The organism is Phycisphaeraceae bacterium, from assembly GCA_019636555.1.
Classification (GTDB): Bacteria; Planctomycetota; Phycisphaerae; order Phycisphaerales; family UBA1924; genus JAFEBO01.
This window is the reverse complement of record JAHBXH010000001.1, coordinates 1,325,300-1,555,985: the sequence shown is the minus strand read 5'-3', so window position 1 is coordinate 1,555,985 and position 230,686 is coordinate 1,325,300. Positions and strand designations below refer to the sequence as shown.

The 230,686-nt window shown below is 62.3% G+C and carries 199 protein-coding genes (2 of these 199 cut by a window edge); 99 read left to right on the top strand and 100 right to left on the bottom strand.

Translation table 11 applies throughout. The features are described 5' to 3' along the window. On the top strand, window positions 1–1,172 hold the 3' portion of the coding sequence (locus tag KF691_06465; GenBank protein MBX3389084.1) for a hypothetical protein. It extends 271 nt beyond the left edge of the window; only the last 1,172 of its 1,443 coding nucleotides appear in the window; its start codon lies beyond the left edge, outside the window; it ends in the stop codon at window positions 1,170–1,172. A 117-nt stretch (window positions 1,173–1,289) separates the two neighbouring features. Here KF691_06465 and rny read toward each other — a convergent pair whose 3' ends face one another. Beyond that, window positions 1,290–2,873 (bottom strand): ribonuclease Y, encoded by a 1,584-nt coding sequence (rny, locus tag KF691_06460; GenBank protein MBX3389083.1) that lies wholly within the window; start codon window positions 2,871–2,873, stop codon window positions 1,290–1,292. Between the two features lie 515 nt (window positions 2,874–3,388). Here rny and KF691_06455 point away from each other — a divergent pair. Then, window positions 3,389–4,207, top strand: coding sequence for a hypothetical protein (locus tag KF691_06455; GenBank protein ID MBX3389082.1), 819 nt, complete (start codon window positions 3,389–3,391; stop codon window positions 4,205–4,207). Between the two features lie 126 nt (window positions 4,208–4,333). Here KF691_06455 and KF691_06450 read toward each other — a convergent pair whose 3' ends face one another. From KF691_06450 to KF691_06435, 4 genes are all read right to left on the bottom strand, one after another. Continuing rightward, window positions 4,334–5,170: a hypothetical protein gene (locus KF691_06450; GenBank protein MBX3389081.1), complete on the bottom strand. Its 837-nt coding sequence runs from the start codon at window positions 5,168–5,170 to the stop codon at window positions 4,334–4,336. A gap of 133 nt (window positions 5,171–5,303) precedes the next feature. Further along, on the bottom strand, window positions 5,304–5,711 hold the full coding sequence (locus KF691_06445; protein ID MBX3389080.1) for a hypothetical protein: 408 nt from the start codon (window positions 5,709–5,711) through the stop codon (window positions 5,304–5,306). A gap of 28 nt (window positions 5,712–5,739) precedes the next feature. Then, window positions 5,740–6,423 carry an SMC-Scp complex subunit ScpB gene (gene scpB, locus KF691_06440; GenBank protein ID MBX3389079.1) on the bottom strand — a complete coding sequence of 228 codons (684 nt, stop codon included), beginning with the start codon at window positions 6,421–6,423 and terminating at the stop codon, window positions 5,740–5,742. A 93-nt stretch (window positions 6,424–6,516) separates the two neighbouring features. Then, a complete protein-coding gene (locus KF691_06435; GenBank protein ID MBX3389078.1) occupies window positions 6,517–7,680 on the bottom strand; it encodes a cobalamin-dependent protein in 1,164 nt (387 codons plus the stop codon). Between the two features lie 81 nt (window positions 7,681–7,761). On the opposite strand from KF691_06435, the gene KF691_06430 reads away from it, so the two are divergent. Continuing rightward, on the top strand, window positions 7,762–8,514 hold the full coding sequence (locus KF691_06430; protein MBX3389077.1) for a queuosine precursor transporter: 753 nt from the start codon (window positions 7,762–7,764) through the stop codon (window positions 8,512–8,514). 27 nt (window positions 8,515–8,541) lie between these two features. Here the strand turns inward: KF691_06430 and KF691_06425 are convergent, their stop codons facing one another. Further along, window positions 8,542–9,096: an NUDIX hydrolase gene (locus KF691_06425; protein MBX3389076.1), complete on the bottom strand. Its 555-nt coding sequence runs from the start codon at window positions 9,094–9,096 to the stop codon at window positions 8,542–8,544. 17 nt (window positions 9,097–9,113) lie between these two features. Between KF691_06425 and KF691_06420 the strand changes: the two genes are divergently transcribed. Both KF691_06420 and KF691_06415 read left to right on the top strand, forming a co-directional pair. Further along, complete coding sequence (locus tag KF691_06420; protein MBX3389075.1) at window positions 9,114–9,965, top strand: ABC transporter ATP-binding protein; 852 nt, start codon at window positions 9,114–9,116, stop codon at window positions 9,963–9,965. Between the two features lie 15 nt (window positions 9,966–9,980). Further along, window positions 9,981–11,009: an MCE family protein gene (locus KF691_06415; protein MBX3389074.1), complete on the top strand. Its 1,029-nt coding sequence runs from the start codon at window positions 9,981–9,983 to the stop codon at window positions 11,007–11,009. Between the two features lies 1 nt (window position 11,010). On the opposite strand, the gene KF691_06410 is transcribed toward KF691_06415, so the two are convergent. From KF691_06410 to eno, 3 genes are read right to left on the bottom strand one after another with little or no spacing between them, the layout of a single operon-like run. Next, window positions 11,011–11,376, bottom strand: coding sequence for a DUF5615 family PIN-like protein (locus tag KF691_06410; protein ID MBX3389073.1), 366 nt, complete (start codon window positions 11,374–11,376; stop codon window positions 11,011–11,013). Next, complete coding sequence (locus KF691_06405; GenBank protein ID MBX3389072.1) at window positions 11,373–11,627, bottom strand: DUF433 domain-containing protein; 255 nt, start codon at window positions 11,625–11,627, stop codon at window positions 11,373–11,375. The genes KF691_06410 and KF691_06405 overlap by 4 nt, the downstream gene beginning before the upstream one ends. A gap of 12 nt (window positions 11,628–11,639) precedes the next feature. Further along, a complete protein-coding gene (eno, locus tag KF691_06400) occupies window positions 11,640–12,941 on the bottom strand; it encodes a phosphopyruvate hydratase (GenBank protein MBX3389071.1) in 1,302 nt (433 codons plus the stop codon). 136 nt (window positions 12,942–13,077) lie between these two features. On the opposite strand from eno, the gene KF691_06395 reads away from it, so the two are divergent. Continuing rightward, window positions 13,078–13,788 (top strand): hypothetical protein, encoded by a 711-nt coding sequence (locus tag KF691_06395; protein MBX3389070.1) that lies wholly within the window; start codon window positions 13,078–13,080, stop codon window positions 13,786–13,788. Window positions 13,789–14,128: 340 nt separating this feature from the next. Here the strand turns inward: KF691_06395 and recA are convergent, their stop codons facing one another. Beyond that, entirely contained in the window at window positions 14,129–15,247 is a 1,119-nt protein-coding gene (gene recA, locus KF691_06390; GenBank protein MBX3389069.1) for a recombinase RecA, read from the bottom strand. A gap of 303 nt (window positions 15,248–15,550) precedes the next feature. Beyond that, window positions 15,551–16,498 (bottom strand): cysteine synthase family protein, encoded by a 948-nt coding sequence (locus KF691_06385; GenBank protein MBX3389068.1) that lies wholly within the window; start codon window positions 16,496–16,498, stop codon window positions 15,551–15,553. Window positions 16,499–16,749: 251 nt separating this feature from the next. Here KF691_06385 and KF691_06380 point away from each other — a divergent pair, with 251 nt between their 5' ends. Further along, on the top strand, window positions 16,750–17,808 hold the full coding sequence (locus KF691_06380) for a hypothetical protein (GenBank protein ID MBX3389067.1): 1,059 nt from the start codon (window positions 16,750–16,752) through the stop codon (window positions 17,806–17,808). 5 nt (window positions 17,809–17,813) lie between these two features. On the opposite strand, the gene KF691_06375 is transcribed toward KF691_06380, so the two are convergent. Beyond that, window positions 17,814–18,341: a GNAT family N-acetyltransferase gene (locus KF691_06375; GenBank protein ID MBX3389066.1), complete on the bottom strand. Its 528-nt coding sequence runs from the start codon at window positions 18,339–18,341 to the stop codon at window positions 17,814–17,816. A gap of 158 nt (window positions 18,342–18,499) precedes the next feature. On the opposite strand from KF691_06375, the gene KF691_06370 reads away from it, so the two are divergent. After that, window positions 18,500–19,357 carry a hypothetical protein gene (locus tag KF691_06370; protein ID MBX3389065.1) on the top strand — a complete coding sequence of 286 codons (858 nt, stop codon included), beginning with the start codon at window positions 18,500–18,502 and terminating at the stop codon, window positions 19,355–19,357. A 52-nt stretch (window positions 19,358–19,409) separates the two neighbouring features. On the opposite strand, the gene KF691_06365 is transcribed toward KF691_06370, so the two are convergent. Both KF691_06365 and KF691_06360 read right to left on the bottom strand, forming a co-directional pair. Then, window positions 19,410–20,306 (bottom strand): polysaccharide deacetylase family protein, encoded by an 897-nt coding sequence (locus tag KF691_06365; protein MBX3389064.1) that lies wholly within the window; start codon window positions 20,304–20,306, stop codon window positions 19,410–19,412. A gap of 134 nt (window positions 20,307–20,440) precedes the next feature. Further along, the gene (locus KF691_06360; GenBank protein MBX3389063.1) at window positions 20,441–22,621 is read right to left on the bottom strand and encodes a S9 family peptidase; all 2,181 of its coding nucleotides are present in this window, start codon (window positions 22,619–22,621) and stop codon (window positions 20,441–20,443) included. Between the two features lie 483 nt (window positions 22,622–23,104). Between KF691_06360 and KF691_06355 the strand changes: the two genes are divergently transcribed. Then, complete coding sequence (locus KF691_06355; GenBank protein ID MBX3389062.1) at window positions 23,105–23,710, top strand: hypothetical protein; 606 nt, start codon at window positions 23,105–23,107, stop codon at window positions 23,708–23,710. Continuing rightward, window positions 23,707–23,955, top strand: coding sequence for a hypothetical protein (locus KF691_06350; GenBank protein MBX3389061.1), 249 nt, complete (start codon window positions 23,707–23,709; stop codon window positions 23,953–23,955). Before KF691_06355 ends, KF691_06350 begins: the two co-directional genes overlap by 4 nt. Here the strand turns inward: KF691_06350 and KF691_06345 are convergent, their stop codons facing one another. From KF691_06345 to KF691_06305, 9 genes are all read right to left on the bottom strand, one after another. Then, window positions 23,956–24,471 carry a GNAT family N-acetyltransferase gene (locus KF691_06345; protein ID MBX3389060.1) on the bottom strand — a complete coding sequence of 172 codons (516 nt, stop codon included), beginning with the start codon at window positions 24,469–24,471 and terminating at the stop codon, window positions 23,956–23,958. Window positions 24,472–24,517: 46 nt separating this feature from the next. Next, on the bottom strand, window positions 24,518–25,540 hold the full coding sequence (locus KF691_06340; GenBank protein ID MBX3389059.1) for an ABC transporter ATP-binding protein: 1,023 nt from the start codon (window positions 25,538–25,540) through the stop codon (window positions 24,518–24,520). A gap of 156 nt (window positions 25,541–25,696) precedes the next feature. After that, entirely contained in the window at window positions 25,697–26,362 is a 666-nt protein-coding gene (locus tag KF691_06335) for a PEP-CTERM sorting domain-containing protein (protein MBX3389058.1), read from the bottom strand. 275 nt (window positions 26,363–26,637) lie between these two features. Beyond that, entirely contained in the window at window positions 26,638–28,818 is a 2,181-nt protein-coding gene (locus tag KF691_06330) for a penicillin-binding protein 2 (protein ID MBX3389057.1), read from the bottom strand. Window positions 28,819–28,840: 22 nt separating this feature from the next. Then, a complete protein-coding gene (locus tag KF691_06325; GenBank protein MBX3389056.1) occupies window positions 28,841–29,416 on the bottom strand; it encodes a hypothetical protein in 576 nt (191 codons plus the stop codon). Window positions 29,417–29,437: 21 nt separating this feature from the next. Beyond that, on the bottom strand, window positions 29,438–30,349 hold the full coding sequence (locus tag KF691_06320) for a LysM peptidoglycan-binding domain-containing protein (protein MBX3389055.1): 912 nt from the start codon (window positions 30,347–30,349) through the stop codon (window positions 29,438–29,440). Between the two features lie 172 nt (window positions 30,350–30,521). Further along, entirely contained in the window at window positions 30,522–31,484 is a 963-nt protein-coding gene (gene rsmH, locus KF691_06315) for a 16S rRNA (cytosine(1402)-N(4))-methyltransferase RsmH (GenBank protein ID MBX3389054.1), read from the bottom strand. A 35-nt stretch (window positions 31,485–31,519) separates the two neighbouring features. After that, on the bottom strand, window positions 31,520–32,461 hold the full coding sequence (locus KF691_06310) for a hypothetical protein (protein ID MBX3389053.1): 942 nt from the start codon (window positions 32,459–32,461) through the stop codon (window positions 31,520–31,522). Window positions 32,462–33,125: 664 nt separating this feature from the next. Continuing rightward, a complete protein-coding gene (locus KF691_06305) occupies window positions 33,126–35,960 on the bottom strand; it encodes a hypothetical protein (GenBank protein MBX3389052.1) in 2,835 nt (944 codons plus the stop codon). A 151-nt stretch (window positions 35,961–36,111) separates the two neighbouring features. Between KF691_06305 and sppA the strand changes: the two genes are divergently transcribed. Continuing rightward, a complete protein-coding gene (sppA, locus tag KF691_06300; protein MBX3389051.1) occupies window positions 36,112–37,155 on the top strand; it encodes a signal peptide peptidase SppA in 1,044 nt (347 codons plus the stop codon). A 211-nt stretch (window positions 37,156–37,366) separates the two neighbouring features. Continuing rightward, window positions 37,367–38,065, top strand: coding sequence for an OmpH family outer membrane protein (locus KF691_06295; GenBank protein ID MBX3389050.1), 699 nt, complete (start codon window positions 37,367–37,369; stop codon window positions 38,063–38,065). Window positions 38,066–38,138: 73 nt separating this feature from the next. Here KF691_06295 and lipB read toward each other — a convergent pair whose 3' ends face one another. After that, a complete protein-coding gene (gene lipB / locus KF691_06290; GenBank protein ID MBX3389049.1) occupies window positions 38,139–38,828 on the bottom strand; it encodes a lipoyl(octanoyl) transferase LipB in 690 nt (229 codons plus the stop codon). A 97-nt stretch (window positions 38,829–38,925) separates the two neighbouring features. On the opposite strand from lipB, the gene lpxA reads away from it, so the two are divergent. The 6 genes from lpxA (at window position 38,926) to KF691_06260 (ending at window position 45,997) form a co-directional block, all read left to right on the top strand. Next, complete coding sequence (lpxA, locus tag KF691_06285; protein ID MBX3389048.1) at window positions 38,926–39,798, top strand: acyl-ACP--UDP-N-acetylglucosamine O-acyltransferase; 873 nt, start codon at window positions 38,926–38,928, stop codon at window positions 39,796–39,798. 24 nt (window positions 39,799–39,822) lie between these two features. Continuing rightward, window positions 39,823–40,689 carry an MBL fold metallo-hydrolase gene (locus KF691_06280; GenBank protein ID MBX3389047.1) on the top strand — a complete coding sequence of 289 codons (867 nt, stop codon included), beginning with the start codon at window positions 39,823–39,825 and terminating at the stop codon, window positions 40,687–40,689. A 45-nt stretch (window positions 40,690–40,734) separates the two neighbouring features. Further along, the gene (gene rsfS / locus KF691_06275; protein ID MBX3389046.1) at window positions 40,735–41,280 is read left to right on the top strand and encodes a ribosome silencing factor; all 546 of its coding nucleotides are present in this window, start codon (window positions 40,735–40,737) and stop codon (window positions 41,278–41,280) included. Then, window positions 41,281–42,489, top strand: coding sequence for a 3-dehydroquinate synthase (locus tag KF691_06270; GenBank protein ID MBX3389045.1), 1,209 nt, complete (start codon window positions 41,281–41,283; stop codon window positions 42,487–42,489). Window positions 42,490–42,732: 243 nt separating this feature from the next. Next, window positions 42,733–44,439 carry an AAA family ATPase gene (locus KF691_06265; GenBank protein ID MBX3389044.1) on the top strand — a complete coding sequence of 569 codons (1,707 nt, stop codon included), beginning with the start codon at window positions 42,733–42,735 and terminating at the stop codon, window positions 44,437–44,439. A gap of 13 nt (window positions 44,440–44,452) precedes the next feature. Next, window positions 44,453–45,997, top strand: coding sequence for a hypothetical protein (locus KF691_06260; protein ID MBX3389043.1), 1,545 nt, complete (start codon window positions 44,453–44,455; stop codon window positions 45,995–45,997). An 84-nt stretch (window positions 45,998–46,081) separates the two neighbouring features. On the opposite strand, the gene clpX is transcribed toward KF691_06260, so the two are convergent. The 5 genes from clpX to KF691_06235 all read right to left on the bottom strand — a co-directional run bounded on the left by clpX (window position 46,082) and on the right by KF691_06235 (window position 49,802). After that, entirely contained in the window at window positions 46,082–47,401 is a 1,320-nt protein-coding gene (gene clpX / locus KF691_06255) for an ATP-dependent Clp protease ATP-binding subunit ClpX (protein MBX3389042.1), read from the bottom strand. Between the two features lie 219 nt (window positions 47,402–47,620). Beyond that, window positions 47,621–47,884: a hypothetical protein gene (locus KF691_06250; GenBank protein MBX3389041.1), complete on the bottom strand. Its 264-nt coding sequence runs from the start codon at window positions 47,882–47,884 to the stop codon at window positions 47,621–47,623. Between the two features lie 22 nt (window positions 47,885–47,906). After that, complete coding sequence (locus KF691_06245) at window positions 47,907–48,656, bottom strand: hypothetical protein (GenBank protein ID MBX3389040.1); 750 nt, start codon at window positions 48,654–48,656, stop codon at window positions 47,907–47,909. A 135-nt stretch (window positions 48,657–48,791) separates the two neighbouring features. Further along, window positions 48,792–49,481 (bottom strand): HAD hydrolase-like protein, encoded by a 690-nt coding sequence (locus KF691_06240; GenBank protein ID MBX3389039.1) that lies wholly within the window; start codon window positions 49,479–49,481, stop codon window positions 48,792–48,794. Window positions 49,482–49,517: 36 nt separating this feature from the next. Next, window positions 49,518–49,802, bottom strand: a complete 285-nt coding sequence (locus KF691_06235) for an acylphosphatase (protein MBX3389038.1) — start codon at window positions 49,800–49,802, stop codon at window positions 49,518–49,520. Window positions 49,803–49,886: 84 nt separating this feature from the next. Here KF691_06235 and dnaG point away from each other — a divergent pair, with 84 nt between their 5' ends. From dnaG to KF691_06220, 3 genes are all read left to right on the top strand, one after another. Beyond that, entirely contained in the window at window positions 49,887–51,767 is a 1,881-nt protein-coding gene (gene dnaG / locus KF691_06230) for a DNA primase (protein ID MBX3389037.1), read from the top strand. Between the two features lie 46 nt (window positions 51,768–51,813). Beyond that, entirely contained in the window at window positions 51,814–53,892 is a 2,079-nt protein-coding gene (gene rpoD / locus KF691_06225) for an RNA polymerase sigma factor RpoD (protein ID MBX3389036.1), read from the top strand. Between the two features lie 325 nt (window positions 53,893–54,217). Next, a complete protein-coding gene (locus KF691_06220) occupies window positions 54,218–55,360 on the top strand; it encodes a TerC family protein (protein MBX3389035.1) in 1,143 nt (380 codons plus the stop codon). Here KF691_06220 and KF691_06215 read toward each other — a convergent pair. The 4 genes from KF691_06215 to KF691_06200 all read right to left on the bottom strand — a co-directional run bounded on the left by KF691_06215 (window position 55,330) and on the right by KF691_06200 (window position 60,310). Then, complete coding sequence (locus KF691_06215; protein MBX3389034.1) at window positions 55,330–56,244, bottom strand: alpha/beta hydrolase; 915 nt, start codon at window positions 56,242–56,244, stop codon at window positions 55,330–55,332. The two genes, KF691_06220 and KF691_06215, sit on opposite strands and share 31 nt — an antisense overlap. 2 nt (window positions 56,245–56,246) lie before the next feature. Next, complete coding sequence (locus tag KF691_06210; protein ID MBX3389033.1) at window positions 56,247–58,424, bottom strand: site-2 protease family protein; 2,178 nt, start codon at window positions 58,422–58,424, stop codon at window positions 56,247–56,249. 124 nt (window positions 58,425–58,548) lie between these two features. Beyond that, window positions 58,549–59,241, bottom strand: a complete 693-nt coding sequence (locus KF691_06205) for a thioredoxin family protein (GenBank protein MBX3389032.1) — start codon at window positions 59,239–59,241, stop codon at window positions 58,549–58,551. A gap of 226 nt (window positions 59,242–59,467) precedes the next feature. Further along, window positions 59,468–60,310: a hypothetical protein gene (locus KF691_06200; protein ID MBX3389031.1), complete on the bottom strand. Its 843-nt coding sequence runs from the start codon at window positions 60,308–60,310 to the stop codon at window positions 59,468–59,470. Window positions 60,311–60,341: 31 nt separating this feature from the next. Here KF691_06200 and KF691_06195 point away from each other — a divergent pair, with 31 nt between their 5' ends. Together KF691_06195 and KF691_06190 are read left to right on the top strand one after the other, a co-directional pair. After that, a complete protein-coding gene (locus tag KF691_06195; protein ID MBX3389030.1) occupies window positions 60,342–60,854 on the top strand; it encodes a rhodanese-like domain-containing protein in 513 nt (170 codons plus the stop codon). Then, window positions 60,854–61,321, top strand: a complete 468-nt coding sequence (locus KF691_06190) for a hypothetical protein (GenBank protein MBX3389029.1) — start codon at window positions 60,854–60,856, stop codon at window positions 61,319–61,321. The genes KF691_06195 and KF691_06190 overlap by 1 nt, the downstream gene beginning before the upstream one ends. A 9-nt stretch (window positions 61,322–61,330) precedes the next feature. Here KF691_06190 and KF691_06185 read toward each other — a convergent pair whose 3' ends face one another. Then, entirely contained in the window at window positions 61,331–62,539 is a 1,209-nt protein-coding gene (locus KF691_06185; GenBank protein MBX3389028.1) for an RtcB family protein, read from the bottom strand. A 114-nt stretch (window positions 62,540–62,653) separates the two neighbouring features. On the opposite strand from KF691_06185, the gene KF691_06180 reads away from it, so the two are divergent. The 5 genes from KF691_06180 to KF691_06160 all read left to right on the top strand — a co-directional run bounded on the left by KF691_06180 (window position 62,654) and on the right by KF691_06160 (window position 67,054). Next, the gene (locus KF691_06180; protein ID MBX3389027.1) at window positions 62,654–63,808 is read left to right on the top strand and encodes a 2-deoxyribose-5-phosphate aldolase; all 1,155 of its coding nucleotides are present in this window, start codon (window positions 62,654–62,656) and stop codon (window positions 63,806–63,808) included. Between the two features lie 17 nt (window positions 63,809–63,825). Continuing rightward, window positions 63,826–65,445, top strand: coding sequence for an aldehyde dehydrogenase family protein (locus KF691_06175; protein MBX3389026.1), 1,620 nt, complete (start codon window positions 63,826–63,828; stop codon window positions 65,443–65,445). 73 nt (window positions 65,446–65,518) lie between these two features. After that, entirely contained in the window at window positions 65,519–65,908 is a 390-nt protein-coding gene (locus KF691_06170; GenBank protein MBX3389025.1) for a GxxExxY protein, read from the top strand. Between the two features lie 130 nt (window positions 65,909–66,038). Continuing rightward, the gene (locus tag KF691_06165; protein ID MBX3389024.1) at window positions 66,039–66,551 is read left to right on the top strand and encodes a peroxiredoxin; all 513 of its coding nucleotides are present in this window, start codon (window positions 66,039–66,041) and stop codon (window positions 66,549–66,551) included. Between the two features lie 80 nt (window positions 66,552–66,631). Then, window positions 66,632–67,054 carry a GxxExxY protein gene (locus tag KF691_06160; GenBank protein ID MBX3389023.1) on the top strand — a complete coding sequence of 141 codons (423 nt, stop codon included), beginning with the start codon at window positions 66,632–66,634 and terminating at the stop codon, window positions 67,052–67,054. 85 nt (window positions 67,055–67,139) lie between these two features. Here KF691_06160 and atpH read toward each other — a convergent pair whose 3' ends face one another. From atpH to alaS, 7 genes are all read right to left on the bottom strand, one after another. Beyond that, window positions 67,140–67,748: an ATP synthase F1 subunit delta gene (atpH, locus tag KF691_06155; protein MBX3389022.1), complete on the bottom strand. Its 609-nt coding sequence runs from the start codon at window positions 67,746–67,748 to the stop codon at window positions 67,140–67,142. A gap of 85 nt (window positions 67,749–67,833) precedes the next feature. Further along, entirely contained in the window at window positions 67,834–68,436 is a 603-nt protein-coding gene (gene atpF / locus KF691_06150) for a F0F1 ATP synthase subunit B (GenBank protein MBX3389021.1), read from the bottom strand. An 89-nt stretch (window positions 68,437–68,525) separates the two neighbouring features. Beyond that, window positions 68,526–68,789 carry an ATP synthase F0 subunit C gene (locus KF691_06145; protein MBX3389020.1) on the bottom strand — a complete coding sequence of 88 codons (264 nt, stop codon included), beginning with the start codon at window positions 68,787–68,789 and terminating at the stop codon, window positions 68,526–68,528. A gap of 118 nt (window positions 68,790–68,907) precedes the next feature. Continuing rightward, a complete protein-coding gene (gene atpB, locus KF691_06140; GenBank protein MBX3389019.1) occupies window positions 68,908–69,840 on the bottom strand; it encodes a F0F1 ATP synthase subunit A in 933 nt (310 codons plus the stop codon). Beyond that, on the bottom strand, window positions 69,837–70,295 hold the full coding sequence (locus KF691_06135; protein ID MBX3389018.1) for a hypothetical protein: 459 nt from the start codon (window positions 70,293–70,295) through the stop codon (window positions 69,837–69,839). Before KF691_06135 ends, atpB begins: the two co-directional genes overlap by 4 nt. Window positions 70,296–70,391: 96 nt before the next feature. Beyond that, a complete protein-coding gene (locus tag KF691_06130) occupies window positions 70,392–70,769 on the bottom strand; it encodes an AtpZ/AtpI family protein (protein ID MBX3389017.1) in 378 nt (125 codons plus the stop codon). An 18-nt stretch (window positions 70,770–70,787) separates the two neighbouring features. Then, on the bottom strand, window positions 70,788–73,694 hold the full coding sequence (alaS, locus tag KF691_06125) for an alanine--tRNA ligase (protein ID MBX3389016.1): 2,907 nt from the start codon (window positions 73,692–73,694) through the stop codon (window positions 70,788–70,790). Between the two features lie 210 nt (window positions 73,695–73,904). Between alaS and sthA the strand changes: the two genes are divergently transcribed. After that, window positions 73,905–75,338 (top strand): Si-specific NAD(P)(+) transhydrogenase, encoded by a 1,434-nt coding sequence (gene sthA, locus KF691_06120; protein MBX3389015.1) that lies wholly within the window; start codon window positions 73,905–73,907, stop codon window positions 75,336–75,338. Between the two features lie 60 nt (window positions 75,339–75,398). Here sthA and KF691_06115 read toward each other — a convergent pair whose 3' ends face one another. Continuing rightward, window positions 75,399–76,883 carry a glycosyltransferase family 4 protein gene (locus tag KF691_06115; GenBank protein ID MBX3389014.1) on the bottom strand — a complete coding sequence of 495 codons (1,485 nt, stop codon included), beginning with the start codon at window positions 76,881–76,883 and terminating at the stop codon, window positions 75,399–75,401. Window positions 76,884–76,970: 87 nt separating this feature from the next. Here KF691_06115 and KF691_06110 point away from each other — a divergent pair, with 87 nt between their 5' ends. Beyond that, the gene (locus KF691_06110; GenBank protein MBX3389013.1) at window positions 76,971–78,149 is read left to right on the top strand and encodes a hypothetical protein; all 1,179 of its coding nucleotides are present in this window, start codon (window positions 76,971–76,973) and stop codon (window positions 78,147–78,149) included. A gap of 213 nt (window positions 78,150–78,362) precedes the next feature. Then, a complete protein-coding gene (locus KF691_06105) occupies window positions 78,363–80,576 on the top strand; it encodes a hypothetical protein (protein ID MBX3389012.1) in 2,214 nt (737 codons plus the stop codon). Between the two features lie 50 nt (window positions 80,577–80,626). Here the strand turns inward: KF691_06105 and KF691_06100 are convergent, their stop codons facing one another. Then, a complete protein-coding gene (locus KF691_06100; protein ID MBX3389011.1) occupies window positions 80,627–81,745 on the bottom strand; it encodes a Gfo/Idh/MocA family oxidoreductase in 1,119 nt (372 codons plus the stop codon). A gap of 125 nt (window positions 81,746–81,870) precedes the next feature. On the opposite strand from KF691_06100, the gene KF691_06095 reads away from it, so the two are divergent. Beyond that, a complete protein-coding gene (locus KF691_06095; protein MBX3389010.1) occupies window positions 81,871–82,233 on the top strand; it encodes an STAS/SEC14 domain-containing protein in 363 nt (120 codons plus the stop codon). Between the two features lie 54 nt (window positions 82,234–82,287). Here the strand turns inward: KF691_06095 and KF691_06090 are convergent, their stop codons facing one another. Both KF691_06090 and fliD read right to left on the bottom strand, forming a co-directional pair. After that, window positions 82,288–82,752, bottom strand: coding sequence for a flagellar protein FliS (locus tag KF691_06090; protein MBX3389009.1), 465 nt, complete (start codon window positions 82,750–82,752; stop codon window positions 82,288–82,290). A 52-nt stretch (window positions 82,753–82,804) separates the two neighbouring features. Beyond that, window positions 82,805–85,660 (bottom strand): flagellar filament capping protein FliD, encoded by a 2,856-nt coding sequence (gene fliD, locus KF691_06085; protein ID MBX3389008.1) that lies wholly within the window; start codon window positions 85,658–85,660, stop codon window positions 82,805–82,807. A gap of 309 nt (window positions 85,661–85,969) precedes the next feature. On the opposite strand from fliD, the gene KF691_06080 reads away from it, so the two are divergent. After that, window positions 85,970–86,827 (top strand): hypothetical protein, encoded by an 858-nt coding sequence (locus tag KF691_06080; protein ID MBX3389007.1) that lies wholly within the window; start codon window positions 85,970–85,972, stop codon window positions 86,825–86,827. On the opposite strand, the gene KF691_06075 is transcribed toward KF691_06080, so the two are convergent. After that, entirely contained in the window at window positions 86,796–87,692 is an 897-nt protein-coding gene (locus tag KF691_06075) for an aldehyde dehydrogenase family protein (protein ID MBX3389006.1), read from the bottom strand. The two genes, KF691_06080 and KF691_06075, sit on opposite strands and share 32 nt — an antisense overlap. Then, window positions 87,689–88,135 (bottom strand): GNAT family N-acetyltransferase, encoded by a 447-nt coding sequence (locus tag KF691_06070; protein ID MBX3389005.1) that lies wholly within the window; start codon window positions 88,133–88,135, stop codon window positions 87,689–87,691. Before KF691_06070 ends, KF691_06075 begins: the two co-directional genes overlap by 4 nt. On the opposite strand from KF691_06070, the gene KF691_06065 reads away from it, so the two are divergent. Beyond that, entirely contained in the window at window positions 88,124–89,599 is a 1,476-nt protein-coding gene (locus KF691_06065) for a phosphoglycerate kinase (GenBank protein MBX3389004.1), read from the top strand. The two genes, KF691_06070 and KF691_06065, sit on opposite strands and share 12 nt — an antisense overlap. A 148-nt stretch (window positions 89,600–89,747) precedes the next feature. Continuing rightward, window positions 89,748–90,356 (top strand): hypothetical protein, encoded by a 609-nt coding sequence (locus KF691_06060; GenBank protein MBX3389003.1) that lies wholly within the window; start codon window positions 89,748–89,750, stop codon window positions 90,354–90,356. 179 nt (window positions 90,357–90,535) lie between these two features. On the opposite strand, the gene KF691_06055 is transcribed toward KF691_06060, so the two are convergent. Then, on the bottom strand, window positions 90,536–91,144 hold the full coding sequence (locus KF691_06055; protein MBX3389002.1) for a dihydrofolate reductase family protein: 609 nt from the start codon (window positions 91,142–91,144) through the stop codon (window positions 90,536–90,538). Window positions 91,145–91,203: 59 nt separating this feature from the next. Further along, window positions 91,204–91,776 carry a hypothetical protein gene (locus tag KF691_06050; GenBank protein ID MBX3389001.1) on the bottom strand — a complete coding sequence of 191 codons (573 nt, stop codon included), beginning with the start codon at window positions 91,774–91,776 and terminating at the stop codon, window positions 91,204–91,206. Between the two features lie 412 nt (window positions 91,777–92,188). On the opposite strand from KF691_06050, the gene KF691_06045 reads away from it, so the two are divergent. From KF691_06045 to KF691_06035, 3 genes are all read left to right on the top strand, one after another. Continuing rightward, complete coding sequence (locus KF691_06045; protein MBX3389000.1) at window positions 92,189–92,548, top strand: hypothetical protein; 360 nt, start codon at window positions 92,189–92,191, stop codon at window positions 92,546–92,548. A gap of 205 nt (window positions 92,549–92,753) precedes the next feature. After that, window positions 92,754–93,467 carry a DNA alkylation repair protein gene (locus KF691_06040; protein ID MBX3388999.1) on the top strand — a complete coding sequence of 238 codons (714 nt, stop codon included), beginning with the start codon at window positions 92,754–92,756 and terminating at the stop codon, window positions 93,465–93,467. Window positions 93,468–93,637: 170 nt separating this feature from the next. After that, window positions 93,638–94,051, top strand: a complete 414-nt coding sequence (locus KF691_06035; protein MBX3388998.1) for a hypothetical protein — start codon at window positions 93,638–93,640, stop codon at window positions 94,049–94,051. Between the two features lie 34 nt (window positions 94,052–94,085). Here the strand turns inward: KF691_06035 and KF691_06030 are convergent, their stop codons facing one another. Both KF691_06030 and mutL read right to left on the bottom strand, forming a co-directional pair. After that, entirely contained in the window at window positions 94,086–94,679 is a 594-nt protein-coding gene (locus KF691_06030; GenBank protein ID MBX3388997.1) for a nucleotidyltransferase family protein, read from the bottom strand. Between the two features lie 38 nt (window positions 94,680–94,717). After that, window positions 94,718–96,739, bottom strand: a complete 2,022-nt coding sequence (mutL, locus tag KF691_06025) for a DNA mismatch repair endonuclease MutL (GenBank protein MBX3388996.1) — start codon at window positions 96,737–96,739, stop codon at window positions 94,718–94,720. A 245-nt stretch (window positions 96,740–96,984) separates the two neighbouring features. Between mutL and KF691_06020 the strand changes: the two genes are divergently transcribed. Then, a complete protein-coding gene (locus KF691_06020) occupies window positions 96,985–97,395 on the top strand; it encodes an HIT family protein (protein ID MBX3388995.1) in 411 nt (136 codons plus the stop codon). Here KF691_06020 and KF691_06015 read toward each other — a convergent pair. Beyond that, window positions 97,392–98,219, bottom strand: coding sequence for a biotin--[acetyl-CoA-carboxylase] ligase (locus KF691_06015; protein MBX3388994.1), 828 nt, complete (start codon window positions 98,217–98,219; stop codon window positions 97,392–97,394). The genes KF691_06020 and KF691_06015 overlap by 4 nt on opposite strands. Window positions 98,220–98,243: 24 nt before the next feature. Then, entirely contained in the window at window positions 98,244–99,197 is a 954-nt protein-coding gene (nadC, locus tag KF691_06010; GenBank protein ID MBX3388993.1) for a carboxylating nicotinate-nucleotide diphosphorylase, read from the bottom strand. An 83-nt stretch (window positions 99,198–99,280) separates the two neighbouring features. On the opposite strand from nadC, the gene KF691_06005 reads away from it, so the two are divergent. Both KF691_06005 and KF691_06000 read left to right on the top strand, forming a co-directional pair. Continuing rightward, window positions 99,281–100,066 carry an enoyl-ACP reductase gene (locus tag KF691_06005; GenBank protein ID MBX3388992.1) on the top strand — a complete coding sequence of 262 codons (786 nt, stop codon included), beginning with the start codon at window positions 99,281–99,283 and terminating at the stop codon, window positions 100,064–100,066. A 183-nt stretch (window positions 100,067–100,249) separates the two neighbouring features. Further along, entirely contained in the window at window positions 100,250–100,522 is a 273-nt protein-coding gene (locus KF691_06000) for a hypothetical protein (GenBank protein ID MBX3388991.1), read from the top strand. Between the two features lie 28 nt (window positions 100,523–100,550). On the opposite strand, the gene sdhB is transcribed toward KF691_06000, so the two are convergent. The 5 genes from sdhB to KF691_05975 form a co-directional block, all read right to left on the bottom strand. Further along, the gene (gene sdhB / locus KF691_05995; protein ID MBX3388990.1) at window positions 100,551–101,375 is read right to left on the bottom strand and encodes a succinate dehydrogenase iron-sulfur subunit; all 825 of its coding nucleotides are present in this window, start codon (window positions 101,373–101,375) and stop codon (window positions 100,551–100,553) included. Then, window positions 101,372–101,692, bottom strand: coding sequence for a hypothetical protein (locus KF691_05990; protein MBX3388989.1), 321 nt, complete (start codon window positions 101,690–101,692; stop codon window positions 101,372–101,374). The genes sdhB and KF691_05990 overlap by 4 nt, the downstream gene beginning before the upstream one ends. A 272-nt stretch (window positions 101,693–101,964) precedes the next feature. Next, entirely contained in the window at window positions 101,965–103,929 is a 1,965-nt protein-coding gene (gene sdhA, locus KF691_05985; GenBank protein MBX3388988.1) for a succinate dehydrogenase flavoprotein subunit, read from the bottom strand. A 10-nt stretch (window positions 103,930–103,939) separates the two neighbouring features. Then, complete coding sequence (locus KF691_05980; protein ID MBX3388987.1) at window positions 103,940–104,794, bottom strand: hypothetical protein; 855 nt, start codon at window positions 104,792–104,794, stop codon at window positions 103,940–103,942. A gap of 105 nt (window positions 104,795–104,899) precedes the next feature. After that, a complete protein-coding gene (locus KF691_05975; protein ID MBX3388986.1) occupies window positions 104,900–105,454 on the bottom strand; it encodes a DUF1844 domain-containing protein in 555 nt (184 codons plus the stop codon). 67 nt (window positions 105,455–105,521) lie between these two features. On the opposite strand from KF691_05975, the gene KF691_05970 reads away from it, so the two are divergent. The 3 genes from KF691_05970 (at window position 105,522) to KF691_05960 (ending at window position 108,199) form a co-directional block, all read left to right on the top strand. Beyond that, window positions 105,522–106,784, top strand: coding sequence for a peptidyl-prolyl cis-trans isomerase (locus KF691_05970; protein MBX3388985.1), 1,263 nt, complete (start codon window positions 105,522–105,524; stop codon window positions 106,782–106,784). A gap of 17 nt (window positions 106,785–106,801) precedes the next feature. Then, window positions 106,802–107,242, top strand: a complete 441-nt coding sequence (locus KF691_05965; protein ID MBX3388984.1) for a YraN family protein — start codon at window positions 106,802–106,804, stop codon at window positions 107,240–107,242. Between the two features lie 75 nt (window positions 107,243–107,317). Beyond that, entirely contained in the window at window positions 107,318–108,199 is an 882-nt protein-coding gene (locus KF691_05960) for a hypothetical protein (protein MBX3388983.1), read from the top strand. 55 nt (window positions 108,200–108,254) lie between these two features. On the opposite strand, the gene KF691_05955 is transcribed toward KF691_05960, so the two are convergent. Beyond that, window positions 108,255–109,961 carry a HAMP domain-containing histidine kinase gene (locus tag KF691_05955; GenBank protein ID MBX3388982.1) on the bottom strand — a complete coding sequence of 569 codons (1,707 nt, stop codon included), beginning with the start codon at window positions 109,959–109,961 and terminating at the stop codon, window positions 108,255–108,257. 221 nt (window positions 109,962–110,182) lie between these two features. Here KF691_05955 and KF691_05950 point away from each other — a divergent pair, with 221 nt between their 5' ends. Further along, window positions 110,183–111,895 (top strand): MiaB/RimO family radical SAM methylthiotransferase, encoded by a 1,713-nt coding sequence (locus KF691_05950; GenBank protein ID MBX3388981.1) that lies wholly within the window; start codon window positions 110,183–110,185, stop codon window positions 111,893–111,895. Between the two features lie 90 nt (window positions 111,896–111,985). Here the strand turns inward: KF691_05950 and KF691_05945 are convergent, their stop codons facing one another. After that, window positions 111,986–112,507: an SRPBCC domain-containing protein gene (locus KF691_05945; protein MBX3388980.1), complete on the bottom strand. Its 522-nt coding sequence runs from the start codon at window positions 112,505–112,507 to the stop codon at window positions 111,986–111,988. After that, entirely contained in the window at window positions 112,504–112,890 is a 387-nt protein-coding gene (locus KF691_05940; GenBank protein ID MBX3388979.1) for a helix-turn-helix transcriptional regulator, read from the bottom strand. The genes KF691_05945 and KF691_05940 overlap by 4 nt, the downstream gene beginning before the upstream one ends. A gap of 263 nt (window positions 112,891–113,153) precedes the next feature. On the opposite strand from KF691_05940, the gene KF691_05935 reads away from it, so the two are divergent. Further along, window positions 113,154–113,837, top strand: a complete 684-nt coding sequence (locus KF691_05935; protein ID MBX3388978.1) for a hypothetical protein — start codon at window positions 113,154–113,156, stop codon at window positions 113,835–113,837. 151 nt (window positions 113,838–113,988) lie between these two features. Here KF691_05935 and KF691_05930 read toward each other — a convergent pair whose 3' ends face one another. Beyond that, window positions 113,989–116,991: a VWA domain-containing protein gene (locus KF691_05930; protein MBX3388977.1), complete on the bottom strand. Its 3,003-nt coding sequence runs from the start codon at window positions 116,989–116,991 to the stop codon at window positions 113,989–113,991. After that, window positions 116,991–119,294 carry a hypothetical protein gene (locus KF691_05925; GenBank protein MBX3388976.1) on the bottom strand — a complete coding sequence of 768 codons (2,304 nt, stop codon included), beginning with the start codon at window positions 119,292–119,294 and terminating at the stop codon, window positions 116,991–116,993. The genes KF691_05930 and KF691_05925 overlap by 1 nt, the downstream gene beginning before the upstream one ends. 124 nt (window positions 119,295–119,418) lie before the next feature. Here KF691_05925 and trpD point away from each other — a divergent pair, with 124 nt between their 5' ends. Continuing rightward, window positions 119,419–120,465, top strand: coding sequence for an anthranilate phosphoribosyltransferase (trpD, locus tag KF691_05920; protein MBX3388975.1), 1,047 nt, complete (start codon window positions 119,419–119,421; stop codon window positions 120,463–120,465). A gap of 4 nt (window positions 120,466–120,469) precedes the next feature. Here the strand turns inward: trpD and KF691_05915 are convergent, their stop codons facing one another. Further along, complete coding sequence (locus tag KF691_05915; protein MBX3388974.1) at window positions 120,470–122,935, bottom strand: hypothetical protein; 2,466 nt, start codon at window positions 122,933–122,935, stop codon at window positions 120,470–120,472. A gap of 71 nt (window positions 122,936–123,006) precedes the next feature. Further along, a complete protein-coding gene (locus tag KF691_05910; protein ID MBX3388973.1) occupies window positions 123,007–123,768 on the bottom strand; it encodes a sigma-70 family RNA polymerase sigma factor in 762 nt (253 codons plus the stop codon). A 231-nt stretch (window positions 123,769–123,999) separates the two neighbouring features. Between KF691_05910 and KF691_05905 the strand changes: the two genes are divergently transcribed. The 4 genes from KF691_05905 (at window position 124,000) to KF691_05890 (ending at window position 127,860) form a co-directional block, all read left to right on the top strand. Then, on the top strand, window positions 124,000–124,998 hold the full coding sequence (locus KF691_05905) for a hypothetical protein (protein ID MBX3388972.1): 999 nt from the start codon (window positions 124,000–124,002) through the stop codon (window positions 124,996–124,998). 197 nt (window positions 124,999–125,195) lie between these two features. After that, window positions 125,196–126,317 carry a rod shape-determining protein gene (locus KF691_05900; protein MBX3388971.1) on the top strand — a complete coding sequence of 374 codons (1,122 nt, stop codon included), beginning with the start codon at window positions 125,196–125,198 and terminating at the stop codon, window positions 126,315–126,317. A gap of 77 nt (window positions 126,318–126,394) precedes the next feature. After that, window positions 126,395–127,291: a hypothetical protein gene (locus tag KF691_05895; protein MBX3388970.1), complete on the top strand. Its 897-nt coding sequence runs from the start codon at window positions 126,395–126,397 to the stop codon at window positions 127,289–127,291. Next, complete coding sequence (locus KF691_05890; protein ID MBX3388969.1) at window positions 127,288–127,860, top strand: hypothetical protein; 573 nt, start codon at window positions 127,288–127,290, stop codon at window positions 127,858–127,860. Before KF691_05895 ends, KF691_05890 begins: the two co-directional genes overlap by 4 nt. Here the strand turns inward: KF691_05890 and KF691_05885 are convergent. Then, window positions 127,854–128,519 carry an HAD family phosphatase gene (locus tag KF691_05885; GenBank protein ID MBX3388968.1) on the bottom strand — a complete coding sequence of 222 codons (666 nt, stop codon included), beginning with the start codon at window positions 128,517–128,519 and terminating at the stop codon, window positions 127,854–127,856. The two genes, KF691_05890 and KF691_05885, sit on opposite strands and share 7 nt — an antisense overlap. Before the next feature lie 64 nt (window positions 128,520–128,583). Between KF691_05885 and KF691_05880 the strand changes: the two genes are divergently transcribed. The 7 genes from KF691_05880 (at window position 128,584) to KF691_05850 (ending at window position 137,297) form a co-directional block, all read left to right on the top strand. Continuing rightward, a complete protein-coding gene (locus KF691_05880; GenBank protein ID MBX3388967.1) occupies window positions 128,584–129,795 on the top strand; it encodes a hypothetical protein in 1,212 nt (403 codons plus the stop codon). 177 nt (window positions 129,796–129,972) lie between these two features. After that, window positions 129,973–130,401, top strand: coding sequence for a type II toxin-antitoxin system Phd/YefM family antitoxin (locus KF691_05875; GenBank protein ID MBX3388966.1), 429 nt, complete (start codon window positions 129,973–129,975; stop codon window positions 130,399–130,401). Window positions 130,402–130,404: 3 nt separating this feature from the next. After that, the gene (locus KF691_05870) at window positions 130,405–130,713 is read left to right on the top strand and encodes a type II toxin-antitoxin system RelE/ParE family toxin (GenBank protein ID MBX3388965.1); all 309 of its coding nucleotides are present in this window, start codon (window positions 130,405–130,407) and stop codon (window positions 130,711–130,713) included. Window positions 130,714–130,736: 23 nt separating this feature from the next. Next, window positions 130,737–133,700, top strand: coding sequence for a DNA polymerase I (gene polA, locus KF691_05865; GenBank protein ID MBX3388964.1), 2,964 nt, complete (start codon window positions 130,737–130,739; stop codon window positions 133,698–133,700). A 24-nt stretch (window positions 133,701–133,724) separates the two neighbouring features. Then, window positions 133,725–134,642, top strand: coding sequence for a peptide chain release factor N(5)-glutamine methyltransferase (gene prmC / locus KF691_05860; GenBank protein ID MBX3388963.1), 918 nt, complete (start codon window positions 133,725–133,727; stop codon window positions 134,640–134,642). Between the two features lie 19 nt (window positions 134,643–134,661). Further along, window positions 134,662–135,528, top strand: a complete 867-nt coding sequence (locus KF691_05855) for a hypothetical protein (GenBank protein ID MBX3388962.1) — start codon at window positions 134,662–134,664, stop codon at window positions 135,526–135,528. 86 nt (window positions 135,529–135,614) lie between these two features. Further along, the gene (locus KF691_05850; protein ID MBX3388961.1) at window positions 135,615–137,297 is read left to right on the top strand and encodes a VOC family protein; all 1,683 of its coding nucleotides are present in this window, start codon (window positions 135,615–135,617) and stop codon (window positions 137,295–137,297) included. Window positions 137,298–137,349: 52 nt separating this feature from the next. Here the strand turns inward: KF691_05850 and KF691_05845 are convergent, their stop codons facing one another. Continuing rightward, entirely contained in the window at window positions 137,350–139,047 is a 1,698-nt protein-coding gene (locus tag KF691_05845) for a response regulator (protein MBX3388960.1), read from the bottom strand. A 315-nt stretch (window positions 139,048–139,362) separates the two neighbouring features. On the opposite strand from KF691_05845, the gene KF691_05840 reads away from it, so the two are divergent. The 3 genes from KF691_05840 to KF691_05830 are packed head-to-tail and all read left to right on the top strand — an operon-like array spanning window position 139,363 to window position 143,179. After that, complete coding sequence (locus tag KF691_05840) at window positions 139,363–140,337, top strand: ABC transporter ATP-binding protein (protein MBX3388959.1); 975 nt, start codon at window positions 139,363–139,365, stop codon at window positions 140,335–140,337. Then, window positions 140,334–141,056 carry an ABC transporter permease subunit gene (locus tag KF691_05835; GenBank protein MBX3388958.1) on the top strand — a complete coding sequence of 241 codons (723 nt, stop codon included), beginning with the start codon at window positions 140,334–140,336 and terminating at the stop codon, window positions 141,054–141,056. Before KF691_05840 ends, KF691_05835 begins: the two co-directional genes overlap by 4 nt. Then, window positions 141,056–143,179, top strand: a complete 2,124-nt coding sequence (locus KF691_05830) for a hypothetical protein (protein ID MBX3388957.1) — start codon at window positions 141,056–141,058, stop codon at window positions 143,177–143,179. The genes KF691_05835 and KF691_05830 overlap by 1 nt, the downstream gene beginning before the upstream one ends. A gap of 552 nt (window positions 143,180–143,731) precedes the next feature. On the opposite strand, the gene KF691_05825 is transcribed toward KF691_05830, so the two are convergent. The 5 genes from KF691_05825 to rho all read right to left on the bottom strand — a co-directional run bounded on the left by KF691_05825 (window position 143,732) and on the right by rho (window position 150,406). Next, window positions 143,732–144,838 (bottom strand): DUF444 family protein, encoded by a 1,107-nt coding sequence (locus KF691_05825; protein MBX3388956.1) that lies wholly within the window; start codon window positions 144,836–144,838, stop codon window positions 143,732–143,734. 178 nt (window positions 144,839–145,016) lie between these two features. After that, a complete protein-coding gene (locus KF691_05820) occupies window positions 145,017–145,985 on the bottom strand; it encodes a hypothetical protein (protein MBX3388955.1) in 969 nt (322 codons plus the stop codon). Beyond that, a complete protein-coding gene (locus KF691_05815; protein ID MBX3388954.1) occupies window positions 145,982–148,633 on the bottom strand; it encodes a hypothetical protein in 2,652 nt (883 codons plus the stop codon). Before KF691_05815 ends, KF691_05820 begins: the two co-directional genes overlap by 4 nt. A gap of 58 nt (window positions 148,634–148,691) precedes the next feature. Continuing rightward, window positions 148,692–148,988, bottom strand: a complete 297-nt coding sequence (locus KF691_05810) for a hypothetical protein (GenBank protein MBX3388953.1) — start codon at window positions 148,986–148,988, stop codon at window positions 148,692–148,694. 56 nt (window positions 148,989–149,044) lie between these two features. Further along, window positions 149,045–150,406 (bottom strand): transcription termination factor Rho, encoded by a 1,362-nt coding sequence (gene rho, locus KF691_05805; GenBank protein ID MBX3388952.1) that lies wholly within the window; start codon window positions 150,404–150,406, stop codon window positions 149,045–149,047. A gap of 622 nt (window positions 150,407–151,028) precedes the next feature. On the opposite strand from rho, the gene KF691_05800 reads away from it, so the two are divergent. Beyond that, window positions 151,029–151,307 carry a hypothetical protein gene (locus KF691_05800; protein ID MBX3388951.1) on the top strand — a complete coding sequence of 93 codons (279 nt, stop codon included), beginning with the start codon at window positions 151,029–151,031 and terminating at the stop codon, window positions 151,305–151,307. Window positions 151,308–151,339: 32 nt separating this feature from the next. Here KF691_05800 and coaE read toward each other — a convergent pair whose 3' ends face one another. The 3 genes from coaE to KF691_05785 are packed head-to-tail and all read right to left on the bottom strand — an operon-like array spanning window position 151,340 to window position 153,370. Then, window positions 151,340–152,515 (bottom strand): dephospho-CoA kinase, encoded by a 1,176-nt coding sequence (gene coaE / locus KF691_05795; protein MBX3388950.1) that lies wholly within the window; start codon window positions 152,513–152,515, stop codon window positions 151,340–151,342. 13 nt (window positions 152,516–152,528) lie between these two features. After that, complete coding sequence (hpt, locus tag KF691_05790) at window positions 152,529–153,104, bottom strand: hypoxanthine phosphoribosyltransferase (protein ID MBX3388949.1); 576 nt, start codon at window positions 153,102–153,104, stop codon at window positions 152,529–152,531. Between the two features lie 38 nt (window positions 153,105–153,142). Then, complete coding sequence (locus KF691_05785; GenBank protein ID MBX3388948.1) at window positions 153,143–153,370, bottom strand: hypothetical protein; 228 nt, start codon at window positions 153,368–153,370, stop codon at window positions 153,143–153,145. Between the two features lie 78 nt (window positions 153,371–153,448). On the opposite strand from KF691_05785, the gene KF691_05780 reads away from it, so the two are divergent. Further along, window positions 153,449–156,484: a protein kinase gene (locus KF691_05780; GenBank protein ID MBX3388947.1), complete on the top strand. Its 3,036-nt coding sequence runs from the start codon at window positions 153,449–153,451 to the stop codon at window positions 156,482–156,484. A gap of 110 nt (window positions 156,485–156,594) precedes the next feature. On the opposite strand, the gene KF691_05775 is transcribed toward KF691_05780, so the two are convergent. The 4 genes from KF691_05775 to KF691_05760 form a co-directional block, all read right to left on the bottom strand. Beyond that, on the bottom strand, window positions 156,595–157,356 hold the full coding sequence (locus KF691_05775) for a flagellar basal body L-ring protein FlgH (GenBank protein MBX3388946.1): 762 nt from the start codon (window positions 157,354–157,356) through the stop codon (window positions 156,595–156,597). A gap of 21 nt (window positions 157,357–157,377) precedes the next feature. Beyond that, window positions 157,378–158,655 (bottom strand): flagellar basal body P-ring formation protein FlgA, encoded by a 1,278-nt coding sequence (flgA, locus tag KF691_05770; GenBank protein ID MBX3388945.1) that lies wholly within the window; start codon window positions 158,653–158,655, stop codon window positions 157,378–157,380. A 23-nt stretch (window positions 158,656–158,678) separates the two neighbouring features. Further along, the gene (gene flgG, locus KF691_05765) at window positions 158,679–159,482 is read right to left on the bottom strand and encodes a flagellar basal-body rod protein FlgG (GenBank protein ID MBX3388944.1); all 804 of its coding nucleotides are present in this window, start codon (window positions 159,480–159,482) and stop codon (window positions 158,679–158,681) included. Window positions 159,483–159,631: 149 nt separating this feature from the next. Next, on the bottom strand, window positions 159,632–160,408 hold the full coding sequence (locus tag KF691_05760; protein ID MBX3388943.1) for a flagellar hook-basal body complex protein: 777 nt from the start codon (window positions 160,406–160,408) through the stop codon (window positions 159,632–159,634). Window positions 160,409–160,607: 199 nt separating this feature from the next. Between KF691_05760 and KF691_05755 the strand changes: the two genes are divergently transcribed. Beyond that, a complete protein-coding gene (locus KF691_05755) occupies window positions 160,608–161,156 on the top strand; it encodes a hypothetical protein (protein MBX3388942.1) in 549 nt (182 codons plus the stop codon). A 75-nt stretch (window positions 161,157–161,231) separates the two neighbouring features. Here the strand turns inward: KF691_05755 and KF691_05750 are convergent, their stop codons facing one another. Beyond that, window positions 161,232–161,792 carry an inorganic diphosphatase gene (locus KF691_05750; GenBank protein ID MBX3388941.1) on the bottom strand — a complete coding sequence of 187 codons (561 nt, stop codon included), beginning with the start codon at window positions 161,790–161,792 and terminating at the stop codon, window positions 161,232–161,234. A 277-nt stretch (window positions 161,793–162,069) separates the two neighbouring features. Here KF691_05750 and KF691_05745 point away from each other — a divergent pair, with 277 nt between their 5' ends. From KF691_05745 to flgK, 6 genes are all read left to right on the top strand, one after another. Next, window positions 162,070–164,145 (top strand): Zn-dependent oligopeptidase, encoded by a 2,076-nt coding sequence (locus tag KF691_05745; protein MBX3388940.1) that lies wholly within the window; start codon window positions 162,070–162,072, stop codon window positions 164,143–164,145. Window positions 164,146–164,181: 36 nt separating this feature from the next. Next, entirely contained in the window at window positions 164,182–165,627 is a 1,446-nt protein-coding gene (locus tag KF691_05740) for a glucose-6-phosphate isomerase (protein MBX3388939.1), read from the top strand. 55 nt (window positions 165,628–165,682) lie between these two features. Then, entirely contained in the window at window positions 165,683–166,795 is a 1,113-nt protein-coding gene (locus KF691_05735; protein ID MBX3388938.1) for a flagellar basal body P-ring protein FlgI, read from the top strand. Between the two features lie 19 nt (window positions 166,796–166,814). Further along, entirely contained in the window at window positions 166,815–167,198 is a 384-nt protein-coding gene (locus tag KF691_05730) for a hypothetical protein (protein MBX3388937.1), read from the top strand. Between the two features lie 24 nt (window positions 167,199–167,222). After that, window positions 167,223–167,798: a flagellar export chaperone FlgN gene (gene flgN / locus KF691_05725; GenBank protein MBX3388936.1), complete on the top strand. Its 576-nt coding sequence runs from the start codon at window positions 167,223–167,225 to the stop codon at window positions 167,796–167,798. Window positions 167,799–167,939: 141 nt separating this feature from the next. After that, window positions 167,940–169,676, top strand: coding sequence for a flagellar hook-associated protein FlgK (gene flgK, locus KF691_05720; GenBank protein MBX3388935.1), 1,737 nt, complete (start codon window positions 167,940–167,942; stop codon window positions 169,674–169,676). 53 nt (window positions 169,677–169,729) lie between these two features. Here flgK and KF691_05715 read toward each other — a convergent pair whose 3' ends face one another. After that, a complete protein-coding gene (locus KF691_05715; protein ID MBX3388934.1) occupies window positions 169,730–170,134 on the bottom strand; it encodes a four helix bundle protein in 405 nt (134 codons plus the stop codon). Window positions 170,135–170,177: 43 nt separating this feature from the next. Between KF691_05715 and KF691_05710 the strand changes: the two genes are divergently transcribed. The 8 genes from KF691_05710 (at window position 170,178) to KF691_05675 (ending at window position 181,800) form a co-directional block, all read left to right on the top strand. Further along, window positions 170,178–172,229 carry a hypothetical protein gene (locus KF691_05710; protein ID MBX3388933.1) on the top strand — a complete coding sequence of 684 codons (2,052 nt, stop codon included), beginning with the start codon at window positions 170,178–170,180 and terminating at the stop codon, window positions 172,227–172,229. A gap of 155 nt (window positions 172,230–172,384) precedes the next feature. Further along, window positions 172,385–172,840: a flagellar assembly protein FliW gene (locus tag KF691_05705; GenBank protein ID MBX3388932.1), complete on the top strand. Its 456-nt coding sequence runs from the start codon at window positions 172,385–172,387 to the stop codon at window positions 172,838–172,840. A 170-nt stretch (window positions 172,841–173,010) separates the two neighbouring features. Further along, on the top strand, window positions 173,011–173,367 hold the full coding sequence (gene csrA / locus KF691_05700) for a carbon storage regulator CsrA (GenBank protein ID MBX3388931.1): 357 nt from the start codon (window positions 173,011–173,013) through the stop codon (window positions 173,365–173,367). 112 nt (window positions 173,368–173,479) lie between these two features. Beyond that, a complete protein-coding gene (locus tag KF691_05695) occupies window positions 173,480–175,042 on the top strand; it encodes a flagellin (protein ID MBX3388930.1) in 1,563 nt (520 codons plus the stop codon). A gap of 410 nt (window positions 175,043–175,452) precedes the next feature. Continuing rightward, window positions 175,453–176,961: a flagellin gene (locus KF691_05690; GenBank protein ID MBX3388929.1), complete on the top strand. Its 1,509-nt coding sequence runs from the start codon at window positions 175,453–175,455 to the stop codon at window positions 176,959–176,961. Window positions 176,962–177,228: 267 nt separating this feature from the next. After that, the gene (locus KF691_05685) at window positions 177,229–178,743 is read left to right on the top strand and encodes a flagellin (protein MBX3388928.1); all 1,515 of its coding nucleotides are present in this window, start codon (window positions 177,229–177,231) and stop codon (window positions 178,741–178,743) included. A 365-nt stretch (window positions 178,744–179,108) separates the two neighbouring features. Then, window positions 179,109–180,617, top strand: a complete 1,509-nt coding sequence (locus KF691_05680; GenBank protein MBX3388927.1) for a flagellin — start codon at window positions 179,109–179,111, stop codon at window positions 180,615–180,617. Between the two features lie 70 nt (window positions 180,618–180,687). Further along, complete coding sequence (locus KF691_05675; GenBank protein ID MBX3388926.1) at window positions 180,688–181,800, top strand: tyrosine recombinase; 1,113 nt, start codon at window positions 180,688–180,690, stop codon at window positions 181,798–181,800. Window positions 181,801–181,867: 67 nt separating this feature from the next. Here KF691_05675 and KF691_05670 read toward each other — a convergent pair whose 3' ends face one another. Then, a complete protein-coding gene (locus KF691_05670) occupies window positions 181,868–182,797 on the bottom strand; it encodes a hypothetical protein (GenBank protein ID MBX3388925.1) in 930 nt (309 codons plus the stop codon). 170 nt (window positions 182,798–182,967) lie between these two features. Here KF691_05670 and KF691_05665 point away from each other — a divergent pair, with 170 nt between their 5' ends. After that, on the top strand, window positions 182,968–184,515 hold the full coding sequence (locus KF691_05665) for a radical SAM protein (protein MBX3388924.1): 1,548 nt from the start codon (window positions 182,968–182,970) through the stop codon (window positions 184,513–184,515). A gap of 285 nt (window positions 184,516–184,800) precedes the next feature. Here the strand turns inward: KF691_05665 and KF691_05660 are convergent, their stop codons facing one another. The 5 genes from KF691_05660 to KF691_05640 all read right to left on the bottom strand — a co-directional run bounded on the left by KF691_05660 (window position 184,801) and on the right by KF691_05640 (window position 191,304). Beyond that, window positions 184,801–185,439 carry a hypothetical protein gene (locus KF691_05660; GenBank protein ID MBX3388923.1) on the bottom strand — a complete coding sequence of 213 codons (639 nt, stop codon included), beginning with the start codon at window positions 185,437–185,439 and terminating at the stop codon, window positions 184,801–184,803. Window positions 185,440–185,640: 201 nt separating this feature from the next. Beyond that, window positions 185,641–186,681, bottom strand: coding sequence for an aspartate-semialdehyde dehydrogenase (locus KF691_05655; GenBank protein ID MBX3388922.1), 1,041 nt, complete (start codon window positions 186,679–186,681; stop codon window positions 185,641–185,643). Further along, window positions 186,678–187,964, bottom strand: a complete 1,287-nt coding sequence (locus tag KF691_05650) for a PLP-dependent transferase (GenBank protein ID MBX3388921.1) — start codon at window positions 187,962–187,964, stop codon at window positions 186,678–186,680. Before KF691_05650 ends, KF691_05655 begins: the two co-directional genes overlap by 4 nt. Further along, on the bottom strand, window positions 187,961–189,829 hold the full coding sequence (locus KF691_05645; GenBank protein MBX3388920.1) for a homoserine dehydrogenase: 1,869 nt from the start codon (window positions 189,827–189,829) through the stop codon (window positions 187,961–187,963). The genes KF691_05650 and KF691_05645 overlap by 4 nt, the downstream gene beginning before the upstream one ends. Window positions 189,830–189,912: 83 nt before the next feature. Continuing rightward, on the bottom strand, window positions 189,913–191,304 hold the full coding sequence (locus tag KF691_05640; GenBank protein MBX3388919.1) for an aminotransferase class I/II-fold pyridoxal phosphate-dependent enzyme: 1,392 nt from the start codon (window positions 191,302–191,304) through the stop codon (window positions 189,913–189,915). 277 nt (window positions 191,305–191,581) lie between these two features. Here KF691_05640 and pxpB point away from each other — a divergent pair, with 277 nt between their 5' ends. The 14 genes from pxpB to KF691_05570 all read left to right on the top strand — a co-directional run bounded on the left by pxpB (window position 191,582) and on the right by KF691_05570 (window position 210,702). After that, window positions 191,582–192,301, top strand: a complete 720-nt coding sequence (gene pxpB, locus KF691_05635) for a 5-oxoprolinase subunit PxpB (protein ID MBX3388918.1) — start codon at window positions 191,582–191,584, stop codon at window positions 192,299–192,301. Further along, entirely contained in the window at window positions 192,302–193,264 is a 963-nt protein-coding gene (locus tag KF691_05630; protein MBX3388917.1) for a biotin-dependent carboxyltransferase, read from the top strand. A 6-nt stretch (window positions 193,265–193,270) separates the two neighbouring features. Next, window positions 193,271–194,524: an MFS transporter gene (locus KF691_05625; GenBank protein ID MBX3388916.1), complete on the top strand. Its 1,254-nt coding sequence runs from the start codon at window positions 193,271–193,273 to the stop codon at window positions 194,522–194,524. Then, the gene (locus KF691_05620; GenBank protein MBX3388915.1) at window positions 194,521–195,282 is read left to right on the top strand and encodes a LamB/YcsF family protein; all 762 of its coding nucleotides are present in this window, start codon (window positions 194,521–194,523) and stop codon (window positions 195,280–195,282) included. The genes KF691_05625 and KF691_05620 overlap by 4 nt, the downstream gene beginning before the upstream one ends. A gap of 91 nt (window positions 195,283–195,373) precedes the next feature. Next, window positions 195,374–196,537 (top strand): formylglycine-generating enzyme family protein, encoded by a 1,164-nt coding sequence (locus KF691_05615; protein ID MBX3388914.1) that lies wholly within the window; start codon window positions 195,374–195,376, stop codon window positions 196,535–196,537. 26 nt (window positions 196,538–196,563) lie between these two features. Continuing rightward, on the top strand, window positions 196,564–197,937 hold the full coding sequence (locus KF691_05610) for an amidohydrolase family protein (GenBank protein MBX3388913.1): 1,374 nt from the start codon (window positions 196,564–196,566) through the stop codon (window positions 197,935–197,937). Between the two features lie 53 nt (window positions 197,938–197,990). Continuing rightward, window positions 197,991–198,815, top strand: coding sequence for a DUF1559 domain-containing protein (locus KF691_05605; GenBank protein ID MBX3388912.1), 825 nt, complete (start codon window positions 197,991–197,993; stop codon window positions 198,813–198,815). Between the two features lie 169 nt (window positions 198,816–198,984). Next, entirely contained in the window at window positions 198,985–199,668 is a 684-nt protein-coding gene (locus KF691_05600) for an ROK family protein (protein MBX3388911.1), read from the top strand. A 60-nt stretch (window positions 199,669–199,728) separates the two neighbouring features. Further along, window positions 199,729–200,745: a decarboxylating 6-phosphogluconate dehydrogenase gene (gene gnd / locus KF691_05595; GenBank protein ID MBX3388910.1), complete on the top strand. Its 1,017-nt coding sequence runs from the start codon at window positions 199,729–199,731 to the stop codon at window positions 200,743–200,745. Window positions 200,746–200,804: 59 nt separating this feature from the next. Continuing rightward, on the top strand, window positions 200,805–202,181 hold the full coding sequence (zwf, locus tag KF691_05590; GenBank protein MBX3388909.1) for a glucose-6-phosphate dehydrogenase: 1,377 nt from the start codon (window positions 200,805–200,807) through the stop codon (window positions 202,179–202,181). A 17-nt stretch (window positions 202,182–202,198) separates the two neighbouring features. After that, the gene (locus KF691_05585; protein ID MBX3388908.1) at window positions 202,199–204,877 is read left to right on the top strand and encodes a glucosidase; all 2,679 of its coding nucleotides are present in this window, start codon (window positions 202,199–202,201) and stop codon (window positions 204,875–204,877) included. A gap of 177 nt (window positions 204,878–205,054) precedes the next feature. Then, the gene (locus KF691_05580; protein MBX3388907.1) at window positions 205,055–206,863 is read left to right on the top strand and encodes a S8 family serine peptidase; all 1,809 of its coding nucleotides are present in this window, start codon (window positions 205,055–205,057) and stop codon (window positions 206,861–206,863) included. A gap of 270 nt (window positions 206,864–207,133) precedes the next feature. Further along, window positions 207,134–209,239 (top strand): S8 family serine peptidase, encoded by a 2,106-nt coding sequence (locus tag KF691_05575; GenBank protein ID MBX3388906.1) that lies wholly within the window; start codon window positions 207,134–207,136, stop codon window positions 209,237–209,239. Between the two features lie 245 nt (window positions 209,240–209,484). Then, window positions 209,485–210,702 (top strand): hypothetical protein, encoded by a 1,218-nt coding sequence (locus tag KF691_05570; GenBank protein MBX3388905.1) that lies wholly within the window; start codon window positions 209,485–209,487, stop codon window positions 210,700–210,702. A gap of 648 nt (window positions 210,703–211,350) precedes the next feature. Here KF691_05570 and plsY read toward each other — a convergent pair. Beyond that, entirely contained in the window at window positions 211,351–212,058 is a 708-nt protein-coding gene (gene plsY, locus KF691_05565; protein ID MBX3388904.1) for a glycerol-3-phosphate 1-O-acyltransferase PlsY, read from the bottom strand. Between the two features lie 91 nt (window positions 212,059–212,149). Between plsY and KF691_05560 the strand changes: the two genes are divergently transcribed. The 3 genes from KF691_05560 (at window position 212,150) to KF691_05550 (ending at window position 214,304) form a co-directional block, all read left to right on the top strand. Beyond that, window positions 212,150–212,974: a Bax inhibitor-1/YccA family protein gene (locus KF691_05560; GenBank protein MBX3388903.1), complete on the top strand. Its 825-nt coding sequence runs from the start codon at window positions 212,150–212,152 to the stop codon at window positions 212,972–212,974. Window positions 212,975–213,234: 260 nt separating this feature from the next. Beyond that, window positions 213,235–213,786 (top strand): hypothetical protein, encoded by a 552-nt coding sequence (locus KF691_05555; protein ID MBX3388902.1) that lies wholly within the window; start codon window positions 213,235–213,237, stop codon window positions 213,784–213,786. Window positions 213,787–213,905: 119 nt separating this feature from the next. After that, complete coding sequence (locus KF691_05550) at window positions 213,906–214,304, top strand: carboxypeptidase regulatory-like domain-containing protein (protein ID MBX3388901.1); 399 nt, start codon at window positions 213,906–213,908, stop codon at window positions 214,302–214,304. A 103-nt stretch (window positions 214,305–214,407) separates the two neighbouring features. Here KF691_05550 and KF691_05545 read toward each other — a convergent pair whose 3' ends face one another. The 5 genes from KF691_05545 to acpP form a co-directional block, all read right to left on the bottom strand. Continuing rightward, entirely contained in the window at window positions 214,408–216,459 is a 2,052-nt protein-coding gene (locus KF691_05545; GenBank protein MBX3388900.1) for a glycoside hydrolase family 15 protein, read from the bottom strand. 182 nt (window positions 216,460–216,641) lie between these two features. Then, a complete protein-coding gene (locus tag KF691_05540; GenBank protein ID MBX3388899.1) occupies window positions 216,642–216,980 on the bottom strand; it encodes a FliM/FliN family flagellar motor switch protein in 339 nt (112 codons plus the stop codon). A gap of 107 nt (window positions 216,981–217,087) precedes the next feature. Then, a complete protein-coding gene (locus KF691_05535) occupies window positions 217,088–218,746 on the bottom strand; it encodes a tetratricopeptide repeat protein (protein ID MBX3388898.1) in 1,659 nt (552 codons plus the stop codon). Between the two features lie 56 nt (window positions 218,747–218,802). After that, window positions 218,803–220,095 carry a beta-ketoacyl-ACP synthase II gene (fabF, locus tag KF691_05530; protein MBX3388897.1) on the bottom strand — a complete coding sequence of 431 codons (1,293 nt, stop codon included), beginning with the start codon at window positions 220,093–220,095 and terminating at the stop codon, window positions 218,803–218,805. Window positions 220,096–220,158: 63 nt separating this feature from the next. Then, window positions 220,159–220,419: an acyl carrier protein gene (gene acpP, locus KF691_05525; GenBank protein ID MBX3388896.1), complete on the bottom strand. Its 261-nt coding sequence runs from the start codon at window positions 220,417–220,419 to the stop codon at window positions 220,159–220,161. 451 nt (window positions 220,420–220,870) lie between these two features. Here acpP and KF691_05520 point away from each other — a divergent pair, with 451 nt between their 5' ends. The 3 genes from KF691_05520 to KF691_05510 all read left to right on the top strand — a co-directional run bounded on the left by KF691_05520 (window position 220,871) and on the right by KF691_05510 (window position 223,666). Beyond that, window positions 220,871–221,683 (top strand): DUF1444 family protein, encoded by an 813-nt coding sequence (locus KF691_05520; GenBank protein ID MBX3388895.1) that lies wholly within the window; start codon window positions 220,871–220,873, stop codon window positions 221,681–221,683. 282 nt (window positions 221,684–221,965) lie between these two features. Further along, complete coding sequence (locus KF691_05515) at window positions 221,966–223,237, top strand: hypothetical protein (GenBank protein ID MBX3388894.1); 1,272 nt, start codon at window positions 221,966–221,968, stop codon at window positions 223,235–223,237. A gap of 141 nt (window positions 223,238–223,378) precedes the next feature. After that, window positions 223,379–223,666, top strand: a complete 288-nt coding sequence (locus KF691_05510; GenBank protein ID MBX3388893.1) for a hypothetical protein — start codon at window positions 223,379–223,381, stop codon at window positions 223,664–223,666. A gap of 365 nt (window positions 223,667–224,031) precedes the next feature. Here KF691_05510 and KF691_05505 read toward each other — a convergent pair whose 3' ends face one another. From KF691_05505 to glmS, 7 genes are all read right to left on the bottom strand, one after another. Beyond that, window positions 224,032–224,577 (bottom strand): sigma-70 family RNA polymerase sigma factor, encoded by a 546-nt coding sequence (locus tag KF691_05505; protein ID MBX3388892.1) that lies wholly within the window; start codon window positions 224,575–224,577, stop codon window positions 224,032–224,034. After that, window positions 224,577–225,620: a hypothetical protein gene (locus KF691_05500; protein MBX3388891.1), complete on the bottom strand. Its 1,044-nt coding sequence runs from the start codon at window positions 225,618–225,620 to the stop codon at window positions 224,577–224,579. The genes KF691_05505 and KF691_05500 overlap by 1 nt, the downstream gene beginning before the upstream one ends. A gap of 159 nt (window positions 225,621–225,779) precedes the next feature. After that, window positions 225,780–227,810 (bottom strand): ATP-dependent zinc metalloprotease FtsH, encoded by a 2,031-nt coding sequence (gene ftsH / locus KF691_05495; GenBank protein ID MBX3388890.1) that lies wholly within the window; start codon window positions 227,808–227,810, stop codon window positions 225,780–225,782. 369 nt (window positions 227,811–228,179) lie between these two features. Continuing rightward, window positions 228,180–228,674, bottom strand: coding sequence for an LptE family protein (locus KF691_05490; GenBank protein MBX3388889.1), 495 nt, complete (start codon window positions 228,672–228,674; stop codon window positions 228,180–228,182). Between the two features lie 23 nt (window positions 228,675–228,697). Continuing rightward, complete coding sequence (gene bamD / locus KF691_05485) at window positions 228,698–229,879, bottom strand: outer membrane protein assembly factor BamD (GenBank protein ID MBX3388888.1); 1,182 nt, start codon at window positions 229,877–229,879, stop codon at window positions 228,698–228,700. 62 nt (window positions 229,880–229,941) lie between these two features. Further along, entirely contained in the window at window positions 229,942–230,364 is a 423-nt protein-coding gene (locus KF691_05480; GenBank protein ID MBX3388887.1) for a PilZ domain-containing protein, read from the bottom strand. Between the two features lie 134 nt (window positions 230,365–230,498). Further along, on the bottom strand, window positions 230,499–230,686 hold the final stretch of the coding sequence (gene glmS / locus KF691_05475) for a glutamine--fructose-6-phosphate transaminase (isomerizing) (GenBank protein MBX3388886.1). Its footprint extends 1,654 nt past the window's final position; only the last 188 of its 1,842 coding nucleotides appear in the window; its start codon lies off the right edge, out of view; it ends in the stop codon at window positions 230,499–230,501.

Below are 230,686 nucleotides of genomic sequence, written 5' to 3'. Positions count from 1 at the left end.
TCGCCGGCGGCGGTTTCCAAATCGGCGGCGAAGACTATCCGATTAGCGGCCTGGCGGTATGGGATGGAGACGATTGGACAGACGAGCTGGGCCGCATTTCGATCGAATACCCAGCGATACCTCCGAGTTGGCCGTGTCCGTCGTATGGCTGGGCTTGGGAGTCGGGCGGTGCCACGGCTTTGGCGCTCCGCACGATCGACAACGGGGACTCGACGCAGGATCTGCTCGTTTCGGGATACTTCAATCGAATCGGCGGGCACGGAACCGGCTATCCGTACACATACTGCGACTGGGCGATTGTCGGCTCGTCGGCCGCGAATTGCCTGGCCCGGATTCATCGCAACACGATGACGACCAATATCGAATACGTGCCGATGGATCAGGATCAGATCGCGGCGGACATTGATGTTTTTGGTTCGTGGGGAACGGACGTGCTTGCACACGATGGCAAGGTGTATCTCATCGGAGCGTTTGCCTATTCGAATGCCGTGCTCGAATACGACGGGAGCGACTGGACCAACATCGGGACACCCCACACAACCAATTTGTTCAATCCGAACTTCAGATCACTTGGCGTCGCCGATGGCGATCTCGTGGTGGGCGGTCACTTTACTTCGATCGATTCGACGCCCGCACTTGGGGTCGCGCGGTGGGACGGTTCGGACTGGAGTGCCATGGGTGATGGCCTGTTCAACGTCGATTCGCTCGATGTGCTTTCGACGGGAGAGCTGGTCGCGGTAGGAGATTTTTCGACCACCTATTCGGCGGACAGCCCGAACCACATCGCCCGCTGGACCGGAACGGCGTGGGCACCGTTTGGAGACGGCACGAATGGCGGGGCGGGCTCCGATCAATGGAATGCCGTGGCCGGTTCACATTCGGTTGCCCCTCTGGCGAATGGAAAGTTCTACTTCGGAGGGGGCTTCACCACCGCCGGTGGATTGACTGCACGAGGGGTGGCCTTGTGGCGCAACTGCCGCGCAGATCTGAATGACGATGGTGTCGTCGACGAAACGGACTATGTCATGTTTATTTGCGCCTACAACCTCGTCGATTGTGATGAGTCGGACATGCCGGCGCACTGCCCGGCGGATCTCAACGATGACGGGATCGTCGAGGATGCTGACTTCACAATCTTCTCGGCGGCATACAACGCGTACGACTGTCCGTAACGGGACCCCCCACCAGATCGAAACGCCGTCATCCGGGAAAACCGACTGACGGCGATTCCGCGAATGGCGTTTCTCGCCGACATTCCACATCCGTGGATCGATATCCCGCATCGGGCGTCATCGTGCGACTTCGATCGCCCGGGTTTCGCGGAGAACGGTAACTTTGATCTCGCCGGGGAAGGTCATTTCTTCGCTCACGCGCTTGGCAATCTTGTGCGCAATCAGATAGGCCTCGTCGTCGTTCACGCGGTTGGCATCGACCATGACGCGGACTTCGCGCCCGGCCTGGATCGCGTGCGCCTCGTTGACGCCGCGGAAACCCAGCGCGATGTCCTGCAGCTCCGTGAGGCGCTGGACGTACTTCTCCATGCTCTCGCGCCGGGCGCCGGGCCGCGCCGAAGAAACTGCGTCAGCAGCCATGACGATGGGGGTGTAAAAGCTCGTGCTCGGGATGTCGGCGTGGTGGCCACCGATCGCGTTGAGCACCGGCTCCTTCTCACCGAACTGGCGCGCGAAGTCCATGCCGATCTTGGGGTGGCCGCCCTCCATCTCGTGATCCATCGCCTTGCCGATATCGTGCAGGAAGCCGCAGCGCCGCGCGATCGTGCCGTCGAGCCCGAGTTGATCGGCGATGACCTGGCAGAGATAGGCGACCTCGATCGAGTGGCGCAGCACATTCTGGCCGTACGAGGTGCGATAAGCGAGTTTGCCCATCGCCTCGCTCACCTTCGGGTGCAGCCCGCGCAGGTTCACCTCGAGCACGGCGTCGCGCCCGAACTTGAGCACCTTCTCGTTGATCTCGCTCTTGACCTTCTCGACGACTTCCTCGATGCGGGTCGGGTGCATGCGCCCGTCGGCGATGAGCCGTTCGAGCGCTTCCACGGCGACGGCCTGGCGGATCTTGTCGAAGCACGAGACCACGATCACGCCGGGCGTGTCGTCCACGATGATGTCGGCGCCGGTCACCTTCTCGATCGCGCGGATGTTTCGGCCCTCGCGCCCGATGATGCGGCCCTTCATGTCGTCCGACGGGATCGCGACCGTGCGCACCGTTGACTCCGACGTGTGCTCGGTCGCGTAGCGCTGGATCGCCATCAGCGTGATCTCGCGCGACTTCTCCTTGGCCTCGGTTTCCGCGGCCTCGGTGAACTTGCGCACGATCTTGGCGGCGTCGTGGCGCGCGTCTTCTTCGACTTTGACGAGCAATTCGGCCTTGGCCTGTTCCGGCGTGAGCCCGGTCATCTGGAAGAGCTTGTCCTTCTGACCCTGGATGACGCGGTCGAGCTCGGCCTCGCGCGTCTGCATGCCCTGTTCGCGCGATTTGAGTTGATCGGCCTGGCGCGAAAGCGTCTGCTCCTTGAGCGTGAGGGCTTCCTCCTTGCGGTCAAAGAGGTCCTCGCGCTTCTGGAGCCTCCGCTCCGCCTCACGCACCTCGTTCCGGGTGTCCTCGATCTCTTTCTCGATTGTCGCCTTGCGTTCGAGAAGCGACTTGTCCGCTTCCACCCGGACTTTTTCCGCGGCGACGCGGGCGTCGGATTCGGCCCGCGCGATGGTCTCGGCGGCCTTGGCCTTGGCGCTCGCCAATGCCTGGGAAGCGATGAACTTGTCGATGAGGACGCCGACGCCGACGCAAACCAGGGCGACGCCGCCGAGAATGCCGTAGAGCTGCCCACCTTCGAGCGAGAGTGTTTGGATGATCACAGACGATCCTCCTATCGAGGACCGACCGGAATCGCGGAACAGAAAAAGCGATCACCCACCGTGTGCGGCAGCGCGTTCCCGCGCTTGAATCCGGGCAGATTCTGTCATCGTTTCGATTTCGTCGAATGCTCCCTGATGGCCGTGCACGCTTTTCGGGAGGCTTGGTTTCCGCACCGATCGCACGAGTTCCGCCTGTCGCCCGGCTCCCGCACCTGGTCGGCGCACCGGACTCGGCAGAAACACGTTGGATGAGCCGAACCAAGGACTCCCGTCTTCGTCCTATCGCTTCGTCTAGCCCCGAATCGATCCCGAGTCGTTGTTGCAAGTGAAAGTCGGTATTTGTCCGGCCCGCGCCGGAACTCGACTCTATCGTACCGCAAATAGAGCCTCCGTGTTTCGAGTTTGGGGGCTTCTCCCGAGATTGATTCGCTCTCGAGGGTTCACCCTTGAGCGGAAATTGCCGAAGACCCCCATCCCTGACCGATTGCTACCACGACAGTAAGGAGACTCGCCGAATGCGAAGCCTGGCCCGTCCCGCCCTCGATCTCGTCCGGTGTCCGAATTCGGTCGCCGCGATCTGCCTTCTGGCGGCGCTGGCGCTCCAAGTCGGTGGCTGCGCTTCGCAGTCCGCGCCCGTCACAATCAGCGGAAGCGAGTTGCTGGAACGCAGCCCCGTCCTCGCGATCGACGTCGAAAATGAGCGCGGCGCCGTGCTGGTCACCGTGAATCCGAACGTGAAGACGCCCCGCGTAACCGCGAACGCGGGCACGCTCCGAGGCGAGCCGGTCGCGAACTTCCAGGGTGACAAGTGGGCCTCTTCCGACATCCAGGAAATGGACGGCCGCGCCGTGCTGAAGGTCCGGAGCGTACCGGAAGAGGGCGCGCAGCACTGGGTGCAGATCACGATCGATGTGCCTTCGTGCGATGGCCTTCGCATCAAGAATTCAGACGGTGCGATCGAAGTCCGCGGCGCAAACGGCGCGATCTCGATCGAGAACGGCGGCGCCGGAAAGCCCGGCGGACGCGTGTACGTCGACGCCGGGAAACCGAACACCTCCCCGATCTCGATCACGACAGCAACCGGCAATATCGACCTCGAACTACCCACGGATTCGACCGGTGATGTCGAGCTCATTTCGGGAAACCGTGCGCTGGCGGCAATGGTCGCGTGGACGGGGCAGGTGACGAACAGCAGCATCCGTCCCGGGCTGTACACGGGCATTCTGAATTGGGGCACGAATCCGATCCGCCTCAAAGCGACACAGGGAGAGGTCCGCCTGCAAGTCGGACCATTCCGGTTCGGAAACCCGCAGAAACGGTACTACTACCAGTAAGAAGTTCGCGGCACAGCTTTGTGGCGACGGCGTTTGCAATGCACGGCTTCATCGCCGGCCGGTCAACGGCATAGCTTTGACAAGTGCACGCCGCGGTCTGGCGGCGGCGCGCGATTGGCGACAGAATCAGGCGGCCCGGCGGACGGAGCGCTGGCGATCCTGTAGTGCCTGAACGTAATTCACGAGCAGATCGGCAACAAACGGCCGGTACGCGGTGTGGAACGCAAACTCAAACGAAACACCCGCGTACACGTCCTGCTCGTGATTGAGATGCGTGTGCACGATGCGCGCCGTGACGCCGAGCGGAGCCGGCATTTCGGGGCGGAGATCGAAGCGGGCCCAGATCAGCTTGGAACGGTTGGCGCCGCTGGTTTCGGAGCGCGGCACAAGCAGGCCGACTCCGCCGCCGCCGATGTTGAGCAGTTTGGCCTTGAAGACCGGACCGACTTCGGGCAGCAGCGTGGAAACCACGCCGCTCTTCATCGCGTCGCGGCAGGCGACCTCCGCGGGCACAGCCGAGAGCGGATCGAGAAGCGGAAAGCACTCGACCTCCGGGAGGCGGATCTCGGCGGTGGCGACGCGCAGGAACTGGCGGCGCTGACAGCGCTCGACTTCTTCGGGCATGCGCAGTCGGACCGCGGGCATCATGCCTCGGGGGCCGGCGGTTGTGGTCATGCCCAGCGTCTTGGAGCGGAACATCCAGCGATTCTGACCGACGGCGAGGATTCCGACGACTTCGACATCTTCGCCGAGGTGGATCGCATTGCCCATGGCGACGGGAGCTTCGACGACGAGTTCGGAATCATCGAAGCGAATGACGCGGACGCGCCAGACGAGGTCGCCGCTGTTGGCTTCCGGGTCGATGCCGGGACGGGCAACGGTGAACTCGATGCCGCCGCTGCGGTCCTTGATCTGCTGGAGACAATCACGCCAACGTTCGGTTCGGGAGCGGCTTGCTGGCAAGGCGAATCTCCTGTGTCGGAATCGCAGGAGCATCGGCCTCGCGCACGGGCAGGTTTATGGCGAATGGCAATCGTCGGAGTTCTCGGACGGGCGCTGCCCGCACGACCGTGCGCGATCGCCCCATCGCGGCGGGCTATTTCACCTCGCGCACGATCACGAGGACCTGATTGCCCGGAGCGGGGAAGTAGATGCGGCCCCGGCTGATCCTCTTGTCGCTGGTTGTCGCAGTCACGACCATCTCGTAGCGCTCCGCGTCTTTGTTGGTGATCGGGATCAGGAATTCGCCGGTGGGCTCGGAGACGCCGCTCCCGATGATCGCGCCGTTCTGCCCCTCGCCGGCATACCGACGGACGACAATCGAAGCTCCGCCGACGCCGTCCTGCTTGAAGCGCGGGTCGTTCTCGTCAAGAACGGTGACGACGTTTCCGGGACCTTCGATGACGCGGCCGCTCATTTTTCCGGCGCTCTCGCAGCCCCACGCGAGGCACGCGGCGGCAAGAACCATGGGAACGGAAACGCTCGAAATAAGTTTGGACGTCAAGGCGTGATCCTCCGGCGAATGGCGCGCGCTAGAGCGCGGCCTTGAGTTCTTCTGGGCTTGGGAGATCCGCGGTCGATGCGAGACCGAAGTGATCGAGGAATTGGCGCGTTGTGCCGTAAAGGAGCGGGCGGCCGAGCTCTTCGGCGCGGCCGCGGATTCCGATGAGGTGGCGGTCGATGAGGCTCTTCAAGACTTCGCCGCAGGAAACGCCGCGGATGGATTCGAGTTCGGCGCGGGTGATCGGCTGGCGATAGGCGATGATGGCGAGCGTCTCGACGGCCGCCTTGGAGAGGCGGGTCTGCTGGCGATCCTTGTGGAATCGGGCGAGCGTCGGCGCGAAAGCCGGCAGCGTCATAACACGGAGGCCGCCGGCGATGCGCTCGATGCGGAACGAGCGGGAAGTCGATTCGTATTCGCCGTTGAGCGCCGCGACCAGCCGCTCGATGACGCGCTCGGCGGACTCAATAACCGCGGATCGCTTGGCGCTGGCCTTCTTCTGCGGCTCGGTGGGTTCGTCGCCCGCTTTCGCGTCGGCTTTGGATTCGGGCTTTTCTTCCGGAATCAGCCCCAGAGCCCGCGCGGCTTTTTCGGCCGGGATGGGCTTGTCGATGCTCAGGAGCAGCGCCTCGAGGTGACCCTTCAGGGGCGCGACGGCTGCGTCGAGCGGCGGGTTCCCCGCTGATTCGGCCTTCTCAGTGGATTCGACGTCCATGTCTTTCATGCGTGTTGCCTCGTCCTTGCGGCACCCGACAGTATCAGATCGGCGCGAACCCGGCGCGGGCTCCATTCCGGCAATTTCTTCGGGCTATTTCACGAGCGCGTCGAGCAATTCGGGGATGCCCTGGGAGCGGGTGGCGACGGTCTCGACGATCGGCCGCTTGCCCGCAACGTCTTTGAGATCGCGGACAAGTTCGTTCTCGCCGGGGTGATCCGCCTTGTTGCAGACGAAGATGTCGGCAATCTCGAGGATGCCGGCCTTGTCCATCTGCACGGCGTCGCCCATACCCGGAGTGAGAACCACGGCGGTGAAATCGACGTGCTGGCGGATGCGGGTCTCGTTCTGACCGGCGCCAACCGTTTCGACAAAGAGCGTGTCGAAAGTGAGGTCGGGGTCCTCATGCGCGCCGCCGATGAGTTCGATGATTTCGGGAAGGGCGTGGTAGTCCTCCCCGCTGATGGCGAGGCTTCGGTAGTAGACGCTCTCACCGAGATTGTTGAAGTCCACGCGGAGGCGATCGCCCAGCAGCGCGCCGCTGGTGATCGGACTCATCGGGTCGAACGCGATCACGGCGCAGCGGCCGCCACAAGAAGAATCTTTCTCGTCTTTGGCGCGCCGCGTGAATTCACCGACGAGCTGCGCAACCAGCGTCGACTTCCCCGCGCCCGGAGAACCGGTAACCCCGATGACGCGCTTGGGGCGGCGGCGCTTCGCGTCCGAGCGGACTTTCTTGTTGTCGTGAACGAGAGAGATATCGCGGGCGAGCTGAGCGGTGCCGCTGTTGACTTCCTCGGCGCGCGGCTTGGTGGCTTCGCGCACGGCGTTGACGATATCGAGTAGACCGGTTCCGGTGGTGAAGCACTTGGAGATGCCGGCCTTCGCGAGGGCTTCGAGGTCTTCCTGCGGCAGGATGCCGCCCATGTACACGGGAAGGTCGGGGCGACCGACTTCTTTCAGCGCCTTCATCAGATTGGGGCCGAGCACGAGATGAGAGTTGCTCATCATCGAGGCGGCGATGACGTCGCAATCTTCATCTCGCGCGGAGATCGCAAGGCTCTTTGGCGTCTGCCAGAGACCGGAATAGATGACGTGGACGCCGGAATCTCGGAGCGCGCGTGCGATGACCTTGACGCCCCGATCGTGGCCGTCGAGGCCCATTTTGCCGAGCAGCACGCGGGGCCGGTGCGGCAAGTCGGCGCAGCGGTCTTTCTTCTCGAACTCGGTTGTCGGCGTGTTGAGCGCGGTCGTCATGCGTGGCGGATTCTAAGCGGTTTGCGGCGACGGGCCGCAACTCAAATGGTGAAACGAGCATCGCAAATTCCGGTATTCTCCATGACTATTCAGGCGAACGACCCGACCCATCCTCACGCGCTGACTCGGGCGCAAACCCTCTATCTGTGGCTGACGGCGGTCAACGTCACGGCGCTTGTGCTCGCGAACATACTGGGCGTGAAGCTCTTCTCGTTCGAAACGGGCTGGACGGTTCTTGGGTGGCAAGGCAAGATCGAGCACACCGTCGGCATGCTGCCGTTCCCGATCACTTTCCTGATCACGGACCTGCTCACGGAATACTTCGGTCGCAAGGCCGCCCGTCAGACGACCTATGTGGCGTTCGCGATGGCGGTCTTTGCGTTCATCCTGATCAGTGTCGGTCGGAAGATCCCGATTCTTGAAGGCATACCGGGGACCGCAAATCAGCAGGCCTTCGAGAATATTTTCGGGTCGGCAACGTTGATGTATATCGCGTCGCTGATCGCGTTCCTGCTCGGCTCGCTGCTCGACATCTTCGTGTTCACGATCTTCAAGCGCATGACGGGCGGCAAGATGGTCTGGCTGCGCGCCACCGGCAGCACGATCATCAGCCAGATGTTCGATTCGCTGCTCGTGACGTGGCTCTTTTTCTACGGCTTCCCGAAGCTGCTGAACCAGGATTCGGCCACGCTCGACTTTGTGATCCGCACCGCTTTCACGGGGTACATCCTGAAGTTCGTGATCGCGATTCTGCTCACCCCCGCGATTTATTTGGGGCGCTGGGCGATTGCTCGGGCGTTCAATCTGCGACCGGTTCCCGCGAGCGAGGCGTGACGCCTAGCGCAATGCTTTGCGTGACGTCTAGAGCAATCCCTTGCGTGCCGCGAGAAGAATCGCGAGGATGGACTTCCCGTCTTCGAGTCGCCCGTCCGCTGCCATTGCCACCGCTTCGGCGGCCGGAATGATTTCAACCTGGATTGATTCGTCTTCTTCAAGCTGCTGCCCCACTTCCGTCAGGTCGGTCGCGACGAAGGTGTACATCCGCTCGTCGGACATTCCGGGTGAGGGAAGAAACTCCACGAGCGGCTCGATGCGGGCGGCACGAAAGCCGGTTTCTTCGATGAGTTCGCGACCGGCACACGCGATCGGCTCTTCGCCTTTTTCGAGCGTTCCGGCGGGGATTTCAAGGATCGATCGCCTGATCGAAAAGCGGTGATTGCGAACGAACACGACGTGGCGTGCGCCGGCCGTCGAGAGAATCGGGAGAATCACCGCCGCACCTCCATGGCGAACAAGGTCGACTTCGATGGTTCGCCCGTTGGGCATTCCGACTCTCACGAGCTCAAAGTCAAACTTGCGGCCCTTGCGGACGGTCGTTCGGCTGATCTCGCGGATACCCTCGTCCGGTGTGCTCATGATCCGAGCGTATCTCGATGCCGCCAGCCTCACCTCAATTCAACCCGGACTCTTCCTCGGCGGCCGCCGGTTCGGCGCCGGTGATTTCCGCTGAACGACGGAACGGCGAAGCGGCCCGTCCGATTATCCGGCTCCGGAATGTTCACAAAGCGTTCCATCACCTGCAGGTTCTGACCGGGGTGGATCTCGACATCGAAGAGGGGAAGACGACCGTCGTGCTCGGGCCGTCCGGGTCGGGCAAGAGCGTGATGCTCAAGCACATCGTCGGGCTGCTCCGCCCCGACTCGGGCGAAATCTACTTCGATGGGGAACGGGTCGACAACCTGAAGGAACGCGACCTGATCGACGTTCGCCTGCAGATCGGGCTGCTCTTTCAGGGCGGCGCGCTCTTTGATTCGCTCACGGTCGAAGAGAACATCGAGTTTCCGCTGCGCGAGCACACCAAACTCACGCGGGAAGAGCGCCACGACCGAGTCGCGCGTGCGCTCGAGGTCGTGGACCTCAAGGGCATGTTCACAAAGCTGCCGGCGCAGCTTTCGGGCGGGCAGCGCAAACGCGTGGCGCTCGCCCGCGCGATCGTGCTCGAGCCGCGGGTCGTTCTGTACGACGAACCGACCACCGGTCTTGATCCGATCCGCTCCGACGGGATCAACGAATTGATCATCAAGCTCAGCAAGCAGATGGGCGTAACGAGCATCGTGGTGACGCACGACCTTGTTTCGGCGCAGAAAGTGGCGGACCGCTGCGTCTTGCTGCTGCACGGAAAGGTTGCCGCCGACGGGACATACGCAGAATTGGCGCATCACCGCAACGAACACGTCAGTCACTTCTTCATGGGCCAATACGATCGGGAGTATGAGAAGGACTGATTCCGCGAGCACGCCATGAACAAGTCCGTCGTGCGGGATTTTCTGGTCGGCCTGACCGCCATCATCGGCGTCGGTGGCCTGCTGATCATGCTCATGCTCTTCGGCGAGTTCCGCAAGCGCTTCGAGCCGGTTTATGCGATCAAATTGTCGATGCCGTCGGGCGCCGGAGTCGGCAGCGCTTCTCCGGTGCTCTTCAACGGCGTGCGCGTCGGCGCGATCACCAACCTCGCGGTCGCCGATCCGCCGAGCGATGGGATGATCGCGACACTGAAGATCAACAAGGGTGTCCGCATCCCGCGCGATCTTTCTGTTTACATCGAAAAGGGCCTTGTCGGCGAGGCATCGATGGCGCTCTCCTTCGCGCCGGGCGCCGATCTCACCGCCTTCGTTCCTGAAGACGCCTTTGCTCCGGGGAAGAACACCGCGCCGATGCGCGTCGAGCCGCACTCGCTCTTCAGCGATCTGCAGCGTCCGCTCGACCGGCTCTCGCTCACGGCGGAAAAGTTCGAGAAGTTCGCCGACACCTACACGAAAGTCGGCGAGAGCCTGCAGGCGTTGCTCGAACCGCGCAACCCGTCGGATGTTGACAACGGCAAAGCACCGACCGTCGCCTCGATTCTTTCCCGGGTTGATTCGCTGCTCGTCGGCCTCAACAAGTGGGTCGGCGATGATGCGCTCTACAACAGCCTCAAGGACAATTCGCAGAAGATCAACGATCTGATGACCGACGCGCGTGCCGCGGCCAAGAGCATCGACAGCGCCGCCAGGAGCCTCGACGACAAGGGCGAACGCGCGGTCGCGGCCGTCGAAAACCTGGGCCGCGATGCGAAAGCGACGCTCTCGCGCTTGGACGGCGCGCTCACCGACATCGGCGCGATCGCGGGCAAGATCAACCGGGGCGAGGGCACCGCCGGGCAGATCGTGAACAACCCGGATCTGTATCGCTCCCTGAACAGCGCCGCGGATCGTCTGGACAAGGCGCTCACCGAACTGCAACTGCTGCTGCAGAAGTTTAAGGCCGAGGGGATCAAGGTCGGGTTGTGAGTCAGTCCTTGCGGGTTTTGTGAACCCGAACGCGATCATCGAAGAGCACAATCAGCGCCCCGGCAATCAAATCAGCTTCGATGTTCGGCAAGACGTGCTGAATCGCCTCGAACTGAGCACGGGCTCGACCGCTGTTGAGCCGGAGCAGAAGCACCGACGGAGTTGCCCGTCCGCTGCTCAAGAGCAATGTCTGAAAATCTATATCCTGCGTAATGATGTGCCGAGCGTCGCCGATCGCCGAATCAAAGATCGCGCGATCTGACGAACGATCGAGACCACTCTGATCAACATGCACGCAGTCGTGCCCCGCCTCGCGCAAGTCACGAGCGACGCGCCAAGATACCGACTCGTCTACAAGGAACCTCATGAGCCCGTGGGTCGAAGTGTGGTGACACGATCTTCAGCCAAATCCGCGGCATAGTCGAGCGCCGCATCAAGGTCAGCCTCTTCGAGCTTCGGATAGTCCGAGAGAATCTCTTCCCGCGACATCCCCGACGCGAAGCAACGAAGCACCGTTGCCACCGGCAATCGAAGACCGCGAATGCAAGCCTGCCCGCCCATCTTGTCGGGTTCAAAGGTCACGCGGGTGCGCCACGGAACTCTGGAAGGACTCGCCATGGGTCAATCGTATCAGCCTCGCCACCAAGTCGTCTTCCCGTACACCGCGCTCTCGCCCAGCTCTTCCGCGATCCGCAGCAACTGGTTGTACTTCGCGTTGCGGTCGCTGCGGCAGGGCGCGCCCGTCTTGATCTGTCCGCAGTTCGTCGCAACAGCCAGGTCGGCGATCGTTGAATCTTCCGTCTCGCCCGAACGGTGGCTCATCACCGCGGCATACCGGTTCCGCATCGCGAGATTCACGGCGTCCAGCGTTTCGCTCAGGCTCCCGATCTGATTCACCTTCACGAGAATCGCGTTCGCGCACTTCTCGTCCAGCCCGCGCTGCAGGAACTTGCGGTTGGTGACAAACAAGTCGTCGCCGACGAGTTGCACCTTCGCGCCGAGTTTCTCGGTCAGTTTCTTCCAGCCCGACCAGTCGTTCTCCGCGAGCCCGTCCTCGATCGAGCGGATCGGATACTTCGAGCACCAGTCGGACCACATCTGAATCATGTGATCGCTGCTCACGACTTCCTTCGTGCTCTTGAAGAACTTGTAGCCCTGCTTGCCTTCTTCCTTCGCCTCGTTCCAGCACTCGCTCGCCGCCGGATCGAGCGCGACGAAAATCTGCTCACCCCACTTGTAACCGGCCTTGCCGGTCGCTTCCTCGAGCAATTTGAGAGCTTCTTCGTTGTTCTTGAGGTTCGGCGCGAAACCGCCTTCATCGCCGACGGCGGTCGAAAGCCCCTTGGTGTGCAGAACCTTCTTCAGGCTGTGGTAGATCTCGACGCCCGCGCGAAGTCCGTCCTCGAATGAATCGAATCCCCACGGCTGGATCATGAATTCCTGAAAGTCCACCGTGCTGTCGGCGTGCTTGCCGCCGTTGAGCACGTTGAGCATCGGCACGGGCAGCGTGCGCGCGGCGCTGCCGCCGATGTAGCGATAGAGCGGCAGACCTGCCGCGGCCGCCGCGGCCTTGGCGACCGCGAGTGAAACGCCGAGGATCGCGTTCGCGCCGAGACGCCCCTTGTTGGGCGAGCTGTCGATCTGATTCATCAGTTTGTCGATCGATTCCTGGCGCGTCGCATCGAGCCCGAGGAGTTCCGGAGCGAGGAAGCCGTTGACATTGTTCACGGCCTTCAGCACGCCCTTGCCCAGGTAGCGCCCCTTGTCGTCGTCGCGCAGCTCGACCGCTTCGTTCTCGCCGGTCGAGGCGCCCGACGGCACCGCGGCCCGACCGATAAATCCGGAATCGAGCGTGACATCGACTTCAAGAGTCGGGTTGCCGCGGGAATCAAGAATCTGACGGGCCTTCACGGATTGGATTTCAAAGGACATGGGATGCTCCGGATTTCGCGCTTCAGGGACGGGGCTGTGCCCGCCGGCCGCTGGTGCGGTTGAAAACGAGCGTAAGCGAGGCCGGGCGAGGGTTCAATCTGCGTGGTATGGTTGTGGTGGACGATCCGGAACAGCCATGCCCCAGGACTTCCCCAAACGCATCGCGCAGCTCTCGACCGACCTTGAATCTCAGGGGCGCCGTGTCCAGGCACTTCTGGAACTCGCGCTCGATTCGTTTTTCACCCGCGACGAGACCAAGGCGGGAAAAGTCAACAGCGATGACGACGCCATCGACGCGTCCGATGTGGCGATCGAAAAGGCGTGCGTGGCGCTGCTCAACGATGCCACGAACGAGGGCGCCAGCCTTGGCGAGAGCGATCTGCGCCGTGTGCTCACGATCGTCAAGATCAACAACGAACTCGAACGCGTCGCGGATGTCGCGGTCGACCTTTCCGACCTCGTCAAGCCGATGGTTTCGGGCGGCGCGGCACAGTCCCGCGCGTTCCCCGCGACTTTCCGCATGATGGCCAACAGCGTCATCGGGATTCTCCGCGATACAACGACCGCTTTCGCCCGGATGGATGCGCCGCTCGCGAAAGTCGTGCTCCAGAGCCAGCACTGCGTGACCGCGTTCAAGGACGCGATCATCCGCGACGGTGAACAGCAGATCGCCAAAGGGCAGATGACCATCGACTTCGCGTTCCTGCTCCTCGAAGTCGCCAGCCAGTGCGAACTCGTCGCCGATCATTGCACCAACATCGCCGAACAGATCATCTACGCCAGCACCGGCGCGATCGTCCGCCACACGCCCACGCAGTGGATCGAGATTCCGCGGCAGGGCGCGTGACTACCCGCAGCTTTGCATTCGAACATTTGAGGCATTGAAAAAATACAAGTATTCATCCGGGGTCCGCCCACACGAGGCAAGTCAGCGCTCCTTGGCAATCGCGACGACGTTTTTCGCGTTCATCATCACCGCCGTTGTGCTTGCAAACGCAAGATCGTGCGATCCTGAAAAGCGAGCCCGCAGCTCGTCGGCGGGCGCGCCCCGATGGCCCTGGGCTGATCTCGAACATTCGCCTCAACCGATTGGAACGGGCAGCCGCTATCGACGGTAATTCGCAGCAAAAACAAAACACCCGACCGATACGGCCGGGTGTAAGAGTTTTTTTGCGGCAGCGGAGTCTTTACTCTTCGTCTTCACCTTCCGCGTCGGCGTCACCGGCGACGGCGCCGGCCGGGCGACCGCCCACCGGGTGCGTGCCGCGGATGTCGAGCACTTTGCGCCTGATCTCGCGGAACATATCGGGGTTGTCTTTGAGCATGGCGCGCGCCTGCTCGCGTCCCTGGCCCATGCGCACCTCGCCGTAGCTGAACCACGCACCGCTCTTGTTAATCACTTTGCTGTCCACGGCGAGGTCGAGCAGGTCGCCCGCGAGCGAGATGCCCTCGACGTACATGATGTCGAATTCCGCATCACGGAAAGGTGGCGCGACCTTGTTCTTCACCACGCGCGCCCGCGTGCGGCTTCCGACCGTCACTTCGCCTTCCTTGATCGCGCCGGTGCGCCGCACGTCGATGCGCACCGAGGAATAGAACTTGAGCGCGCGTCCGCCGGGCGTCGTTTCGGGGCTGCCGAACATCACGCCGATCTTCTCGCGGATCTGGTTGATGAAGACGACCGTGCAGTTGCTGCGAGCAATCACGCCGGTCAGCTTGCGCATCGCCTGGCTCATGAGCCGCGCCTGGAGCCCGACCACGGCGTCGCCCATTTCGCCTTCGATCTCGGCTTTGGGAATGAGCGCCGCGACCGAGTCGATCACGATCAGATCAACGGCGTTCGAACGCACCAAGAGTTCGCAGATCTCGAGCGCCTGCTCGCCCGAATCGGGCTGGCTGACGAGCAGATCATCGATGTTCACGCCGATTCGCCGCGCCCACGAAGGGTCGAGCGCGTGTTCCGCGTCGATGAATGCGGCAACTCCGCCGTCCTTCTGTGCCTGCGCCGCGATCGTGAGCGCCAGCGTGGTCTTGCCCGACGATTCCGGGCCGAACACCTCGACGATGCGTCCGCGCGGGATGCCCTTGCCGCCGAGCGCGAGATCGAGCGAGATCGAGCCCGTCGAAATTCCCGGGATGTTGAGGTATGCGGATTCGTCCATCCGCATCACGGCGCCCTTGCCGAACGCCTTTTCGATCTGCCCGAGCGCGAGATCCAGCGCTTTTTTCTTCTGGCGATCTTCCGCCTGCGCCTTCACTTCCGCCTTCGAGTCCGCGCGCACTTCCTTCGCTTCTGCAACAGTCATGAACCGATCCGATCTCCCGCCTCTGGCGGGTTGGCCTCCGGGGGGCCGCCCAATCCCAAACACACGGGACGAGCGGGTCCAAAGGTCGGCCCGACGCGGTGCCCGGCTTCGAAACGACCTTGTTTCGCAGCACGGGAGACAGGGGCGGCGTCGGACGCGAGCCTGTCTGCGGACAGCGTACCAATGCCGAACAGCCATGTCAATGTTTGGGATTTGGGCGGAAGACGGTTTTCTGTAAGCCGTTGCGAATAAACGAATTCGGTTGTGGATAACTGAAAAAGCCGAACGAAGGCTGCTCCGTCCTCAATTGCTTCCGTACAAGTCCGTGCTCAGGTACTTCGTGCCTGAATCGCACATGACCGTCACCACCGTCGCGCCGCGCCGGAGTTTCTCCGCGACACGCAGCGCGGCAACCAGATTGCACCCTGTTGAAGTGCCCGCCATGATCGCCTCTTGTTTCGCGAGCGTGCGCGCCATCTGCTTTGCTTCTTCGGTGGAAACAGTTTCGATTTGATCGACGAGCGAGCGATCCCACATCGGCGGCACAAAGCCCGCGCCGATTCCTTCGATTTTGTGCGTTCCGGTCGCGCCACCGGAGAGGACCGGCGATTCGCTCGGCTCCACCGCCACGATGCGAATCCCGGCCTTGCGTTCACGCAGGCGCTGCGAGTTCCCGCGGATCGACCCTGACGTGCCGACGCTCTGCACGAACGCGTCGATCTTGCCGCCGGTCTGATCCAGAATCTCATCGGCCATCGCGAAGTAGCCGCTCGCCTGGTCGCGATTTTTGAACTGATCGGTCCAGAATGCTCCGGTGCGCTCGGCGATCTTTCTGGCTTCTTCGATCATGCCGCGCGTGAGCGTCGCGTCCATGCCGCCGTTTGCGCTCTTGACGATCGTCAATTCCGCGCCGAGCGCCCGCATGTGATCGAGTTTCTGTTTGCTGAACGCGTCGGATGAAACGATGTGGAGCGGGTGTTTCTTCGCGGCACACACGAGCGCCAGCGAAACGCCGGTGCTCCCGCCGGTGTACTCGACGACGGACTGGCCGGGTTTGAGGCGGCCGTCGCGCTCCGCGCCCTCGATCATGGCGAGGGCCATGCGGTCCTTCATGCTCCCGGAGGGGTTCTGACTCTCGATTTTGAGAAGGATGCGAGCCGAGGCCGCCGGAACCATCGAGCGCAGCTCGACCAGGGGCGTCTTTCCGATGCAGTTCAGGACGGCGGCCTCGTTGTCTGGTTCCCGAGTCATTTGCTCCTCCCCGGTCCATATCGCGAGCGGAATCGGCGCGCCCATCGGAAAACTTCGGCGCACGGCGTGATGTCAGCGCCCGGAGGGTATGGCTTTGCAGCGAAACGGCCGAAACTGCCGATTTTCTTCGAGGTGAAACCTCCCGGCACACTCATTGAAAAGGCGGGCGCGTGCGACTGAACAACAAACACGGTGCGGGATTCGGCGCGTCGCGGCATGGCGCGGCTCTGCTTCGCGGAGCGCGTTCGAACGTGGGCGCGGCTCTGCTCGTCGCGAGCGTCGGGCTGCTTGTGGGCTGCGCCGCCGCGGGCCCGGCGTCGATCGCCAACGGTCGCGCGGTCTACAACGAAGTGATCAACAACACCGAAGACGAGCAGATACTGAACGTGATCGTGCGCGAGCGCTACGACCAGACATTCGGGATGCTGACGGTCGCGAGCGTGACGGCGAGCATCCGGGTCAGCGCGAACGTCAACGGGAACATCGGCATCGGCCCCGGCGAGAACTACTCCGGCAACCTGGTGCCTCTCTCGGCCGGCGTCGCGTACGAAGAGAGCCCGACGATTTCGTATATCCCGCTCAGCGGCGAGCTCTTTCTCAGCCGCATGCTCACACCGATTACCCTGACGCAGGCGATGTTGCTGCTCGGCGCGGCACAAGACGATGCGATCTGGATGCGCCAGCTCTATCGACGTATCAACGGACTGGACAATCCGATGGATGCGCCCGTGTCCGACAAGTTGGAGCGCTTCTTCACGCTCCAAGCCAAGCTTCGGAAAGCGGGCGTGGTCACGACCGGCCAGTGCGCGGGATCGACGCCGGCGAATCCGGAATTCTGCGTTCGCATCAGCGGATACGACGCGTACAAAGCCGAAGTCAAAGAAGTTCTCGACATCCTCAGCATCACCGATGTCAATGCAGACGGGCGCGACTTTGTTCTACCGATGAGCGTCAACGAGGGCGCCGGAGGGTCGAGCGTGATCCGCATCCAGTTGCGATCCGCCCTCGACGTGATCCGCATGGCGGGCCGCTCCATCGAGATTCCGGAGGAAGAGCAGCGCGCAGGCGTCGCGGCACCCCTCGATTCCGAAATCGAAGGCGAGGATCGCCTCATGACCATCCGCACATCGAAGTCCTATCCGAAGAACGCCGTCGTGGCGATTCCGTTCCGCGGATGGTGGTACTACGTCGACTCGACCGACACGAAGAGCAAGCGCGCGTTCAAGATCCTGCGCCTGCTCGTCGGTCTTCGGATGCAGGAGAGCGCGACGGATCAACGGGCTCCGGTGCTCACGATTCCGGCGCGGTAGCGCCGCTACGCGAGCGCTCGGTAGTAGTATGTGGTGCCGCATTTCCTGCCGTCGGGGAAGAGCGCGAAGTTGGGGACATCCCCCACTTTCACCCAGCCGAGCCGTTCGTAGAGGCGTGCGGCGTCGCCGCCGGTGACGGCATCGAGTACAAGCAGCGTTTTCCCGCATTCGAGTGCGGCGGCCTCTGCAGCTTTCATGAGCGCGGCGCCGAGACCACAGCGGCGCATTCTTCGGTGCACGAGCATCTTGGCGAGATCGGCGCGATGCGGCTGGTTCTCGGGCAGGTCGAGAATCAATTGGACCGTGCCACAGACTCCGTGCGCGTCCTCCGCAATGAGCAACACGCGTTCGTTCGCCGCGACCCCGATGGCAACTTTCTGCCAGAACGCCCGCGCCTTTTCGCGCGTCATCGGGAGCATGAAACTGACCGAGGCGCCCCCTTCGACACAATCCAGGAGGACATCCGAAAGCTGCTCGATCTGCTGTGCATCGAGCACCAAGAGCCGACGGATTTTCCAACTCTCAACGTGCATCGCCGCGGTTTTCTCCGGACAAGTCACCAACGGTATTTCCTGACCGATCCAACCTTACGAGCGCCGTTTCATTTCGATGAAACATTCAAGAACCCGGCGCAGGGACGTGCCGAGCGGCTATTCTGTTCGCTCACCCCACCCTCTCGACAAGGCACACCATGCGCACTCTCGCACTCGCGTTGCTCGGATTGCTGCTCGCCGCCTGCACACGCAATGCGCCGAGCGACTCGGGTTCGGGTGCGCCGCAAACAAAGACCTTTCCCATGGCGACCGAAGGATTTGTGTTCAAGGAAATCGAGGTGCACGACAGAGGACCCGGGGGAAAGAGCCTCTACGCAGTCTACGTTCCACGCGACTACGACCCTTCTGTTCCGACGCCGACCATTCTCTTTCTCCATGGCAGCGGCGAATCCGGAACCGACGGACAGAAGCAGATCGCCGTCGGCCTCGGGAGCGCCATCCAGCTCAACCGGGACCAGTGGCCTTTCATCGCGATCTTCCCGCAGAAGCCCGATTCACAAAGCCAGTGGGTGGATCACAAGCAACTCGTGCTCGACATCCTTGCGAGGACTCAGTCGGAATACAACGTGGACGCGAACCGGATCTACCTGACGGGGCTCTCGCAGGGCGGCGCCGGGACCTGGGCATTGGGCGCGCTCTATCCGGACAAATGGGCAGCGCTCGTCCCCATCTGCGGCTACTACCGCAAGATGGGAAATGAGTTTCTGCCGCAGTCGATCGCGATCCGCGTCAAGGATCTTCCGATCTGGGCTTTTCACGGTCTGAAAGACGACGTTGTGCCGCCGGAGCAGACGACGGCGATCGTGGATGCGGTGCAGCAGCGCCAGATCGGTCTTGAGAATCTGATTCCGATCAAGGTCACACTGCTTCCCGATGCGAATCACAACTCGTGGGATGCGGCGTATCGCAATTTCAACCTGGGGCAGTGGTTCCTGCAATACACACGCGATTCCCGGGCGACGTCGCCGGGAGCGCCGGCGAACGACGCGCCGTGATTCTGCAAGCCGCATGGTGATCGTCCAAGATTTGGGGTGAGCCTGGTTCCGACTACTGCACGTGCGCGGTCCGTGCCGCGGGTACGGGCGTGATCGACGGTCGATAGTCGAGCAGCGCGCGGCTTCCATCGAGTTCGGTCAATTTGATCGCGAAGTCGTCCGTCGAGTCGCCGAAGGTCACGATCGTGCGGTGAATCTCGAACGGTTCGTCCAACCGCTGAACAAGCCCGACTTCGGTCGAGAAGGCCAGCCGATATCCCGCTCGCTCCGCCGCTTCGATTTCACGCTCGGTGAAATCCCCGTAGGGATAGGCGAGCGCGGTCACGGGCCGGCCGAGCTTTGCCTCCAGAATCGCGCGCGAGTCTGTGAGTTCGCGCTCGAGCGCCGGCGCATCGAGCTGGGGCAGCGATGGGTGCGAGACCGTGTGGCACTCGATGTCCATCCCGTCGTCTTCCATCTGGCAGACATCGTCCCACGACATCGCGGCACCCGGCTGCTCGCCGATCACGCCGGTGTGCACGAAGAAGACTCCGACCATGCCGCGCTCGCGGAGAAGCGGATAGACGGTCGAGAATTGTGTTTCCCATCCGTCGTCGAACGTAAGCATGACCGCACGCGGCGGCAACGCCAAACCCGTTCGCATCGACACCTCCAGCCGTTTGGTATCGATCGTGGTGTAGCCGTTCTGCTGCAAGTAGTCGAGCTGCTTCTCGAACTCGACCGGCGAGACGGCGAACCGCAGCGATGCAGCGTCAGCGAGACCCGGGCCCGGCTCGCGGACGTGGTGGTACATCAGCACAGGAATTGTGAATGTCGGGATCTTTGAAGGGCCGTGCGCCGGAGCCTCGGCGTCGCGCATCGACAGAGCGAATTGCACCGCGGCGAAGATGGCCAGAAAACTCCCGATCACGAGCCATCGACCATAACGGCCGATCCCATCACGGTCCATACCCCGAATCCGGGATTCGCGCAAAAAGAAACAGGGCCGGAGCGTTCCGGCCCTGCGATTCATGCTTTTTGCGAAGCCCGAATTCCGGGAACAAGCCCGGGACGATCCCCCGGATGCCGCGCGAACCCGGGGGCTCAGTTGTCGCCTTCGAGCATGCCGAGTTGCCACATCAGGAACACGCGCTGATCGACGAGATCACGAATCCGCAGATTCAGCGGCTTTCCTTGTCCGTGTCCCGCGTCCTTGTCGCCCCAGTAGAGAATCGGGAGCCCGCTACTCGTGGCTTCGCGCAATGCCGCGACGAACTTGCGTGCGTGCAGCGGGTGCACGCGCGCGTCGTGTTCGCCGGCCGTGACGAGCACCGCCGGATACGCCGTTCCCTTCTTGACATTCTGGTACGGCGAGTACTTGCGGATGAACTCGAACTGTTCCTTGTTCTCGGCGCTGCCGTATTCGGGCACCCAGTAGCGCGCCATCAGGAAGTTCTGATAGCGGAGCATGTCGTTCAGAGGAACGAGGCAGAGCGCCGCTTTGCAGAGATCGGGGCGCTGCGTGACAAATGAACCGACGAGCAGACCGCCCTGCGAGCCTCCCATGACCGCCAGTTTCTTGGGGCTGGTGTATCCGCTGTTGATCAGATGCTCCGCCGCGGCCTGGAAATCGTCCCAGGTGTTCTGCTTCTGGCCGAGCTTGCCCGCCTCGTGCCAGGCGGTTCCGAATTCGCCGCCACCTCGCAGGTTTGCCACGGCCAGCACGCCGCCGGCGTCGTACCACTGGAAATTGGAGGCGTTGAACGACGGCGTTTGGCTGATCATGAATCCGCCGTACCCGTACAGGATGGTCGGGTTGTTGCCGTCGAGCTTGAGGCCCTTTTTGTGGACGATGAACATCGGGATGCGCGCGCCACCCGACGAACTGAACCACTCCTGCTTGACTTCGACGGTGCTCGGATCAACCGGCACCGCCGGGCGCTCCCACAATTCCGGCTGTGCGTCGGGCTTGGTGAGGTCGACGCGGAAGATGCTCGTCGGGTAGTTGTAACTGCTGAAAGAGAGATACGCCTCGTCGCGATCTTCTTCCGTCGAAATTCCCGCGCTGCCGATGCCCGGGAGTTTCAGGCTGCCCGTCGGCTTGCCCGCGTAGTCGAAAGTCTCGATCGAGCTGCTGGCGTTCTTCAGATACGTTGCCGCGATCCGGCTCTTGGACACTCTTACGCCGGTCAGATTCGCATCCTTGCGCTCGGGGATGATTTCCTTCCAGTTCTTGCGATCCGGATTCTTGAGATCGATCGCAAACACGCGTCCGTTCGGCGCATCCAGAGTCGTCTGAAGGAACATAGTGTCGCCGACGATATCGGCGCTTGCCGACGCCTTTTCGCCGACGAGGATGTCCACCTTGTTCACCTTTCCGGTTTTCCGGAATTCCTCGAAATCGGCGACCCACAGGTCGTTGTTCCGCGTGTCGGTCGAGTAGCTCAGTTCGAGCCACTTGCCATCGCGATCGAGCCCGCCGCCCGGGCCGTACGTCGTCGCGAGCTTGGCGTTCTCGTCCTTGGTGAATTGGCGCAGGATGGTTTGAGCCTTGCTCAGATCCTGATCGATGCCGACGAACATCACCTGTCCGCTGTAGGGGTTGTTCGGGTCGGCGAGGTTGCGATAGACGAGCCCCGAGTTGTCGGGAAGCCAGCTCACGCTGCTCACCTTATTCGGGATCGAGAAGTCGCTCTTCTTCCCGCTGTCGACATCGATGATGTGGAGCGTCGCGTTTTCATCGCCCGCGCGATACGTGCCGTACGCCAGCTTCTTGCCGTCGAGGCTCGGCACGTACCAGGTGATCGTGACGAGCCCGCTCGGATCGATCGTCGCCGGATCGAGAATCAGCTTCGTTTCCCCCTTGTATCCGTCGCGGTAGTAGACCAATGGCTGATTCTGACTCGCCTCGCGCTTGCTGAAGAAGTAGCGATTGCCGCGCATCGTCGGCGAAGAAATCGAGCCGACTTCCATCAGCGGACGGATCTTGTCTTCGACCGCCTTGCGGCCGGGCAGATTGTCGAGCACGCTGCGCGTGTACGCGTTCTGCGCGTCGGTCCACGCCGCGACCTCCGGCGTTTCCGTGCCCATGTTCTTTGGATCGCTGTTGTCTCCCTCGAGCCAGCGGTAGTTGTCTACGTACTCGATGCCGAAAATGTCGTCGCGCACCGGCTCCTGCTTGGTCGGAGGGGGCGCCGGAATATCGCCGGCGTTCGCAACCGACACAACCAATCCCGCGGCAAGCACCGCCGCCATTCCGCTCATCATCCAAACCTTCGATTTCATCGAGTTTCTCCCGCCCAATTCCCGGTGGGCGACCGGAAGAAAACAAAGCACTCGTGAGTTCACATTCTACCGAATGGAACCCGCAAAGATGCGGTATCGCGTTCCACGAGGGGGAGCCCCACGGGCGGCCTGCAGGACGAGGAAATCTCAGGCCCGAATCGGGCAAAAAAGCGAGCGGCCCGCGCTGTTTCGAGCACGGGCCGCCTGCGCCTCTTTCCCATCCTCTCCAACACGGGCGGACATCGACTTCGCCACCACCGGCGGGCCCGCGCACAAGCAACAAAAAAACAGCAACGAATCCCCCATCAAATCCGGCCCAGCAACCAAAAGATCAGCAGGAAAATCAGGATGGTGGAAACGATCCCTCCTCCCAGCTTCCATGCCGCCAATCCTGCAAGACCGCCCCGAAGCAACCCACGCATGATTGTTTTCCTCCACGAGAGATGTGAGGAATCATCTCCGGCCGTTGTAAACTTGCCGTGGGTGCTGCGTAAATGCCGCTTCATTTCAGTCAAGTCTCCGCGCGTATTGCTTGTGCTTCTCGCGTGCATGGAATTCGCGGGATGCTCGACATCCAACACGCTCTCAGATCGCGAAAAAGCCGCTGCCGAAATCCCGGTTTGTGTCCGGCAGTTCGGTCCCGCGATCGTCGCATCCGTGACGACTATTCAGCGCGACGTTGATGCTCGCTGCAAACTTACGGGCATGTCCGCCGACAGCGTCGGATCCGCGCAGCTTCTCCCAAATGGGCTCATGCTCACGGCGGCGCACGTGTTCGATGAACGCTGGCGGAGAGGCACCCGACCGCTGATCCTTGTCAATGAGACCGCGGTGAGCGCGGACGTGCTTTACCGCGACGATTCCGCGAATGACACACTCCTCTTTCGTCCGGACATTGCAAATGGTGCTTTCCCTTCCGAAAGCCAGCCTACTTCGCTCGAACTTCAATTGATGAACCCGCTCCGATCGCGAATCCGCTTCGACGGCGTCTTGCCGATCGCCCAGGGCACGACGATCTATGCGTTCGGCTATGTGCACGCTCCGGAACTCGAGGGAAGCGACTCGGTGCCCGTTGCGTTACGATCGTGAAGGGAATCGCCGTTCGTGACTTTGGGCCGCACGAAACGATCATTTTCCGAAGCGAAGCGCCGCTTCGGATCAACGGGATGTCCGGAGGTCCGGTTGCGATCTACGACGAGGCGACGGAAACACTGACGGTGGTCGGCCTCTCGACTCTTTACGGCCGGTGGAAATGGCTACTGCTCCACTACGGCCCAGTCTTCATCCAAGCGTCGCGCCTGCCGCCGGAGGCGACTGGCGGCGCCGCACCCTGACTAGGGCTGTTTGTCAAGCGCCATCGCCATGTGATGCTCGCCGTATGAAACACCGTTGATCCGCACGGCGTCGGGCTCGTAGCCCCATTCCCGAAATCCGAGCGAGTCGTACAACCGGCGCGCCAGCGGTGCGTTCGAGCTGACCGCGAGATGGATCGATCCGACTCCCGGCCATGATCGCGCGGCATCCATCGCGGCACACACGACTGCACGCCCCAGCCCGCGCCCGCGCGCTCCCGGCGCGACATAGACGCCCCAGATCGTCGCGATGTGCCGCTTTTTCAAGGCCTCGTCGCGAACGACACCTGCCGCGGCAACGAGGCGGTCGCCTTCGCGAACCGCGAAGATGGCGGCATCTTCCCGCGCGAGCGACGCACGCACCTTTTCGAGATCGCAGCCGCGATCCTGTTCCGGGCTCGCGAGGAACGACCACGGAGAGTCGGCGAGCATCTCGCGGCGGAGAGTGACGTAGTCAAGAGCGTCTATCGGAGCCAATCGCCTGATCGTGATGCTCATGTGAGCGAAGAATCCTCGGCCGGCCGAACCGCCAGCTTTGATCAACTTACTGCACGAGCCCCTTGGTCAAACGCATGAACGCGGTTTCGAGGTTCACCGGCTCTTCGGTGAACTTCGTGATCCGGAATCCCTGGTTGATCAGCACGTTCGGAATATCCGTGTAGTTCCTGCCCCCGGCGGCATCGAAGTCGGCCACGATCATCTTGGTCGCGTGCCCGTTGCTCTTCGCGCCCCCACCACCCGCAGCCCCCCCCCCACCAACTCCCGCGCCGTTCACCGCGGCGCCCGGAGATTCCGCATCGGTGAGCACCACTTTCTTCACGCCCGGCATGGCCGCGATCACCTTCGCCGCTTCTTCGACGCGGTCGGTGACACCGACGTGCAGAATGTGACCCATCTTCGCGCGGCGCACGATCTCGTCGACCGTGCCGCTGAAGAGCAATTGCCCGCGCTCGATGATGCCGACGACGTTGCAAAGCTCCGCGAGTTCCGGCAGGATGTGGCTGCTGATCAGGATGGTCTTGCCCATCCGGCGGAGCTCTTTGAGTAGTTCACGCATCTCGATGCGGGCGCGCGGATCGAGACCGCTCGCCGGCTCGTCCATCAACAGAACCTTCGGATCGTGAAGAAGCACGCGCGCGACGCTGAGGCGTTGCTGCATGCCGCGCGAAAGGCTGTTGACTTCCGCGTCGGCCTTGTACGTGAGGTCGGTGAGCTCGAGGACATCCTTCACGGTCTTGATGCGCTGCCCGCCGTGGATGCCGTACGACGCGGCGAAGAACTCGAGATACTCGGTGACCACCATGTCTTCGTACGCGCCCATGAAGTCGGGCACGTAGCCGATCAAGGGGCGGATCTGGCGATTCTGGTATCCGATCGTCAGGCCCGCGACGTTGGCCTGTCCGCTGCTTGGCTTGAGAAGCGTCGCGAGGATCTTGATCGTGGTCGTTTTGCCCGCGCCGTTGGGCCCGATGAAACCGAAACAGTCACCCTCGTTGATGATGAGGTTCAGGTTGTTCAGCGCGATCAACTCGCCGTATTTCTTCGTCAAGTTGATCGTTTCGATCATCGGGGGCACGGCAGTTCTCCGCCGGGGCTGCCGGCACGTGGGCCGCAGAATGTAGCGGCTTTGAGCCCGGATTGTTCGCCGATCGATCGGGCAGCAAAAAGACAAGCCCCGGCAGTGTGCCGGGGCCTGCGAAGGTCAAAGTTCAAACTCGAAGGCTCAGCGACGACGACGCGCCGCAACCAGACCGCCGAGGCCGATCAGCGCGAGGCTGCCCGGGGTCGGGACCGTGTAGGCGAGGAACGTGCCGGAGGTCGAGGGCTCGCCCCAGCCGGTCGTCGCCGGCGTGTTGCGGCTCAGGTGATCGACGCCCGGATCGGTGCCGCCGCCGCCCGAAGTGGCGATGTCGAACAGGATCACGCCGTTGCCGAGCAGGCCGAGGAACGAGCGGCTGACCGTGAACTTCACGATGTTCGAGCCGATCTGCGTCTGATCGTTGTCCGTCGTGCCGCCGTCCATGTTCCAGTTGAAGCCGTCCCAAGCCCAGTTCTGCTGGTTGGTGTTCGGCTGATCAACCCACGAACCGACGTAGTGGCTGATGTTCGTCGTGAGATTGACCGGGCGGTTCCAGGCGTTCGTTGGCGTGAAATCGCTACCGGTCGAAACGTTCATGAAGATCATGTACTTCGTCCAGTTGGCGAAGCCACGCGTCTCCACCGAGAAGTAGACGTTGTTCGCGTCATGGCTCACCGTCACCGACTTGATGTCCAAGTTGGCGAACCCGTTGTCAAACAGGTCGTTCTGAGCATCGTTGTACGTGGTCGCCGCTTGAGCAGCGCCTGAGACCGCAGCGATAGCCGCGGCAACAAACAAAACATTCTTCATCTCTTCGAACTCCTCTCGGTGCAAACTTGCCGCCCGTCCAACCCACGTTGACGGGAAAAAACGAGCAATTCTTGCAGATTTCGCGCGTCCCGGAGACGCCCGACTGCAGTCTTAAACGATCGTAACTCTTGTAAGCGCTTTCTGCAACACATCATTGCGCGAAAAAAAACACAAAAACACTTGCACGTCGTTATCGGTTCGATGAACCCGCCGGCAATCGCGATCAGATGCCAAACCATCGGTTCAGCTCGGAGGCGGTCGAGCACTGAAAACGCTTACATTCCCGCTGTGTCGCCCTTCGCGAGCGCGGTCGTCGTCGGTTGGACCCCGAGGTAGTTCAAGGCCCGCTCCATCGTCCGGCGAACCACAGGCCCGGCCACGTATGAGCCGTAATGCTGCCTGATGCGAATCTTCGACGGCCCGGGGTCGTCGATGACGCAGAGCACGATGATCTTGGGCGCTTCTGCCGGTCCGCCCGCGATGAAGCTGCTGTTGTATTGGTTGTCGAAATACCCGCTGGTCCCTTTCGGGCGGCGGAGGTTCTTGCCGACGGGAGGCGTGAGCGGGATTTCTGCGGTGCCCGATTTGCCGAACATCGAATACTTCCAGCCCGCTTCGCTCCCGTGTGAGGAGTTGGCGAGATTCATCTCGACCTTTGCGGCGACCCCCTGCATGACCTCCCGCGTCAGGTTCGCGATGTTCACCGGCAGAACGCGCTCGACCACCGTCCCTCGCACATCGTCGACAGTCTGCGCGGTCAAGCGCACTGCAGGAAGCGTGCCCGCGAGTTCGCCCGGGCGGCAGAACGCGCTGAACGCCCGCACCATCTGCAAGGGCGTCACCGCGACCTCGTGGCCGTACGCCACCGAAGTCTGGCTGAACTTGCTCCAATCTTTGAGCGAGGTGATGATGCCGCTGGCTTCACCCGCGAAACCGATGTTTGTTTTCTTGCCGAAACCGAAGCGCACGACAGCCTGACGCAGCTCCTGATAGGAGAGGCGCTCGGCGCCCTTGATCATGCCGATGTTCGACGAATTGATGAGCACCTCGGCCCACGTCATAGTCGCGCGCTTGGTGACGTCCTCGATGTAGCGCCCGTAGGACGTGTGCCAGCGTCCGCCTTCGGTATCGAACACTTCCTCGACGCGCGCGCGTCCCAGCTCGGTAATCGTGGACCACACAAACGGCTTGAAGGTCGAGCCCGGTTCGTAAATATCTTCGACGCAGCGGTTGCGGTGCATCGCCGGGAGATCGTCGTTTGTCTGTTCGCGCTGGATCGTGATGTATCTCGCCGGCGGCGGCGGGCCGTGATCCTCGATGCGCAGTTTCTTCGGTGCGGGCTTCTTTGCTTTCCCTTTGCCGCTCGATGTCGCCGCCGCGGGATCTTCGGGTAGCGCCGGCAGGACTTTCGCCCACGGATACGGGATCGCATCGGGCACGTGCCGGACGATGTCGACCATCGCCAGCACTTCACCCGTCAGCGGATCGAAGATCATGAGGCGTCCACCCGCCGAGTCGGCGTCGGTGATGCCGCGCTGCAGTTCTTCGACAGCGATGCGCTGCATCTCGGAATCGATCGAGAGCCGAATATCGATTCCAGGTTCGGCGGGCTTGACCTGTCCGGGCTCGATCCACAAGGGCTTTCCCTTGGCATCACGCACGTACGAGATCGTTCCCGGCGAACCCGAGAGACGCTTGTTCAGCATCCTCTCGGCGCCGAGCACGCCGACGTGTCCGAAACCAACGAGCCCGACGATCGAAGCAACTTCGGGCCCGCCCGGGTACTCGCGCACCATGACGCGTTCGAGGATCGCGCCCTTGATCCGCGCGCTGCGCACCGCCGCAACCTGTTCATCCGAGAGCAGCCTCGTCATCGGCAGATAGCGGATGGGTTTGAGCGAGGGCGCCGGCGCGTCCGCATCGATCTCCTGGCTGGCGAGTTGACGGGTTTCGGTTTCCGAAGGCGGAGCCGACTCGGGATTGCCCTTGCCCAGTGCAGAACCGAAGGCGCTCTTGATCGCTGTCAGCAGGGCGGTGTTCGCGCCGGCTTCCGCGAACGGCTCGAGCTTTTTTCGCAGGTCTTCGCGCCGTCTGTTCTCGTTGACGCGAGAGAGAATCCGCTCGCCGACGACATCCTCGCGCTGCCCCGTCGCCCGCGCGAGCTTCACGATCGCTTCATCCAGCGACTTCAACTGGGTCGGATCGACGACGACCCGGTATCCGACACGCGTCGTCGAGAGAATGCGCCCGCGCCGATCGAGAAGATCGCCCCGGATCGGAAGGTCCTTTCGGACGCTCACGCGCGGCTCCATCTCACGACGCAAATCGCCGGGCGGTCGCAATTGAAGCTGCGTCACGCGCGCGAGCAGCAGGCACAGCAGCACTGTCAGGGTTCCGACCGCCAATGTGGCGATCGTGTTGATCCGCCGGTCCGTACTTTTTGATTCTGGAGCCATGTTTTTCCACCGGCCGAGTCTTCTACCGGTCAAGATCCGGATCGCGGGAAACGGGGATCGCGGCAAGCCCGGTGGGAGAAACCCCCGTTGTCCGCGGCGGCGTCTTCGAGTCGGGCTTGGAGCGCGGCTTCGCAGGAGCGCTGTGTCCCGGTTTCTTTTCGCTCTTGTCGCCGGGCTTTTCTGTTGAACCGGTCCCGGACGGCGCCTTGGCTTTTTCTATTCCGGACGGCTTTGAGTTCGCCGGCGCGATCCGCGATGCCCGCGTCACCGGCTGAATCTTTTCAATCATCGGAATGGCGACGTTGAAGCTCGGGTTCAACCTCGTCTCGACCGGATTGATGAGCGCGTGCATCGGACCCATCGTGCCGGCGAGCTCGCGCACGCGAGCCGGATTCGAGAGCGCCGCAATGTCTGCGCGCATCTTCCACAACTGCTCGTCGGCGCGCTGGATCCGCAATTGCGTTTGAGTCACCTCGTGCCCCGCCTGCAATCGAGCCTGACGCATGACCAGCATCGAGAGGGCACACAGCCCGATCGACAGCACCACCAAGCCGAGCTTGAAGAGAAGCCCTCCGCTGCCTGGCTGCTGCTCGCTCACGACGCCGACCTCCGGATTCTCTTAGTGCGATGGGAGTTTGAGAATGGCGCCGGCGAGCAGATCATCATCCGGATCCATCCTGTTCATCGAAGCGATCTCGCCGCTCCGCGAGGCCGAGCCGAGCTGCTGACGCGCGATGTTCATGAGCGTGTCGCCCGGGCGCACCTGATAGGACTTGGTCTTTCCGGCTTCCGGCTTCGAAGCTTTCTGCTCGGGCTTCGCATCGGTCTTCGTTGCGACGCGGCTGTCGGCCTTGCCGGTCAGCGAATCTTTGCTCGGGATCACGATCGTGTTTCCGACGCGAACGCTTCCGTTGTCGCCCACTTTGCCCGCGTTCGCCGCGGCGAGCTTCTTCCACAGCGAAGCATCGCCGTAATACTTCCGGGCGATCGCGTAAAGCGAGTCACCCTCCACAATCTTGTGCGTCTTCTCTGCTGCCAGCGGGGCCGCTTTGCTCGCCTCGACCTTGTTGACCTCTTGCTGCAGAACTTCCTGCGGGGTGACTCCCTGCGGTGCGGCGGCGAGAGTCGGGGTCCCCTTTGTGCTATCCGCGCGCTCGCGAATCGATGCGCTCAGCGAGCCCGTGCCATCCGATCGCCCCAGCCCAAACTTGGTCTCGCGCGCCGGGCCCACCTGCTGCTGCCCGATCACGATCGGAGCGAACACCTCGCCCGAATCGGCGGGAGTCGTGGCAGTGGGTTCGGCTGTCGCCTGCGGCGCCGCAACCTCCACAGCCGGCGGCAACTGCGTGGGAATCAAATCTTCAATGCTGCGGATCGGAGAATCCGGCACCTTCGCGACGACTTTCTGCGTCCCGCCCACGGTGGCAAGGCTTGCCGTCCGCGCCTTCGAAAGGTGATCGCTCACCAGGATGGCGACGGTCAGGACCAGTGCGAAACCGACGATCAGTGCGAGTTTGAGTTCCCGAGTCACGTCTGACGGATCCTTCCGCATGTGCGATCTTGCGATCGCGGCCGCGAACCCTTTCGCGGCTACTCCTCTTCGTGCCTCTCATCGCTTCCTTGCGACGAGACCGGCAAATCCCTCCAACGCGTCATCTCTGCCGCGCGGGGCATGGTAGCGAGCGGCACACCCTCCGGAGCGTTCAAGCGGAAAGCTTGATTGCTCGAAGGCGAGCGGACCGAGCGCGAGGGTTGGCTCTGACTTCCTCGTCCGAAGCGGTGATGCCGCCCCGCGCGAGATCGGTCGCCAACCCCTCCTTGCACATATCGGCAAACATGGTCTTGACGGGTCGATCTTCGAGGCTGTGAAATGTGATCAGGGCGATCCGAGCGCCTTTCTTCAGCCACAGACGGTCTACCCCCCCCGGCCCATCCAGCCCCCCAACACCCTTACCGGACACTGATCTGGCAGCCCTGGCGATCTGGGCGAGCAATGCCTCGATGCTCCCGATCTCGTCGTTCACGGCAATCCGTAACGCCTGAAACGATTTTGTCGCCGGATCCATTCCGCTTCCCGGCCGCTTTCCGGCCACCCCCCGGATGATGTCGGCGAGCGCATCGGTTGTGGCGATCGTCGTCGTTTTCCTCGCATCGACGATCGCGCGTGCGATCCTGGCAAATGCGGGCTCCTCTCCAAAATCTCTCAGAATTCGGGCAAGCTCCCGCTCCGAGGCCGTGTTCACGAGATCCGCAGCGGAAAGGCCGCGCGACACGTCGAAGCGCATGTCGAGCCGGCCCGACCGCATGAACGAAAATCCGCGATCCGCCTCCTCGATCTGCGTACTCGAGAACCCGAAGTCGGCGAGAACGGCGTCGGCCCGGATGCCCTTCGACTCCATTTCCCGAGGCAGGAGCGCGAAGTTGCCCTGGAATCGGCGAATCTCTGCTTCGGGAGTGCGCCGCGACACGATCGACGCGGCAAATTCCAGATTCGACGCGTCTGCGTCGTTCAGCACAACGCGCCCGCCCGGCTGAGTCAGCGGCGCGAGCAGCGCCGCGTGCCCGCCCCGACCGGCCGTGCAATCCGCGTACGTCTCACCGGGTCGCAGCGCGAGCACCTCGGCGACCTCCCGCGACAGGACCGGAATGTGTGAGAGTTCTCCCACGCGGGGAGCGTACAGCGAATTCGGTTCGTGGGACTTCAGTCGTACCAGAAATCGATAATCGAATTGATCTTGCCGGTCGCGGGATCGAAGGTCAGGTTGCTTCCGGACCCATCGCCGCCCCAGCAGCGCAGGTAATTGTTCTTGCGCTTGTCGAAATTCGCGGGGGTGATCCGATCGTCGGCGCGGGAGTACGACTTGCCGTTCCCGCCCTCGTCTTCGTTCGCGAAGATGTTGTCGTATTTCGGAATGCCCGCCTTTGAGAGTGCCGCGCCGTACGTGATCGGGATGTTCTCCGGGTCCGGACGCGTTTCGAACGCGACGGAGTTGTCGTTGCGGGCGACGTTTCCTTCCCAAGCGGTGCGCGACCCGTGGATCAGGAGCGTGTTGGACGCGGTCGCGGGCACGCCGTTCTTGCCGCGGCGATCCGTCGGATCAAGGGACCAAGTGCCATTCGAGTCAAGCTTGTACCACGGCCCTCGATTGCCAATGATCACCTGATCCGCATCAAAGGTGGATTGCCACATGGCGCGCCGAGACCCAACAAACGGGACCAAGGCATACGAGAATCCTCCAAGTCTTGCCACGCCCGAAGCCGAGGAAATGACCGCATCGCCTCCTCCTTCGTCCGGATAGCAAGCGAATGCGGGATCGAGAATCGCCTTGGAACGCTTTTCAGGAGCGACGGCGGTCGGAGCGTTGAACTCATAGAACTGATCGACCTTGATGAGGGGATTTACTTCGCTCGGGCTTACCGCGATCTCGGGGCCGAACGATCCGTAGTACATCAATAACGAAATGACGAATCGCGGAAGATCTTTCCCAGACTTCGTCCCTTCGCGCCCCGGAGAACGTGTGTCCGACCCGGGAATGGTGTCTTCAAGATCCATAGCGCTTGGGATCGGATAGTTGTCCTGGTTTTGACCGGCCCAGGTCACCATGGATTGATGAATGGAGCGCACTTGAGTGCTGTCTTTCATCGTTCGAGAATTAACGCGTGGTCTGCCGGCGGCGGGCAGAAGGATGCCCACTAACACGACTATGACGAGAATTACCACTATCAACTCGATAGTCGTGAAAGCACGTCTGGACATACGCCCACCCTTTCGGGGCAGAGGTACAGCGCCCGCGCCGGAATGACACGGGCGCTGCGCCCTCTGCGAAACCCCCAGCCCCCACCTCACCCCAACCCCCACGAGCCGCCCGCCCCAAAGCCGACGAGCATCCGCGCAGAGGACCGGCCCGCGCCAGGGCCAGCGCACGGAAACACCGAACCGCACATGCGTGCGGGAAAACCGCCGCGGCCGGCGCGGGGAAAACCGTGACGCCGGGCGCGACAGAGAGGAGACCACGGGATGGATGGCAGGGCGCTCGGACTCCGTTCAACGGAGGAGCGAAAAGACCGAGGCAAAATACCTCAATGAGAACGCCGTGACCTGCACGGAAGGAAATATCCCCTTCGCGATCGGACGTACGCGCGTCCTGCCCGAAAACACGAGTTGTCAACGGGCCCCCACCGCCCGGCCCAGCTTGGGCACTCTCAACCTTTCGCTCGCATTTCGATCCGGTTCCGCAAGTTCGCCGAAGTGGGCGATGGTTGTCGATCTCGCACCATGCCGCGGCTATGGAACCTGCGTCGGGCGCTCAGGGACACAGCAATTCGTTGTACGCCCCGGCGAAGATCACGAAATCTGAATCTTCCACGATGCCGTCGTCATTCAAATCGGCCGGGCAGCCGCCGGGCATCGATGGATCGGCACAGTCGAGAATGTTGTACGCCGAAGCGAAGATCACAAAGTCCGAGTCATCCACGAATCCGTCGTTGTTGAGATCGCCGGGACAGGGGAGGTGCGAGCCGAATTCGTACGCGCCGCGATCGAGGATGCCGTTGCGCCGAACATTGCCCGCAAGGTCGAACTGGAACGAACCCGGCAATGCCGCGTCGTTCGCCGAATCAATCGCCGCCGACCCCGCGCCGAGCGAGAAATCGCCGCCCGCGGCATTCACAAACATCGGGTTCGACCCGTTGTTGTTCGAGCCTCCGAACGAACCGGTCCAGCCTTGAACGGATGAGTAGCTCGTCGTGACCGCGGAGCTGTACAAGACCAGATTCTTGTCCTGCGTACCCGGCAGTCCGCCCGTATTTCCCCAGAGGATCGAGTTGGTCACGCTCGCGCTCGCGAAATAGACCGTCGCACCGCCGGTGTAGTTCGTCGCGTTGTTGTTTGCGATCGTTGAGTTCAGTATCGTGGCGTTCGTCGCGTTGGCGATCCAGAGGCCACCGCCGTCTTCGATCGCCGTGTTGTTTGCGACGAGCGAATTCGTGAGATTGAATGTCACGCCGTTCAGATCGAACGCGCCGCCGTTGTACGTCAGCGCATGGTTCGATGTGATCGAGCACGTGCGGATATCGATGTGCGAATTGTTCGATGCGACCGCGCCTCCCCACGCGCCCGCGTTGTTCATAAACGTGCACGTGTCCGCCACCAGCGTCGAAGGATCTTCGACAAAGATCGCTCCGCCGCCCCAAACCGCCGTGTTGCTGTCGAAGCGGCAGTTGGTGAATACGGGCAAACTCGTCTGACTCAGGATCACGGCGCCGCCGTACCCCGCGCGGTTGCTCGAGAATTTGCAGTTGCTCACGCGTGGCGAAGCGTTCTCGATGTAGAGCCCCGCTCCCGACCAGTCGGAATAGCCCTTGGTGATCGTGAACCCGTCGAGCACCGCGTGTGTGTTCGTGTTGATCGCGTTCACGGGTGAATACGAGTTGTCGGTCGGGTCCGCCTGATTCCCGATTTCGCCCGAAATGATGGAGACATTCGCGACCGGATCTCGCTGCGTCAGCATTGTTTCGCCGCCGCCCGCGCGCGATTTGCCTTGGAATCCGCCGTAGAGCGCGAGCCCCGAGCGCAGCGAGAACGCGGCATAACGATCCGTTCCTCCGCTGCCCGGCTTGTACGTTCCGTCCGCGAACCATATCTGCGAAATGTTCGAGCAGTTCAGGTTCGCAATTCCGAGCACTTCGGCCGGATCGCCCGCCGCCGAACTCCACGAGAGATGATCCGCAAATCCCGGCGTCTGCGCATCGACATAGCGGCGCTCTTCGCACTCATCGGGGCGGCAGTCGCCGTTCGCATCCTGGCTCGTGCCGTTCGCGATGTCGATCGCGTCATCAACTCCGTTGCCGTTGCAATCCTTGATGCCCGGCGCATCGCGATAGCTCGCCAGCGTCCAGCGCGTTTGCTTGATCATGAGCGCGTTGAATGCCGCGTTCGGTTGGCCTGCGGGTACGCCGAGGGGCAATCCCGAGAGCGCGTGCGTCTGATACGGGTTTGAAAACTGCTGCAGCCGCACCGTGCCGGGGTACGACATGATCGTCCCGTATGTCTGCCCGTTGTGGCTGAAGTTGTACCCCCACGCGTACGACGTCGGCGCCGATGCATCGTTCGCGTGATCGTGCGCGCAGCCGAAATTGTGCCCGATCTCGTGCGCCAGAAGCAGATCGCCGCCGCCCATCGCGCGCCAGTTGATGCACGAATACGCCTGCCCCTGATCCCAGAGCGCCCACCACGCGGCGCCGCCGGTAAAGCGCGGGTCATCGACCACGAGCGAAACAGTGTCGGCCTTGTACTGATCGCGCAGCCCCTGCACCTCGTCCATGTATCCGTCGCCCGGAGTCGTGATGCGTTGCAGGTGATTGATCCAATCCGGTGCTGTTTCGTCGTAGGTTGTCTCGACATAGCCCACGACGCGGAGCTGGAGCCGATTCACTCCTCCCGAGTTGATTCCCGAGAGCGTGTACGCGCCGTTCGCGGCATCGATCGCGTTCTGAAAGCGCGATTGAATATTCGCAACACCCCCCGCCGCGTTCTTCGCCTTGGTCGTGTAGACGCAGAGAACGTCCACGATCGATTGGTCGTCGGAACAATCGCACGCGCCGACGCTCTGCGTTGCCGCGGCGGCAGAGGCGACCGCCGCGCTCTGAGCGCCGCGCCGGCTCGCGTGCGAACGCGCGCTCATCTCTTCGCGCGAAACTCCCGGTGGCAGCATGTCCTTACCCCCGAAACTCCAGCACTTGCCGGTCTCGCGCGGATCGAGTTGCTCGGCAATCGCCACCGCGATTCCGGTTTGATCGGCGGGTGCCGCAGGCGTCAGGCCAAAGGTGCCACGCTTGCTCCAGATGCCGCCCGAAACGATTCCGTTTTCGACCGTGATGGTGCAGGTGCCGAGCTCCTCGCCCTCAAGTTTTCCCTGCAACGTGAAGCCGGACGGTCGTCGCACCAGGCTGGTGACTCGGATGTCGAATTGGGCGTCCTGAAACAGGGGAAGCCGGATGTGTTCGCCGCGACCCACGTTGAACGCCGGGACGGAGATGCTGACGGCGTCCTCGCGGAGCCGGCCTGACAATCCCGATTGCGCCAAAGCACCACAGGCGCTCGCGCCGAACGCTCCGATCAAAAAATATCGATGGAATCTCATGCTCTACCTCAGGTCCCCGCAAAATCATACGAAAACTCGCTGCGATTTCAATGTGAAACTTGAGTCAGGATTCCGAGGAACTGGAATCCGCATCAGGATGCGGCTGGTGCAGGCCGTCGGGTCCGAATATCTTTCTGCGATGTACAGAAATATGCGTACTGCCACGGGTTTGCTCGGGTTCGCCTCCGTCCTCCTCGTTTCATGCACGCCGGTGACGGTGAGCTTTGAACTCTTCGGACGCGAAAAGAAACTGGCCGAAACCGTCGTCTCCGAAGACGATCGCGCGATGTGGAAGATCGCGGTCATCGACGTGACGGGAACCATCGTCGACGCGAACTTGCCGCCGATCTTCTCACGCGGCGGCAATCCGGTGGACGACATCGTCGCGCGCCTTGAGATGGCGGGCGCCGACAACGGAGTGAAAGCCGTCGTGCTCCGCATCAACTCACCGGGCGGCAGCGTCACGGGCAGCGACGAGGTCTATCGCGAGATCGTTCGGTTCAAAGAAAAGACCGGCAAGCCGGTGGTTGTCTCCATGGCCGAACTTGCCGCCAGCGGCGGTTACTACATCGCGCTCGCTTCTGACAGAATCGTCGCGCACCCCACCACCATCACGGGCTCGATCGGTGTCATCATCCCCACGATCAACTTCAGCGCGGGCCTCGCCAAGATCGGCATCGTCGCACGCTCCGTCAAGAGCGGGCCGAACAAGGATCTCGCGAACCCGCTCGAACCGATGCGGGATTCGCAGTACACCGTGCTGCAGCACCTCGTCGATCAGTTCTACGACGAGTTCAAGACGAGGGTCAAAGAGCGACGGCCGAATCTCGACATGTCCAAATGGACCGAGATCACCGACGGCCGCATCATGAGCGGACAGGATGCGCTTGCGCTTGGACTGATCGATTCGCTCGGGGGCGTGCGTGAAGCCTTCGAAGAGGCCAAATCGCTCGCGAAGATTCCGAGCGCCAAGATGGTGAAGTACCAGCCCGAGGGTTCGATCCGCCCGCGCACGCCGTACGCGAGCGCCGATGAACTGCCGCTCGCCGCGATGGGACAGGGATTTGGGACAAGCCCGCAGGGTGCGGGAACGGAGATTAATCTGTTCCAGATCAACGCGGGGGGCGGCCTGTATCCCGGCGCGGGAGCCAACGCCGGGTGCGCGTATTACTTGTGGATGCTGGATGTTCAGTAGTCCTCGCGGGATAGGCAAAGTTCGGGTCGCACGCGCAGAGGTGAAACCGGTTCGAACGGGATAGGGAAGCGGCCTTGCGACGCGGAAAACCGATGGGGCCTCGCGCGGTCAAATTGCTCGTTCGCGGCACGAGCCGGGTAGCGAAGCTACCCTCCCGGCGTTGCATTTTGATGGCGCCAAGCGCGCCCACACAAACCCTTCGAGAAGAAACATGAAGAAGATCGAGCGGCTGTTCATCTACTCCGGCGTGGGCGTTGCTATCGCCCTTGGACTCGGCTGGCGCGGGCTCGGCACGAATGCCTCGGCCAACGTCTCGGCCACCCAGGCGGACACGGTGCGCATCGCGACCGCCGACATCCTCACTCTGGTCGAGAAACTGGCTTCGAGCGATCGCTATCTGCCGGCGCGCGACGAAAAGGTCAAGTCGCTGCGTGCACCGATCGACCTGCTGCAGAAAGAACTCGATGATCTCCGCGCCAAGATCACGGCGATACCGGATTTCCAGAACAACGCCGAAGCGCAGCCGCTGATTCAGCAGTTCCAGCAGAAGTCTCAGAACATGCAGGCGCTCTCGCAAACGGCGCAGAACGAGGCGGAAAACTTCAACACGACGCAATTGCAGGAGGCGTATCGCATCGTCATCGAGACGACGACGCAGATCGCGAACAGCAAGGGCTACACGCACGTCATCAGCACCAAGCTCCCGGACAACCGTCTCACGAGCAACAACGTGACGGGTCTGCTCCAGGAAATGCTGGCACGCCCGGTCGTCAAGGCTCCGGCTGCCGACGACATCACCGAGGACGTCGTCAAAGAATTGAAACTGGAAGACGTCAAGTCCGGGCCGGCCACCGGCGCGGCCCCTTCTCCGGCGCCCGCGACGACGGGTGGTTCGACAGCGCCAAGGTGAGCCGCTTCGAGTTGCCGTCATGAGCGAAGCCCGCGCGAGCGGGCTTTTTGCTGCGCCTTGCCGACCAGCCCGTTCATTCAGCCGCTGCGGCACGGGCGCTCTCGGCACGATCCCGTTGTCGATCCAAGGCTCCCGCAAGCTCGTCGAGAAGCGCCGCTTTCACCGCCGGCATGGCCGGGCAGCGTGGGCCGAGTTCCCGCGACAGGCTCGTGACTTGCCGACCGACCAGCCCGCACGGGACGATCAGATTGAAGTGATCGAGATCCGTGGTGACGTTGATCGCCAGCCCGTGCATGGAAATCCACTTCCGGACCCGCACCCCCATCGCCGCGATCTTGGCCTGCGGCGAACCCTTTCTCGCGGTCCAGACTCCGGTCGCCCCGGGGTCGCGGATCGTCTCAACCCCAAACTTCGCGCATACCGAAATCACGGTTTCTTCGAGCAACCGCATGTAGTCGTGCAGACCGAGATTCAGAGAGTTCAGATCGAGTATCGGGTACGCGACCAGTTGCCCCGGGCCGTGGTAAGTGATGTCGCCGCCGCGATCGGTGCGCGCGACCGAAACTCCCGACCGGGCGAGCCGTTCCTGAGAAGCGATCAGATTTGCTGCGGCCGATGCGCGATTCGAGATCGTGATAACCGGTTCGTGCTCGACCAGGAGCAACTCACCCACGCCGCTTGACCCGTCCTGCCGACTTGCGAGCACGCGGGCGTGGGCGGCACACTGAAGCTCATACGCCGGTTCGTAGGCGATTCTTCCCAAGTCTGAGATTTGCAGGAGGTTGGACACCGGGACTATTCAAGGCGGGCAACCCGTGAGGCGGTCTTCATCTCAATTGCTCCGAGAGCTAGAATCTTTTATGGCGAAGATCGATCCGACCGCTCGTGTCGGAAAAGATGTCGAGTTGGGCGAGGGTGTCGAGATCGGGCCGTGGTGTGTCCTTGATGGAAGGGTCACACTGGGCGCCAACGCCAAACTGATTTCCGGCGTCACTCTTCGCGGACCGCTCACCGTCGGGGCCAATGTGGTCATGTATCCGGGCGTTTCGCTCGGATTTGCGGCGCAAGATTTCAAGGTCAAGCCGGATTCCCCGACCGCCGGAGTCGTCATCGGAAACGATTGCACGTTTCGCGAGGGGGTCACGATCCACGCCGCCACGAACGAGGTGACGCCGACACGCATCGGCAACAACTGCTACTTCATGGTGCAAAGCCACGCCGGGCACGACTGCAAAATCGGGAACAACGTCACCGTGGTCAACGCGGCAGTCTTGGGCGGGCACTGCGAGGTTTTCGACAACGTGACCATCGGCGGCCTCACGGCCATTCATCAGTTCACGCGCATCGGGCGCTACTCGTTTGTTTCCGGATATTCGGGTTTTACGACGGACATCCCTCCATTCTGCATGGGCTATGGACGCAACCGCTTGCAAGGGATTAACCAGGTCGGGCTGCGACGCGCGAATTTTCCGCGCGAGTACATCCAGAAACTGCGAACCCTGTTCCGGCGCGCGCTTCAGGCTTCGGTTCCTCGCGCCGAGGCTATCGAGATCTGCGAGTCATTCGCCCCCGAGTGCCCGCCCGCACAGGAAATCGCCGACTTCATCCGGACGAGCAAGAGACCCGTCGCGCCCGGAGCGCTCCGCCCGCCCCGCGAGATGACGGCGTTTCTGCAGGCACGCCGGCGCGGCGAAGAAGTCTGGGGCGCGGAATCAGAAGAATCCTCTCTCTAATCGCGAGCGGCACGGAGGCGCGGCTTGGAAGACCAGATCGTTGAATCCAAGCCCGATGCGCGCTTTGCGCTGCGGCTTTGCGTACTGGCGAGCGGCTCGGCCGGCAACTGCAGCGTTCTCGCGCTCGACAGCGACGACGGAACCTTTTTCTGGCTGATCGACGCGGGGCTTTCGATGAAACGAACGCGCCGCGTGCTCGCCGAGGTCGGGCTTGCCGATCGACGCCCCAACGGGATTCTGCTCACCCACCTTGATAACGACCATGCCAACCCGAGCGTGCTCGACGGATTCGGCGATGATGTTCCCGTGTTCATGCACCGGCGGCACCTGCGGCGCGCCGAGCGGGAGGGCCGACTCTTCCGGCGCACCGAAATGCTCGACGACGGCCTGAGGCTCGGACAGGGGTGCACGATCCGCGTGCGGCTGGCGCACCACGATATCGACGGTTCCGCGGCGCTTCGCTTTTGTTTCGAGCGCGAGCGGGGATGCTGCGAACTCGGCTACGCCACCGACGTCGGCCGCCCGACCGCCGAACTGATCGAGCATCTTTCGGGCGTCGATGTTCTGGCGATCGAGAGCAACTACTGCCCCAAGATGCAGGAAGTCGCGGATCGCCCCGCGATCGTCAAGTCACGCGTCATGGGAGGCAGCGGACATCTGTCCAATCAGCAGTGCCGCCGGATGGTTCACGCGATCGCTCCGCAGCATCACGTCGTGCTCCTTCACCTTTCGCGCCAGTGCAATACGCCGGAGCTGGCAGCGCTCGAGCACCTTGGCAGCGGATATCAGCTCAGTATCAGCTCACAGACCGTTCCAACGCCATGGATCCAGGCAGCCCTGCGGGCGCCGGGCCCCGCTCGCGTGCACGCCGAGACGCTTTTCGAGGTCTAAAAGACGAGTAGAATCGTCCTACCTCAAGACACGAAGGGCGGACGCGTGGCGGCAAAGAAAAAAGCGAAGAAGGCGGCAAGCAAGGGCAAGGTCAAGCACAGCGCAAAGAAAAAGTCGGCGGCCCCGAAGAAGCAGGCGGGCAGGGCTCCCGCTCCGAAGTCGGCGCCGCGCGCTGCGCCGGTTCGGGCTGCACCGTCCCCTGCGGAACACTTTGCCGTCGAAGCGGCGCGCTGCATGGGCGACGACAAGTGCACCGACGTGGTCGTGCTCGACGTTCGGGGCAAGAACCCGATGACCGACTACCTCGTCATCGGCTCGGGCACGTCGGACCGCCAGATGCGCGCTGTTCTACACCACATCCAGGAGCTGGGCGACAAGCTGGGCTATCAGGCCGTCCGCTCGACCAGCGACGACCGAGCCACCTGGCTGCTCGTCGATTTCATGAACGTGATCGTGCACCTGTTCGAACCCAACACTCGGGCCCACTACGACCTCGAGATGATGTGGGGCGATACGGCGCACGTCGATTGGGAGCGCCCCGGCGCCGCGAAACGCGACCGCGCCGGGCTTCACGCGAGCGAGCAGAACTGAATGTCGAGCGGACTCCCGAAGCAGGCAGGCGCGCGCGGCTCATCCGATGCCGTCCGCATCGAGCTCGGGCCCCGCTCCTACGACGTTGTCGTCGGTTCCGGCGTGCTCGAGCGCGCCGGAACTTTGGCGCGGACACGCCTCGGTGCTCGGTGCACACGGGCCCTTGTGGTCTTCGATGACGGCGTTCCTTCGGCGCTTCTGGCGACGGTCGAGCGGTCGCTCAGCGCCGCTGCGATCGAAACGTTCTCGTTTCCCGTTCACGCGTCCGAAGAGGGCAAATCACTCGCATCGCTCGACCGGATCGTCGTCGAACTGACTCGCCGCCGCCTCGAGCGAAAAGATGTCGTGATCGCCCTCGGCGGCGGCGTCACGGGCGACCTGGCCGGATTCGCCGCGGCCGTCTACCGGCGCGGCATCGCGCTGGTTCAATGCCCCACCACTCTGCTATCCATGGTGGACGCCTCCGTGGGAGGCAAGACCGGCGTCAACGTCCGGCTCGCACCGGGTGACCTCAAAAAGAACATGATCGGCGCCTTTCATCAGCCGATCGGCGTGCTCGCGGACGTCGATGTTCTGGCCTCGCTCGACGAGCGTCACTTCCGCGCCGGCATGGCCGAGTGCATCAAGCACGGGATGATCGCGGCGGACTTCGAAGATCCTTCGCTCCAGGATTGGATGCGGGCCAACGCGCCCGCGCTTGCGATCCGCGATGAGCGGCTGCTCGCCGAACTCATCACGCGAAACGTCGCGATCAAGGCGAGGGTCGTCGCCGGAGATGAGCGCGAAGAAAGCGAAGGGAACGGCGGGCGGGCGCTGCTGAACATGGGACACACCTTCGGCCACGCGATCGAGGCGCTCCCGGGCGCGCAGGGCGTGCTCGCCGATGGTTCCGCGTTGCCCGGGGAGATTCATCACGGCGAGGCGGTCGCGCTGGGGCTGCGTGCCGCGTGCGAATGCGCCGTTCAGCTCGGGTTTGCTTCTCGCGACTACGGCTCGAAGATCGGCTCGCTCATAGACCGGTTCGGCTTGCCCGGCCGCGTATCGGGACTTCCACCCACCGACGCGATTCTCGAACGAATGAGCCATGACAAGAAGAATATCGGCGGCTCGCTCCGCCTCGTGCTTCCGTGCGGCGAAAGCCGCGGGACGGTCGTCGAGAATCCTCGGATGGATGCGGTTCGGGCCGCGATCGACACCATGCGGACTTGAGACCCAAGCCCGGCGCGAATCGCAAGGCGACGATCGAACGACTGTCCATCGGCACCGTTCGGCGGCACCGTTCGGCGGCACTTTCAAGGCCGGGCAGGAATGCATCCGATACTCCCCGCAACGGAGTGATCCGCGCTCACACGATCGGCGGTGTTGCTGGACGCTGGGGGCGGGATCTTCCGCTCAGAATCCGGGTGCCCTTTCTTTCATGGGGTCCGGTTCGCCGAGGCCAAGGAGTGGCGCGTGCGGATCATCACGGTTATTAATCAAAAGGGTGGATGCGGAAAGACCACGACCGCGATCAACCTCGCCGCGGCGATGGCGCGCGGGGGATTGAGGTCTCTTCTGGTTGACCTGGACCCGCAGTCGCACTGCGCCGTCGGTCTGGGCATTCCCGAAACCCGTATCGATCTTGACATTAGCGATGTTCTGGTCATGCCCAACAACCGGCCCATCGACACCACGCGCCTGCTCTGGCGTGTCGGTAGAAATCTCGACCTTGCGCCCAGCCGCATGAAGCTCGCGGGGCTCGAAGCGGCCCGTGGTGGACTCGCCGACAAGCCGGATAAGGAGAGGCGGCTCGCGCAGGTGCTCGACCGACTCAAGACCGAGTACGACGTCGCCTTGGTCGATTGCTCGCCCGCGATCGGCCTGCTGACGTTTAACGCCATTGCCGCAGCCAACACTGTTCTGATCCCGGTCGAGACCGGGTTCTTTGCGCTCCAGGGTGCAACACGCCAACTCACAACGATCAAGACGCTCGCCAAGCGGCTTGGCGTTGAGATTCCCATCGCATTCGTTCCGACGCTGCACGATGAGAGCAGCACCGTTTCGCACGATCTGCTGGGTGAATTGCAGCGTCGATTCGGACATCAGCTCTCCCCCATCGTCATCCGGCGGGATCCCAAGCTCCGCGAGGCGGCGAGTTTCGGTCAGCCGGCGATCGAGCATGCGCCGGATTCGCCGGGCACGAAAGACTACCTCGATCTGGCTCGCTGGGTGGCCTCTCGGCTCAACCTGAAACTCTCCGGGTTCAACGGCCCCGACCCGGCGTGGTCGAATCGGACGCCGATCGAACTCAAGCCCGAAGTGACCACGCCGATCCCCAGCGAGTTTGTGCCTGGCGAAACGCCGGTCGGAGCGACCAAATCCGCTGCGGAGCAACCGGTTGGTCTTCGCGGGCCGATGGCAACTTCTGGCGGCGCGGCGACCGCGGGTGCGGATCTTCGCGCGGCCCTCTTGCAGCAGGCGACCAGCCCCACACCTCTCGCGCAAGAGCGAGATACTCCGCCGACGGACATCGTTCCGCTCGCGGCGGCATCTCCGACGGTCCACTTCCCGACCGCGGCTCCCCTGCCTCCGCCGCCCGCGGCATCGGCAACCGAAGCCCCGAGCGTCTACACACCATTCGCGACGTCCGCGGCGGGCCAGTTGTCAGGATCGGAAGAACAGCCGAGGCCGACGAGCCGAGCGGCGGAATTGGTGCACCGTGCTCAGCGTCTGCTGCGGCGGGTGACCGGCGAGAAACCAGAAGAGCACATTTCGACAACGCCCTTGCGGTTCGAACCGCCGGTTCCCGAAATCAAGCTACATCGCGCCGCCGATCCCGATCGACGGTTGCTTGGCGTTCGCGTCACGCCGCAGGGAGTGCTGTTCGTCCAGCCGCAAACGCTCGGCCAGCGCGTGGCGATCGCCGGGTCGTTCAACAACTGGTCGGAGAATTCGCACGTCATGCGTCTCAATGAGGATCTCGGCATCTTGGAGCTGTGCGTGCCGATCGAGGCCGGAAGCTATCAATACCGGCTCGTGGTTGACGGAAACTGGACCGCCGATCCGCACAATTCGAACGCGGAACTGAACCCCTTCGGTGAGTTGAACAGCGTCGTCACGGTGCTGAGCAATACGGCTGCGCGCATGGACATGATTCTCGAGCGCCAGGGCGCTGCCTGAGAGAGGAATCCGAGTGGACGGAAAGGACCACGTGAACCCGGGGCCTGATTTGGCGGACGCGATTGCGTTTCGTGCCGCGATGCGCGATGATCCGTCGGCACCCGGAACATCGGACGAGGGCGGGCCTGTCGCGCAGGGAAGAATCGAGCTCGGCTATCCGTTTGAGGATGCGGACGTGCTCGCGGACCTGTTTTTGAACGACGGACCGACGGTCGCAAGGATCGGCCCGGGCGGACTTGTGAAGCCGGCCGCGCCGATCGCCAAGGAGCCGTTTTTTCAGGAAGCAAAGCCGCAAGCGAGCGCCGCTCCGGCCCGCGGCATCTCTTCGAAACAGTCGCCCGAAATCGAACTGCTGCTGGTCGGACACCTGCCCGTCCTGGGTTCGGCTTGGGTGCTCCAATACGCCAAGCACGTCGCGCAGAAAACCGGCTGCCCGGTTGGCCTCGTGCGGATGAGCGGCGGCGAAGCGTCGATCGATCTGACACTGCCGCCGAGCGAAGTGCCCCCCCGCAGCGGGCCGATGCCGAGCATCGCCGACGCGGTGCACTACGTCTCCGAGCGGACGGGGCGCTGGATCGTGCGCCTCGATGAGAGCGCGGATCGGGCGACGCCCGCCGACATCGCTTCGAGCATTCATGCCGTCGATCGCGTGACCGTGCTCACGGGCGCCGACGAGGCGGCGGTCGTCGGCTGTTATCGGGTGATCAAGACCCTCGAACCCGGGGAGGCGACTCCGCACCTGCATGTCGCGGTGATGGGCTCGGTTGCGGAGCGATCGGAAGAAGCCGCGGCGAAGCTTTCCCGCGCGGCTGAGAAGTTCCTGCAATCGCGGGTGACAAGCGAGGCGTGCAGCGCGAAGATCACACCTGGATCTTCGGTGAATGTCTATCGCGGCAGGCCGAATGCCGGGCACGCAGACCTGATCGCGCTGCTCAAAGGCGGGCCGGCGCCAACCGAACAACAACTCGAACGCGAGCCCGCTCTCGACGCTCCCGAGATGTATGACGACGAGGAACTCCTCGTTGAATCCGATCGGTTCGACGAGTCACCGGTATCGAGTCACGCGGAGACGGCGCTGATCGAACCCGCCGTGATTGCCCCACCGGTTTCTCGAGCGCAGCCGACTGCCGCGGCGGTGGAAACAAAGGTCGTTGCCGAGAACAGCGTTCGCCCGCCCGCGGCAAATACGGGCACAACCGGATTGGCTCGCCACCTGACGAATCTCGAATCGATTGCTTCACGCTGCCCGTATGCGCCCGACGTGGAACTTGCGATTGATCCGCAGGGCCGCCTCCATCTGATCGCACGTGCAACCGAAGACCCCGGGTGGGCGCTGGGAGCCCTGACGACCGCGAGCGCGTGGGCCCAGGCCCACTCCACACTCATCGGGCTGGCTCATCCGAAACTGCGTTCCGCTGGTGCGATCTGCCACCTGATGACCGCCGAACCCAAGAGCGTCCGCCGATTGGGAGATGGCGATATCCGCCTGCATCTGCTCACGGCTCCGCCGGGCACGCGCGAACAGGATGTTGGGTGGGTTTGCGTTGAGTTGAATTAGGCTCGCCGGATCGAAGCCGCGTCACACAAAAACCTCCGCGCCCCACGCGCGGAGTTTCGTATGAACTCCCGAAGCCGGGTTCGCTTACGCCGATTCCTTGAGCCGGCGAAGTTCCGAGAGATTGCGCTTGGAGGTCACGGTCTTCTCATCGATGATGTATTCCGCACCGGTGTTGTCCATGTCCGGCAGCTGATACATCAGGTCGATCATCAGTTCTTCCATGACGGCGCGGAGCGCGCGGGCTCCGGTATCGCGCTTCACGGCTTTCTCCGCGAGAGCCCGCAGCGCACCGTCGGTGAACGTGAGCTTGGCGCCCTCGAGCCCGAAGAGGTGCTGATACTGGCGCACGATGGCGTTCTTGGGCTGCGTGAGGATGTTCACGAGCGCATCGACCGAGAGCGGCATCAGCGGCGCGAGCACCGGCAACCGCCCGACGAATTCGGGGATCATGCCGAACTCGATCATGTCGTCGGCGGTCACCTGCGAGAGGACGCGAGCCGCGGACTCTTCGCCCCGGGCGCGATCCTGATCGATGTTGAAACCGATGCGGGTCTTGCCGAGGCGCCGACGGATGATCTCTTCGAGGCCCACGAACGTGCCGCCGCAGATGAAGAGCACGTTGGTCGTGTCCATCTGGATGTACTGCTGCTCGGGGTGCTTGCGTCCACCCTGCGGGGGAACGTTGCTGGTGGTGCCTTCGAGCATCTTGAGCAGGCTCTGCTGCACACCCTCGCCCGAGACGTCGCGCGTGATGCTGACGTTGTTGGACGTCTTGCCGATCTTGTCGATCTCGTCGATGTAAATGATGCCGCGCTGGGCCGCCTCAAGGTCGAAGTCGGCGGCCTGCAGGAGCTTCAGGAGCAGGTTCTCGACATCTTCGCCGACGTAGCCCGCTTCTGTCAGCGTGGTCGCGTCGCCGATCGCGAACGGGACCTTGAGCATGCGCGCGAGCGTCTTGGCGAGCAGCGTCTTGCCCGAGCCAGTCGGCCCGATCATCAGGATGTTGCTCTTGTCGAGTTCGACCGAGCCCGCCTCGGCGCTCTCGATGTGGAGCAGGCGTTTGTAGTGATTGTGCACCGCGACCGAGAGGGCCTTCTTGCCCTGGTCCTGCCCGATCACGTACTGATCGAGATAGTCCTTGATTTCGCGCGGCGCGGGAACTTCACGAAGCGCGGTCGTCACGGTACTGACGCGCCGGCGCTCCTGGCGAAAAATGTTCTGGCAGAGCTCGGTGCAGTGCGAGCAGATGTAGACCTCGCTCGGACCTTCGACCATCGGGCCGACGTCGCGGCTGGTCTTGCCGCAGAACGAGCAGGTCGTCACCTTGCGGCCGCGGAAGTTTGAGTCGTCACGTCCGGGAGCACCCGGCGGCGTGTTGGGATCGTCGTTTTTGCCTTTGGCCATAGAGTCACTCTCGTCCGAACATCAAACCGAGCGCACGCCCGCCTGAATCGGGAGTCTATCGGCCAAGTCGCCTTGGTTCCTGACCAAGTTGGGCCAAGTGCATGAACGAAACGCGTACGCGCCCGAATAACCGGCAAGTTTTTGACAGCGCGACGTGCGGCCGGATCGCCAGCGACAACTTATCCACAATTGCGTTTCCTGAAGTCACGCGTGCGTTGTTTATCGGTCATTCTCGGTTGGCGGGGTGGCAGCCGCTTTCTCGACGAGTTTGCGGCGCACGCGATCGAATTCTTCTTTCGAGAGCTCGCCGCGGCTCTCCATCGCCCGCATCTGCTCCATCAGCGAGCCTTCGTCGGCTTCGGTCTTCGCTTGCGCGAAGACTTTTTTCCGGAGCGAGAGGATCAGAAGTGATCCGCTGAGCACGACACCGAGCAGTATTGCGACCGTGATCAGGACGTCAATATTTGCGGCGGCGAGTACCAAGGCGATACATCCCCCGTCTCGCTTAACTGCCCGATGCGATCGCATCGCGAATCGGCACGAGCAGAGTCGGAACGACGCGTGATTCGACGAGTTCTTCGCCCAGCTGGCTCAAAGAGCCGAGGATCTCGGTGAGTTCCTTGATTTCGGAGATGGATCCGAATCGTCTGAGCGTGAGATAGACACTGATGGGTTCGGGCGGCGCATCGGCATCCCGGAACCCCGTGCTTGTTCCGGCACGGGTCTTCACCTCGAAGTAGATCTCGGTGTCTTCTCTACCCGCGAGACGCAGGCCCAGGAGCGGCTGGCAATCGACGGGCACGGCGCCGGGCAATTCGGCCAGTTGAGCCAGCGGCGAACCGGCGAGCAGAGCTTCGTAGACGATGGCGTCGTGGTTGCCGCCGGCGGCGAGATCGAAGCCGTAGAGCAACTCGACGTAGTCGACGTCGAGCGGGCTGATGTTCAGGAAGAACGGAGCGGCATCGAGGATGTGCTTGTGGAGGCTGTAGCTATCGGCGGATTCGGACGGATTGACAACACCGGAACGAATGTTGTTGGAGCGGACGGCGATCCAGCGGTGCGTGCCTTCGTTCTGAGGAGATTCGAGTGCCAGTTCCTCGCGGTAGCGACGGAACGCCGACATCGTCGGGAATTGTTTGCGGACGCGCTCGAACAGATCGAGAACGGTGTCGCGCCCGCGCGGCAATTCCATCTTCACGGACAGCTTCTGATTGATGTAGTAGTCCGAGCAGAGGGCCCGAAAGCTTTCACTCATCTCGTCACCCGCTCCTTGGGCTGGCCTTTGATGCCCGTTCCGACGAAGACAAACGGATCCGACTCGTCCGAATGCTAGCGGTCGTCCGGAAAAACTCAAAGAGCCCTGTCGTTTCGTCGACCGCCCCGCCCCAAGTCACGCCGACAAGAGGCAATCGGCGACCCGCTCGGTTTCTGAAAGATCGGCGAACGCGAAATCCGCGCCGCAACTCAGGAGTTCCTCGCGGCTGAATTTTCCGGTCGCGACGCCGATCGCCACGTGTCCGTGCGTCTTGGCGCAGGCCACATCGTGCGGGGTATCGCCGATGATGACCACGCGCTTGGGATCCCTCCCGTTTTTGCGGCGGAAGCGATCCAGGGCGACCGGCGGCAGGTGATTCCGCTCGGGAGGATCGTGCGGCGAGTCGTCTCCCCAGGCCGAGACGGTGAAACGCTCGGTCGCGATGCCGCAGGAACGGACTTTGAGCATGCCGGTGGTCTCGAAGTTTCCCGTCAAGAGGCCCATCGTCAGGCCGTCGGCCCAGTCGAGGCGGGTGAGAAGTTCGTTCACGCCTGGCATGGAACGTCCAACCGAGCCGGCGCGAAAGGTTTCATGCATGCGGCGTTCGTATTCCGCCCGGAATGCAATGAGCCGTTCGCCCGTCGGCGCCAGCCCGGCGTTGGCGAGCATGTCGCGCATGATCAATGGATCGAGGCGACCGGCGAACGAGACGCCCCCGGCGTGGCAGCCTTCGCCGAAGAGATGTTTCCCGGCGCTTTCCATGGCGCGCATACCCGCACCGACTGTGCTGAGAAGGGTTCCGTCAATATCGAAGAGAAAAAGCATGCGGGAGATTCGGGAAAGAAGAGCGGAAGCGTACGCCTAGCGAGCAATCACGAAGTCGGTCTCGGCGGGGTCGACCTCGAGGCTCATGCGCGATTGAGAAGCGATGTTGGATTCGAGCCGGCCCGCGATATCTTGAAGGAATGTTTCGACCGCCGCGGGCGATCCCTGCGCTTCGAGCGTCACGTTCCCGTCGTGCTCATTTCGAACCCAACCCGTGACCGGATGGGACGAGGCAATCCAGCGGCAGGTGGCGCGGAACCCCACTCCTTGCACCCTGCCGGAATAGGTCACGCGGAATCGAATGTGCTCTTGCCGGCTCATCGCGGAAAGGATTCTTGCGGCATCCAGAAGGAGTTTCCCGGGCCCGAAGCACCCCGTTCGGAACCGTGCAAGAATCGCACGCCGATGGCGAACACGATCTGGCAGGACGATGGAGACAAGCAGCGCGTCCGCGACGCGAGCGACATCGTTCGGATCATCGGCGAAGTGGTGGCGCTCAAGCCCAAGGGGCGCGAGTACGGCGGGCTCTGCCCGTTTCACGATGACCACAATCCGTCGATGGCCGTGGTGCCCCACAAGCAGATCTTTCACTGCTTTGTCTGCGGCACCGGAGGAGACGTGTTCACCTTCGTGCGCAAGTTCCACAAGATGGAGTTCCGCGAAGCGCTCGAGTATCTCGCGCAGCGCGCGGGAATCGAGCTCAAGCCGCGCCGGCGCGAGACGAATGAGGGCGGCCAGGAGGGCATTTCTCGGCAGCAGATCTTCGAGGCCAACGCGGTCGCGACCGAATTCTTCAAGGCGATCTACAACCACCCCGAGCACGGTCGCGCGGCACGAGCCGTCGTCGAGAAGCGCGGCATCTCGTCGGAAATGGTCGAAAAGTTCGGCATCGGCGCTTCCCCTGATCGGTTCGATGGGTTGTTGCTCACAATCAGGAACAAGCAACTCGATCCGCGCGCCTTCGCGGAGGCGGGGCTGCTGCGCACGAAGATCGAAACCGGGCACATGTACGACACGTTCAGGGATCGCCTGATGTTCCCGATCACGGACGTGATCGGGCGCCCGATCGCGTTCGGCGGCCGCAAAATCAAAGAAGAAGACGAGCCGAAGTATCTCAACAGCCCGGAGAGCCGGGTGTTCAACAAGTCCGCGACGCTCTTCGGACTGGCGCAGGCGTCCCGCGCGATCCAGGTACAGCGAACCGCGGTCATCACCGAGGGATACACCGACACCATCGCGTGTTATCAGGCGGGACTCGAAAACGTGATCGCCACGCTCGGAACGGCGCTGACGCGCGAGCACGCGGTGATCCTGCGCCGTTTGTGCGATCGCGTCGTGCTGCTGTTTGATGGTGATGAGGCGGGGCAGCGTGCCGCGGATCGCGCGGCGGAGATCTTCTTTTCCGAGCCGCTCGATGTCGTGGTCGCGACGCTCGAGAAGGTGACAGACGCGAAAGACCCGGACGAACTTCTGAAGCGCGAGGGCGGGCTCGATCTGCTGCGGCGGGCGATCGGCGCGGGCGTGGATGTGTTGCGTTATCGGTTCGCGCGGGTTGCAAGGACCGTCGCCGGAGGCGGGATCGCAGTCCGCAGCCGCGCGGTCGAAGAAGAAGTCGCGCGGCTTGCCGAACTCGGGCTGAGCGAAGTCGAACCCGTGCGCCGGCGCATGATCATCCGGGAATTGGCGCGGCTCGCTGACATCGGTGAGGAGACGATCGCGCGTGCCATCCCCGTCGCTCGAGGCGCTCGGAAGCGGCCGGAACAAGCGATCCAATCCCCCGCCCCGGCTGCAGAGTCCGCCGGAACGCCTTCGGCGCTTGCGCGTCTGGCGACGGGTTCGCTCCGAACCATCGAAGCGCTCGTTGGGTGTGCGCTCTGCGATCCTTCGTTGCTTGGAACGCTCGATCGCGAATCGGGTGAGTTGCTTTCGCCGGAACGCTTTGAGACCGCGGAGCTGCGGGAACTGGCGGGCGTGCTTTTGTCCATGCCCGAAGGCGGCCCGAGAGACCTGAACACGCTGCTTCCGCTGCTCACCACTACCGACTCGCAGAGTGCCGCGACAATTCTCCAGGCTCGGACTGATCGGGAAACGGGGAGCGACGCCGATCGGCTGAAGCGGCATTGGAGCGAGTGCCTCCGACTAGCGCACATCGAATCGAAGAGGTCCGCTCCGGCAATGCCCACCGGCGATACGGAAACGCTCATCGCCCGGATCGCCCAGGCCGCGGATCGGAGCCAGCGTCATGGCGCCAACTTGAAGATCTATCCCAAAGCCGGGGGACGCTGATACCCTTGCATTGTCCAGAATTCACCACAATTGGAGCGATGGTCGCGTGATCGCTGAACTCAATCCTGCGTTGTCGGAACTTATCGAACTCGGGCGCAAGCGCGGGTGGCTCAGTTACGAAGAGCTGAACAACACACTCCCCGACGAGATGGTCGATCCGGAGCGGCTCGATGAGTTGCTGGTCCTGATCGACCGGCTTGGGATCGAGCTGGTCGATGAACTCGAGTTCAAGGCGCGGCGCTTCCGCGCGCAACGAGCCGAAGAGAAGCCGGGCGTTCTCCCCAAGCTCTTTCGCGCTATGACCGTCGCGGGTGGCGAACGCGAAGCAGAAGCTGCGCAGCTCCGCCAGAGACTTTCGGTCGGCGAAACGCCTCCCGTTCTACACGGCTCGCTCGCGCCGGCGCCGCCCGCTGCCAAGCCCGAAGCCGAGGTTCCGGCCGAAGACGAAGACTCCTCCGAAGACGAGGCACGCGACCTCGACGAGCCGGTGCCCTTCGAACTCGGCGCGAAGCGCATCGACGACCCGGTGCGCATGTATTTGTCGCAGATGGGCACGATTCCGCTGCTCACCCGCGAAGAAGAAATCCGGCTCGCGAAAAAGATCGAAACAACGCGGATGATCTTCCGCCGGCGCTGCCTCGAGAGCGATTATGTGGTTCACCAGGCTGTCGAGACGCTCCGGCTCGTGCACACCGGCGACCTTCCGTTCGATCGGACCATGCGGATCAGCACCGCGGAGACGAACGCCAAGGAAAAAATCGCCAAGCGCATCCCTTTCAACCTGCGCACGATCGAGAAGCTGCTCGAACTGAACCGCGGAGACTGGGAGCTTTTTCATCAGGCGAAGAAGACCGGCGATGCCGAATCGACACTGCAATTGCGCAGCCGCCTGGCGATGCGCCGTCGCCGCATGGCGGCACTGACCGAAGAACTCTGTCTGCGAACCGGGCGCATCATCCCGCTCTCACGCAAACTGCGCTCCATCGCGAACAAGATGCACGAATTGGAGGCCGACCTTCGGCTGGCGGCGAAGCACCCGAAGAAGTTCGAGCCCGACGATGTCGCGGTCATCAAGGAAGAGCTCGAGGGACTGCGCTCCCTGGTCCGGGAAGAGCCGGCCGAATTGACCAAGCGCGTGCGGGCCATCAAGACGGTTTTCTGGGAGTACGAGCAAGCCAAGCGCGACCTCTCCGGCGGCAACCTGCGCCTGGTCGTCTCGATCGCGAAGAAATACCGCAATCGCGGCCTCCCCTTCCTCGACATCATCCAGGAGGGCAACACCGGGCTCATGCGGGCGGTGGACAAGTACGAATACAAACGCGGCTACAAGTTCAGCACCTACGCCACGTGGTGGATCAGGCAGGCGATCACCCGCGCGATCGCCGATCACGCCCGCACGATCCGAATCCCGGTGCACATGATCGAGACGATGACCAAGCTGCGCAACATCCAGAAGATGGCGCTGCAGGAGTCTGGTCGTGAGCCCACGATCGAAGAACTGAGCGACAAGCTGAGCATCAGCGCTTCGGAAGTCCGCCGTGTGATCAAGATCAGCCGTCACCCGGTGAGCCTCGACAAGCCTGTCGGCGAGAGCGACGACAGCTTCTTCGGTGATTTCATCGAGGACGAACGCCAGAGCGCGCCGTCGGATGCCGCGGCGCACGACATGCTCAAGGCACGCATCGAGGTGGTGCTCAAGACTCTCACGTACCGTGAGCGCGAGATTATCAAGCTGCGCTACGGGATCGGCGACGGCTACACGTACACGCTGGAAGAAGTCGGTCGCATTTTCAAGGTGACGCGCGAACGCGTGCGACAGGTCGAGGCGAAAGCGATCCGCAAACTGCAGCACCCCGTACGCGCCCGCAAGCTTCAGGGCTTTGTCGACGGAAGCGTGTACAAGGAAGTTCGCGGGGAGATGGACTCTGCATCTCACCTCATCGAGCGCGAGCAGATGATGACGCGTGTCGAACAGTTCGAAGCCGACGACGGGATGATGCCCGACGACATGAGTGATGAATTGCCGGAAGAGTTGAGCGACGTGGCGCCCGAACGGGCAGACCGATTGGCCGATGGGCACGAGCCCGAATCCTCGGACGACGACTCTTCGACCGAAGTTCCGTGAAGAGCGACCTGCTACGATGGCCCGCAGTTGTTGGGGAGTAGCCATCGGGGAGCAATCCCGATCGGAAGGCCGTCAACACGGCGTGTTCTTCTGAATCCGCCCGGCCCCCGAGCGCGTGTTTCGTCACGCTCCGCGCAAGACCGACACCGGCGTGAGGCAATCCGCCCGCGCGCCGGAAGAGTCTTTGCACGGAGCGACCAATGCCCGATCTACCCCAACGATCATTTCGCGAAGCGAATTCCTTTTCACAGACGCGCGTCCCGGAGTCGAGGCAGGCGGGCTCTTTGGGTTGCAGGCCGGGCCATACCCACGCGGGGACCGCACCATGATCTGGCTCTACACGGGCTTCGTCACATTCGTGCTGATCATGCTGGCGCTCGACCTGTTCGTGGTCAATCGCAAGCCGCACGCGATCAGCGTCAAGGCCGCGGTCTTCTGGACCGGGGTCTGCGTTGTTCTCGCGCTGGCGTTCAGCCTCGTGGTTTTCCAGATGTACGAGCACAATGCGCTCGGAATCGGCGACGCGGCACGCGAGCGCAACGCGTTCCTGATCACGTCGCGCTCCGGTCTGCCGGAACTGAAGATCGGGGCTGCGATCCCGGATTTGCCGACCGACACCGGCCAGTCCGCCGAAGCAATCGAGGCCAACGTAAGAGCGTGGGAGAACGCGCAGGCGGCGCTCGGAGCGAGCGACCGCAAAGTCGCATGGCAGGCGACGCTCGAATTCCTGTCCGGCTGGCTCATCGAATACAGCCTGAGCCTCGACAACATATTTGTCATCGCGATCATCTTCTCCCACTTCGCGATCCCCAAGATGTATCAGCACAGGGTGCTCTTCTGGGGAATTCTCGGCGCACTCATCATGCGCGGCATCATGATCGCGCTCGGCGCCGTCCTCATCATGCAGTTTCAGTGGATCCTGTATGTCTTCGGCGCGTTTCTCATTTTCACCGCGGGCAAGCTCGTGCTCGTCGATGACCACGAAAGCGATCCGGAGAAGGGCCTGATCTACAAGACAGCGCGCCGGATGTTCCCGTTTCATGCTTCGATCGAGGGACAGAAGTTCTTTGTCAGGAAAGACGGCCGGCTTTGGATGACGCCGCTTTTTCTGGTGCTCCTGATTGTCGAGGGAACCGATGTGGTCTTCGCGGTCGATTCGATCCCGGCGATTTTCGCGATCACGCAGGACCCGTTCCTGGTCTTTACTTCGAACGTCTTCGCCATCCTCGGCCTGCGCTCGCTCTACTTTGCCCTGGCCGCGATGATGGACAAGTTCCGATTCATCAAGCACAGCCTGGCGATCGTGCTCGCGTTCATCGGGGTCAAGATGATCCTGCTCTACTGGCACATCCACCTGCCGACGGCCGTTTCGCTCGGGGTCATCATCTCGGTACTCGGAATCGGCGTGCTGGCCTCCATGCTCATTCCGCCAAAGGCTCAAACCGAAACGCCGGACCCGGCGCTCTGAATCACGCGAGAAAGAAAATCACCGGCTGCCGCGGCCGCGATTCCGCGGCATGCAGGATTCGTCCAGAGGTCGTTATGCCGGCCGCCTGCAACTTCGACCAGTTTCGCATCCGGCGCGACCCGCACGATTTCCGAGGCATCTTCGCGCGGACAGATCGCGTCCTCGCTGCCGCGAAGGACGAGCACCGGGCAGGAAACGCCTCTTGCGACCTCGGCGCGGTCAAAGCCTCGCCACGCCGACTTTGGACGGCCTTTCCGCAAACCGATCAGCCAGAGCGCCGACGGAAGATTCACGCGCCACGGGCTGCCGCGGGCGCGCATCACGTGCATGGCTGGAGTCTCCGGCATTCGGTAGGGCGCTTCGGCGATGACGCCCGCAACTCTCATCTTGGCTGCGGCGGCGAGTGAAACACCCGCGCCGAGCGACCAACCCATCAGCACTTTGTCGGACCCGACCTCGAGCGAGTCGACCAGTCGGAGCAGGTCGTCAGCTTCGGAGAGTCCGAGTTCGCACGCCCCGCCTGATTCGCCGTGACCCGGCAAATCCCAGGCGATGAGGCGTGAGCAAAGGGGCGCGAGGGCTGAGACGCGTGAGAGCGCCCCCACTTTCGAATCGGACCACCCGTGTGTGAGAACGACGAGCGGTCCGCCGGAATCCAACCCTTGAATGTCCCAGGCAGCGAGACGTTTGCCCGCCGATGAGAATTCGAATCGTCGGAACTCGAGCGGCGGAGCCAACTCGCCGGGATCACCCGGTAACCGCCTGGCCACCGCCCACGCGTACGTCCGCCGTGGCGGGTATTGCAATATCAACAAAGTGCTCGCAACAAGAAACCCGGCGTAGCACACCAGGCCGAGAGACAGCAGAAGCGCGAGTCCGGTCATGCTCAGAACGACCGGAAGAGGTTGGAGATATCGTTGAAAGTCACAATCAGAAACATCGAACCGATCAGGACGAGCCCGGCGAGCGTCACGGCGTTCTGCACACCCACCGGGACCGGTCGCTTGAATATTTGCTCATAGAGAATGAACAGGAACTGGCCGCCATCCACGATCGGGAGCGGAAGGAAATTCACAACCGCAAGATTCACACTCACGATGGCGAGGAAAAAAAGCAGCCAGATGATGCCGCGGTCGGCGAGAAGTGTTCCGACGTGAGCGATCCCGACCGGACCCTGAAGGTGCGTGACTTTCAGCGTGCCCTCGAACAGCCTGCCGAACGTCAGATAGACCCGGAGCACCATCTGCTTGGTCTCCGAAAGCCCGAGCATGACCGCGTTCAATGGGCCGGAGCTGCGCCGGAGTATCTGCGCCAGCTCGAAAGCAGCGGCAATCGGAGGAGCGTTCCACTTGAGCGCGAGAAGCGCTTCGACATCGGCGGGTGCGAGACGAAGCGTCAGTGACTCGACCGGAGATTTGGCTTCCGGCTCGCCGGCGAGCGACGGCGCACGCACGGTCAACTCGACGTCCGCGCCGTCCGAAGGAGCGCCGGCCACCGCACGCTGAAGTTCAGTGCGAATATCGGCAAAGGTGTGGACCTCGTGCCCGGCGACGCTGAGCACACGGGTTCCCGGGCGGATGTTTGCCCGCGAAGCCGGTGTGGCTCGTGTTTTCGCGAGCGCGCCCGAATCCGGCTTTGCCGGCTCCACGATTTCGCGTGCGACCGGGACCCCAAGCACGGTGGAACCCTCTCGAATCGACGACGCGGTGAATCCGACCGTGCCGTCGCGACCCACCTCGAGCGTGAGGGGTACTTCCTTGGACGATCCGGCCTCTTCGCGCAGGACGGTGGCTTCGATGGTGCGACCGGCGTTGCTACGAATTTCGCGCAACCCCGCTTCGAAACTCGGATACTCAACGGTGCCCAGACGCAAAAAAACGTCGCCGTCACGCAGCCCCTTCTTCGCCGCGGCGTTCGCGCTTTCCACACCGAGCAGCGAGGTCAGCCCCGCGACGTTCGGTTGGACGCTGAGAGCTCCGCCGGGCAATTCGAATTCGGTCAATTCATACTGCGGATCAGGCCTTGTGGAAATCGTGACCCGCTTTCCTTGCTCGCCCACGAAGACAAGCTCCAACGGCTTGCCGCCGGATTCGCGCGCCATCCGCGAAAGATCGAAGGAATACTTGATGTCGGTGTTGCCGTTGATTGAAACCAGGCGCATTCCGGGCTCGACTTCGGCAAATCCGAGCTTGGCGAGTTGCTTCTGAAACTCTTCGCGCTGGCGCGTCGAGCGCGGATTCTCGATCTGTAGCGAACGGGCGGGCTCGATGCCGAGCGCGAGCAGCCTCGATCCCGAGTCCGCCGCGGGCATAATCGAGAAATGAAGAGCTTCGGCAACACCGGGACGGAGAACTTCGATTTCGACCGGCGTTTTGCGTGAAGCCATCGCCGCGGCCATCGTGATATCGGTGAATTGGTCCGCCTTCTTGCCGTCCACGCTCATCACTTCGTCGCCGGGCTTGAGCCCCGGCTGCTCGATGTGCAACGCCTGCGCGTTGGTTGCGACAGCGGTTGCGCCCGGGAGACCCGGCGCGACTCCTCCGATGATCGGCGGCTCGGTCGGCAGCCCGACGCGGAAAACGATGATGAAAAGCAGCACGGCGGTGAGGATGTTGAGCGCCACGCCGGCGCTGATCACGATCATCTTCTTCCAGGGAACGCAGCGCTGGAAGCTGTCCGGCGCTTCACTGACCGCGTCCGGATTCAGGTCTTCCTGTCCGAGCATCTTCACGTAGCCGCCGAACGGCAGCCAGTTGAGGCGATACTCGGTCGGCGAGATTGTGTGGTGCGTTGAGCGGTTTCCTTCCACGGTTGTGGAACCCGCGGCAATAGCTCGCAACCGGTCGGTGTATTCCTGTTCGCTGCTTCCGCGCCGGAACCCGAGGCCTTTGCGGTATGAAACTGCAGCCGGACCGAACCCGAGCGCGAACGCCAGCACGCGAATACCGGCCCAGCGCGCCGCGAGAAAATGGCCGAGTTCGTGGACGAAAATAATCAGGCCGAAGCCGATCACGACAAGGGCGAAATCGATCAGGGTTGCAAACATTCCCGAGATATCGGGCATGGGTTTCTCCGTCTGATCCTATCGACGAGCCGCACCCCCCGTTGTTCGCAAAAAAGAACGCGGGCCCCGGGATTCCGGAGCCCGCGTGACGTTTACAGAGTCGTTTCAGGAGAAAACGACCGGATCACGAGCCGTATTTCACCGTGCAGCCGTAGGGCTTGGTCTCGGTCGTGGTCACCTTGCTCCCGGCGAGGATTTCGTCGAGCGCCTTGGCAACATAGTTCGTCTTGCCGACGCCCTTGCCCGGCTCATCGTCGATGGCGCCGTGATAGGCAAGCGTTCCGTCCTTGTTGATGATGTACATCTCGGGCGTGCGCTTCGCGCCGTACATCTTGCCGACACTGCCGGTTTCGTCGAGCAGAATCGGGTATTCGATCTTCCAGTCTTTCTTGGCCGAGGCGTTCGTGTCCTTGCCCGCGCCTTCCTTGCCCGCCGCGCCGGAGTTGATGGCGAGGAATACCACGCCCTGCTCGCTGTACTTCTTGTTCAGGTCGTTGAAGGTGTTGGCGCCGCTCTCGTAGTGCTTCTTGACGTACGGGCAGCCGGGGTTGAACCACTGCAGAACCACGATTTTCCCGGAGAAATCGGAGAGGTTCACCGTCTTGCCGTCGGTATCGATCAGCGTGAACGCCGGCGCCATGCTTCCCACCTTCGCAACTTCCGCCTTGTTCGAATCCTTCTTGTGATCCTGATGCTTCTCGCTGTGCGAGGTTGCCGGCTTTTGGTCTTGCTGATCCGGGCTGCTCATCGCCACTGCGGGGAGAATGATTCCGGCCGCGGCAATCAAAGCGACAAGCGACAGTTTCGAACTTTTCATCGACTCGTTCTCCTGAGTGGGCCGTCGCGCCGGGGTTTCGCGAGCGACCGGGGTCCGTCCGCGGCAACACGCCGCACCAATCCCCTGATACCGATCGTCTCTTACCGATATCGGGCCGAAACGGTTCGCGAGCGCACGAGCGCGGGCTCCGTCCCGGGCATCGACCGATTGTTCGACGCCTCGAAAGCCGGCGTGGTTCCGACTCACTTCGCCACTTCCGCCCACATCAGGTCGATGAACGCTTCTTCACCGTGTAATACGAGGGCTGGGCCGCGCCCTTCAACCAAACGCCCAAAATGCCGTCCGCCACCATTTGGTCTTTGTTTGCACCTTCGAACTTGAGCGTCATCGTCTCGGACTTCGACAGCGTTGCTTCCCAGACTTCCTTGATGTCGGCGCATTCCGGTCCGGGGTAGAACTCGAGCCTCTCAGCACCCGGCACCTGAATGGCAAGCACTCCGTCGCGAAACTCGAGGCTTGCCGTGTCCGTCGGGAACGGCCGGGGCATAAGTGAGCGTGACTTTTCGATCTTGCCCGCGTCGGCGGAGCGAGCAGGCTTGTCGGCTTCAGCGCCCACTGCGAGTGTCGCCGTGTCTTCACCGGCGCCGAAAACGCACACATCGGAACATTCGAGCCAGCCGAGTTTCAGTCGGATCTTGGCTTTGTCCCCGGGCTTTGCGCTCGCCGGAACCGTCATCGGAAGCAGCAGAGTCACTTCTTCTTCGTAGACGCTGTCGTAAATGCCGCCCGGCGCGACGAATCGCTTCGGAGCGGGCCATTGGATTTCGCCGAGCGAATAACCCTTTGGAAGATCGCTCTTTTCGATCGACGGCGGGTTGCCTCCGCCCGGAGCGCCCTTGTAATACACGTGCCAGTGCGGCTCCATCGTGAATACCAGCCCGAGCGTTTCGGTCGTCCCGGGCGTCAATTCCGCGTGCTCGCTGATAATGCGAAACTTGACGTGCGGCCGATCCTTTGATTCCGGAGCTGCGCTTTGTGATTGGGCGAACGCGCTCAGAAGAGAGAGTGCCGTACCCGCCAGAACCGCCGCGACCAGGGAGTGATTCATGCAGTGTCTCCGTAACGCGTACTGTCGCATCATGCTACGTCCGTACCAGCGCCGTGTTTGCTCATCCCTGCCCGCACCGACGCTGTTTGCCGCGGCAATCGTTTCGCTCTCGCTTGTCGGATGCGACAAGGACACGCGCGATTCGGACATTGTGAATGTCAAAGTCGCGGAAGTCTCCGAACTCGTGAAAAACGCCGAGGGCGAGCCTCTCGCGCTGCTCTTGATTGACCCGCGGCCCCAGACTGAATTCGAAGAGGGTCACATTCCCGGTGCGCGAAATCTTCTCCTCACCCGCTTCGACGGTGAAAAAGGGCGAGATCCGCGGATCGTGCAATTCAGCGAATCGATCGTTTACGGCGAAGACCCCTCCAGCCCGGTCGCCCGCGCGGTCGCCAAGCGCATGCTGGCGATGGACTACAAGGACATCCGCTTTTTCGCCGGCGGCCTCAACGAATGGAAGGCCGCGAACCTCCCGATCGAGACCGGGCCGAGCAAACCGCTTCCGGCGGCAAAGACGGCGACGAGCAGAGGACGGGCACGCTAGTGCGCTTCGCTCTTGCGGGCGTTGCGATATCTTCCGTCATTCTCGCGGGTTGCGAAGTCAGCGACAAAGACGTTGTCTGGATCGATACCGAGCGCGCAGTCGAGTTCCAGAACCGGCGCGAAAGCGATCCGCGTGCCGCCCTTTTCATTGATCCGCGTCCGACAGATTCGTTTGAATCTGCGCACATTCCGGGCGCGATCAACAGCTCGCTTGCGACATTTGACGGCGAAAAGGGAATCGACCCTCGCATCGCACAGTTTGAGAGCATCGTCGTGTACGGTCAGAACGCGGGGGACAAGTCCGTCGCGGCGGTCGCAAAGCGAATGCTCAAGATCGGGTACTCAGATGTCTTTGCGTATTCCGGCGGACTTGACGAATGGAGCCGATCTCGCCTTCCTGTTCAAACCGGTCCGAGCGCCTCGTTGCCGCCAATCGAGAAATCGACGCGGCGCGGAGCGAGCCGCTAGGAACGCGACTCAGTCTTCCGCTTTCTCGCCTTCCGGCGCCATCTTCACCAGTTTCGGGTCGAACTTCCCGACGATTTCGACAAGGTCCGATTGTGCCGCCATCACGGCGTGGATGTCTTTGTAAACGCCCGGGACTTCGTCGAGCCCGGCGCTGATGACTTCAACACCCTTTTCGCGCAACTCTTTTTTGACATTTCCCCACGCGAAAGACTGGCGCGCCTTCGTCCTCGACATCACGCGCCCCGCGCCATGACTCGACGAATCGAGCGACCCCGCGCCGCCCTTGCCCCGCACGAGAAATCCGGGCGCCGCCATCGAACCCGGGATAAATCCGAACACACCCGGTGCCGCGGGCGTTGCGCCCTTGCGATGCACGATCAACTTTTCGGGCCCGCGCCCGACATCGTGCGTTTCTTTCCAGGCGAAATTGTGATGGTTCTCGAAATCCGCAAGCACCTTCGCCCCGAGGTGCTTGGCGACATGCTTGTGGATCAGCGCGTGATTCGCCGACGCGTAGTGACCCATCAAATTCATCGCGTCCCAGTACTCGCGCCCCTCTTGGGAATCGAGATCGAGCCAGGCGAGCCGCGATTGCTCCTTCGGCAGATCGGTGCGTGTTTGCATCGCGAGCCTGGAATAGTGGTCGCACACGCCCGCGCCGGTGCCGCGCGAGCCGGAGTGGCTGAGGAGCGCGAGATACGTGCCTGGCGCGAGGCCGTTTGTCTCGGCGTTGAGTGTGAAGACGCCGAACTCGACAAAGTGATTCCCGCTCCCGCTGGTGCCGAGCTGAGCCGCGGCTTTGTCATTGAGCCGCGTTGTCACCGGTGAAACGGTCCAATCACGATCCATGACGTCGTGATCGCGCCGCTTTTTGAATTCGCCGCCGACCCCGAACTTTGTTTCATCTTCGATCGCCCTGGTCAGCCGCTTGCGCCCGTGCTCGGTTTCGAGTTCTTTCACGGGCAGCTCGACCACGCTCAATTTCACGCGGCACGCGATATCAACGCCAACCGCGTACGGAATCACCGCGCCGCGCGTCGCAAGCACGCCCCCGATGGGCAATCCGTAGCCGACGTGGGCATCGGGCATCAGCGCGGCCGCCGCGGCAACCGGGAGCGCACACGCGTTCTGCATCTGACGGATCGACTCCGATTCGAGGTCGGTGCCCCACTGTTTCCAGGCGATGCGGCCGGATGAGGATGGGTGATCGAGGGGCATGCCGATCTTTGCCTCCCAAGCCGGCTCAAATCGTGCGTCCCTACCTCTTGCTCCGCAAAACTCCGCCGACTCCACACCTCCGCGTTCTCTCCCGCTCCCCGCGTAAACTTCCCCATGCGTAGCGGCACCAAGACCGCAGTTCGAGATTTTGCCCCCAGCCCGCGTGTTGACGCCGTCATGGCCGCCGAACGCGCGGCGAGTTTCACCAAGCGCTCGATCAAGACTAAGAGCAAGATGGCGGGCCTCAAGCTCGCTCTCTCAATGCTCGATCTGACCACGCTCGAGGGCAAGGACTCGCCCGAAAAAGTCCGGGCGCTCTGCGCCAAGGCGGTCAAACCGGGTGCGGGACAGAGCGATCTGCCTGAAGGCTTGCCCAGCGTCGGCGCGGTTTGCGTCTACCCGAACCTCGTGAAGCACTGCCGCGATTCGCTCGAAGCGATGGGCGCGCTCGGACGCGTAAAGATCGCATCGGTCGCCACCGGGTTTCCCAGCGGCCAATATCCGCTCGATGTTCGGCTCGATGACACGCGGCGCGCGATTCACGATGGCGCTGACGAGATCGACATGGTGATCAACCGCGGCGCCTTCCTCGCGGGGCGTTACGACGAAGTCGCCGATGAGATCCGAGCCGTCAAACGCACCTGCCTCGAAGAAGGAGTGAAAGCCGCTCGCCACGACGGTGGAGGCAAGGGTCGACCCATTTCGCTGAAGGTCATCCTCGAAACCGGCGAACTCGAAACACTCGACAACGTGCGTTTCGCCAGCGACATCGCAATCCGAGCGATGGACGAGGCGCTCTCCGAATTCGGCGGGGCTGCGGCGAAGTCCGCACCTGACCAATCCCAAGCGTCGGCCGCGAATGGCACTCTCTCAAATGGGTCTTATGAGTCCCAGAGGACCCTCGCGATCCATCCCGCTTCCTTCGATTTCATCAAGACTTCCACTGGAAAGGTGACTCCTGCCGCGACGATGCCCGTCACGCTGGTGATGCTCGAGGCGGTGCGTGACTGGTACCTCGAAACCGGCAAACTGGTCGGCGTGAAGCCGGCGGGTGGTATCCGCACCGCGAAACAGTCGCTGCATTACCTCGTCATGGTGAAAGAGACGCTTGGCGCATTGCCGGGAGTGAACGAATTGCATCCTGGCGGCTGGCTCACGCCCGAACTCTGGCGGTTCGGAGCTTCCGCGCTCGCGAACGACATCCTGCGCCAGATCTCCTGGCTGCATTCGGGCAAGTATCGAGCGAACTACGACGTCACGGAGGCGTGACCCACGAAAGGGACTTCATGACTACCAACGGCAACGGTGTTGCAACGAAGGAGGCTCCGCAAGCCGCTCCGATGATCGATTCCGCGAAGACTGCCCCCGGCTGGGACTACTCCCCCGCTCCCGAGACCGCAAAGGTCACCATCAAGCCTTCCTACGGCCTCTTCATCGACGGCAAGTTCGCCGAGCCAAAGAGCGCGAAGCGCTTCGCGACCATCAACCCGAGCACCGAAGCCACGCTCAGCGAAGTCGTGCAGGCCTCACCCGCGGATGTCAACCGCGCGGTTGCCGCGGCACGCGCGGCGCTCCCCAAGTGGGCCAGCCTCCCCGCTTCCGAACGCGCCAAGTTCATCTTCCGCATCGCGCGGCGAATCCAGGAACGCGGGCGCGAACTCGCCATTATCGAAACGCTCGACAGCGGCAAGCCGATCAAGGAATCGCGCGATGTCGATATCCCGCTCGTCGCGGCACACTTTTTTTACAACGCGGGCTGGGCCGACAAACTCGGCTTCGTCTTCCAGGGCGCAACCAGCGGCGCGAAGTCGTTGGGCAAGAAGAGCGGGCTTCCCGAAATCGCTCCCGGCGTTCGCCCCGTCGGTGTCTGCGGCCAGGTCATTCCGTGGAACTTCCCGCTGCTGATGGCCGCGTGGAAGATCGCGCCCGCACTCGCCTGCGGCAACACGGTCGTCCTCAAGCCCGCCGAGACCACGCCGCTGACCGCGCTCGTGCTTGCCGAAATCTTCGAAGAGTGCGAACTTCCCCCGGGCGTCGTCAACATTGTCACGGGTGATGGATTGACCGGCCGGTCGATCGTCGAGCACCCGGATGTCGACAAGATCGCGTTCACTGGCAGCACCGAGGTCGGCAAGATCATCGCCAAATCGGTCGCCAATCCGCGTCCCGACGGCAAGTTCAAGCGCCTCACGCTCGAACTCGGCGGCAAGTCGCCCCACATCATCTTCGAGGATGCCGCGATCGATCAGGCGGTCGAAGGCATCATCAGCGGAATCTACTTCAATCAAGGCGAAGTCTGCTGCGCCGGCTCGCGGCTGTTCGTGCAGGAGTCGATCCTCGACACGGTCGTCAAGAAACTCGAGATCCGCCTCGCTTCGCTCCGCACGGGCGACCCGATGGACAAGAACACCGACGTCGGCGCCGTCAACAGCAAGGAACAGCTCTCACGCATCGAGCACTATCTCAAGCTCGGCCAGACCGAAGGGGCGGAACTCCGCGTGCCAAATGGCCAAAGTTCCAAAGGGCCAAAGGGCCAAATTGAAAGCTGGCAGGAAGGGCTGCCTTCCAAGGGCTTCTGGTGCCGCCCGTGTTTCTTCACGGGCGTGCAACCGAGCCACACGATCGCGCGCGAGGAGATTTTCGGCCCGGTGCTGAGCGTGCTTTCGTTCCGCACGCCGGAGGAAGCGGTGAGCCGCGCGAACAACACGCCGTACGGACTTGCGGCAGGAATCTGGACAGAGAAGGGGAGCAAAATGCTCTCGATCGCCAAGCAGATCAAGAGCGGCGTGGTCTGGTGCAACACGTACAACAAGTTCGACCCGGCCAGCCCCTTCGGCGGATTCAAGGAGTCCGGCTTCGGCCGCGAGGGCGGCGTGCAAGGATTGAAGGCGTACGTGGAAGTCTGAAGAGACATTTCACCACAGAGATCACAGAGATCACGGAGAAGAATTGGGGATGGAACGGCCAGATCCGGTTCTGATGTCACGCTGCGACAAGATCACCGACAAAGTCATTGGTGCGGCGATCGAAGTACACCGCACTCTCGGGCCCGGCCTGTTGGAAAGTGCCTACGAGTCTTGCCTCGTGCACGAACTCATGCCTCTCGGAGTTTCCGTCCGACGCCAAGTTGAAATTCCGGTTCGATACAAAGGACATCTCATTGAGTGCGGCTACCGCATCGACTTGATCGTCGAGGAACTTGTCGTAGTCGAGCTCAAATCGGTCGAGAAAAAAATGCCAATTCACGAGGCCCAATTGCTGACCTATCTCCGGCTGGCCAATCTGCCCGTTGGATTGCTGATCAACTTCAACGTCACGCAATTGATCAACGGGCTTAACCGCCGAATCAACAACATTTCCTCTCCGTGATCTCTGTGTTCTCTGTGGTGAAAATGCCTTTCTGCCTTTGCTTCATTTCATGCACGACCCGACGCAACTACCGCGCGACCTTCCCGTTCCGCAAGACGATGGCGCCGCCGCTCACCTGACCGGATTACGCTTGCCACAGATCTCGCTGATCACATCTCGCGGCACATCGCGCAATCTCTCTGAAATCACCGGAAAAATGGTTCTTTTCTTCTATCCACGCTCCGGCGTTCCGGGTCGACCGCCGCCGGATGGCTGGGATCTCGTCCCCGGCGCGCGGGGCTGCACGCCTCACTCCTGCGCCTATCGCGATCTCGCTTCGGAGTTCGCCGCGCTCGGTGTTTCCATCTTCGGCGTCAGCACGCAGACGCCGGAATACCAGCACGAGTTCGCGGAGCGCACGCACCTGGGCTTTGAGCTTCTCAGCGACTCCGACCTCGTGCTCACGCGCGCGATGAATCTGCCCACGATGGAGATGCCCCCGATCGTCGATGGCCTGCCTCCGGGCGGCCCTCGCACACTCATCAAGAGAATGAGTTGGTACTGCGACGGCGGCATCATCCGCAAAGTCTGGTATCCGGTCTTCCCGCCCGATCAGAACGCGGCGGAGGTGCTCGCCTGGCTGCGATCATCCGGTACATTGTGACCATCGGCACCTGGGTCATTCACCACAAAGGACACCGAGGACACAAAGGTCACAGAGAGAGACCAGGAATGAGGATGAGAATGATGGATAGGGAAGCGACCAAGGACAAATCATGGGTTCAGGATCGCTTCGCACACGCTGATCCGCTGACACACTCGATCATCGGCGCCGCCATTGCCGTTCATCGTCAACTCGGTCCGGGTCTGCTCGAGTCCATCTACCAGCAGTGCCTGATGCTCGAGCTTCAGGCCCGCGGCGTCTCGTTTGAATCCGAAGTGCAGGTTCCGATTTCCTACCGCGACACGATTCTCGACACAGGTTTGCGGCTCGATTTGCTCGTGGGAGGCCAAATCGTGGTAGAGCTGAAATCTGTTGAGAAGGTGCTCCCCGTCCACGAATCACAACTGCTCACGTACATGAAGCTGGCCGAGATCCCCATCGGCCTGCTCATCAACTTCAACACCAATCTGCTGAAAGACGGCATTACCCGAAGAGTCCTTTGACTCTTCTTTCAACTCCCGCTTCTCTCTGTGCTCTTTGTGTCCTCAGTGTTCTTTGTGGTGCAACACCGGAAGCCCCGATCCGGCATCACCCCTCGATGATCCGATCGATCTTTCCGCGAACCGCCGCGTCGCCGTGCGTGTTGAGCTGGTCGCGGATCTTCCGCAGGCTCGTCTGCACGCTCGCGTCGATCAACTGATCGCCGATGCGGAACTTCACGCCGCCGATCATCGCCGGCTCGGTGTACGCGTGCACAACGACTTCCTTGCCGAGCGCCGAGCCGAGCCGCGACTTCACGCCCCCGAGCTGCCCCTGATCAATCGGCGTCGCTGTGATCACATCGACCTCGACGCGTCCGAACTGCTGCTGCACGACCTGGTCGTATGCCGCGGCAATCGGAACGATGTGCCCGAGCCGGTCCTTGCGATTCACAACGAGCAGGAAACGCAGAAGCAACTCGTCGATCCGCCCGCCCAGAATCTTCTTCAGCGCCTCTTCGCGTTCGGCCGTCGGGATTACGCGAGACGCGAGAAACTCGTTAAATGTCTTGTCGTTGCGCGTCATCTCGAGCAGGTCTTCGAGCTGACCCTGCAGCGCCTCCACGCGCTCGCGGCCTCCCGCGGCAAACGCCTCGGCATAGAGGCTCTTGGCGTAGGTGTTGGCGAGTGCATCGGGCTTGGCTTGAGAAAGTGGCATGTGTTGATCTTCGCGATTGAGGTGCTTTGTTCTTGCGTGTCGTTCTTCGCCCGATTTCCCCGTTCCCAGTGCACAGTGCCTTCGCTTAGTTCCGCAGTCCCTGCAACTGACCGAGCGACTCTTCCACCAGCCGCTGCTGATCCTGGGTATTGATCTCGCGCTTGAGGATCTTCCCGGCGACCATCGTCGCGAGATTGGTCGCGTCGGTGTACAGCTCGGCAACGGCCGACTGCTTGGCCTGCTGGATTTCCTTGACCGCGCGCTCGCGCATCGCGGAGAGTTCGATCTCGGCCTTTGCCCGGAGTTCCGCCGCGAGTTGGCTCTGCTGCGCCTTGGTCTGCTCGATCATCTTCGCGGCCTCGGCACGCGCTTGCGCCAGGCTCGCCTCGTACTGAGCGAGAGCGTCCTTCGCCTGCTTGCGGGCGTTCTCGGCCGCTTCGATCTCGGCCTTGATCTTGTCGGCACGCTCATCAAGCCCGGCCGTGATCGCCGGCCACACCTTCACACCCAGAATGGCGAAAACCAGCGCGAAGACCACGAGAGCGGTGATCGCCGTCGCGATTCCCTGCTTGGTCGTTGCGATCGGTCCCTGAATGTCGCCGCCGTGTTCGCCCTCCACCGCCATCGCCGCCAGCGGCGCGATCGTCGTGAAGGCCAGGAACATGCCGGTTCGAAGTTTCGTGAGCATCGGAACTCTCCAGTCGAAAAACGCGATTCGAAAAATCATCGGTCGAATGAATCCGCTCGACGCCCGTCAAGGCCCCGAGCGATCGAGTATTACTTGGCCGCGAAGCCCGCGAACACCGCGAACAGCGTCGCACCTTCGATCAGCGCGGCAGCCAGGATCATGTTGATCTGGATCTTGCCGGCCGCTTCGGGCTGACGGGCGATCGCCTCGACGGCGCCCTTGCCCACCAGACCGATGCCGATGCCGCCACCGACCAGAGCCATGCCGCCGCCAAGGACGGCCAGACCCTTGCCGATGCTCGAGCCGCCCGCGACTTCGTCCGCCGCGAGAGCGAGGGTCGGCACAGCCGCCATCGCGCCCATCGCCAGCATCGTCGTCTTCGTCAACAACTTGCTCATCATCTCGAAACCCTTTCCAAAGTGCACAGGTTCCTTCGCCTCACCCGCACGCGGGAGAAGCAGTGGTCCGTCTTCACGCGTGGGCGTGCTCGTGACCGGTGGCATGATCATGCCCGTGCTCATGCTCATGCTCGTCGTGGTGATCCATGATGGAAATGAAGATCGCGGTCAGGAACATGAAAACGAATGCCTGGAGGAACGCAACGAACAACTCCAGGAACATCAGCATCGTCGCGGAGACGACACTCACGACCGTAATCGCGGAATTGGTGCCGTAGCCGCCGCCGCCGAGCGCGCTCGCGATCGCGCCGCCCGCGAACGAGAGCAGCGTCGCGATCAGCACGTGGCCCGCGGTCATGTTGGCGAAAAGACGCAATGCCAGCGCGAACGGCTTGATGATGAACTGGCCGGCGGCCTCGATGACCAGAAGCAGCAGAGCGATCGGGAACATCGTCCAGGGCAAGCCGCCCATCATGTGCTTGACGAACCCGACCGGGCCGAGTCGCATGATCGCCGCGATGTTGAAAACCAAGGCCGCGATGATCGCGAGTGTTCCCGTCACCCAGATGTTCTGTGTCGCGGTGCCGCCGATCCAGACCTTCTCGATGCCGACAATGTGGAGCACATCGCGCACCGGCGTCAAGCCGATCAGATTGTTCACGAGAATGAAGAAGAAAATCGTCCAGAGGAACGGCATCAACTTGTCGGTGCGATCGCCGAGCAGAGGTCGCGCGACTTCCTCCCGCAGGTATTCGCAGATCACTTCAACGAGCTGCGCAAACCGGCTGCGCGTCACATACGCGTCGGCCCCTTGGCTGGACGGGCCCGTCTTGATCTTGCTCGCCGCCCACATGCCGACGAAGACGAGAATCAGCCCCGAAAGCACCAGGGCGCCCTGGTTGCCCGACCAGAGCCAGTAGCCGTCCGCGCTCCGGACTGCTGCGGCATTCACCACGTGCTCGAGCGGATCGGCGGACGCCAAGATGTTCATTGCAAAAGCGGTCATGCGGCCTTCCGTTGCGTGTCATCCGGATGCGACGCGCGCTCGCGCTCCATCGCGGAGAGAATCCTGATCGAAGTCCAAACCTCAACAACCATCAAGACAAGCGCCGCCGACCCCACACCGAGGAACAGCGCCCGAGAGTTCAAGTCCGGCGCCATCTCGCGCGCCGCGTAGCAAACACCAAGGGCGAGGATCATCCGAGCCGCGCCGGCGAACATCACCGCGACGCCGAAACTCTCGCGCCCGAACTTCATGATCACCGGCCCGAGCGTCGCGAGGCTCCCGATCGCGATGGCAAGGAGCGCCACCCCTAGGGTCACCGAATCGGCGCCGAGCAGCGCTGCAACACCCACCGCCACGCCGAACGCCGCGACCGTCGCAAAGAGCATGACAAACCCCAGTTTCCCGCGCGCCGCACGGGTCTGGTCCGGGTTTGTATTGCTGGCGACGCTGTTCAAAAAGTGCTTCCGAAATCGAAGGGAAAATGAGGGGAGGAAGGATAGCCTCGCCGAGCCCAATCGACGAGCCCGAACCCGCTCCAAAATCGCCGAACTTCAGCCCTGTTTCCGCTTGTTTCGCCGCTCTTTCTCGCGTCTCTCTTCCGCCAAGGTGCGTGAGATGATCCGATAGAGCGCGAACGTGAACCCCACCACCATCCCGATCAGCGTGTACCTCGGACTCGTCCCCTGCCAGCGATCCGCGAAATAGCCGAGCAAAAGCGCGCCGATCACCGACCCGACAAAGTCCATCGCCACGCCCCACGCGGTCGAAACATTCGCAAGACCGGATTGGCTCGCGACTTCATTTCGATCCAACACGGGCGGGCGAGCCACCGGCTCGCGCAGCAGTTCAGGAATTTGAGGCGGAGGCGGCGAATCCCGCAGGCCGTCCGCCCGCTCCCGTTCGTGCTCGCTCGTTTCGTGTCGCTTCAATGCAACTCCCGCGCCGGTCTAGTGCACCACTCGGTGTGCCGCGGCACGCGCCGCAAGGATCGCTTCCTTGATCTTGCTCGCGTCGGTCCCGCCGCCCTGCGCGCTATCCGGTTTGCCGCCGCCCTTGCCGCCCACCACCGCCGCCGCCTCGCGCAGCCAGTCGCCCGCCTTCAGCCCTTTTTGAATCAGCGCCTCGGGAACGACCGCGTTGATCGAAACACGAGCCGTCCCGTGATCGATGCTGAAAATCATGATCGCGGCACGGGGGTTGGCCTCCTTGACCACGGCAACCGCCGCGTTCAGTGCGTTGCGGTCGTCTCCCGCCTCGATCGACCCGACGATGATCGCCTGGTTGGCGAGTTGCGCCGACTCAGCCAGCACCTTGGCTTCGCGCACCGCTTCGGCCTGACGCCCCGCGCTCGCTTCCTTTGCCGCGTTCTTGGCGCGCTCCTGAAGGGCAGCAATCGAATTCCTCAGCGCGGTCTTTCGCGCCGTCGGCATGACGCCATCATCCAGACTCTTCAACAGGCCCGGAATCTCCGCCGCGAGCGCGCCGTCGCTCAGCAGCCCGACGCTCCGGATCTTCGATTCCGCACCGTCGGCGGCGTGGATCGCCGATTCCGCCGGCTTGCCCGTGAGCGCGACGATGCGTCGCACGCCCTTGGCGACCGCCTCCTCCGAAATCAGCGCGAACGCGCCGATCTGAGATGTTGTCTGCACGTGCGTGCCGCCGCAGAACTCGATCGAGATTTCCCGCCACGCCGGGTTCTGCGCCGATTCCATCAGGTCCGCGACCGGCTGACCGATCGAAACGACGCGAACCGGATCGGGATACGCCTCGCCGAAAACGGCACGGAGGCCATTGATCGCCCGCGCCGATGCGAGCGGCGCCGCTTGCGCATACACCGTCAGATCGTGCTTGATCTGATCGCGCACGATCGCCTCGACTTTGCCCAGTTCTTCGGGGCTGACCGGCTGGCTGTGGGAAAAATCGAAACGCATGCGATCGGCCGCGACGAGCGAGCCTTTCTGGTCGACTCCGTCGCCGAGCACTTTCCGCAGTGCGAAGTTTGCCAGGTGCGTCGCGGTGTGATTCGAGGCGGTTGCGCTCCGCCGGTGCTTGTCGATGTGCAGCGCGACGGTATCCCCGACGCGGATTTCGCCATGCGTCACAACCCCCACGTGCAGCACGTAGCCACCGAACGCCGCCACTGATTCGACTCTGAATCGCCCGCCTTCATGGTGATCGCGCACGCTGCTGCGGGTCTCGCCGATCACCTCGATCTCGCCCGCGTCGCACTCCTGCCCGCCCATCGCGGCATAAAAGCACGTCTTGTCGAGCACGATGCCGATCCGCGTCTTGTGATTGAAAACCGGCGTCGCGACCTCATCGAGATTGCTGCCGTTCCAGATCGCCTTCACGTGCGCCTTCTGCGCCTTGAGATCAAATTTGCAGTGATCGTCGGTGGTCTCGATTCCCAGCCGCATCAGCCGCGCCACGGCATCGCCGTCGAGCGCGATCGTCTTCTCGGCTTCTTTCTTCTCCGTGGCACGCGAAAGTTCTTCGGCCTTCTTCTTTTCGGCCTCGTACCCCGCCATATCGACTGTGATATCGCGCTCCTGCGCCATCAATTCCGTCAGGTCGATCGGGAAACCGAAGGTGTCATAAAGCCTGAACGCGTCGGCGCCCGCGATCTTCCCGCCCTTGGGAATCGAGGTCGCGAGCGACTCGAACAACTTGATGCCGCGATCGAGCGTCCGACCGAAACTTTCTTCCTCGTCGCGAATGATCGCTTCGACCTTCGCCGGGTCGCGCTTGAGTTCGGGGAACGCCTCGCTCATGTGCTCGACCACGACCGGCACGAGCCCCGCGAAAAAGCCGCCCTTTGCGCCCAGCATCTGCCGCCCGTACCGCACGGCACGCCGCAGAATCCGGCGCAGCACATAGCCACGCCCCACGTTGCTCGGCACCGCACCGTCCGTGATCGCAAACGTCAAACACCGGATGTGATCCGCGATGACCCGGTACGCGGTGTCGATGTTCCCGACATCCTTCGCGCCGAGGGTTCCGCGATACTCGCGCGCGCCCGTCGCACGCTCGATCGCCATGAAAATCGGCGCAAACAAGTCGGTGTCGTAGTTGCTCCGCACGTTCTGAAGTACGCTCACCAGCCGCTCGAGCCCCATGCCCGTGTCCACGTGCTTCGCCGGGAGCGAGCGCAGCCCGCCGCCTTCCAGACGCTCAAACTGAATGAACACGTTGTTCCAGATCTCGAGAACGTCGGGGTCGCCGGTGTTCACCAGTTTCGCCGCGTCGCGCTCACCGATCCGGTCGAAGTGAATCTCGGTACACGGTCCGCACGGACCCGTCTCGCCCATCTCCCAGAAATTGTCCTTGAACACGCCCGGCAACACGCGCTCCGGCGGCAGGTACTGCAACCACAGCGCCTTGGTCTCTTCATCCGGCTCGAGCCCGAGTTTCTTGTCGCCCTCGAAATAGGTGACGTACAGGCGATCTTCCGGAATGTTGTACACCTTGGTGAGCAGTTCCCACGCCCACTCGATCGCTTCCTTCTTGAAGTAGTCCCCGAACGACCAGTTGCCCAGCATCTCGAAAAACGTGTGGTGATACGTGTCCTTCCCGACGTCCTCGAGGTCGTTGTGCTTGCCACCGGCGCGGATGCACTTTTGGCTGTTCACCGCCCGGCGCAGTTTCGCGAGCGGGCTGCTCGGCGGCACCTGCCCGAGAAAAATCGGCTTGAACTGGTTCATCCCCGCGTTGGTGAACAAGAGCGTCGGGTCATCCAGCGGCACAACCGACGAACTGGGCACAAACTCGTGTCCGTCCGGCGCGCCGTTGCCGACACCCTTGGACTTGAAGTAGTCGATGAAGGTCTTGCGGATGGCGCGGCTGGTCAGGCTCAAGCGGTCGTTTCTCCGTGAGAACAAAGCGTAGCCGAATTTGATTTCAAAAACCCTGTCGACGACGGAGAGGTAGGAAGAACGGATCCCGTCGCGGTTTGAGCCAGGCGGCGGGTTTCCTCCGCACCCGCCTCCCAATTCGAACCGATATCGAGGGAGCCGCCGGAGAGCCTCGGGGACACTTGTTACCATCGTTCCGGGAGTCCACTCAGCATGCGCAAGTTTGACCTCTGCGTCATCGGTTCCGGACCGGCCGGTCAAAAGGCCGCGATCCAAGCCGCAAAGCTCGGCCGCTCGGTCGCCGTGATCGAGATGCGCGAAGTCCTCGGGGGCGTCGCGATCAACACGGGGACGATCCCGAGCAAGGCCCTGCGCGAGGCGATCCTTGACTTCGGCGGACGCACCACCGTCGCCCCGTCGCTCGCCGACTTCGCCGCGGCCAAGCCCGCTCTCAATCGCGCCGGCGGCTTCCACGGTCTCATGGAGGCGTGCCATCGGGTCATCAGGAAGGAAATCGACCTCGTTCGCGATCACTTCGCGAGCAACGGCATCACCGTGCTGTCGGGCAAGGGGCAGTTCCGTTCCGATCACCAGGTCGATGTCGTCGGAATCCACTCAACCGAAACCATCGAGGCCGATCACATCCTGATCGGTGTCGGCACCGTCCCCACGACGCCGGACACCATTCCATTCGATGGCAAGCAAGTCTTCTCGTCCGACGACCTGCTCAAACTTGGCTCCATCCCGCGCTCCATCATCGTCGTCGGTGGCGGCGTCATCGGCACCGAATACGCTTCGATGCTCGCCGCGCTCGGTGTCCGCGTCACGCTTATCGAGGGCCGGCCCCGATTGCTCGACTTTGTCGATGCCGAAATCACCGAGGCCCTCCAGTATCACCTGCGCCAGTCGGGCGTCACGCTGCGCCTGGGCGAGAAAGTAGTAAAGATCGAACGCCGCGACGCGCCCGAAGCCGCCAAGCGCGAGGGCATCGAGACGATGATCGAAGTCACGCTCGAGTCGGGCAAGCAACTTTCGGCCGACACGCTTCTCTATGCCGTCGGTCGCCAAGGCAGCACCGATTCGCTCAATCTCGCGGCAGCCGGCCTCACCGCCGACGCCCGCGGGCGCATCACGGTGAACAAGGATTTTCAGACTTCGGTCCCTCACATCTATGCCGCGGGCGACGTCATCGGTTTCCCCGCGCTCGCCAGCACTTCGATGGAGCAGGGCCGCGTTGCTGCCTGCCACATGTTCGGCATCAAATGCGACAACGTTGACACACTGCTTCCCTACGGCATCTACTCCATACCCGAAATCTCCATGGTCGGCTGGACCGAAGAGAAACTCACGGCCGACGCGATTCCGTACGAAGCCGGCATCGCTTCCTACCGCGAGACCGCCCGCGGCCAACTGCTCGGCGACGAGATCGGAACGCTGAAGATTCTCTTCCACCAGGAAACCCGCGCTGTCCTCGGTGTTCACATCATCGGGACCAACGCCACCGAACTCGTCCACATCGGCCAGTGCGCGATCGCGTTCAAGGCAACCGCCGAGTACTTCATCAACACAGTCTTCAACTATCCGACGCTTGCCGAGTGCTACAAGATTGCCGCGCTGAACGGAGTCAACAAGCTCGGCAATGTTTAAGCACACCGACTCCTCGGCGTCGAAGTCAATCTTCGACGCAACACTCACCGCTGCTGCGACTCAGGACGGCCTTTTCCCAAGCCCCGCCATCCGCGCGCACTCATTCAGACACTCGCGCACACCCTCGGGCCAGCCCGGCCAGCGATACCCGCTCACCTCGCGCGCCGTCTCGCCGCGCAGATCTCTCTCCACGGCGTCGACCAGCGCATCCGATCGCCTCGGATCGAAGAACTCGACAAACCCCTCCGCGATTTCGTGATGCGTCGGAATATCGCTCGCGATCACCGGTCGCCCTCGCACCAGAGCCTCCACCACCGGCAAACCGAATCCCTCCGCAAGCGAAGCCATGATCACCGTGTGCGCACGCCGATACCACGATTCCAGGTCCGCGTCCGTCGCCTTCGTGAACCAAAACAGCCGCTTCTCAAATTCGGGGTGCGCCTGAATACGCCTCGCAATCTCCTGCGACTTCCAGCCGTAATTCCCGATGATCACCAGCGCGACATCTCTTCCGCGCTTCCACAATTCATCGAACGCATCCAGCAGCACGCCGTGGTTCTTGCGTACTTCCAGCGTCCCGACCGCGAGATACACCGGGCGCGCGCCAAGTTTCTCCATCACCAGCCGGGCATCGTCCGAAGCTCGTGTCTGACCGCTCGCGGACTCGTCCGCTCCCAATCGAAACCATCCCGCCCGCTCCTCGCTCCAGCCCGGCGCCCCCGACTTCTCCGCAAACGCGCGGAACTCCCGCGCCGAATGCCGCGAGATCGCCACCGCAAAGTCCGTCTCCGCCGCGGCACGCCTCATGTACTTCTCGAACGGGGCCACCAGCAAATTCGCGCTGAACTCCGGTGTCACAATCGGAATCAGGTCGTACACCACCAGCCCAACACGCGCGCCGCGCGCCCGCCACGCGCTGGCGTGCCTCCAGAGCACATCCGCCTTCCAGCTCGCGTCCGCCAGGAGCAGCACGTCACCCTCCCGAGGTGCAACATGCTTTCCGTGTAATGCAACCGCTCGCAGAAAGAGCAATCCTCTCTCATACAAACGCCGCAGCGCGAGCACGCACCACACCACGCTCCGCTTGGCACCCGACAGCACCCGCCAGGCGAGTCCCGCCCTCTCCCCGGCTCCGATTTCGTCGTGCGTCGCCCGCGCGCCCCGAGGCAGCAACCCGATGAGACTCTTACGGACGCGCGCCCACGCACGCACCGCCGCCGAACTTCGATCGCGAGCGAGTTCCTCCGGTGAGACGGTCGCCAGACCGGCGCTCGTGACGACAACCGGCACGACTTCCAGCCCGATCGCCCTGCCTTCTTTGCCTCCGAGGCACGCGAGATTCCGCACGACGCGCTGGATTCCCGTGTTGAAGTTGTGCTGATAGAGGTGCGTGCACTCGATAAACACCCGCCCTGCTTTGTGCGCACCTTCGTTTCGCATCATGCGGGTTCCAAGGCCGCGATCATACCGACACAACGTCAGCCTTCCCGCCAATCCCGATGCCTCGATGCCGCATGCCTTGATGCCTTCCCGGTTGTCGACCATCTTTGGCCATTCTCTATTCCCCCTCCGTGGAACTCGGTGCCGAATCGCCCGGCGCGCCCATCCGACCAAATCCCCTATCCTGATCCTGTGGCCAAGAAACCGTCCAAACCCAAAGCGCAGGCGAACCTGAAGTCGCTCGCCGAGCCGCCCGCCGCGGCACAGCGCCAGCATCCTGTGCCGGTGTCGTTTTCCGAAATTCTCGGTCAGGATCGCGCGCTCAAAGTCCTCACCGACGCCATCCGCTCGGGACGCGTCCACCACGCCTGGATCTTCCATGGACCGTCCGGCATCGGCAAGTTCACCGCCGCGCTCGCGTTCGCGGCACTCATTCTCGACGACACGACCAAGGTCAAGGGCGATCAGGCCGCCGTGGCATCCGATTCGCGCGTCAAACACCTGCTCGCCTCAGGCACGCACCCCGATCTCCACATCATCACAAAGGAACTCGCGCGATTCAGCGATGATGCGCAGGTGCGCGAACGCAAGCTCATCACAATCCCGCGCGATGTCATCGATACGCACCTCATCGCGCCCGCGGCACTTGCCGCGTCGCTCCCCGGTGGTCTCGCGTCAAAAGTCTTCATCATCGACGAGGCCGAACTGCTCGATCGCTCTCCAAACAACGCGCCGACCCAGAACGCGATCCTGAAAACGCTCGAAGAACCTCCGCCCGGCACCGTCATCATCCTCGTCACCACGAGCCCGGATCGCCTGCTCACAACCATCCGCAGTCGCTCGCAGCAGGTCGCCTTCGCGCCGCTGCCCGATGCCGCGATGAAGCAGTGGCTCGACGAACACAAACGCACGCTCGATCCGCCGATCGACGCCGACGATCTCCCCATCCTCCAGTCATTTGCTTCGGGCTCGCCGGGCGAATTGCTCATCGCCCACACCGGCAATCTCGCAAGCTGGTCGCGCGCCCTCGATCCACTGCTCGCCCAATGCGATTCGGGCAAGTACGCACCCGCCCTCGGCCCGACCATGGCCAAGCTCGTCGATGAGTGGGCCGCATCGGTCGTCGAAAAGGACAAGCAGGCCAGCAAGGACGCCGCCAATCGCGCCGGCGCCGAACTCATGTTTCGCCTGCTCTCGCAGCGCGCCCGAGTTCAGCTCCGAAAGAACATCGGCATGCCCGAACGCCACCTCGGCGCGATCAACTCCATCCGCGAAGCCGAGCGCCAGCTCGACGCCGGGGTACAGGCGCAGTTCGTGATGGAGTGGCTCTCGACCCAGCTCTCTTCGAGCTGCGACGCGATGCTGGTGTAGCCCCGCCGCGCCGGACGGGCCGGAAAGAGCTACACCCCCAAGTGGCCTCTCCGGGTTACACGCCGTTGCCGACACGAAACCCCAGCCAGTTGCGGCAATCCCAACGGATGCACGCCCATTCTTCACAAAGCTTCAACAGCTTTGCGCTTGCAAATTCGACCTCGAGCCTGTATTCTGAAGACACTGAAGACGGGACTTTTCGGAGTCTCGTTTATGTCCACTCTATTTCGCAGGGTCGTGATCGCGGCAATCGTGGGTAGTTCGGCGGGCCTAAGCGCCTTTGCCGATGAAGTGTCACGCGCCAGCCTCTCAAACGTCCCGATCAAGTCAATCGGCCAAACGCCTCATGGCGGAAGCGACACGTTTGGCGATCGCGCGTACAGCGTGCTTGTCTACGACAACCTGACGTCTTTGTTTTCCCACAGCTTCTTCAACGCCACACTTTGCTCGCATCTGCTCGAAGATGTCAATTTCACGCCCGGGCCTTACGGCAGCTCGTTCGTCGGCGATCGCGCCCTGACAGCCATGGGTTTCGCATTCAACGTCTCCGGTGCCAGCACAGCGCCGTTCGATTTTCGATTTAGCTTCTACCGACCGAGCCAAGTGACGTTCGCAGGGTTTGGCGGTGCCGGAACAAGCATGATCGACCCGGGCGCCGTGCCGTATCACACGATTACGATCACCGAATTCGAAACCGTCTGCGGGGGCATTACACAGTCAACATGGTTGGTCTTTCCCTCCGCCGTAAGTGTTCCCGCCGGCGATTCGTCTCTCTGGCTTGACGCCGCGATCGTTGAGCCCGGCACACCGGGGTCCTCGCCATTGACGAGCACGAATCTCTTTCAACTGAACAAGACGACCGCGGCCGTTTCTTTCGTGCTCGGCTCGGCTTCGAACGCGATGGGTCCGGCGTTTACCGGTTCTCAAACCGCGGCCGCCCTCTCCGCCGCATCCAATCCCGCCAACATCGGCTACACCAGCGCGATGTACGGTCGCGACGGCAACTTCGATGCGATATTCACCGGATCGCTCACAGTGTCCAACACGGGCTCGAGCGAGCTCCGCTATTCGGTCAGCAACTCGGGCAGCAGCGGTCGTACAAACGCGCTCTCGCTCGCGTTCACGGGCATCGCTTCCCCTCCGCCGGCGGTCCCCGCAACCAGCATCAACGGCCCCAACGGCTTTCTTCCAGACGGAGTTTCGAGCGTCAGTGGCAGCCTGACGTCTTCCGAGAAATACAAGTGGTACAAATTCAACACGAAGAACCAGATCAGCTACGCCGAGGCGACCTTTCTTGATGTGGATACCGAGGGCTCGCAAACTCCCACGGCCTTCGCGCTGTACAGCGCCGATTCCACCTTGTTTGAGCTCTCCATGGGAAGGGGCGACGGACCTGATTCCAATCGACCGTCCGAACTAGACAATCAACAAATGTCGTTCGGCGTTGCCCGGCGCCCCGGCGTGGGCTCGGGAGTCCAATACGCCGGGCAAGAAGGCAACCTCCCCGCCGGCGAATTCTACCTCGCCGTGGCGCTCGGGGGATCGGGATTCGGCGACGGTTGGAACGTGCTACCCGTCGATCCCATCACGCCGAAGTCTTACTCGCTCAATTTCAACAACAACAATCAGAAGACGATCAGCGCGCCTCCCGCGGTTGCGCCGACGATTTCGGATGGCGCCGATCTGGCGATCCTCCGAGGTGAGCCGCAATCAACCACTGAGCTGAGTGTTGGTCCGCGTGAAGTCGAGTTCGTTCGGTTCTCGCTGACGAATCCGCTGCCGTCCACAGGCCAATTCAATCAGAGCGACAACTCGCCTCTCTCGGACGTGACATTCCTCGATGTGACCCAGCCCGGATCTTCTGTTGCGGGCGAATGGAATTTCGCGCTCTACAACAACGGCGGTTCTCTCGCGAACAGCACGAGCATCAGCTACGCGGGAGCGGGCTACAACGGGAACAACGGCGGCGGCGACGGCCCCTCCGGCTGCGGCGGCACGTTCGCTCAGCTTTCCTACGGCATCGCCCCGAGCCGCGGCTATCCGCCCCCCCACTGGTTGCAGAGCACTCTCGGATTGCCCCTCAACAATCAGAACGGGTCTTCGCTTCCGGCCGATCAGTACTATCTCGCTGTCTCGCTGGGAGATGCCCACTTTGCGAATGAACGCTGGGGCGCCCGCAGCTCGCGGACAAGCTCCCTCACCGCGGTGCTGACGATCGGCAGCGACAACCGCGGCCCGTCGATCGCCTGCCCGGCCGACTTCAACGGCGACGGCGGCGTCGACGACACCGACTTCACCTTCTTCGCCAAGTACTACAACGACCTCACGAATCCTGCCGGCGACATCGACGGTTCCAACGACGGCCTGACCGATGACAGCGATTTCGCCGTCTTTGTCGGCGCGTACGACACCCTCGTCTGCTTCTGAACGGTTCACGCTCTTTGGGGTACGGAGCGGGCCCGTGAAAGGGCCCGCTTTCATTTTTGCTTGCCGCACTGACTTCGCGCCGCATCGAGAATCTCAACCGCCGTCACATTCATCTCCAGGCTCGAGAGCGGATCGACAGGGCATTCGCCGCGGACGACCTGCCGCAAATAGACCCACTCGTTCTCGAATCCCGTCGGTGCCGGCTTGATCGGTTTCGGCTCGCCGTTCTCGGTGCGGACCGACAGTTGATCCCATTTCTCCGCGTGCAAACTCCCTTTTTCCGTGTAGAAATCGGCTTCCTTGTTGTCGTGCGTCCACGCCCACGAGGCCTCAATGATCGCCGTCGCGTTGTGAGGCGGACCGTATGTCAGCACGATCGTCGCATCGTCATCGACCCTCGGATAGACATCCGGTTTCAGTGTCGCCGCGCTCGCGACCACGCTTGTCGGTTTCGCCCCGTCCATCAGCCACGTCGAGAGGATCGCGCCGTAGCAGCCGAAGTCGACGATCGCGCCGCCTCCGTTCTGTTCGGGGTTGGCCAACCAAGCGAGAAACTCCGGCGAGCACCCGATCTCCTTCGGCCCTTTGTGCCCGTGCCGGAAAACCATCTTCCGCAGCGGCGACATCTCGCCCGATTCAATCATCTTTTTCGCTTCACGCAGCGAGGCGTACCAGCTCGTCTCGTAATTCGTCAGGACGAGCACGCCGTACTTGTTCGCGAGCTCCGCGATCTGTTTCGCATCCGAGTTCGAGAACGCGAGCGGCTTTTCAACCATCACGTGGATGCCGCGCGGCGCGCACGCCTCGACCGCGGGCAGATGATCCTTGATCGAACTCATCACGCTCACGGCTTCTGGCTTCGTCTCGTCGAGCATCTTCTCGATCGAGTCATACCGCAGCGCCGAGTCGATCTTGTACTTCGCGCTCAACCGATCGAAGAGCGCCGTGTTCGGTTCGTAGATTCCCACAATCTTGATGTCTTGGCGCTGCGAAGCCTGCCACAGCAAACCTTCCACATGCCCGTGAACAAATCCGATGATGCCGATGCGGAGCGGGCCTGTGTTCGTGGAGTACTTCACCGGCCCATTCTCCGGCACCAACTCAGCCATTGGAACTTGCGAGAAAGCAATGAAAGAAACCAGCAGCAGCAGCAGAAATCTGTGGATCATGCGGCAGAAGCGTAACTCCGCAAACCCCTCGTTTCCGACTCCGCTCTTGGAACCGGCCACATAAAATAATCCGCTGCTCCGCCGCGGACGACTCCCGTTTTTCTCGCCAAGCTAAAGGAGCCCGCATGCTCAGCCATTCGCTCGATACGAGTTCGGGAATCCTGTATCTCCGCCCCGGCGCGCCGCTCGAAAAGGAAGACTTCAAAAAGCTCGCTCGGGAGGTCGATCCGCTCATCGAAAAGCGCGGCAGCCTCGCCGGTATCCTGATCGAAGCGCCGGAATTCCCCGGCTGGGAAAGCTTCGGCGCGCTCGCGGCACACCTGCGCTTCGTCCGCGATCACCACGAGCACGTGAAGAAGATCGCCGTGGTGACGGATTCGTCACTGGGCGCGTTCGCCGAGCGAATCGCGTCGCACTTTGTGGCCGCAACGATCCGGCATTTTCCCGCGGGCAGTGCCGCGGAAGCCGAACGCTGGATCACGTCGTGATCGGCCGCGCTCTGGTTTTCGTGGTTGGCTCGAGCGATCAATCGCGTTTCTTCATCAGCCTTCGACGCTGAACGGACCGGAGCCCGGCTCGCCTTCCGGCAGGGAATCAGCAACAGCGCGTTCGACACCGGCTTTCTCTGCCGCCACTTTTTCCATCAACAGCACCCAGGTTTCGCGCTCGTATTCGAGCAGGCCGATGACCTCGTCGAATTTCTCGACGCTCTTCTCAAAGCTCGCCTCGGTCAGCCGGACGTAGAAAAACGTGTAGAGCGATCGAACACGCTCGGCAAGATCGGGGTTCGGCGCGCTCTGCACGCCGGTGATCAACTCGACGATGATGTTGCGGGCGTTGTCGGTGCCGCTGAACACCTGCTCGAAATTACGCGCAAGCAAGCCCTCCCTGGCCTGCATCACGAATTTGATCGCTCCCTCGAGCAGAAGAAGGCGGAGTTCTTCGCGCGAGGCCGTCATGACCCGCGTCCGCAAATACGAATTGGCGCTGTGGGTGGCGACGCTCATTGGTCCGACTTCATCGTCTCCCGACGGATTGGACTTCAATCCGTCCGCATTTCTACTTGTTCAAACCCGAGAGCGCGGTCTGCTGCTGCTGCAACTGGCCGATTGCCTGCTCCATCCGGAGGAACTGGGCCTGGAGAACCGTTCGTTTGGCGGCCAATTGGCGGTCGATCGCCGCGATCCGCGTGTTCTGCGCGGTGACCTGTTCATCCAGTGTCTTTTTCCGCAGCGTGAGCGTGCCGCTGATCGAATCCAGCATGCTCTTCGTGAATTCCTCGAGTTTGCCGGCAAGACCAAGCTGCGTGAACGTGAGTTTGCCGCTGGTGTCCTTCACCGTGATGTTGTCGTTTCCGTTGACCGTGCTCGTCCCCGAGTTCGGGTCGACCACGCGTGCCGACACGAGCGCCTTGACCGACGCGGGGTCTTCCGCCATCGCGGCACGGAACGCGTCTTTGTCAAAGGTCACTGTGCCGCCGGTTCCGATCTTGAATCCGACCTGCGCGAGCGACTGATACTTCCCGCTGACACCCTGGGGTGAACTCTGGATCAGGCTGAATAACTGGCTGCGCACGTTGAGCGCCGTCGCGTCACCGAGCAGCGGTCCTGCCTTTTTCGTGTCGGTGTCGTAGCCGCTCTGCGAGTTGATGCTGGTGACGACGGAATTGAACGCGTCGGCCATGTCGCCGAGCGCCTTCTCGAGTCCGGCGCTGTCGCGCTGCACGCTGACGTTGACAAGGCTGGTGCTGGTGCCCTTGAGATCGATCTTCACGCCGGAGACGACGTTGTCGAGCGTGTTGCTCGAGCTGGTGAGCAGGACCGATTTCGCGAGGTCCGTGCCGCCATAGAACACCCGTGCGTTCTCGCCCGCGTCGAGGGTCTTGAGCCCGAGATCGAGCGCCGACGAATCGACAACGAACCGCCCGTCACGCCCCGAAGTGCTGCTGAACAGGCTCAGCTGGTACGGCGTCGCGCCCGAACCTGTCTGCACGATCGCGGCCTTGACGCTGCCGCCCGAGGCGTTGATCTTGTCCACGAGACTCTGGAGCGTGTCGGTCGCGGTGAGCGTGATCTTCTTGCGACTCGTGCCGTCGATCTTGTTGTCTGCGCCCGTTCCGCTCGCGGTTCCCGCGATCGACAGGTCTTTCGCGAGGGTGCCCTTGGTATCTTCGATCTTGATCTTGGAGAGCCCGGTGCCGGATGCCGCGGTGTCGGTGATCAGGATTCCGTCGCCCGTGGAGTTGATCGAGGCTTTGATCGCAAGATTCGAGCTGTTGATCTGCGCGATGAGATCACCGACGGACTTGTTGATCGTGGGGTCGTACGAGACGGTCGCGACGGCGCCGGTCGCATCGGTGATGCGCATCGTTCCGGCGGAGAGAGTGCCGCCCGGTACCAGCGTCGTCAGCAGGGTTCCCGTGCCGATCACGGCGCGACCAAGATCAGATCCATTGACGATGCCGCTCGCGACGGCGCCCGCCGAGATTCCAAGCGACGCCGCCGTGTCCGCGCCGGGGGTGCCGCCAATGGTCAGCCCGCCGCCGCCCCCGACGAGGTCTTTGACGACGAGGCCGAGCCCGTTTTCGCTTAGTCCGACCGATACGCGCTTCTGACCGCCGGAGATCGACGCCGTTTCGATCTGCGCCGCGATCTCGCTCAGCGTCGCGCCCTTATCGATCGTGACGCTGAAACTCGAGAGGTCGCCGAGAATGAAGTCGATATTGCCGTCGCCCGAGATCCCTGTACCTCCGTTGAGGCTCGAGCCGAGCGCCGAGTTGATGCCGCTGGCGATGCGCGTACCCGTCAGCGTTCCGGTCGCGCTGCCGAGCAAACCGAGATCGCGCGCCGCGGTGCCGCTGGCGACCTCGGAACCGGTGATCGTGCCGCCGAGCGAGTCGACGATCTTCAGCCGCTTTCCATCGGAGTCAATCGACGCGGCGATACCGGTCAGCCCCTTGGCGGCGAACGCGTCGTTGATGCGTTTGAGCGCGCCGCCCAGCGTTGAAACGGGCCCTTCGAGCACGGTATCGGCGGGCTTCACCTCGCCGAGGTTGACGTTCACCAGCGTGACGGATCCGCCGCGATCGACCTTCAGCGTCACATCCGAGCGGCCCGGCCCGGAGGAATTCGAGAGATTGATCCCGCGCCCGTCGTTGAGCGAAGCGAGGAGCGTGTTGCTCGAGATGCTCCGCAGTGAAGAACCGGTGATCGTTCCGGTCCCCTGACCGAGAATGCCCAGGCTCGCGGCGGTCGTGCCGGAGGACTCGGCGACTCTCAACTGGCCCACGCCGGCGGCGCCGTCGGTCAACACGAGCTTGTCATCCACGACCTTTGCCGTCACCTTCGCATTGCCGTTGTTGTTGATCGCGTCGAGCACGTCGCTGACGTAGGCGGCTTTGCTGAGATCGATGGTTGCGCTGGATCCGGCGGAATCGGTCAGAACGATCTTGCCGCGATTGATCCCGGCGCCGTCGTTCAGATCGGCGAGGGCCGTGTCCCCGTCGAGCCTCGACTTCGCAGAAACCAGCGAGATGGTCCCCGCGCCCACGGCCGTCGAAGTCTTGTCGGCAAAGCCGCGGCTGAGCAACTGCTGCGAACTCACCAGCCGATCGACGAGAAACGAATAGGTTCCCGCGGCGGCGGTGACGCTCGCGCTCGCCCCGATCACCTTGTCGTCGCTCGATGTCGCCGCGTTGTTGTCGAATGGGTTGGCGGTCCGGAACTTTTCAACCGCGGTGCGCAGGGCGGAGAGCCTCGAATTGATTCCGAGGATCGCGGCGGTCTGCGACTGGAGCTGCGCAACCCGCTGCTGGATGATGGTCTTGGGCTGCGCATCAATGGCCAGCAACTGGCTGATAATCGAGCCGCTGTCGATTCCGCTGAAAATGCCGACGCCACTGGTGATCGTGCCCATTTCGACTCCCTTCCGCGCGGAGCGCCGCGAGCGCGCTCTTCCTCTGAATATCGACCGATTCCGGACCGATTCCGACCCGAACCGGGCTTTCGAACCCGCGGCGCAATCGCGCAGATGTTGCCGACCGCGGCGCGCGAAAAGGCCCTTCCTCGCGAAAGGTCGCAAACCACGTTCCATGTCGAAGAATCCCGCCCACAAAGACCGAACAAACTTTCGCCGATGTCCGATCCTTACCGGAACTTACGATCCCGAGATTCGGCGTGAGCGATTGGTCACGTGCGCGGATGTACTGTCGCGGTTTGCTTCACTATGACACCTCCCCCAAGCATTCGATTGGCCGTCGCGATCCTGAGCTCTCTTGTTCTCTTGAGCGTGCTCGCCACGGTCGGCGCCGCCATCTTCATGGCTCCCCAGGTTTCGTGGGCGCTCATTGGGTTTGAGTGCTTGACTCTGCTGGCAGCCCTCTTCGGTCTCGCGGCGGCGGCCGGCCGATTCAGCGACGGTCCCGGGCTCGCGCTCGCGTGCGTCGCGGGCACGGTTCTCGCCGGCTCGATGTTCGGCTATCTGGGCACAACCGGCCAGATCGGCGATTGGAAGATGCACTCCTGGCTGATCGGACGTGTGACGGTCGCCGGTCTGCTCGGCGTGCTCGCGGCGTGGGCGGTGCTGCGTCGCACGCGCGGCGCGCTCGCGCTCGCGCTTCGCGGCGCGGTCTACACCGGCGCCGCGATCGGATTCGTCGGCATTCTCTCGCTTTTCGGCGGGGAGATTCGGCCGGCGGGCGGTGGCGGCAAGTTTGTCGGACATGCCGCGTGCGCGATTGCTGTGCTCGGCGCGATCCCGGCCTGCGTGCTTTTCGCCCTGATCACCATGGGCACCAAGAGCAAGCCCGACGACACGATCCCGAAGTGGATGCGTCTGTTCGGCCAGCTCTCTTATCCGATCGTTGCAGGCGCCCTGCTGTTTGTGACCGCGGGTCACATGACGACGACCCTGACCGGCCCGCACGAGGTCGCGCGGCTCTCGCTGCTCACGGCGCTCGCGATGGTGCTCACCGGTCTGCTGTGCGCCGGAATCCACACCATCGTGCAGGCGTTCGCGTCGTGCTCGCTGCCCGACCCCGATGCTCCGGCATTCACGCCGACGCAGGGTGCCACATCGTCTTGAAGTCGATGAGCGGTTCGATCCGCCACGGGCTGTGCGCATCCGATGTATCGAGCCAGTCGGGAACCGTGCGCACGACCACACGCTTGATGTTCTCCGCTGCGCCCATTTTCAGCGTGCTCGTCTCTTCCACGGTCATGTTCGCGGCGTGAATCGCATCGATATCCCGGTGCGCCGCGATGATCGGCAGCAACTCAGAACGCACACCCGTCAGAATGTTGAGTACGCCGCCGGGCACATCGCCGGTCGCACACGCTTCCGCAAAGACCGCGGCAGGAACCGGATTCTTCTCGCTCGCGAGCGCAACCACCGAATTACCCGCGCAAAGCGCTGGCGCAATCAGAGAAACAAAGGCGAGCAAGGGCGCTTCATCGGGCGCGAGCACCGCGACAACGCCGGAAGGCTCGGGCGCCGTGAAGTTGTAATACGGTCCCGCGACCGGGTTGTTGCAGCCGAGCACCTGCGCGTACTTGTCCGCCCAACCGGCGAAACAGATCAGCCGATCGATCGATGCGAGCACTTCTTCTTCTGCGCCGATGCCCTTCGCGCTCTTCTTCTTCGTGCCGACAGCCTCGATCGCCTCGACGAGCTCTCGCTTCTTGCCTTCGAGCATCTCCGCGATGCGGTACAGAATCTGCCCGCGGAGATACGCCGTCGCGCCCGCCCAACCCGGCTGCGCCTTGCGCGCCGCCTCGACCGCCTCGCGCAAATCCTTTCGGCTCGCCTTGCACAGATGCGCGAAGACGCTTCCCTTCCTACCCCCGCCCCCACCCGACTCAACAATCATCGTGCGCCCCGATTCGGTGCGCGGGAATTTGCCGTCGATATAGAGTTTGTACGTCTTGAGGACATCGAGCCGGTTACTCATGGCGTCTGCTCCGTGCCCAGATCGTATTCAAACTCCACATCGTCGCGCATCGGAATCCCGTACGCCCCGATCGCCGGGATTTCGGGCTTCTCGCGACGGGCGTCGTCCATGGCTCCGGGATAGATGCGGACAAATCGCCAGCCCCGGCGCTGATAGAGCCGCATCGCATCCAGATTGTCGTTGCTCGTCGTCAGCACCAGCTTCGAGCACCGAGCCTCGCGCGCGCTTTGCATGAACTCCGCCAGCAACACCGACCCTACACCGCCCCGGGTCGCCTGCGATGCCAGCGCCACAAGTTCGCATTCCGCCCCCGGTCGCATTTCCGTGTGAATCGCGATGCCCACGCGCGCATCACCCCGCCAAGCGACAAGCCCCGGAAGCACCATCGTGTCGATCCACTTCCGCCGCGAACTGACGGTCGGACTCGCAAAATGTTCCGTCAAAAACCCACGCTGCCATGCGCGATCTTCCTCGACGATTCCTCGCACGTTCAACTGCACGCAAGCCTGACTCTCGCCCGATCCGCCGGTCATGCCCAATTGTTGCTGCTCTCTGCATCCGCATTCAGATTTCGGGTTCCCCGCGCATTCACCCGAATCTTCCATCCCTCCGCGAAACTCTGCCAGCTCTGCGCCTCCGCGTTCTCTCTCTTCCGCGCTATCCTCAAACGCCAGCAATTCGGAGTGCTTCCCGTGCCGAAGAAAAACATCGCATCCGTCGACGTCAAAAACAAGAAAGTCCTCGTCCGCGTCGACTTCAACATCCCCATCGAAGACGGACATATCACCGACGATCGGCGCATCCGTGCCGCGCTCCCGACCATCAAGTCGGTTCTCGACCGCGGCGGCAGCACGATCCTCATGTCTCACCTCGGCCGCCCCGAAGGCAAGGGCTTCGAAGCCGAATACTCGCTCGCACCCGTCGCCAAGCGCCTTTCCGAACTCTTGAGCAAGCCCGTCGCGTTCCCATCGAACGACTGCGTCGATGACAAGGCTGCCGCGGCAGTCAAATCGATGAAGCCCGGCGATGTCGTGCTCCTCGACAACCTCCGTTTCCACAAGGCTGAAAAGAAGGGCGACCCGGCGTTCGCCGCCAAACTCGCCGCCTACGCCGACGTCTACGTCAATGATGCTTTCGGCACCTGCCACCGCCCCGAGGCCTCGATGGTCGCCGTGCCGCAGGCCCTGGGCTCAAAGCCCAAGGTCGTCGGCTTCCTCGTCGAGAAAGAGATCAAATACCTCGACGGCGTTCTCGCTTCTCCGGCCAAGCCCTTCGTTGTCGTCTTGGGCGGCGCCAAGGTCAGCGACAAGATGCCCGCAATCGAACGTCTCCTTCCCATGGCGAGCGCCGTCATCGTCGGCGGCGCGATGGCCTACACCTTCCTCAAGGCCAAAGGCGTGAAGGTCGGCAAGAGCCGCGTCGAAGAAGACAAGCTCAGCGAAGCCCAGCGCGCCATTGAGCTCGCGACCAAGACCGGCGCGGCGCTCCACCTCCCCACCGATCACATCTGCGCGACCGAGTTCAACGAGAACGCCTCCGACATCAAGACTTTCACCAACGAAACCGGCATTGGCGAGAACTACATGGGCCTCGACATCGGCCCCAAAACGCAAGCCACGTACGCCGACATCCTCAAGAAGGCCAAGACCGTCGTCTGGAACGGGCCCATGGGCGTCTTCGAATGGCCCAAGTTCGCCGGCGGCACAAAGGCCGTGGCGCTCGCCATCGTCGAAGCCACCGCCAAGAACGGCTGCACCAGCATCGTCGGCGGCGGCGACTCTGCCGCGGCAGTTGAGCAGTTCGATCTCGCGGAAAAGTTCAGCCACGTCTCCACCGGCGGCGGTGCGTCACTCGAAATGCTCGAGGGCAAGAAGTTTGAGAGCGTGGCGGTTTTGGACGAGGCGTGAGGTCCAATCGAACGGGTCGCCGCTATTTCATTAGATCGGATCTCTTCAACAACGGTGATCTAACAGGCTGTTGAAATTCTGATTGTGCCTACTGCGCCGACGCATTGCAGACAACTTTCTGGCCCTCAGACCCGGGTCGCGAGGGTAGATGGCGGTTCGAAATTGCGACTGGTTGGAGTTTTTCAACAGCCTGCTAAGAGTTTCGGCGAGGCCGGAAATGCCCGAAAGTGCGGCAAGTTGCCCTTGGTGCTTCTACGACATCGACGGACTCGCTCCGGACGCGCGTTGTCCCGAGTGCGGTGGAAAGGCCGATGGGGCGGCGCGCGTACGGGCTTCGGCGAGCCGCCGAAAAATGACGACGGCAGGCTATTTCTGGGTTTTCCTAATCGCGGCCGCATCGATCGCGCTGACTTGGCCAGGTGATTCCACACCTTGGGTTCTCGCAGGATTGACAACTTCGGCCCTCGGAGGTCTGCTTGCGATGTTGGCGTTCAAACCTTCGCCGTCCGTCCGCTTCGAAACGCGATCGTTCTGGGCAGGACCGATTTGCGGCATGGCTGCGCATATTTTCCTTTTGTCCGCCATCACTTTGGTGCGCGCAATCGGGCAAGCGATTGCCGAGGTGTTACATCCACACTTAGACCTGCAATGGAAAACAATCGTGATTTTCGGTGGATCGGCGATGACGTCCGTACTCAGTTTGATGAGCATTCTTTGGCTGTGCAAGCCTCGGACGGGAACGATTCCGCCTTCCTGAGTCGGTCTATGCGCGGCAATCTCGTCGATGTGCAGCAGGTTGTCCGCGACCCCTGGCTCCATTCTCGCCATGAGCGCGCCGGTCATCTCTTTACTTTCGAGCGCGAACTGATTCGCGCGAAGGAAATCTGCCCTTGTCAGCACATTGGCCCGACCAGAAAATTGCCCACCGAACCGGATCTATCTGGATTGCTTCCCAACCATCTCTGTTTGCAGCTTCCCGACATATCTGTACGTATTCATGAGGACGCCCGTCGGTGTCGTCTTCGTGCTCACAAGCTCAAGCCCCTGCGGCCCTCCACTCTCTGAAAAACATCGTTTGCCCCCGCCCAACAAGATCGGATAGACGAACAGCACGACCTCTTCGACAAGCCCCGCTTCGAGCAGCACCGAAGTCAGCGTCGAACTCCCCCACACAATCAGATCCGGCCCTTCTTTCGACTTCACACGCCCCGCGCCCGCAACGATGTCCGCGCCGAGTCCCTCGGCCGGACCCCACGCAAGACTCTCCGGCCGGTGCGTCGCGACATATTTCGTCGCGCCGTTGATCCGATCCGCAAACAGGCCTCCCTTGATCTTCGGCCAGTATCCCGCCCACAAGTCGTACGTGCGCCGGCCGAGCAGCAGATCGAATTTCTCTCCCTGTGCCGCGGCAACGGCTTCCGCGCCGCCCGCACTCCGATACGGCGCGGTCCATCCGCCGTGCACGTACTCCTTGTCATCATCCGGTCCGCCCGGCGCGATCACGCCGTCCACCGAAATGTGCTCGAGGATCCTGATCTTCCTCATGCGCCGTTCCCTTCGATGCACCCATCAATCGCTTCGGCGGGACGCTCTCGCCGGCGCACTCACCTCGGCCACATCCACGCGAAGATCGCGCCCGTGATCAGCCCGAAGACGATTCCATCGATCCAGTCCATCGCCATCGCACGCCGCTTTTTTTGAAACCACACATCGTGCGGAAAAGTCGCGAAGCAATACGCCAGGATCCCGGCCGTCCCCGCGATCTGAAAAACCTTTCCAACGCTCGCGCCCCGACCGAGCGACTCCCACGTCAGATACGCAATCGCCGCGCTCGTCACCAGATAAAACAAGAATGTCAGAAGCATGTTCAAGCCCATGTTCGTCGGCGCCCACACACGAAGCAGGCCCTGCGGATGCCTGTCGTAGAGCGCTTTGAGCGCATCCATCCGCTCCTCCCGCGGCAGCGCATCGTGCTGACAAAAATCCGGAAACCCATAATTCCCCGGCCGGATGTTCAGCCGCGTGATCGTGTCCATGAACTCCTGCTCGCGCCCATCCGGAATCGCGTCGCGATCCTTCTTGTGGTGCCCGATCGCCATCCACGCGATGAAGCTGGCGATCCAAACCCCGACGCCCGAAACAAGAATCGGAAGCCACAGGTGCGTGAGAGAATCCATGTGGGTCTCCTCTGAAGACCGGCGGCATCGCAAGCAATGCCGCGTGCACTTTGCGATCACGGTGATCACTCCGATCTCCGCGATGACCGAATCATCGTACAGCATCGCCGGGAAAACTCGCCAGGACAGCAGATTCCCCGACATCAGTCGACCTTCAAACTCAGCCGCGCCCGCGGCGAAGTAGACTTCCGCGGCTTCAATCTTCCGGACAAACCGCATGTCTAGTCCCGTTCCCTCCCCAGATCCGCTCCGCGCGTTCTTACGCAAGCGTCTCTCTCTCGAGCGACTCCAGCGCATTGCAAGCGCCGACTACGGCAGAGATGCCGGCTCGATTGCCGCGGAGTTCAAGCACAACCTCGATACAGGAAAGTACGCCTACGCGGGTGATGGCAATCCGTACGAATGCGCGCTCTTGCAGACTCACGACGAGACTCCAGATCGCCCACTCAACGAACTTTTTGGCGCATGGTGGCTCGGCACATTCTGTTCTGAACCAGAACATTTCGTGCTCATCGACAATCTGGTCCCAAGCGGCGTTGGCTCCCTGCTCTACATGCTCGTTCGAGGCAGCGCCGAGCTCGGACCGGAGTCAGCCCTAGCCGCGCAAGCCGCACTCCCATTTGTAAAGTTCTTGCACGCACGAACCCCATTCGCGGATGAAGCTGCATTTGCCGAAGCAATCGGTGCTCTGGAAACGATCGAACGTTTCGGCTCCGCCGGCTCCGATGCGTGGCAGTTCCAAGTGTTCATGAAGAAATTTGACAAGGAATGAAGAGCAACCGCGTGCTCGCCTGCACCGGACTCTGGCAGCCGGTCCAGCTTGTCCGATGCGCCACGTTCCTCCATTTTCGCCCATGACATGGGCGCCCGGCCTTTGCCAGAGGCGCAGCCTCTGGTCAAGCTCTCTCCATCCCATCTCCGCCCGTGAAACGGGCGCGCGTACCTCCACTCTCGCACCCACGCAATAAACTCCCCTCATGCCCACCACGACCTCTCCCACCTCCCCCACCATCAAACAACTCCTCGCCGAACTCGAATCCAAAGGCGAAGAAGCCCGGCGCAAACACAACGCCAAGAACGGCGCGCCCAAGAACCAGTTCGGCGTGAAGCACGGCGACATCCGCGCCATCGCCAAGAAGATCAAGGCGAAGCCCGACGAGAAGCATGCGCTCGCGCTCGAACTCTGGAAAACCGGCAACGTTGACGCTCAGTTCCTTGCGTGTCTGCTTCTCAATCCCAAGTCGCTCTCCGCTTCGGAAGTGGACACTCTCACCCGGGCCACGACCTTCGCCCACGTCGCCGATTGGTTCAACTCCTACATCGTCGCGCAGCACGCGGACAAGGACGCGCTGCGAAAGAAGTGGATGAAGGACAAAAGCCCGCGCAATCCCTGGGCCGCGCGCGCCGGTTGGCACTTCACCGCCAGCGCCATCAACAAGGGAACGAGCGAAGACGACCCCGAGGCCTTGCTCAAACGCATCGACAAAGAACTCGCCAAGGCCAAGCCCGAAATCCAGTGGACCATGAACAACACGCTCGCCGCCATCGGCATCAAGCACGCCAACCTCCGCAAATGCGCTGTTGCCATCGGCGAAAGAGTCAGTCTCTACAAAGATTGGCCCGTCTCCAAGGGTTGCATCATCCCCTACGTGCCGGTGTGGGTCGATGCGATGGTGAAGCGAAAGAAGTGAGCAGCAATGCCGCACACGATCGCGCGCTTCTGCGCGGGCGGATGTTCCTGGAGTCGAAGAGTTTGCCTTGCACCACGTTTGTGCTTCCCCGCATACTAAACAGGTGATTGCTCGCTCCCCAACTGCCTCGATCACAGACTTACCAACCGGCCGAATGTAACATCCGCGGCGTGAACTGCACCGAGTGCGGCTACAACCTCGACGGAGTCCCGTCAACTCCATATTGCCCCGAGTGCGGCGCCGGACGCAATGCCGCGGCAATTCTCGAGGCCAAACAAAGACGCGACTCTCTCGCCGAACTCGCCCTTTGGGGCAGTGCCGCGCTCGGAATCGTCGCCACATTCTCTGCATTCATTTTGCCGTTCGCGCCGTGGCTCGTCCTCTTCGCGGGTATTCTCGCCAACCTCGTCCTCGCTGTTCTCATCGAGCGCGCCGGAAAGCTCGCACGCGAACACAGCAGCGCCATCTTCCGTTTCGTCCGCTCCGCCGGAGTCTGCGTTTTCCGCATCGCCGCGATGTGGTTTATCTGCGGCATGAGCGGCGCGATCCTCCGAATCGCGTGGGACTTCTTTCATTCGTACTGAGCAACAGATTTCGGGATTCAGCGAACACTCGAACTCATCCGTCCGGCGTGTCCAACAACGACTGCAGCCTCTTGGCCATCTCGCCGGGCAATCTCGAAATCCATGCCGCATCCACCAGCCCGACTCCGATGAGGTCGCGCAGATGAGTTCGATCCTTGTCGCGAAATGCAGTCAGCTTGATGCGCACCAAGGCCTCGAGATTGATCACCCGAAAATCACCAAGATCGGTAGATTCCTCCACGCCCGGATTCGGCGCGGGTTCCCCGGCTCGCACGATTTCGTTCGCAAAAACCAAGTGCACCGCATCGCGTGGACTCGATGCACCCTGATCCAAAAACAGTTCAAGACCCGCTGCCCGCCGATATGTGAAACCCGCGGCTTCAAGACTCGCCTTCACACGATTGAAATCACTGCGCCGAACAAGCAGATCAACATCCTGCGTGTTTCGCACGGCGGCCTGATCCACGGTAGCAACCCAAGTTGCGACCGCATTGCCGCCAACGACCGCGTAATCGATGTTCGCCGCGCGCAGCGTCGCACAAGCTTTGAGAAGTCGATTTCGAACCTGTTCCACCGCGTCCACCATCCGCTGAAGGAGGAAAGAAGAATGAGGAAGCGACGTCGTCACGCTGAATCATATGAAACAATTCCAGCCTGCGGAACAGATCACGCCCTCCCGAACAGCCGCTCCAATTCCCTGATCGTCAGCCGCACCGTCGTCGGCCGTCCGTGCGGGCAGTTGCTCGACCGCTCCACCGCTTCGCGCAGGCGCAGCAATTCATCGAGTTCCAGATCCGAAAGGTGATCCCCCGCCTTGATCGCCGCCTTGCACGCCATCATGTCGAGCACATCGCGGAGCAGACGCTCGTTCGATGTCGGGTTTGGGATGTCGGATGTCGGATGGGAAGGCGCCGCTGCTTTCGCCGACGGGCGCTCGTCACCTTCCTCGTTTTCATCCGTCAGCGAGAACAAATCCGCCATGAACTCGATCGGATCGACATTCCGCGAGAAGAGAAAACTCGGGAACGACCGCACCGCGATCGATCGCGGCCCCGCCGGCTCGGCGTCTACGCCGATGCGCTCGAGCAAGGGCTTCATCTCTTCCAGCCGGCCGAGTTGGTCCGCCGTCGCGTCGATCAGCGCCGGAGTCAGCAGCGTCTGCGATTCCAGGTTTCCCCGTCCCACCCGAGCGAGCAGCGCCTCGAACATCACCCGCTCATGCAGCGCATGCTGATCGACGATCACAACCCCCTGATCGTCCTGCGTCACGACGTACGAGTTGTGCACCTGCAGAATGCGATCCACGCGCTTGGGCGAATAGACCTCACCTTCCGGCGCGGAAGTCGAACTCGCGTGCGCAGCTTGCCCATTTGCCTGCGCATCCAACGGCGCATCGGACTGCGCGCCGTTGCCATCCGCCGCCGCGACAGCGGGGGCGCTCTGCGGAATGGTCCTCAGCGGGAACGTGAGCTGATCGACGCCCGGCGTAAACCGCCGCAGGTATTCGACAAATGCCTCGGTCTGCGCCGGTCCGTTCGTTTGGTTTGTCAGGTGCGCCGGTTGCTGAAACGGCGAGGGCATGATCGCGGTCGGGTGCTTCACCTCGAACGCGGCTGGCGCATTCCCGCCTCCCCCGCTTCCAGCCCCACTTCCACCAAAGAACGTCGGCGTGAGGTCCGCCGCCTTGAGCGCGCGGGAGATCGCGTGGTACACGACCGAGTGCACGAGGCTCGAATCGCGAAAGCGCACCTCGGCCTTGGTCGGGTGCACGTTCACATCGACCGCTTCGGGCGAGAGTTCGAGCATCAGCACGGCGGTCGGAAACCGCGAGGGCTCGATCAATCCGCGATACGCCTGCATGATCGCGTGCTGCACGGTTCGGTCGCGCACCGCGCGGCCGTTCACAAACACATGCTGGCTCTTGTTCGTCGCTCTCGCAATCGACGGAGTTCCAACCAGGCCCCAAAGCGACACCCCGCGCGAATCATGCTGATCCGACTGCACGACCAGCATCTCCGGCTCGAGTTCGCTCCCGAGCAGCGCAAGCGCACGTTCCTGCGGCGACTGATTCGGGGCCAGATCGAACACCATCTTTCCGTCGATACGGAGCACAAACCCGATCAGCGGATGCGCGAGCGCGATCGCCGTGAGCGTGTCGGCGCAGCGTCCCTGTTCGGTGCCGACCGTCTTCAGGAACTTGCGTCGTGCCGGTGTGTTGAAGAACAGATTCCGCACGCTCAGTGTCGTGCCGACCGGCGACGATGCGGGCGCAATCGGCTCGCGCGCTTCGCCCTCGCTCTTCAGTTCAAACGCTTCGTTCGAATCGGGCGTGCGCGAGCGGAGCGTCAGCCGCGAGACCGACGCGATCGATGCGAGGGCTTCGCCCCGAAACCCGAGCGTCGCGATCCGGTCGAGGTCTTCGAGCGTCCCGACTTTGCTCGTTGCATGCGGCGCGAGCGCGAGGGGCAGATCGTCTTTCGCGATGCCGCCGCCGTCGTCCGAAACGCGAACAAGCTCAATACCGCCCTGTTCGAGTTCAACTTCGATGCGCGTCGCGCCGGCGTCAATCGAGTTCTCGACCAGCTCTTTCACGACGCTCGCCGGGCGCTCCACAACCTCGCCCGCGGCAATCTGGCTCGCAACAAGAGGAGAAAGCGTCCGAATTGGGCGGGAAGCAGTCGCGGTCACGTTCCCATCGTAGTGAAAGGACCGGGCGAACGCGGAGAGGCAAAGTTTGGCGGAGTTGCGCGGAGAAAATGCCGCGGAACGGAGCATGGCAGAATTGATGCAACTCCCGATGGGCTCCGTGAGCAATCGCACGTTTCTTTCGCGAACATCCGCTTTCCCTCTACTCCATTCCCCTCCGCGAAACTCCGCTTTCTCCGCTCCTCCGCGTTCTCCCGTCTTTCACCGGCTTCGATTACTCTACTGCCATGACCATCTTCTCCAAAATCATCAAAGGCGAAATTCCCTCGCACAAGGTGTACGAAGACGACAAAGTCTTCGCGTTTCTCGACATCGGCCCGCTCAGCACCGGCCACACGCTCGTGATTCCCAAGGAAGCGGTCCCGACTCTCGATCGCCTGAGCGACGAATCTGCCGCGGCAATCGGTCGCGTGCTGCCACGCCTCTGCCGCGCCGTGATGAAGGCGACGGGCGCGAGCGACTACAACGTGCTGCAGAATAACGGCGCGAGCGCGCACCAGGTGGTGATGCACGTCCACTTCCACATCATCCCGAAGTTCGAGAACGAAGGACTCGGAATCGGCTGGAAGAGCAAATCGTTCGATCACGGCGCCGGCGCGGAACTCGCAAGGAAAATCGCCGGTTCAATCGATCGCTAGGCGTGCTCGTCGTGCACAAGCGCCGTCGTCAGCGACGGCAACTGCACGATTCCCTCCTTGGTTTCGATCTCGATATGGCTCGTCGGCTGGATCGAACGAACAAGCCCTTCGTAGCGCTTGCCCGCCTGGATCATGGTGCGGCGCGAGCCGACGAGAATGTCGAGCGCCGACCACTTCGCGCTGATCAATTCCGCGGACATCCGCAGCGCCTTCTGCATCTCCGCGATGAGCCTGAGCAAAACATCGAGTCGCGAGTCAGCCGAACCGAGTTGCCGAAGCGAAACCGCGCGCCCGGCAAGGGTCGCGGGAAAGTCGTCCGCATCGTGGCGCACATTGATGCCAAAGCCGACAAGCACAACTTTCCCCTGTTTTTCAACCAGGATGCCCGCGACTTTCCGCTGCTCGCCTTCCCGCTCGACCACGTCGTTCGGCCAACGCAGGCCGAGCACGCACGACTCCGCTATCGCCGGCGCACATGCACCGTGCGCCGCGAGCCCCGCGACCATCGAGAGCCTCGGCGGCGACAAGTCCGAACCGACGAGCGCGATGGTGGTCGCAAGACCAAGCCCGCGATCGGGCGCAGAATGCAGCGAGTCGTCGGGTGCGGAACCCTGAATCCAAACACGACCGAGCCGACCGCGCCCCGCGGTCTGGCGATCGGCGATGACGAGCGTGCCCCCGCTGTTGCCGGCGGCGGCACGCGCTGCTTCCTGCGTCGATCCCGTCTCGCGAAGAACGACGACACGCTGAATAAATGAAATCTCACGCGAGCGAATAAAGGATTCGATGGCGTCCTGCCAGGATTCGAGCGGAGGTTCCGTCATGGCGGATGAACAATGCTGAACGAATCAGGAAAAGTCAAGGCCGAGATCGATAATCGGCGCACTGTGCGTCAGGGCGCCGACGCTAATGCGGTCTACGCCTGCGCGGGCAACATCCGCGATCGTGCGAATGCTGATTCCGCCGGAAGCTTCGAGCGCGACTTGCGGTGCGAGTTCATCGCGCCAGCGCACGGCCATTTCGAGTGTCTTCGGCGCCATGTTATCGAGCAGGATGATGTCCGCGGCAGGACGATTGGCGATGCGCGCAAAGAGAACTTGCTCGAGCTGCGCGAGGGAATCGACTTCGATCTCGAAGAATCGCGGCCGGGGCTTGAGCTTGCTCGCTCTGCGTGCGGCGCGTTCCGTCCATTCGGTGAGTTCTTTGAGAGCTACGCCTGTGATGTGATTGTCTTTGATGAGCACGGCGTCGTAGAGACCGATGCGATGGCAATAGCCGCCACCGCAGCGCACCGCGTATTTCTCGAGGACGCGAAGGCCCGGGGTGGTCTTGCGGGTGTCGAGCAGCTTTGCGCGAACCGGCCCTTTGGAGCGCATCGCGCGGTCGTACTCGTGCGTGACGGTCGCGATACCTGCGAGGCGCGAGAGAAGATTGAGGAGCGTGCGCTCGAATGTAAGAATGTCCCGCGCGGGTCCTTCGAGCGTTCCCAGGGTCTGCCCCCGCTTGAACGCGGAGCCGTCGGCGACTCCCTTCGCCGCGCGGAACCGGATGCGCCTCGAAAACGCCTTCGCGAGAAACGGAATGCAGGCCAGACCGGCGATCACTCCCGGCTCGCGGGCACGGATGAACGCGCGCGCCCGTCCGGCGGAATCCGACGCGACGCGGCTCGTCACGTCGCGCGGTTTGCCCCGCTTGCCGAGATCTTCATCGCGCGCGATCGCGGCAAGGCGGCGCGTCGCCTCGGGCGCACCGAGCGCACGGAAAAGCGCCGGAAGAGAGAGCGTGTTGAAATCGCGGCTCACGCCCGAGCGTACGCCAAGTCCCGGCGCGCGACGCCCGGGGACGCGACTAAACTCGCTTGGGAAACTACGAAGGAGTTCTGCGAATGGGTCTTTTGAGCGGAAAAGTCGGGCTGATCATCGGTGTCGCGAACGAGCGTTCCTACGCGTGGCATATCGCCAAGAGCTTGTCCGAGCACGGTGCTACATGCGCTTTCACGCACCTTCCCGGAGAGAAAAACGAACGGCGCACCCGGCGCGCACTCGAGTCGCTCAATTTGCAGGATTCTTGGTGCTTCCCGCTCGAAGCCTCGAGCGACGAACAGATCGACGCGGCGTTCAGCGCCTACAGCGAGAAGTTCGACAAGATGAACTTCCTGATCCACTCGATCGCGTTCGCCGATCGCGAGTATCTCCAGCACGGCAAGTTCATAACGACCCCCCGCGCAGCCTATCTCTCGGCGATCGACATCTCGGCGTACACCCTCCTCGGATTCGCCCGGCGTGCGCACCCCATCATGCAGCGCTCCGGGGGCGGCAGCATCCTGTGTATGAGCTACTACGGCGCGGAAAAGGTGGTTCCGGGGTACAACGTCATGGGGGTCGCGAAATCGGCGCTCGAATCGACCGCACGCTACCTCGCGGCGGAACTCGGCGCGGACAAGATCCGCGTCAACAGCATCTCCGGCGGGTTCCTCCGCACGCTCGCGAGCAGTGCCGTCGCGGGGACCGACTCGATTTCCGAACACAACGCGGAGCGATCTCCCCTCCGGCGCAATGTCGAGGGCGCGGATGTCGGAAATACCGCGACGTTTCTCGTCAGCGATCTCGCGGCGGGGATCACCGGCGAAACTATCTACGTCGATTGCGGTGTGAACACGATCGGGGTATGAAGGGATTCCGGATTTCGGATTTCGGAATTTGCAATTCAACGGTCTTCGCTGGACGTGCCATCAACACACGGCGTCCGAAAAACGGCAGCTTGACGGCGATTGCGGGACGTTTTCATTTGCAATTCGGCCAGTGCGTCGGGGAAATTTCGGGCCGGAAGGTCTGGATTTTCCGATGCTTAGAGCATGAGCGCGGTTCCCTCGGCCATCGCATCCGCGATCGCGAATATCCAGCAAACGGACAAAGTCGCACCGCGCCCGCAACCCGAGCCGCCAAAAAAGGGGCGCGAGATCCGGCGCGAAGCGATCGATCGCGTCGAGATTGTGGATGCCGCGGAAGCGGTCGATGCGGTGAAGGGGCTCGCCCCGAACGATCAGGAAGATGCGCGCGAAGATCACCAGGAACGGACCGAGCCTCAAAGAACACCGGCGAAGCCGCGGCTTGATATTGAGGGCTAGAGGGCGCGATCCAATTTGCGCGTGGCAATCAACCCCGGAAGAACTGAGCGATCGCGTGAAGGGTCGTTTGGCGACCGACGGTCGCAATCGACTCGGTGAGCGGGATGTTCTTGGGGCAGACCTTGACGCAGTTCTGCGCGTTGCCGCAGTCGTTGATGCCGCCTTCGCCCATCAGCGCATCGAGCCGCTCGCCTTTGAGTTCCTTGCCTATGGGGTGCTCATTGAAGAGGCGCGCCTGGCTGATCGCATGCGCGCCGACGAATGAGGTGTCCCACTTCGAGGCATCTTCTTCGAGATTGAACTGGGGGCAGGCTTCGAGGCAACAGCCGCAGGACATGCAGGTTGAGAGCACGTAGTGCGTTGCCTGCGAGGCGGGAGTTTCCTTCGGACCCGAACCGAGGTGGTAAGTCCCATCGATCGGAACCCACGCCTTGACGCGCGCGAGGTTGTGAAAGAGGCGCGAGCGGTCGACCCACAGATCACGCACCACAGGAAACTTCGTCATCGGCTCCAGCGTGATGACGTCGCCGTCGCCCGGCGCGTACTCATCGATCAGGCACGAGCACGATTGGCGCACCTTGCCGTTGATAACCATGGTGCAGGCGCCGCAGACTTCTTCGAGGCAACCGGCATCCCACACGACCGGCGTGACGGACTTGCCGTCGGAGGTAACAGGATTCGCGGCGATCTGTTGCAGGCACGAGATCACGTTCGCGTTCTTGGGAACCTGCACCTTGAAATCTTCCCAGCGGCTGGGCTTGCCGGGCCCGTCGCAGCGCTTGATGCGGAAGATGACCGTGCGATCGGGTGTCGCGGCGCGGCGGAGGGGAGAGTGGGAAGCGACTGAGGTCATGCGTACTTCTTCCAAAACTGAGCGGCGGGAAGATACGTATGACGCTTCCCGTGAACCTGTTCAACGAGTCCTTTGAACGCCGAGCGAAGATGCTTCGGGAGCTTTGCCGCAAAGTCTTTTTTCAGCGGAACAACACGGATCAATTCGACCACATCGGCGATGTCCTTCGCTCGATGAATGGCTTCGAGCCCGACGGTCAATTTACCCCGAACAAGATCGGAAAGGCTGATCACCTTGATTCCCTTGATCGTGCTGATCCTCTTCGGTGGACCGCCCGGAGAGTCGTCGGCAACCATGTGCACCGGTACGCCGTCCACGACGTGTTCGCGGCGTTTGGCGTTCCACTTGAAACCGGCTCCAGCATCGCTTCTTGTGTGGCACGGAAATCGCTTGAGTAGATTTCGATGTCGCGCGTCGTGCGGCCGGTTCCATGCAGGATTGCCGCAATGCCGCCAACAATCGGACAACCGGTTGCGTCGGTCACCTTGCGAGCACGATCGAGCATCTGCTCAAAGCCGGGAACCATGCCGCCCGAGTGCGGGTGCGGATCATCGGGATGTGGAAGTCGAGGAGCCATTGTGAGATTGCGTTATGAAGCAGCGGTCGCGAGCGAGGGCGCGGCCGGCGCCTTGGGTGATGCCTCCTTCTTTCCGTAGGTCCGCGCGGTCGGGAGAATGAGCGACTCATCGATCGGGACGAACTCGACCGTCGTCGTGCCGCCGGCGTGGCGTGCGAGCGTGCTCTTCATGAAGTTTGCATCGTCGCGACTGGTGTAGTCGCTGCGATAGTGGGCGCCGCGGCTCTCCCTGCGTTCGAGCGCGCCGAGCGCGATGGCTTCGGCGAGCACGAGCATGTCGCCGACCGAACGGGTGTACCCGAAAGACTGATTGGTCCAACTCGCACCATCGCCGAGTCGGACCTTGCCGAAGCGATCCTTCAGTTCGGCGAGTTTGGCGAGGCACTGCTTGAGCCGCTGCTCGGTGCGCACGACCGTGCACGCGGCGGTCATCTCGTCTCCGAGTTCCTTGCCGATGTGGTACGGATTCGTCGCGATTTCGGAGTTGCCGGGTTTCGCACCGTCGACGAGGTGCTTCATCTTCGCGGCCTCCTGATTGACAACCGCATCGAAGGAGTCGGCGGGCAGACCCGAAGCCGGGTTCTTGCCGGGAGCTTCGTTCTTGATGAAGTTGAGGACCGAGACGCCGCAGAAGAGACCGTCGAAGATGCACGAGAGCAGCGCGTTGGCGCCGAGACGGTTGGCGCCGTGGTACGCAAAGTTCACTTCGCCGAACGCGTAGAGCCCGGGCACGTTGGTCATCGAGTTGTTGATCGCGCCGGACTGCATGCCCTGCCCGACTTTGGAATCGATCGGAGAAGCAGCACCGCTCTTGTGCTTGGCGAGCGGAGTCTGGGGGTTGTACGAACCCTTGGTGTACGTCGTCCACAAACCGCCCATCGAATAGTGAACCGCGGGAAAGATCTTCATGGGTGTGAAGCGCGGGTCTTCGCCGACGAACTTTTCGTAGATCTCGAGGATGCCGCCGAGCTTGCGGGTGAGATAGTCCGGGTCCTTGTGCGTGAGATCGAGGTAGACCTGGTTCTCTCCGTAGACACCCATGCCGTGGTTGACACAGATGTCGAAGATCTCGCGCGTCGCGATGTCGCGCGGCACGATGTTGCCGTAAGCCGGGTACTTCTCTTCGAGAAAGTAGAAGCGCTCGCTCTCGGGGATGTCCTTCGGCGCACGGGAGTCTTTTGGTTTGCGCGGCACCCAGACTCGGCCTCCCTCGCCTCGCGCGCTCTCGCTCATGAGGCGGAGTTTGTCGGCGCCCGGGATCGCGGTCGGGTGGACCTGGATCATCTCTGGGTTGCCGTACCACACTCCCGCGCGGAAGCAGCGTGCCGCGGCGGCGCCGGTGCAAATGATGCTGTTGGTGCTCTTGCCGAACACAAGCCCGCAGCCGCCGGTCGCCATCACCACGGCGTCGGCGCGGAAGGAGCGGATCTGCATCGTGCGCATGTCCTGAGCGACGATGCCGACGCAGCGCCCTTCGTGCAGCACCGGCCAGAGGAATTCCCAGAATTCGTACTTCGTGACCTTGCCTTCGGACTCGTAGCGGCGCACCTGTTCATCGAGCGCGTAGATGAGCTGCTGGCCGGTTGTCGCGCCCGAAAAGTGCGTGCGCTTGAAGAGCGAGCCGCCGAAGAGGCGAAGATCGCGGTTTCCTTCGCCGGTGCGGTTGAAGGGAACCCCCATGCGATCAAGCAGATCGATGATGCGCGGAGCCGAGTTGGCCATCTCGAGCACCGGGTGCTGATCGGCCAGAAAGTCGCCTCCGTAGATCGTTTCGTCGAAGTGTTCGTATTCGGAGTAACCCTGCTGACGCGCGACCTCGTTGCAGGCGTTGATGCCGCCCTGAGCGCACACAGAGTGAGACCGCTTCACGGGAACAACGGAGAAGAGATCAACCGGCGTGCCCGCTTCGGCAATGCGTGCCGCGGCGGACAACCCCGCCAATCCACCCCCGACGACGATGACGCGATGCTCGGACAATGGAACCTCTCTATTGGGCCGCTGTGCTCGCCGAAGTGACTTCGAGAGAACCGGCGCTTGGATGCACCATTCCCACTCGTTCTTCCATTTGACGCAGCTTCGCGGGATCCGCGGTCGCAAAGGTCAGGATGGAAACCCAACCCATGACCATGAGGACCGCGCCGAGGCCGGCGCAGGCGTAACCCCAGCGACGCTGCGCGGGAACGGAAATCGTGAGACCCCAAGTGATTGCCGCGGTCCACAAGCCGTTTGCGAAGTGGAAGACCAGGAGCGTCACGCCGATGAAGTAACCGAGCGAAACGATAAGACCGGCGAGCGTGATCCCTTCGCTCGCTCCGCGAAGAACCTGGGCGAGCGTGGACGCCGCGAACTCGTGCGACCAGACTGTGCCGCCGGGAACGAGAAACGTCCAACCCCATCGCAGAGTTGCGACGTGATAGAAGATAAAGAGGATTCCGAGGTAGCCGCTGATGCGCTGGAGGCGATAGCGGTAGTTCGCCTGGTATGCGTAACGGTGCGTGTTGGCCGAGCCGGACATCGCGTAGTAGAAGCCGAGCACGGAGTGAAAGATGATCGCGCCCCAGAGTGCGATCTCGATCAGAACAAGATTGGGAACCTGCGTGTTGATCCAGCGGACTTCGCGCCAGAAATACTCGCCGCCCCGGACCCACCATGGTGCGTTTGCCGCGACTTCGCCGCCTTCGCGCAGGACGAGCGCACCCCACGCGGCGGAAGAGTTCGTGAGCAGGTGGTTGATGAGAAAAACGCCGATCGGCACAATGCCGGAGAATGAATGAAGCCGCCGGAGCAGGAAGTAGTGCCGCTCGAAGAAGCCGGTCTTTTGAGAAGGCGGAGGGTTGGTCACGAAGCGCATCCCGGAGACGCCGGAATCCGCGCAAAGTGGCGCGAAATCGCGACGAATCGCATCGTAGCGGCGCGCCGTCGGTCATCCACTTTTTCACGCGACAAATCAGGGCGGGAGCGGCACGCTTCCCGTTGCGCCGATAATCCCCGGTGAGCCGGATCCGACGCCCGCAGCGCCGGGCTTGATCTTGCCCTCGGCAATTGCTTTGTTCACGTAATTGGAAATCTCGACGTACTCCATGCGGAGTTCGTGCAGCGCGCGGCTGAGCAGTTTGGACTCGGTCTCAGAAAGGTTGCCTTTGGTTTTCTCTTCGAGTGCCGCGAGCATGTCGATGTGCAGCTTGGCGTATTCCGGCGCGACGATGGCGCGACCGGACTGCGGATCGGGAACCGCACCGAGGTACATCAGCGTCTGGCTCACGAGGAGCGAGATGAGATCCTGGATGCCGACAGGGCCTTCTTCGCGCGGCGCGCCGGGTCCGCCCACATCGGTCTTCGCCTGCTGCTGAGCCTTTTTGGCGGACTCTGCCGCCGCGAGCTTTTCCTTCTCGGCCTGAGCCTGGCTCTTCCAATCCGTATCGATGATAATCTTGGGAGCCTCGCCTCCGCCCGCCCCACCACTTGATCCCCCACTTGAACCGGAAGGGCCTGCGTTCGACATGAAAACCTCTCGTGATCGCGCAAGGGATTGTGCAACGCCGCAGTTGAATGCTAAGGCGGCGGTCGGCGTGATTCTCGCCTCCGTGAGCCTGTGGGGTTGTTCGTCCGGCAACGTGGCGACAGCGGTCAGGCCCGCGACCAAGTCCATCACGGCGGCGGAGTTTCAGGCTCCCGCGGCGGCGGCCGGGCCCCAACCCGCGAGCGGCAAGGACGAAGCAGTACCGACGGCGGCCCGGCCCCTGCGGACGGGGCCGGTCTCCGCGAGCGAGGGACTTCTCGATGTTTCGGCCGAGCCGGGCGAACCGACGCTCAACGCGCGCATGCCCGAGCCGGTCGGTCGCCCGGTCTTTGTGGACGCGAAGGTCGGCGACGTGAACAACCGCGCGATCTACGCCTCGGCGTTTCTCAACGACATGATCGATCGCCTCAAAGCCAAGTACGAAGAGATGTACAAGGCGAACCCCAAGTTGGCGAAGAAGGCGTGGAGGCAGTTTGCGCGCACGCAGATTCAGCAGAAACTCGACGCGATCATCGAAGATGAAGTGCTGCGGGCCGAGGCGCTGAATCAGTTGCAGCCCGAACAGAAAGCGGGGTTCTTCAACTGGCTTCAGTCGGTGCGGAGCGAAGTTGTCGCTGAGAACCGGGGCATCGAGGCGGCGGCGAACGAGAATCTTTCAGCGCAGAATGGGACATCTCTCGATCAGACGATGAAGAACCGCGAGCAGCAGGAGCTCATCAGATTCATTCTGCAGACCAGAATCTACAGCCGCGCCAACGTGAGCTGGCGCGACATTCAGATCGCGTACGAGAAGAACTACGACATGTTCAATCCGGCGCCGATCGCATCGTTCCTCATTTTCACCGTTTCGGAAAGAGATACGAAGGAAATCGACCGCATCCGCGGCCTGCTCGCGTCGGGAACGACCTTTGATGAGATTGCAGAAGAAAAGACCGCCTACATGGATGAGCAGGATCGCCTGCTCAACCGTCCGTTCGAGGGCGACTATTCGAAAGCGGACCTGCTCGGCCCGAAGGAGCTGAACGAAGAAGTGCGCAAACTGAAGCCGGGCGAATGGGTGGGACCGATTTCATTCCGGGGAAGCGCCTACTGGATCAAGCTCGAGCGGATTTGGAAGGTATCGGAAGACCTGTACGCGGCACAGTTGTTTCTCGAGAACCGACTGGCGCAGGGAAAGAACGATTACGAGAAGTACAAGTTCGTCGATCGCCTGAAGAAGCGGGCAAGCTTCACGGATGTGGACGTGATGACCGATCGATTGCTCGCCCTCGCGGAAGATCGTGTCTTCGGAATCGATTCGCAATCCAACTAGTTGAGATGGGTGAGGGCATGAGAGGAACGCTGCGAGCAATCGGGCGGTTTTTGGGCAGGTCGGACTACGACTCGGCGTTTGTTGGTCGCCGTGGCGAGGCGGCCGCGGCGCGGTATGCCAAGAGGCGCGGGCTACGCGTGCTCGATCGGAACGTGCGGCTTTCGAAAGGCGAGATCGATCTTGTGTGCGAGCCGGACGACGAGTCGCTTCTGATACTGATCGAGGTCAAGGCGCGCGCGGTGAAGAGCGGATGGGAGGCGCCGTTTCTCCCGGCGGAAGAGGCCGTCGACCAGGAAAAACGCGAGCGGCTCGTGGAATTGGCGCTCGAACTGAAGCGCCGGCACCGGCGGCTCGATCGACCTGTACGAATCGATGTCGCCGGCGTGGACCTGTTCGACCCCGGGACGTGGCGCGAGCGCGTGCGGCTGAGGTATTTTGAGAACGTGGTGAGGATGTGATGGGGATGCGGAATGCGGAATTGATTCTGGCGGTACAAGCCGCAATCGATTGGCGCGGAAACCCATGAAGTGGGAATGGCAACGAAATGGCGACGGGCGTTTCGGTGGGTCGCGGGGATCGCGGCGGGGCTCGCGCTCTTTGTTTCTCTTTGGATGTTGAAAGTGGCGTGGAGGTCGCCGGCACGATATCAACCGGACGCGGCGACGCGGCTCGTGGTTCCCATCATGAGTGCGGTCGAGTACGACAGGGTTTTGCCGTCGCACGCGCGGCCGTTTGTCTTTCGCGCTCGCGTCGCCGGGGGCGAGGCGCTTGTGTTCGGTGCGGAGCACACGAAGGACCCGGAGTGCAAGCAGATCGCCGAAATGCGTCGGCTCTTTAAGGAGTTCTCACCCACGGTTGTCTTGGTCGAAGGCCGCCCCGGCTCGCCGATCGCGGGGCTGGGCGATCCGGTCCGACAATTTGGTGAGGCGGGCATGGCGCTGTCGTTGGCGCGGTCTTCGGGAATCCCCACCTGGTCGTGGGAACCGACGCGCGATGACGAGACGAGCGCCATGCTGAATCGGTTTCCGAAAGAACGAGTCGCGCTCTTCTACATTCTGCGGCCGTACGTCAGCGACCTGCGGCACGGCAAGCCGGCGGATCCGGATGCGGCGCTCGAGAGCAATCGGGCGAGTCGCGTGCGTTGGCGGGGATTGGAGAACTCGTTCGCGAGCGTACGAGAGATCGATCGCGTCTGGGCGCGAGATTTCCGCGGCTTGCCCGATTGGCGCGACACGAGCGACGAGTTCGGCTGGCCGGGGTACCTTTCGGAGATCGCGGAGGCCAGCCGCGACGTGCGGACAGAGCAGATGGCCCGGTGCGTGCTCGATCTGTGCGCGAAGGGCGAGCGGGTATTGGTCGTGTGCGGCTCAAGCCACGCGGTCCGAGCGAAGTCGGCGATCGACGGTGGCGGATAGCCGATTGCGGGGCGACGGGCTTTGGGTCGCAACTTTGGTCGCAACTTGGGTCGCGCTACGGGGTTGCCGAGGCCGCGCTTCGGAGCGCGCCGCGGAACCTGGCTTCCGCTTCGGTTTCCCGCGAGATTCCCGGATCGGGATGGAGCGGCATTATGAGGCTGAACATGCTGCCGCGCCCGATGTCGCTGACGATCTGGATCTCGCCCTGCAGCACGCCCGCGAGTTCCTTGCAGATGGCAAGACCGAGGCCGGTGCCGGTGTGCTCGCGCGCGTGTCCACCGGAGAGTTGCTGGAACTTGTCGAAGATGCGGGCCTGATCTTCGGGGGCAATGCCCGGGCCGTTGTCGATCACACTGACTCGGACGCGATCCGCCGGTGATTCTTCCGTATCAGGCCGTGCGCCGATCAGCCGCTCGGCGCGCAGGGTGATCTCGCCCTTGTGGCCGCCCGGCGAACCGGCGCCGGGCGTGAACTTTACGGCGTTGGAAAGGAAGTTGAAGATCACCTGGCGGAATTTCTTGACGTCGGTCTCGACGAGCGGCAGGTCGGGCGCGATTTCGAGATTCACCTTGACGTCTTTCTGGGAAGCGAGCGGGAAGATGAGGCCGGCGAGCGCTTCGCAGGTCGTCTGCAGGTTCATTTTTTCGATGCGGAGTTCGTAGCGGCCGGCTTCGATCTTCGCCATCTCGAGCAGACCGTTGATCATTTCGAGCAGGTCTCGCGCCGCGTTGTGAATGTTCTCGAGAAAACGAAGGCGCTTGGAGAGCCGCGTCGAGTCGTCGCCGGCGGCGAGTTCGGCCTGCGCCACTTCGATAAGCAGGTCGGCGAAACCGATGATGGCGTTGAGAGGCGTGCGCAGCTCATGGCTGACATTGGCGAGGAAATCGCCCTTGAGCTTCGCGGCTTCGTAGAGCGCCGAGTTGGACTGCGTGAGCTCATCCACTTTCAGGTTCATCGCGGCGTTGAGTGCGCGGAGCTCGACCTGGCGGTTCTCGAGGTCGTGCAGCATCAGATTGAACGTGTCGGCGAGTTCTTCGAATTCGTCGCCGGTGGTGATTTCGGACCGGATGGTGAGATCGCCCTCGCGGACGCGCTCGGCCGTCGTCTTAAGCGTGCGCACCGGCTGGAGGATGAGGTGGTGCGTGATGAGATAGAACATCAGCACAGCAAAGGCGGAAACAAACAGCCCGGCCGAAAACAAATACGCCGTGTTAATCAGCAGAAGCCGAATCGGCTCGTGGCTCGAGCGATCGAGCAGCACCAGCCCGATGAGCTTCTGCGTTCCTTCGATGTCGGCCCGCACAGCCTTGGCGTAGCGGTACTCGCGCATCGTTCCGGCCCAGCGCGCCTGCTGGAAATCCTGGCGCGCCGGGTCCGATTCGAGGGCCGCGATCGCGCGCGCGACGAAGCGGTCGTTCGCGCCGATCGAGCTCGCTTCCGACAGTCCGATGCGCTTCGCGGGGACGCCGGCGTATCCCTCTGTGCCTGGTTTCGGGTATTCGTCCTTGGCGACAAACCGCAGCGGCTGGCGCGGGCGGGACGTCAGCACCGAGGGATCGAACAGGCCGAACGACGCCGCTTTGACCTGACGCTCGGCCTGCTCCCAGTGGTCGACCATCTGGCGCGAAAGCTCCAGCTGCCCTTCGTCGACCAGCGAGTTCATCCGAAAGAACGGGAAAACCAGCGCCGCGAGAACGATCGCGGCAACGGCGCCGCCGAACAGGAGAAGGCACTTATTGGCGAGCGAGATGCCGCGAAACACGCGGGAAGAGTACGGAGGAGAGAAGTGGCAGAGTGGCAAGGTGGCAGAGTGGCAAGGTGGCGGAGTGGCGAAGGGGCAAAGCGAAGACAATCCGTGCGGTCCCACCTCCCCTCGTGCTCGCCTGCTCACCTCCAGACTGGTTGGCCCCCGCTCTCGAGCAAACCGGCAGGGGAGCCCGATGCTTCTCACGGCCGGCGTTCCTGCTCATACTCTTGTGCTTCATGGCTTCGAAGCGCGTGTATATCGAAACATTTGGCTGCCAGATGAACGAGCTCGATTCGGAGCTGGTCACGGGGCAGCTGCGCGCGCTCGGATATCGGATGACGCCGGACGCCGCGGACGCGGAGGTCGTTCTGTACAACACCTGCTCGGTTCGCGAGCTTGCGGAACAGAAGGTGTGGTCGCGCCTGGGTGAAATGACGCTGCGAAAGAAGGCCGATCCCTCTCTCGTGGTTGGCGTCCTTGGTTGCTTAGCGGAACGCGACGGCGAGGCGCTTGTGAGGCGCATGCCGGTGGTCGACGTGCTGGTCGGCCCGGCCGAACTCGACAAGCTGCCGGCCCTTCTTGACAATGCGGTGCGCACCAACGGCTCGCTGGCTGCTAACCCGATTCCGGATCAGAATTCGCCGGGCGAGCACCGGGTGGTTTCGGCGCGGCAGATCGCGCTGCAGGGGAGCGCTTCGCGCCGGAGCGGCACGCTTGCCGCGGCGGAGGATTCGCTCGAGATGCTGGATCTTTCGCGCGCGGTGTCTCCCATTGACGAGATCGGTTCGAAAGGGCGGAGCGCGTACGTACGCATCACGCGCGGGTGCAACAAGTTCTGCACATATTGCGTGGTTCCCTTTACGCGCGGGGCCGAAATTCACCGGCCTCCCGAGCACATCATCGACGAGTGCAAGCGCCTTGCGGACGCGGGCGTCATCGAGATCACGCTTCTCGGTCAGACCGTAAACCACTATCGCTTTGAGCACGGCGCGGCGGTAACAGTGAACGGGCTGATTCAGCCTCAGAAAGGACGGAGTTTCACGGGAGGACATCGGCGCGATCCCTTCGCAGGGGATTCCACAACGACGTTCGCCGATTTGCTTTCGCGGATCCACGAGGAGGTGCCCGCGATCCGCAGGCTCCGCTTCGTCACGAGCTATCCACGCGATTTCGGCGATGATGTGCTGGAAGTGATCCGCGATCACCCGCGGATCTGCCGCTACTTGCACGTTCCGGCGCAAACTGGTTCCGACCGCATTCTCAAGCTCATGAATCGCGGCTACACGGTGGGCGAGTACCTGGAGTTTGTGGACCGGGCGCGCTCGTACCTGCACGAGCCCGACAAGGGCCGGCCGCTCGGGATCTCCGGCGATTTCATCGTGGGTTTCCCGACCGAGACCGAAGAGGATTTTGTCGCGACGACGCGGCTGATGGAGCGTGCGCGGTACAAAAACAGCTTCATTTTCAAATACTCACCCCGGCCGGGGACGACAGCGTTCGACAAGCTGCCGGATGACGTTCCGGAGACGGTCAAGCGCCGCAGGAACACCGAATTGCTCGCTCTTCAGAACCGCATCGCGGAAGACGTGGCTCGCGAGAACATCGGGAGCACGCTCGAGATTTTCGTGGAGGGGCCGAGCCAGCGCGAGGAAAAGAAGCGGCGTCGCGCGGAGAAGCCCAAGTCGCTCATCTCGCTGACAATCGGAGGGGAAGATCGGGAGTCGAGCGGCCCGGGCGCGTGCGGCGATGGCTGCGGATGTTCGAGCGTCGGGGAGCTCGAAGCAGCTTCGGAGGAAACGAACGCGCCGGCGCAATACTGCGGCAGAACTGACACCGACCTGATCGTGTTCTTTGACCGTGAACCGGACGCGAGCGATCCGACCGGGAGTTTCGTGAACGTGCGCATTGACCGCGTGCGATCGCTTTCCCTTTTCGGAAGCGTGCTGTAAGAAACCGCGGGATTTGCTCCCGTGCCCTCAGAATTCGCGGCATTGCGGAGAACTTGGAAACGCTCTCGGGTTCGAGGCGGTCATCGCTGTCTAGCCCGCGACGGGCGACTTCACTTTCTGGCCGTGTCGGCTCCCACGCAGATCCGGACCCGAAGTCAGGTAGTTCGCCAGGTTTTCGAGGTAGAAAGACCAGCCGTCGTGGTGCTTGCCTGCCCAATCCTGGCCGCTTGTGTCGGTCGGCCAGCCGGAGTGGACGAGTTTGACCATCGTGCCGCCACCCTCTGGCGTGAGCGTAATCGTGACAACCGTGCTCTGGATGTCGCCCAACCCGAGATTCTGTGAAGGATCTCCCTTCCACTCGAAAACGACTTTGCGATCGTGCTCGATCTCGAGATAGCGTCCGAAGCGGTCGTGATCGCGCGAGTGGTCGGTCGCGGATCGCCATCGCATTTTGTACATGCCGCCCTTGTGCGGCTGGGTCTCCACATCGGAGAAGAGCCAGCGCTCGAGTTCGGTCGCGACCGTGAGCGCCCGGAAGATGCGCGCCGGCGAAGCGGGAATAAACCGTTGGACGACAACCTCCGGGCCGCGATTCATTTCTGGCTGATTCATGGATGATGGTCCTTTCGTGCGGGGGCGTGCGAGACGCGCGCCGGATGCGTGGAGTGCGCCGGACCTGTGACGTGCGAAGCCAGCGCATCGAGCTTGGTTTCCCAGAACGCGCGATAGTGATCGATCCAGGCGCCGGCGGCGTGGAGCGAGGCTCCCTCTAAAGAGAGGATGCGCTGCCTGCCCCGCTTCTCGCGTTTGACGATTCCGGCGCGTTCGAGCACGGCGACGTGCTTGGTCACTCCCTGGAGCGACATGTGGAGCGGCTTGGTGAGATCGCTGGGCGTGCACGGGTTCTGGGCGAGTCGCCGGACAATCCAGCGGCGTCCCGGGTCCGAGAGCGCGTCAAACACGTGGGAAAGGCGGCGTTCTGAAATATCAACCATTTGGTTGAGTTTACCCCTCCATTTGTTTTAGTCAACCAACGAGTTGATTTTCGTACGAACGGGCCTGAAAAGGCCGCAGGAAAGTCCCCGGCGGGCGAGTCGGCAAAATCGGAGTTTTTTTCCGCGCTTTGGTGGCATCGTCCGGATTCCTGAGGCATGTTCGAAGTGGAGCGACCGTATTGCGCGGTCGCGGGTGTCGGATCGCTTTGTGCGCGGAGTTGGCGCGGGCGGTCTGTCATGGAATTCGGGAAGAGAGGTTCGCTGTGAAGAAGGTAATTCAGATTTCGGCCGCTCTGGCGGCGTTTGCGGTCGCGGGAGCGGCGCAGGCCGGTCTGGCATTCTCATTCGCTGACCCCGGCTTGGGCATCCGCCCGGTGACGAACGTCGCCAACGGCGGAGGCGCGGGCATCGGGCTCATTTCGTACAACATGGCTGTGCCGATTTCGTTCATCGTGGACGGCCTGTCTGAGCCCACGCCGTTCCAGCAGACATTCAACAACGCCCACCTCGAGCTGAATCTTCTGATCAGCCCCGCGGTGACCGTCGGCGGCGTGACCACCGCCAACGTCGCGGGCTACTTCATTGTGACCGATTCGGGCGGCGGCATGATCGTCCGCGGCGACTCGGCCTCCGGCTCGTTCGTCCGCGTCGGCGGTACCAACTCGATTCTGTTCTCGGATCAGACCGGTTTCGCCTACACATTCGGCGCTTCGCTCATCGCTCTCCTTGATCCGGGTCGCACCCCCGCGAACCCGCAGGAAGCGGTGTTCACGCTGACCAATATTCTGACCGCTGGCGGCGCGCCGCTGTTTGACCCGATCACGAAGATCTTCAATGACTTCTCGGCGAACAGCTCGTTCACCGGCAACACGGAAACCGTGCCGACTCCGGGCTCTCTCGCCCTCCTCGGCCTCGGTGGCCTGATCGCCGCCCGTCGCCGTCGCTGATCTCCAGCGCACACGTGGTGTAGAGACAGCGTTCCGAAACTTCCGACGAGCCGTCCGAAATCCGGACGGCTCGTTTTTCGTTTTGGGATTAACCGTTTCTGGTTGTTCACCCTGCTCTCAGTTGAAAGCCCTCCCCATCCATCGGCTGAAATCACTGTTCTTTTTCTTCGAACTTTTCGCGGGCCCGTCGCTTGGCCGCTAGGAGGGAATCGCCCCCGGGGGAGGGCGAAGTCTCCGCTCCGGATTCTTTCCGGCTGGACGCTTCGATCGGGGCGGTGGCCGCCATCCGTTCCGCACGGCGCCGATCGCGAGCGGCAGCGGCAAGACGCGACGCATCCTCGGAAGAAAGCTGAACACCCCGGTAGCCCTCTTCCGGGTCGCTGAGAGCCTCCACAGTCTTGAGCTTCGCAAGGCTCGCGACGTTTGAGCTCGTCATTGCGGATTGATGATCGCCCAACCAACGGTCCCATGCGATCCGGCGGGCCGCCAGATCCAAAAGAAAGAGCGGCGGAATCCATGCGAGAAGAATCGGCCAGAGGGGAGATTGGGAACGTCGCGGCGGAATGCCGTTGCGATCAAAGAACGAGTTCGGCCTGGCGTCGTCAAGCGATCGGGGCGGTATACCGGAAATCGAAGCAAGGCCCGCCAGCCACTCGTCATTGGAAGCGAGATCTCGCCATTCACGACCCGCAAACAGTGACGCGCCGGCGATGATCGGTGTTGCGGCGGTTCCCTCGGGCAGGATCGGCCGTATGACCGCGATGTAGGCGCCTTCGTCCGATACGTGTGTGCGGGACTCAAAAACGCCGGGCGCAATTTCGGACAGCCGCACCGGAATCTGTGCACCGGTCGGAGAAAAGATTGTGGCGCCGAGCGACGTCGCGCCGTCCGAAACGGTCGGGCTGCGTTCCGCGCGGATGACCAATCGATCGCCGACGACTTCGGCGCGAGCGCTGTACGGACTGCTCGACTGACTCCGGCTCAGGAATCGGGCGAGTTGCGTCCACATCCGCCGGTAGCCCGGCCAATCGAGCCAGTTGTTTGCCCAATGACCCGCGTCCGAAGTGAATGCCGCCACTTGACCAAGTTCGACCCGCCAGTGACTCAATACCGGCTCCCCGGTCGGAGAGACGATCGCGTTGACAACCGTCGGATCCGGCCTGGGCTGGGTGAGGCAGAGCCCGAGCAGATCTGGCGGAGCGTCAACGCCGATCGTCGCCGGTGAACCGGACGGCAGCACGACCGGGCGGAACGGCTCTTCGCGAATCAGCGGCGAGCGAATGACTTTCACCGCTCGCATGAAGATCCGGGGAAGAACCGACGGATTCGTCACTTGGTAGTACTTTCCCTCTCCCAGGCGCGCGATTTCCTCGAGACCTGATGCGTCGGCGTCATCGCCGATTGCGATGGTCGAAACGCGAACGTCCTGCTTGGAAAGGGAGCGAGCGATGTCGGGCAGGCTGTCGCGGTCCTGCGAAACGCCGTCGGTGAGCACGATGATGTTCTTGTTCTTTGCTTTGACCGAAAGGAGCTGGTTGCCCGCTTCAACAAGCGCCGGGCCGAGGTTTGTTCCGCCTCCGGGACCGATCGACAGAATCGCGCTCGCCGTAGAGGCCGGATCCGAGTTCGGCGCCAGCGGCTGAACAACGTCGTAGCTGCTGTTGAATGCGATGACACCGACAAGGTCTCTTCGATCGAGCGCGCCCAGCGCCATTGCGGCGGATTGATTCGCGATCTCCTGCTGACTGCGCGACGAGCCCATGACCGATCGGCGCATCGAACCCGAATTGTCGAGAACGAAGACAACCGCCGACTCCGGTTCGACCAGTCGCTCGGGCAGGTCCAGAAGCACGGGCAGAACGGGCTCGATCGGCGTGTTGCGCCAGCCACCGGCGCCGAACGAATTCGGCCCCCCCACCATGACAAGTCCGATTCCCATTTCGCGCACGGCGCCGGCAAGCAGCCGCTGCGTCGGCTCGGGCAAATCCTCAGCGCCGACATCTTCGAGAATCACCAGGTCGTAGTTCTGAAGAGTCAGCGGATCCGAAGGCACCAGGCGCGCCGGAAGCACTTCCACCTTCAACCCGTCGTCCTTGAGAGTGCGTGCGAGTGGAGACGGCTCGCCCGACGATCCCTCCACGATCAGGACCGAACCGGCACCCGGAGTGAGGGTGAACGCCGTCGCGGCGTTGTTCTCCGCCAGCGTGTCGCCGGCCGGCTTCCCGTCGGCGCCGGTCTGTGGCTCGAAAACCGCGCGGAAGCGGTGCACGCGCCCCGGCCCGAGCGGCACCTCGATTGTCCTGACGTTTTCACCGGCTTGAAGTTCGACCTGCTGGGCGTGAAGCTCCTGCTCGCGCGCATCGGACGAGACAACACGCATGGTCCCGAAGGCATCGCCGGTGCTGAAGAGCGTCACGCGCAGCCGCACGCTCGAATCGGCGGGGGCCAGAGACGGCGCATCGACATTCGAGATGTAGACCTCGTTCTCCAGCTTGTATTTGAGAGGAACGACGTCGACAGGAACCGGGCGAGCCGAAGATTCGAATTCGCGAACGCCGCTTAGGGCGCTGCCCCGGGTCTCGTTGCCGTCTGTGAACAGTATCAACCTGCCCGCGGCATCCGGAGGAAGAATCGCGCGGGCAAGCCGGAGCGCCGACTCGATGTCCGTTCCCTCCGCGCCGGGAGCATCGAACGAGAACTCGCCGATTCTGGCGGCAGTTGGAGCCGTCGTTGTGATTGCTCGACCGTCAAACACAACGACGCCTAGAAGATCGTCGGGCCCCCTCGAATCCGTCGCACCCCGTATGTAATCCGCGACCCGAGTGGAGAAGTCGAGACCGGAGAGCGCCCCGAATCGGCGAACGGAATCGGAGACATCGACGACCGCGACCGCCGCGAGCTTGTCCGTTGTTCGCACGAGCGCGATCCCCGACACACACGCGCCGATGAGCAGGATGAGGGCGGCGCGGATGACGGCAGCGACAATCCGGCGCGGACGACTCATGACGCCGAAACCGCGCGCTGTCGCGCCCATGATCAGAGCGCCGAGACCAAAGACCGCGAGCAGCCAGGGGCGCTCGACCGCGATTCCGATCGTGTCAAGCCAGCGGTCGAAGGCCGATGCGAGCAGCACGGGGCAATCTGCGCCGAGCATCACTTGTTGGCTCCCGATCCCTGAGCCGACTCGGCGTATCGCTTAAACACTCGACGGACCAAGTCGGAATACTGAGGCGGAATGGTCTGCTGCTCGATTGCTTGACGCGCACTTTCGGTCGCGCGTCGGATCGGTTCCTGCGGGATCGCTCCCGGCGGCGCGGCGCCTCCGGACTTGGGTTCGCTCAGCCATTCCGCGATGGTGCGTTCAGCGGGTCGCGAGTCGTTGAGCGGCTTGGATTCGAGATCTGGCGCCGGCGGGCGAGCGTCGAAAGTCTGTGTCGGCCCGCGCCAAGGGGCCGGAGAACTCCCGGGATCGGCGCGATCTGAGTCCGCGAGGCGCTTCGCCAGGTCCTGCAGTCGGGCACGCTCTTCCGGCGAAGCGTTCTCGAGCATTTGTTCGGCGCGATCACGCATGCCTCGCGCGGTTTCGCGCTGCTGCTGCGCGTCGCCGCGCTGTTTCGACAAATCCCTCAATTCCTGTGCGAGCCTCTGCGCGCCTCCGTTCGGGCCCGAGTCAGGCCGCGGGGTGGACGCGCCGCCCTGCGAGTCTCCCGGTTTCTGCCGAGGAGTCGCGCCGGGATCGGTCGGACTTTGTGCATCAGAAGTTTGCCCAGCGCCGGGCTGCTGGATCGGTTTCGATGGGCCGGGCTGATTCTGGCTCTGATTCGCATCGCTCTTCGACGATTGGCCTTCGTTTTCCGGCGCTTCCGTGGGTTGGCGCTGTTGCGAACCGCTCGGGGAGTTCTGGCCCGACTCGCCGGGCTTCTTGCTTCGCTCGGAAGATTGCGACCTTTGATCCGGAGCGGAACCCGGGCGCGGCTCCTGCTTTTGCTTGCCGCTTTGACCGGGTTGATCCGCACCCGGTTGTTGAGGCGGCTGCTGTCCGGAGTTGTCGGGTTGCCGAGCCGGTTGATCGCCTCGGCTTTGACCCGATTGCGCGTTCGAATCCTGCGAACCCGGCTGATTGGAAGAATCGGGCTTCTTCGATTGTTCCGCGCCCGAAGGTTGATCGGTTTTCTCTGCTCCTCCGCCGGTATTCTCCGGATTCTCTTTCTTCTGTTGCCCACCGGAAGCCGAATCGGAACCCTGCCGCTCGCTCGATTGATCCTTCGAACTCTGATCGCTCTTGGGCTGATCCTCACCTTGAGAACCGCTCTGCTTTTGCTCGCTCGGATTTGGCGGAGGTTCGCTTGGCGGCCGCTTCAGGTCGTTTGCCGCGTCCTTCGCGGCTTCCTGCAAGCGCTCTTGTACCGATTGCGTCGGACGCTGTCCATCGGCGGCGGCAGTTCGGTCTTCCGAATCGGTCTGTGTCCCGGAATCGAGATTCTTTGAAATCTGTTCGAGTTCACGAGCGGCCTGCTCGCGCTCCGTGGATCCGGCCGAGCGCTCGAGCCGCTCGAGTTCTTCCGCCGCGGAATCAAGATCTCCGTTCCGCAAAGCCTCGGCAAGACGCGAGCCAGACTGCGATGCGGCTTGCCGCGATCGGGCAGCGGCGCGAGCAAGCGCCCGGCGTGCTTCCTCGATGCTCGCTTCGCTCTGGCGCGCCTTCTTCTCGGTTTCTTCCGCGTGGCGGCTCAACTCTTCGGCGGTTCGAACTCTGGCATCGTGGGGCGTGAGCTGGCCCGCCGCGAGCTCCTGCTCAATTTCGGAGAGTTTTTCGTCGAGCGGCCTTTCCATTTGCTCGGGCTCGGAAGGCTTGGGCGATTCCTCGACCATCTTGGCGACTTCACGGATTTCGGCGGTCGCCTCGCGCACTTCCTGCTCGCGCTTTTTCGCCTGCATCGCGGCGTGCTGCGCCCGATCGGGTATCCACACGGAGCATGCGAAAGCGGCCGCGGCGACCGCGGGCCAGATCAACCAGGCGTTCCCGAACCGCACTCGCACCGCCCGATCGGCTTGTGCAGATTCGGCGAAGCGTTCTGCGCGGGCGGCGAGTTCCGCGACGAAGGGGCGCTCGTGCTCGAGATGCGAACCTCGAAGTTCGAGCGCCGAGCCAAGCGTGTCCTTGAAACCGAGCGCTCGATCAAGCTCGCGTGCCGCGCGTTCGTTTGACCAGCCTTGGCGAACCGCCAGCACGAACGCCGCAACGACGGCGACGACAGCGACCACAACATAACCCCACCACGGGATCAGCGGGAAGGGTGTGAACTTTGCCGCGAGCACGCACACAACGGAGAAAACCGACGCGGCGAGCAGAAACACGCCCGCGGTCGAGAGGAAATCGGCGACGAGGCGACGCCTCGCCACCTGCGCGGCGCTCTTGAATGTCTTGTCCATCGCGAAGGCGGATTCGCGTTGCATTCCGCAAGATGGTACGAACGGAAGGGGAAGCGAGATCGGATTCCGCAAAGGTCTGTTCCCGGTTTCCTGATTGCGGAGACTGGCAATCGAACGCGGGCCTCACGTATTGGCTACCTTGTTGGAGTTGTCTGAATCATCGATTTCAATCCATGCCGCGCTGGCGGACCTGGCGAAGGGACGCGGGCTGTCCGCCCTCGCTTCTGAGGAAGTGTTCGAACAGCTTCTGCTGGGCAATCTGGACGCTGGACAGATCGCGAGCCTTCTCTCGCTGATCGAAGCGAAGGGCGCGAGCGCCGATGAATTGGTGGGTGCGGCCACCTCGATGCGCCGACATGTGACACCGGTCCCATTGAATGAAGAAATTCGAGCACGGGTGATCGACACGTGCGGAACGGGCGGTGCGCCGAAACTGTTTAACGTCTCGACGATCGCCGCCCTCGTTGCCGCGGGCGCGGGCGCCAAAGTGGTGAAGCACGGCAACCGCAGCCGGACCGGTCGTGGCTCAGCTGAGATCATGCAGGCGCTCGGGGTCAACGTCGAGGCTTCGCCAGAAGTTCAGGCAAAGTGCGTTGAGCAGGCCGGGCTCTGCTTTTGCTTTGCGATTCATCACCACCCCGCGACACGCGCTGCGGCTCCGGTGCGAAAGTCTCTCGGCTTCCCCACGATCTTCAATCTGCTGGGGCCACTGACAAACCCGGGCCGAGCGACGAGGCAACTCCTGGGAGTGTCTCGCACCGAGCACGTGCGAATCGTCGCCGAAGCGCTGTCGAGGCTCGGATGCACGCGTGCAATGGTCGTGCACGCGGACGACGGCTTTGATGAGCTCTCGACAACCTCATCGAATCTCGTGGCGCACGTTGAAGGGGAATCGGTGCGGACGGTGACAATTCATCCGGAGCAATTCGGCTTGTCGCGCTCGACGCGCGAAGCGCTCCAGGCCGATTCGCTCGAGGAAGCGGTTGGGATCGCGCGGGACGTGCTGCACGGAAAAGTCGGAGCAAAAGGCGACATGGTGCTACTGAATGCGGGTGCAGCGATGTATGTTTCGGGTGAGGCGAACGATCTGCGCGAGGGAATCGGATTGGCCCGGGCAGCGGTCGACACAGGGAGAGCGCTGGGGCGGCTGGACGCGTTGAGGGCGGCGTCGCACCACGCCGAATCGTCCAATTAGGCACTCATTTCGCGTTCCGCAGCGCCCCGGCGATCGCGTCTCGCGCAGTATTCCTCACGGCGTCGTCGGTGTCCGACGCAGCGATGACATAAGCCACGGGCGCCTTGGCCACATCAGGCTTTCCGCTGGAATCGACCTGCGGGCGGAGCCAGACCACCAGGTCCATACCCTTTTCTCCCGCCCACTGCGCGAGACGATCTCTGAATTCATTCGACGCGACCTCGACTCCGGAGACGGCGACGCGAGCTTCCGCCAGCCGATCGATCGTCTCCTGATCGCCTTCCTTCGCTTCGGGGGTATCGCCGCAGAGTTCAAACCCGCTCTTGCGGAGACCGTTCACAACCGAATCCACGCGGGAGCGGGCTTCGGCCGAGAGCGGCGCGGGGAAGTCGCTCACAAACAGCGCCTTGGCTTCGACGTCGAGAACTGGAGTAGCCTCGACCACGGGGACTGTCTTGCTCCTCTTCGAGCGCTTGGTGGTGACCGCCTTGTCGCCCGCCGACTGCGACGCAAAGCGAATCGTTTCCATCGCCCCGTCGCGGGTTGCAGAGGGAACCGACGCGATCGCCTGGGTGACCTGCGTGCTGGAACTCGAAACGGAACTGCGCGAGTTTGTTCCGCGCACCATCATAAAGATAAAGAACGCGCCGCCGATCGCGATCAGCGTGCTCACGAACGAGCCCGCGCCGGGCTTGTTGGAATAGCGGCCGGCCGCCTTCGACGCCGCCCAGGCGCCGCGCCGCGACTTCATTTTTTCACGCTTGGTCTGGATCCTCGCGCGCGCGGCATCGATCTGCTCGCGGGCGCTGCGGAGATGCGCCGCTCCGCGCGGAGAACGCGCCGCGCCGGCGAGACCCGCTGCGGCGAACGCGCCGTCGACGGCCCGTTCGACTTTCTCGCTGACGTTCCGAACCGTCCCTTCCCAGCCGCCAAACGGCGGACGACTACTTGCTGCCGCGTCCGGAACTTCGGGAACCACGACATGTTCGCCCGTCCACCAATTGAGCAAGCGGATATCCGGACGACCCGCGCGTGCCGGTTTGGCGGCAGGCCCGACGGGCGACGCATACGCCGCGGCAAACGGCGCTGCCGCAGCTGCGGCCCCGGCCATCGCCGGCTCGGGCATTCTCGGCGGCACTTCGAGCGGCTCGCCCCGCATGCTTGGCAGATCGATCGGCTTGAGCGCGAATGCATCGGGCGCGCTTTGCACCACGATCAGGTCGGCGAGCATCTGGGCCGCGGATGTATACCGCTTGTCGTAGTCCGCCATCGCGCGGCGGATGATCCACTTGACAGCCTCCGGGCAGCGGCGCGTGATCTGGCTGAGCACGCCGTGGGCCGGGAAGCTGTTTTCCATCGCGGCAAAGAGCACCGCACCTGCCGCGTACACGTCAAACTTGGCGCCATCTACTTCCTGGACCTTCACGCCACGCAGCGCCAGACGCACGAGTTCCGGATCACGGAAATACTCGGTGCCATGGGTCGTGAGCGTCATCGCGCTGCGGAGCGGAGTGACGAGGCCGAAATCGACAAGGTGTGCGCGCGGCACGCCTCCAAGTTGCTCGACGATGATGTTTTCCGGCTTGACGTCCTTGTGCCACAGGCCGCCCTGGTGGTATTGATCGAGTGTCGAAACAAGATCGGAGACATAACCGAGCGTGCTTCGCAGGTGACGGTCATCGAGCCCCTGCAGGCTGGGATCGCTCTGCGCGTGCATCTGCTGGATGACGACGTTGAACGTCTGCCCGGGCACATAGCGCATCACGTAATAGAACTTGGCGGGGCTCAACTCGTGATCGAGCACCAGGCCGAGCTTCTTCGCGGCCTCAAGGGCCCGCGATTCACGCACGATGTTGGGAAGGTTGGAGCCGTCTTCGACCGGGAAGTTCTTGATGACCACCTGATCCACATTCCGGAATCCGGCACGCTCGAACGAAGCGCGCTTGATCGGGTCAGGCTCGGCGATATAGAGCTTGGAGCCGGAACCGCCCGTCGGCAGCGACCCGACGATCTTGTATCCCTCGAATTGTCCGGCGCGCCCGCGCGACGGCTTGTCGGAAGTCGGCGCCTGAGCGACCGCCTGCGGAAAACGCTGCTCGATTCCTTCAACGAGCCCGCCCAAACCGAGCAGGCGCGCCGGATGGCCGAGGCAGACGCGATACAGACAAGCGCCCGCGATTGCGAGTTCACCCTTGACCGAGTTCGCGAAATGGGCAGATGCCGACCAGCGTCCGATGATGATGTTGAGCACCACCAGCGGCGCGAACAGGATCATCGCGAGAATCGCGCCGACCGTGCGGACGATGTCCGAAAGCATGCCGACGACAAAGTGGAAGATCCGCGCGATGATCCAGGCAAGACCTTTGAAGATCGGAACGATCAGGTGGGTGATGAGAAGCACCGCGATCGCGACCGCGAGGATCACTCCGACGATGCCGAGAATTCCGATTCCGATTCCGCTTGCGCTCATCGTGCACCTCGAGAGACCGGATGGGAGGGAAATCCTCCCTTCCCCCAACCCCCTCCCTCGGGGAGGGGGCTTTAGAACCCGACGGTCTGGGCCCTTCGGAGCTCCATCTGCCGGTGATAAATCTCGGCAATGGAATCATCGAAGAGCGCGTCGTCTTCCGGCCCAGGAGTTATCTTGGGATTCAGGTCCAGCCCGTTTCGGTGGGCCTCGGTCAATTCCTCCTGTGTGAACGAATAGGTCATGATGACCTCACCCAGTCGGCGCCGGAGCACATCCCGGACCTTGGCTAACCGGCGGCTGACCGTGGGTTCACTGATCCCCAGTGCCTCGGCGACTTCCTTGCCCGGCTTGCACTCGAGCACACGCATGGAATAAATCGCAAAGTCGGTGAAATCGCTCTCTTTTTGAACCATTCGGATCGCGGCTTCGACCTTGGCGCGAAAGACCGCGGTCTCGTAGACCTCGTCGGCGCCGAGCGCCGATCGCGCCGCGGCCATCCACGATTCGTCGAATTCGCCGGTCTTTTTGCCGCTGCCGCGTTTGAGTGCGCCGCGCCGGTCCATCTCGTCTCCCAGGACGTGCTTGGCGATGGCGAGCAGCCAGGTCGAGAACCGAGCACCCTTGCGAGGGTCGTAGCGGTCGATGGAGTCGGAGAGTGCCGCGAGGGTTTCCTGTGACAAATCCTTGACGGTTTCCGGGCCGATCCGGCCCTTGCCCCACTTCATGAGCTGGGCGCGGATAACGGGGCCGAAAGTCTCCCACAACTCGAACCACGCGGCCTGGTCGTTGGCGCGCAGGCGATTCACGAAGCTGGTTGTAAGGGAATTCAGCATCGGAAATAGCCTCTCGGGGCAAGAACAGGCTCGCGGCGTATCGGTGTATTTTATCAGGCGATTCGGCAAAATCGCTGGGGATTCCCGTGAAGTTGGAAATCTCAACAAAGCGTGAAATCCGCGCGAATCACTTCCCAATGAGTTGTTGCGGGACCTAGTCCCGTCCGGCCTGCAGGGGAAAACACAGGCCGGGGCACCAAACCCCACACCCCACTCAAGGGAGGCTCGGCCATGTGCTTCGTCAAAGGACTTGTTCGCTACGGTTTGATCGCCGGTCTTGTTGCCGGGGCCGGCCTCGTGATCGCTGGTCCGGATCGCGCTCTCGCGCTCGTCACCCAGACCCGTGACTCGATCAACTGCCAGATTGATAAGCATGTGAAGGACCCCGTGGCCCTTCGTGCCCAGCTTCGCAAGCTCGAAGCGCAGTACCCCGCCCGCATCGCGGATGTCCGGGGCGATCTCGCGGAGCTTCGCACCCAGATCAGCCAGCTCAATCGCGATCACGATGTGAATCAGCGGGCGATGGAACTCGCCTCGGCCGATCTCACTTCGCTCAAGGGCATGCTCGCCAAGGCCGAGTCGCTTCGTTCGACCACGAACGGCATGCTCACTTCCGGTAATGATTCGAGTGCCCCGGTTTTCGCCGTGCGATTCGCGGGTGAGACGCTGGGCATCGATCAGGCTTATGCAAAAGTGAACACCGTCGAGCAGCATGCCGCGGCATTCGGCCAGCGTGTCTCCGACATCGACCGCGATCTCGGCTATCTCTCGCAGCAGGAAGGCCGCCTTTCCACGCTGCTCGACCAGCTCGAGACCGAGCAGTCGCAGTTCCAGAGCCAGCTCTGGCAGCTCGATCGCCAGGTTGATGCCATCGCCCGCAACGACCGCATGATCGACATGATGTCGAAGCGTCAGGCGACGATCGACAAGCACAGCCGCTACCGGGCCGAGAGCCTCGATCAGGTGAACGCCCGCGTGTCGGACATCCGCGCCCGTCAGGAAGCGCAGCTCGAAGCGCTCTCCCGGACGACCACGGAAAACGGATATGAAAACCGCGCCCGGATCGACCTCGATGCCCGAGCCGGCGCGGTCAGGTTCACTGCTCCCGTGAAGGCCAAGCCCTCGGTGATCGAGGTCAAGCCCGAGGATGTGAAGACGCCGCCCGCGTCCAGCGGCAACTCCGCAAACTCCGGCGCCAGCCCCTCAAGCTTCGCCCTGAACGGCCACTGAGCCCGCCGGACGAATCTCAGCGCCGGAAACACCCTTTGCCCCCCGCCTCGTGCGGGGGGCATTGCTTTGGGTCCATGGGCTTGGCAAAGGGTCGAATCGGGTGGCGACAACGCGCGACGAGTGCCGATAATATGTGCTAGATTACGAGCCCCCAGAGAGGTCCAGAACACGGTCGAACAGGGGGGGGCCGGGGCAGGATGCACCGGCTGCTACGTGCTCTTCCTGCCACCTACCACAACGGTCATTTTCACGCCGGAGGCGAAGTTCAGGTGCCAATCTTTGATCGACTACTCGGCCTCTTCAGCGTGGACATGGGCATTGACCTTGGCACGTGCAACACACTCGTTGCGGTGCGCGGTCAGGGAATCGTGTTGAACGAGCCGAGCGTTGTCGCCGTCATTAAGGGAACAAATAAGCTCCTGCGCGGCGACGCTGTCGGCTGGCGCGCCAAGGAAATGCTCGGCAAGACGCCCGGGGGCATCACGGCCGTGCGCCCGCTGAAGGATGGCGTGATCAGCGACTTTGAAATCACCGAGGCGATGCTCGGCTACTTCATCAAAAAGGTGAACGGCAAGAGCAAAATCTTCGGGCCGCGCGTCGTCATCTCGATTCCTTCGGGAATCACCGAAGTCGAGAAGCAAGCCGTGCTTCAGTCGGCGGAGAACGCGGGGGCGCGGCGCATCTTCCTCATCGAAGAACCGCTCGCCGCGGCGATCGGCGCCGGGCTTCCGTTCACGGAAGCGACCGGCACGATGATCGTGGATATCGGAGGCGGCACGACCGAGGTCGCCATCCTCTCGCTGGGCGGGCTCACGACGTGCGAATCCGTGCGCGTCGCCGGCGACGACATGGACGAAGCGATCATCAACCACATGAAGCGCACCTACAACATGATGATCGGTGAGCAGACCGCGGAGCGGATCAAGATCGAGATCGGCAGCGCCTCGCCAACGGGCCCGGAATCGACGATGGAGGTGCGCGGACGCGACATGATCAGCGGCCTGCCGCGCAAGACTGTCGTGACCACCGAAGAAATCCGCGAATCGCTGCAGGAGCCGGTGACGGCGATTATCGAAGCGGTAACGCGAACCCTCGAGAAGGCCGAGCCGGAACTCGCGGCGGACCTCGTCGACAACGGAATCACCATGGCGGGAGGTGGTTCGCTCTTGCGCGGCCTGCCACAGGTCGTTCAGAAAGCGACCGGCCTTGACACCAGGCTTGCGGAAGATCCCCTGACGTGCGTAGCTCGTGGCACGGCCGTGTTCCTCGAACACATGGACGAATGGAAGGACGCGCTCGAAGACAACATGGCGCGATGAGGCGACTGTGTTGGGAATGAACTCGGACGCCGAAACGGAATTCGGCGCAGCACCACTCGGAGATCTTGACAGGGAGAATGTCGAGGCTGCCGCAACAAACCGGGCCGGGTCGCCTGTTGTTTCCGGGCGTGGTGGTCTTTCTGATCGTAATGAGTCTGTCGCCGTTGAAGTGGGTCCGGTGGGTCGAGCCGTTTGGAAACATCACGACCGCCGTGCTTACGCCGGGCAGCGCCGTCGTCTCGATCGGTTCACGCTGGTTGTTGCCCAAGCGCAAACAGGAAGGCCAGACCGATCTTGAGAAGACTCTTCTCGAAGAAGTCGAGCACTACAAGACGCTCTACCTGCGAGGGAAGCAGCAGACCGAAAAGCTCCAGCGCCAGATCGAAGAATTGCAGCGCGGCCAGGCGATCTACACAGAACTCCCGGTTCGCCAGATGCTCGTGCCGGTCGTGGGAACCTCATCCGATCTTTCGAGCGGGCTTCTTCGGATTCGCGGGGGCGAATCACTGGGAATCACCTCGGAAAACACGGTCGCCGTCGCTGGCGGCTTGCAGATCGTCGGCCGGCTGTCGGATGTGACCGGAGCGACCTCGCTCGTGCAGCCGATCACAAGCAAGGCGGCCGGAAAGATCGCGGGGAAGCTGATGGTGGATGAGCCCAACGGGGTCGGCTTGTTGTGCCTGCTCGAACCGCTGGGTGACGGACGGCTGCGCGGCCAGGTCGAATCGCCCGCATCCGGGGCTCAGGCGCCCGCGCCCGAGGCAGGGCAAACCGTTCGGCTGTCCGACGATCGGTGGCCGGCGAGTTCGCAGATGTTCATTCTCGGCAAGGTCGAGAGCGTGGAACAGGATCCGGCGAGCCCGCTACGAACGGTGATCACCGTGGTACCCACCGTCAATATCGAGCGTTTGAGCGAAGTCACGCTTCGCATCACGGATTTGTCGGCGCCTTTGACGACGGGAGGGAAGCGATGAATCCGATTGCCGTTTTCGTCGCCGGATATGTCGCCTTCTCCCTCGAACTCGGGCTTCGAAACGCTCTCGCGATCGGAACCGGCGGCGCGGCGCCGAGCTTCGTGTTCGTGCTGTGCATGATTCTGGCGATCGGGTCGCCACCGGGCCAGGTTCTTTGGACATCGCTCATTTTTGGGCTGATCACCGATCTGACCTGGCCCCACGAGATGAAGGGCGGCGCCGACACCGTCATCGTGGTCGGTCCGTACGCGCTCGGATACCTGATCGCGGGACAGTTTGTGCTTCTGCTTCGCTCGCAGATGATCAAGCGCAATCCGTTGTCGCTCGCGTTCCTGTGTCTGGTTGGATTCGCCGTGGCGCAGATCGTCGTTGTCGCGCTCTACACGTTTCGGTCGGGTTACACCCCGCAAATCGTGTGGGAGCCGACGCATCAGTTGATTTCACGGCTGTTCGGCGCGCTCTACACCGGCGCGCTCGGGCTCCTGGTCGGTCTGGCGGCGGGGCCCATTTCCGCGGCGCTTGGCCTGCACCAACCCGCGCAGCGCCGGTATTCTCGGCCGATTTATTGAACGGATTCCATGACGCGGGAGAGTGAGAGTTCGCTCGTCGATTCCGCGAAGTCGGCGATCTCCTTTGGAAATGCGCTCCGCGGCAACGAATGCCCCACCGCGATCACACGCATCCCGGCGGCAAGAGCCGCGCGAGAACCGGTCGGCGTGTCTTCGAGAGCGACGCATCGGGACGGATGTTCGCCCGCGGCTGATGCGGCCTTCAGATACCCCTCCGGGTTGGGCTTGCTGTGTTTCACCTCATCCGCGCTGACGATCGCACGAAACGAATGGGCGATGTCGAGTGATCGCAGCACCATTTCGATTTCGGGCCGGATCGCACCGGAGCAAACGAACATGGGAATGGCGGCGGTCGCAGCAGCGTAGATCAGCTCAAGCGTCCCGGGAAACGCTTTCGCCTCGCCCCGCTCGATCATCTCGTGCACCAACCGCTTCTTTTGGGTGAAGAACGCGGAATGCTCGGCGGGAGACGGCGTTTTGCTGTTGAGCGCGAAGAGCACGGGCAGGCAATCGCGATCGGCAAGCCCAATCAACCGAGTCATGTACTGTTCGTGCGTGAACGACATGCCGCGCTCGGTGGCGCAGCGGAGCAGCGCGGCCTCGTGAAGCGGCTCGGTATCCACGATCACGCCATCGAAGTCGAAAATGATCGCGGGCAAGCGAGCTCCTTCCTCAGGAGTGTAGAAGGGGGATCGGTTCGCGCCGTCGCTACACTGTGCCGCGATGACGCCAGCGATTCTCTTTGATGATGGTGGTGGCAGGCTTGCGCCGCTGACGGACCTGCGCGCGAGTTTCGATGTGCGCACCGGCGCGCTCTCAACGCTCGACCGGATGAAACTCGCGCTCGATCTCGAGGTGATTGCGCTTCGAACGCCGGAGTTTCTTGCGGCCCTGACGCGCGAACGCCATCCCGCAGCGACGGTGAATTCGTGGCCGGGGAATGGTTCCGGCCCGATTCTTTTGATCAACGGCCGTTGCCCGATCAGTTACGAGCCGATCGCGAATCTCGAAGTCGGCCAATCGGTGATCGAAGAAAGCTCGGGGGACGTGGTCGCGGCGATGATTTCCGCCGAAGCCGCTCGAGGATTCATGCAATCGGGGCGGATCGAAGCGAGTCCGGCCGCGAAGCTGCCGGGAATCGCCCTGCTGAGCCGCCCGTGGCACGTCCGCACGTTCCGCGATGACTGCATTGCCAGCGATCTTGAATTGCTCGGCGATGCGGAGCCGCCCGAAGTGCCGCCGGGAGTCACGGTCTTCGGCGAACACGGGCTGACGGTCGATCCGAGCGCGAAGATCTATCCGGGCGTGATCATCGATCTCGAGCACGGGCCGGTCGCTGTCGGTCAGCATGTGACGATCAGACCCGGCGCGACGCTGATCGGGCCTTGCGCTTTCCTCCCTCACTGCACGGTGCTGGACAAGGCGCTCATCAAGGGAAATACCGCAATCGGGCCGCACTGCAAAGTGGCGGGCGAGGTCGGCGGCACGATTTTTCAGGGGTACAGCAACAAGGGACACGACGGGCATCTCGGCGATTCCTACATCGGAGAGTGGGTCAATCTCGGCGCCGGAACCACGAACAGCAATTTGCTGAACACCTACGGCGAGGTAATCTGTGCCGCAGCGCCAGGTATGAGCAACGAGAAGACAGGGCAGCAGTTTCTCGGCGCGATCATCGGCGACCATGTAAAGACGGCGATCTGCACACGCATCATGACGGGCGCCGTGCTGCACTCGGGCAGCATGTTCGCGCAGACCGCTGCGGTCGCGGGTTGCATCACCGGCTTTGTGTGGTCGACCGATACCGGAAGACGACCGTTCCGATTTGAGAAGTTTCTGGAAGTTGCGAGAGCGGCGATGAAGCGAAGAAAACTGGAACCGAGTGATGCGATGATTGAGCGGCTCCGGGATTTGCATGAGCAGGCAACCCGATGACCAGCACGCAACCCATCGTTCGACAGGAGAACCCCAAGGCGTATGTCGTGATTCGCCTGTTGCTGGATCGCTCTGGACCGCTCAATTCGGCACACGCAGACTGGTATATCAAGGCGATTCGGGTATTTCCCGATTTCGAATCAGCCTCGAATGACGCGGCGCATTTGAATGCTCTGAATGGCGCGAAGGGGAGCTTTTACTTCGTATCAAAGGCCAACGACGCTGAGGCTACGCAAGATCGCCGATAGCCGTCGCGCGCTATTATGTTTTATCGCAGCGATAAAACATTTGGAGAACGCCATGTTTCAACCCCCCGACATCCGACCGCTCACCGAGTTTCAGCGCGAAGCCAAAGCTCACATTGCCCGGCTGAAAAAAACGGGCAAGCCGGAAATCTTGACCGTCAACGGTCGGGCGGCGGTCGTCGTGCAGGATGCCTCGTCCTATCAAAAACTGAGAGAGCTGGCCGATCGGGCGCGCGACATCGCGGCAATCGAGTCTGCCCTCGCCGACGTGAAAGCCGGCAAAGTTCAGGACTTCGAGTCGTTCGCGTCCGACAGCAGGAAGGCTCTCCAAAGGCTGCCGAAGAAAAGGAAATCGGCCTGAGGCATGCAGCGGTTTCGGCTCAAAATCACATCGCGTGCGCAGCGTGATTTGCTGCAGATACGCGATTTCATCGCGGCAGAAGCCCCTGAAACGGCACTGGAATACTACGACGCATTTCTGGACCGAATCCGCGAACTAGGTGTCTTCCCCCGTCGCTATCCGATCGAAACAGGCATCGGGCACCGCGGAAAAGAGATTCGTTCGCGTCCCATCGGCAACTATCGAATCATTTATTCCGTCGGCAAAGGATCAGTCCATATTCTCACCGTGCTGCACGGAGCCCGAGATCGGCGATCGGGCGAGAGGTCGTGATTTCCGCTTCAACCGGCAATTCAATGGCCACCGTTTCAAACCCATCGACTGTCCCCACGCTCTACCTCATCGACGGCTACGCGCAGTTCTTCCGTGCTTACCACGCTATCCGCACGCCGATGACCAGTCCTGTCACGAAAGAACCCACGAATATGACGTTCGGGTTTGTCGGCATGCTGCTCAAGCTGCTGCGGGGCGAAGGAAAGTTGGGAGGCCCGCCGGACTATGTCGCCGTGGCGCTCGATGTCTCGGGCGACAAAGAGACGTTTCGTTCGGAGTTGTACCCGGAGTACAAGGCAACTCGTCCGCCCCCGCCGCAGGACTTGTTACCGCAGGTGGAGCGAGCGCTCGCGATCCTGAGAGAACTCGGGATTCCCACAGTCGGCGCCGAGGGCTTCGAGGCCGATGACGCGATCGCGACGATTGTTTCGAGATTGCAGCGTGAGCACCCCGGGCTTCGCGTGCGAATCGTCAGCAAGGATAAGGATCTGAAGCAACTGCTCGCATCGAGCGTCGAGCTGTATGACGTTCACACCGACCTGAAGATCGGCGTCGAAGAACTCAAGGCCGAAATGGGGCTCGACCCGGGCCAGATCATCGACTACCTCGCGCTGATGGGCGACACGGTGGACAATGTCCCGGGCGTCGAGGGTGTCGGCGAGAAAACTTCCGCCGCGCTGATTTCGGAGCATGGAAGCCTCGACAAGCTCATCGCCGCCGCAGGCACAATCAAGGGAAAACGAGGTGAGAAGATCCGTGAGGCGATTCCCAACCTCGCGCTCTCGAAGCAGCTTGTCACGCTCAGGCACGATGCACCGGTCGAGCTCGATCTGAAGCTCGCCGCGGCAAAGAGTTTCAAACTCGATCGGCTCATCCCGATCCTGAAGGAGCTTGGGTTCAATCGATACCAGGAGGACGTGCGTGCGCTGATGCTCGCGCGGGGCGAGACACTCCCCGCGGGATTGCCGAGCCCGATGCCGGATGCACTCTCGCGATCGGCCGTCGCGGAACCGAAACCCAATCGAGAAAACAAGCCCACGCCGGGCGGGCTGTTCGACGGCGGACTCTTTGCGGCACTCGAAACCCCGAAGGCCATTTCGAACCCCGGCGGCGAATACCGGTGCATCAAGTCCAGAAAAGAATTGGATGCACTGGTCAAAGAGTTGAAGGCGGCGCCGGTCATCGCGATCGATACAGAGACAACCAACGTCTCTCCCACGCGCGCCGACCTCTGCGGCATCAGCGTGAGCACGAAAGTCGGAACCGGCGCATACATTCCGGTGCGATCTCCCGACTGCGGCTCGCACCTGGACGAGGCAACGGTTCTTGCGGCACTTAAGCCGATTTTCGAAGACGAGCAGAAGCCAAAGGTCGGCCACAATCTCAAGTACGACATGATCGTGCTGCGGCGCGCGGGGGTGATGCTGAAGGGATTCGCAGCGCCCGCGAAGGATGGCGACGCGCTCGCCGCGGGCGACACGATGGTCGCGAGCTATTTGATTGACGCTTCGCGCTCATCGCACGCGCTCGAGCCGCTGGGTTTGGCGCTGCTGGGTCGCACAAAGTCCTCCATTTCTGAATTGATCGGGAGCGGCAAGGACCAGAGGCAGTTCGACACGGTCCCGGTTGATCTCGCCACGCCGTATGCAGCGGGCGATGCGGACCTGACGCTCGCGCTGATGCAGGTCATGCTGCCTCAGCTTCGAGCGATGGGTCTGATGAGCCTGTTCTACGACCTCGAGATGCCGCTGGTCGAGGTGCTCGCGGAGCTTGAATTCAACGGGATTCAGGTCGATGGTGATGAGCTCGATCGTCAGCGCTCGCGGTTGCAATCGAAGCTGAAGCAGATTCTGGATTCGCTTGAATCGGAAGCAAAGAAGGCGCTGGGACGCACTTTCGACCCCGACTCTCCGAAGCAGCTTTCTGCGGCGCTCTTCAATCGGCCCGACGACAACACGCCGGGTCTTGGCATCAAGCCGATCAAAAAGACCAAGACCGGCTTTTCGACCGACGCCGAGGTTCTCGAAAAACTCGGCGAAGACGCGACGCTGACGACCCCCATCCCCAAGCTGATTCTTGAGTACCGCCAGCTCTCCAAGTTGGTTTCGACGTATCTGGTTGCGCTCAAGGAAGAGATCAACCCGAAGACAGGCCGGGTGCACACCAGCTTCAACCAAACCGTGGCGGCCACGGGCCGCCTCGCGAGCAGCGACCCGAACCTTCAGAACATTCCGATCCGAACCGAAATCGGGCGTGAGATCCGCAAAGCGTTTATCGCGGCGCCGGGTCACTTGCTCGTCACGGCGGACTACTCACAGATCGAACTGCGCTTGCTTGCGCACCTGTCGAACGATCCAGCGCTCACGCAGGCATTTCATGAGGGCGCGGACATCCACACCGCAGTCGCGGCTCAAGTCCACCACATTCCGCTCGATCAGGTGACGAAGGAACAGCGCTCGGGCGCGAAGATGGTGAACTTCGGGATTGTGTACGGCGTGACCCCGTACGGCCTTGCCCGGCGCCTCAACATCGGCAACGACGAGGCGGCGGAAATCATCAACGGATACAAGAAGCGGTTCGCCGGCATAACAACTTTCCTTGAAGAGTGCGTGCAACAGGCCAAACGCTACGGCTACGTCGAGACGATCATGCACCGGCGTCGGCCGATCCTCGATATCGAGAGCAATGTGCCCGCGCGCCGGGCTTTCGCGGAACGCATCGCGATCAACAGCGTCGTCCAAGGGTCCGCGGCGGACCTCATCAAGCTCGCGATGGTCAATATCCAGCGTGTCATCGACGATGGCGAGGCCCCGAAGGGGCTGAAGATGCTCCTCCAGATCCATGACGAACTGGTGTTTGAAGTGCCAACGGAATCGGCGGACGCCGCGAAGAAACTTGTTGTGGACAAGATGGAACACGCGATGACTTTGAGCGTGCCACTGGGGGTTGATGCGCACACGGGAAAGAATTGGTTTGAGGGGAAGTAACCCCACATTGCTTACACTTGGTCAGTGACCGAAACCGCCACGCAAATCTGGACGACCCGCCGCCTGCTGGCCTGGATGAACGAGGCGTTCATGCATAACGGTCTGGATTCGCCGCGGCTCATGGCGGAGATGATCCTCAGCCACGTGCTTGGGTGCCAGCGCTTGCGGCTCTACATGGAGCCCGATCGCCCTGCGACGGAACTCGAGCGGAACAACTTGCGCGATCTGGTTTCCCGCGCGCTCAAGCACGAACCTGTGCAGTATCTCGTCGGAGAAGCGTGGTTTTTCGGGCTTCCGTTCAGTGTGGATAAGCGCGTGCTGATTCCACGCCCGGCGACGCAGACAATCGTGGAATATGTGCTCCAGCACGCCCGAAACACGCCGGGATTCGGCGGCGCCTCGGGCGACGGGGTGCTGCTCGCCGACATTTGCACCGGTTCCGGCTGCATCGCGACTTCGCTGCTCTATTCCATGAAGATGGCTCGCGCGATCGCCACCGACATCTCGGCCGATGCGCTCGAGGTCGCACGGCTCAACGCCATTCGGCACGGAGTCATCGATCGCATCGAGTTGCTGGAGGGAGACCTGACCGCCCCGCTGCTCGCCCATCCTGCCGCCGGCGCACACGAATCGCTGCACTACATCGTCAGCAACCCGCCGTATATCCCCGACGATGAATGGGAAGCGGTCGCGCCGAACGTGAAAGATCACGAACCGCACGGCGCATTGCGAGGCGGTGCCGACGGCCTCGGTTTTCTGAGGCGGCTGCTCGAGAGCGCCCCGCCACTGCTCAAGCCCGGCGGAATGCTGCTCATCGAGATCGCCGAGTCACGCTTCCGGCAAGCCGAAGAACTGGCAGCGGCAAATCCGCTTCTCGATGCCGTTCGAGTTCTCAACGATCTCGAGAACAAGCCGCGCGTTGTTGTTGCGACGCGAAAGTGAGCGAGCGTACCTTTATCGATTGACTGTATCGAAGCGCATCGCGATCGCCACTTGCCGCGGAAACACTCTCGCGGAGCGTGCCGATGCGCCGCTTGTCGCCGCGTTGCGAGCGGTCGGTATTGAAGCCTTGCGCGTGGCGTGGGACGACCCGAGTGCGAATTGGACCGAATTCTCCGGGGTGCTGATCCGTTCGACCTGGGACTGGCACGAGACTCCGGCAAACTTCATCCGGTGGGTCCAGTCCACCGCCGCACGAACGAACGTCTGGAACGATGCCGAGCTTGTTCTCTGGTCCCTTGACAAGCGATCGCTCATCGAACTGGAATCGCGCGGCATACCCAGCATTCCCACGATTGCCTTGCCGTCGCAGGATGAACTCGACCGATTCTCGAGCCCATGGGACGATTGGATTCTCAAGCCGGCATTTGGGGCTACCGCGTATCGCACAACGCGCATTCAAAGCCGGCAGGATCTCGAAGCCTGGAGAAGTGAAAACGCCGGATTCCGCGGCCCGCTGGTTGCGCAGCAATTCCAACCGTCGGTGCTGAGCGAAGGAGAATTGTCCCTCGTCTTCATCGACGGTGGGCTTTCCCACACGGTGCGCAAGCGAACCAAGTCCGGAGACTTTCGAGTGCAAGCCGAATTCGGAGGCTCGACCACACTCGCGGAGTGCCCGCGCGAAGAATCTCATTTGGCGACAGCACTTCTTGCAACATTGCCGGCGCGGCCGGTGTTCTGCCGCGTCGATGTCGTTCGTGACGCGATCGGTCAACCCCGCACCATCGAATGCGAGCTTGCGGAACCGGAGCTCTTCTTCGACCACAAGCCGGAAGCGGCCATCGCCTTGGCACGAGCCGTTCGACGGCGGCTTTTAGGCGAATCCTGACACTATTCCCAATGTATGGTGACACGTCATCCGATGCGGCCTTCAATTCTGTGATCCGAGGCTGGTGAGTTACGGAGGGCTTGAACATGGCAGTGTTCGCCGACAAGGTCCAGATGCAAAACCGCCTCTTCGCCGAGCTCTCGAGCATGTTCGGCAAGGAAGTGCCTCTCTACGACAAGGCGTTGCTCGTCAACAAAGTGTGCAACACATGCGTCTGCTCGCTGCTCGGAAAGAAATACCCGGGGTTTTCCATCTCCGAAGCGCAGCTCGAAAAAACCAGCGGCGAGCGCCACGGCGCGATCCGCATCGGTCGGCCGGACGAATACCGCTGGATCGCGCGGTTCTTCCACCAGTTCGCGATGGAGCCGCACAATTTCTACGACATGGCAAACGTCGGCGCCAAGAGCCAGCCGATCATCGCCACCGCATTCCGCTCGGTGCTCAACCCCGAGCACCGCGTCTTCACGTCGCTCTTGCTCACCGATTACTTCGACGAGCAGACGCGCTCACGCATCGAGAAGCTTCTTGCGACGCGCAACGTTTTTTCCGATCGCGCAAAGCAGCTCATCGAAAAAGGCGAGAAGCAAGGCGGGCTCGACGACAACGATGCGAATGAATTGATCCGCGAGGCGACGCAGCGCATCTTCAAGTGGACAGGCAAGGCTCGCGACTACCGACTCTACAAGGACCTCTGCGACGCGGGATTCAAGATTGCCGCGGACATCGCGTGCTTCGAATCACACCACCTCAATCACCTCACACCCAACACGTTCTCAATGGACCTGTACACGGCGGCAATGAAGTTCTGCATGGGTGAATTGCCGGAGTCAGATTTCCGCAAGCGCGCGACGACGACGCTATCGCGCCTTCGGAAGTTCGCCGACCGTGATTTCATGAAGCTGCACTTCAAACACCTGACGCGCGAACAGATCGATGCGCTGCCGATGGCGGAGGCGAACGCCGGAGATGTTGCTTCACTCGTCGAATCGCTGACGAAGCGCCTATCCGAGCCTGATCTTCAGCTTTCGAAACTTAAACACGCCGGATTCAAAGACTTCACGGAAGGGCCGAGCCAGGACACACCGGTCCTGCTGCGCCAGGATGCCTACAAGGCGCTGACCGAGCGGGTGACATTCACGAATCCGGACGGCACCGTCGTCGACACTACGCACACCGCGCGCTTCGGCGAGATCGAACAGCGCTTCTACGCCACGACGCCCGCCGGACGCGATCTGTACGACAAGTGCCTCACGCAGAACGACGCGCAGCGCGACAAAGACCCTTCGATCGTCAAAAGGGATTTCGCGGCATACGAATCGCAATCAGCGGGAGCGTTCGCTCCGTTCCCAAAGACGCTGCGCGAACTCGCTGAGAAAAATATTGTGTATGGCCGATTCGCGCCGACCGCGAAGGGACTTGCGGCGAACGGCTCCGTGCAATCGACCGACATGCGCGACCTCGTTTCGCAGGGTTTCGCGCAGATCGAAGGGCTCCGATACGAGGACTTTCTTCCGGTGAGCGCCGCCGGGATTTTCGCCTCTAACCTCAATCAATACGGCACCAAGGCGACTGCCGCGGAGCGTCCGGTCTACACCAAGGCACGCCTCGAAGAAATCATGGGGCGCAAGATCATCGAGTCTGACGCCGTTTATCAGGGAATTCAGGCCCGCTCGATGCTCGATACATATGACCGGCTCGGCCTGCTCGGGAAGATCCCGCCCGCGCAGCGGACCGAACTTGAGTCGCAGGCTGCCGCGGTACCGGAGTGATCTGAAGATTCGGCTCGCCGAGTCGCAGCGTTTTTCATCACGGGCCGATGCGCTACTTGTTTTTCAGGGCTTTTTTGACAGTCTCAACAAGCTGCTCGATCTGAAAGGGCTTGAAGAGCACGCTCTGCAGACCTTCCTGGCTTGCGCGCACAATCGAATGGTGCGGGTCATACCCGAAACCGGTCATCAGGATCACCGGAAGATCGGCGCGATATTTCTTCGCGGCCGCGAACACCTCGTAGCCGTTGTGATCCGGCATGCGGATGTCGCTCACGACAAGGTCGTACGGAACTTCCTGTTCGATCGAGGCGGTTTCGAGCGCCCTGATCGCTTCGGTGCCGCCGTTGCACACCGTCACTCGCGCGCCGCGGTTGCGCAGCACGCTGCCGATGATCTGCCGGATCTTCGGCTGATCGTCCGCGATGAGCACACGCCGGCCCTGCAGGATCGGGTCGAGCGCCCGATTCTCCATCGCCTTCTCGACGCCCAGCAGCGACTGCGGCCCGCTTGCGACATCGCGCACGCGCGAGCGGATCGCCTCCACGTCTCGAAGAATCCGGCCAACATGCGCGCTCGTCGTCGGGTCGTCCGCGACCACTTGCTGCAGGAATTCGACCTGCTGCACAATGTCGGCCAGCGGCTCGGCGAGCTCGCCCTCAACGCGCCCGCTCACGGAAAGATTGGTCGTGGTGCGCTCCACGACCAGGTTTTCCTGCATGTGAACGGCCATCGCGATGTAGCGAGCAAAGATCTCGGCGAGCTGGCGATCGTCATCATCGAATGCCGCTTCATTCTGGCTCTCGACGTTGAGGATTCCGATGACCTTGTCGTGCAATCGCAGCGGAACGGTGAGGCTCGATCGCGCCCCGTGCAGCCCCGGCAGAAAAAGATCGTCCTTGCTGGTATCGTCGCAGAGATAGCTCTTGCCGGTCGCCGCGACGTAGCCGCTGATGCCGTTTCCTTCGGGCTTGGCGAAAATATCGAACGCCTCGTACTCGCTCGGAAGATTTACTTTGATCACAAGTTCCAGTCGGCCCGAGCGCGCATCGAGCAGCCGGATCGCGAAGTGATCAAAACGCAGAAGGTCGCGCGAAAACCGCACGACCTTATCCTCCAGCACTTTCAATCGTTCCGCGGCATTGAGCTTTCGAACCGCATCGGCGTCGAGCGTAAAAAGCTCCGCTCCCGCCCGATCAATGGCGTCCATTCGAAGTCGAACGCGGTTCGTCGAAGTGACGTCGCGGACGACGACCGCGACAAGTTGCTCCGGTTCGGTTCCCGGCGCCGGCTTGGGCAACCCGGGGAAATCGGGCGCGACCAGCGAAATCAGCACCTCGTAGTAACGGGCTCCGTCCGCGGAAGTCAACTCGAGTTTCTGGCTCGGATCGGCGGTGTGCTTCGACTTGTTCGATTTCGCCAACGCAAGCCCCAGCCTTTGATGCTCGATCAGTTCGGTTCCGACTTCCTTCGCGGCTACATCGAGCAATTCGGTCGTGCGCTCGTCATTGGCAAGGTACAGCTCGTTCGCCCAGACGCGCTCCCCGCTCTTTTGGTACAGCGCAACGCCTTCCCCGATGGCGTTGAGTAGAGACAACGACCAAGCCGGCGCCTGAACGCCTCCGACCTTTGCGACATCCTGCTTCTCACCTGCAACCAACGGGCGAACCCCCTGAGGTTGATCCCCGCCCGGAGGAGCGTGATCAACGGAACCGATCGTCACCTCGAACAGACCCTGGAGACGATTCTTCAATCGTGAAGCATCGGCGCCTTCGCCGGAGTGAACCACGAGTTTTGGCCGGTCATCGGACATCCGGGCCAATAGCCTGTTCGAGGAAACTTGCGAACACGTTGCGACCGAGTGTAGCGAAGCACGTAAATCACATCGGACCGTTTCCGGTGCGAAAACTCGCCTTTTCGCGCCGATCCTCCACCGGCGACAATGCAAGACTGACGCAATATCCGCCCGGTGCCAGTTTTTGGCGCCGGAGATCGCTCGACGGCGGAACTTCTCCTGATATCGTCTCAGGCCATCTTGCCGCTTCAACCGTCCGAGAATGCCTCCACCATGCTCGAAGTCCGTGATATCCACAAGTGGTACGGTCCGTTTCATGCGGTGCGGGGTGTTTCATTCAGCGCCCGAAGGGGTGAAGTGGTCGGCCTGCTCGGTCCGAATGGTGCCGGAAAAACGACCACGATCCGAATGATCACGGGAGTGTTTCCGCCCTCAAAAGGCGCCATCGAAATTGATGGGCTCTCGATCATCGCCCAGCCTGAACAAAGCCGCAGCCTGATCGGGTATCTGCCCGAGTCCGCACCCCTGTATCCGGAGATGAGCGTCACGGGATACCTCCACTATCGGGCAAACCTCTTTTCGATTTCGGGTTCGAAGCAGCCGGAGGCGATCGAGCGCGCTCTGTCATTGACCTCACTGGGCGAGGTTCGGCGCAAGCGGATCGGCGCCCTTTCCAAGGGGTTTCGACAGCGTGTCGGCCTCGCCGCCGCGGCACTTCACCAACCAAGCCTCCTCGTGCTCGATGAACCCGCGAACGGTCTCGACCCGACGCAGATCCGCCAGATGCGAGAAACCGTCCGTTCGCTCGCGAAAGACTCCTGCGTGCTGCTGAGTTCGCACATTCTGAGCGAAGTCGAACTCACCTGCGACCGTGTGGTTGTGATCGCCTCGGGGCGGGTTCTCGCCGATGGCACCCCCGCCGAACTTCGCCAAAGACACGCGCCAGAAGGCGCGATTCTGATCGAGGTGACGGAAGCCGAGGCCACCGCAGCGACAATCGAAGCACGTTCGACGCCCGGCGTGCTCGAAGTCGAATCAGGCACAGTTGAAGACGGGTGGCGAACGCTGCGTGTGCGGATGCGCCCGTCCAAGGATCTGTGCATGAAGGATCAACTCGCGGCGATCGCTCGATCGCTTCACAGGGTTGGAGTCGTCCCCCGCGTGATTACCCCCGATGCGCCCGGGTTGGAGCGTGTCTTCCATTCACTGCTCGAGTCGGCCGCCGAAGGCTCCGGGGCCGCGGCATGAGCGCCACGCTTTCCATCGCGCGGCGGGAGCTCTCGTCATACTTCCGTCTGCCCGTCGGCTGGTTCACCGTCGCGCTCTTTCTGTTTCTCTGCGGGTGCGTCTTCGGGCTTGTGGTCCTGGCGCCGGGACGGGTTGCCAGCCTGCGCGCCTTCTTCGGCGGCGCGGGCTGGATGCTCATCCCGGTCGTGCCCGCGATCAGCATGAGACTTTTTAGCGAAGAGATTCGGAGCGGAACGATCGAGCCACTCATCACCGCGCCGGTCCGAGAGTTTTCCATCGTGCTCGGCAAATTCGCGGGAGCCTGCGTCATGCTCGCGCTCATGCTGCTGCCGACCCTGCTGTACGCAGCGGTACTCGCACGCGTTTCGCCCCGTCCGCCCGAGATTGGGCCGCTGGTCGCCGGGTATCTCAGTCTTCTGCTTCCGGGGGTCTTCTACCTCTCGATCGGCACGCTTTGCTCGGCCCTGACCAACAACCAGACCCTGGCGTTTCTCGCAACACTCTTCGTGCTTCTCACGCTGATGCTCGCGTCCGCGCTCGGACCCGCGATCGCGCCGGCGTCGCTCCAACCCGCGCTCGCGTGGATTTCATTCGATTCGCGCATCCAGGACTTTGCCAAAGGGGTCATCGATATCCGGCACATCGTCTTCTTTCTCGCCGCAAGCGTGCTTCCGATTCTGCTCGCGGGAATCACGCTTCGCGCCCGGAGGCTCGGCTGATGCGTCGGCTCTCCTTCTGGCTCTGGACCATGATCGGCCTTTGCGCCGCGATCGCCTCGATCGCGATGGCGAACATCGTCGCTTCCCGCTTGGCGCCTCGCTTTGATGTCACCGCTTCCGGCGAGCATCGACTCAGTCCACGCGCGCAGGCCGTGCTCAATCGGCTCTCGGCGCCGGCGCGACTGATCGTCGCGGCAGACTTTCAGCACGTGAGCCCCGAAGCGATCCGTGATACCAACGACGTGCTCGATCGCTTCACCCGAACCGGCAAGCTCGAACTCTCGCTTATTGACCTCGGCGCCGCTTCCGGCCAGCAGCAGTTTCACGATGTCCTTGCCGATCTCATCGCACGCGACAAGTCGGAACTTGATGTGCAATCCTCCGCGATTCGGTCGGCGGCGAATTCCGCATCGGAGCTCGCGAACTGGGCGCAGACCTCGCTTTCAAAGTCCCTTGACGAACTGCGGGCGGCGCTTCCAACCGGCGGCTCCGCCTCTGCGCAGCAGGCGAGGTCGGCGCTCGAACAGCGCGCCGCCGCCGCGCGAATCGCCGGACGAGATTTGAGTGCGGCGATCACCAAGATCGAAGAACCACTTGCAGGCAAGATCGGCGAACTCGATCTACCGGCCACGGACAGAGCCGCGGAGTTTCTGCGACGCGACCTGCGACTCGCGTCGGATCAGATCAGCCAGATCGTCGGAGAGGTGCGCCGATTGTCGCGCCTGACCGAATTGGGAGACGAATTCGGTCGCCGCGCCGCAATCGCTGCGGACTCCATCGCGCAGCAGCGCGATCGGCTCGCCGTTCTCGCGGAATCTCTCACTCGGATGCCCCGCCCCGGCGTGCTCCGCGTCGCCTCGGCATTGCGTCAATCCGCCGCGGCGATCATCGTCCCGCCAGTCGGCAACCGTCTCACAGCGATCCCGCTCGATGAACTTTTCCCCGCGCGCGAGATCGTGCTCTCGGCGGGTGCTCGCGCCGACAACCGCCGACGCGTCGAAGAGTTTCTCACCGCATCCCTTGCATCAACGCTGCTCGAAAAACCGCCCATCGCGGTCTTTGTGCACGCGGAAGAGAGGCCGTACGTCACCGAGGCCCCTTTTCTGGAACGCCTTCGCGATGGCCTGTTGATGAAGGGAATCGACATCGTCGAGTGGGATGTGTTGCTCGAGCCCGAGCCCTCCGGTCTGACCCGGCTCGACCCCGCACGCGCGCGGCCCGCCGTGTTCGTCGTCCTTCCGCCGGATTCGACAACCGCCGCGAGGCCGGGAGAGCAGCGCGGCGGAATCGAACGATCGCAGCGCCTCGGCGCCGCGTTCGAAAAACTGGCGAATGAACACCAGAACATCCTGCTCAATCTCAACCCATCGATTCAGCGCACCTACGGCGATTCAGATCCTTTCAGCCCGGTGCTGCGACACTTCGGGCTCGAGAGCGCCGCGGGAAAGCCGCTGTTCACCGAGCGGTTCGATCAAGGGAAGCGCGAAATCGAAACCGATCGCACCGTGATCGCGCAGGATGAGGGGGACGCGAAGTCTTCAAACCCGGTGCTGGGCGCGATCCGCGGTCTTCCAACTTATTTGCCTTGGCCCATCGGTCTGAACTCTCTTCCGGACGCACCGGCGACGTCCGTCCCATTGCTGAGAATCCCGGAAAGCGAGAACACATGGGGAGAATCGAGTTGGCTGCTCATCTGGCAAACACCGCGTGCCCAGCGTGCCGCGCTTGCGGGACCGCCGAAATTCGATCCGGGAAAGGACGATCGTGGCCCGTGGACTGTCGCCATCGCGTCGGAAATCCCCGCGACTTCCGCTTCACCGGCGCAGCGTCTGCTCGCCGTCGGTTCGACAGGTTGGTTCTTTGACTCGCTCACACAGCCGGGCGTGCAAGTGGACGGGCGCGTTGTCTCTCCTTTTCCCGGCAACCAGGAACTTTTCGATTCAGCGCTTTACTGGCTCAGCTTTGCCGACGAATTGATCGCCCAAAGCCCGCAGGCCAATTCCATTCCTCTCATCGGCAGCATCAATCCGGTTCGGCTGCTCTGGCTGCGGCTGATCATCGTCCTCGGCCTGCCGCTCTGCGTGCTTGCGCTCGGCGTCGTTCATCGCGCGATTTTCGGCTGAGGATCCCGTCGAGTTCCGCCGAAACAGCAAGTGCAGTCCGCATCGAGAACACACCCAGTCCCGATGACCGTGCGGCTTGGTCTCGCCACCGCAGGAAGAGCAGGGAAGCGAGTCGCCCTCGGCGAAAGCGTGTCGCGCGCCGCACTCCGGGCATACGAGCAGCCCGCGATCGGGCTCGAGCCCGAGCAAGCTGTACCCACACTTGCGGCAGGCGCCCTCACGCCGCACCGGAAGGCACGCGATGTACGTCCCGATGACGCCCACAATAACGCCGAACGGCGCGAGCAGAATCATGAGCGAATCGGTGCGCTCGATTCCAAGCAGACCGCCAACCCACAGGTAGAACCGCGCCACAAACCACACCCCCAGAACGCCCAGCCCGACGGCAGCAAATCCGAGCCAACGTCGCCGCCAAGCGAGCGCAGCCCACCAGACAAACGCGGCATAAACCACAAAGAGCATCACGGGGACGATTCCTCGATTCGGCCCACCCAAACCCACAAAATGCTACGTCGCGGGTAGGCAGACAGATTCACCGTCGCTCCGGACCGGTCAGCGACCGGCCTTGAAGAACGTCCGGAGCGAGTCGTAGATGTCGTCCCGGCCGTTCACCTTGCTGGTGATGAGCCGCGGACCGAGTTCGTCGGCCAGCCCGTCCTTGAACGCTTCGTTCAGAACGTTGATGAAGCTTCCGCTTCCGTACGCGCTCGTCACTTGGCAGTACCCGAACATGTTGCAGATCGGAAGGAGTTGTTCCTCCAGTATCTTCACGCAGAGCCGGTTGTCGGCGTCGGAGCTGTTGTCACCGTCGGAAAAATGAAACAGGTACGTGTTCCAGTCGCCCGGGTCGTAGTGCGTTTCGAGCAATTCCTTGCACGCGTAGAACGCGCTGCTGATCCGCGTGCCTCCGTCTTCGCGAACGCTGAAGAAGGTCTTGCGATCCACTTCCTGGGCTCGAACATCGTGAACGATGAAGCGGCTCTCGACACCCTCGTAGTTCCGTCTCAGCCAGGTGTCGATCCAGAAGGCTTCGAGGCGGACGAGTTCCTTCTGCTCATCGCCCATGGAGCCCGAAACATCCATCATGTACACGATGAGCGCGTTGCTCTGAGGCTTTTTGATTTCGTTCCAACTGCGAAAGCGCAGGTCGTTGCGTATCGGAACGATCACGGGATTCTTCGAGTCGTACGTGCCGAGCGAAATCTGACGCTTGAGAGCTTCGCGATACGTGCGCTTGAAGTGTCGCAAGGCCGCCGGTCCGACCGGGCGGATGCCCGAATACTTGTCACGGATGGTCGTCACGCGGTGCTCGCCTCGCGGCTTGATGCGGGGGAGTTTCAACTCTTCGGCGAGTATGTCCGCGAGCTCCTCCATCGAGACGTCCACCTCGAGAATGTGCTTGCCTTCCTGCTCACCCCCCTGTCCTTGCTGCCCGCCGACCGACTGACCTTCCTGTCCTTCGCCCATCCCCACGCCGCCGGAGTTGTCGCCGTATCGAAACGTCGGGATGTCGATGTCGTGAACCGGAATCGACACGAACCGCTTTCCCTCGCGCCCGATCAGTTCACCGCGCGAGAGAAACTTCCTCAGGTCGCGCCGGATCTTGCCCTGCACGATCTGCCGGAAGCGCTGATGGTCTTGTTCGATCTTGCTGACCATGCCCCCACCATACTCCCCCACAAAAAGCCGGGGAAAGAATCCGATGAGCGGACGCTCACGCGGAATGACACTCGCGAAGCTCCCTCGCCAATCCATGCGCACATTCGTGACGTGCGGATGCAACCTCCGCGATTTCTACGCCTATCGACCGATCCGGGATCATCGGCCGAAAGCGATTTCAAGTTCGAAGCGCCTCGAAAGCATTCAGCGTTTCTTGCGCCTTGAGCCGCCCATAACGCCGCGTCAGCCACCACAGGCTCAGCAAACCCACCGGCAGCGCGACAACCACCTCGCAAGCACGATTCAGCAATTCCGCGGACACGCCGAATGCGAGCGGCACCGCGGAGTCTTTGCCGTACCACACGGGCAGGCTCTGTGCCGCCAGCCCCACCATCCATTCTCGGACGCCCAATCCGTTCCCCGCGATCGGAATCAGCGACGCAGATTGGCTCACGCTTGCAATCGCGGCGCTTGTGCTCGCGCCCTGCGGCTGCCCCGCGACTCCGAAGAGCAGCCAGTAGCGCACCGCCCACACGAGCGAATCCGCGTAGCGGAATGCAAAGGCGGCGCTGTATCTCCATCCGTTCGTCAATGCCCCGCGCCGCGGAATCAACAGCCCGAGCAGCGCCGCCGCCAGAGGCGATGCGATCAGCCCGACTTTTCCAGGCTCGCTCCAGTTCCGCTCCGCCGCGATCGATGCGAGTGTCGCCTGCAGCACAAAGCAGCAAAGACCGACAACGATCGATTGCACGACCACGACGAGCGACCAGCGCACGTCGATCCGGTTCACGCTCTTGTGATATGCCACCCGACCCGCGACTCCCGGCTTGAGCGGAAGGTAATTCAAGAGCCATGCGCCGCCAAGCAGGGCGAGCATCTCAACGCACGTGACGCGGCCGAATCGCAGGGTCAGCACCCAGAAACTCAGGGAAGCGAGCGTCAGGCAGACAAGCGGCAAGAGAACCAGCAATGCCAATTCGACGGGGCGTTCCGCGGCACGGGCGAACGCCCGCAGGCCGGCGGCGTTGCCGCGCAGCGCCGCCGCGATCGCGACGCCGAAGAGGCAAGCCCCGATTGCAAAGAGCAAAAGTCGCAGCGCAACGCGACGCTTGGTCGGCGCTGCAAGCGCGCCTCGGTCGGCGTTCACTTGTTCGCCCCGACGGCGCCTCCACTCGATGCGTTCGTGCGGCGTGCCGGGTCGAGCGCTTCATCAAGATTGTCGCTCAACGTCGCGTAGCAGTTTGCCCCCTCCGCAAGCCGGTCTGCCTGCAGTTTCGCGACCAGCTTCACCCGCTCGTCGGGCGACTCGAGAGCCGCTTTGAGTGCCGGCGCATCCGCCGTTGAGCAGCGCGTGAGCAACGCGATCGGAAGCACGGCCGGGTCTTTCTCCTCCAGAACGACCGCGTCAAAATCGCTGAATTCGGGCGATTGCCTCATGGTGGGAACGATCGCCGCGAGTGCGGCACGTCCGTTGGCAGAAAGCGTCGGATAGCGTTTCGCGAGCGCTTGCGCCATTGTCTGCTTATCAACAGGTGAAACTCTTCGCGAGTTGAACGCCTCACCGAGAACGAGCGTACGGGCCGCGGCGCCAAGCCGGACTACCGCTCCCTCGGTGGCGCTCTCCGCTTCCGCGGCGAAGTCCGCGGCGCCGAGTGTCGATTCGCGGAGCGTCGTGCGCACAATGATGGGCAGGTCCGACTGCACACACCCGGGGCCGGGGTCGATCGTGCCCCGAGGCCCCGTCACAAAGCCCTGAACCACGCGATACTTCGCGCGGATGACTTGCGAGGCGATGTCCTCACAAAACCAGCCCGCGAAGCCCGGATCCGCCCAAACCACAGCCTCGAGCGTTTCGCCCGGCATCAGACGAAGGCGCCGATCGAGATCGATGACTTCCGGCTTCGAGAACCTGCGGACATCCGCTTCCTTGAGATCAAGACTTGGTGCAAAAAGGAATCGGCTGTTGAGCGGACGATTTGCGCCCAGCCCCATGGGCGCCGCCCCCAGATTGCGGATGCTCACCTTGACCAGCATCGGGGAAAGCGGTTCCTGCGTGGTCGAGAGCGGATCGGCCGTCACCCCGACAAACGTGCGCGGCTGCTCCACGATGTCCTCGATCCAGCGCGGCACTCCGGCCGCCAGCTTTTCGAGCTCTTCGGTCTTGGGAAAGAGCGGCACGCGCCTTCCCATCATCTTGTCGATCAGCGTGACCGCGACGCCCGCCTGTGGCGTGAACGGCGCAAACTGGACAATCCGCCGGTACGCCGCCGCGGCCTCGGCCCTCTGCGCGAGCGCTTCGTACGCCCGCCCCTTCGCCAGTTCGGCGTAAAGGATCGCCTCGTTCACCTCAGGACTGACGCTGCCGGCATCGATGCCAAGCCCCTTCAGCCCTTCGAGCGCTTCGGTCGGATTCCCTTCCTGCAGTTTCATCAGGGCCGCGATGACTTGCGGTCGGATGTCGCTCTCGGGCAGCGGCGGATCGAGATCCTTCAGCCCATCTTCCACCTGCTTGAGCTGCACCCCCGTCAACGCCCGCAGAAGCGCCAGGTCGACCTTGGAGTCGCGCGCGATCCGCATCGCGTCTTCCTTGCTGATTTCCTTCGGACGCTTTTCGTCATCCGGAGACTCTTGAAGCATCTTCGCGACCGTCAATTCCAATTCGGAAAGCGAGGTTTCCAGGCCGTCGGTGTTTCCCTCACCGAAAGACGCGAGCGCCCGAATCTGCTCCGCGATCCGCGGGAGCCGCACAGACATCGGATCGAGGATCTCCTCGCCCGGCACGTTCATGATCTTCTGCTGATCCGCTTGCTGACGCGCGAAATGACGCTCGGTATTCAGGGACTTGTCGAGATCTTCTCGAACCGCCTTGGGACCCGATACCTCCCAGGCAAGAATCAACCGCTGCATATCCTGCTCGGCGCCGATCTGCGCGCCCGCGGCGATGAGGATCTTCTCTCCGATCCGGAACATCCGATTCGCCCCGACGAAGGCGCCGTTTCGCGCAAGCTCCTCCGTCATATTCATGTAGATTGCAGGATCAAGCGGATCGCTGTAGAGCAGGTTGCTCATCAACTCGAAGCGTCCGACCGGATCATTTACAGACGACGAGAAAAAAGTTTCGGTGACGAGCGCCGCCTCCTTGTTGGTGGGGTCGAGGGCCGTCGCCTGCTTGAGCTTTTCCGCGAATTTGTCCTCGTTGCTCCGCTCGCGATAGAGCAGAGCCGCATCGAGCGCCAATCTGCTGCGGATCGCCGGATCGATGGATCTTCCATCCGGACCGAGGAATCGCTCATAGGCCGCAAGCCGGGATTCCACCGTTTGCAGACGTCCGATGCTCGCCGAAATGAGCCGGAGCTGCGCGACCGTGTCCTTCGGATCGAGTCTGAGCAAGTCCTTTGTCGCCGTGACGGCCGCGTCTTCGTCGCCCGCGTTCCACTGGCTTTCGATTTTTCGCCGGATCATGTCCGCGTCGTCGGGCCGGATGCTGCAGGCGAGGTCCAAAAGGATCGATGCAAGCTTGTAATCTCTCGCACTCGGGGAACCGGTCAACCGCAAGTCCATCATGGCGAGGCGTTCGAGCGACCGGGCCGCAAAGTCGTCTACCGACCAAGCCGGGACTCCGCTCGCGCCGGGAATCCCGGTTGTGGTCAGCCCGGGCGAAGCCGGTGCCGGAGTGGTTGCCTGCTGCGCGCTGGCGGAAACGACTAACACGGTGCTCGCGACCGCAATCGACAAGGGCACGAGAAGTGCGCCGAATCCGTTGCCGTTCCAGAGACGATTGAACTGTTTGAGCAAGCTTCCGCCTCCATGCCTCTTTCGTTCACCCAATCCATCTGGTTCGAACGTTCGCTCCTTACCAGAGCCCCCGGACGAACCCCGCCACCGAAACCAGCAGCCCGAGAAAGACTGCTCCCTCAGCCAAGGCGATCAAACGCCGATCCGCGTACGGAAACCATCGGTCCGCAACCGCCGCCATAAACACGAACTGGCCCGCGCAGGTCGCGATGAGGCCGATCCACAGGCCGTGTGCACGCATCCATTGTCCGGAAACCGGACCGCAGAGCGCGACCAAGCCCGACACCGCCAGCAGTGCCGACCAGAGGGTAAACAAGACTGTCCGAGTCCACAACGCCGCTGCGGGTGAAGTCATCCGTGGCACTCCTGCCAAGTCCCATTCCGCGAGAGGCTAGGCAGACAAAAACCCGATCAACCGAGCGCCATGGTCATCAGGAATTCGGCGTTGGTCTTCACTTTCTTCAAGCGCCCCTTCAGCAATTCCATCGCCTCGACGACGTTCATGTCGCTCAGCACCTTGCGGAGGCGGTGAACCAGCTCCAGTTCCTTGCCGTCGAGCAGCAGTTCCTCGCGCCGGGTTCCCGACGCGGCAACGTCGATCGCCGGCCAGATGCGCTTTTCCACGAGCTTGCGGTCGAGGTGAAGTTCGCTGTTGCCGGTTCCCTTGAACTCTTCGAAGATGACTTCGTCCATCTTCGAACCGGTATCAACGAGCGCCGTGCCGATGATCGTCAGCGATCCGCCCCGTTCGATGTAGCGGGCGGCGCCGAAGAACTTCTTGGGGCGCTGCAGCGCGTTGCTGTCGAGACCGCCGGTCATGATCTTGCCCGAGTGCGGCATCTCGGCGTTGTACGCGCGTGCCATGCGCGTGATCGAGTCGAGCAGGATGACCACATCCTCGCCGAACTCCACCATGCGCTTGGCTTTTTCGATCACCATCTCGCACACCTGCACGTGGCGGTGGCTCTGTTCATCGAACGTGCTCGCGACCACTTCCACGTTCTTCGCGGCGCAGTGGCGCTTGAAGTCGGTCACTTCTTCCGGGCGCTCGTCCACCAGCAGGACGATGATCTTCACATCCGGATAGTTCTTCGTGATCGCCTTGGTCATCTTCTGCATCAGCACGGTCTTGCCCGTGCGGGGAGGCGCGACGATCAACGCGCGCTGGCCCTTGCCCACCGGCGCGACCAAGTCCATCACGCGGCACTCGATCTCGTCCGGCGTGGTTTCCAGCACATAGCGCTTCTCGGGATGCAGAGGTGTCAGATCCTCGAAGTTCACGATGTTTGCGATCGCCTTCGGGTCCTTGCCGTTCACGCTCTCGACGCGCAGCAGCGCGAAGTAGCGTTCGCTCTCCTTGGGCGGTCGCACCATGCCGCGAACGGTCATGCCCCGCCGCAGTCCGAGCCGCCGGATCACGCCCGGGCTGACGTAAATGTCGTCCGGTCCGGGCAGATAGCTCTGCTCGGGGCTGCGCAGGAATCCGAAACCGTCCGGCATGATCTCGAGCGTTCCCTCACCGAACATCAGGCCTTGCTTGGCGGCACGCGCCTTGAGGATCTTAAAGATCAGATCCTGCTTGGTCAGCTGATGGAATTCCGTCAGCCCTTCCTTCTCGGCGACCCTGAACAGGTCGTCGATTTCCTTCAGTTGGAGCTCGTTGATGCTGATGGCGTTCTTGAGTGCCGCGGGATCGGCGCTCTTGGCGATGCGCTCGAGTTCGATTCCTTCGCGTTCGAGTTCCTCATCGCTGGGCAGATCGCCCAGGTTCATGCGCTGATAGCCGCCACCGGAGGGCGCGAATCCGCCGCTGGGCTGGCCGCCCTGCTGGAAACCGCCGCCCGGTCCGCCGGGTCCAAAGCCCATGCCGCCCCGACGCTTCTTTCGCTTCCGACGTCCGCCTCGATCGTTCCAGCCTCCGCCCCCACCCCCACCACCCGGATAGTTTCCGCCGTAATTCGGATAGCCGCGATCACTCTGCGGCTGTCCTCCCGGCATCTGACCGCCCGGAGTCTGGCCACCCTGCGAAGACGGGCCGTTCGGACTTCCTTGAGACTGATTGCTTGACTGCTGCGCCGGGGGGCCGAAACCTCCGCCGGAGTTTCCGCTCGAAGCCGAAGCGGAGCCGTGGTTGCCCTGCTGCGAAGATCCGCTCCCGTGCGACGAAGAGGGCGGCGCGGAGGGCGCCTTTGGCGCAGGAGGCACATCTTCATAGCGCGGAGTCACGGGCCGATCGGAGCGCGGCGCGGGGCGCTCCGCATGCGTGTCCGGCTTTGGTTCCGCGACTGCGGCCGCGCTCTTCTTGCTGTCCCGTCGCGGGCCGACCGGTCGGAACTTGGAACCGGAACGTTCGGTTTTCGCGTCGTTCTTTGAAGAATCGCCAGATGACTTCGCCATGAATCAGGAAACTCCGGATGTTGTGCTGTGCGCGCCCGCATCGGACGCAAAGGAATGCCAGGTTGTGATTTGGATGCGCTCGACGGTTGGAGCGGAAAGGAGCGGGCGCGTCGGAAGAGTTCGCGCCGGAAAAAAGGGGCGTGCCGCCGTCACTTTCGAATCGCCTGATCCGCCTGCGTCCAAAACGCACACGCAAGCCGCCGGGCGAAACAACTTGAAAGCAGCAGGAAAGTCCGGTCAGACCCGCAGGTCCACAACCCGCGTCACCGGCACATGAGTATAGCCGAGCAAGCAAGCTCCTGACAAGCGTTACGAACGCGGGGTAATCAAGGGTCTGGCGGATTGGATATTCCGGATCAGATTTGCGACATTTTCCCCAAGATTCGCGAGGTTTCCGTCGTTCGTGACAACGTAATCACTTCGGCTTCTCTTTGATTCAAGAGGCATCTGCGCCGATTCGCGCCGAGAGAGCTCCGCATCATCCCAGCCGCGGTCCCGCACCCGCTCGAGCCGTTGCTCGCGCGGTGCATCCACAAACACGACCGCGTCGCACTCCTCGTCCACACCGGCTTCGAGAAGCAGGGGCGCATCGATGACAATGAAGCGGACGCCCCTCGCGGCGGCAGCCTCAATCTCTCTACGCCTGCCCTCGCGCAGCTTCGGATGAACAAACGACTCCAGCTTTCGGCGCTGCGCGGGATCGGAAAAGACGATGTCGGCGACGCGCTTGCGATCAACTTTCCCATCGCGGAGGATTTCCGGCCCCCACCACGAGGCGAGCGTGTTGCGTGCTTCGGGGGTCTCGAGCACCGCCTTCGCGCGCGAATCCGAATCAAGGATGAGCGCGCCACGCGACTCGAACTCTTTGGCAACGGCGCTCTTGCCGGCACCGATGCCGCCGACGAGACCAAGGACGATCGGGCGCGATTCGTGACTTTCGGTTGTCCCGGATTCCTTGGTCTTGGGTACTTCAGCATCCTCGGTCGAATCGTCATCCAATCCCGCTTCACCTGGGCTTGCGCCGAGCGCTCTTCGAACCGAAGCGAGCACGTCGTGCGGGCTGTCGACCATGCTCCAGATGACCTCGACGCCCCCCGTGCCGGCGGATGCGATGCCGATGGTGCCGACCCCCGCGAGACGTTCGAGCAGCGATCGCGAAAGAAATGTGTTCTGCACGCGCGAGAGCGCGATCTCGACGCCGAAACGCGAGAAAACGCCGACCGTCGAGCGGGCGCGCTCGTTCGTCAGTTCATACCGCGCGCACGCGACCCAGATCGCCTGCCACACGACGCGCAAGATCAGCAATCCGAGCAGAATTGAAAGCCCGATCGAGCGATTCTGTGTCGGCGGCACAAACCACCAGAGCAGCGCAAAGCCCAAAACCAGCACGACAATCGAGCGAATCGGCTGCAGAACGATGGACGCAAGGGAAGGACGGATCTGCAAGATCGTGCGTTCACCGGGGTTGGATTGGAACGTCGTCATCCGATTCGGGTTGTTACCGCCCGATCGCTTCGGGCTTGAGAACGCCGATGTACGGCAGGTTTCGATAGAAGCCGTCGTAATCGAGCCCGTACCCGACAACGAACTCATTTGGAATATCGAAGCCGACGTAGTGCGCTTTCACCTCGCGCTTGCGAACTTCCGGCGGCTTCTTGAGCAGCACGCAGATCCGGATGCTCGCGGGCTTCTGCGCTCGGATCAGGTCGTCGATCAGCCCGAGCGTCTGTCCGCTGTCGAGAATGTCGTCCACGATCACGACGTGCTTGCCGCCAAGGTCCTTCGGCAGTTCGCCCGCAAGTTTCGCGCCCTTGCTCTCGACGCTCGCGCCCGGGTAACTCGAAACCGCGACGACGCGCAGCGACAACTTCAGAGTCAGTTCGCGGATGAGATCGGCCGTGAAGACGAGCGCGCCGGTGAGGATCGGTACAAAGACGATGCGCCCGTGACCGTCCGGATCGTTCTCGCGTTTGAGTTCTTCCTGCAGGTCTTTGGCGAGTTCACGCCCGAGGTCGTGAACGCGCAGCGCGATCTGCGTGCGATCGATCAGAACACTTTCGACATCTGCCACCATGCAAAGAAGGTATCACGGCGCGGGCGGCCTTCGGCGAGCTAGTGCGAGCCGCACCCGTGCGGCTTGCCGCAGGCGCAGCCGCCTCCGGAACGAACACCGAGCGGGATCGAGCCGGCCTGGGCCTTGGCGGCAAACGTCGAGAACTTGCGGACGAAGCGACGGCCCTTCCCTTCAGGGTCCGAGACCGGCTTGTCGGCGTCGGACATCGGCCTCATCAGTTCGAGAACGGTTCCGTCGGCCTCGCAGACATACTCGTAGAGGGGCATTGGTGATTTCCTCGTTTCTCTACTACATTCATACGCTGCATCGCTCGGGGTCAGTTTTCCAAGCAACAGGATCGCTCCATGCCCAAATGCCCGTCATGCTCGCTCGAAGTGCCGCCGGCCGCGAAGTTCTGCCCCTCGTGCGGGGGCTCGATGGTTCCCGGCGCCAGCCAGAAATCGGGGAGCGAGGATGCTCAGGACATGCTGCAGACGGCGGTTTCCATGCCGCCGATCTCGCCCGTGACGCAGCGCCCCGCCGACCAGGCCGCGGCAACCCGCCCCGCGAATCCCACGTTGCCTCCCACCCAGCCCGGAATGTCGGTACCACCCGGAGTCGGCTCGGCTCCGTCGATGGTCGGACAGGAAAACCCAATGCGCGGAGCTGTTCCGCCGCGTGACGAGCGGATGGCTCAAACCGTGCCGAGCCCCACGCACGGTTCGTCCCCGCCGGGTTCGAGCACGCCGATGGCAGCGGTTTCCGCGATTGCGATGCCGGTGTCGGAAGTCGCCGCCGCTCCGATTCCGGTCCCCGCCGGCGGAGCGGGCTCGGTCCGCGCCACATCGGGAACTTCGATCTTCGCTGGCGCCGAACTCGGGCGCTTCGTTCCGGGCACGGTCTTCGGCCAGCGCTACCGGATCATCGGCCGGCTGGGCAAGGGCGGCATGGGCGACGTGTATCGCGCCGATGACATCAAGCTCGGCCAGCCGTGCGCGATGAAGTTTCTGCCCGAACAGCTCGGTCAGGATCGCGCGGCGCTGATCCGCCTGTTCAACGAAGTGAAGATCGCGCGCGCGGTGAGCCACCCGAATGTGTGCCGCGTGTACGACCTGGGCGAAGAAGGCGCGCAGCACTTCATCTCGATGGAATATGTGGACGGCGAAGACCTGTCGAGCCTGCTTCGCCGAATCGGAAGATTGCCCGGCGACAAGGCTCTGCAGATCGCGCGGCAACTCGCGGCCGGCCTCGCGGCGGCGCACGAGAAAGGCGTGCTCCACCGCGATCTCAAGCCAGCGAACGTGATGGTCGACGGGCGCGGCCACGTCCGCATCATGGACTTCGGCCTCGCGGGGCTCGCGGAAGAACTCAAGGGCGATACCGGGCGCGCGGGAACACCGGCGTACATGGCGCCCGAGCAACTCGCGGGGCGAGGCGTCACCGCGAAGAGCGACGTCTACGCGATCGGGCTTCTTTTCTACGAGATCTTCAGCGGCAAGCCGGTCTTCCGGCCCGAGTCGATGCAGGACCTCGCGCGGATGCACAAGCAGCCGATCCCGGCGCTCTCCTCGGTCGTGCCGGATGTCGATCCGGGCGTCGAGAAGGTGATCATGAAGTGCCTCGAGCGCGATCCGGATCTGCGTCCGGCTTCGGCGCTCACCGTCGCGAACCTGCTCGGGGGCGATGCGCTCACGGCGGCCCTCGCGGCGGGCGAGACCCCGAGCCCGGAACTCGTCGCGGCATCGGGCTCGCGCGGCGCGCTCACACCCGCGATCGCCGCGGCACTCGTGCTCTCGTGCGTGCTGGCGATCTTCGGCGCCGCTTCGTTGAATACCAAGGTGAAGCTCTTCGCCACGCAGCGCATGGAGTACGCGCCGCTCACGCTCGCCGACAAGGCGCGCGACGCGCTCAAGCAACTCGGCCACAGCAACCGAGGCGTGGACAGCGTGTTCGGGATCGAAGAGATCCGCGTCGAAACTCCCGAGGGTCAATCGCCCGTTCGCCCGACGATGCGATTCTGGTATCGGGAGAGCGATCGGCCGTTCCCGCCCGGTGCGGGCGGAATCGTCAGCCGGCTCGATCCCCCGCCCGCGGCATCGGGCGAGCGCGACGTCCTCATGGATCTCAAAGGCAACGTGATCGAAGTCACGGCGCCGATCGCCACGGGCTCGCTGACGTCGGCTTCGGCTTCGCCGGCGGCGCTCCCCGAGCAGGAACTCTCAAGAATTGTGAAGTTGACGGATGCGGCGCCGGACAAGTTGCGCGCGATCGACTCCGCGGACTTCGTGCCTGCTTCGTTTTCAACCGGTCGATACTCGTACGAAGGACAGCGGGCTTCGGCCAGCCGCGCGTCCGCCAGTTCTCCGGTTCGCGTCGATGTCGCGACGGTCGGAAATGCTGTGACGTATCTCTCGGTGCGCGATGGAACCGCACCGCTGGTGGCGCCCGAGGCGAAGAAGCTTGAATCAGCCGGCGACTCGAATTGGATCGTCGCGGCAACAGTTGGTCTCGTCTTGCTCGCGGTGCACGGCGTCCTGATCTGGATGGCGGTGTGGAGCCTGCGTCAGGGCAAGGCCGACCGCAAGGGCGCGACAAGGCTGGCGATCGCGACGTTTGCCATTCAATCGCTCGTTTGGCTGTGCCGGGCTCACTTCTCGAGCGATCCCGAAACTGTCCCCGACACCGTGATCCCGGCGCTCTCGTTCGCGGCATGGCTTTCGGTGATCGTTTGGATGCTCTATGTCGGGCTGGAACCGATCATCCGCAAGCGCTGGCCGACCAGCCTGGTGAGCTGGAGCCGGTTGCTCACCGGACAATGGCGCGACCCGCGCGTCGGGCGCGATCTTCTCATCGGCGTGCTCACCGGGACGGTATGGGTTCTCGCGGTGCAGGGGCTCGCCTATTGGCAGAGCACACCGGCGGCGCCCGCGGCACTACCGATCAACGAACTCACGCTGCTCGGACCGCTGCCGGCGCTCTCAGTGGTTTTCTCATCGCTCGTCGCCGCGATCCTGCTGACGCTGTCACTGACGTTCTTGTGCACGCTGCCGAGATTCCTGCTCGGGAATCATGCCGCGGCGAGCGCGGCGGTCTTCGGCCTTCTCGCGGTGTTCTTCGCGTGGACGATGATGGTGCAGACCGGAACCGGCGGTTCACCGGTTGTCGGCGTCGCGGGCCTGCTGGCGGGGGCGATCGCCGGGCTCGTGCTGACGAGGCTCGGTCTGCTCACGCTGCTTTCCGCGTTCTTCATCGCCGGGGTACTCGGCAGTTTCCCTCTTTCCCTCGTCGGCGGATGGACCATCGCGGCATCGCTCGCGGCGATCGGGATTGCGATCGCGGTGGCGCTCTACGGCGCGTACGCCAGCCTCGGGCTGCATCTGCCGCGGGCAAGAGCGGTGTGAGTAGCGTTCCGTCATAGCGCCTTTGGCGTTCGGCGCTTTGTCCAGCGTCCTGATTCATGGGTCATTCGTCGGTGTAGCCCGGTGACGCAGGACTCAGGGCTCAGGACATTTCAGAACGCGAACACAGTGTCGAGCAATCGCGGGATCCAGCCCTTGTTGGTGGAGTCGCGCACGTCGCCCTCGTTGTGCATGCTCACGATCAGATCGGCGAGCTGGCTCGAGAGGACCGTGTTACTCGTCGTAACATCCGCCGTGCGGACATTTCCGGTCAGCACGATCGTAGTGACTTCATTGTCCTTGGTCACGGTCTTCTTGGCTTCGAGAACGAGCACGCCGTTCGGCTTGATGTCGATGATCGTCGCGGTGATCTTCGCGGCGAGCTTGTCCGCGCGGTCATAACTGCCTTGCGCTTTCCACTTGGGGTTGGCGTTGAGATCGACCTGCGCGATCGGGCTGCGGGGCGAAGTCTGGAGTCGCAACCCGTACAACTGCGTCAGGTCGATGAAATGCTCGAGCGAGGCGTTGAAATTGAGCTTCTTTTCCTGATCGGCATCGGCGGTGGTCGTGCTGGTGCTTTGTTCATCGATCAAGATTGTGATGAGGTCGTTCTTCACGTAGCTCTTGGGCTTGGGGGCCGTGACATAGAACAGGCTGAAATCCTGAAGCGGCTGCGCACTCGCGGTGGCCGAAGATTCGGGAGGGGGTGCCGCGGCGTACAACGGAGCGGCAGACGCCTGCCCGCTCGCGGACGCAACGGGCTGCGTCGGGGACATGGGCTGCCCTGCGCGCTGTTCGTCGCGTAGCAGACTCTGCGCGCTCGCGGTCGTGCTCAGGCACGCCATCAGACTCAAGCTCATTACGGCGCTACGCATGGGATCGCCTTTCTCGCGGCATCAGGGCTCATCGAACGGCAGGAATTTCATTTTGCGAACGGGCTTTTTGGGATCTTTCGAAGCGGCCTCAACAACAAAAGTGCCGTCGGGCCTGGTGGTCACGCGCTGCACCGTGACGGCGCCGACACTCGCCTGATCGGAGGCCTTGATCGGCTTTGGAGCGGCCGCAAAGTGTGCGGACACCGGCGCCGCGCTCGCCACGGGCTTGTTCTGAAAAACATGGTCGTCGGTTTCCTCGGCGTTGATCACGGCCTGTCCCGGCGCCACGACCCGCGCCGTCACGCGACTCTTCGAATTGCTCAGAGGCGAAAACTCGATCATCTCGTTCTCGCGCCCGCTTGCCAAAGCGCGCGCCTTGGTGTTCATGACGATCGAACCGGAGAGGCACGCAAGGTTCACGATGTCGCCGCGCTTCACCAGGATCGCGGGCTCGATATCGCTCTCGAGGAAAAGTTCTCCCGGCTGGAGCCGATTCTTGACGACGCTGCCCACCACCGAGGACTCCGCCGCGAGCCGCTCGCCGGGAGTCGTCCATCGGTTTTCGCTAAAAATGAATTCCCCGGTCACGATGTCGCCGCGGTGGAGCGCGCGGGTTGCGCCCACGACGTGGAGTTTCTGTTCGACACGCACCTTTGCGGTCCCCGCGGCAACGACGCGCTCGCCCTCGAAAACGCGGATCATCACGGGGACCATTGCACCAAGCCCGGTCGGCTGGATATCGAGCGTCCGCCCGATCGACGGTGTATCGAGCAGCGCGTTGTCCGAGTCGGCGAACGCGACGCGAACTTCGCGTGGATCGGCTTTGAGAAAACTTGCAAGCCGCGAAGCGATCGCGCTGCGCAGAGATTCTGCTTTCAGATCCGCGACGACCTGCCAGATCGGACCGGCGGGTGCCTTGACCACGGGAGCGGGCGCAGCCTCAGGGGCAGCGTCGACGGCGGGCGCCTCTTTCTTTTCCGTGATGAAACGGATCGAGCACGAGTCGCCGCTGAGCGCGATCCTGCCCCAGCGGATGTCGCTCTTGGCGCCGTTGAGCGCGGCACGGAGATCATCGACCGAAATCTCGACTTGCGAGACCTTGGCGTCTTTGGTTTGCTCGAAGACGACGAGATCGCCGAGCGCGACCGCTTCGGGCCCGTCGAGCACCGCGACATCGCGGAGCGAAACGGGAATCGAGGCCCGTGCGGACGAACGCAGCTCGATCGTGTCCGCGCGCAGCACGCCCGGCGCGCCGAGCGCCGCGACGAGCAGGCCGAACATGGAAACCAAGCGATTCACTCGCGCTCCTATTCAGCCACCGATCAGCGGCGCAACTGCGAAACCGTGCGGAGCGAATCGTCCGCGGCGCGAATGACCTGGCTGTTGAACTCGAACGCGCGCTGCGTTCGGATCAGATCGATCATCTCGCGCGTCGGATCCACGTTCGAGTTTTCGAGAAAGCCCTGTCGGATCTGCCCGCGCTGATCGGTCCCCGGCTCTCCCGTGACAGGCGGGCCGGAGCCGTTGGTCTCTGTGTACAGATTCTCGCCGATCTGGAGCAGGCCGCCGGGATTCGGGAACGTGGCGAGCTGGATCTGTCCCTGGAGCTGCGGCTGCGTGCTGCCGGCGATGGTCGCGTAGACGCGTCCGGAATTGTCGATGGAAATGGCGGTGGCGTTCGGATCGATCGTGATCACCGGTTCCAGGCGGCGGCCCTGGTTGTTCGCCATCACGATTTCGCGATCGGCATTGAGCGCGAAGTTCCCGGCGCGCGTGTACGCCGTGTTGCCGAGGCTCGGCTCGACCTGAACCTGGAAGAAACCGAAACCATCAATCTGCATGTCGAGCGGGCGGCCGGTCTGAAGTGGTGCGCCCTCGGTGAAGTCAAGTTGCGTGCTGGAGACTTTGACGCCGAGACCGACCTGGATTCCGGTGGGCGACTTGTCACCGATCGCGTTTTCGACGCCGGGCTGCTGCTTGTGAAGGTAAAGCAGATCTTCGAAGTTCGTGCGGCTGGCTTTAAAACCCACCGTATTCATGTTCGCGAGGTTGTTGGCCGTCACGTCCAACGCCGTATTGAGCGCGGAAAGTGCCGTTGCCGACGATTGCAGAGCGACCATTGCCATAGTGCGGGACAGAACGCGAACGGCGTGCCGGAGGAAAGGGCCAAATGGCCAAATGATCAAAGAGCCAAAGAGAAACTGCCTGCCCGCTTGCGCAGGAAGACCATTGCCTTTCTTTGGCAATTTGGTCATTTGGCTCTTTGGCTATTTCCTCAAGCCAACCGCCCGAACGTGTTGATCGCGCGATCGAGCATGCGATCCTGCGCCTGGATGATGCTCATGTTCGAGTCTACATCGCGCGACGCGTCCTGGATTTTCAGCATCGTCTGAATCTCGTTCACGCCGGATTCCTCGAGGACTCCCTGCTTGATGAGCCCCTCGCCGCGATTCATGCGGTTGACCTGCGCCGCGGGAGCCTGGAGAACGCTTCCGCCCCGCTTGGTAATCGTGTTCTGGTCTTTGGCGTTGAAAATCCCGATCGAGTCAATCTCGGTGCCGTTGATGCTGATTCGCCCATCGGACGAGATCTGCATATCGCCCTGAGGCAGAATGATCGGGCGCTGCACGCGGTTGAGCACCGGCGCGCCGCTGTTTACGTGGATTAACCTGCCCTCGACGCCCCGCGCAAACCTGCCGTCGCGCGTCAGTAGAGCATTCCGGCCGGTGTCCTTCGGTCCGCCTTGCAATTGAAAGAACCCTTCGCCTTCGATCGCGAGGTCGAACGGTCGATTCGTGATTTTCGTGCCGCCTTGGGCAAGATTCACTTTGGTCGGGGCGGCGAGCACGCCCGCTCCGAGCCGCTCGAGCATGGCGTCGGAGGGCATGAACGGAAGATTGTCTTCCTGACGCACGGCGGAGCGCTGCATCAGCACGGGGATGTCGGGCTTGAAGCCGACGGAATCCATGTTCGCCAGGTTGTTGGCCTGCACATCTTGCCGGTAGAGCGACGTGAGCAGGCCGGAACTGGAAATCTGGATGCCGTAGTTCATGTTTTCCGGGCGTCTCCGACGCCCCCGAAACGGGAGATCGCAAAGCGCATGCCGAGCGAAACAGCTGCTCGCCGCCGGCCAACAGCCAGCACCCACGCTTCCACCCGTACCAGAATCCACATTCCACAAATCCAAGCCCCGTACGGGGTTGAGGGTCCGGCGCGAGTTTGGTAGCGTGTTACCCACAAAGGAAGCCACTATGAATCACCTCGAGTTTGCGGCAGTTTCGGGTTGCTTGTCTTCGCTCGTGCTCGGCGGATGCCAGACGAGCGCTCCCGCCCGGCCGATTGTGCAGGCCGCGACCGCGCAAGAAAAGCAGGCAACTCTCGACAAAGTGAAGTCGCTGCAAGGGACGTGGAACCACGTCAACAACGAAGGCGAGTCGCATGGCCAGACCGTCTTTTCAGTCGGAAGCGGAGGCAGCACCGTTCGCGAAGTCATGTTCCCCGGCACCAATCACGAGATGACGAACATGTATTGCATGGATGGTCAGGCCCTAATCTGCACGCACTACTGCGCGATGGGCAACCAGCCGCGCATGGCCGCCGATGCATCGCAGGCGCCATCGAACGACACGCTCGTGTTCAAGTTTGTCAGCGTCAGCAACCTGCGCTCACCAACCGAGGAATACATGGGCGAGATGTGGCTCACGTTCAAAGACCCAAACACGATCCAGCAGCGCTGGAAAGCGTTTAAGGGAAACGATGTGAAAAGCGACATGGTGTTCACGCTGACCAGGGTGCAGTGAGAGCAGTAGAGCAGAAGAGCAGAAGAGCAGCAAACTGCCGTTCTGCAGTCCGTGGGGCTCTGCCAATCTCCCGACTTACAGACCTTTCAGCGCGCCTGTCCTACGTGCGTTGAAATAGCGGGTGAGTGAATCCTCGATGATCGCATAGGCCGCTTCGGCGGGCATCACCTCATCGACCATGACGTCCTTGCCCTCGAGCATCTTGTAATCCTCGAAGAACCGCTTCAGCATCTTGAAAATGTGGCGCGGGAAATCGCTGGCCTTCTGGAACTCGCTGTAGATCGGGTCCTGCTGCATGACGGCGATGATTTTGTGATCCGGATCACCCTGATCAACCATCGACATGAGCCCGACAGCGCGGGCATCGCAGATCGTCAGCGGCGGGATGCTCTCGGTGCTGTAGACAAGCACATCGAGGGGGTCGTCGTCCTCGGCGAGGGTCTGCGGAATGAAACCGTAATTCGCCGGGTAGTACACGGCGCTCGAGAGCACGCGATCGACGCGGAGCAGGCCCGAACCCTTGTCGACTTCAAACTTGAGATTGCCGCCACGCGGAATCTCGATCACCGATCGGAAGTGACCGGGGAGGTCGAGTCCTTCGATGCCGGGCGTCACGTCATGCCAGGGGTGGATCATGGGCGGAGGATATGTGCGGGCCGAACAGGAAAGGCGGGTGAGAATGCGGAGTCGCGGGGCTGCGGAGTTTCGCGGAGAGAATTCGAAAGGGTTTTCAACTCAAGGGGCTCGAAGAACTCAAAGCAGGATCGAGGTGTAGCAGAAGGGGAAGCCGGCGCAATCGACACCGCGCTTCCTTGATCGCTCCACGTCTTTGCCGTCTCCTTCATTGGACCGCCTCCGCGTCACTCCGCAAACTCCGATCTCCGCGTTCTCTTCCCACTGATAAACTTTCACCATGATGAAACCAATGACGATCGCTCTCTTGGCCGGTCTTTGCACGATCGCGGCACCTTCTTTCACGCCCGCGATCGCCGCGGCACCGACGCTCGTGACCGCGACCCCCGCGCTCACCATCGACGACGCCGTCGCCAAGGCGAACAAGTCGATCGAGAAGATCGTCGCGATCCCGTCGAAGGACCGCACCTTCGACAACACCGTCGGCGCGATCGACGACCTGCTCGCGACGTTCGAGCAGGACACGAGCATACTGATCTTCCTCAGCAACGTGCACCCGGACGCATCGGTGCGCGATGCCTCGCAGGTCGCGGAGCAGAAAGCCGGCGACTTCCTGGTTGATCTCGGAAAGCGCGAAGATTTGTACAAAGCCGTCAAGGATTTCGTCGCCAATCACTCTTCCGAAGTCGCCTCGCTCGCCGGGGAGAAGAAGCGCTTTCTTGATTTCACGCTCCGCGACTACCGGCGCGCCGGCATGGAACTCGACCCCGCGAAGCGCGCGCGGCTGACCGAAGTGCAGAAAGAACTCACGCGCCTCGGCATCGAGTTCAGCAAGAACATCGCCGAGGATTCGCCCGTCGTGCTGCTCACGGCAACCGAACTCAAGGGCGCACCGGAAAGTCTCCTCAAGACCTTCCCCCAAAACGACGGCGTTTATGTCGTCGGACTCACCAACCCGAGCTACACGCCCCTAATGGAAAACTGCTCGGATGAGACCACACGCCAGAAACTCTGGATGGCGTGGAAACGCCGCGGCGGCAAGAAGAACATCACCGTCCTCGAGAACGCGATCAAGCTCTACGCGGAGCAGGCACAGATCCTCGGCTATCAGCACTGCGCCGATTTCATGACCGAGACGCGCATGGCGAAGAACTACGCCAACGTCCAGAAGTTCTACGCGGAGTTGAAGCCGCTGGTGCGCAAGAAGGCCGAGGCCGACATGGCCGAATTCACCGCGTTCAAGCGAGAACTCACCAAGAACCCCAAGACCGAATTGATGCCGTGGGATTTCCAGTACATCAAGAACGAATTGACCAAGAGCAAGTACGCCGTGGACGGAGAAAAGGTCCGCGAGTACTTCCCGATGGACAAGGTCATCGAAGGCTTGTTCAACACCACGCAGTCGCTCTACGGGCTCGAATACCGCGATGTCACGAAGACAAAGGGCGGCACCTCTTCGCGCCCGCTCTGGCACGAGGACGTGAAACTCTTCGAGGTCTACGACAAGGCGCCGGGCCCCAATCAGGGCAAAATGATCGGCGAGTTCTATCTCGACCTCTACCCGCGCGACAATAAGTACACGCACTTTGCGCAGTGGTCGCTCGTGAATCACAAGGCTTGGAACGATGGAAAGGTGACTCTCCCGCTCGCCGCGCTCGTTTGCAACTTCAGCAAGCCAGAAGACGGAAAGCCGAGCCTGCTCGGTCACGAAGAAGTCGAAACTTTCTTCCACGAATTCGGCCACTGCCTGCACACGATCGTGAGCACGGCGCAGATGAACCGCTTCGCCGGCACCAACACCGAACTCGACTTTGTCGAGGCGCCGAGCCAGATGTTCGAGAACTGGGTGTGGGACGCGGACGTGCTCAACACATTCGCGAAGCACTACAAGACGGGCGAGCCGTTGCCTAAGCCGCTGCTCGACGGCATGATCGCGGCAAAGAACCTCGGCAGCGGCCTCGACGCCGAGAACCAGTTCTACTACGGCATGACCGATCTCGCGTACGAAACGACCAAGGACGGCAAGGTCGACACCACGCAGGTCGCGATCGATCTCTATCCGCAGGTCACCTGCTACAACTTCAAGCCGGACGCGACGTTTTATCAGGCGAGCTTCGGTCACCTGATGGGCTACACCGCCGGCTACTACTCGTACATGTGGTCGAAGGTCTTTGCCGCGGACATGGCGCAGCGCTTCAAAGAACTGGGCATGCTCAATCCCGAAGCCGGCATGTACTACCGCAACAAGATCATCAGCCAGGGCGGCACGCGCGACGCCTCCGAACTGCTGAAGGACTACCTCGGCCGCGAACCGAAACTCGACTCGTTCCTCGAGCAGCTCGGCATGAGCGAGTGATCGGCACCGCACCCCAAGGGGTTCTAGCCTTCTTGCATGCTCAAGCTTTCGTACGCGAACTGTCTTTCCGATCGCGTCGGCGAACACGGCCTTGATCCGGCGCATCTCGCGCCGGGTGGAGAGCAGGCCGAGGCGATCGCGGCGCACACGCGCCGGCTCGCTTCCACTCGAGGCAAGGGCATGGAGCACTGGCGCGAGCTGCCGTTTGAGCCGGCACGTTCGCAGCACGTACTGGCCGTGAAATCGCTCGCCGAACGCTGCCGGAGCAAGTTCGGCACACTCATGGTTCTGGGAATCGGAGGCAGCGCGCTCGGCAATATCGCGCTCCACACGGCGCTCACGCCCCCCACCTACAACCTGCTCGAAGCCGCCAAACGCAGCGGCCCGCGCCTCTTCGTCGTGGACAACGTCGATCCTTCGCACTTCGGCGATATTCTCGAATTCTGCCGCTCGCAGCCGGGCGGGTTGCAGCGGACGCTCTTCAATGTCATCAGCAAGTCCGGCGAGACGGCGGAGACCGCGGCGCAGTTCATGGTCGTGCGCGAGGCGCTACGCCAGGCGCTCGGCACGAACTACGCTCCGAACATCGTCGCGATCACCGACCCAGCCGTCGGAACGATGAGGCAGATCTGCGAGAACGAGGGATACCAGACGCTCGCCGTTCCGGACGGTGTCGGGGGGCGCTTCAGCGTGCTCAGCCCGGTCGGCCTCTTCTCGGCCGCGATGTGCGGCATCGACATCGATTCGCTGCTCACCGGCGCCGCGGATATGGACAAGTGCTGCTCGCGCGACGATCTCTCGACCAATCCCGCCGCGATGCTCGCGACGCTGCTGGTGGAACTCGGTCACACCAAGGGCAAGATCAATCACGTGCTCATGCCCTATTCCAACGCTCTCTACTCCTTCGCGGACTGGTTCCGCCAGTTGTGGGCGGAATCGCTCGGCAAACGCGTGAGCCGCACCGGCCAGACCGTGTTCGCGGGTTTTACGCCGATCAAGGCGCTCGGCACGACCGATCAGCACAGCCAGATGCAGCTCTTTCGCGAAGGACCGAACGACAAGGTGATCGGGATCGTCGAGGTCGAGCACTTCGACGAGCACCCGCGCGGCGTTCACGGCGATGTGCGCATCCCATCGGGTCTGGGCGATTCGGCGCTCGAATACCTGGAGAACCGCACGATGTCGGAGCTACTCCACGCCGAAAAGCGGGCGACGGAGTACGCGCTCGTCGAGAGCCAGAGGCCGAATTTCACCCTTTCATTCCCGAAACTCGACGCGTACCACGTCGGTCAGTTCATCGCGCTCTGGGAAATCACGACGGCGTATGCCGGGCTGCTCCTCAACATCGACGCTTACGACCAACCGGCGGTCGAGCTTGGCAAGCAGGCGACCTTCGGACTGATGGGCAAGCGGGGATTCGAGAACTTCAGGGCGAAAGTCGATTCTGTTCTGAGCGCGAGCACGCGCGTGATCGCGGAGTGATTCTGGTTTGGCCCGCTGTTCCCGACCCGGCACGCCGGTTGCGTCTAGCCGGTCGATGCTCCGCCTTTCTGCCATCCTGTTCGGGATTGTGCTCGCGCTTGCGGCCTCCCCCCTTGCGTTCGCCAGCAAGGTCTCCGACCTGACCCGCATCCGCGGCCAGGGCGAGTTCAAGCTTCGCGGGCTCGGACTCGTCGTCGGTCTCAACGGCACGGGCGATAGCGGCAAGGACCTCGTCCTCGCTCGTCCGCTCGCAAAGCTGCTCGAATCTGAAGGCAATTCGCCGGGACAGATTACCGAACTCATGGGCGCGAAGGCGGTTGCCGTCGTGTGGGTTGATGTCACGATACCGGAGGTCGGCGGACGGGCGGACGACAAGTTCGACGCGTACGTTTCCGCCGCGTACGGCGCGCAGAGCCTTCGCGGCGGGCGTCTGGTTCTCTCGCCTCTGCGGGGCCCTTTGCCCAACAGCCCCATTTACGCCTTTGCAAGCGGATCGGTCGAACTGTCGGACCCGTCGCTCGGCGCAAGCGGAAAGGTCCGCGCCGGTGCGCAGCTGTTGCGCGATGTCGCCGGGCCGGTCGTGGGCGACTCGTTCGATCTGTATATCTCGCCGTACTTCAGCGGGTGGGCCTCCGCCCAGAAGATCGCGACCTGCATCAACAGCGATGCCGGCCCGGGACCGCTCGTCCAAGGCATGGATTCGAGCATCCGCGTGAGCGCAAACGTCGCGACCGTGCTGGATGATCGAACGATCCGGGTGGTCATTCCAGAGGCGGAGCGCCCGGACAAAGCGGGATTTGTTGCCGCGGTGCTCTCGGCAAGCGTGCGCGTCGCGGAACTGGATCTTCCTGCGCAGGTCATCGTAAATCAGCGCAGCGGCGTGATCATCATCACCGGCGATGTCGAGATCAGCCCCGGCCTGGTCACTCACAAAGATCTTGTGATCAACACCACCGTGCCGACACCAATTGGTACGCCCCAGAATCCCCTGACGACCACCACGCACTTCGCCGAACTCCGCACTCGCCCGCGTGCCAGCGATAACGCCCGCCTCGCCGATCTCATGTCCGCGATGAAGCAGCTCGATGTCTCTGTCACCGACCAGATCGAAATCCTGCAGATGCTCTACAAGACCGGGCGCCTGCACGCCAAGATGATCGTGGACTAGTCGCAAGTCTCTTTCGAATATGGACATAAGCGGACTCAACTTCCGATCGGCTCTGAACCCGCTCGACGCGCTCCCGCACGTGCCAAACGCGCAAAATCAGCTCGAATTCACCGAGATCCTCGGCAAGCAGACCAGCCGCCAGATCGGCAAGGCCGACGAAGCCAAAATCCGTGAGGCCGCGGAAAACTTTGTCGCGATGGCCCTCGTGCAGCCCGTATTCAAGCAGATGCGAGCCTCCAACCACGCCGAAGCGCCCTTCGGGCCCAACAAGGCCGAGCAGCAATTCCAGTCGCTGGTCGATGCCCGGGTGGCGCGCCACATCGTTCACAAGACAAACTGGCCCGTCGTCGAGCGAGTGGCACAGAACATGCTGAAGAAGGCCGGACTCGCGCCGGCAACCTGATGGCGCGCTCCCGCGAGAGCGACCATGCCCCCCACCCTCACCCCAACCCCCACCCCCACACTCACCCTTCACCAGACCTTCAACACGCTTCCCCAATCGCCCGCGCTGCACGACGATTTGCGCGACATCTTGACCGAGTTCATCGCCCAGCACGAGGCGCTGCTCCAGCAAACAACCGAGCATCACGAGGCCATCCGCCAGGCCGATCCGCTCCGATGCGATCGCGTCATGCACGCGCAGCGCGCCACCCTCTCACGTATCGCCGAACTCGAGTCACAGCGCCAATCGCTGGTCAAGCGGGCGCAGAGCGAAATCCGTCCCGCGCCCGCCTCGCTCGCGCGGCTCTCCGACCTTGCACGATGCGCTCCCGAATCCGTCCGCGGCAATCTCGTCGAACTCGCCGATCGCCTCAAGTCGCTCGTCGCACGAGTCCAGGAAGAACAAAACGTGGTGCGCGTCGTCAGCCGCGTACTGCTTGCGCACATGGAGGGGCTGATGAAACAGGTCGCTCGGTCGCTCAGCCACGCCGGAACCTACGCAAAGTCGGGCGCCGTCGGCGCGGGCGCCCCGATCGTCACGAGCCTGGATGTTCGTTTGTGAATCCGGTGATGCGCTTCGGGATCAAGCGTTCTGCGTCCTCGAGTCCTCGGTCCTGAGTCAGAAAGCAAAGCGTGTGCTGTGACGCAGGACTTGGGACCCAAAGGACGAAGGACCTTTTTCGGATCGGACTAAGGAAGATTCATGAGTCTCACCGCCGCCATGCTGATCGGACGCTCGGCTCTCACCGCGAGCCAGCTCGGCATCCAGGTCGCCGGCAACAACATCGCCAACGTCAGCACGCCCGGCTACAGCCGCCAGGTCGCCTCGTTCCTTCCTGTCGGCGACGGCGGCACGACCGCGGGCACGCAGTCCGGGCGAGGCGTCAGCGTGCGCGATGTCCGCCGCCAAATCGATGCGGCGCTCCAGAACAGACTTTGGAACGGCGCCGCCGATGAGTCGGCTTCGGCCCAGCAATACCAGACTCTCAGCGCGATCGAAGCCACGCTCGGCGAACTCACCAACAATGATTTCTCCTCGCGTTTGCAGGGCTTTTTCAACATCTGGTCCGAGCGCGCCAACCTCTCCAAGAGCAGCAGCGTCGTCGTGCAGCAGGCCGGCCAGATCACCGATTACCTGCGCAAGATCCAGAAAGACCTCGGCACGATCCAGTCGCAGATCGACTCGCAGCTCAAATCCGGCGTGGAGCGCGCCGATCAACTGCTCTCGACCATCGCGAATCTCAATGTCCGGATCTCCACCAGCGAGGGCGGACAGGGGCTTGCAAATTCCCTCCGCGATCAGCGCGATCAGGTCATCAGCGAGCTCTCCAAGCTCGTCGATATCACCTCGGTCGATCAGCCCGACGGCTCCACCAACATCCTGATCGGCAGCACGCCCGTCGTGCTCGCCGGGCAATCACGGGGCATGCGCTTCGACATGACCGAGGTCAACGGAAACCTCGAAGTCAGCGTCAAGGCCAAGGACAACAGCGAATTTCTCGACATGCAGTCCGGCCAACTCGGCGCGCTGCTCAGCGATCGACGCCAGAGTGTCGGGCAGACTTCCGCGGCACTCAACTCGATCGCGAGCCAGTTGATCTTCGAAGTGAACAAGCTGCACTCGACAGGCACGAACAAGGACGGATTGACCGCCGCGGCGGGCACGCTCTCGTTCGCGACGGCCGACCGGACGCGCTCGCTCAACGATGTCTACAACACCGCGACGTCGAATCTGCCGTTTCAGGCAAAGAGCGGCGGCTTCTATGTAACCGTCAAGCAAGCCGGCACAAGCGCGACGCAGACGGTGCGAGTCAACGTCGATCTCGACGGTGTGGACAACACGGGCGCACCAGGATTCTCGAACGACACCTCCGCAGAGGACATCCGCGCGGCGCTCGGCGCGATCCCAGGCTTGACCGCATCATTCGACGCCGAGGGCAAACTCCAGGTGGGCGCGCAGAGCGGGTTTTCATTCAGTTTCAGCGATGATTCGAGCGGGGCGCTCGCACTCCTGGGCGTCAATAGTTTCTTCACGGGTACCAACGCGAGCAACATCGCCGTGCGCAGCGACCTGGTGTCCGACCCCAACAAACTGCAGGTCGGACGCATCGTGGACGGGTCGTTCGTCGAAAACGGAACCGCGCTCGAACTCTCGAAACTGCAGAATCAGGCCCTGGCGGCATTGAACGGCCGGACCATCGGCGCCACATGGGCTGACACCGTACAGGGGATCGGCGTCGCGACCGCCGCGGCAAAGACGACATCTGCCGCGGCGACTTCCGTTCGCGCCAGCCTCGATGCGCAGCGCGCGAGCATCAGCGGCGTCTCGATCGACGAGGAATCGCTCAATCTGCTGAACTTTCAGCGCCAATATCAGGCCGGCGCCCGGCTCATCGATATCTCGAATCAGTTGCTGACGAGCCTGATGCAGATCGTGTAGAAATATCGGATTTCGGATATCGGATCGCGGATAGAGAATCTCCGAGAGCCTTGTTAGTCGAGCTTCTTTCTTGCGGTTCGAGCCGAGGCGGCCACAATGGCCAGGATCTCATTGCACTCTTGCAAAAGTTGATGCAGACGCGCCGACTTGACAATCTTCGCCTCAATCAGCATTTCCATCCAGTATGCGCTCTCATCGGCCTCCTCTTCAACCGTGCCGAGCTTGTGGATGAAATCGCGACGCGACTTCGCTCGCTGTGCCGCTCTGTAGTTTGCCCCGACAGAAGTACCCGAACGCAAGAGCTGTCGCCCAATTACTTCCGACGTGCGAGTCGCAGGAAGTGATTCGGCCAACTTGATGACTCGTAACGAGAACGCGCGCGTGCGTTCATTTGCCCTGAATTCATTCCCCCAACGTAGCAAATCTCGAGTTTGACACCCCATCTCAATATCCGCCATCCGCTATTCGTCTGGCCCGCCCCTTGCGTAGTGCCCGCACTGGATGACCTATTTCCCGTCGAATATCGCCCGCGTTCCGAACATGCTCCTGAGCAACTTGACGCTCGGGAACATCAACCGCACGCAGGTTGCGCTGCTCGACGTGCAGAATCAGCTCTCGACCGGCAAAGAAATCATGCGCCCGAGCGACGATCCGGTCCGCTACGCCGGGATCCAGGCGATCGCGCGGCGGACCGAGCAGGGCGTGCAGATTCAGCGAAATCTCAGCAACGCCAGCGCCGCCATCGGTCAGCTCGACAGCGCGCTCTCCGAAGTTTCCGATGTCGCGCTCCAGGCAAAGCAGATCGCTCTCGCCCAGATCAACGCGACATCATCCGCCACCGAGCGCGCCGGCCAGGCAACGGTGGTGAATCAGCTCATCTCCGGCCTGCTCAAAACCGCCAATCGCCAGGGCGTCAGCGGCTACGTCTTCGGTGGCAGCACGCCCGGCACCGCGCCGATGGTCGAGATGAACGGCGGATTCCGCTATGTTGGGCAAGGCAACGGACTTCTCGCCGATCTCGGTTTCGCCGATTCCGTGCCGATCACGCTCGGCCCATCGAGCGCCTTCGGTGCGACCTCGGCCCGAGTGAAGTCGTCGGTGGACCTTAACCCGAATCTCACGGGCTCGACGCGCCTGAAAGACCTGAACGGCGCGCGTGGTCTTGGCGTCACGCTGGGCCCGGTGCAATTCGCGTTCAACGGCGGTCCGGTCGCGACGGTGGACCTCACCGGCGCCGACACCGTGCAGGATGTCGTGACCAAACTCTCCAATGCGATCCGGAAATACGAGACCGACAACAGCGTCACGGTGCTCGCCGGCGCGGGCGTGACGACAAGCGGCGGATCGCTCCAGGTCAACGTCGCTCCGGGCGGTTCGCTCGTCTTCACCGATGTCGGGTCTGCCGTCACGGCGCAGGACCTTGGCCTGTCTGCCGCGGCATTCACACCGAGCAACGCCAATAGCTCGAATCTCGACGCCAAACTAACGTGGACGACGCCTGTTTCGGCGCTCGCGGGCGTGACCGGCTCACTCGGCAGCATCAAAGTCAACAACATGGGACGGGCGGCGACCGTTGACCTCTCCGGTGCGACGACGCTCGAAGACATCAAGAGCGCGATCGAATCGCTGAACATGGGTCTGCGCGTCGAAATCAATTCGAGCGCGACGGGCATAGACATCGTGAACGAAGTCGCCTCCGGCGCCTCGCAGTCGATGTCGATCGAAGAAGTCGCCGGCAACAACTCGACCGCGACGCGCCTGGGCATCCGCACCTTCGCGGCATCGACGCTTCTCAAGGACTTCAACAACGGCAAGGGTGTCCAGGTCGTGGACGGCGTGATCAATCCCGTCACCAGCACCGCCGACCCCGAACTCAACTACGACTTCAAGATCACGGTCGGAAACGCCGTGCCCGGAGCGGTTGTCAAGGTCGATCTTCGTCCCCAGGATGTCGTCAGCGTGCAGACGGTGCTCGCCCGGATCAACTCGGAGATCGAATCCCAGCTTCCCGCGCAAGGATTGCTTGCCACGGATGTTGTCGCGCAACTCGCGGACGGCGCCAACGGGATCAACCTCGTCCAGAACGGTTCGTTCGGGCAGGCGCTGACGGTTACGCAGGCCAACAACTCGACCGCCCCCGGACAGCTCGGCCTGTTGGGCGGCACTTACAACGCGAGCACCAGCACTTTCGCGGGCACCGACACGGCGAAAGTGCGTGTCGACAGCCTGATGAGCTATCTGATCGATCTTCGCGAGGCGCTCACAGCCAACGACGTGAGTGGCATCCAGCTTGCTGGAGAGAACATCGACCGGGTGAACAACGCGGTTGCTGAGACCCGCGGCATGGTGGGCGGATTCGCCCAGCGCGTCACGTTTGCTCAGCAGGTTGAGGACGACCGCAGCGCCGTCGACACGAAAGTGCGTTCGGAACTCGAAGATGTTGATTTTGCCAGTGCCGCCTCCCGTTTCAGCCTTCTTCAGACCCAGCTCAACGCAAGCCTTCAGACAACCGCTCGCATTCAGTCAACAAGTCTGCTCGATTTCCTGAGCTAGCTGCGCCGGACTCCGGTTGAAAAACCGGAAGAACGGATTGGATCGACGGACCCGTCCCGCCTCGGCCGCGGGAACTCTCGGGTGACAGGACGTCGCCGGCCAGGGAGGCCGGGCGCGATCCGGGGATCGAAGGCCGATTTCGCGGGAGCGCGACGATGGAAGTTCGCACCAGCAGATTCGGGACGGTGAATATCGCGGATGATCGGGTGATCAGCTTCCAGAAGGGGCTGCTCGGCTTCGCGGACTGCAAGCGCTTCTGCCTGCTCGAGCCGGCGGAGGACGCTTGCTTCTTTTGGCTGCAGTCGCTCGAAGATCCGGACCTGGCCTTTGTGGTCACGGATCCGATGATCTTCGTACCGGAGTATTCCGTGCCGATCCGGCCGGAGCAGATGGCCGAACTCGGCCTGGCGAAGCTCGACGATGCGCAGGTTTTTGTCGTCGTCAACAAGATCGATCGCCAGTTGACGGGCAACCTTCAGGGCCCGCTCGTCATCAACACACTGAACAGAACGGGCGAGCAAGTGGTGCTCGCCGAAAAGCGTTGGACGGTCCGGCATCCGCTCATGACGGTCGGTGCCGCGGCACCCGTCCGCAAAGCCATGTCGGCCTGAATCGAGGATCGAATCAGCCATCGGGCGACGGATCGCCGGACGGCAACTTATGCGAAAGCGCGGCACAACATCACTGCGAGCTACGGGGCGGATTCTCCGCCCGGATTCGCCGCGCTCTTCCCTGTTCCTTCACACTCAACCGAGCTCCATAGACGGCAAGGAGGCTCTTCATGCTGGTGCTCTCGCGTCAGCGCGACGAAACGATCATGATCGGGGACGAAATCGAGATCACCGTGGTGGATATCCGCGGCGACAAGGTTCGTCTGGGCATCACGGCCCCCACCCGGATCGCGGTACATCGCAAGGAAGTTTACGAGGCGATCAAGGCGGAGAACAAGCAAGCAGCCCGAGCGATCTCGCCCGGTGCCGCGATCGCTTCGATCGATCCTTCGATCTCACCCGGACCCGCAAAGACAATCAATACGTCGAAGACCGCACGCCTGGCGGCCGGACCCGCGCGTGCGCCGGACTTGACGCTCACGGAACAAGCGGCCATTCCCCGAAGGGCCGAACCGCGGACCGCCTGAGCAATCCACTTCACCCCATTCACCGTTCACGAAACCAGTCAGAACTCACCGGCAACGCTGACGCACTTCGAGACACCAGTCAGATCGCCGCTCGCAATCACGGAGGATTGCCATGGCCCGGATAAATACGAACATCCCGAGTGTGCTGGCGCAGAGGAACCTGCGCAGCATCCAGTCCGAATTACAGACGCGCTTCGAGCGCCTCTCCACCGGGCTGCGGATCAACCGCGGAGCCGATGACCCGGCGGGGCTCATCATCTCCGAGCGCCTGCGCTCCAACATCTCCGGAGTGAACCAGGGCATCAGCAACTCGGACCGAGCCGCGAACGTGATCGCGACGACCGAGGCCTCGCTCTCGGAAGTGAGCGATCTGCTCAATTCGATCAAGTCGCTGATCGTCGAGAGCGCCAACACCGGGGCGAACTCCGACGCGGAACGAACCGCGAATCAGCTTCAGATCGACTCCGCCATCGCGAGCATCACGCGCATCAGCGATACCGCCAGCTTCGGCTCGCTCAAACTGCTGAACGGAAGCCTCGACTACAACCTCTCCGGCATCAACCCCAACGACGTCGTGCAGGCAAAGGTCTGGAACGCTTCGTTCATCAATCAGTCCACCTACAACGTGAAGGTCAACGTCGTTGCTTCTGCGCAGACCGGCGCACTCTATTTCCAGCCGCCGTCCGCTGCCGGAACGATCCTCAGTTCGACGACTCTGCAGATCGCGGGCGTCCGGGGCGTGCAGACCATCACCGTCACCAGCAATTCTTCGCTGACGAGCGTCGTTGACGCTGTCAACAACCTCACCAGCCTGACCGGCATTCGCGCCTCGCTGATCAACAACGATCCGACCAGCGGCATGGTCTTCTCCTCCGTGGACTATGGCAGCAACGCCTTTGTCTCGGTCAAGCGACTCCAGGGCCCGGCGCTCGCGGCCGACGCGTTCAGCAACAATCTCTACAAAGTCGTCAACAACCTGCCCGCGCCCTCGGGTTCGCCCTTCGGCTGGTCCACACTTATCAGCAACGGAACGGTTTCCGTCGCGCAGCGCGACGAGGGACAGAACGTGCAGGCGCTGGTCAACGGTGCCCTCGCCACCGGCGACGGCCTCAAGATCAAGGTGAATTCCCCGAACCTCTCGATGGACATGCAGTTGTCCGCCTTGTTCGCGACAACGATCACCGGTACGCCCAGCAACTTCGACATCACGGGCGGCGGCTCGCTCTTCCAGCTCGGACCGGATGTGTCGGCTTCTCAGCAGGCCAGTTTCGCAACGCAGAGCGTCGCGGCTTCGAACCTCGGCGGCGTGCTCGTCGGCAGCACGATGCAGTTCCTCAGTTCGCTCGTGACCGGCGGCACCAACTCCATCGACGCAAGCCTCAAGAGCAAGGACTTCACGACCGCGAGCAACATCCTGGAGCGCGCGATCGACGAAGTGAGCATCCTGCGTGGACGGCTCGGCGCTTTCCAGCGAAACGTCCTTGAACCCAACACACGTTCGCTCAACAGCGCACTCGAGAATCTCACCGCGAGCAGCTCCGCGATCCGCGACGCCGACTTTGCCGCGGAAACCAGCGCACTGACTCGCGCCCAGATCCTGAGCCAGTCCGGCACGACGGTGCTGCAACTCGCAAACGCGTCCAGCCAGTCCGTTCTCCAGCTCCTCCAAGGCTAAGGGATCGGGACTAAAGCGATTCGAGAGGATTTGATGTAAGTTCCGCCCACCGTTATCAGGAATTCCTCCCGCCCCGGCACGAATCGCCGGGGCGTTTTCTTTTTCTCGGACGGTTCGGTATTCCGCCGTCCCTTCCCAGTCCGCACAGACGGACCTGCCGGATTACTTTGAAGCGCCGCCCATAAATCGCCGCCCCGGTGCGCCCGATGAGCATGTGCGATCGCGTGTTTTCGGATGGTCCGGAGGTGCGCATCGGCCCCGCAACGGATTCGGGGCACCGGCCTTCTGCGTGTGCGGGGCCGGGAACACAAGGTCCGCGTCGCCGCGTGATGCGGAAACGGACCTTGGCGCGATCGGACCCGGGTCACGCCGGTCTCCCGAACGCGTGAAAGCAGGGAGGTTCGTCGCTCATGGGCCGCATCAATACCAACGTCCAATCTCTGATCGCCCAGCGCGTGCTCGGCCAGAACCAGCAGTCGCTGAGCAGCTCGCTCCAACGCCTGTCCACAGGCCTTCGCATCAACAGCGGCAAGGACGACCCTGCGGGCCTTATCGCCAGCAACAACCTCGGCGCCGAGATCGCGAGCAAGAACGCCGCGGTCGCGAACGCCAACCGCGCCGATCAGGTGGTAAACATCGCCGCCGGCGGCCTGTCCGAAGTTTCGGGCCTGCTGACCCAGTTGCAGGGCCTGATCACGGCCACCTCTTCTTCCGCCGGTATTTCCGATGCGGAGCGCTCGGCCAACCAGCTCCAGATCGACTCGATCCTCCAGACGATCGATCGCATCTCGACCAGCACCTCGTTCCAGGGCATCAAGCTCCTGAACGGCAATTTCGACTTCAAAACGTCGGGAGTCGCCTCGGGCGTCGCCGACTACAAGATTAATGCCGCCAAGTTCGCCAGCAGCGCCAACGTCGACGTGCTCGTAACGGGCTCGGCGCAGCAGGGCGGGATGTTCCTCTCGTTCGGCGCCGCTTCGATCGATACGGGCACCGGCAGCCAGTTCACCATCGAAGTCGGCGGCGCCTCCGGCAGCCGTCAGCTCACGTTCAGCAGCTCCACGAGCCTGACCAACATTGCCTCTGCGATCAACAGCTTCACCAGCATCACCGGCGTCAATGCCACGGTTTCGGGAACGGGCATCAAGCTCAACTCGACCGACTTCGGCAGCGCCAACTACGTCAGCCTCCGCGTCGTCAACGCCGGCAGCATCGCCAGCAGCGGTCAAGAGGGTGTCTACGACCTGCAGTCCAACGACACCAATTCCGCTTCGACCACCAAGCGCAGCACTTTTGGTGGCGTGACCAACACGATCACCAACAAGGGCAAGGACATGCAGGCGACGATCAATGGCGTCGCCGCCATCACGAACGGCAAGACCGCCCGCATCAACACCGACTTCCTCGATGTTGAAACGACGCTCACGACGACGCAGTCGCAGACGCTCGGCGCCGTCGGCTCGCACGCCTTCTCCATCATCGGAGGCGGCGCAACATTTACGCTCGCCGGCAACGTCGATATCTCCGGCAAGGTCTCGATCGGCATCCAGTCGGTCGGAACGACCTCGCTGGGCAATCAGGTGGTTGGATACCTGAGCCAGCTCGCCAGCGGACAGGCTTCCAACGTCGTGACCGGCAGCACCGAGAACGCTCAGAAAATCGTTGGCGCCGCGATCGAACAAATCAGCTCGCTCTCCGGTCGACTCGGCGCGTTCCAGTCCAACACGGTCGGGGCCACCATCCGAAGCCTCGGCGTGGCGGTTGAGAACGCGACGGCAGCTCAGTCGATCATCCGGGATGCGGACTTCGCGGCGGAAACCGCGGGCCTCACCCGCTCGCAGATCCTCGTGAACGCCTCGACCAACGTGCTCGGTCTTGCCAACCAGGCCCCGCAGTCCGTGCTGCAGCTGCTCGGCTAATTCTGACCTGATTTGATCAGCTCGTCCCAAGTGCCGGCCCCGGAATCGAACTTCCGGGGCCGGTTTCATTTGCGCAACGCGCAGATGTTGCGCCGAGTTTTTTCACCGTTTTTATGAGACGGCTCAAAGCGCTTTCCGGACGCGCCGATCCCCCGTGTGCGTCAACGCCCGGAAACCTCCGAGCCTGACGCAAAGCCTGTACGGATACGGGCTTTGAGTGCCGGGTTTGACACTCGGTCACGGGTCGGGATTCTGGGGAAGTTTGCCATGAGCCGCATCAACTCAAACGTTCAGTCTCTGATCGCCCAGCGGGTGTTGCAACAGAACCAGCATTCGCTGTCCACATCGCTCGAGCGGCTCAGCACCGGCCTGAGGATCAGCCGCGGCAAGGACGACCCCGCCGGCCTGATCGCTTCCGAGAACCTTCGCGCCGAGATTCAATCCACCAACCAGGCCGTGGCCAACGCAAACCGCGCCGATCAGGTGGTCAACATCGCCGAGGGGGGCTTGCAGGAAGTCAGCTCGCTGCTGACCGAGCTGCAGGGGCTCATCACCAGCTCCTCGTCCTCCGCCGGCATCTCCGACGCGGAGCGCCAGGCCAACCAGTTGCAGGTCGATTCGATCCTGCAGACCATCGACCGCATTTCGTCCGCCACAAGTTTCCAGGGCGTCAAGCTGCTGAACGGCAGCTTCGATTTCCGGACCAGCAACGTCGCAAGCGGGATCGCGGACTTCCGCATCAACGCCGCGAAATACTCCGGTGGTTCGCTCCACACTGACATCCTCGTGACAGGATCTGCGCAGCAGGCCGGCTTTTACCTCTCCTTCGGCGCGACTTCTATTGATACAGCGGCCAACAGCCAGTTTACGATCGAGGTCGGCGGAGTTTTCGGAACACGTCAACTCACGTTCAGTTCCTCGACGTCGCTCACCAATATCGCTGCGGCAATCAACAGCTTTGCGTCTGTGACCGGAACCCGGGCGACGGCCTCGGGAACCGGAATCAAGCTCTTCAGCAGCGAGTTCGGCTCGTCGCAGTACACCTCGATCAAGGTTGTCCGCTCGGCCGGAATCGCCAGCAGCAGCCAAGAAGGCATCTACGACCTCAACGCCACCGACACGAATTCGGCCAGTACGACCCTACGCAGCACCTTCGCGAATGCGATCAACACTCTGACCGACAAGGGTCAGGATCTGCAGGCGACAATCAACGGGATTATCGCCACCGCGCACGGAAAGAATGCTCGCATCAACACCGACTTCCTGGACGTTGAAGCGACGCTTACCACGACCCAGGCACAGACGCTGGGCGCCGTGGGCACTTCCCACGCATTCACCATCACCGGGGGCGGCGCCGATTTCCAGCTCAGCGGGCAAGTCAATATCGCCGGGCGGGTGTCGATCGGCATTCAGACCGTCAACACCGCCCAGTTGGGCAATTCGACCTCGGGCTTCGTGAATTCGCTCGCCTCGGGTCAATCGAACAACCTGGTCAACGGCAATTCGGAACAGGCACAGCAGGTGGTCAACAAGGCGATCGAACAGATCTCTTCGCTGAGAGGCCGCCTGGGCGCGTTCCAGTCGAACACTGTGGGCTCGACGATTCGAAGCCTGAGCGTCTCGGTCGAGAACACGACCGCGGCCGAGTCCGCGATCCGCGACGCCGATTTCGCCGCGGAGACCGCCGGATTGACCCGGGCGCAGATTCTGGTGAACGCTAGCACCAATGTGCTTGGTCTTGCGAATCAGGCGCCGCAATCGGTTCTGCAGCTCCTCGGCTAAAGAATCAGACCAAAGCCGAGTCCCAAAACGACCAAAGGCCCGCGTTCATCGCGGGCCTTTTTCGTTGGTACCGAGAACCGCTCGCGCCGACCCGCGCAGGGCGCACAAACCAACCCGTTTGGCATGAGGATCGGCTCAGGAACTTGGCGCGTTGGTCAAGTCTCCCGATTGTCCAGTCTGGCCCCCCCGAGCCATGCGTGACGGCGAGGGGGCGGAGGCGGCGCGGATCGGTTCTGCGCCTCGGCGCCTAGGCGGTTTTCCGCAGAGGCGAGTCGTGCCGGGCCGTTCGCCCGGCGCGGGAAGGGGTAGGCGCTGCGGCGTCCGATCGACCCGCGTGCGGGACGAATCACGGAGGAATCGATTCCATGGGACGGATTAATACAAACGTTCAGTCGCTGATTGCTCAGCGGGTGCTCGGCCAAAACCAGACAGGCCTGTCCACCTCGCTCGAGCGACTCTCGACGGGTCTTCGCATCAACAGCGGCAAGGATGATCCTGCCGGCTTGATCGCGAGCAACAACCTCAGCGCCGAAATCGCGGGCAAGAACGCCGCGGTCGCGAACGCCAACCGCGCCGACCAGGTGGTGAACATTGCCGCTGGCGGCATCACCGAGGTGTCGAGCCTTTTGACGCAGCTGCAGGGTCTGGTCACGGCCAGCTCCAGCGCCGCGGGCATCTCCGAGTCAGAAAAGCAGGCGAACCAGCTTCAGATCGACTCGATTCTCCAGACCATCGACCGCATCTCGAGCAGCACGTCCTTTCAGGGTGTGCGCCTCCTGAACGGCAACTTTGATTTCAAGACATCCGCCGTCGCTTCGGGCGTGTCGGACTACAAGATCAACGCCGCGAAGTTCAACGGCAGCACGAACGTGGACGTTCTCGTCACCGCATCGGCGCACAAAGGCGGTATGTTCCTGTCGTTCGGCGCTTCGTCGATCGACACGGGCACGGGCAGCCAGTTCACCATCGAAGTCGGTGGTGCGGCGGGCACGCGTCAGCTCACGTTCAGCAGCTCGACGAGCCTGACCAACATCGCCGCGGCGATTAACAGCTTCACGAGCATCACCGGCGCGAAAGCGACCGTCTCGGGCACGGGCATCCGTCTCGACGCGACCGACTTCGGCAGCGCGAACTACGCCAGCCTCCGCGTCGTCGACGCCGGCAACATCGCCAACAGCGGTCAGGAAGGCGTGTACGCTCTGAATTCGACCAACGACGCCGTCGCCAACACGACTCGCGTCAGCACCTTCGCCAACGCGAGCAACACCATCACCAAGAAGGGTGCCGACGTCACCGCGACGATCAACGGCATCTCCACCACCGCGACCGGTAAGACGGCCCGCGTGAACACCGACTTCCTCGACGTCGAAGTGACGCTGAGCGACACCCAGTCTCAGACGCTGGGCGCGGTCGGAAGCCACGCGTTCTCGATCATCGGCGGCGGCGCTTCGTTCCAGCTCAACGGCAACGTGGACATCGGCGGCAAGGTGTCGATCGGCATCCAGTCGGTCGAGACCACCAAGCTCGGCACGCAGGCTCTTGGCTACCTGAACAGCCTCGCCTCGGGCAAGGCCAACAACGTGGTCAGCGGCAGCACCGACAACGCTCAGAAGGTCATCGCCGCGGCGATCCTTCAGACCTCGTCGCTCGCCGGCCGCTTGGGCGCCTTCCAGTCGAACACGATCGGTTCGACGGTCCGCAGCCTGGGCGTGGCCGTGGAAAACTCGACTGCAGCTCAGTCGATCATCCGCGACGCCGACTTCGCGAGTGAGACGGCGAAACTAACCCGCAACCAGATCCTGGTCAATGCCTCGACCAACATTCTGGGTGTCGCGAACCAGTCGCCTCAGGCCGCTCTTCAGCTCCTCGGCTAAGCCGAAGACCTGAGAGAAACGAGAATCACGCGGCCCCGGGCGTACTCCGCCCGGGGTTTTTTCTTGCGCGATGTTGTGTTCACGCCGGATTCGATATTCTGACGATCTTCAGGACCAGATGGGACGCCGGCACGGCCAACTCGGATCTGAATTTCGTGAAGCGAAGGAAGCCAGACCGCGCGCTCGAAAGAAAGCGCCCAGTGCGGAATTGCCGCGCGAGCTCGACGCGGCACGCGACAACTTTCTCGTGTATTTGCGCATCGAGCGCGGCATGAGCCGCGCCACGCTCGAGGCATACGGACGCGACCTGGGCGAACTCCTGACCGAGCTTGCAGCGAGAGGCGTCGGGACTGTTCGCGCGATCACCACCCAGCATCTCATCGATCACCTCGCGAGGCTCAAGTCTGAACGCAAGATGGAGGGTTCTTCGGTTTCTCGCCACCTCGCGACCATCCGTGTGTTCTTCCGCTGGCTTCACGCCAACGCCCGGATCGATCGCAATCCGTCCGACTCGCTCGATCCCCCCACCCGCTGGAAGAGACTGCCCGAGTGCCTCTCGATTCAGCAGGTGCGTTCGTTGATCGAATCGCCGCGGCCGCCGAAAGAAGTTGACGGCTCGCCTCCGCTATGGCTGCGCGATCGCGCCATTCTCGAGATGCTGTACAGCAGCGGGCTGCGCGCAACCGAGATTTCCACCATCACGCTGCGATCAGTGGATCCCGCGATCGGCGGCGTGCTCGTCACCGGAAAAGGCAATAAGCAGCGGCTCGTGCCGATCGGAATGCCGGCGCGTCGCGTGCTCGATGAGTACTTGAAGGAGTGTCGGCCGAAGTTGCTGCAACCAGACGGGCGCGACAAAGGGCGCGTTTTTCTCTCCCGTTCCGGCGGCCCCATCGAGCGCGTCGCGCTCTGGCAGATCGTTCGCAAACACGCGGCGGCGGCAGGTCTCCGCGATGTTCATCCGCACATGCTCCGGCACAGTTTCGCGACGCACATGCTCGTCGGCGGCGCCGACCTCCGCGTGCTGCAGGAGATGCTCGGCCACGCCGACATCGCGACGACACAGATATACACGCACGTCGATCGATCGCACCTCAAAGTGGTGCACGCCAAGTTCCACCCGCGCGAACGCTCGGCGCGACCGGCCGACTCCGGATCGCCGCGTTCACGCTCGGCCTCGTAGCACTCCCTCGCATGTCGCAAGAGTCGCGGCAGGCCGTACGGGCCACTTCGATACTGTGATCTCGGAGTTAGATCGGCCGGCGCAGCGGATCAGTCCCGGTCGGACGCAGCGGCTCATCGCCGTCGCGCGAACGTTTGCGGCCGGCGAGCTTCTCGAGTTCGGCCATGGCCCGATCCGCTTCGTTGTCACCCGCAATTCGGATCGGCGAAACCAAAGGAGCGGATCCGATCCGCTGGAGATCCCCCGCTGATCGCCCCGCATACAAGCTTCCCGCTCCGTACTCCTGAACCGCGGCGATCTCCGCCTCGATCACCGGATCAATCGTCGCCTTCACGATTCCGGCGGAAACACCGACGCTCAGGCTGAACACAGCCCAGACGAGCAAGCCGATGAGCGCCACGGGAAAGATCGCATGAATAGTCAGCGTGAGCAGCTCGCTCGCGGAGCCGGCCGCCACTGCGCTGCTCGCGTTGATCAGCGGCTGATACCCGCAGAAGACTCCCCAGATTGGCGTCGCGGGAATGGCGCTTGACCATGGAAGCGCGATCAGAAAGAGCGCTGTTGTGATGTTGGCTGCACGCACCGCGCGCTGCATGCCGACCACGCCGGCGCCCGCGGCGATCGCGGTCGCCATCCAGCATTGCGCAACCAGCACCGCGAGCGCGACGACGCCGACGCCCGAGGCTGTATTCGACACGGCGGCCAGTACGCCGTCTGCTTTCCCGGTCGTGCGGGATTCCGAAACATCGGTATCGAGCGTTGCCGGATCTATCGGCTTGCGAGGTCCGGCTTCGACCACGACCAGATTCTCATGGGAGGTCGCCTGCTCGCGCGTGGCTGCTTCGAATCGAATGTCGGTGTAGTGGACACACGCGAAGACCAGCGATTGCGCAACGATCGCACATGCCACGACTAGCGCCGAGAAGACCGCACCGCGCCGGAGCGCGAGCAAAGCTGGTGAGGCGTTGATGTAGGCGCCAGGAGTTGGCCGGGGCACGTTCAGGCTCCCATAAGTGCTTGCATTTTGAACCCTTGCGTCCTATCGACGGGTTGTTAAGACGGCTGGAGCGATTGTGCCGTGTATCCGGAACAAATTGCCCAGAATTGCGATCCCGGGTCGCCACCGCTATGCTTTCAAAGTATCCTGAAAGTTTCGAAGCTTCGCCCATGAGCAACCTCTACACCCCGCCCCCGCTCGTTCCTCACGCCGACCCTCTCGACGCGGGGTTTCTGACCGCGGTTGCTTCTGGGACAGCCAGGCTCGGCCCGGACCAGGCTCTCGAGCTCTTCCGGCGCTCGCCATTGGCCATGCTCGGGCGCTACGCCGACGCGAGTTGCCGGCGTCTCCACGGCGACTCTTTCCGGACGTATGTGATTGACCGGAACATCAATTACACAAACGTCTGCAACGCCAAATGCACGTTCTGCGCGTTCCGCCGCGACGGACACGAGGCCGATGCGTACACGCTTGAGTATGAGGTGCTTCTCCAGAAAGTCGGCGAATTGTCCGCCATCGGCGGCACCCAGATCCTGATGCAAGGAGGCATGAACCCCGATTTGCCATTCGACTGGTACCTCGATCTGCTCTACGCGATCAAGGAACGCTACCCGCACATCCACGTGCACGGATTCAGCCCGCCCGAATTCATCGAGTTTGTTCACTTCTTTGATCCGCCCGGCAAGAACCTGGAGGAGAAGATCCGCTGGGTCATGGTCCGACTGCGTGATGCCGGCCTCGACAGCGTTCCGGGAGGCGGCGGCGAAATCTTCGCGAATCCGGTGCGTCGCAAGATCGGGCTAGGAAAGTGCGACGCGGAGAGTTGGCTCACGGTGATGTATGTGGCGCACTCGCTCGGCATGTTCACGAGCGCGACGATGATGTTCGGACACATCGAGGGATACGCCGACCGCATCCATCACATAATGCTGGTGCGTGAGTGGCAGGATCGCGCACTGCGGGAATTCGGCGGCGAATTGGCCAAACCCGATTCCTCGATCGACACGCCGGCGCCGCAGATCCATTCGAAGTACGCGAACGGATGGCGCCGCCCCGAACGCCGGAGGGCAAGCGCCGGCGGCGGGCACTACAAGGCGTTTATTTCGTGGCCGTTCCAGCGCGAGAACACGCCATTGGGTCGCGTAAGAGACTGGGGAGTGAACGAAGCCGAACTCAAATCCGAGTTCCCCGGCGACCTTCTCGCTCGCGCGTTTGAGTGGGGCAAGAACGCGGATGTGGATCACAAGTCGGTTCAGGGCGCGGAAGAATTCGGCCGACGCGTGCGCATGAGCGGCAGCACCGACTACCTGCGCACGCAGGCGCTCAGCCGCCTGATGCTCGACAACATTTATTCGATCGGTAGTTCGTGGGTCACCATGGGCCCGCACATCGGGCAAGTCGCGCTCTCGTACGGCGCGAACGACATGGGCAGCGTGATGATGGAAGAAAACGTGGTCAGCAGCGCCGGCACGACCTATTGCCTCGATGAGGCGGTGCTCTGTCGCCTGATCCGCGGGGCAGGCTTCATTCCGGCGCAGCGCGACAATGTGTACGACATGCTGCGCGTGCACTCATCCGCGAGCGCACCGGATCTTTCGGTTACCGACTGGTCCATGCATCGCGCACGAAAAATGCACCAGGAAGCCCCGCGCGAGAAAAAGGTGGCGCTCCAGGTTCAGGTCAAATCCCGCTCGGGCGAACTCGAACCCGCCCGCTAGCAGGCTGTTGAAAAACTCCAACCAGTCGCAATTTCGAACCGCCATCTACCCTCGCGACCCGGGTCTGAGGGCCAGAAAGTTGTCTGCAATGCGTCGGCGCAGTAGGCACAATCAGAATTTCAACAGCCTGCTAGAGCAGATCGCCTTCGGGTATAGAGGCCGCAGAATTCGGTGCGCCTGGCGATGTCGTGCGCAATCGCCCTTCGCTGCACTCGGGCTCGTAGGGTAAGGTTCCGATCGTTTGCATGCGCCCTTCAAAATCGCTACACGTGAAGCGATTTCGCTCTAGCGGCGACGGCGAATTGCGCAAAGCCCACTCAATCCGATCAGCGTCAACGCGGCCGGCGCCGGGATTTCGGCCATCTCGATGTAGCTCGTTCCGTTCACATCCGCGATCGAAAAATCCACTTGCGAGGCGCGGACACCCATCTCGGGCGCAAACCCGGTGAGAACCATCTCGTTGTGGAACCAGTTGTAGAGCGACGCCACATCGCCCGCCTCCAGCCACGACTGCACGGTTGATTCTGATGTTGCGAAAATGCTGCTCCACTCACTGAAGCCCGGAATGAACGCCGAATCGAGCATTGTCACCGAGACGCCCCCGTCGTCGTAGACGCCGATCACGGTGTAGCGTGCCGCACCGATCGGGTCGTCGAAAATACCGAGCGATACATCCTGAGCAATCGAAGTGGAAACACTGACTGTGTTTATGCTGTTCTTGGCCGCGTCGGTCAGCGCCCAGCCTCCGAGCGCTTCGTGCTGCACCGGCGCCCCGGACTCCTGAAACCAAGCGAGCAGATAGACATGGCTCAGGTTGTTCGCCGCGGGTGAAGCATCACCCTGGAGTCGCAACTGAATCGCGGAAGAGCCCGCGAGCGCGGAAGCCGAGGCAGCGAACGCGGCGGCAAGCGGAAGAGTTTTCATGGTGAGTCTCCGAACTTAAACGGGGAAGAGGGCGAGCGCTGGAAGAGGTACAAACGACAAAACGCCGCGGCTGCGGCGCTGCTCACTCTGCCCCGATCAACTATGACTCACGATTCCCGGCGTCGCCTACCAATCCCCGCGTTGCAGGCGATCGGAGCAGCCTGGCACGCCAAAACTGCGCTTCAACTCATTGCGGAAGAATCACTTGCGGAACAGCAAGTCCGCGATCTGAATCGCGTTGAGCGCTGCCCCTTTGCGGAGCTGATCGCCCGAAAGAAAAAGGCAGTGATGACGCGTCCGGCCCTGTGCATCCCGGTTCGATCCCGGATCGGCGCGCAACCGACCGACAAAGACCGTGTCCGTACCAGATGCCTGCAGCGGTGTCGGGAACTTGTTTGCTTTCCGATCATCGATGAGGCAAACACCCCTGGCGCCCTCGAACGCCGCTCGAACTTCGCCTTCCGAAGCGGGCGAGGAAAGGGTCACGGCGACCGATTCGGAATGGGCGCGAATGACGGGCACACGCACGCACATCGGCGAGACCTCCACGTCTGGATCGTTCCAGATGCGCCGAGTCTCGCCGATCATTTTCTTTTCTTCGCCATTCAGGCCCGTCGCCTCATCCATGGTGGAGTTGTGGCTAAACACGTTGAACGCGCACGGCTCTGCAAACACCTTGGCTTGCGGCGCGCGGCCGGCAAGCATGTCCGCGGCCTGAGTCTGGAGTTCGACGATTGCCGCGGCGCCAGCGCCCGACACAGCCTGATACGTCGAAACGACGATGCGCTCGATCCCGAATCTCCGGCGAATCGGTTCGAGCGCGACCAGCATGAGAATCGTCGAGCAGTTCGGGTTGGCGACGAGCGCCGGCTGCGACGCCCGGACGACTTCCTCACCGTTCACTTCGGGCACCACCAGCGGCACGCCGGGATCCGCGCGAAAGGCCGAGGAATTGTCCACGACTGCACATCCCGCGGCACGCGCGATCGGCGCCAAAGCACGGGCCGTATCCGACGTCGCACAGAACAGAGCAACCCTTGAACCGGCAAAGCTCGCCGGCCCTGCTTCCGTCACGGTCAGGTTTCCGCCGGAATACGGAATGGACGAACCAGCGGAGCGCGCCGACGCAACGGCGCGAATCTGCTTCGCCGGATGATTTCGCGACTCAAGAATCGAGAGAGCCTCGCGCCCGACCGCGCCGGTCGCCCCCACCACAACGATCGGACAATCGGACGGAATCATGAGACCACCTCGACGACAGATTGAATCGGGACGACAATTTCGGGAACTTCCGCTGTCTCGTATCGCGCCTTCACGGTCGATTTGATCGCGACCGCTTCGATCGCTTTCGGCTCGCGTTGCCTGCCGATCCCCGCTTCCCGCAGCGCGCAGTCGAGGTCCTGGATGAGATCGTCGATGTGCTCGATGCCGATGGAAAGCCGCACCAGATCGCGCGGCAGCGCGTGACGCTCCCGTTCACTCTCCGGAACACTCGCGTGCGACATGTAGAACGGCAAGCTGGCCGACGACGAAACCGTGCCAAAGCTCACGCGGATCGCGAATAACTTCAACGCCTCGACAATCCGACGCGAAGTTTCGACCGACCCTGTCTCGAAGCACACCAGAGCTCCGCCCCCCGCGTGCTTGGACGTGCACTGATTCGCGAGAATGTCTCGCCCCGAATGCGACGCCAGCGTCGGGTAGCGAACCTGCTGCAATCCGGCAACGCCCGCCAGGTGCTCCGCGATTTTCCTCGCGTTTTCCTGCTGACGCTCGAGCCTGAGCGCGAGCGTGCGCAGGCCTCGTTCGAGGTTGTAGCAGTCAAAGGGCGCGAGCGCGCTCCCTTCACCGTTCTGAGTGCGATAGAGGTGGTCGGCCAGATCGTCGCGGTTCACCGCGACAACGCCGGCAGTCACATCGCTGTGCCCGCCGATGTACTTGGTGGCGGAGTGGATCACGATGTCCACGCCCAGATCGAGCGGACGGAGATTCAGCGGCGTGAGCAGCGTATTGTCCGCCGCGGTCAGGATTCCTCTCCGCCGCGCCGCTTCCGCGATGGCTCGAACGTCGTAGATTGTGAGCATCGGGTTGCCGACCGGCTCGAAGTAGATGAGCTTGGTTTCGAGTGACGCCGCGGCGAGAAAACGGTCCACGTTCGAAGCATTGCAATAGCGAACGTCGACGCCGCGATCCGGCAGAATCGTCGAGAAAATGCGCTGCGTTCCGCCGTAGAGATCGTTCGCGGCGAGAATCTCCTCTCCGGGCTTGAGGAAACGAGTCACCGCGGCGATCGCAGCGACTCCGCTGGAAAACGCGAACGCCCGCTTGGCGCCCTCGAGTTCGGCGAGCTGCGATTCAAGAACCTGCCGCGTCGGATTTCCGCTGCGGGAGTAGTCGAATTCGCCGAACTCCGTCGCGGATTCCTGTTCAAACGTGGCGGACAGGTAGATCGGTGTCACGGTCGGCTTGTGCTGCAAGCCGTCCGTGGCCGGATGTACGAGCTTGGTGTGAATGTGCAGCGTCACCGATTGACTCCCGGACGCGGCGCCGGCAGCGGCGCGCCGCCCAGTGCGGGTGCGGCTTCGCGTTGAGGCCCTTGCGCGAACCTCGCGGCAACGCCGTGCGCTCTGGCGTGTGTACGAACACGGTCGTGCACATCTTCCGGGTCGAAACGTTCCCCGGCGATTTCGAGCAAATCGGCGAAGACCGATTCGGCGGTCGGCCAGCGGCCGGCACCGCGCCCGTTCACCACGATCTGGCGTTCGTCGGCAAGACGCACGATCGCCGCGTTCTGTTCGTTGCGAAGCTGCGCAAAGCAGCCCGAGAGCGGGACCTCTTCCGGCCGCACGAGAGCACGCACGACGCCCGAACCTTCGTTCCGAAGAGTTGCGACCAGGCGGATGGCATTCCCCTGGGCCCGCGCGGCCGCGACCGCTTCCGCGTTGATCGATCGAATGCCGGTGCGTTCGATCTTCTCGACCGGCAACGAGACACCGAACCCAACCGCGGCAAGAACCGCGAGTTTGTTCGCGACGTCAAGGCCATCGAGATCTGCGGATGGATCGGCTTCTGCAAATCCCGCGGCCTGCGCCTCGCGAACCGCTTCGTCAAAGGAAACGCCGTTCTCAAGCCGGCCGAGGATGAAATTAGTGGTTCCGTTCAGCACGCCGCGAAGCTCGGCGACCTCGCCCGATTCGCGGGCGCGACGGATCGCTTCGATCACGGGCACTCCCCCGCCGACGCTCGCGCTGTACCGGAGCGACACTCCGTGCTTTCGCGCACGCTCGTGCAGCTCGGCGCCGAACGCGGCGATGACGGCCTTGTTCGCGGTGACAACGTGCTTGCCTGCGCCGAGCGCCTGGAGGATGAGCTCGCGCGCGGGATGCAATCCGCCGATCGATTCGACGACGACGTCGGCTTGTGATGCGAGCACGGCGTTGAGATCGCTCGTCAACAGCGGCGATGGCACGCCGCTCGATGCGTGCTTGCTCAGCGTGCGCACGCCGACCGACACGACTTCGAACAGCTTGGGCAATTGCGCGAGATGGCGGTAAACGCCGAGTCCAACGGTGCCGAGCCCGAGCAGCGCAACCCGCACCGGCTTGGGAGTTCCGATGCCCTTCGCGAATTGTGACGGTTCGGGCCCGATGACGGTGCCGACCGGGTGGCCGATGCCGCCGATTCCGATCGAGAGGTGGTGATCGCGTGCGAACCGAACGGCCTTGTGCTGGGCAACGCCTTCAACCAGCGAGAGCACGTCTTCGTATGACACTTTCCGATACCTGCGCGCGGTGGACGCGTGCTCGGCAGGATCGCGGTCGTAAAGACCATCGACATCCTTCACGAGCACACAATCGCAACCGAGACCGGCAGCGATGAACAGCGCCGAGAAATCCGAGCCGCCTCGACCCAGCAGCGAAGTGCGACCGAGCGCATCGCGCCCGATGAAACCCGGCACAACGAGCACCGGTCGATCGTCGAGTGCCGCGCGGATCGCATCGACGTTCAGGCTTTCCGGCTTGGCATCGAGCAGCGGCCCGCTGGTCTTGAGCCCGAGCGCGCCCGGATCGATCGCGTTCGCCGGAATACCCGCGCGATCGAGCGCGAGAGTCAACAGCGCCTGCGTCTGCGCTTCGCCCGTCGCGGCGAGTGCCGCGATGCCGCCGGCATCGCACGAATCGCCGAACGTCTTCGCGTGCACGAGCAACTTGTCCGTCGTCGGGCCCATCGCGGAAACAACCGCGATCACTTTCTGGCCGCGGCGGAGATAGCGATACACCTCGTGGATCGCGAGTGAAAGCGACTCTTCGTTCGGCAGAACGGAACTTCCAAACTTCAGAACGACGACGTCGTCGTTGTGAGCGGGCTGGGCATTGGGCTGGGCGGACATGACGAACTCCAGATCAAAAGCGGGTACGCGGATCACGCGTGGGCCGCGGAAAGAAGCGGGGAGAAAACGAACGCAAGTTGGGTTCAGGCAAGTTGACGCGCGCGACCGCGCGTCGTGACCGTCGTCGTCGTGGTGCGCGTCGTCGTGCTCTGAATCACGACTTGATCGAGCGCCTGCTCGAGATCGGCGATGATGTCCGCCGGATCTTCGAGGCCGACCGAGAGACGAATCAGTCCGTCGGTGATGCCGGTGCGCTCACGCTGCTCGCGCGGCACATCCCCGTGCGTCATCGATGCGGGGTGAGTGATCAACGTCTCGGCCGAGCCGAGGTTCTCCGCGAGAGTGCAGAGTTGGACGTTGTTCATCACGGTCACACCAGAATCTACACTGCCGCCCTCACCGGACGCAACCTCAAACGCAACGATTCCCCCGAAGAACACTTCGGAATCGGCGTTTTTCGTCGTTCTCTTCGCTCCGTGTTGCGATCGGATCTGTCGCAGGGCCAGCTCGTGCTGCGGAAACTCCGATAACCCGGGGTAGAACACCCGTGTAACCTTTGGGTGACTCAGGAGGTAACGAGCGACTTCCAACGCGCTGCGGGAGTGCTGGCGAATCCGCAGCGGCAAGGTCTTCAGGCCCTTGAGCGTGAGCCACGCATCGAACGGCGCCTGGATCGTTCCGAGCGACTTGCGAAAGAGCCGCAGCCGATCGAGCAGCGCCGAATCGCGCGTCGAGATCGAGCCCCCCACGGTTGCATTGTGGCCTTCGATGTACTTGGTTGTTGAATACACCGCGATGTCCGCGCCCCGGTCGAGCGGCCGGAAAAGCACCGGCGTCAGAAACGTGTTATCGACAGCGAGCGGGATGCCGCGCTCTTTCGCGATCCGCGCGATCGCTTCGACATCCGCGAGTTTCAGCGTTGGGTTCGCGGGCGTCTCGACAAAGACAAGCTTCGTGCGCGGCGTGATCGCGGCCTCGACCGCTCGCGAATCGGAAGTATCAACAAAGGAAGCCGCCACACCCAGCGGCTCAAGCACCAGGTTCAGCAATCGAACCGTGCCGCCGTACACAACGTCTGAGACCACTGCATGATCGCCCGACTTCAGCAGCGAAAGAAACAGCGTCGTGATCGCGGCAAGTCCGGTCGAAAAACAGACCGCGGGCGGCGTATTTTCCAGCGCACCGAGCGCTTCTTCGAGCGCCGAAACCGTCGGGTTGCTCGCCCGCGAATACGTGTGCCCCTTGTGCACGCCGACCGCTTCTTGCGCGTACGTCGTCGATTGAAAAATCGGGGTCAGTATCGCGCCCGTGCTCGGATCGGGCTTCCGTCCTCCCCGCAGCGCCACCGTGTCGATTCCGGCATGGGCGGGAAGCGCGAAAGTCTTTTCGCATGTTCGACTGGGCTCGGCGCGGTGTGCCGCGGCGGAGCGTGTTTCGAACGTTTCGGACTCTTGGTTCTGGATGCGACGTGACATTGCCGTGAACTCCACGGCACCAAGTCTGCATGAGCCAAAGGGCGGAGCGAAATCGGCGCAAGCCTTCTTCGCTTTTTGCAGGATGAAGGGCCAATCCCATCATCCGCCGCATCGTTCCCCGGGAGCAATCTTTCGACTGAACCCAAGGCTGGCTCCGGCACCGCGACTGTTGTTCAGCTCGGTTGCCGCCCGGGAATATGCCTTCCCGGGACTCTTGATGCTGGGCAAAGTGTATCGAAGTTCCCGGGGTTGTCAAGTCTTTGTTTATTCTGCATCCATGCCCGCTGCTGATCAACCCGCGCCACTCTCACCCGCCATTTCGTGGCTCGGCGACGGCGCACTCCGCCTGCAGTTCGGCGAATCGAACACGCCGGAAGTGCGTCAAGCCGTGCTTCGGGGCTGTCGCGCTCTGGAGGACGCGACGATCGACTACCCGTTTAGCATCACGCCGGCGTACACCACGATCTTGGTGCGGTTTGATCCCTTCGAATTTCGAGATGTGGAACCCGTGATCCGCTCGGTGCTCGCCGGATCAACGGACGAAGGCACTCCGCCCGATGTGAAGACGATCGAAATCCCAGTCTGCTACGAACCGAAGTTCGCGCCGGATCTCGAATCGGTTGCAGCTCACTGCGGGCTCATGTCTAGCCAAGTGGTTCAACTCCATTCAGGCGCGCATTACGAAGTCGCGTTTATCGGATTCACACCCGGCTTTCCATATCTCAGTGGATTGCCGCACCAACTCGCGACGCCGCGGCTGCCGAGCCCGCGCGTGCGAGTTCCGATCGGCAGCGTCGGCATCGCCGGAGAACAAACCGGAATCTATCCGCACGCGACGCCCGGCGGTTGGCGCCTCATCGGTCGAACACCGTTGTTTCTTTTCGATGCCTCGCGCAGCGACCCCTCGCTCCTGGAAATGACGGATCGAGTTCGCTTCGTTCCGATCACCGAACGCGAATTCGATTCGATCGCGAACAACCCTGGAAGGGATCGTTAGTTGCCGCGCATCACGATCATCGAACCCGGGATGCTGACGACCGTGCAGGCGCTCGGATTCCCTCATTTCACGAGCATCGGCGTTCCCGAGGGAGGCGCGGCCGACCAACTCTCACTCACCGTCGGCAACCGACTCTTGCAAAACTGGGATCACGACGCAGGCCTCGAGTTCACGCTGACCGGCGGAAGGCTGCAATTCGATTCCGATACTTCGATTGTCATCTCCGGTGGCGAAACGACGGCTCAGCTCGAAGGCGCGCAATCGCGCGAGCTTGGAATGTGGAACCCACATCAGATCCGGGCCGGCGACATCGTCCGCATCGGACCAATCCGGCGCGGCTGCCGGGTCTACCTCTGCGTTGCGGGCGGCCTCATGGTCCCGGATTGTCTCTTCGGCGCTTCAACCAACTTGAGCGCGGGCTTTGGAGGGCTGGGCGGTCGCTCGCTGCGCGCGGGCGACTTCCTCGAATTCGATGCCGCGGCGGCGCGGGAGCCCCTTCGAGTCTTCGATGCCCACAAATTCGGCGTGGACTTGCTCGAGCGGCGTGTGCTGCGCGCGGTCGAGTCGCCGCTCGCGCACCGCTTTGATCCGGACGCCGCGGACTTGTTCTGGCGTTCGGAGTTCACCGTTTCCAATCAATCCAACCGCGCGGGGATTCGGCTCGAAGGCCCGGCGATCCCGAGCTTGTGCGCCGGCCGCATGCTGAGCGAAGGCATGGCCCCGGGCGCGATCGAAGTCCCAGAAAGCGGACAACCAATCGTTCTTGGGGTTGAACACCCCACCACCGGCGGCTATCCGGTCCTCGCGTGCGTCGCCTCCGTTGATCTGCCGATTCTCGGGCAACTCCGGCCGCGCGAGAAGGTACGCTTCGAACCGGTTTCTGTGAAGGAGGCGCACCGTCTTCTTCGGCTCCGCAACTCGCAACTGCGCGAACTGCCCAAGCGAGAAGTTCCGATTCGCTGATCCACGATGCCAACCGAGACACCAACTGCCGGGCCTTTCCACTGGTGGACCAGCGCCACACCGGAGGCTCGCAAAGCGCTTGTTGCGGGCGGCGCGGGGTGGATGCTCGACGGCATGGACGTAATGCTCTATGCGCTCGCGCTCACCACAATCAAAAAAGAATTCGGTCTCTCAGCAACCCAGAGCGGATTGATCGCTTCGTCGACTCTTCTCGCCTCCGCCTTCGGCGGCATGTTTTTCGGCGTCGTCGCCGATCGGATTGGCCGTGTCCGCGCGCTCTCGATTTCGATATTGCTCTACTCTGTTTGTACGGCGATGTGTGCTACTGCGCACAGCCTCGAAGCTCTCATCTTCTGGCGCCTCCTTGTCGGGATCGGGATGGGCGGAGAGTGGGCGGCCGGTTCGGTGCTCATCGCCGAAACCTGGGACCCGAAACAGCGCGGCCGCGCGATCGGCGTCATGCAATCCGGCTGGGCGATCGGCTACATCATCGCGGCGTTGCTCGCCGGGTTCATCATCCCGAAGTGGGATTGGCGCCCTCTTTTCGTTGTCGGTGCGGCGCCGGCGCTGATTGTTCTCTGGATTCGTCACAGCGTGCCCGAATCAAGAGCGTGGCTCGAGTCTTCCGCCGAGCGACCCGGCCTTCAAGAAACCTTTCGTACGCTTGCACGTTCCCCTTACCGCTCGCGCGTGTTCACCGCCTGCCTGCTCACGACCTCGCTCATGTGCGCGTTCTGGGGTCTGTTCACCTGGATTCCCGGGTTTCTCGCTCTGCCGCCGGAGAAAGGCGGCGCGGGAATCGAATTTCTTCAATCCACCGCATGGATCGTCACGATCCAACTCGGCGCGTTTCTCGGTTACTTCAGCTTCGGATTCCTTGCGGAGCGCTTTGGCCGCCGTGCGATCTTCGTCGCGTTCACCGTCGGCGCTGCGGTTTCCACGCCGATCTTCGGCTTGAGCTCGGGAAACAAGTGGCTGCTGTTCTCGATCGGACCGATCGTCGGATACTTCGGCCACGGATTCTTCAGCGTCTTCGGCTCGCTGCTCGCCGAGCTTTTTCCCGCGCGCGTGCGAGCAACAGCCCAGGGGCTCTGCTACAACTTCGGGCGTGGTGTCAGCGCGATCGCTCCCGCCGTCGTTGGAGCCCTCTCGATGAGCCTTGGACTCGGAGTCGCGCTCGCCTTTCTCGGCCTCCTCTTCCTTGCCGGAGCCATCATCTTCTTTTTCCTGCCCGATACACAGGGCGAAGCTCTCGAATGAAACCGATCGACCTCAACTGCGATCTGGGTGAGGGCGTCGTCGATCCTTCGATCGAAACTGCACTTCTCGATTCGGTCACATCGGCGAACATCGCCTGCGGCGGACACGCCGGAGATGTCTCCACCATTCGCCGCCTCGCCCTCGCGTGCGCTGCGAGAGGAACCGGGATCGGTGCGCATCCCTCGTACCCCGATCGCAAGGGATTCGGGCGCGAATCACTCGCCCTGACCGCCGCGGAAATCGAAAAGTCGGTCCTTTCGCAGTTGCAGGTCTTTGCATCCGTCGTCGAAGGCGTCCCGGGCGCGCGGATCGCGCACATCAAGCCGCACGGCGCTCTCTATCACGACGCGATGCAGAATCTCGACATTGCCGACGCCATCGCGCGTGCCGCGCGCGGGGTCGCGCCGGCCGCCGTGCTGGTCGGACAAGCCGGCTTGCGCGGGCTCGAGCGTTGGAAGGAATCGGGGTTTCGGGTCGCGCGCGAAGCCTTCGCCGATCGGAAATACGAGCCCGATGGAACGCTCCGGTCGCGAAAACTTCCCGGAGCGCTTCTCCAATCTCCCTCCGAAGCCGCGGCACAAGCTGTCATGATCGCGCGCGAAGGACGGGCGTTCGCCTCTGATGGTTCAAGCGTCTGGATCGATGCCGAGACGATCTGCCTGCACTCTGATACACCCGGCGCGGTCGATTTCGCCGCCGCCGTGCGCCGCGCCCTCATGTCGGCGAGTGTCCAGGTCTGCCGCATGGGCGCGGCATGACCAGAACATCGCCCGACACATGGAAACATGCTCGAAGAGGTTTCCGCATCTGCCTTTGCCGGGCTCCGGTAAGATGAAGGGCGGAGGCGACGTGTCAGCTCACACAAATCTCATTCGGTCCCATGTCGGTGATTCTCGCGAACGCGTGCGTCCCTTCATCGGTGCGCTCGGGTTGCTGCTTGCTGTCGGCGCGATTGTTCTGTACGCACAAGCCGGTCCGAACGCCGGACCGGCCGGATTCGGACCCACCATCGAAAACAAGGCACTCGCGCCCTCACCGGCGCCGCCCGGCATGGTCTGGATCCCCGGCGGCGAATTCTCGATGGGAACCGACGACCCGACTCCGCTCGTCTGTGGTGGGCCGGATTCCATGCCCGATGCGCGCCCCGTCCATCGCGTCTATGTCGACGGATTCTGGATGGACATCACCGAAGTCACCAACGCCCAGTTTGCAGAGTTCGTGAAGGCGACCGGCTACTTGACGATCGCCGAGATCGCCCCAACGAAAGAAGAATTCCCGACCGCACCGCCGGAAAACCTGAAGGCGGGTTCGACGGTCTTTACTCCGACAGATAAGCCCGTTCCGCTGAACAATCACTATCGGTGGTGGCGGTACGAGCACGGCGCCAACTGGCGCCACCCCGATGGCCCGTCATCATCGATCGAAGGGAAAGACGACTACCCCGTCGTCCACATCGCATATCCCGATGCGGTCGCCTACTGCAAGTGGGCGGGCAAGAGATTGCCCACCGAAGCCGAATGGGAATTCGCCGCACGAGGCGGACACGCGGGCGATGTTTATTCGTGGGGAAATGAACTCCACCCCGATGGCAAGTTCATGACGAACACCTATCAGGGCACCTTTCCGATGAAGGACACCGGCGAGGACGGATTCGCCGGGATCGCGCCCGTGAAGCAGTTTCCCCCGAACAACTACGGGCTCTACGACGTTGCGGGTAATGTGTGGGAGTGGTGCAGCGACTGGTATCGCCCCGACACGTACGCGCGCCAAGTTGCCGCGGCCGGCGGACCCAATGCGGTGATCAAGAACCCAAAGGGCCCGACAACTCCCTACGACCCCGCCGAGCCGGACGAAAAGAAACGCGTTCATAAAGGCGGCTCGTTCTTGTGCACCGATCAATATTGCACGCGCTACATGGTCGGCACACGCGGCAAAGGCGAAGAAAAAACCGGGAGCAATCACGTCGGTTTCCGGTGTGTGAAGGAAGCGGCGCCGGCTGCGCCCAAGCAATAGCCGACAATCTCTTGCGAGTTACCAAGATGAGCAAGCTTTTTCGAGCCGCAAAGACTGTCTTGACGATCGCGCTCGGCGCGAGCGCGTTCCTGCCGGCCCCGGTTGCCGAGCCGCCATCGCAACCCGCACTGCCCGCGAATCACTACACGCTTGTCCGCTGCGGCACTTTGCTCGCGGTTCCCGGTCAGCCGCCAAAGAAGAATCAAACTGTTGTCATCCGCAACGGCGTCATCGACTCCATCCGCGACGGCTTCGATGGTCCTGATGTTAGCGCCGAGAAGGCGGCAGCCATCGTGGAAGAAGTCGACCTGCGTGATCAGTTCGTGCTGCCCGGCCTGATCGATTGCCATGTGCATCTGACGATGGAATTCGATCCAGGTGTGAGAATGCGCGAGGTGACTGATTCGGATGCGATGGTGGCGCTGCACGCCGCGGCATACGCGCGGAAGGATCTTGAAGCGGGCTTCACCACAGTGCGGGATCTCGGTGCGGGGCGCGCGAACGCGATCCTCGCGCTGCGCGATGCGATCAGGGAGGGTTACGTCGCGGGACCGCGCGTCATCTGTGCCGGACACGCGATCAGCATCACCGGCGGGCACGGCGACGGCACGACCGGTATGCGACAGGAACTCTTCGGACCGCAAACACCCGAAAACGGGATCGCGGACGGCCCGGACGAATGCATGAAGGCGGTCCGCTATCAGATCAAGCTCGGCGCGGATGTGATCAAGGTCACCGCGACCGGCGGCGTGCTCTCAGCCGCCAATGCCGGTATAGCACAGCAGGAATTCGACGAGGAACTCGAAGCGATCGTCAAGACGGCGCACTCGCTGAAACGGAAAGTCGCGGCGCACGCGCACGGGACCGACGGCATCAACGCTGCGATCAAGGCCGGGGTCGATTCGATCGAACACGGAACCTATCTCGACGACAGCTCCATCGCGCTGTTCAAAGACCACAGTTGCTATCACGTACCGACTCTTCTCGCCATCGCGACCGTTGTCGAGAACTCCGAAAAACCGGGGTACTACCTTCCGCAGGTCGCGGAAAAGGCGCGCCAGGTCGGCCCGCGAGCACAAGAAATGTTCCGCAAGAGTCATGAGGCCGGCGTGAAAATCGCATTCGGAACCGACACCGGCGTCAGCCCGCACGGTCAGAACGCTCGAGAGTTCGCGCTGATGGTCAAAGGCGGCATGACGCCGACCGAAGCGATCCGAGCGGCGACCATCGTCGCATCGGAACTGCTCGGCCTCGAAAGAGAAATCGGCACGATCGAGCCGGGCAAGGCCGGCGATCTCATCTCCGTAAGCGGAGATCCGACGCGCGACGTGACGGAACTCGAACGCGTGAGGTGCGTGATCCAGGGAGGAAGGCGAGTCCCTGTTCCCTCGTGGCATTAAGAGCTAGTTTGAGGAATTGCGATTCTGCGCGGATGCGTTAGGCTGGAATCACCGTGGAGAGGTATCGTCGCCATCAGCGCTTCGCCGCCTTTACGCTCATCGAGCTTCTCGTCGTCATCGCTCTGATCGGAATCCTGATCGGGATTCTCCTCCCCGCGCTCAAGAGTGCCCGCGCATCGGCTCGGGCCGCGGCCTGCCTCGCGAATCAGCGTTCGATCGCGCTCGCCATGAACATGTACGCCGACGATTCGAAACGCATTGTGCCGCGCGAGTGTGGAACGGCGGATCTTTCTTTTCCGGCGGTTCCGCTCGATTCGACGCCCACGCTTTCCGCGGCGGAGCGGGTCACAATTTCATGGGCTTTCAATCTTCGCCCATACCTCGATCCAAGAGCGACGACACGGGACAAGACCGGCGGCGTCAACGACGATCGTTTCGCGAGCGCGACCTACTACCGCGATCCCGCCCGACCGAAAGATCGCCACCCCTTGCACTTCGTGGACAACGGCTTCCGATTTCGCGCTCCCGGCGAAGTCAACGGAACAAAGTCTCCTTCTCCGCTCGATATGGTCCACAATCCCTCGGGCACACTCTACCTGACTTGTTTCAACGACGATCGCGACGAACTGCGCGCCAACAACTGGCTTGTCGGAGACCCGAGCACGCTTCAGATCTCACAGTTCTACGACCTGTGGGGCGAAACGCACCTGAAAGGTGTGTTGGCCGGCCCGGCGGATGATCCGATCAATGCGCAGCGCATCGCGCCCGCCCGGCACAACGGCTCGAGCAACGCCGCGTTCTTCGACGGGCACGCCGCGGCATTGACAACCGATCGCGCCTCCGACCTCGCCATGTGGGACGACGGCGACTATCGGTAGACGAATGAACATTCCGGAGTGTCTTCGTGTCTGCTTGCCCGGCATGCTTGTTTCCGGTGTGGATGCCTGGGACAATCAAGCGGGCGAGACCGACTCCGAATCGTGCAAATCGTTCTGGTATGTTTGACTGAGTCTCGCGCCACTGTGGGGCGCCGCTTCCGGAGGTTCGATGAAGATTCTTGTGATCGATGTCGGCGGGACGCACGTCAAAGTACTTGTGAGCGGAGCGAAGGAACACCGGCAATTCTCCTCCGGCAAGTCCATGACGCCTCGAAAAATGGTCGCGGGAGTGAAAAAGCTCACACGTGATTGGAAGTACGACGCGATTTCGATTGGTTTTCCCGGCCCCGTCTTCGACGGGCATGTTTTTTCGGAGCCCATGAATCTCGGGAAGGGCTGGATCGGGTTCGACTTCGCGAAAGCATTTGGCAAAAAGGTTCAGGTCGTCAATGATGCCGCGATGCAGGCGCTCGGGAGTTACAAAGGGGGCCGAATGCTTTTCCTGGGCCTGGGCACGGGCCTTGGCACGGCGATGATCGTCAATGGCGTGCTCGCGCCGATGGAACTCGCCCACCTGCCCTACAAGAAAATGACCTTTGAGGACTATGTCGGCATCCGCGGATTGAAGAAGTACGGCGAAAAAAAGTGGAAGCGCCACGTGATCGATGTGATCGAGCGGCTCATCGCGGCGCTCGAACCGAACGATGTCGTGATCGGGGGAGGAAACGTCAAGCGTCTCGATGTGCTGCCGCGGCTCTGCCGCCCCGGCGACAACGCCAACGCGTTCATCGGAGGGTTTCGGCTCTGGGACAAACCATCGCAGCGCGCTCGGCCGGCAGCAAATCGGCACTGACGCGCGACTGAGAAACCTGTCATACTGAATCGAAAGTCTGGCCGCAAACAGGAGCAACCAATGCAACTCGGAATGATCGGACTCGGCCGCATGGGCGCCAACATGGTGCGCCGCCTGATCAAAGGCGGCCATCAGTGCGTGGTCTTCGACATGTCCGCCAAGGCGGTGCAGGACCTCGAGAAGGAAAAGGCGGTCGGTAGCGCCTCGATCGCCGAGTTTGTCAAGAAGCTCGACAAGCCGCGCTCCGTCTGGCTCATGGTGCCCGCCGCCGTCGTGGACAAGTCCATCGCATCGCTGCTCCCCCACCTCGAACCCGGTGACACCATCATCGACGGCGGCAATTCGTACTACATCGACGATATCCGGCGCTCGAAGGAACTCGAGCCCAAGAAGATCAATTACCTCGATGTCGGTACCAGCGGCGGCGTCTGGGGGCTTGAGCGCGGCTACTGCATGATGATCGGCGGACCGACCGACGCCGTGAAGAGACTCGATCCGATCTTCAAGACGCTCGCCCCGGGAGTCGGCTCGATCGGCCGCACACCCGGCCGCGAAAAGATGGGTGGCACGTCCGAGGAGGGATATCTGCACTGCGGCCCGAGCGGCGCCGGCCACTTTGTGAAAATGGTGCACAACGGAATCGAGTACGGCATCATGGCCGCGTACGCCGAGGGATTCGGCATTCTTCGTGCGGCGAACGTCGGCAAGAAAGATCACGCGGTCGACGCCGAAACGACTCCGCTCCGAGATCCCGAGCACTATCAGTACGACCTGAATCTGCCCGATGTCGCCGAAGTCTGGCGCCGAGGCAGCGTCATCGCTTCGTGGCTGCTCGATCTCACCTCTTCCGCGCTCGCCAAGGACGCCAACCTGGCCAATTTCACAGGAAAGGTCTCCGACTCGGGGGAAGGAAGATGGACGATCAAGGCCGCGATCGACGAGGCCGTTCCGGCGCACGTGCTCACGGCCTCGCTCTACGAGCGCTTCTCGTCGCGAGGTGAAGCGGTGTTCGCGGACAAGCTGATGTCCGCGATGCGTCTCGAATTCGGCGGACACCAGGAAAAGGGCGCTCACTAGTCCGGCCTCACACTCCAGCAGTCCGCTCTCACTCATTCACTCAACCCTCGGAGTCGTCCATGAATGTTGAACGTTCCGATGCGCTGGTGTTCTATGGAGCGACCGGCGATCTTGCATACAAGAAGATCTTTCCCGCCCTTTCGTCGATGGTTCGACGCGGCAGTCTCAACGTCCCCGTGATCGGAGTCGCGAAAGCCGGCTGGAATCTCGATCAACTCAAGGCCCGCGCCAAGGACAGCATCGAAAAGCACGGCGAGTTCGACGCAAAGGTCTTCGACAAGCTGTGCGCCCTCCTCCGCTATGTCGACGGAGATTACCGCGAGGTCGGTACCTACGCGGCCCTGAAGCGTGAGCTCGGGAGCGCCAAGTTTCCGGCGCACTATCTTGCAATTCCGCCGGTTCTGTTCGCAACGGTCGTCGAACAGCTCTCCAAAACCGGGTGCGCCGATTGCGGCCGTGTGATCGTCGAGAAACCCTTCGGAACCGACCTCGAATCGGCCCAAAAACTCAACGCGATCCTTCTGAACGTCTTCAACGAGAAATCCATTTTCCGTATCGATCACTACCTCGGCAAGCGTCCCGTTCACAACATGCTCTTCTCGCGGTTCGCGAACTCGCTCTTCGAGCCGTTCTGGAATCGAACCTACATCGACAGCGTTCAGATCACCATGGCGGAGAATTTCGGCGTACAGGGGCGCGGCGCGTTCTATGACCAGACCGGCGCCATCCGGGACGTGATGCAGAATCACCTCTTCCAGATCATGGTCAATCTCGCGATGGAGCCGCCGGTTCGGACCGACAGCGAATCGATCCGCGATGAGAAAATCAAGATCCTTCGCGCGATCCCGACGCTCACGCCGCAGGATGTTCTGCGCGGCCAGTTCAAGGGCTACACCTCTGAACCCGGAGTCGCGCCGAATTCGATCGTCGAAACTTTCGGCATCCTCCGCCTCGAAGTCGATTCCTGGCGCTGGCGAGGTGTCCCGTTCTTCCTGCGCACCGGAAAGAACCTTCCGGTCACATGCACGGAACTGCTTGTCCGCCTCAAGCAGCCCCCCACCATGTACTCCGACTACGACCTTGCCTGCAACACGATCCGGATGCGCATCAGCCCGGACATGACCATCGCCATCGGCGCGAACGGGCTCTCCCCCGATGAAAAATCAGCGACCAGGTCCGAAATGGTCGCGACTCGACATAGCAAGCCCGAAGACATGGACGCCTACGAACGCGTGCTCGGCGATGCCATGCTCGGCGATTCGACGCTCTTCGCACGCGAGGACTCTGTTGAGGAAGCGTGGAGGATCGTCGACCCGATTATCAAGTCGGCGCCGCCGGCGCAGATCTATCAACCCGGAACCTGGGGGCCGCCCTCGGTGCCCCCGCGGCTTGTCCCGGGCGGCGGGTGGAACGATCCGGTGGTGAGCGCCTCTTGACATCAACTCAACCCAGCATGGCACTCCCATCCATCTTCGACACCGCCGAAGGCGCCCGACTGAAGCTCTCGAGCGCCAAAATGGGCCACTGGAATCGCTGGGGACCGTTTGTATCCGATCGCGCGTGGGGAACCGTGCGCGAAGACTACAGCCCCGATGGGAGCGCGTGGGACTACTTCCCGCACGACCACGCACGCTCCCGCGCGTATCGGTGGAACGAAGACGGGCTAGCCGGCATCTGCGACCGCCATCAATATGTCTGCTTCGCCCTCTCCCTCTGGAACGGCAAAGACCCGATTCTCAAGGAGCGCCCGTTCGGATTGACGGGATCCGAAGGAAATCACGGAGAGGACGTCAAGGAATACTACTACTACCTCGACAGCACGCCGACGCATTCCTACATGCGCTTCGTTTACAAATACCCCCAGGCGGAATTCCCATACAGCCAGCTTGTCGAGGAAAACAGGAGACGTGATCGCACCCAGCCCGAGTACGAGCTTGTCGATACCGGAGTCTTCGACAAGGGCAAGTACTTCGATGTGCAGGTCGAATACGCGAAAGCCGCAGCAGAAGACCTGCTCGTGCGCATCACCGTCACGAATCACGGCCCGGATACCGCGCCGATTCAGGTCTTGCCAACGATCTGGTTCCGGAATTTCTGGACATGGGGCTGGGACTCGCGAAAGCCCTCTCTCGAAAAATCCGGCGAGCGGACGATTTCCGCCAGTCACTGGGAATTGGGCGAGTATTCCCTCCACTGCGAAGACGCGGACGAACTGCTCTTCACGGAGAACGAGACGAATTTCGAACGCATCTTCGGATTCAAGTCCGCAAACCTTTATGCGAAGGATGCCTTTCACGAGTACGTGATCCATAATCGCAAGCAGGCCGTGAACCCCGAAAGTCGTGGAACGAAGGCCGCCGCCCGCTATTCCCGCGCGATTCCTTCCGGCAAGCAAGTCGTGATCAGGCTTCGGCTCCGCGCCAAGTCGGTTCAACTCGGAGCCGATGCCTTCGCGACATTTGACGAGGACTTCGCCAGACGCATCGCCGAAGCCGATGAGTTCTACAACGCTGCGATTCCGAGCGCGCTCGACGCAGATTCGCGGATGATCGCCCGCCAGGCTTTCGGCGGCATGCTCTGGTCGAAACAGTACTATCACTTCGTTGTTCAGGACTGGCTCTACGGAGATCCCGGCCAGCCCGCGCCGCCGGCGCCGCGACTCGCGGGCAGGAATCATGACTGGACTCATCTGTTCGCGCGCGACGTGATCTCGATGCCCGACAAGTGGGAATTCCCTTGGTTCGCATCATGGGATCTCGGATTTCACTGCATCGCGCTCGCACACATCGACCCGAACTTCGCCAAAGAGCAGCTGCTGCTGATGCTCCGCGAGTGGTACATGCACCCCAGCGGGCAAATCCCCGCGTATGAGTGGGATTTCAACAGCGTAAATCCGCCGATCTTCCCGCTCATCGCTCGCGGCGTGTTCGAGATCGACGGGGAGCGCACCGGAAAACCGGACTACGCGTTTCTCGAGCGCGTCTTCCAGAAGCTGCTTCTCAATTTCACCTGGTGGGTCAACCGCAAAGACTCGCAGGGAAACAACATCTTCCACGGCGGCTTTCTCGGGATGGACAACATCAGCGCGTTCGATCGCGATCGCCTGCCGCGCGGATACATGCTGGGCCAGGCGGACGGAACAAGCTGGATGGCCGCGTTCGCCAAGAGCATGCTCTCAACCGCGCTCGTTCTTGCCGAGCGCAATCCGATCTACGAGGACCTCGCGAGCAAATTCTGGGAGCACTTTGTCTACATCGCCAACGCGATGAACAGCGTCACGTCGCCGCAGAATTCGTTTTGGGATCCCGACGATGGGTTCTTCTATGACCATCTCACTTCTCCCGATGGCCATAGACAGCCGGTTCGAGCTCGCACGATGGTCGGCTTCGTGCCGCTCTTCGGCGCCTCGACGGTGAGCGTGGACACGTTCAAGCGCTTTCCGGGATTCCAACGGCGGCGCCAGTGGTTCATCGATCACCGGCCCGATCTGGTGCAGAGCGTGCAGCCCATGGTTTCGCCGGGTCCGACCGGCAGATTGATCATGGGAATGGTGCGCGAGGATCAGCTGCGCCGGCTGCTTTCCTGCATGCTGGACGAGAACGAATTTCTTTCTCCCTACGGCATCCGCGCCGTTTCGAAGTATCACGAGGCGAACCCGCTCGTGCTTCACCTGAACGGCGAAACCTATCGGCTCGACTACGAGCCCGGCGAATCACGCACCGATTTGTTCGGGGGCAACTCCAACTGGCGCGGCCCGATCTGGATGCCCGTCAATCTGCTCATTCTTCTCGCGCTGAAGCAGTTCCATGCCTACTACGGAGACACGCTCAAGGTCGAATGCCCCACCGGCTCCGGCAATCTCATGAACCTCTCCGAAGTTTCCGAAGAATTGACGCGGCGACTGTGTTCGATTTTCCGGCGCGACGACCGCGGTCGCCGGGCGGTGTTCGGCGAGAACGATATTTTCCAGAGCAAGTCAGACTGGCGTGATCTCATTCCGTTTCACGAATACTTTCATGGCGACACGGGCCGTGGCTGCGGCGCGAGCCATCAGACCGGCTGGACCGGCCTGATCGCGCAGCTGCTCATCGGAATGCCGCACGCGGGGAGAAGCAGCCTCGACACGCACTAGTTTTTTGCTCGAATTCAATGAGGCAGTGTCGGCTCATCTTGACATTCATGGTTCAATAGAGTTGGGCGATCCGGAGGACGGCTGCTGACAGGCGGTCTGTTCGGATTGAAGATCTCTGCAGGACCAATCGATCCGGGGTGGGCGACTCACACCGCCACGAGAACCTGGAGAATCATAATGCCGAAAGGATCCGTACTCGCCGCCTCATTCGCTGCATTGTCCGGTTGCGCCCTCTTTTCTCTGGCCGGCGCGCCGTCTGACGTCGTTCGGAATTCTCCGGCGCCCTTTCTCTTCGCGTTTGGTCAGCCCGACCCGGGGTTGCAGTTTCCGCTGGCGCCGCCGCCCGCGACGCGAATTCTCGTGCGCTTCGAACCCGCCGGCGCGCGCGGACAGGAAGCAGCTATCGCTCTCGCCGCGGGCGCTATCCGGGTGGACCGGAGTTTCACGCTCGTTCCCGGCCTGTACTCCTTTGATGTGCCGCCGGCCCAGATCAATGAAGTCCTTGCGAAACTGCGTGGCAACCCGATCGTTCGCTACGCAGAACCAAGCGGACGCGTGCGAATCGCGACTCAGACCACGCCATGGGGAGTGACTCATGTTCACGCGCCGGAGTTCTGGAACTCGTACGGGAAGGGCGCGGGAGTGAAAGTCGCCGTGCTCGACACCGGATTCGACTTTGGGCACCCGGACCTCCCTGTGCCGGTCGCTTCGATGAGTTTCATCGCCGGAGAAACCGCCGGCGACGTGAACTCGCACGGCTCGCATGTCACCGGCACGATACTCGCTCTCGATAACGACGTCGGCGTTGTTGGTGTCGCGCCCGAGTTGTCCCTCGTCGTTGCAAAGGTCATCGATGACAGCGGGTTTGGCGACTGGCCCGAGATCATCGCGGGTGTCGAGTGGGCTGTCGCGCAGGGGGCCAAAGTACTCAACATGAGTTTCAGCGGCAGCGATTACTCACAAGCTATGCAGGATGCCATGAACGCGGCCTTCGCCGCGGGAGTTCTTCCAGTCGCGGCGGCCGGCAACGAGTTCACCAATATTCCGCGCTATCCCGCGAGCATGAACAATGTCATGAGCGTGGCGGCCATTGATGACAACGACAATCCGGCGTGGTTCTCGAACTATGGCCCGACGATCAGCGTCGCCGCGCCCGGAGTCGAAGTGGAATCGACCGTCCCGCTCGGAGGCTGGGAGATCCAGTGGGCGTTTCAAACGCGCCCGGCGAAACACGTCCCCGGCTCTCAGTCCAATCCGAGATATGGCCGCATGATCTATTGCGAATACGGCTGGTTCTACTGGACTTTCCCGAGCGAAGCCGCAGGAAACATCGCACACATTCGCGACAGTCTGATCTTCCCTGTGGACTACGTGATCGAGAATGCGTGGGACGCCGGTGCGATCGCCGTGGTACTCTCGAGTGATCTCGAGTCGGGCTATCAGCCGGCCGTGACCTACGACCACTTCCGTCCGGTCTGGTACGTCGATAAGTCTGTCGGGGATGAATTGATTCTGAACGACGGGGTCAACGCGTCCGTTGTCCCTTCCGCCGCCGGGCACGGATTCGATACTTACGACGGAACCTCGATGGCCTGTCCGCACGTTGTCGGCGCCGCGGGAATTCTCTTTGCCGAATTCGTCCCGAGCGCCGGCCTGCCGGCACTCCCGCCGCAAACGGTCCGATGGGTGCTCGAGCGAACGGCCGATCAGCCCGGGCCTGGTCCGCGCAACGATCTGTACGGATATGGAATCATCAACTTGAAGCGTGCGGGCGATTACCTGCACGGCCGGGTCCTGTGCGCGGGCGATCTGAACGGCGATTCTCTTGTTGAAGATTCAGATTTTGAAATCTTCATCCAGGCGTACAACGAGCTCATCGCGCCGGGCGGCCCGTACACGGGAGCCGACTTCAACGGCGACGGGTTCACCGACGACGAGGACTTCCAGTACTTCGTGCAGTCCTACGACCAACTGTTGTGCTCGTAGCCATCGTCTCGTTGGGCTTCCCGGCGAAATTTGCTTTGGCCGCATTTCGCCAACCTGTTATAACTCGAAGTTGTGACACACAACAACCACCCCGACGTATTTTCCTCTTTTCGAATCTGTCGCATCCGCTGTCTGATCTGTTCGGTCGGCATCGCGCTGTCAAGCTCCGCTCTTGCGCGGCAGGACTTCGCGCCGGATCGCGCGTTCTCACCCGACTCAGGCACGTTGAGTTTGCGAACCGGATCTGTGCGGACTGGATCGCTCCCAGGCATGCTGGGTCGCGACGGCGGAGCGCTCCGGGCTCCCGCGAAGTCCGGCTCGCGATACGTGCTTCAGCTGAATGGGACGCTCAACGACCACCAGCGCGCTTTGCTCGCACAAACCGGCGCGCGGCTCGGCGACTACCTTCCCGCGAACGCCTATCTCGCGGATCTTTCGCGAGCGGATCTCGACGCGATTGCGGCGCTCGGCTTCGTGCGCTGGGCGGGCGAATGGCGGCCGGAATGGAAGATCGAGCCCCAAATCGGCTCGCGCGCCTTTTCCTCCGAAGAGCGAAAGGCGATCGCCTCCGCCGGAGAGGTTCTCGTGCAGGCGTACCTGTTCGACGGCGTTCCGGCCGACGTAGCGAAACGCGAGATCGAGAGTTTCACAGGCGCGACGGTCGAAGATTCCGTCCGGATTGGCGGAATGGAAACACTTGCCGTGCGTATTCCGCTCGCCAACGTTCGGGAGCTATCCAACGCCGACTCGATCCGTTTCGTCGAGGAACTGCCCGAGTTCACAGAGCGCAGCAACACCAATACACGCTGGATCGTGCAAAGCAACATCAGCAACAGCACGCCGCTCTATGACGCCGGAATCCACGGTGAAGGGCAGATCATCGGCATCATGGACGGGGGATTTCAGCCCGCGCACTGCTCCTTCTCCGATCCCGCGCTCGCCATTACCACGGGAAACACGCCCGGCGTCTTCCCCACGCATCGAAAAGTGGCCGCATACAACGTGCCCCTTGTTTCGAGCTCCCACGGCACGCACGTCGCAGGGACCGCGATGGGCAACCAGTCGGGCGAAGTCAACGACAACACGAGAGGCATCGCGTACAACGCCAGGGTCTGCTTCCGCACGTACTCCACGCCGGTGTCGGCTTTCCCGATCGACGTGCACCTGACGACGCACGCCAATCAGGGCGCGACCGTTCACACAAACAGCTGGGGCGATGACGGAACAACCGCGTACAACGCGATCTGCCGCGCGATCGACTTGTTCAGCTACGACCACGAGGACAACTTGGTCTGCTTCGCATCGACGAATCTTTCCGCATTGAAGAACCCCGAAAACGCCAAGAGCGTGCTCGCGGTCGGCAAGTCCGGCGGCTCCGGATCCCAGACCGGATCGTGCAGCACGCTGTCCGGGCCGACCGCGGACGGACGGCGCAAGCCCGAGGTTTTCGCGCCCGGGTGCAGCACGATCTCGGCCAGCTCGAGCACTTCGTGCGGCACGACAACCATGACCGGTACTTCGATGGCCTCGCCCGCCGTTGCGGGCGCCGCTTCACTGATCCGGCAGTACTTCACCGATGGGTTCTATCCGACGGGCGCGAAGGTTCCCTCAAACTCACTCGTCCCCTCCGGCGCGCTGCTCCGCGCGATGCTGACCAATTCGTCGGTGGATATGACCGCGTATCCATCGCCCAACCAGGTTCCGCCCAACAGATACGAGGGGTTCGGCCGCATTCTGCTCGACAACGCCGTCTACCTCGCGGGTGACGCACGCAAGCTTCTCGTCAAGGACATCCGCAATACCTCCGGATCGGCGCTCACGACGTCTTCTGTTTCGACGACAAATTTCCGAGTGCAAGGCAGCGGCCAATCGCTGCGTGTCACGATGGCTTTCTCCGATGCGCCCGCCACGATTCCGACTTCCTTTGCTCCCGTGAACGACATCAATCTGCGAGTGATCGACCCCTTCGGAAATGTCTACCTGGGCAACGTGATCAATGCCACCACCGGGCTAAGCCAGACGGGCGGCGGCGCCGACGCAATCAACAGCATCGAACTCGTCGTGCTGAATTCCCCCGCCACCGGGAATTGGCGCGCAGAGGTTGTCGGGGCTGCGGTCAATGTGGGAACCCAGGGATTCGGCCTCGTGATCACCGGAGATGTCGCCTCGTTCAACGCTTGCCCGGCGGATCTCAACGGCGACCAGGTTGTGGACGATTTCGACTTCGCCATCTTTGCCCTCGCCTACGACATGTTTGATTGCTCCGCCCCGTCGATGCCGCCCTCTTGCCCGTCGGACATTACAGCAGACGGATTCGTGGACGACAGCGACTTCGTGGCGTTCGCAACGGCGTACGACGCGTTCCTTTGTCCGTAAGCAGAAATCCGGGGAATGTCGGCGAACGCGCTGAATTGTGAGTTTTGCTTGTAATAACACGCCCGGACGTGCGTTCAGTGTTCTTCCAGCGCTCGCGTACTTCGGGTAGAATCGCAAGTCCTGCCGGGGCTTGCTTTTCTCCCGGAAATCATGATTCCGGCCGCTTTGTGTCTTGCCTCTTTTTCCGTAGTCGCGCCGCGGCGCACCGGCATGACCTTCGCCGGCAGACAGAGGAACCACCAACGATGTCATCACTCTCGACTCGATCACGACTACTTTGTGCCGCAGGCGTATTCGCCCTGATCACCTCGGCCGATGGCGCGATCAGAGTCGTCACGTACAACACGTCATGCTCTGGCAAGAGCATCGTGGCTCCGGTCTCCGGATTCGACATCCTCATGCAGGGAATCGGCAACCATCACCTTGCGGGCAACGCGCAGCCGATCGATGTGCTCTCGCTTCAAGAGCTCGATGGTGTGCAGTTCTATCTCGGCAACTCCGCATCGCTGCCCTTCATCGTCGATCAACTCAATGCGATTTACGGCGCCGGCACATATGCCGCCGACCAAACCAAGGACCCCACCACCGGCGGAACGGGGGGAGGCCCGAACGGGCTCGTGTACAACACGAACACAATCCAGGTCATCAACGCCAAGGTCGTCGGAACAGCAAGCGGCTCCGGCGCGGCACGCGCCCCGATGCGCTATCAGCTTCGGCCCGTCGGATACGGATCCGAGGCAGATTTCTACATCTACGTCAGTCACTACAAAGCCTCAAGCGATTCCACGAGCAAGAACCGGCGGAATATCGAGTCCACCACCATCCGGCAGGACGCCGACGCGCTCGGGCCTGCGGCTCACATCATCTATTCCGGCGATTTCAATTTCACGAGCGGACGCTCGGAAACGGCCTATCAGACGCTCTTTGCGGCTGGACCGGGCCAGGCGAATGACCCGGCGAATCCTTCAAATACATGGACCAACTCCAGCAGTTTTCGCTCGCTGATGACATTTTCCTCGACGTCGTGCAACATCCGCTTCGACTTCCAGTTCGTGACCGGCGCCGTGCTCAACCAATACGGGTTTCAGATCATTCCCGGCACATACAGCGTCTTCGGCAACAACGGAAGCACATCGTTCGGAAGCAGCGTCAATTCGCCCTTGAACTCCGACCTCGCCGATCTCTCCAACCGCACTCAGATTCTGAGTCTGCTCACGTCCGTCTCGGATCACCTTCCGGTCGTCGCGGATTATGCAATTGTCCTCGCCCCCTGCGCCGGCGATCTCAACAACGATCGCGCCGTTGATGATTCCGACTTCGTTATGTTCGCTTCGGCGTACGACGCCCTGATTTGCCCCGAGGCGCCGGCGGCGTGTCCCGCCGATCTCAACGGCGACGGCTACGTCGACGACGCCGACTTTGTGATCTTCGCCGCGGCGTATGACGCGCTTGTTTGTCCGTGATCGCCTTTTCTTCGCGCAGAAAAAATGGTCGCCGGCAGCGACCATTCCCGTTCTTCAGAATCTGAGTCGGTGCCCGTCAGGCGGCACTTGGCCGGTCATCCCCGGCGCTCCCGAGGAGTTCCTTCAGCCGGTCCATCTGCCGCTGAGCACGCTCAACAGCATTCTCGGCCATGGCCGATGCGCTCTCGACTCGCCCGGCGAATCGATACACCGGCGCACCCTCCCGCCAACGAGATGCAGCGCTTCCGTCTCCCCACGATTGCCGCGGGAAAGGAATGGGATCGAGTGCTTCTCTTAACTGGGCAGGGTGAAATTTGAGTGTCGGCATGATTCGAGTCCGTTCGAAAAGAGCCTGCGGCTCCGAGTCCCAGAATTGCCTGCCCTTCCATGAGCAGGCCTCCGCATCCGACCCACCCGCACCCGCCGCCTTCCAGGCAGCCCCTAATCGTCGTCCGTTCCGGCCCCCGGCCTTAGTTCCGGCGTTCCGAGGAGTCCAAAGTGAGGGTTCCGGACCGGCCCAATCCATTTCGGTCGCATGCTTGGCCTGATTCTCCCAGTCGGTTGAATTGGACCGAAGGACACGACTTCCCGTTTATCGGCCGCGCGGCCCGATTCGGATTCAATCGGAATGCCTAAAATAATCCGAACTCACTGCGCCGGTGCGACCACATGCTCGGAACCCGTCTTGGGTTCGGTTCCGGCGCGAAGCCTCGCGATGTTGCTTCGGTGGCGGTAGATCATGAACGACGAAATGACCGCTGTCAGCGCGGCGACGGACAGCCCCGCGCTGATTGCGGGTGACTTGTCCATGTCGTCCGGCCGGAGGAAAAGCGTGACGCCCGTTTGAATCAGCACGAACACCGGGAGGCCGGCTGTCGCGCAGATGGAAGCCAGGCTCACGTAGCGCCACAACTTCAGAACGACGATGAAGACTCCGAGTGCGGCGATGCCGGAAAAAGTCAAAATCGGAAAGAAGCCAAGGAGCGAACCGAGCGCTGTCGCCACGCCCTTTCCCCCTTTGAATCCCAGCCACGGAGTAAACATGTGGCCAAAAACCGCCGCGGCAAGCGCGGCGCACCAGAACAGCGCCTGGTCGAGTGGCGGAGACCAGCGTCCTGCGATTCCTGAAACGACTCCGGCACCGAGCACCGGCCCAAAGCCTTTGAAGAAATCGCCTGAAAAACAAAGAAGCCAAGCCCGCCGGCCGAAGACGCGACCGACATTGGTCGCGCCGATATTTCCTGAGCCGAGCTTTCGAATATCAACGCCGCGTGCCCGGCCGATGATGTACCCCGTCGGAAAAGAACCGCAGAGAAACGCGAAGCACACTGCGATAAACCATTGAACGGGCGTCACGCCGAAAGAGTACCTTGGAATCCCCATCCCGTCCGAATTGCGGCGCGAATCCAATGAGTAAACTATCCGGCGATTTGCAGAAGGAGAAAGCATGAATTCTGGCAACCCCGCGCTTCGATCCGGCGTCTTCAATCGTCCAGTCGATGCGCCGCGATGGGACGACCTGAGCGCAACATCAGTTCCCGGAGCCATGACCGTCCGCGGCACCGCGATCAAGGCCGGATTCCTGCTCGCCATTTGCGCCACGAGTTCGATCTTCGCGTGGCTCAAGTTCGAACCGATGTACCAGGCGGGCAATGTCGGTGGGATCATCCCTTGGATAATGGGCGGCGGGATCGGCGGGCTCGTGCTCGCGCTGATCATCAGTTTCAAACCGACCACGGCGCCATTTCTCGGTCCGATCTACGCCGCCGTTGAAGGGCTGTTCATCGCCGGGATTTCGCTGTTCCTCGTTGCCCAGGCGGGCGCGAAATCCGCGGGCTCGGGCGCTGCCGCGCTCAATGTCGGCATGATTTTTCAGGCGGCGTCTCTGACATTCGGGATCGCCGGGGCCGCACTCCTCGCATACGCAACGGGTTTCGTTCGATTGAGCCCAGCCGCAGTGAAGATGGTTGTCGTCGCCACGGGCGGCGTTGCGGTCTACGCCGTTGCGCTCATGCTCATGAACGGTGTCTTCGGCATGGGGCTGCCGAATCTCTGGTCGAGCGCCTCCCCACTCGGAATCGGCTTCTCTCTCTTTGTGATCGTCCTCGCGTCGTTCAATCTCGTGCTCGACTACCAGGTCATCGACGAAGGAGCCAAGGCCGGCGCGCCCAAGTACATGGAGTGGTACGGCGCATTCGCCCTGACCGTCACGCTCGTCTGGCTCTACATCGAAATCCTTCGCCTGCTCTCGAAGATGAATCGCCGCGATTGATTCGCGCAGGAATCGAGGTCTTCGTGCGATTCGCGGCCGTGCTCATTCTCCTGTTTGCGCTTCAGGCTTGCGATCAATCGAAACCTGAGACGCGTCCTTCCAACCCATCGCAACAGGCAAGTGGACGACCCGCGCCCGCTTTCCTGCCATCGCGAAACGGCTTTTCGTTCGCGAACAATTTTCCCGGAGCGCCGCTTCCAACTTTTCTCGCCGCGAGCGCCCCGAGCAGCCGGAAGTACGCCTTTGGATTGTGCGGCGGGATGTCCGCCGCCTCTGCCGACTACTTCCTCGCGGGGCTTGTGCCGCCGAGGGAAGCGTCGCTTCCTGAACGCGGCAGCGCGCTGTACGAGTATCTCTTCTTGCGGCAAGCCCAGTCGTTCGGGCCCGGCTTGGCGACGGCGCTGCGCTTTGCAGAGTGGACCGCCAAGACCGATTCGGAACTTGGCTCGCTTTCGTACCCGGAAGTCGAGAAACTCGCCGCGTCACTCAGGGAGCACGCTGTCGTGCCGATCGGTCTGATCATCGCGAGGCCCGGTGGTCCGCGCGGCGCGCGCAACGTTTCGGACAATCATCAGGTGCTGGCCTATCAAATCCAGAAAGACGAGCACGTCGCCACGGTCAGGATCTACGACCCGAACTACCCCAAAGACGACGGCGTGGTTCTGGTGCTCGGGCTTTCGAACCGCGATCAGCCGCTGGGGTTTCGGAATCGTCCAACAAGGCGGTCAACCCCGATCCGAGCGGTGTTCGTTCTGCCCTATGAACCGGCTGTCCCCCCGGCGGTTGTGAATTCCTCGCCGGCTCCGCAATAGCGCACGACCAAAGCCGTTTCACCTGTGCCGCTCGCGGTACCCGACGTCGGGACGAGGCCCCGCGATGCGCTCTGGAATTGCCCGGTGTTTTTTCGGGCATGGCATGACGGAGGTTTCGCATGCAACCGGTTCGACATTGTCTCGCGTCCGCGCTCGTTGTCTTCACTGCGGTCGTCGCCGCCGCCTCAATCGCCGCGGGCGTGCGCACGAACACACCTCCCGATTCAGCTTCCGGCACAGCGCCCGCCGTTCCCAGTCCCGGACACGTTCTCGGAAGGGTGTCGAGCGCTGATCCAGCGGCCGAACTTCGGGGCGTCGTGGTCACGCTTGTTCGAGATCACCAGGCGGTTGGTCGCACCGTCACGAACAGCGATGGCAAATTCGCTTTCCCGAATGTCCGTCCCGGTCCGTTCACGATCGTGGCGGAAAAGCGCGGCGTGGGAGTCGGACGACAGGCGGGCGGCGTAAAGCCGGGAGAGACCGTGCGCGTCGCGATCGAACTCAAGAAGCCCTCCTGATTCAGTGAAAGAAATTCTACAGCGAATCTCGCTCCTCGGAGATTCGCTTGACGACGGCGGCGGAACCAGGCCTCGGTTCCGTCGCCTTTTCTCTGCATCCGCTTCAGCCCGCCGCGAACACCCCGGTTCGCGAAGACTCGCCGTCGCTTTGCGCTGCCTGAATCTGCGCGCCGATCCGCTTGAGGCTTGTAGCTGTCAGCTTCTCGTACTTTCGCAGATACTCCATCACGACAATGACGAAGGTGGCGTGGCTCCACGTGAGCGGGCTGACGGAAATTGCTTCTCCGCTGTAGGGGTTGAACTGTTCTGCGAGCACCCCGGACTTCTCGGCCCGCTTCTCGGTCCATTCGAGCAGAGGCAGAGCTTGATGCAATTCTTCGAGCGTCCCAGCTCGCTCGATCAGGTATTGCGCCTGCCAAAGCGTGCAGATGACCCACGGATTGCCGGGGACGGCGTCGGTGTGATCGCGCTCCACCTGGTGGTAATAGTCGCGCTCGTACCGCGCGCACCCGCCGACATCGGTCTTCACCCAGAGGCGCGACCAGAGCCCCTTCATCTCCAGTTCCACCATCTCGTCGCTCGCCTCGAGGGCTCCGAACGCAAAGAGCGCGTAGTTCGCGCTGTCGCTGGTCATGTCGAGGCGGTACGTGCCGTCGGGCAGCGGAATCGCCATGCGGGCAAACCGCTTCTTTTCCGGATTCCACAGGAACCGCTTCAGCGCCGTGCGCATGCGATCGGCGGCCTCCCGGTATATCGCGGCACGGTCTTCGTCGCCGAAGTCGAGCGCGAACTGCGACGCGGCGTAGAGCGCCCCGATCGTCGCGCTCACAGTGAAAGTGTGAATACCCCGGCGTTCCTCCCAAAGATCCCAGCTTTGCTGAGGGAGCCCGTTCGCGTCGCGGTACTTGAGCATCCAGTCCGCAGGCCGAACGACGAGCAGGTTGTACAGCGGCTTGACGAATTCAACATCGCGGAACGCGGCGAAGTGTTTGCGAAGCGCCCAGAGCACGAGCGCGGTCTCGTCCTGCTGGATCGGAAGGATCTTCTGCCCTTCGATCATCCAAGGGTGCCACGAGCTGGCGAGCTCGCCGGTCGGGGTGTACTTGTGCAGGAAGTAGCCGCTGTCCTCGATCGCGTCGCCGCAGAACCGGAAGAAATGGCGTGAAAGCTCGCTCTGCCCGCAGAGCGCCAGCGCATACGCGACCAGCGCGCCGTCGCGGGGCCAGCAGTATGAATAATGGTCGCCGCCGAACTGCGTGATGTCGCTGTCGTTCGCCGCGATGATCGCGCCGCCGTTGTCGATCTGCGTTCGCAAAACGAGCTGGCTGCGGAAAAACAAGTCTCGCACTTTCTCCGGAACAGGCGAGAGATCGATCGGTTCCTTGCGGCACCAAAGGCGCCAATACGCCTGGGTGCGCGAGATGTGTCGATCCGGCCCCTTCTCATTCACGCGCCGGTTGAGATCTCGAACCTGGTCGTAGCTGCGGCCGCAGGCGAGCCAGCTCGAAACGTAACTCTCGCCGTTGGGCTCGATGTCGAGGTTAAACCCGATCGTCGCATCGACCGAACCCTGGCTGATCGCGTTGCGCCCGAGTTGCCCGTCCTCCGCGTCGCGCCAAGTTCCTTCGGCGCCCCCGAGACGTTTCGTGCCGATCGCCCAGTTGTCGATGCCGCACTTGTTCTGATCGCACGCGTTGAACAGGAAATAGATGTCGTCCTTGTACAGCACCAAGCTGCTGGTGGCCGGGTCGTAGTTGGCGGTGTCTCCGACCGACGAGCCCCGGATCGACATATCCCAGTGGTAAAAGAGCCGGACATCGCGCCGTCTGCCCAGAAGATCCCTGACGAGCGCCCGCCGGAAATAGACCGGCTCGTGGAAGTCCACGCAGTCGCTGCAGGTGACTTCAAGTCCGAGTTCCGCGTTGGTCAAGCGAACGTGTGTGACCAACGTGTCCTTTTCATACCGCAGTTCCCGACGCCAAGATGAATCCTCGATCCAAGCGAACTTCCCGTCCGCCCAGACACCGAACCGCTGCACATGGCCATCGGTGTGGTTGAAGCGACCCACGTTGGGGTAGTAGACGTCCCGCACCCGGTACAGGTAGTCGAACGTCACGAGCACGTCACCATTACCAACTGGGATATCTCGGGGCATGAACTGGCGCCGGTTCGGGGAACAAAGTTTCCGGGCGTTCGCACCCGGACCACCCCGATAGTTGCATCGAGCCGAAGGTTACGACTGTTCACGTCTGGGGCGGGTTCCGATACCCGTTAGCGCATTTTTGACGCCGGATGAGGTGAACGTGGCGCAGATACCGCGCGGCCCGGCTCGGCTCATCACGCCGCAAGCGCGGCGGATTCGAGCTGCGGATCCACGGTTTGGGTCACAGTCATGGTCATGCCGCCCATCGCGGCCACTCGCTCCTTGACCTCTCCGATAAACGTGATTCGCAGTCCGAAGTTCTCGCCCACCTTGACCGCGACACCCCGGCCGACCCGCTTGTTGTTGACGAGAAGGTCCAGCTCCGCGTCCGCGTTCTTTGGCAGCTCGATGATCGCCCCAGGAACGAGCGAGACAATCTCCTCCACCTTGAGCGGGCGTTCGCCCAGCCGGACGACCAGCGGCACTTCCAGCCGCAGGATCTGCTGAAGGTTGTTGCTCCGTTCGGTGCTCATACTTCTCCGGGCGCATCATCGGCCGGAAGCGGCCGCGCGATCACCCGGAACGCAAGAGCCGTGCCTGAATCGCCAGTACCCGAGACCCGGCGATTCACGTCCGCCCGTTACCGACTCGACGAAACGCGGCAATAGCACGAAACTGTCAGCGGAATGTCCGATCGAGCCCACGCTTTTCGGGCCGCCGCGAGCGTCGTCGCGTGCTCCGCCTTTCTGCCCGTGCGCTCGTAGCACTCGGCAAGCCCAAAGAGCGCCCATCCGTTGCCCGGATGATCCTTCAGGTCGGCGACATACACAGCTTCTGCTTCTTCCACACGCCCACGTTCCAGAAGGAGAGCGCCGAGCGCGTGACGGGGCGGCTGCATCCAACCCCAGGGTTCGTCGTAGCTGAGCGCATCGTTCTTCGCGACGGCGTCGCGCAAAAGCTCGAAGGCGCGATCGTCATTCCCGGCGCGGTACTCGATTTCTCCTTCGAGCATCGCCTCGCCGATCAGTATCACCGTTGCGGCTTCGTTATTTCCGATGAACGCATCCGGGGGAATGGTTGCTTTCGCGGCCAGAAACGCCTCGCGCTCCGCCCTTGCTTCTTCGACTTTGCCGCGCGTGGCCAGTGCGATGCCCCGTGCGTAGTGATGAGTCGCCGTTGTGATCGGTCTGCCCGGGGGCGGAGCCGGCTCGGCAAGAATCTCGTCCCACATTCCGAAGCGAACCATCGCGTGATAGGGCGCGCCCAGGAAACCCTCGAGCATCAACGGGTACTGCTCGATCGCATCCGGAGGCAGCGTCGCCACGACTCCCCTCGCCGCTTCGATGGCGACCTCTTTTTGGCCGTCGAACATCGCGGCGTATTGCAGAAAGTGATAGTTGTGCGCGCGGTATAACGCGAAAAAGCCGCCGTCACCCACCGCTTCGATGCGGACCAGATCGGCCTTGATCGCATTCTGATTCGCTTCGACCGCCTGCTCGTACCGCCCACGCCGGATATCGATGTGGGAGGGCATGTGAACGAGGTGAGGTGCGCCGAGTGAATCGTTCCGCAGCCGGTTTGCAGCACCATCCGCTTTGCCCGGCGACTTCGACGCTTCCATCGTGTGGATGTAGTCATGGCTGGCCCCGATGTGCTCAGGGTGTTTGACGAGCACGTCTTCGAGCACACCCACGAGCTCGACGGTCACCGGGCTCGGCTCGCCCGCCGGGGTCCAGAGTTTCCAGGCGTAAAGGTCCATGAGGCTTTCCGCAAAAATGGCACCGACGTCGGCATCTTCGGGGTGCTTGCGTCGCACCTCTCGCATCGCCTCCGCGTAGCTCTCATCGAGTTTCCTTCGGTCATCCGGCGCGGGGTATTCGTATCGGACCGCCATTGCATCGATCAGATCGCATTCGACCGGCGAGCAGCCGTGCCGAAGCTGCTTCGCCTTCGTGATGGCATCGTGCGCGGTTTTCGAGTGCTGCTCGTCCATCATCATGTTGTTGATGTTCGGACCCGAGGCGTACGCGATACCCCAGTACGCCATCGCGCAGTTCGGATCGTGCTCGAGAGCTCTTCGGAACGCCACTTCGGCCTGCTCGTGATCGAACGCGTAGCAGAGAAACAGTCCTCGATCGAACCATTCCTGGGCTTGAGGCGAGTCGGTCGTGACTTTGCGCGTCATCCCCGCGCGCTGCGCAGACGCGGACGGTGCGATGTCCTTTTCCGGTGCCGCGCAGCCTCCGAAAAGGGCACCGATCAACGCCGAAAGAACGACCGCACAAGTGGTGGTACGCATCCGGGGCTCCTTGCCAGTTATTTGTTCGATCCGCGTGCCCGAAAATCGGAATGCATTTAGCCTTGGTAGGCGCCGAAGATCAAGGTGACGTTGTGTCCGCCAAAGCCGAATGTATTGTTCATCACGTACTTCACACGCCGCTCTCGGGCGTGATGGGCAACGAGATCAAGATCGAATCCTTCGTCCGGATTCTCGAGATTGATGGTCGGGGCGATGACGCCGTCGTTCACCGCGTGCATGCAAGCAATTAATTCAACCGCGCCCGAGGCGCCGAGGCAATGGCCGTGCATGCTCTTGGTGCTGCTCATCAGCAGTTTGCCGCCAGCGCTTTTGCGGGCGTGATCGCCGAAAACGTTGAGCACGGCCGCGACCTCCGCCTTGTCGCCCAAGGGCGTGCTGGTGCCGTGAGCGTTCACATAGCCGATGTCGGAAAGATTGAGCTTTGCGTCTTTCAACGCCATGCGCATCGAACGCGCCGCCCCGTGGCCTTCCGCGTCCGGCGCGGTGATGTGGCCGGCATCACTCGAATTTCCGGTGCCGATCAGTTCGCCGTAGATATTGGCGCCGCGCTTCTGTGCGTGCTCCTCGCTTTCGAGCACGAACATCGCGGCACCCTCGGAGAGGACAAAGCCGTCGCGGTCTTTGTCGAACGGGCGGCTGGCTTTCTCCGGAGCTTCGTTCCGGGTCGAAAGCGCCTTCATCACCATAAACGCGCCCATGCACAGCGGGCTGACCGCGGCTTCGCTTCCGCCGGCAACCATGACGTCGGCCCACCCGCGCTGGATCATGTGTGCCGCGTCGGCGATCGCGTGCCCGCTGCTCGCGCAGGCCGTCGCGTGCGCCGCCGCCGGACCCTTGAGGCCGAATCGGATCGAGATGTTTCCGGTGGTCGCGTTGACCATCAGGCGGGGGACCGTGAACGGACTGAGGCGGTCGGGCCCCCGATCGACAAGGGTGTACATCCCGTCTTCGATCGTCGTGATACCACCGATGCCCGACCCGACTACGACGCCGCACAATTCGGGGTTCTCTCGAGCGAAATCGATCCCCGAATCGCGCACGGCTTCGACCGCCGCGGCGACGCCGAGTTGCGTCACGCGATCGAGCCGCTTGGCCTCGCGGAACTCCATCACCGCGGTCGGTCCGCCGCACGGGTCCCAGCCTTGCACTTCTCCAGCGATTGTGACAGCCCACGACTTGTAGCGCTGAAAGAATTCGGACTCGACCCGCCGAATCCCGCTCCGGCCTTCACGCATGCCCGACCAAGTGGTCGCGGCGTCGTGCCCAAGATTGGTCACGGCGCCTCTTCCTGTTACGACCACGCGACGACTTGAGCTTCCTGCCAACATCGAAGCGGGGTGTCCTTCCGAAGGGGGTTAGGTCCGGCGTCTGAAAATCCGGCAATGGGCGACTTACTTCGTCGCGGCGTCACGAGCCTGCTTGATGAAGTCGATGGCCTCGCCGACCGTCTTGATCTTTTCGGCGTGCTCATCCGGAATCTCGGTTTCGAATTCGTCCTCGAATTCCATCACCAATTCGACGGTGTCGAGGCTGTCGGCGTTCAGATCATCGACGAAGCGGGTGCCCCGAGTGATCTTCGCCTTGTCCGCGCCCATCTGCTCGGCGACGATCTCGATGACCTTTGCTTCGATCTCTTGGTCGGTCACAAGCATTCTCCTGAAAGAACGGACGTTCCCGGTTTCAGGTCTTCCCGGCAACGCCCACGCGCACGCCTTGGTGGAAGACCGGCCCGCAGCCGCCGATCTCAAACTCGTGGGGGCATTCTACTCGCATCCCTGCGCCCTGCCAAGTTCGGGTTTCTTCCGCCGGAAACGCCCGCGTTTGGGCCCACTAAGTTCGCGGACGTCGCCCCGATCCTCCGTTTCTCGGGCTGCGAAGGCAGCCTTTGCGCTCAAACCGACGCGAATCGGCGAATCGATCCGTTTGCGCCAGCGCTCTGCATCGTCAACAACGGTTTTGCAGAACTGCCCGCCCCCGCACCCGTATCGGTGAGTCGATACTCCGAGCGGTCGATTGTCCGGTGTGCGTCTGTTTCCCGCCGGTGGTGGCGTGAAGCGCCGCCATGTTCGTCGGCGTTCCGCCGATCGCGAGGGGTGTGTTTCTATGCCGACCATGCCGCGTGAGCCCGAGGCCTTTGCCGAGGCCGTCGCTTCCATGCTCCGCAAACTTCAGCCTGAATACGCGATCGATCTCGTCGGTCCTCGTGAATTGCTCGTCAACGGGCGCCGCCTCGATCTCGAAAACCTCTACCGGATGGTCAATCACGAGCCGGTGCGAGGAACTGAGATCGTCGAGCACTATCTCGACCAGCTTTTCGCCGGCGACTCGATGCAGTTGACGAGCATGTCGCTGGACTTCGCTCGCCCGCGGATCATGCCGCGCATCCAGCCGGTTTCCATTTTCCGACACCTCTCCCGCGAGCAGGTCGCGCACGTTCCGTTCGTGAACAACACGGTCATCGTCTTCGTGACCGACCTGCCGCAGATGACCGTCAGTATCACAACCGAACAGCTCGTCCGCTGGAAGCTCTCGCCCGACGAACTCGAGCAGATCAGCCGCGAGAATCTCGAGGGCTACGCGCCAGAACTCGAAATCCAGGTTGTTGAATCGAAGGAAGGCGGCAAGGCGGCGATTATGAGCCAGCACGACGGGTACGACGCGGCACGCCTGCTCTTGGGCGGTTTGCACGATCGGCTCGCGGCACAACTCGGCGGCGATTTCTACGTCGCAACCCCCGCGCGCGACATGTTTGTCGCGATTTCGCCGGGCCCCGACCCGTTCATCAAGCGTCTGCGCACGCGGGTCGAGCACGATTACAAGCGCCTGCCCTATCCGATCAGCCCGGACTTCTTCTACGTAACGCGGGACGGCGTTGCAGGAACGGTCGAAGATCTGCCGGAAGCAGAAGCGGCGTAGCTCTTGGAAAGGTGTGCCCAAACAACGGCTCATGGCAATGAAGAATTCTTCATATTGCCTGCGGCCGGCACACAAGTATGAAACGCGATGGCGGTGCGTTGCGAGCAGCAATCTCGTGCGCTCCGTTCCCTTGTGCGGCGCGCCGACTGAGCACCGGCCGCTGCGACATGTCACACCGAAAATGTGCCTCGGAGGGCATAGCTCTTCACGCTCTTTGCACTTGCAATTTGCTCGCAATCTCCCGACAATTGGGATCGGCTTGGGGGTAGCAAGGAGCATCCAGTGCAAGCGCAATGCTTTGTGGTCGGAGCCACTTTGTGGCTCTCAATGTCGGCAATGGGTCAGGTTCAGTACTTGACGCAGACACGGTCGATCAAGGCGCAATCCGCGGGATTGCCTGCGCAGACTGCTGCGGCGAGCGACTTTGGATTGTTTTACGCCAGCCTGCAATCGATCGGAACACCCGAGACACAGTCGACCGGCCAGGCATTCGCGGGTCAAACTTCCGTACTTGGGCCAATGCAGTTGCGCTGCTCGGGGTCCGCGAACCCGGGCAAGAGCGTCGGCTACTACTCGGGATATGGCACGGCTTTTTCAAAGCACAATGTAACTTTTTCGGTGCCGGTCGATATGCCCGTGAATTTCATTTCGAGCGCCTCGTATGCAAATGTCGGCCTCACCGGTCCCGGGGTGAGCTTTATGCACTACACGGGTAACGCAAACGAAAACGGAACTCTGCTCGCCGGTCAAACCTACACGGTTTACGGGGAGACGTACGGCGAGATCCAATTCGGCAACGCGCTACCCGGAAGCTTCTCGTACATCCTCACGCTCGGCGTCCCACCCGCTGCGCCTGCTTCGGGTTTCGCGTCACCCGGATCCGCTGTGTGCCCGGGAGCTCCCGTTGTGCTTTCGGTTCCGCAACCGCCAGCGGGTCATGTGATTGACTGGTACTACAACGAAGTTCTCATCGGCACGGGAGCACAAATCACCGTGCATCCCCCAAATGTTTTCAGCCCCGCCTATCTCGCGCAAACGAGGCGTCTTGTCGATGGGGCTGTATCGATCAACAGGTGGGCGGTGACTGTGTCGGTGAACAACGCCTCGACGCCTTATGCGGTTCAGGTCAACCGCAACAACTTGTGCCAGTATGACAACGGGACAATTCAACTGAATGCCGGGGTCCAATACAGCGGAACGTTTGAGTGGAGCGCCGGGAGCTGCGATGGTCCAGCCATCGCAACAGGGTTTAACGTCACGATACCCGCTCCAAAGGTGACGACGACGTACTACGTTCGGATAAGGAACAGCTGCCTTACGGGAGCTTGCACCTCCGGTACCGTGTACGTGCGCCAATGCCCCGGTGACTTCACGTGCGATGGATTTGTCTTGGACAACGACTTCGTGGCCTTCGCGGCGGGATATGACGTCTTAGTCTGTTCGGCCCCGGAAATGCCGAGCGGTTGTCCCGCGGATCTCAATGCGGACGGACTAGTCGACGACGCGGACTTCGTCCTCTTTGCTTCCGCGTACAGCACGCTCGTCTGCCCGTAGCCGACCGCGCCGTTGTCGGGAAATAGGTTCACGGGCGACTCACAGGCGACTCGTGGGCAACGCGCGGGCGACCGCCCTTTTTGTTTCGTCGTGCACACTCTCGTTCCGCGAGCGTGTTACTCTCCCGCCAAGGGAGATTGCATGGCTCGCTTGAATCTTCGCACGCTCGGTCGCAATTCGGTCCGCCTCTTTGCTCCGGTTGCGATTGCACTGAGTCTCGGCGCCTGCGTCACGCGCCCCGACGCCAACGACACCGACAGCGACTACTACAAGTGGTACGTGCACTGCCGATTGCACGACAAGCCCTGGTGCCTCGGGCCGTTCCGGCGTGAGCAAGATGCCGATCAGGCGGGCTGGGAACACGAGTTCTGGATCCACATGGGAGAACAGACGACCCGCGTCGATCACGAGCCATGTTCAAGCCCGTAACCAGACGGGATCACAAGCCACCGATTCCCAAGGCAGCCGGCGGCTCGCGTGAGTCGAGCACTCGGGTCACGTTCTCGGTGCCGACGGCGGGCGGAATCTCCGCCGGCAGCTCCCGCAGTTTTCGCATTGATGCCAGACCAACATATGCCGCGCCCGATTGATCTCCCGCGTCTGTCGGCCGGCCGCGAACAGAAATTCCCCACAATCCCACTGCGGCGCACATCGCAACCAAAAACGCGGCCGATGCGCGTCCCACCAATACCCGTCGCCGGCGCACGCGAACGGCTCGAAGAAAGCGCGCGGGCGTCTCGGATTCCGGTGCCCCGCTCTCGCGCGTGAGCCTCGCTTCCAGAAGGGTGAAATTGTCATCCATGGCCGGTACCTCTCAGCGACAACACACGGTCCTCGACGCGGGCGGATTCTCGCAGCGACTCGATCGCGGAACGGTATCGCGCCGCCGCCGTATTCGGATTGATCCCGAGCGACAGCGCCAATTGCTCGAATGACAATCCCGCGATCAATTTCAGGACAATGACTTCGCGGAACCGCCGGGGAAGATTGTCCACCGCACCCCAGATCCCGCCGGCGTCGGCAGCAATTTCATTGACGGCCACGCGCGGCTCCCGATCACGCACGCGGCGGCGTTTCTCCGCGCGCAAGAAATTCGCGGCTTCGCGGCGCACCAGCGTCGTCAGCCAGGCCTGCACGTGCTCGACCCGACTCAGCCGCCACGTCGAAACCTCCAGAATCCGGCATAGCGCGGACTGCACGACATCGCCGGCGGCACTCGCACCGACGATCGCCCTCGCGAGCGCCGTCAGCCCCGGGCCATGGCGCGACCAAAGCTCGCGAGCGCAGTCGTCGCGTCCGCGAGCAATTCCAACCAGAAGTTGGCGGTCGTCGGAATGCACTATTTGCCCGCCGGGCTTTGCAGTGCGGCGATCGCTTTCGCCAGTGCTTCCTTGTACCTGCGTTCCGACGCCCGGAGCGCTTCAAGGCCGGGCATCATCATCTTCGAAAGCGTCCCCCACTCGCCGGACTGTGAACGTTCAAAGAATTTCGCTGCGTCGGCATCGCTGGTCGTTCCCTTGGCCGCGATCGCGAAGGCGTCGTACGCCGAACCGAGTTGCCCGATTTGTTTCCGCACTTCTTCGTCGGTCAGAGACAAGTCGGAGCCGGGGCCGCCTTCTTCGATCAATTGGGGCTTGATCCGCTGCCAGGCACCCGGTGCCGCGGATTCCTTTTCGAGCCATGCGATGATGCTCCGGCGCTCCACCGAGATCGCGTCCTGGTAATGGATCGGATCAGGCGTGTCGAGCGCTTGCAACGCCGCGATCAGTTCTCGGCGCTTCGCTTCCGAAAGATTCGGGCTCGATGCGACCGCGACTGCTTCGTGAAATGCCGGCTGCTGCACCGCGGCGCCGACAAGAACACTGATGAGCCACGAATCCTGCTGCAAGTGGCTCCCCAGCCTCAGCATCTGCATCACCCGGTCGGCCGCTTTGTCGGCGTCGCCATTCTTGAGATTGATTCGCGCATCAAGCCGGAGTGCACGCGCGAGTTGACGCATCTGGGCAAGCTGCGGCAGCAAAGTGCCCACCCCCGCTTCGTAGTTGCTCTCGAAATTGCACTTCGACATCGTGGTTCCGTCGACAGTCCATTGCAGCACTTGGTCGAAGTTCTGCTTCGCTGCGTCGTTGAACTCGGTCGTCATCTTGGCCGGATCGATCGAAGTCCCCAGTTTCTCCCAGTCGATCGCTTTCAGCTCTTCGCCCATCTCCGGCGTGAGGTACGAGACAGCGATCAGGTAGCGGATCGCTGCGTTCCGCTGCGCGGGCGCGACGTAGTTCGCGGGCATCGGTTCCGCGGCATACGCCGGAAGTGTGGCCAGCAAAGCACCGCTGCCGAGCAGCGTGCCCGAGGCAAGAGCGACCAGAGAACGATGAATCTTCACGAGGCGTACTCCTTGCTTGTGAGATGCCGCGTCCGACAAGGCCGCGGTTCCCACCGACAACAAGACACCGCGAATCAACCTCTTTGTGCCCCGAAGAAAAAAAAAAACGCCGGGATCTCCCGGCGTCTCGCAGTCAATCTTTGAATTCTTCCGTCACGATCATGCTGGATTCGGCATCGCGCCAGGGGGGAGGTCGGATGTCGTCTCCGGCGGCATCGCCGAAGGCGTATCGGTTTTTCTGCGGGCCGCCTCGGCACGAAGCAAGTCGGCCACGGTCGGCTTGGCGAGTTCTTCGCCCCGCATCAAACGGTGCACATCGTCCGCGCTCAGCGTCTCGTACTTGATGAGCGCATCCGCGACGTGCACAACCTTGTCCCAGTTTTCTTCGAGAAGCCGTTGCGCGTCGGCGTACGCCTCGTCAACCATGCGGCGCACCTCGTCGTCGATATCCTTCGCGGTTTCTTCCGAGTACGTTTTTTCGGGCATGAAATACTCGCGCGTGTCCATGCCCGCGTAGCGCACGAAGCCGAGCTTGCGGCTCATGCCCCACTCGACGATCATGGTCCGCGCAAGGCTTGTCACCTGCGTGATGTCCATGGAGGCGCCGCTCGAGGCATCGTTCATTGCCTTCTGCTCGGCGATGCGCCCGCCGCAGAGCACCCGCATCGTGGCGTTGAGCCACTTGATGCCGTACCCCATCCGGTCTTTCTCGGGAAGACTGAATGTCGCGCCGCCGGCGCCGCCGCGCGGGATGATCGTCACTTTGTGCAACGGATCGGCGTCGGTGAGGATCGCCTGCAGAATCGCGTGCCCCGCCTCGTGATACGCGACAAGTTTGTTCTCGTCCTTCTCGCGCACGCGGCTCTTCTTCGCACGGCCAAATTTCACTTTGTCGCGAGCTTCTTCAAGGTCCTCGTGTTCGATGAAGTCCTTGTTCTGCATGGTCGCGGCGATCGCGCCTTCGTTGATGATCGCGGCGAGATCGGCGCCGCTGAACATCGGGGTTCCGCGAGCGATCCGCTCGAGCTCGACGTTCGGGCCCATCTTGACCTTTTTCGAGTGAACCCGCAGGATCTCAAGCCGGCCCTTCACGTCGGGGAGCGGCACCGTGATCTGGCGATCGAATCGACCCGGACGCGTCAGCGCCGGATCGAGCACGTCGTTCCGGTTGGTCGCGGCGATCACGATCACGCCATCGGCGGTGTTGAACCCGTCCATCTCAACCAGAATGGCGTTGAGCGTTTGCTCGCGCTCGTCGTGACCACCGGTGGTGAATCCACCGCCACGCCGCCGACCGACCGCGTCGATTTCGTCGAGGAAGATAATGCACGGAGCGCTGTCCTTGGCCTGCTTGAACAAGTCGCGCACGCGGCTCGCGCCCACGCCCACGAACATCTCGACGAAGTCCGATCCGCTGATCGAAAAGAACGGCACGTCCGCCTCACCCGCGATGGCCTTTGCCAGGAGCGTCTTGCCGCAGCCGGGCTCGCCGACCAGCAATACGCCGCGCGGGATGCGCCCGCCGAGCTTGGTGAACTTCTTAGGGTTCTTGAGGAATTCGATGATCTCGGTGACTTCTTCCTTCGCCTCGTCGATTCCGGCGACGTCGGCAAAGGTCACCCCCGTCATCTCCTTGCTCAGAGTTCGATGCCGGCTCTTGCCGAAGTTGCCCAGCATTCCGCCGCCGCCCGCCGCGGCACGCAGCCCCCGGCTGATCAGCCACCAGCCAAGCACAAGAATAAAAAGCAGCGGCCCGAAAAACACGAGCACCGTCAGCCACACGCTCGCCGAATTATTCTGGAAATCACCCTTGGTGATCTCGTTCGCTTCCTTGGCAATCAACTCCCGGTTCACCGAGTTGATCGGGACCATCACGTATCCCTCGGGGCCGGTGATGTCCTTCTTGCGCTTTGCCTTGAGCCCTTCGTCCGTCAGCGTCACATCGGTCAGGCGCTTCTCGTCGTATTCCATCCTGAACTGCTGCAGCGTGATCCGCTCCGCCCGGTTGGGCGCGCTGAACATCATGAACAGCAACACCATCAGCGCGATGACCGCGACCATAGTGAACAGGCCGCGCGATTGCGGCTGACCTTGACCACCGGGCAGACCCGGGCCGGGGGGGCCGTTGCGCTTGGGACCGTTGGGTTTCGGTCGCCCCCCGTCACGCGGCGGCTCATCCGCCGATCTCATCCGAAGAAGGGAACAAAACACCCCGGACGCGCCGAGGACGAACTTTCGCGACATTTCAACGACTCGACTCATCATTCCCTTTATCGGGCAGCCGCCCGCCGTTCAAACCGCCGACTTCAACGCTTCTATGGCTTCTTTCACTCTACTGTTCGGATAACCGGCCGGGAAGATGCATCCGCCCCGCTTTGGACTCCCGGTGAGGCCCTGCGATACGCGGCAAGGGGCTGGCTTGTCGTTCATCTGCCAACCCGGCGGTTGTCTTTTCGGGCGCAATCGCTACTTGACAAAGGATAGGCGTTTTTCGCCACTTCACCCGCAGAACGGGCAATTGGCGTGCCAGATTCGCGGCGTGCACGGGCGCAAAGCTGCTCACCATTGCGTGCGGAGTTCAGAAACGATGTCCTTCGCCATGCGCTGAGCCGCCGAAGTCTGTCCGTATTCGATTTTCTCACTGACGCCACGAGTCGGCACAAACGTATCGGCGCCGCTGAAGTTCCGCCTGCCGACAATCGTCTTGCCGGTGGTATTGTCCACCCATTCAAAATCGACCGTGATGATGTAGCCGAGCTCCTGCACGTAGCCGCTCGGGTCGGTCGCGGTGCGCCGGAGTTGCACGCTGGTGATCGTCCCGTTGAGCGAAGTATCCGCCGCGGGCGAGGGATCGATGATCCACGGCGTTTTGTTCTGGATCTCCTTGATGATCGCTTCGCTCAGTTCCGACTCGACACCCTTGTAGTACGTCTTGTTCTGGAATACCGGCACTTGAATCGTGCGTGTTTCCGTGTCGTAGGTGTTGTGAAACGAGTAGCCCTTGGTCGGATCAGAGGAACATCCGCAAAGCGTGAGCGTCGCGGCAATCAGCATTGCTACATTCCACCGTTCGGACGTCACTTGGGCTGCTCCTGGGGCGGATTCTCGACAGGCGCCGGCGGTTCCGCCGGAGGTGTCGCAGGACTGGGAGGGTCGTTGCGGATCGCCGCATCGGGATTGATTGGCTTCTTCCCTTCGATCTTCAGCGTGCCTTCGGAGGATGAAGAAGTCTCGGGCGCGCCGGCCGAATCGGCATCGTCCTCTGACCTTTTGACGCGTGCCGCCGGCAGTTCCCAGTTCTTCTGCTTGAAGATCACGCGCGTTTCGTCCGCCGCGACCGTGTCCGGGTGCTTCTGGATGAGTCGCTTCATCGTGTAGCGGGCCGAAACGACATCACCCCGTCTCATATACCAGTTCGCGGTCTCGAACATCTGATCCGCCGCGGATTCGTCCAGCCGCGCGATCAGCGCATCGTTCATCCCGATGTCTTCCGCCGACTTGGGATACCGAGCGGCAAAGTCACGCACCAGATACTGGGCTTCGATCAACCCCGAGGCGTCGTACCGCGGTCCCTTGTAGCGGCCGATGTTCGCAAACACGCGCCGTTCCATCGCCAGTTCGCGATACTCGCTGGTCGGAAAGTTCGCAAGAAAAATGTCGTAGGCCTCGGCCGCCATACGGAGGTCACGCACCCGGTAGTAATAGTTCGCGAGTTCGATCGCGGCGCGTTGCGCCAGCTGGCTTCCGGGGGCGCGCTCCTGCACGCGGATCAGCAGTTCCTCGCCGATGCGAGTCGCGTTATCAATCCGCAATCCCCACGTCTTCTTGCGAAGCCCGTTCAGATACATGAGCCCGATCTCGAGTTCCCGTTCGAGCGCGGTTACAAACTGGGGCGTGCCCGGGTATTCCTTGATCACGCGCTCGTAGTCGTAGAGCGCCTCGTACTCGTCCTTGAGCGCCAATTTGGCATCGCCCCGGCGCAGGAGGGCTTCCGCCGTTTCCGGCTTGTCCTGCGCCGCGTTGCGCTTGATCCAGCTGTCCAGCAGCGCGAGCGCGCCCTGCGGCTTGTTTTCCGCGAGCTGCTTCCGCGCCCGATTCATCACGCCTTCGTCGCTCGAAGGATCGGGAGTCGTGTCCGCAGGGACCCAATTCCCATCCGCATCAAGCCTGAGCGTGTTCTGGGCGTGCGCGCGCGACGCGATGCAAACGATCGCCAAAGCCCACGCCATCGATTCAAGTAGTCGAGTCCGGTCAATCACGCGACAAGCGTACCGCACTCAAGCCCGGTCCGCCCGAGGACAAGTTCACATTGTCGATGCGCTCATGCGGCCTGTTCGCGGAAACGTTCGATGTCGGGACGGATGGTTTCGTTTTTGCCCGCCGCGGCACCGATCTCTCCGATCACCCTGCGCGCTTCAGGAGTCAGCTCGAAGAATTCAAGGCCGATCTCGCGGCGCGTCCCCCCTACCAGCCGCTTGAGCCGCGCGGTCCAACCTTGCTTGCCGGCCGACTCTTTGACCCACGCGACCCGGCAGCGCACAAAGACGACTTCAGAGATCCCGACCAATTTCAATTGCACCACATCGTCCACCTTGACCGGGGCTGCGGCCGCCGCCGAGACCCGCATTCCTCCCGCAGACATGTCTACGACGTCGCCCAGCGACGTGCCCACGAATTGGCAGACCACCCTTCCAAACTTTCGAGGATGCATGGTCAGCAAATCGGCTTCCCGGTGCGCGCCCATGACAGGACACGGCACGTCATATGCCATTCCGTGCCGTTCGTAGGGACTCGGTTACATGGTCAAGACCGAATATCGGCCCCTGGGGCGCATGAGCTATCGGAGGTTTGCCGTAGGCAAAATGCCGAGCCGACAAATCATTCCACCGTCACGCTCTTGGCCAGGTTGCGCGGCTTGTCCACGTCATGCCCACGCAGCACGGCAGCGTGATATGCGAGAAGCTGGAGCGGCACGACCGCCAGCATCGGGCTCAGGCATTCCGGAATCTCCGGGATGTACATGACATCCTCGGCATATTTCGTGATGTCCTTGTCTCCCTCGGTGG

What these genes read in the sequence shown, in the direction of transcription:
- KF691_06405 (MBX3389072.1), bottom strand. Translation starts at nt 11,627, where the DNA reads ATGGCGAGTCCTTCCAGAGTTCCGTGGCGCACCCGCGTGACCTTTGAA.
- KF691_06335 (MBX3389058.1), bottom strand. Translation starts at nt 26,362, where the DNA reads ATGAAGAATGTTTTGTTTGTTGCCGCGGCTATCGCTGCGGTCTCAGGC.
- KF691_05645 (MBX3388920.1), bottom strand. Translation starts at nt 189,829, where the DNA reads ATGTCCGCCCAGCCCAATGCCCAGCCCGCTCACAACGACGACGTCGTC.
- KF691_06020 (MBX3388995.1), top strand. Translation starts at nt 96,985, where the DNA reads ATGACCATCTTCTCCAAAATCATCAAAGGCGAAATTCCCTCGCACAAG.
- KF691_06055 (MBX3389002.1), bottom strand. Translation starts at nt 91,144, where the DNA reads ATGAGGAAGATCAGGATCCTCGAGCACATTTCGGTGGACGGCGTGATC.
- KF691_06005 (MBX3388992.1), top strand. Translation starts at nt 99,281, where the DNA reads ATGGGTCTTTTGAGCGGAAAAGTCGGGCTGATCATCGGTGTCGCGAAC.
- KF691_06105 (MBX3389012.1), top strand. Translation starts at nt 78,363, where the DNA reads ATGTCCACTCTATTTCGCAGGGTCGTGATCGCGGCAATCGTGGGTAGT.
- atpF (MBX3389021.1), bottom strand. Translation starts at nt 68,436, where the DNA reads ATGCTCACGAAACTTCGAACCGGCATGTTCCTGGCCTTCACGACGATC.
- ftsH (MBX3388890.1), bottom strand. Translation starts at nt 227,810, where the DNA reads ATGAGATCGGCGGATGAGCCGCCGCGTGACGGGGGGCGACCGAAACCC.
- KF691_06295 (MBX3389050.1), top strand. Translation starts at nt 37,367, where the DNA reads ATGAAGAAGATCGAGCGGCTGTTCATCTACTCCGGCGTGGGCGTTGCT.
- hpt (MBX3388949.1), bottom strand. Translation starts at nt 153,104, where the DNA reads ATGGTGGCAGATGTCGAAAGTGTTCTGATCGATCGCACGCAGATCGCG.
- KF691_05870 (MBX3388965.1), top strand. Translation starts at nt 130,405, where the DNA reads ATGCAGCGGTTTCGGCTCAAAATCACATCGCGTGCGCAGCGTGATTTG.
- KF691_05780 (MBX3388947.1), top strand. Translation starts at nt 153,449, where the DNA reads ATGCCCAAATGCCCGTCATGCTCGCTCGAAGTGCCGCCGGCCGCGAAG.
- flgK (MBX3388935.1), top strand. Translation starts at nt 167,940, where the DNA reads ATGAGTCTCACCGCCGCCATGCTGATCGGACGCTCGGCTCTCACCGCG.
- lpxA (MBX3389048.1), top strand. Translation starts at nt 38,926, where the DNA reads ATGGCGAAGATCGATCCGACCGCTCGTGTCGGAAAAGATGTCGAGTTG.
- flgN (MBX3388936.1), top strand. Translation starts at nt 167,223, where the DNA reads ATGCCCCCCACCCTCACCCCAACCCCCACCCCCACACTCACCCTTCAC.
- csrA (MBX3388931.1), top strand. Translation starts at nt 173,011, where the DNA reads ATGCTGGTGCTCTCGCGTCAGCGCGACGAAACGATCATGATCGGGGAC.
- KF691_06370 (MBX3389065.1), top strand. Translation starts at nt 18,500, where the DNA reads ATGCGCACTCTCGCACTCGCGTTGCTCGGATTGCTGCTCGCCGCCTGC.
- KF691_05740 (MBX3388939.1), top strand. Translation starts at nt 164,182, where the DNA reads ATGCTCAAGCTTTCGTACGCGAACTGTCTTTCCGATCGCGTCGGCGAA.
- dnaG (MBX3389037.1), top strand. Translation starts at nt 49,887, where the DNA reads ATGGCGAACACGATCTGGCAGGACGATGGAGACAAGCAGCGCGTCCGC.
- KF691_05560 (MBX3388903.1), top strand. Translation starts at nt 212,150, where the DNA reads ATGAATTCTGGCAACCCCGCGCTTCGATCCGGCGTCTTCAATCGTCCA.
- KF691_05580 (MBX3388907.1), top strand. Translation starts at nt 205,055, where the DNA reads ATGCCGAAAGGATCCGTACTCGCCGCCTCATTCGCTGCATTGTCCGGT.
- KF691_06240 (MBX3389039.1), bottom strand. Translation starts at nt 49,481, where the DNA reads ATGCTTTTTCTCTTCGATATTGACGGAACCCTTCTCAGCACAGTCGGT.
- fliD (MBX3389008.1), bottom strand. Translation starts at nt 85,660, where the DNA reads ATGGGCACGATCACCAGTGGCGTCGGCATTTTCAGCGGAATCGACAGC.
- KF691_05660 (MBX3388923.1), bottom strand. Translation starts at nt 185,439, where the DNA reads ATGAAAACTCTTCCGCTTGCCGCCGCGTTCGCTGCCTCGGCTTCCGCG.
- fabF (MBX3388897.1), bottom strand. Translation starts at nt 220,095, where the DNA reads ATGTTGGCAGGAAGCTCAAGTCGTCGCGTGGTCGTAACAGGAAGAGGC.
- KF691_05655 (MBX3388922.1), bottom strand. Translation starts at nt 186,681, where the DNA reads ATGATTCCGTCCGATTGTCCGATCGTTGTGGTGGGGGCGACCGGCGCG.
- KF691_05510 (MBX3388893.1), top strand. Translation starts at nt 223,379, where the DNA reads ATGGCTCGCTTGAATCTTCGCACGCTCGGTCGCAATTCGGTCCGCCTC.
- KF691_05715 (MBX3388934.1), bottom strand. Translation starts at nt 170,134, where the DNA reads ATGGCGGATATTGAGATGGGGTGTCAAACTCGAGATTTGCTACGTTGG.
- gnd (MBX3388910.1), top strand. Translation starts at nt 199,729, where the DNA reads ATGCAACTCGGAATGATCGGACTCGGCCGCATGGGCGCCAACATGGTG.
- KF691_06185 (MBX3389028.1), bottom strand. Translation starts at nt 62,539, where the DNA reads ATGCCCCTCGATCACCCATCCTCATCCGGCCGCATCGCCTGGAAACAG.
- KF691_06215 (MBX3389034.1), bottom strand. Translation starts at nt 56,244, where the DNA reads ATGACCGGACTCGCGCTTCTGCTGTCTCTCGGCCTGGTGTGCTACGCC.
- KF691_05925 (MBX3388976.1), bottom strand. Translation starts at nt 119,294, where the DNA reads ATGCAACGCGAATCCGCCTTCGCGATGGACAAGACATTCAAGAGCGCC.
- KF691_05620 (MBX3388915.1), top strand. Translation starts at nt 194,521, where the DNA reads ATGAAACCGATCGACCTCAACTGCGATCTGGGTGAGGGCGTCGTCGAT.
- atpH (MBX3389022.1), bottom strand. Translation starts at nt 67,748, where the DNA reads ATGCCACTTTCTCAAGCCAAGCCCGATGCACTCGCCAACACCTACGCC.
- KF691_06235 (MBX3389038.1), bottom strand. Translation starts at nt 49,802, where the DNA reads ATGAGCCGGCAAGAGCACATTCGATTCCGCGTGACCTATTCCGGCAGG.
- KF691_06075 (MBX3389006.1), bottom strand. Translation starts at nt 87,692, where the DNA reads ATGAGTAACCGGCTCGATGTCCTCAAGACGTACAAACTCTATATCGAC.
- KF691_05745 (MBX3388940.1), top strand. Translation starts at nt 162,070, where the DNA reads ATGATGAAACCAATGACGATCGCTCTCTTGGCCGGTCTTTGCACGATC.
- KF691_05785 (MBX3388948.1), bottom strand. Translation starts at nt 153,370, where the DNA reads ATGCCCCTCTACGAGTATGTCTGCGAGGCCGACGGAACCGTTCTCGAA.
- KF691_06015 (MBX3388994.1), bottom strand. Translation starts at nt 98,219, where the DNA reads ATGACGGAACCTCCGCTCGAATCCTGGCAGGACGCCATCGAATCCTTT.
- KF691_05900 (MBX3388971.1), top strand. Translation starts at nt 125,196, where the DNA reads ATGCACCGGCTGCTACGTGCTCTTCCTGCCACCTACCACAACGGTCAT.
- KF691_06425 (MBX3389076.1), bottom strand. Translation starts at nt 9,096, where the DNA reads ATGAGCACACCGGACGAGGGTATCCGCGAGATCAGCCGAACGACCGTC.
- flgG (MBX3388944.1), bottom strand. Translation starts at nt 159,482, where the DNA reads ATGGCAATGGTCGCTCTGCAATCGTCGGCAACGGCACTTTCCGCGCTC.
- KF691_05755 (MBX3388942.1), top strand. Translation starts at nt 160,608, where the DNA reads ATGAATCACCTCGAGTTTGCGGCAGTTTCGGGTTGCTTGTCTTCGCTC.
- sdhB (MBX3388990.1), bottom strand. Translation starts at nt 101,375, where the DNA reads ATGACCTCAGTCGCTTCCCACTCTCCCCTCCGCCGCGCCGCGACACCC.
- KF691_05665 (MBX3388924.1), top strand. Translation starts at nt 182,968, where the DNA reads ATGAGCAACCTCTACACCCCGCCCCCGCTCGTTCCTCACGCCGACCCT.
- KF691_05760 (MBX3388943.1), bottom strand. Translation starts at nt 160,408, where the DNA reads ATGAACTACGGCATCCAGATTTCCAGTTCCGGCCTGCTCACGTCGCTC.
- KF691_06065 (MBX3389004.1), top strand. Translation starts at nt 88,124, where the DNA reads ATGTTCCGTCAAAAACCCACGCTGCCATGCGCGATCTTCCTCGACGAT.
- KF691_05710 (MBX3388933.1), top strand. Translation starts at nt 170,178, where the DNA reads ATGACCTATTTCCCGTCGAATATCGCCCGCGTTCCGAACATGCTCCTG.
- KF691_05610 (MBX3388913.1), top strand. Translation starts at nt 196,564, where the DNA reads ATGAGCAAGCTTTTTCGAGCCGCAAAGACTGTCTTGACGATCGCGCTC.
- KF691_05550 (MBX3388901.1), top strand. Translation starts at nt 213,906, where the DNA reads ATGCAACCGGTTCGACATTGTCTCGCGTCCGCGCTCGTTGTCTTCACT.
- KF691_06160 (MBX3389023.1), top strand. Translation starts at nt 66,632, where the DNA reads ATGATGGATAGGGAAGCGACCAAGGACAAATCATGGGTTCAGGATCGC.
- KF691_05775 (MBX3388946.1), bottom strand. Translation starts at nt 157,356, where the DNA reads ATGCGTAGCGCCGTAATGAGCTTGAGTCTGATGGCGTGCCTGAGCACG.
- KF691_06430 (MBX3389077.1), top strand. Translation starts at nt 7,762, where the DNA reads ATGACTATTCAGGCGAACGACCCGACCCATCCTCACGCGCTGACTCGG.
- KF691_05960 (MBX3388983.1), top strand. Translation starts at nt 107,318, where the DNA reads ATGGCAACGAAATGGCGACGGGCGTTTCGGTGGGTCGCGGGGATCGCG.
- KF691_06210 (MBX3389033.1), bottom strand. Translation starts at nt 58,424, where the DNA reads ATGCCCGATATCTCGGGAATGTTTGCAACCCTGATCGATTTCGCCCTT.
- KF691_05535 (MBX3388898.1), bottom strand. Translation starts at nt 218,746, where the DNA reads ATGCGTACCACCACTTGTGCGGTCGTTCTTTCGGCGTTGATCGGTGCC.
- KF691_05490 (MBX3388889.1), bottom strand. Translation starts at nt 228,674, where the DNA reads ATGCTGATTGCCGCGACGCTCACGCTTTGCGGATGTTCCTCTGATCCG.
- KF691_06060 (MBX3389003.1), top strand. Translation starts at nt 89,748, where the DNA reads ATGGCGGTTCGAAATTGCGACTGGTTGGAGTTTTTCAACAGCCTGCTA.
- KF691_06410 (MBX3389073.1), bottom strand. Translation starts at nt 11,376, where the DNA reads ATGAGGTTCCTTGTAGACGAGTCGGTATCTTGGCGCGTCGCTCGTGAC.
- sthA (MBX3389015.1), top strand. Translation starts at nt 73,905, where the DNA reads ATGCGCAAGTTTGACCTCTGCGTCATCGGTTCCGGACCGGCCGGTCAA.
- KF691_06455 (MBX3389082.1), top strand. Translation starts at nt 3,389, where the DNA reads ATGCGAAGCCTGGCCCGTCCCGCCCTCGATCTCGTCCGGTGTCCGAAT.
- atpB (MBX3389019.1), bottom strand. Translation starts at nt 69,840, where the DNA reads ATGACCGCTTTTGCAATGAACATCTTGGCGTCCGCCGATCCGCTCGAG.
- zwf (MBX3388909.1), top strand. Translation starts at nt 200,805, where the DNA reads ATGAATGTTGAACGTTCCGATGCGCTGGTGTTCTATGGAGCGACCGGC.
- KF691_06175 (MBX3389026.1), top strand. Translation starts at nt 63,826, where the DNA reads ATGACTACCAACGGCAACGGTGTTGCAACGAAGGAGGCTCCGCAAGCC.
- KF691_06205 (MBX3389032.1), bottom strand. Translation starts at nt 59,241, where the DNA reads ATGAAAAGTTCGAAACTGTCGCTTGTCGCTTTGATTGCCGCGGCCGGA.
- KF691_05940 (MBX3388979.1), bottom strand. Translation starts at nt 112,890, where the DNA reads ATGGTTGATATTTCAGAACGCCGCCTTTCCCACGTGTTTGACGCGCTC.
- KF691_06220 (MBX3389035.1), top strand. Translation starts at nt 54,218, where the DNA reads ATGATCTGGCTCTACACGGGCTTCGTCACATTCGTGCTGATCATGCTG.
- KF691_06090 (MBX3389009.1), bottom strand. Translation starts at nt 82,752, where the DNA reads ATGAGCGTCGCCACCCACAGCGCCAATTCGTATTTGCGGACGCGGGTC.
- pxpB (MBX3388918.1), top strand. Translation starts at nt 191,582, where the DNA reads ATGCCCGCTGCTGATCAACCCGCGCCACTCTCACCCGCCATTTCGTGG.
- KF691_05675 (MBX3388926.1), top strand. Translation starts at nt 180,688, where the DNA reads ATGTTGTGTTCACGCCGGATTCGATATTCTGACGATCTTCAGGACCAG.
- KF691_06435 (MBX3389078.1), bottom strand. Translation starts at nt 7,680, where the DNA reads ATGACGACCGCGCTCAACACGCCGACAACCGAGTTCGAGAAGAAAGAC.
- KF691_05735 (MBX3388938.1), top strand. Translation starts at nt 165,683, where the DNA reads ATGCTCCGCCTTTCTGCCATCCTGTTCGGGATTGTGCTCGCGCTTGCG.
- KF691_06395 (MBX3389070.1), top strand. Translation starts at nt 13,078, where the DNA reads ATGCCCCAGGACTTCCCCAAACGCATCGCGCAGCTCTCGACCGACCTT.
- sppA (MBX3389051.1), top strand. Translation starts at nt 36,112, where the DNA reads ATGCGTACTGCCACGGGTTTGCTCGGGTTCGCCTCCGTCCTCCTCGTT.
- KF691_05880 (MBX3388967.1), top strand. Translation starts at nt 128,584, where the DNA reads ATGACGCCAGCGATTCTCTTTGATGATGGTGGTGGCAGGCTTGCGCCG.
- KF691_06385 (MBX3389068.1), bottom strand. Translation starts at nt 16,498, where the DNA reads ATGACTCGGGAACCAGACAACGAGGCCGCCGTCCTGAACTGCATCGGA.
- KF691_06040 (MBX3388999.1), top strand. Translation starts at nt 92,754, where the DNA reads ATGCCCACCACGACCTCTCCCACCTCCCCCACCATCAAACAACTCCTC.
- KF691_05850 (MBX3388961.1), top strand. Translation starts at nt 135,615, where the DNA reads ATGGCAGTGTTCGCCGACAAGGTCCAGATGCAAAACCGCCTCTTCGCC.
- KF691_06245 (MBX3389040.1), bottom strand. Translation starts at nt 48,656, where the DNA reads ATGAGTGAAAGCTTTCGGGCCCTCTGCTCGGACTACTACATCAATCAG.
- KF691_05555 (MBX3388902.1), top strand. Translation starts at nt 213,235, where the DNA reads ATGTCCGCCGCCTCTGCCGACTACTTCCTCGCGGGGCTTGTGCCGCCG.
- scpB (MBX3389079.1), bottom strand. Translation starts at nt 6,423, where the DNA reads ATGGACGTCGAATCCACTGAGAAGGCCGAATCAGCGGGGAACCCGCCG.
- KF691_05910 (MBX3388973.1), bottom strand. Translation starts at nt 123,768, where the DNA reads ATGCTGAATTCCCTTACAACCAGCTTCGTGAATCGCCTGCGCGCCAAC.
- KF691_06310 (MBX3389053.1), bottom strand. Translation starts at nt 32,461, where the DNA reads ATGAAAGACAGCACTCAAGTGCGCTCCATTCATCAATCCATGGTGACC.
- KF691_05685 (MBX3388928.1), top strand. Translation starts at nt 177,229, where the DNA reads ATGAGCCGCATCAACTCAAACGTTCAGTCTCTGATCGCCCAGCGGGTG.
- KF691_05905 (MBX3388972.1), top strand. Translation starts at nt 124,000, where the DNA reads ATGTGCTTCGTCAAAGGACTTGTTCGCTACGGTTTGATCGCCGGTCTT.
- KF691_06100 (MBX3389011.1), bottom strand. Translation starts at nt 81,745, where the DNA reads ATGATCCACAGATTTCTGCTGCTGCTGCTGGTTTCTTTCATTGCTTTC.
- KF691_05545 (MBX3388900.1), bottom strand. Translation starts at nt 216,459, where the DNA reads ATGCCCCGAGATATCCCAGTTGGTAATGGTGACGTGCTCGTGACGTTC.
- KF691_05875 (MBX3388966.1), top strand. Translation starts at nt 129,973, where the DNA reads ATGGCGCGAAGGGGAGCTTTTACTTCGTATCAAAGGCCAACGACGCTG.
- acpP (MBX3388896.1), bottom strand. Translation starts at nt 220,419, where the DNA reads ATGCTTGTGACCGACCAAGAGATCGAAGCAAAGGTCATCGAGATCGTC.
- KF691_05840 (MBX3388959.1), top strand. Translation starts at nt 139,363, where the DNA reads ATGCTCGAAGTCCGTGATATCCACAAGTGGTACGGTCCGTTTCATGCG.
- KF691_05835 (MBX3388958.1), top strand. Translation starts at nt 140,334, where the DNA reads ATGAGCGCCACGCTTTCCATCGCGCGGCGGGAGCTCTCGTCATACTTC.
- KF691_06345 (MBX3389060.1), bottom strand. Translation starts at nt 24,471, where the DNA reads ATGAGCATCACGATCAGGCGATTGGCTCCGATAGACGCTCTTGACTAC.
- KF691_06115 (MBX3389014.1), bottom strand. Translation starts at nt 76,883, where the DNA reads ATGGTCGACAACCGGGAAGGCATCAAGGCATGCGGCATCGAGGCATCG.
- KF691_05950 (MBX3388981.1), top strand. Translation starts at nt 110,183, where the DNA reads ATGGCTTCGAAGCGCGTGTATATCGAAACATTTGGCTGCCAGATGAAC.
- KF691_05825 (MBX3388956.1), bottom strand. Translation starts at nt 144,838, where the DNA reads ATGGTCAGCAAGATCGAACAAGACCATCAGCGCTTCCGGCAGATCGTG.
- KF691_05730 (MBX3388937.1), top strand. Translation starts at nt 166,815, where the DNA reads ATGGACATAAGCGGACTCAACTTCCGATCGGCTCTGAACCCGCTCGAC.
- KF691_06195 (MBX3389030.1), top strand. Translation starts at nt 60,342, where the DNA reads ATGCTACGTCCGTACCAGCGCCGTGTTTGCTCATCCCTGCCCGCACCG.
- KF691_05930 (MBX3388977.1), bottom strand. Translation starts at nt 116,991, where the DNA reads ATGCTCGGCGCAGATTGCCCCGTGCTGCTCGCATCGGCCTTCGACCGC.
- KF691_05585 (MBX3388908.1), top strand. Translation starts at nt 202,199, where the DNA reads ATGGCACTCCCATCCATCTTCGACACCGCCGAAGGCGCCCGACTGAAG.
- KF691_05690 (MBX3388929.1), top strand. Translation starts at nt 175,453, where the DNA reads ATGGGCCGCATCAATACCAACGTCCAATCTCTGATCGCCCAGCGCGTG.
- KF691_06340 (MBX3389059.1), bottom strand. Translation starts at nt 25,540, where the DNA reads ATGATCGAAACGATCAACTTGACGAAGAAATACGGCGAGTTGATCGCG.
- KF691_06095 (MBX3389010.1), top strand. Translation starts at nt 81,871, where the DNA reads ATGCTCAGCCATTCGCTCGATACGAGTTCGGGAATCCTGTATCTCCGC.
- KF691_06050 (MBX3389001.1), bottom strand. Translation starts at nt 91,776, where the DNA reads ATGGATTCTCTCACGCACCTGTGGCTTCCGATTCTTGTTTCGGGCGTC.
- KF691_05810 (MBX3388953.1), bottom strand. Translation starts at nt 148,988, where the DNA reads ATGACTTCACCCGCAGCGGCGTTGTGGACTCGGACAGTCTTGTTTACC.
- KF691_06145 (MBX3389020.1), bottom strand. Translation starts at nt 68,789, where the DNA reads ATGGCGGCTGTGCCGACCCTCGCTCTCGCGGCGGACGAAGTCGCGGGC.
- KF691_05625 (MBX3388916.1), top strand. Translation starts at nt 193,271, where the DNA reads ATGCCAACCGAGACACCAACTGCCGGGCCTTTCCACTGGTGGACCAGC.
- KF691_05830 (MBX3388957.1), top strand. Translation starts at nt 141,056, where the DNA reads ATGCGTCGGCTCTCCTTCTGGCTCTGGACCATGATCGGCCTTTGCGCC.
- KF691_05680 (MBX3388927.1), top strand. Translation starts at nt 179,109, where the DNA reads ATGGGACGGATTAATACAAACGTTCAGTCGCTGATTGCTCAGCGGGTG.
- KF691_06080 (MBX3389007.1), top strand. Translation starts at nt 85,970, where the DNA reads ATGACACCTCCCCCAAGCATTCGATTGGCCGTCGCGATCCTGAGCTCT.
- KF691_05695 (MBX3388930.1), top strand. Translation starts at nt 173,480, where the DNA reads ATGGCCCGGATAAATACGAACATCCCGAGTGTGCTGGCGCAGAGGAAC.
- KF691_06170 (MBX3389025.1), top strand. Translation starts at nt 65,519, where the DNA reads ATGTCACGCTGCGACAAGATCACCGACAAAGTCATTGGTGCGGCGATC.
- KF691_05640 (MBX3388919.1), bottom strand. Translation starts at nt 191,304, where the DNA reads ATGTCACGTCGCATCCAGAACCAAGAGTCCGAAACGTTCGAAACACGC.
- KF691_06270 (MBX3389045.1), top strand. Translation starts at nt 41,281, where the DNA reads ATGTCGAGCGGACTCCCGAAGCAGGCAGGCGCGCGCGGCTCATCCGAT.
- KF691_05570 (MBX3388905.1), top strand. Translation starts at nt 209,485, where the DNA reads ATGTCATCACTCTCGACTCGATCACGACTACTTTGTGCCGCAGGCGTA.
- coaE (MBX3388950.1), bottom strand. Translation starts at nt 152,515, where the DNA reads ATGACGACGTTCCAATCCAACCCCGGTGAACGCACGATCTTGCAGATC.
- KF691_06365 (MBX3389064.1), bottom strand. Translation starts at nt 20,306, where the DNA reads ATGGACCGTGATGGGATCGGCCGTTATGGTCGATGGCTCGTGATCGGG.
- KF691_05965 (MBX3388984.1), top strand. Translation starts at nt 106,802, where the DNA reads ATGAGAGGAACGCTGCGAGCAATCGGGCGGTTTTTGGGCAGGTCGGAC.
- KF691_06375 (MBX3389066.1), bottom strand. Translation starts at nt 18,341, where the DNA reads ATGCACGTTGAGAGTTGGAAAATCCGTCGGCTCTTGGTGCTCGATGCA.
- polA (MBX3388964.1), top strand. Translation starts at nt 130,737, where the DNA reads ATGGCCACCGTTTCAAACCCATCGACTGTCCCCACGCTCTACCTCATC.
- KF691_05575 (MBX3388906.1), top strand. Translation starts at nt 207,134, where the DNA reads ATGCTGGGTCGCGACGGCGGAGCGCTCCGGGCTCCCGCGAAGTCCGGC.
- recA (MBX3389069.1), bottom strand. Translation starts at nt 15,247, where the DNA reads ATGACTGTTGCAGAAGCGAAGGAAGTGCGCGCGGACTCGAAGGCGGAA.
- KF691_05480 (MBX3388887.1), bottom strand. Translation starts at nt 230,364, where the DNA reads ATGGGCGCGCACCGGGAAGCCGATTTGCTGACCATGCATCCTCGAAAG.
- KF691_05975 (MBX3388986.1), bottom strand. Translation starts at nt 105,454, where the DNA reads ATGTCGAACGCAGGCCCTTCCGGTTCAAGTGGGGGATCAAGTGGTGGG.
- KF691_05705 (MBX3388932.1), top strand. Translation starts at nt 172,385, where the DNA reads ATGGAAGTTCGCACCAGCAGATTCGGGACGGTGAATATCGCGGATGAT.
- KF691_06000 (MBX3388991.1), top strand. Translation starts at nt 100,250, where the DNA reads ATGAGCGCGGTTCCCTCGGCCATCGCATCCGCGATCGCGAATATCCAG.
- KF691_05750 (MBX3388941.1), bottom strand. Translation starts at nt 161,792, where the DNA reads ATGATCCACCCCTGGCATGACGTGACGCCCGGCATCGAAGGACTCGAC.
- KF691_06415 (MBX3389074.1), top strand. Translation starts at nt 9,981, where the DNA reads ATGAACAAGTCCGTCGTGCGGGATTTTCTGGTCGGCCTGACCGCCATC.
- KF691_06200 (MBX3389031.1), bottom strand. Translation starts at nt 60,310, where the DNA reads ATGAATCACTCCCTGGTCGCGGCGGTTCTGGCGGGTACGGCACTCTCT.
- KF691_05520 (MBX3388895.1), top strand. Translation starts at nt 220,871, where the DNA reads ATGCCGACCATGCCGCGTGAGCCCGAGGCCTTTGCCGAGGCCGTCGCT.
- clpX (MBX3389042.1), bottom strand. Translation starts at nt 47,401, where the DNA reads ATGGCCAAAGGCAAAAACGACGATCCCAACACGCCGCCGGGTGCTCCC.
- KF691_06330 (MBX3389057.1), bottom strand. Translation starts at nt 28,818, where the DNA reads ATGGCTCCAGAATCAAAAAGTACGGACCGGCGGATCAACACGATCGCC.
- eno (MBX3389071.1), bottom strand. Translation starts at nt 12,941, where the DNA reads ATGTCCTTTGAAATCCAATCCGTGAAGGCCCGTCAGATTCTTGATTCC.
- KF691_05800 (MBX3388951.1), top strand. Translation starts at nt 151,029, where the DNA reads ATGAATCAGGAAACTCCGGATGTTGTGCTGTGCGCGCCCGCATCGGAC.
- KF691_05600 (MBX3388911.1), top strand. Translation starts at nt 198,985, where the DNA reads ATGAAGATTCTTGTGATCGATGTCGGCGGGACGCACGTCAAAGTACTT.
- rho (MBX3388952.1), bottom strand. Translation starts at nt 150,406, where the DNA reads ATGAACCTGGGCGATCTGCCCAGCGATGAGGAACTCGAACGCGAAGGA.
- KF691_06305 (MBX3389052.1), bottom strand. Translation starts at nt 35,960, where the DNA reads ATGAGATTCCATCGATATTTTTTGATCGGAGCGTTCGGCGCGAGCGCC.
- KF691_06360 (MBX3389063.1), bottom strand. Translation starts at nt 22,621, where the DNA reads ATGAAATCGAAGGTTTGGATGATGAGCGGAATGGCGGCGGTGCTTGCC.
- KF691_06180 (MBX3389027.1), top strand. Translation starts at nt 62,654, where the DNA reads ATGCGTAGCGGCACCAAGACCGCAGTTCGAGATTTTGCCCCCAGCCCG.
- KF691_05895 (MBX3388970.1), top strand. Translation starts at nt 126,395, where the DNA reads ATGTCGAGGCTGCCGCAACAAACCGGGCCGGGTCGCCTGTTGTTTCCG.
- KF691_05945 (MBX3388980.1), bottom strand. Translation starts at nt 112,507, where the DNA reads ATGAATCAGCCAGAAATGAATCGCGGCCCGGAGGTTGTCGTCCAACGG.
- KF691_05540 (MBX3388899.1), bottom strand. Translation starts at nt 216,980, where the DNA reads ATGAGCACCGAACGGAGCAACAACCTTCAGCAGATCCTGCGGCTGGAA.
- KF691_05915 (MBX3388974.1), bottom strand. Translation starts at nt 122,935, where the DNA reads ATGAGCGCAAGCGGAATCGGAATCGGAATTCTCGGCATCGTCGGAGTG.
- KF691_05890 (MBX3388969.1), top strand. Translation starts at nt 127,288, where the DNA reads ATGAATCCGATTGCCGTTTTCGTCGCCGGATATGTCGCCTTCTCCCTC.
- KF691_06420 (MBX3389075.1), top strand. Translation starts at nt 9,114, where the DNA reads ATGCCGCCAGCCTCACCTCAATTCAACCCGGACTCTTCCTCGGCGGCC.